Annotated in this window: 185 protein-coding genes, 1 tRNA gene, 2 pseudogenes and 1 riboswitch (2 of these 189 only partly in view); of the genes and pseudogenes, 110 read left to right on the forward strand and 78 right to left on the reverse strand. The window is 45.1% G+C overall.

The features are described from left to right. From ppa to mgtE, 3 genes are all read right to left on the reverse strand, one after another. Positions 1-417, reverse strand: the 5' portion of a protein-coding gene (ppa, locus tag H3S82_RS04125; RefSeq protein WP_077970583.1) for an inorganic diphosphatase. It extends 111 nt beyond the left edge of the window; the window shows 417 of its 528 coding nt (coding positions 1-417); its start codon is at positions 415-417; the stop codon falls past the left edge of the window. A 68-nt stretch (positions 418-485) separates the two neighbouring features. Then, positions 486-2,315 carry a translational GTPase TypA gene (typA, locus tag H3S82_RS04130; protein ID WP_075870445.1) on the reverse strand — a complete coding sequence of 610 codons (1,830 nt, stop codon included), beginning with the start codon at positions 2,313-2,315 and terminating at the stop codon, positions 486-488. 453 nt (positions 2,316-2,768) lie between these two features. Next, positions 2,769-4,148, reverse strand: a complete 1,380-nt coding sequence (gene mgtE, locus H3S82_RS04135; protein ID WP_078039144.1) for a magnesium transporter — start codon at positions 4,146-4,148, stop codon at positions 2,769-2,771. Between the two features lie 778 nt (positions 4,149-4,926). On the opposite strand from mgtE, the gene H3S82_RS04140 reads away from it, so the two are divergent. From H3S82_RS04140 to H3S82_RS04155, 4 genes are all read left to right on the forward strand, one after another. Next, positions 4,927-6,441, forward strand: coding sequence for an ABC transporter substrate-binding protein (locus tag H3S82_RS04140; protein WP_246785233.1), 1,515 nt, complete (start codon positions 4,927-4,929; stop codon positions 6,439-6,441). Positions 6,442-6,905: 464 nt separating this feature from the next. Further along, on the forward strand, positions 6,906-8,930 hold the full coding sequence (locus H3S82_RS04145) for a M3 family metallopeptidase (protein WP_198233369.1): 2,025 nt from the start codon (positions 6,906-6,908) through the stop codon (positions 8,928-8,930). Positions 8,931-9,220: 290 nt separating this feature from the next. Then, positions 9,221-9,826 carry a 3-isopropylmalate dehydratase small subunit gene (leuD, locus tag H3S82_RS04150; RefSeq protein WP_078039146.1) on the forward strand — a complete coding sequence of 202 codons (606 nt, stop codon included), beginning with the start codon at positions 9,221-9,223 and terminating at the stop codon, positions 9,824-9,826. 103 nt (positions 9,827-9,929) lie between these two features. Continuing rightward, positions 9,930-10,352, forward strand: a complete 423-nt coding sequence (locus tag H3S82_RS04155; protein ID WP_198233368.1) for a metallopeptidase family protein — start codon at positions 9,930-9,932, stop codon at positions 10,350-10,352. Between the two features lie 305 nt (positions 10,353-10,657). Here the strand turns inward: H3S82_RS04155 and H3S82_RS04160 are convergent, their stop codons facing one another. Together H3S82_RS04160 and H3S82_RS04165 are read right to left on the reverse strand one after the other, a co-directional pair. Continuing rightward, positions 10,658-11,722 carry an SGNH family hydrolase gene (locus H3S82_RS04160; RefSeq protein ID WP_198233367.1) on the reverse strand — a complete coding sequence of 355 codons (1,065 nt, stop codon included), beginning with the start codon at positions 11,720-11,722 and terminating at the stop codon, positions 10,658-10,660. Positions 11,723-11,738: 16 nt separating this feature from the next. Further along, positions 11,739-12,995 (reverse strand): lytic murein transglycosylase, encoded by a 1,257-nt coding sequence (locus tag H3S82_RS04165; RefSeq protein WP_198233366.1) that lies wholly within the window; start codon positions 12,993-12,995, stop codon positions 11,739-11,741. Positions 12,996-13,290: 295 nt separating this feature from the next. On the opposite strand from H3S82_RS04165, the gene galU reads away from it, so the two are divergent. From galU to H3S82_RS04220, 11 genes are all read left to right on the forward strand, one after another. Then, positions 13,291-14,172: a UTP--glucose-1-phosphate uridylyltransferase GalU gene (gene galU, locus H3S82_RS04170; protein ID WP_198233365.1), complete on the forward strand. Its 882-nt coding sequence runs from the start codon at positions 13,291-13,293 to the stop codon at positions 14,170-14,172. A gap of 47 nt (positions 14,173-14,219) precedes the next feature. Then, complete coding sequence (locus tag H3S82_RS04175) at positions 14,220-15,212, forward strand: SIS domain-containing protein (protein ID WP_077970600.1); 993 nt, start codon at positions 14,220-14,222, stop codon at positions 15,210-15,212. 260 nt (positions 15,213-15,472) lie between these two features. Continuing rightward, entirely contained in the window at positions 15,473-16,906 is a 1,434-nt protein-coding gene (gene aldA, locus H3S82_RS04180; RefSeq protein ID WP_198225183.1) for an aldehyde dehydrogenase, read from the forward strand. Between the two features lie 372 nt (positions 16,907-17,278). Further along, a complete protein-coding gene (locus H3S82_RS04185) occupies positions 17,279-18,403 on the forward strand; it encodes a Xaa-Pro peptidase family protein (protein ID WP_246741712.1) in 1,125 nt (374 codons plus the stop codon). 56 nt (positions 18,404-18,459) lie between these two features. After that, entirely contained in the window at positions 18,460-20,064 is a 1,605-nt protein-coding gene (locus tag H3S82_RS04190) for an ABC transporter substrate-binding protein (protein ID WP_198233364.1), read from the forward strand. 148 nt (positions 20,065-20,212) lie between these two features. Further along, entirely contained in the window at positions 20,213-21,817 is a 1,605-nt protein-coding gene (locus H3S82_RS04195; RefSeq protein WP_198233363.1) for an ABC transporter substrate-binding protein, read from the forward strand. A 62-nt stretch (positions 21,818-21,879) separates the two neighbouring features. After that, a complete protein-coding gene (locus H3S82_RS04200; protein WP_077970608.1) occupies positions 21,880-22,899 on the forward strand; it encodes an ABC transporter permease subunit in 1,020 nt (339 codons plus the stop codon). After that, on the forward strand, positions 22,899-23,801 hold the full coding sequence (locus H3S82_RS04205; RefSeq protein WP_198225180.1) for an ABC transporter permease subunit: 903 nt from the start codon (positions 22,899-22,901) through the stop codon (positions 23,799-23,801). The genes H3S82_RS04200 and H3S82_RS04205 overlap by 1 nt, the downstream gene beginning before the upstream one ends. A gap of 2 nt (positions 23,802-23,803) precedes the next feature. Continuing rightward, positions 23,804-24,646, forward strand: a complete 843-nt coding sequence (locus H3S82_RS04210; RefSeq protein ID WP_078039152.1) for an ABC transporter ATP-binding protein — start codon at positions 23,804-23,806, stop codon at positions 24,644-24,646. Continuing rightward, positions 24,643-25,494: a dipeptide ABC transporter ATP-binding protein gene (locus H3S82_RS04215; RefSeq protein ID WP_198233362.1), complete on the forward strand. Its 852-nt coding sequence runs from the start codon at positions 24,643-24,645 to the stop codon at positions 25,492-25,494. Before H3S82_RS04210 ends, H3S82_RS04215 begins: the two co-directional genes overlap by 4 nt. 268 nt (positions 25,495-25,762) lie before the next feature. Next, a complete protein-coding gene (locus H3S82_RS04220; protein ID WP_198225178.1) occupies positions 25,763-26,842 on the forward strand; it encodes an NAD(P)-dependent alcohol dehydrogenase in 1,080 nt (359 codons plus the stop codon). A gap of 62 nt (positions 26,843-26,904) precedes the next feature. Here the strand turns inward: H3S82_RS04220 and H3S82_RS04225 are convergent, their stop codons facing one another. After that, on the reverse strand, positions 26,905-28,362 hold the full coding sequence (locus H3S82_RS04225) for a catalase (protein ID WP_078039155.1): 1,458 nt from the start codon (positions 28,360-28,362) through the stop codon (positions 26,905-26,907). Between the two features lie 577 nt (positions 28,363-28,939). On the opposite strand from H3S82_RS04225, the gene H3S82_RS04230 reads away from it, so the two are divergent. Together H3S82_RS04230 and H3S82_RS04235 are read left to right on the forward strand one after the other, a co-directional pair. Further along, positions 28,940-29,809: a universal stress protein gene (locus H3S82_RS04230; RefSeq protein WP_198233361.1), complete on the forward strand. Its 870-nt coding sequence runs from the start codon at positions 28,940-28,942 to the stop codon at positions 29,807-29,809. A 404-nt stretch (positions 29,810-30,213) separates the two neighbouring features. Next, positions 30,214-31,128, forward strand: a complete 915-nt coding sequence (locus H3S82_RS04235) for a hydrogen peroxide-inducible genes activator (RefSeq protein WP_198233360.1) — start codon at positions 30,214-30,216, stop codon at positions 31,126-31,128. A 572-nt stretch (positions 31,129-31,700) separates the two neighbouring features. Here the strand turns inward: H3S82_RS04235 and guaB are convergent. Further along, positions 31,701-33,197, reverse strand: coding sequence for an IMP dehydrogenase (guaB, locus tag H3S82_RS04240; RefSeq protein ID WP_077970625.1), 1,497 nt, complete (start codon positions 33,195-33,197; stop codon positions 31,701-31,703). 766 nt (positions 33,198-33,963) lie between these two features. Next, complete coding sequence (locus tag H3S82_RS04245; protein ID WP_198237117.1) at positions 33,964-35,535, reverse strand: phospholipase D family protein; 1,572 nt, start codon at positions 35,533-35,535, stop codon at positions 33,964-33,966. 522 nt (positions 35,536-36,057) lie between these two features. Here H3S82_RS04245 and H3S82_RS04250 point away from each other — a divergent pair. Next, on the forward strand, positions 36,058-37,272 hold the full coding sequence (locus H3S82_RS04250) for an MFS transporter (RefSeq protein ID WP_246785234.1): 1,215 nt from the start codon (positions 36,058-36,060) through the stop codon (positions 37,270-37,272). Between the two features lie 179 nt (positions 37,273-37,451). Here H3S82_RS04250 and H3S82_RS04255 read toward each other — a convergent pair whose 3' ends face one another. Both H3S82_RS04255 and H3S82_RS04260 read right to left on the reverse strand, forming a co-directional pair. After that, positions 37,452-39,197: a cation acetate symporter gene (locus tag H3S82_RS04255; RefSeq protein ID WP_198232688.1), complete on the reverse strand. Its 1,746-nt coding sequence runs from the start codon at positions 39,195-39,197 to the stop codon at positions 37,452-37,454. Continuing rightward, complete coding sequence (locus H3S82_RS04260; RefSeq protein ID WP_077970629.1) at positions 39,194-39,502, reverse strand: DUF485 domain-containing protein; 309 nt, start codon at positions 39,500-39,502, stop codon at positions 39,194-39,196. Before H3S82_RS04260 ends, H3S82_RS04255 begins: the two co-directional genes overlap by 4 nt. 712 nt (positions 39,503-40,214) lie before the next feature. Between H3S82_RS04260 and H3S82_RS04265 the strand changes: the two genes are divergently transcribed. Then, positions 40,215-40,577, forward strand: a complete 363-nt coding sequence (locus tag H3S82_RS04265; RefSeq protein WP_198225173.1) for a DUF488 domain-containing protein — start codon at positions 40,215-40,217, stop codon at positions 40,575-40,577. On the opposite strand, the gene H3S82_RS04270 is transcribed toward H3S82_RS04265, so the two are convergent. The 5 genes from H3S82_RS04270 to H3S82_RS04290 all read right to left on the reverse strand — a co-directional run bounded on the left by H3S82_RS04270 (position 40,543) and on the right by H3S82_RS04290 (position 50,973). Beyond that, positions 40,543-41,937, reverse strand: a complete 1,395-nt coding sequence (locus H3S82_RS04270; RefSeq protein WP_078039164.1) for an FAD-binding oxidoreductase — start codon at positions 41,935-41,937, stop codon at positions 40,543-40,545. The two genes, H3S82_RS04265 and H3S82_RS04270, sit on opposite strands and share 35 nt — an antisense overlap. 579 nt (positions 41,938-42,516) lie before the next feature. Continuing rightward, complete coding sequence (locus tag H3S82_RS04275) at positions 42,517-43,914, reverse strand: FAD-binding oxidoreductase (protein ID WP_077973445.1); 1,398 nt, start codon at positions 43,912-43,914, stop codon at positions 42,517-42,519. Positions 43,915-44,336: 422 nt separating this feature from the next. After that, complete coding sequence (locus H3S82_RS04280; RefSeq protein ID WP_198237119.1) at positions 44,337-46,823, reverse strand: heavy metal translocating P-type ATPase; 2,487 nt, start codon at positions 46,821-46,823, stop codon at positions 44,337-44,339. Between the two features lie 135 nt (positions 46,824-46,958). Continuing rightward, positions 46,959-48,563 carry a DUF882 domain-containing protein gene (locus H3S82_RS04285; protein ID WP_370541217.1) on the reverse strand — a complete coding sequence of 535 codons (1,605 nt, stop codon included), beginning with the start codon at positions 48,561-48,563 and terminating at the stop codon, positions 46,959-46,961. 1,006 nt (positions 48,564-49,569) lie between these two features. Beyond that, positions 49,570-50,973 carry a sigma-54 dependent transcriptional regulator gene (locus H3S82_RS04290; protein ID WP_198232691.1) on the reverse strand — a complete coding sequence of 468 codons (1,404 nt, stop codon included), beginning with the start codon at positions 50,971-50,973 and terminating at the stop codon, positions 49,570-49,572. A 265-nt stretch (positions 50,974-51,238) separates the two neighbouring features. Here H3S82_RS04290 and H3S82_RS04295 point away from each other — a divergent pair, with 265 nt between their 5' ends. The 8 genes and pseudogenes from H3S82_RS04295 (at position 51,239) to H3S82_RS04330 (ending at position 59,154) form a co-directional block, all read left to right on the forward strand. Then, complete coding sequence (locus tag H3S82_RS04295; protein ID WP_198225169.1) at positions 51,239-51,613, forward strand: hypothetical protein; 375 nt, start codon at positions 51,239-51,241, stop codon at positions 51,611-51,613. Positions 51,614-51,643: 30 nt separating this feature from the next. Next, complete coding sequence (gene hemH / locus H3S82_RS04300; protein WP_198225168.1) at positions 51,644-52,639, forward strand: ferrochelatase; 996 nt, start codon at positions 51,644-51,646, stop codon at positions 52,637-52,639. Between the two features lie 142 nt (positions 52,640-52,781). Then, positions 52,782-53,702, forward strand: a pseudogene (locus H3S82_RS04305) (SPFH domain-containing protein); the annotation flags it as partial. A 217-nt stretch (positions 53,703-53,919) separates the two neighbouring features. Next, positions 53,920-54,375, forward strand: coding sequence for an NfeD family protein (locus H3S82_RS04310; protein WP_198232692.1), 456 nt, complete (start codon positions 53,920-53,922; stop codon positions 54,373-54,375). 256 nt (positions 54,376-54,631) lie between these two features. Continuing rightward, positions 54,632-55,915 carry an RsmB/NOP family class I SAM-dependent RNA methyltransferase gene (locus tag H3S82_RS04315; RefSeq protein ID WP_198232693.1) on the forward strand — a complete coding sequence of 428 codons (1,284 nt, stop codon included), beginning with the start codon at positions 54,632-54,634 and terminating at the stop codon, positions 55,913-55,915. Positions 55,916-55,920: 5 nt separating this feature from the next. Further along, a complete protein-coding gene (locus tag H3S82_RS04320; protein ID WP_198232694.1) occupies positions 55,921-56,550 on the forward strand; it encodes a 5'-methylthioadenosine/S-adenosylhomocysteine nucleosidase in 630 nt (209 codons plus the stop codon). Positions 56,551-56,683: 133 nt separating this feature from the next. Further along, positions 56,684-58,243 carry a glutamine-hydrolyzing GMP synthase gene (guaA, locus tag H3S82_RS04325; RefSeq protein ID WP_198232695.1) on the forward strand — a complete coding sequence of 520 codons (1,560 nt, stop codon included), beginning with the start codon at positions 56,684-56,686 and terminating at the stop codon, positions 58,241-58,243. A 125-nt stretch (positions 58,244-58,368) separates the two neighbouring features. Next, a complete protein-coding gene (locus H3S82_RS04330) occupies positions 58,369-59,154 on the forward strand; it encodes a hypothetical protein (RefSeq protein WP_198232696.1) in 786 nt (261 codons plus the stop codon). A 177-nt stretch (positions 59,155-59,331) separates the two neighbouring features. Here the strand turns inward: H3S82_RS04330 and yegQ are convergent, their stop codons facing one another. From yegQ to H3S82_RS04365, 7 genes are all read right to left on the reverse strand, one after another. Continuing rightward, positions 59,332-60,669 (reverse strand): tRNA 5-hydroxyuridine modification protein YegQ, encoded by a 1,338-nt coding sequence (gene yegQ, locus H3S82_RS04335; RefSeq protein WP_198232697.1) that lies wholly within the window; start codon positions 60,667-60,669, stop codon positions 59,332-59,334. A 411-nt stretch (positions 60,670-61,080) separates the two neighbouring features. Next, entirely contained in the window at positions 61,081-61,581 is a 501-nt protein-coding gene (locus H3S82_RS04340) for a hypothetical protein (RefSeq protein ID WP_198232698.1), read from the reverse strand. Between the two features lie 192 nt (positions 61,582-61,773). After that, positions 61,774-67,452, reverse strand: coding sequence for an autotransporter outer membrane beta-barrel domain-containing protein (locus H3S82_RS04345; protein WP_198232699.1), 5,679 nt, complete (start codon positions 67,450-67,452; stop codon positions 61,774-61,776). Between the two features lie 498 nt (positions 67,453-67,950). After that, the gene (locus H3S82_RS04350) at positions 67,951-69,282 is read right to left on the reverse strand and encodes an ATP-binding protein (protein WP_198232700.1); all 1,332 of its coding nucleotides are present in this window, start codon (positions 69,280-69,282) and stop codon (positions 67,951-67,953) included. Beyond that, positions 69,276-69,929 (reverse strand): response regulator transcription factor, encoded by a 654-nt coding sequence (locus H3S82_RS04355; protein ID WP_198232701.1) that lies wholly within the window; start codon positions 69,927-69,929, stop codon positions 69,276-69,278. Before H3S82_RS04355 ends, H3S82_RS04350 begins: the two co-directional genes overlap by 7 nt. Before the next feature lie 3 nt (positions 69,930-69,932). Further along, complete coding sequence (locus tag H3S82_RS04360; protein ID WP_198225158.1) at positions 69,933-71,579, reverse strand: phosphoethanolamine transferase; 1,647 nt, start codon at positions 71,577-71,579, stop codon at positions 69,933-69,935. A gap of 3 nt (positions 71,580-71,582) precedes the next feature. Beyond that, positions 71,583-72,389 (reverse strand): phosphatase PAP2 family protein, encoded by an 807-nt coding sequence (locus tag H3S82_RS04365; RefSeq protein WP_077970664.1) that lies wholly within the window; start codon positions 72,387-72,389, stop codon positions 71,583-71,585. A gap of 445 nt (positions 72,390-72,834) precedes the next feature. Here H3S82_RS04365 and H3S82_RS04370 point away from each other — a divergent pair, with 445 nt between their 5' ends. After that, entirely contained in the window at positions 72,835-74,214 is a 1,380-nt protein-coding gene (locus tag H3S82_RS04370) for an amino acid permease (RefSeq protein ID WP_198232702.1), read from the forward strand. 408 nt (positions 74,215-74,622) lie between these two features. Here H3S82_RS04370 and ptsP read toward each other — a convergent pair whose 3' ends face one another. Together ptsP and H3S82_RS04380 are read right to left on the reverse strand one after the other, a co-directional pair. Next, positions 74,623-76,890: a phosphoenolpyruvate--protein phosphotransferase gene (gene ptsP, locus H3S82_RS04375; protein WP_198232703.1), complete on the reverse strand. Its 2,268-nt coding sequence runs from the start codon at positions 76,888-76,890 to the stop codon at positions 74,623-74,625. A gap of 101 nt (positions 76,891-76,991) precedes the next feature. Further along, the gene (locus tag H3S82_RS04380) at positions 76,992-78,245 is read right to left on the reverse strand and encodes an aspartate kinase (RefSeq protein ID WP_077970667.1); all 1,254 of its coding nucleotides are present in this window, start codon (positions 78,243-78,245) and stop codon (positions 76,992-76,994) included. 182 nt (positions 78,246-78,427) lie between these two features. Here H3S82_RS04380 and ubiG point away from each other — a divergent pair, with 182 nt between their 5' ends. Further along, positions 78,428-79,174 carry a bifunctional 2-polyprenyl-6-hydroxyphenol methylase/3-demethylubiquinol 3-O-methyltransferase UbiG gene (ubiG, locus tag H3S82_RS04385; RefSeq protein WP_198232704.1) on the forward strand — a complete coding sequence of 249 codons (747 nt, stop codon included), beginning with the start codon at positions 78,428-78,430 and terminating at the stop codon, positions 79,172-79,174. Positions 79,175-79,212: 38 nt separating this feature from the next. On the opposite strand, the gene H3S82_RS04390 is transcribed toward ubiG, so the two are convergent. The 3 genes from H3S82_RS04390 to H3S82_RS04400 are packed head-to-tail and all read right to left on the reverse strand — an operon-like array spanning position 79,213 to position 80,658. Continuing rightward, entirely contained in the window at positions 79,213-79,638 is a 426-nt protein-coding gene (locus H3S82_RS04390) for a DUF1178 family protein (RefSeq protein WP_198232705.1), read from the reverse strand. Continuing rightward, complete coding sequence (gene grxC, locus H3S82_RS04395) at positions 79,638-79,895, reverse strand: glutaredoxin 3 (protein ID WP_078040329.1); 258 nt, start codon at positions 79,893-79,895, stop codon at positions 79,638-79,640. Before grxC ends, H3S82_RS04390 begins: the two co-directional genes overlap by 1 nt. 43 nt (positions 79,896-79,938) lie before the next feature. Beyond that, positions 79,939-80,658, reverse strand: coding sequence for a ComF family protein (locus H3S82_RS04400; protein ID WP_078040330.1), 720 nt, complete (start codon positions 80,656-80,658; stop codon positions 79,939-79,941). A gap of 216 nt (positions 80,659-80,874) precedes the next feature. Here H3S82_RS04400 and H3S82_RS04405 point away from each other — a divergent pair, with 216 nt between their 5' ends. Then, a complete protein-coding gene (locus H3S82_RS04405) occupies positions 80,875-81,756 on the forward strand; it encodes a methyltransferase domain-containing protein (RefSeq protein WP_198232706.1) in 882 nt (293 codons plus the stop codon). A gap of 118 nt (positions 81,757-81,874) precedes the next feature. Here the strand turns inward: H3S82_RS04405 and H3S82_RS04410 are convergent, their stop codons facing one another. The 6 genes from H3S82_RS04410 to H3S82_RS04435 all read right to left on the reverse strand — a co-directional run bounded on the left by H3S82_RS04410 (position 81,875) and on the right by H3S82_RS04435 (position 87,317). After that, entirely contained in the window at positions 81,875-83,266 is a 1,392-nt protein-coding gene (locus H3S82_RS04410) for an L-cystine transporter (RefSeq protein ID WP_198232707.1), read from the reverse strand. A 149-nt stretch (positions 83,267-83,415) separates the two neighbouring features. Next, positions 83,416-83,673, reverse strand: a complete 258-nt coding sequence (locus H3S82_RS04415; protein ID WP_198232708.1) for a hypothetical protein — start codon at positions 83,671-83,673, stop codon at positions 83,416-83,418. Positions 83,674-83,780: 107 nt separating this feature from the next. Further along, positions 83,781-84,194 (reverse strand): 8-oxo-dGTP diphosphatase MutT, encoded by a 414-nt coding sequence (mutT, locus tag H3S82_RS04420; RefSeq protein WP_077970681.1) that lies wholly within the window; start codon positions 84,192-84,194, stop codon positions 83,781-83,783. Next, positions 84,191-84,994 (reverse strand): GNAT family N-acetyltransferase, encoded by an 804-nt coding sequence (locus H3S82_RS04425; RefSeq protein WP_078039184.1) that lies wholly within the window; start codon positions 84,992-84,994, stop codon positions 84,191-84,193. The genes mutT and H3S82_RS04425 overlap by 4 nt, the downstream gene beginning before the upstream one ends. Beyond that, positions 84,963-86,201, reverse strand: coding sequence for a bifunctional glutamate N-acetyltransferase/amino-acid acetyltransferase ArgJ (argJ, locus tag H3S82_RS04430; protein ID WP_198232709.1), 1,239 nt, complete (start codon positions 86,199-86,201; stop codon positions 84,963-84,965). The genes H3S82_RS04425 and argJ overlap by 32 nt, the downstream gene beginning before the upstream one ends. Positions 86,202-86,300: 99 nt before the next feature. Then, positions 86,301-87,317, reverse strand: a complete 1,017-nt coding sequence (locus H3S82_RS04435) for a peptidylprolyl isomerase (protein WP_198225149.1) — start codon at positions 87,315-87,317, stop codon at positions 86,301-86,303. Positions 87,318-87,741: 424 nt separating this feature from the next. On the opposite strand from H3S82_RS04435, the gene secA reads away from it, so the two are divergent. From secA to prmC, 4 genes are all read left to right on the forward strand, one after another. Next, complete coding sequence (gene secA / locus H3S82_RS04440) at positions 87,742-90,456, forward strand: preprotein translocase subunit SecA (RefSeq protein ID WP_077970685.1); 2,715 nt, start codon at positions 87,742-87,744, stop codon at positions 90,454-90,456. Between the two features lie 302 nt (positions 90,457-90,758). Further along, the gene (locus H3S82_RS04445; protein WP_198232719.1) at positions 90,759-91,178 is read left to right on the forward strand and encodes a Fur family transcriptional regulator; all 420 of its coding nucleotides are present in this window, start codon (positions 90,759-90,761) and stop codon (positions 91,176-91,178) included. 192 nt (positions 91,179-91,370) lie between these two features. Beyond that, positions 91,371-92,450 (forward strand): peptide chain release factor 1, encoded by a 1,080-nt coding sequence (gene prfA / locus H3S82_RS04450; protein WP_198225148.1) that lies wholly within the window; start codon positions 91,371-91,373, stop codon positions 92,448-92,450. A gap of 2 nt (positions 92,451-92,452) precedes the next feature. Beyond that, positions 92,453-93,304, forward strand: a complete 852-nt coding sequence (gene prmC, locus H3S82_RS04455) for a peptide chain release factor N(5)-glutamine methyltransferase (protein ID WP_370541219.1) — start codon at positions 92,453-92,455, stop codon at positions 93,302-93,304. 55 nt (positions 93,305-93,359) lie between these two features. Here the strand turns inward: prmC and H3S82_RS04460 are convergent, their stop codons facing one another. After that, complete coding sequence (locus H3S82_RS04460; protein ID WP_198225147.1) at positions 93,360-94,574, reverse strand: MFS transporter; 1,215 nt, start codon at positions 94,572-94,574, stop codon at positions 93,360-93,362. 229 nt (positions 94,575-94,803) lie between these two features. Continuing rightward, positions 94,804-95,009, forward strand: a riboswitch (cobalamin riboswitch). Between the two features lie 229 nt (positions 95,010-95,238). On the opposite strand from H3S82_RS04460, the gene nrdH reads away from it, so the two are divergent. Genes nrdH through nrdF form a run of 4 tightly spaced genes read left to right on the forward strand, consistent with a single transcriptional unit; the run spans position 95,239 to position 98,971 of the window. Continuing rightward, the gene (nrdH, locus tag H3S82_RS04465; protein WP_198225146.1) at positions 95,239-95,460 is read left to right on the forward strand and encodes a glutaredoxin-like protein NrdH; all 222 of its coding nucleotides are present in this window, start codon (positions 95,239-95,241) and stop codon (positions 95,458-95,460) included. Then, positions 95,460-95,876 carry a class Ib ribonucleoside-diphosphate reductase assembly flavoprotein NrdI gene (nrdI, locus tag H3S82_RS04470; RefSeq protein WP_198232710.1) on the forward strand — a complete coding sequence of 139 codons (417 nt, stop codon included), beginning with the start codon at positions 95,460-95,462 and terminating at the stop codon, positions 95,874-95,876. Before nrdH ends, nrdI begins: the two co-directional genes overlap by 1 nt. Then, a complete protein-coding gene (gene nrdE / locus H3S82_RS04475; RefSeq protein WP_198232711.1) occupies positions 95,840-97,990 on the forward strand; it encodes a class 1b ribonucleoside-diphosphate reductase subunit alpha in 2,151 nt (716 codons plus the stop codon). Before nrdI ends, nrdE begins: the two co-directional genes overlap by 37 nt. Positions 97,991-98,002: 12 nt before the next feature. Further along, the gene (nrdF, locus tag H3S82_RS04480) at positions 98,003-98,971 is read left to right on the forward strand and encodes a class 1b ribonucleoside-diphosphate reductase subunit beta (RefSeq protein WP_198232712.1); all 969 of its coding nucleotides are present in this window, start codon (positions 98,003-98,005) and stop codon (positions 98,969-98,971) included. Between the two features lie 396 nt (positions 98,972-99,367). Here nrdF and H3S82_RS04485 read toward each other — a convergent pair whose 3' ends face one another. The 8 genes from H3S82_RS04485 to H3S82_RS04520 all read right to left on the reverse strand — a co-directional run bounded on the left by H3S82_RS04485 (position 99,368) and on the right by H3S82_RS04520 (position 112,505). Further along, the gene (locus H3S82_RS04485) at positions 99,368-100,282 is read right to left on the reverse strand and encodes a hypothetical protein (RefSeq protein ID WP_077970699.1); all 915 of its coding nucleotides are present in this window, start codon (positions 100,280-100,282) and stop codon (positions 99,368-99,370) included. A gap of 561 nt (positions 100,283-100,843) precedes the next feature. After that, the gene (locus H3S82_RS04490) at positions 100,844-101,149 is read right to left on the reverse strand and encodes a hypothetical protein (protein ID WP_198225141.1); all 306 of its coding nucleotides are present in this window, start codon (positions 101,147-101,149) and stop codon (positions 100,844-100,846) included. 262 nt (positions 101,150-101,411) lie between these two features. Continuing rightward, positions 101,412-102,911: a UdgX family uracil-DNA binding protein gene (locus H3S82_RS04495; protein WP_198232713.1), complete on the reverse strand. Its 1,500-nt coding sequence runs from the start codon at positions 102,909-102,911 to the stop codon at positions 101,412-101,414. Then, positions 102,908-104,143 (reverse strand): putative DNA modification/repair radical SAM protein, encoded by a 1,236-nt coding sequence (locus H3S82_RS04500; RefSeq protein ID WP_198232714.1) that lies wholly within the window; start codon positions 104,141-104,143, stop codon positions 102,908-102,910. Before H3S82_RS04500 ends, H3S82_RS04495 begins: the two co-directional genes overlap by 4 nt. A gap of 334 nt (positions 104,144-104,477) precedes the next feature. After that, positions 104,478-105,836, reverse strand: coding sequence for a Na+/H+ antiporter NhaA (nhaA, locus tag H3S82_RS04505; protein WP_198232715.1), 1,359 nt, complete (start codon positions 105,834-105,836; stop codon positions 104,478-104,480). A 300-nt stretch (positions 105,837-106,136) separates the two neighbouring features. Beyond that, entirely contained in the window at positions 106,137-107,834 is a 1,698-nt protein-coding gene (locus H3S82_RS04510) for a hypothetical protein (RefSeq protein WP_198232716.1), read from the reverse strand. Between the two features lie 15 nt (positions 107,835-107,849). Next, a complete protein-coding gene (locus H3S82_RS04515) occupies positions 107,850-109,532 on the reverse strand; it encodes a hypothetical protein (protein WP_198232717.1) in 1,683 nt (560 codons plus the stop codon). 1,257 nt (positions 109,533-110,789) lie between these two features. Continuing rightward, the gene (locus H3S82_RS04520) at positions 110,790-112,505 is read right to left on the reverse strand and encodes a SulP family inorganic anion transporter (RefSeq protein ID WP_198232191.1); all 1,716 of its coding nucleotides are present in this window, start codon (positions 112,503-112,505) and stop codon (positions 110,790-110,792) included. Between the two features lie 216 nt (positions 112,506-112,721). Between H3S82_RS04520 and H3S82_RS04525 the strand changes: the two genes are divergently transcribed. The 12 genes and pseudogenes from H3S82_RS04525 (at position 112,722) to H3S82_RS04580 (ending at position 125,079) form a co-directional block, all read left to right on the forward strand. After that, complete coding sequence (locus tag H3S82_RS04525) at positions 112,722-114,116, forward strand: MFS transporter (RefSeq protein ID WP_198225134.1); 1,395 nt, start codon at positions 112,722-112,724, stop codon at positions 114,114-114,116. A gap of 78 nt (positions 114,117-114,194) precedes the next feature. Continuing rightward, entirely contained in the window at positions 114,195-115,967 is a 1,773-nt protein-coding gene (locus tag H3S82_RS04530) for an SLC13 family permease (protein ID WP_198232192.1), read from the forward strand. Beyond that, positions 115,964-117,106 (forward strand): aromatic acid exporter family protein, encoded by a 1,143-nt coding sequence (locus tag H3S82_RS04535; RefSeq protein ID WP_198232193.1) that lies wholly within the window; start codon positions 115,964-115,966, stop codon positions 117,104-117,106. The genes H3S82_RS04530 and H3S82_RS04535 overlap by 4 nt, the downstream gene beginning before the upstream one ends. Before the next feature lie 107 nt (positions 117,107-117,213). Next, positions 117,214-117,885: a tetratricopeptide repeat protein gene (locus H3S82_RS04540; RefSeq protein ID WP_198232194.1), complete on the forward strand. Its 672-nt coding sequence runs from the start codon at positions 117,214-117,216 to the stop codon at positions 117,883-117,885. Between the two features lie 3 nt (positions 117,886-117,888). After that, positions 117,889-119,316 carry a ribosome biogenesis GTPase Der gene (der, locus tag H3S82_RS04545; protein WP_198232195.1) on the forward strand — a complete coding sequence of 476 codons (1,428 nt, stop codon included), beginning with the start codon at positions 117,889-117,891 and terminating at the stop codon, positions 119,314-119,316. A 974-nt stretch (positions 119,317-120,290) separates the two neighbouring features. Continuing rightward, positions 120,291-120,884, forward strand: a pseudogene (locus H3S82_RS11175) (cell wall hydrolase); the annotation flags it as partial. 235 nt (positions 120,885-121,119) lie between these two features. Further along, positions 121,120-121,539 (forward strand): AtpZ/AtpI family protein, encoded by a 420-nt coding sequence (locus H3S82_RS04555; RefSeq protein ID WP_077970716.1) that lies wholly within the window; start codon positions 121,120-121,122, stop codon positions 121,537-121,539. Between the two features lie 11 nt (positions 121,540-121,550). Further along, entirely contained in the window at positions 121,551-122,309 is a 759-nt protein-coding gene (locus tag H3S82_RS04560; protein WP_077970718.1) for a F0F1 ATP synthase subunit A, read from the forward strand. Between the two features lie 57 nt (positions 122,310-122,366). After that, positions 122,367-122,597, forward strand: a complete 231-nt coding sequence (locus H3S82_RS04565) for a F0F1 ATP synthase subunit C (protein ID WP_075870187.1) — start codon at positions 122,367-122,369, stop codon at positions 122,595-122,597. Positions 122,598-122,758: 161 nt separating this feature from the next. Next, positions 122,759-123,331, forward strand: coding sequence for a F0F1 ATP synthase subunit B (locus H3S82_RS04570; protein WP_198232196.1), 573 nt, complete (start codon positions 122,759-122,761; stop codon positions 123,329-123,331). A gap of 9 nt (positions 123,332-123,340) precedes the next feature. Next, the gene (locus H3S82_RS04575) at positions 123,341-123,820 is read left to right on the forward strand and encodes a F0F1 ATP synthase subunit B (RefSeq protein ID WP_077973457.1); all 480 of its coding nucleotides are present in this window, start codon (positions 123,341-123,343) and stop codon (positions 123,818-123,820) included. Between the two features lie 992 nt (positions 123,821-124,812). Beyond that, positions 124,813-125,079, forward strand: a complete 267-nt coding sequence (locus H3S82_RS04580; RefSeq protein ID WP_078039207.1) for a YodC family protein — start codon at positions 124,813-124,815, stop codon at positions 125,077-125,079. Between the two features lie 253 nt (positions 125,080-125,332). On the opposite strand, the gene H3S82_RS04585 is transcribed toward H3S82_RS04580, so the two are convergent. The 5 genes from H3S82_RS04585 to H3S82_RS04605 form a co-directional block, all read right to left on the reverse strand. Continuing rightward, on the reverse strand, positions 125,333-126,244 hold the full coding sequence (locus H3S82_RS04585) for a bestrophin family protein (RefSeq protein ID WP_198232197.1): 912 nt from the start codon (positions 126,242-126,244) through the stop codon (positions 125,333-125,335). Positions 126,245-126,411: 167 nt separating this feature from the next. Further along, entirely contained in the window at positions 126,412-128,706 is a 2,295-nt protein-coding gene (gene glyS, locus H3S82_RS04590) for a glycine--tRNA ligase subunit beta (RefSeq protein WP_198232198.1), read from the reverse strand. After that, the gene (locus H3S82_RS04595; RefSeq protein ID WP_077970729.1) at positions 128,706-129,650 is read right to left on the reverse strand and encodes a glycine--tRNA ligase subunit alpha; all 945 of its coding nucleotides are present in this window, start codon (positions 129,648-129,650) and stop codon (positions 128,706-128,708) included. The genes glyS and H3S82_RS04595 overlap by 1 nt, the downstream gene beginning before the upstream one ends. A gap of 136 nt (positions 129,651-129,786) precedes the next feature. After that, positions 129,787-131,535, reverse strand: a complete 1,749-nt coding sequence (locus tag H3S82_RS04600; protein ID WP_198232199.1) for a tetratricopeptide repeat protein — start codon at positions 131,533-131,535, stop codon at positions 129,787-129,789. A gap of 133 nt (positions 131,536-131,668) precedes the next feature. Next, entirely contained in the window at positions 131,669-132,685 is a 1,017-nt protein-coding gene (locus H3S82_RS04605; protein ID WP_246785235.1) for a polyprenyl synthetase family protein, read from the reverse strand. Positions 132,686-132,859: 174 nt separating this feature from the next. Between H3S82_RS04605 and H3S82_RS04610 the strand changes: the two genes are divergently transcribed. From H3S82_RS04610 to moaB, 6 genes are all read left to right on the forward strand, one after another. After that, a complete protein-coding gene (locus H3S82_RS04610; RefSeq protein WP_198232200.1) occupies positions 132,860-133,087 on the forward strand; it encodes a DUF2007 domain-containing protein in 228 nt (75 codons plus the stop codon). Then, complete coding sequence (locus H3S82_RS04615; RefSeq protein WP_198232201.1) at positions 133,065-133,871, forward strand: tRNA1(Val) (adenine(37)-N6)-methyltransferase; 807 nt, start codon at positions 133,065-133,067, stop codon at positions 133,869-133,871. Before H3S82_RS04610 ends, H3S82_RS04615 begins: the two co-directional genes overlap by 23 nt. Before the next feature lie 102 nt (positions 133,872-133,973). Beyond that, complete coding sequence (locus H3S82_RS04620; RefSeq protein ID WP_246785236.1) at positions 133,974-134,822, forward strand: S49 family peptidase; 849 nt, start codon at positions 133,974-133,976, stop codon at positions 134,820-134,822. 98 nt (positions 134,823-134,920) lie between these two features. Next, positions 134,921-135,106 (forward strand): hypothetical protein, encoded by a 186-nt coding sequence (locus tag H3S82_RS04625; protein WP_077970738.1) that lies wholly within the window; start codon positions 134,921-134,923, stop codon positions 135,104-135,106. 2 nt (positions 135,107-135,108) lie between these two features. After that, positions 135,109-136,008 carry a 4-(cytidine 5'-diphospho)-2-C-methyl-D-erythritol kinase gene (locus tag H3S82_RS04630; RefSeq protein WP_198232202.1) on the forward strand — a complete coding sequence of 300 codons (900 nt, stop codon included), beginning with the start codon at positions 135,109-135,111 and terminating at the stop codon, positions 136,006-136,008. A gap of 15 nt (positions 136,009-136,023) precedes the next feature. Beyond that, positions 136,024-136,554, forward strand: coding sequence for a molybdenum cofactor biosynthesis protein B (gene moaB, locus H3S82_RS04635; protein ID WP_078039214.1), 531 nt, complete (start codon positions 136,024-136,026; stop codon positions 136,552-136,554). A 67-nt stretch (positions 136,555-136,621) separates the two neighbouring features. Here the strand turns inward: moaB and H3S82_RS04640 are convergent, their stop codons facing one another. Further along, positions 136,622-137,131, reverse strand: a complete 510-nt coding sequence (locus H3S82_RS04640) for a hypothetical protein (protein ID WP_198232203.1) — start codon at positions 137,129-137,131, stop codon at positions 136,622-136,624. An 85-nt stretch (positions 137,132-137,216) separates the two neighbouring features. On the opposite strand from H3S82_RS04640, the gene H3S82_RS04645 reads away from it, so the two are divergent. The 6 genes from H3S82_RS04645 to H3S82_RS04670 all read left to right on the forward strand — a co-directional run bounded on the left by H3S82_RS04645 (position 137,217) and on the right by H3S82_RS04670 (position 143,111). After that, positions 137,217-138,416, forward strand: a complete 1,200-nt coding sequence (locus tag H3S82_RS04645) for a PA0069 family radical SAM protein (protein ID WP_198232204.1) — start codon at positions 137,217-137,219, stop codon at positions 138,414-138,416. Then, positions 138,416-139,144: a ribonuclease HII gene (locus tag H3S82_RS04650; protein ID WP_198232205.1), complete on the forward strand. Its 729-nt coding sequence runs from the start codon at positions 138,416-138,418 to the stop codon at positions 139,142-139,144. Before H3S82_RS04645 ends, H3S82_RS04650 begins: the two co-directional genes overlap by 1 nt. Before the next feature lie 12 nt (positions 139,145-139,156). Further along, complete coding sequence (locus H3S82_RS04655) at positions 139,157-140,116, forward strand: L-threonylcarbamoyladenylate synthase (protein WP_198232327.1); 960 nt, start codon at positions 139,157-139,159, stop codon at positions 140,114-140,116. A 5-nt stretch (positions 140,117-140,121) separates the two neighbouring features. After that, positions 140,122-141,531, forward strand: coding sequence for an FAD-binding oxidoreductase (locus H3S82_RS04660; protein ID WP_198232328.1), 1,410 nt, complete (start codon positions 140,122-140,124; stop codon positions 141,529-141,531). Between the two features lie 153 nt (positions 141,532-141,684). Then, positions 141,685-142,221, forward strand: a complete 537-nt coding sequence (locus H3S82_RS04665) for a DUF6101 family protein (protein ID WP_198232206.1) — start codon at positions 141,685-141,687, stop codon at positions 142,219-142,221. 347 nt (positions 142,222-142,568) lie between these two features. Continuing rightward, a complete protein-coding gene (locus H3S82_RS04670; protein ID WP_198232207.1) occupies positions 142,569-143,111 on the forward strand; it encodes a YcxB family protein in 543 nt (180 codons plus the stop codon). Positions 143,112-143,545: 434 nt separating this feature from the next. Here H3S82_RS04670 and purD read toward each other — a convergent pair whose 3' ends face one another. After that, the gene (purD, locus tag H3S82_RS04675) at positions 143,546-144,832 is read right to left on the reverse strand and encodes a phosphoribosylamine--glycine ligase (RefSeq protein ID WP_198232208.1); all 1,287 of its coding nucleotides are present in this window, start codon (positions 144,830-144,832) and stop codon (positions 143,546-143,548) included. A 92-nt stretch (positions 144,833-144,924) separates the two neighbouring features. Between purD and ubiA the strand changes: the two genes are divergently transcribed. Continuing rightward, positions 144,925-145,941, forward strand: coding sequence for a 4-hydroxybenzoate octaprenyltransferase (gene ubiA / locus H3S82_RS04680; protein ID WP_198232209.1), 1,017 nt, complete (start codon positions 144,925-144,927; stop codon positions 145,939-145,941). 95 nt (positions 145,942-146,036) lie between these two features. Here the strand turns inward: ubiA and pdxH are convergent, their stop codons facing one another. Beyond that, entirely contained in the window at positions 146,037-146,660 is a 624-nt protein-coding gene (pdxH, locus tag H3S82_RS04685) for a pyridoxamine 5'-phosphate oxidase (protein WP_078039221.1), read from the reverse strand. 76 nt (positions 146,661-146,736) lie between these two features. Between pdxH and H3S82_RS04690 the strand changes: the two genes are divergently transcribed. The 5 genes from H3S82_RS04690 to H3S82_RS04710 all read left to right on the forward strand — a co-directional run bounded on the left by H3S82_RS04690 (position 146,737) and on the right by H3S82_RS04710 (position 150,841). After that, entirely contained in the window at positions 146,737-147,204 is a 468-nt protein-coding gene (locus H3S82_RS04690; protein WP_198232210.1) for an RT0821/Lpp0805 family surface protein, read from the forward strand. Positions 147,205-147,378: 174 nt separating this feature from the next. Continuing rightward, positions 147,379-148,347, forward strand: coding sequence for a DnaJ C-terminal domain-containing protein (locus H3S82_RS04695; protein WP_198225115.1), 969 nt, complete (start codon positions 147,379-147,381; stop codon positions 148,345-148,347). Positions 148,348-148,407: 60 nt separating this feature from the next. Further along, positions 148,408-148,872, forward strand: a complete 465-nt coding sequence (locus tag H3S82_RS04700; RefSeq protein WP_198232211.1) for a copper chaperone PCu(A)C — start codon at positions 148,408-148,410, stop codon at positions 148,870-148,872. A 552-nt stretch (positions 148,873-149,424) separates the two neighbouring features. Further along, positions 149,425-150,243, forward strand: a complete 819-nt coding sequence (gene fabI / locus H3S82_RS04705; protein WP_078039226.1) for an enoyl-ACP reductase FabI — start codon at positions 149,425-149,427, stop codon at positions 150,241-150,243. A gap of 4 nt (positions 150,244-150,247) precedes the next feature. Beyond that, positions 150,248-150,841 (forward strand): histidine phosphatase family protein, encoded by a 594-nt coding sequence (locus tag H3S82_RS04710; RefSeq protein WP_077970767.1) that lies wholly within the window; start codon positions 150,248-150,250, stop codon positions 150,839-150,841. Positions 150,842-151,004: 163 nt separating this feature from the next. Here H3S82_RS04710 and H3S82_RS04715 read toward each other — a convergent pair whose 3' ends face one another. Then, positions 151,005-151,259 carry a DUF1344 domain-containing protein gene (locus H3S82_RS04715; protein ID WP_077970769.1) on the reverse strand — a complete coding sequence of 85 codons (255 nt, stop codon included), beginning with the start codon at positions 151,257-151,259 and terminating at the stop codon, positions 151,005-151,007. Between the two features lie 350 nt (positions 151,260-151,609). Here H3S82_RS04715 and aroC point away from each other — a divergent pair, with 350 nt between their 5' ends. Genes aroC through H3S82_RS04730 form a run of 3 tightly spaced genes read left to right on the forward strand, consistent with a single transcriptional unit; the run spans position 151,610 to position 154,092 of the window. Beyond that, complete coding sequence (aroC, locus tag H3S82_RS04720) at positions 151,610-152,704, forward strand: chorismate synthase (protein ID WP_198232329.1); 1,095 nt, start codon at positions 151,610-151,612, stop codon at positions 152,702-152,704. Positions 152,705-152,714: 10 nt separating this feature from the next. After that, positions 152,715-153,827 (forward strand): 3,4-dihydroxy-2-butanone-4-phosphate synthase, encoded by a 1,113-nt coding sequence (ribB, locus tag H3S82_RS04725; RefSeq protein ID WP_198225112.1) that lies wholly within the window; start codon positions 152,715-152,717, stop codon positions 153,825-153,827. 7 nt (positions 153,828-153,834) lie between these two features. Next, complete coding sequence (locus tag H3S82_RS04730) at positions 153,835-154,092, forward strand: exodeoxyribonuclease VII small subunit (protein WP_077970774.1); 258 nt, start codon at positions 153,835-153,837, stop codon at positions 154,090-154,092. 7 nt (positions 154,093-154,099) lie between these two features. Here H3S82_RS04730 and H3S82_RS04735 read toward each other — a convergent pair whose 3' ends face one another. Next, complete coding sequence (locus H3S82_RS04735) at positions 154,100-154,591, reverse strand: DedA family protein (RefSeq protein WP_198232212.1); 492 nt, start codon at positions 154,589-154,591, stop codon at positions 154,100-154,102. A 289-nt stretch (positions 154,592-154,880) separates the two neighbouring features. Here H3S82_RS04735 and dxs point away from each other — a divergent pair, with 289 nt between their 5' ends. The 3 genes from dxs to H3S82_RS04750 are packed head-to-tail and all read left to right on the forward strand — an operon-like array spanning position 154,881 to position 158,800. Beyond that, the gene (gene dxs / locus H3S82_RS04740; RefSeq protein WP_198232213.1) at positions 154,881-156,803 is read left to right on the forward strand and encodes a 1-deoxy-D-xylulose-5-phosphate synthase; all 1,923 of its coding nucleotides are present in this window, start codon (positions 154,881-154,883) and stop codon (positions 156,801-156,803) included. Position 156,804: 1 nt separating this feature from the next. Next, entirely contained in the window at positions 156,805-157,554 is a 750-nt protein-coding gene (locus tag H3S82_RS04745; protein ID WP_198232214.1) for a TlyA family RNA methyltransferase, read from the forward strand. Next, entirely contained in the window at positions 157,547-158,800 is a 1,254-nt protein-coding gene (locus H3S82_RS04750; protein ID WP_198232215.1) for a class I SAM-dependent RNA methyltransferase, read from the forward strand. The genes H3S82_RS04745 and H3S82_RS04750 overlap by 8 nt, the downstream gene beginning before the upstream one ends. A gap of 22 nt (positions 158,801-158,822) precedes the next feature. Here the strand turns inward: H3S82_RS04750 and H3S82_RS04755 are convergent, their stop codons facing one another. The 3 genes from H3S82_RS04755 to H3S82_RS04765 form a co-directional block, all read right to left on the reverse strand. Next, positions 158,823-160,046: a YeeE/YedE family protein gene (locus H3S82_RS04755; protein ID WP_198232216.1), complete on the reverse strand. Its 1,224-nt coding sequence runs from the start codon at positions 160,044-160,046 to the stop codon at positions 158,823-158,825. A 519-nt stretch (positions 160,047-160,565) separates the two neighbouring features. Next, complete coding sequence (tldD, locus tag H3S82_RS04760) at positions 160,566-161,978, reverse strand: metalloprotease TldD (RefSeq protein WP_198225106.1); 1,413 nt, start codon at positions 161,976-161,978, stop codon at positions 160,566-160,568. Between the two features lie 123 nt (positions 161,979-162,101). Next, entirely contained in the window at positions 162,102-162,593 is a 492-nt protein-coding gene (locus H3S82_RS04765; RefSeq protein WP_246741776.1) for an invasion associated locus B family protein, read from the reverse strand. Between the two features lie 336 nt (positions 162,594-162,929). Between H3S82_RS04765 and H3S82_RS04770 the strand changes: the two genes are divergently transcribed. The 6 genes from H3S82_RS04770 to rnhA all read left to right on the forward strand — a co-directional run bounded on the left by H3S82_RS04770 (position 162,930) and on the right by rnhA (position 168,544). Next, entirely contained in the window at positions 162,930-164,423 is a 1,494-nt protein-coding gene (locus tag H3S82_RS04770; protein WP_198232217.1) for a cbb3-type cytochrome c oxidase subunit I, read from the forward strand. Positions 164,424-164,944: 521 nt separating this feature from the next. Continuing rightward, positions 164,945-165,889: a heme o synthase gene (locus H3S82_RS04775; protein WP_198232218.1), complete on the forward strand. Its 945-nt coding sequence runs from the start codon at positions 164,945-164,947 to the stop codon at positions 165,887-165,889. Positions 165,890-165,891: 2 nt separating this feature from the next. After that, a complete protein-coding gene (locus H3S82_RS04780; RefSeq protein WP_188317764.1) occupies positions 165,892-166,038 on the forward strand; it encodes a hypothetical protein in 147 nt (48 codons plus the stop codon). A 43-nt stretch (positions 166,039-166,081) separates the two neighbouring features. Further along, positions 166,082-167,101: a 4-hydroxy-3-methylbut-2-enyl diphosphate reductase gene (gene ispH / locus H3S82_RS04785; RefSeq protein WP_077970792.1), complete on the forward strand. Its 1,020-nt coding sequence runs from the start codon at positions 166,082-166,084 to the stop codon at positions 167,099-167,101. A gap of 33 nt (positions 167,102-167,134) precedes the next feature. Then, positions 167,135-168,094: a homoserine kinase gene (gene thrB / locus H3S82_RS04790; protein ID WP_198232219.1), complete on the forward strand. Its 960-nt coding sequence runs from the start codon at positions 167,135-167,137 to the stop codon at positions 168,092-168,094. Positions 168,095-168,109: 15 nt separating this feature from the next. Next, positions 168,110-168,544: a ribonuclease HI gene (gene rnhA / locus H3S82_RS04795; RefSeq protein WP_198232220.1), complete on the forward strand. Its 435-nt coding sequence runs from the start codon at positions 168,110-168,112 to the stop codon at positions 168,542-168,544. A gap of 7 nt (positions 168,545-168,551) precedes the next feature. Here the strand turns inward: rnhA and H3S82_RS04800 are convergent, their stop codons facing one another. Continuing rightward, positions 168,552-169,361: a protein-disulfide reductase DsbD domain-containing protein gene (locus H3S82_RS04800; RefSeq protein WP_198237180.1), complete on the reverse strand. Its 810-nt coding sequence runs from the start codon at positions 169,359-169,361 to the stop codon at positions 168,552-168,554. A gap of 117 nt (positions 169,362-169,478) precedes the next feature. On the opposite strand from H3S82_RS04800, the gene H3S82_RS04805 reads away from it, so the two are divergent. Next, positions 169,479-170,063, forward strand: a complete 585-nt coding sequence (locus H3S82_RS04805; protein WP_077970800.1) for a YqgE/AlgH family protein — start codon at positions 169,479-169,481, stop codon at positions 170,061-170,063. 251 nt (positions 170,064-170,314) lie between these two features. On the opposite strand, the gene H3S82_RS04810 is transcribed toward H3S82_RS04805, so the two are convergent. The 4 genes from H3S82_RS04810 to thrC all read right to left on the reverse strand — a co-directional run bounded on the left by H3S82_RS04810 (position 170,315) and on the right by thrC (position 176,612). Then, positions 170,315-173,197 (reverse strand): EAL domain-containing protein, encoded by a 2,883-nt coding sequence (locus tag H3S82_RS04810; RefSeq protein ID WP_370541220.1) that lies wholly within the window; start codon positions 173,195-173,197, stop codon positions 170,315-170,317. Positions 173,198-173,209: 12 nt separating this feature from the next. Beyond that, a complete protein-coding gene (locus tag H3S82_RS04815; protein WP_078039242.1) occupies positions 173,210-173,824 on the reverse strand; it encodes a GNAT family N-acetyltransferase in 615 nt (204 codons plus the stop codon). A 23-nt stretch (positions 173,825-173,847) separates the two neighbouring features. Beyond that, positions 173,848-175,134, reverse strand: coding sequence for a pitrilysin family protein (locus H3S82_RS04820; RefSeq protein WP_198232223.1), 1,287 nt, complete (start codon positions 175,132-175,134; stop codon positions 173,848-173,850). Positions 175,135-175,214: 80 nt separating this feature from the next. Then, positions 175,215-176,612, reverse strand: coding sequence for a threonine synthase (gene thrC / locus H3S82_RS04825; RefSeq protein ID WP_198232224.1), 1,398 nt, complete (start codon positions 176,610-176,612; stop codon positions 175,215-175,217). A 189-nt stretch (positions 176,613-176,801) separates the two neighbouring features. On the opposite strand from thrC, the gene H3S82_RS04830 reads away from it, so the two are divergent. Beyond that, complete coding sequence (locus H3S82_RS04830) at positions 176,802-177,347, forward strand: hypothetical protein (RefSeq protein WP_198232225.1); 546 nt, start codon at positions 176,802-176,804, stop codon at positions 177,345-177,347. Between the two features lie 288 nt (positions 177,348-177,635). On the opposite strand, the gene H3S82_RS04835 is transcribed toward H3S82_RS04830, so the two are convergent. Next, complete coding sequence (locus H3S82_RS04835) at positions 177,636-178,328, reverse strand: HAD family phosphatase (protein WP_077970809.1); 693 nt, start codon at positions 178,326-178,328, stop codon at positions 177,636-177,638. A gap of 365 nt (positions 178,329-178,693) precedes the next feature. On the opposite strand from H3S82_RS04835, the gene H3S82_RS04840 reads away from it, so the two are divergent. Continuing rightward, a complete protein-coding gene (locus H3S82_RS04840) occupies positions 178,694-179,827 on the forward strand; it encodes a site-specific DNA-methyltransferase (protein WP_077973476.1) in 1,134 nt (377 codons plus the stop codon). A 101-nt stretch (positions 179,828-179,928) separates the two neighbouring features. On the opposite strand, the gene mutY is transcribed toward H3S82_RS04840, so the two are convergent. After that, complete coding sequence (gene mutY, locus H3S82_RS04845; protein WP_198232226.1) at positions 179,929-181,035, reverse strand: A/G-specific adenine glycosylase; 1,107 nt, start codon at positions 181,033-181,035, stop codon at positions 179,929-179,931. A 638-nt stretch (positions 181,036-181,673) separates the two neighbouring features. Between mutY and H3S82_RS04850 the strand changes: the two genes are divergently transcribed. From H3S82_RS04850 to H3S82_RS04885, 8 genes are all read left to right on the forward strand, one after another. After that, positions 181,674-182,441: a glycosyltransferase family 25 protein gene (locus H3S82_RS04850; RefSeq protein WP_198232227.1), complete on the forward strand. Its 768-nt coding sequence runs from the start codon at positions 181,674-181,676 to the stop codon at positions 182,439-182,441. Further along, a complete protein-coding gene (locus H3S82_RS04855) occupies positions 182,438-183,412 on the forward strand; it encodes an SDR family NAD(P)-dependent oxidoreductase (RefSeq protein WP_198232228.1) in 975 nt (324 codons plus the stop codon). The genes H3S82_RS04850 and H3S82_RS04855 overlap by 4 nt, the downstream gene beginning before the upstream one ends. Continuing rightward, positions 183,412-183,933 carry a DUF721 domain-containing protein gene (locus H3S82_RS04860; protein ID WP_198232229.1) on the forward strand — a complete coding sequence of 174 codons (522 nt, stop codon included), beginning with the start codon at positions 183,412-183,414 and terminating at the stop codon, positions 183,931-183,933. The genes H3S82_RS04855 and H3S82_RS04860 overlap by 1 nt, the downstream gene beginning before the upstream one ends. Positions 183,934-184,033: 100 nt before the next feature. After that, positions 184,034-184,726 (forward strand): DsbA family protein, encoded by a 693-nt coding sequence (locus tag H3S82_RS04865; RefSeq protein WP_198232230.1) that lies wholly within the window; start codon positions 184,034-184,036, stop codon positions 184,724-184,726. Between the two features lie 66 nt (positions 184,727-184,792). After that, the gene (smc, locus tag H3S82_RS04870; RefSeq protein ID WP_198232231.1) at positions 184,793-188,251 is read left to right on the forward strand and encodes a chromosome segregation protein SMC; all 3,459 of its coding nucleotides are present in this window, start codon (positions 184,793-184,795) and stop codon (positions 188,249-188,251) included. Positions 188,252-188,441: 190 nt separating this feature from the next. Then, the gene (ppdK, locus tag H3S82_RS04875; protein ID WP_078039252.1) at positions 188,442-191,108 is read left to right on the forward strand and encodes a pyruvate, phosphate dikinase; all 2,667 of its coding nucleotides are present in this window, start codon (positions 188,442-188,444) and stop codon (positions 191,106-191,108) included. Positions 191,109-191,115: 7 nt separating this feature from the next. Further along, positions 191,116-191,913 (forward strand): polysaccharide deacetylase family protein, encoded by a 798-nt coding sequence (locus H3S82_RS04880; RefSeq protein ID WP_078039253.1) that lies wholly within the window; start codon positions 191,116-191,118, stop codon positions 191,911-191,913. Then, positions 191,910-192,695: a DUF1499 domain-containing protein gene (locus H3S82_RS04885; protein WP_198232232.1), complete on the forward strand. Its 786-nt coding sequence runs from the start codon at positions 191,910-191,912 to the stop codon at positions 192,693-192,695. The genes H3S82_RS04880 and H3S82_RS04885 overlap by 4 nt, the downstream gene beginning before the upstream one ends. On the opposite strand, the gene H3S82_RS04890 is transcribed toward H3S82_RS04885, so the two are convergent. Next, complete coding sequence (locus tag H3S82_RS04890; RefSeq protein ID WP_198232233.1) at positions 192,680-193,585, reverse strand: MBL fold metallo-hydrolase; 906 nt, start codon at positions 193,583-193,585, stop codon at positions 192,680-192,682. The two genes, H3S82_RS04885 and H3S82_RS04890, sit on opposite strands and share 16 nt — an antisense overlap. Positions 193,586-194,226: 641 nt before the next feature. On the opposite strand from H3S82_RS04890, the gene H3S82_RS04895 reads away from it, so the two are divergent. Continuing rightward, positions 194,227-194,301, forward strand: a tRNA-Gln gene (locus H3S82_RS04895). 190 nt (positions 194,302-194,491) lie between these two features. Here H3S82_RS04895 and H3S82_RS04900 read toward each other — a convergent pair. From H3S82_RS04900 to H3S82_RS04910, 3 genes are all read right to left on the reverse strand, one after another. Next, positions 194,492-194,725, reverse strand: a complete 234-nt coding sequence (locus tag H3S82_RS04900; protein ID WP_077970824.1) for a hypothetical protein — start codon at positions 194,723-194,725, stop codon at positions 194,492-194,494. A 96-nt stretch (positions 194,726-194,821) separates the two neighbouring features. Then, complete coding sequence (locus H3S82_RS04905) at positions 194,822-195,850, reverse strand: magnesium transporter CorA family protein (RefSeq protein WP_078039256.1); 1,029 nt, start codon at positions 195,848-195,850, stop codon at positions 194,822-194,824. Positions 195,851-195,853: 3 nt separating this feature from the next. Then, positions 195,854-197,167 carry a methylmalonyl-CoA mutase family protein gene (locus H3S82_RS04910; RefSeq protein WP_198232234.1) on the reverse strand — a complete coding sequence of 438 codons (1,314 nt, stop codon included), beginning with the start codon at positions 197,165-197,167 and terminating at the stop codon, positions 195,854-195,856. A gap of 522 nt (positions 197,168-197,689) precedes the next feature. Between H3S82_RS04910 and H3S82_RS04915 the strand changes: the two genes are divergently transcribed. Next, positions 197,690-199,210, forward strand: a complete 1,521-nt coding sequence (locus tag H3S82_RS04915; RefSeq protein ID WP_198232235.1) for a helicase HerA-like domain-containing protein — start codon at positions 197,690-197,692, stop codon at positions 199,208-199,210. Between the two features lie 407 nt (positions 199,211-199,617). On the opposite strand, the gene H3S82_RS04920 is transcribed toward H3S82_RS04915, so the two are convergent. Beyond that, on the reverse strand, positions 199,618-200,316 hold the full coding sequence (locus tag H3S82_RS04920; RefSeq protein ID WP_198232236.1) for a L,D-transpeptidase: 699 nt from the start codon (positions 200,314-200,316) through the stop codon (positions 199,618-199,620). 361 nt (positions 200,317-200,677) lie between these two features. Between H3S82_RS04920 and H3S82_RS04925 the strand changes: the two genes are divergently transcribed. Further along, positions 200,678-201,274, forward strand: a complete 597-nt coding sequence (locus H3S82_RS04925) for a superoxide dismutase (protein ID WP_078039260.1) — start codon at positions 200,678-200,680, stop codon at positions 201,272-201,274. 82 nt (positions 201,275-201,356) lie between these two features. On the opposite strand, the gene H3S82_RS04930 is transcribed toward H3S82_RS04925, so the two are convergent. The 4 genes from H3S82_RS04930 to msrB form a co-directional block, all read right to left on the reverse strand. Then, positions 201,357-201,695 carry a hypothetical protein gene (locus tag H3S82_RS04930; protein WP_077973481.1) on the reverse strand — a complete coding sequence of 113 codons (339 nt, stop codon included), beginning with the start codon at positions 201,693-201,695 and terminating at the stop codon, positions 201,357-201,359. Between the two features lie 33 nt (positions 201,696-201,728). Continuing rightward, complete coding sequence (locus tag H3S82_RS04935; protein WP_225867992.1) at positions 201,729-202,010, reverse strand: hypothetical protein; 282 nt, start codon at positions 202,008-202,010, stop codon at positions 201,729-201,731. A gap of 430 nt (positions 202,011-202,440) precedes the next feature. Then, on the reverse strand, positions 202,441-204,528 hold the full coding sequence (locus H3S82_RS04940) for a S9 family peptidase (protein WP_198232237.1): 2,088 nt from the start codon (positions 204,526-204,528) through the stop codon (positions 202,441-202,443). 31 nt (positions 204,529-204,559) lie between these two features. Then, the gene (gene msrB, locus H3S82_RS04945; protein ID WP_077970834.1) at positions 204,560-204,979 is read right to left on the reverse strand and encodes a peptide-methionine (R)-S-oxide reductase MsrB; all 420 of its coding nucleotides are present in this window, start codon (positions 204,977-204,979) and stop codon (positions 204,560-204,562) included. 414 nt (positions 204,980-205,393) lie between these two features. On the opposite strand from msrB, the gene H3S82_RS04950 reads away from it, so the two are divergent. Next, positions 205,394-205,831: a MucR family transcriptional regulator gene (locus H3S82_RS04950; RefSeq protein ID WP_078039262.1), complete on the forward strand. Its 438-nt coding sequence runs from the start codon at positions 205,394-205,396 to the stop codon at positions 205,829-205,831. 134 nt (positions 205,832-205,965) lie between these two features. On the opposite strand, the gene H3S82_RS04955 is transcribed toward H3S82_RS04950, so the two are convergent. Then, on the reverse strand, positions 205,966-206,391 hold the full coding sequence (locus H3S82_RS04955) for a SufE family protein (RefSeq protein WP_078039263.1): 426 nt from the start codon (positions 206,389-206,391) through the stop codon (positions 205,966-205,968). Between the two features lie 148 nt (positions 206,392-206,539). After that, a complete protein-coding gene (locus H3S82_RS04960; RefSeq protein WP_188317766.1) occupies positions 206,540-207,037 on the reverse strand; it encodes a DUF5330 domain-containing protein in 498 nt (165 codons plus the stop codon). 309 nt (positions 207,038-207,346) lie between these two features. Here H3S82_RS04960 and H3S82_RS04965 point away from each other — a divergent pair, with 309 nt between their 5' ends. The 3 genes from H3S82_RS04965 (at position 207,347) to H3S82_RS04975 (ending at position 209,969) form a co-directional block, all read left to right on the forward strand. Beyond that, a complete protein-coding gene (locus H3S82_RS04965; RefSeq protein WP_198232238.1) occupies positions 207,347-208,483 on the forward strand; it encodes a HAMP domain-containing sensor histidine kinase in 1,137 nt (378 codons plus the stop codon). Continuing rightward, entirely contained in the window at positions 208,446-209,387 is a 942-nt protein-coding gene (locus H3S82_RS04970; RefSeq protein WP_198237120.1) for a peptidoglycan-binding domain-containing protein, read from the forward strand. The genes H3S82_RS04965 and H3S82_RS04970 overlap by 38 nt, the downstream gene beginning before the upstream one ends. Before the next feature lie 234 nt (positions 209,388-209,621). Further along, complete coding sequence (locus H3S82_RS04975) at positions 209,622-209,969, forward strand: DUF1491 family protein (RefSeq protein WP_078039266.1); 348 nt, start codon at positions 209,622-209,624, stop codon at positions 209,967-209,969. Between the two features lie 5 nt (positions 209,970-209,974). Here the strand turns inward: H3S82_RS04975 and H3S82_RS04980 are convergent, their stop codons facing one another. From H3S82_RS04980 to H3S82_RS04990, 3 genes are read right to left on the reverse strand one after another with little or no spacing between them, the layout of a single operon-like run. Continuing rightward, complete coding sequence (locus tag H3S82_RS04980) at positions 209,975-210,508, reverse strand: hypothetical protein (RefSeq protein WP_198232240.1); 534 nt, start codon at positions 210,506-210,508, stop codon at positions 209,975-209,977. Next, positions 210,501-211,097 (reverse strand): DUF1214 domain-containing protein, encoded by a 597-nt coding sequence (locus tag H3S82_RS04985; protein ID WP_198232241.1) that lies wholly within the window; start codon positions 211,095-211,097, stop codon positions 210,501-210,503. Before H3S82_RS04985 ends, H3S82_RS04980 begins: the two co-directional genes overlap by 8 nt. A gap of 32 nt (positions 211,098-211,129) precedes the next feature. Continuing rightward, entirely contained in the window at positions 211,130-213,295 is a 2,166-nt protein-coding gene (locus H3S82_RS04990) for a transglycosylase domain-containing protein (RefSeq protein ID WP_198225066.1), read from the reverse strand. A gap of 337 nt (positions 213,296-213,632) precedes the next feature. Here H3S82_RS04990 and H3S82_RS04995 point away from each other — a divergent pair, with 337 nt between their 5' ends. From H3S82_RS04995 to H3S82_RS05005, 3 genes are read left to right on the forward strand one after another with little or no spacing between them, the layout of a single operon-like run. Then, entirely contained in the window at positions 213,633-213,863 is a 231-nt protein-coding gene (locus H3S82_RS04995) for a hypothetical protein (RefSeq protein ID WP_198225064.1), read from the forward strand. Positions 213,864-213,884: 21 nt separating this feature from the next. Continuing rightward, positions 213,885-214,550, forward strand: a complete 666-nt coding sequence (locus H3S82_RS05000; protein WP_077970857.1) for a response regulator transcription factor — start codon at positions 213,885-213,887, stop codon at positions 214,548-214,550. 13 nt (positions 214,551-214,563) lie between these two features. Further along, positions 214,564-216,018 carry an ATP-binding protein gene (locus H3S82_RS05005; protein ID WP_078039270.1) on the forward strand — a complete coding sequence of 485 codons (1,455 nt, stop codon included), beginning with the start codon at positions 214,564-214,566 and terminating at the stop codon, positions 216,016-216,018. Positions 216,019-216,154: 136 nt separating this feature from the next. Here H3S82_RS05005 and H3S82_RS05010 read toward each other — a convergent pair whose 3' ends face one another. Beyond that, complete coding sequence (locus H3S82_RS05010) at positions 216,155-217,522, reverse strand: LLM class flavin-dependent oxidoreductase (protein ID WP_198232243.1); 1,368 nt, start codon at positions 217,520-217,522, stop codon at positions 216,155-216,157. 237 nt (positions 217,523-217,759) lie between these two features. On the opposite strand from H3S82_RS05010, the gene H3S82_RS05015 reads away from it, so the two are divergent. The 9 genes from H3S82_RS05015 to H3S82_RS05055 all read left to right on the forward strand — a co-directional run bounded on the left by H3S82_RS05015 (position 217,760) and on the right by H3S82_RS05055 (position 229,320). Beyond that, positions 217,760-218,167 (forward strand): RT0821/Lpp0805 family surface protein, encoded by a 408-nt coding sequence (locus tag H3S82_RS05015; protein WP_077970860.1) that lies wholly within the window; start codon positions 217,760-217,762, stop codon positions 218,165-218,167. A gap of 99 nt (positions 218,168-218,266) precedes the next feature. Then, on the forward strand, positions 218,267-219,421 hold the full coding sequence (gene ccmI / locus H3S82_RS05020) for a c-type cytochrome biogenesis protein CcmI (protein ID WP_198232244.1): 1,155 nt from the start codon (positions 218,267-218,269) through the stop codon (positions 219,419-219,421). Positions 219,422-219,440: 19 nt separating this feature from the next. Beyond that, entirely contained in the window at positions 219,441-219,935 is a 495-nt protein-coding gene (ccmE, locus tag H3S82_RS05025) for a cytochrome c maturation protein CcmE (protein WP_198232245.1), read from the forward strand. Continuing rightward, the gene (locus H3S82_RS05030; RefSeq protein ID WP_198232246.1) at positions 219,925-221,907 is read left to right on the forward strand and encodes a heme lyase CcmF/NrfE family subunit; all 1,983 of its coding nucleotides are present in this window, start codon (positions 219,925-219,927) and stop codon (positions 221,905-221,907) included. The genes ccmE and H3S82_RS05030 overlap by 11 nt, the downstream gene beginning before the upstream one ends. Further along, on the forward strand, positions 221,907-222,377 hold the full coding sequence (locus H3S82_RS05035) for a cytochrome c-type biogenesis protein (RefSeq protein ID WP_198225052.1): 471 nt from the start codon (positions 221,907-221,909) through the stop codon (positions 222,375-222,377). Before H3S82_RS05030 ends, H3S82_RS05035 begins: the two co-directional genes overlap by 1 nt. Positions 222,378-222,531: 154 nt before the next feature. Then, positions 222,532-224,034, forward strand: coding sequence for a Do family serine endopeptidase (locus H3S82_RS05040; protein WP_078039276.1), 1,503 nt, complete (start codon positions 222,532-222,534; stop codon positions 224,032-224,034). A gap of 76 nt (positions 224,035-224,110) precedes the next feature. Further along, a complete protein-coding gene (locus H3S82_RS05045) occupies positions 224,111-224,797 on the forward strand; it encodes a response regulator transcription factor (protein WP_198232247.1) in 687 nt (228 codons plus the stop codon). Beyond that, positions 224,794-226,215, forward strand: a complete 1,422-nt coding sequence (locus tag H3S82_RS05050) for a HAMP domain-containing sensor histidine kinase (protein WP_198232248.1) — start codon at positions 224,794-224,796, stop codon at positions 226,213-226,215. The genes H3S82_RS05045 and H3S82_RS05050 overlap by 4 nt, the downstream gene beginning before the upstream one ends. 183 nt (positions 226,216-226,398) lie before the next feature. Then, positions 226,399-229,320, forward strand: coding sequence for a bifunctional [glutamine synthetase] adenylyltransferase/[glutamine synthetase]-adenylyl-L-tyrosine phosphorylase (locus H3S82_RS05055; RefSeq protein WP_198232249.1), 2,922 nt, complete (start codon positions 226,399-226,401; stop codon positions 229,318-229,320). Between the two features lie 398 nt (positions 229,321-229,718). Here the strand turns inward: H3S82_RS05055 and H3S82_RS05060 are convergent, their stop codons facing one another. After that, on the reverse strand, positions 229,719-230,686 hold the 3' end of the coding sequence (locus H3S82_RS05060) for a PAS domain-containing sensor histidine kinase (protein ID WP_198232250.1). The gene runs 1,357 nt beyond the window's last position; the window shows 968 of its 2,325 coding nt (coding positions 1,358-2,325); the start codon falls outside the window, past its right edge; it ends in the stop codon at positions 229,719-229,721.

Below are 230,686 nucleotides of genomic sequence, written 5' to 3' on the forward strand. Positions count from 1 at the left end.
GAAGAAATGTTCGACCTGTTTCAAGGTTATTTCCGGCATATCGGCATAGTCGTGAACATCGACATAACGTTGTGTCATTTTGGGTGTCGGAACAGCAATGATTTTTTCATCTTTGCCGCCGTCATCTTCCATAATCAAAGCGCCAATCGGACGGCAATTGATAACGCATCCTGGAACAAGCGGACGGGTGTTAAGAACGAGAACATCAATCGGATCGCCATCTTCCGACAAAGTGTGCGGAACAAAACCGTAATTGCCCGGATATGTCATCGGGGTGTAGAGAAAACGATCAACAAACAGCGCACCCGACTTTTTATCCATTTCATATTTGATTGGTTGACCGCCGACCGGCACTTCGATGATAACATTAACATCTTCCGGCGGGTTTTTGCCGATGGGGATCAAATCAATATTCATAGAGACATCCTTTCCAGAATAAAAAGAGCCGGACACCTTCTAAAGTATCCGGCATAAATGGTCAAAAATCAGGCAGCACTGTCCGACGGACGTGGCTTTCCGTTTCTTTTACGATCAATCGGGTCAAGGTAAAGCTTGCGCAGACGAATGTTCTTTGGCGTAACTTCGACGAGCTCGTCATCCTGAATCCACGATAACGCACGTTCCAATGTCATTTTGATAGGAGGAGTGAGTTTCACAGCCTCATCCTTTCCGGCAGCACGAACATTGGTAAGCTTTTTACCCTTCAAGACGTTTACATCCAAATCATTATCACGTGAATGGATGCCGATAATCATTCCCTGATAGACTTTGACACCCGCATCAATGATCATCGGGCCGCGGTCTTCAAGATTGAACAGGGCATAGGCTACCGATTCACCATTATCATTGGAAATCATGACGCCATTGGTACGTCCGGCAATATCGCCTTTATATGGTTCATAGTCATGGAACAAGCGGTTCATGACGGCAGTGCCACGCGTATCGGTCAATAATTCCGACTGGTAGCCGATAAGGCCACGTGTGGGCGCATAAAAGACCATGCGGACACGATTTCCACCTGACGGCTTAAGCTCGATCATCTCGCCTTTGCGTTCCGACATTTTCTGGACGACAATGCCGGAATATTCCTCGTCAACGTCAATGACAACTTCTTCGACCGGTTCAAGCTTGTTGCCGTTCTCGTCGGTATGCATAACAACACGCGGACGCGAAACCGAAAGTTCGAAACCTTCACGGCGCATATTTTCGATCAAAACAGCAAGCTGCAATTCGCCACGGCCGGAAACATAGAAGGAATCCTTGTCTTTTGATTCCTCGATTTTCAGAGCAACGTTCCCTTCGGCCTCTTTGAGCAAACGGTCACGAATGACACGACTTGTAACTTTGTCACCTTCTGTCCCTGCGAGCGGGCTGTCATTGACAAGGAAACTCATTGTGACTGTCGGCGGGTCAATCGGCTGGGCCTTCAAAGGCTCGGTTACTGACGGGTCACAGAAAGTATCGGCAACCGTACCTTTTTGTAGACCGGCAATTGCAACAATATCACCGGCATCACCTTCTTCGATCGGTTGACGCTCAAGCCCGCGGAAAGCAAGAATTTTTGAAATTCTTCCGGTTTCAACAAGATTACCCTGCTGGTCGAGGACTTTCACTGCCTGGTTCGGTTTGATTTTACCGGAGTGGATTCTGCCGGTGATGATACGACCCAAAAATGGATCGGCTTCCAGAATGGTACCGATCATCGTAAACGGACCCGGAGCAACAGTCGGAGCCGGTACATGACGTACGACCATGTCGAACAAAGGCGCCAACCCCTGATCTTTCGGGCCATCGGGGCTTTCAGCCATCCAGCCATCACGACCGGAACCATAAAGGATCGGGAAATCGAGTTGTTCATCTGTTGCGTCAAGTGCGGCAAACAGATCAAAAACTTCATTGATAACTTCTTCAGGACGTGCGTCGGGGCGATCGATCTTGTTAATGGCAACAATCGGGCGCAGGCCAACTTTCAAGGCTTTGCCAACAACAAATTTTGTTTGCGGCATCGGACCTTCGGCGGCATCCACGAGAACAATGGCTCCATCCACCATATTAAGGATACGTTCCACTTCACCGCCGAAATCGGCGTGTCCGGGTGTATCAACAATATTGATACGCGTATCTTTCCAAACGACAGAGGTAACTTTGGCAAGAATGGTAATTCCACGTTCTTTTTCAATATCGTTGGAATCCATCATACGCTCGCCAGTGCGTTGGTTTTGGCGGAAATTTCCTGATTGCTTTAATAGCCCGTCGACAAGGGTTGTTTTACCGTGGTCAACGTGGGCAATGATTGCAATATTGCGCAATTGCATGTAAATCTTCTTTTCGTTCACTGAAATTTCGAAAATACGGCAACAACAGTCGCCGCATGGTGTTGCATGCCTCTTACAAGTTTTTTACGGTTTTTGGAAGAGGGGGAAACCTTTTTTAGCTAAGATAAACGCATTATCATAACTTTGAACCTTCGAAGGCATTCTTCCGATTATATGAGAATAGTCGGTTGGCTAATCAATATCTCACCATAAAATGCCTTCTCCCAATGAAAATAATTATTAAAAAAATCAAGAAAATAATTGCAAAAGAGAAGAAGCGTAATGGCATTATTCTATCAAGCCATAGTTTCTCAATGACGAGGCCGTCTATATCGGCACAAGCAGATTGTGCGCTTTAATCCGGCTTGTGTTTTTTTAATGCCGATTGTGCATTTGAATAATGAAGGCCGTCGTTCAATGTCGAAAAATAGAACAACGGCCTTAAACAGGGACTCACAAAAGTGTGCCACTTAAAATAAGTGCAGCGACAGAAAAATAAATAACAATACCGGTTACGTCGACCAGTGTTGCGACAAAAGGTGCAGAAGCACTCGCTGGGTCAAATCCCAGACGGTTCAAGAGAAACGGAAGCATCGAACCTGTGAGACAGCCGAACATAACAATGCCGATAAGGGCGGCTCCCACCGTTATTGCCACCAGCACCCAATGTTCGCCATAATCGTAGATGCCGGTTTTTTGCCACACGATAATGCGTATAACGCCAATCAGTCCGAGCATGGCTCCCAAAGACACGCCTGCCGGTATTTCCCTTAAAGCGACTTTCCACCAATCTCTAAGTTCAAGCTCTCTTAAGGCAAGTGCTCGAATGATAAGAGATGTTGCCTGAGAACCGGAATTACCGCCGGAACTCATGATAAGCGGAATGAAGAGGGTGAGGACAATCGCTTTTTCAAGCTCGACCTCAAAATGCTGCATGGCGCTGGCGGTCAACATTTCGCCCAGAAACAAGACGGCAAGCCAGCCACCGCGTTTTTTCATCATATCGAAAAAGCCGATATCCATATAGGGCTTGTCGAGCGCTTCCATACCACCGAATTTATAAGCATCTTCACTCATTTCTTCGGTCATGGCATCAAGCACGTCATCGACTGTCACAATGCCGATCACATGGTCCGTCTCGTCTACAACCGGAACCGAGAGCAAATCGTGACGCCGGAACAGACGCGCAACTTCTTCCTGATCGGTCAAAGGACCAATCTTGATCGGCTCACCATTGGTGGCAGCATTAAGAATCGTGTCATCGGGATTTGCCAGAATAAGATTCCTGAGCGAAACCGCTTTGATCAAAACGCTGGTTTCCGGATCAATGACATAACTTGCGTAAACAGTTTCGCGTGTACGCTCGACATCGCGGATATGATCAAGCGTTTGACGAACCGACCAAGTGGAAGGAACTGCGATAAATTCTGTTGTCATCAACGCGCCGGCGCTGCCATCAGGATAACTCGACAGCTTTTTCATTTCGGCGCGGGTGAGCGGCTTCAACAGGGGATAAAGTTTGGCGCGAGTCGCTTCTTCCATTTCCTGAAATACATCGGCTGCCTGGTCGGCAGACATTCCGTCAAGAATTGTGACAGAACGCTCGGTCGGCAGCATTTCAAGAATCTGCCCCGGCTCGTCAAGTTCCGGCTTGTCGAACAGCTCGATAGCATATTCTATCGGTAAAAATTTGAACACATTCACCCGTTCGACAATGTCGAGATCGTTAATGACATCGACAGCGTCGGCAAAATGCAGACGGCTCAAGCGCTCGGCAAGCGCCTCAGCAGACAGCGTTTTGACATCAAATGCTGAAGTCTGGTTTTCAGTCATGATGGAGCTCCTTAAGGACAGTTCGTTACGGACATTCAACCTGTGGGGTAACCTGTCGTGCAGGTTTGACATCCCGACAGATCATGTGGGGGGAGCGTTTCCCTACGCAGATGTTTCAATTGTTATGTTTTGAACGAAAGTCAAGCACTGTTTGGTGAACTGTCACTTTTATTCTTATAACTTCAAAAAACAGTGGAAACTTGATGGATAATTTCTTTTTTTAAGGCTGGATCTGTCCCATTAAAGGAACAAGCTGTATTGAGCTATTGTATTCGAGATATGCTGCTTGTTTTATATAAAATTATAATATAATTATTTAAAAATAATGTTTAATAATAAAAGTATAATATAAAACATTTATAATTTTAATATAAAAACAAATTCATATTTTTATGCAATCTGATAAATTGCATAAATAAGATAATCGATGATTTTTATTTAATTAATGAAAAATATTTTAGTCGACAACGTATAATGAACTTAATTTTTGATACCACATAACAAACAATAATCAACAACGAGTTGATTTAGCCCAATTTGATAATAATTTTCCGTTTTTGGCCTTCCGCTGTAATTATAGCATTCAATAACAAATGCGTTATGTTACATTGATTGCGCCATGATAGATGAAAATTAATGACTTGTTTTGAACAAGGTTCAGAGCTCGGGGATTTTCGAAACATAAACTTGGATAGAGATCAAAGTGAGTCACTCTAAAGATTTTGCTGAAATATCCGGAGAACCCGCCTCATTGACAAGCCCAACAATGAGCACAGCAATGAGGGGGATATTGATGTGCTTGTTTTTCTTCTGTTTATTTGTTTCACCTGTCTTCGCATCATCAGCTTCCGAACTCAAAATTGCGCTTCAAGACGATCCTGATAGTTTGGATCCGGCCTTATCGAAAACCTTTTCAGGACGGCTAGTTTATACGGCGATATGCGATAAACTTGTTGATATTTCCCCTGATGCCGGTTTTGTTCCCGAACTTGCTCAAAGTTGGTCTTTTTCTGAAGACGGCAAGATTTTGAAAATGAGTTTACGCAGAGATGTCGTCTTTCAGGATGGCACTCCGTTTAATGCCGATGCAGCAGTCTATTCTTTAAAACGTACAATCGGTTTTTTGCAATCCGTTCGGGAAAACGAACTTGATTCTGTTGTGTCTTTCGACGCAACAGGCCCCTTCGAATTGACGATCAAATTAAAATATCCCGATGCTGCACTTTTATCGCAACTCGCAGATCGGGCAGGGGTCATGGTGTCGCCCAAAGCAGCGCGTGAAATGGGCACAGATTTCGGGTTGAAGCCTATTTGTGCGGGGCCGTTCCGCTTTGTCGAGCGCGTTCCACATGACAGAATTGTTTTGGAAAAATTCGATCGCTATTGGAACAGCCAACAAATCAAACTTGACCGTCTCACTTTTTTGTCGATCGAAGATCCGTCGGTGCGTTTTTCGAATTTGCGTGCCGGAATTGTTGATATGGTTGACCGGCTTTCTTCAAGCGATTTTGCCAAAGCTAAAACGGCATCCAGATTAGAAACGAACAGAATAGCGAGCGAAGCTTATATTGCGTTGACAATCAATATCGCAAATGGTGACAAAGCAATGACGCCGCTCGGCCAACAGAAATTGCTGCGGCAAGCATTTTCATTTGCCATTGATCGTGCGTCTATTCGTGACAACGTTTATGACGGTGCAATGGTTGTCGGCAACCAGCCTTGGGCACCTGATACAATCTGGTACAATTCAGGTTTTCCGGTTTCCCCGCGCAATCTTGAAAAAGCGCGCGAGCTCATTCAACAAGCCGGTTTTGCCAATCAGAAAATCGATGTCCAGATTTCCCATAGTAACGACCCGACAATTGTACAGGTGATGCAGGCAATCCAGAAGATGGCCAATGAAGCGGGCTTCAATGTCAGTCTTCGTCCCAAAGAAGAAACCAAACTTGCTATCGATAATAAGAGCGGCAAATTCGAAGTTTCTGCACAAAGGTGGAGCGGTAGGATTGATCCGGATGGAAATATCTTCCGGTTTGTTAGCTGTGAGGGGGCAGGCAACATAGGTAGATATTGTAATCGCGATCTCGACGACAAGCTCTCTTTGGCACGTAAGCCCCCCGATCCTGCCGAACGTGCCGATCTTTATCATCATGCTATCGCTATTCTTCAAGATGATATGCCGGTAATCTATCTCGGCCATCCCGATTTTATTTATGCCTACACCAAAAAACTCCACGGTTTTGAGCCTTATCCGGATGGATTGATCCGTTTTTCCAACATGTATAAAAATTGAAGCCGCATGCGCTTTCAAAAATGTGGGCAGAAAGAAACGGTTTGTTCCACGGTTGAAACCGGCATGATTAAAAACCGTTTTCATAAGTCGGAAAAACATCTTGGAGAAGTTAAAGAATTTGCCAAGACAATGAATTTGTTAAGCCAATGAATCTTCTAGGATACGGAATCTTCCAAAATAGCGAATTGTCTGAGGCATTGAATTTTTTAAACAAAGAATTTTTTCGTTAGCGGCAGGACCAAGATTTTTGCGGTTAAAAAAGTAATTTAGAAAATGATCTAACGAAAAATTCCGCTTCATAAACGCCGTTTCTGTCTTTCTTCATCCGAAAGACAGAAGAATGAATACGCATTTAAGGGTAAAAAGAGTTTGAGAGACGCTGGCATTCATAGTTTTAATTATTACATGTGGTACAAATTGATCATTGCAAACAATTTGCAACAAAAAGATTGGAGATAAAAAATATGTCAAAAACGGCGTTGCTGGAGTGGACCGGTTTTGAAGGTCTGCCTGATTTTTCAAAAATTCATGATGAAGATTTCAAGCCAGCTTTTGAAGAAGCATTAAAAGATGCCGAAGCCGAAATTGAACAAATTGCGGCCTCTCCGGAACCTGCCACGATTGACGGTTTTTTGCAGTCGTTCGAGCTTGCAGGCAAATCTCTCGACCATGTATGTTCTGTTTTCTTTCTCCGTTCGGGTGCCTATAGCAATGATCTGATCCAGCAATTGGAACAGGATTTTGTACCGAAGCTATCGCGTTATTCTTCAAAATTGATGATGGATCCGCGACTTTTTGCAAAAATTGATGCCCTCCATGAGGAAGCAAAAAAAGCGAAATTCGATGCCGAAACCACGCGTGTGATCGAACTCACATGGAAAGGGTTTGTCCGGAACGGTGCACTTCTTGATGAAAAGGATAAAAAAAGACTGGCAGAGATAAACGAGCGATTGGCTTTGCTTGGCGCACAGTTCGGCCAACATGTATTGAATGATGAAGCCGATTGGGTTCTTTATCTTGAAAAAGAAGACTTGGCCGGACTTCCTGACGATCTCGTTGCAACAATGAAAGAGACGGCAAAGGAAAGAGGAAAGCCGGAGTCCTATGCACTGACGCTTGCGCGTTCGGTTGTGGAGCCGTTTCTGACTTTTTCCGACCGGCGGGATTTGCGTCAGATTGCCTTTGAAGCATGGGCAAAGCGCGGTGAAAACGGCAATAAAAATGATAATCGGAAGATTATCAGCGAGATTGTGGCATTGCGTGATGAAAAGGCAAAGCTTCTTGGCTTCAAATCCTTTGCTGCGTTCAAACTCGACAACACAATGGCCAAAACGCCCGACAATGTGATGAAACTTTTAATGCCTGTCTGGAAGCGGGCTGTAGCAAAGGCTGAGAAAGAAGCAGAAGAGCTGCAAAAACTGGCAGCGCAAACGGGGAGCAATGACGAATTGGCTGCTTGGGATTGGCGCTATTATGCGGAGAAACTGCGCACAAAATTGTTCTCCTTCGATGAAGCATCGGTCAAAGTCTATTTTGAACTGAATAAAATGATTGAAGCCGCTTTTGCCACGGCCAAGAAGCTTTTCGGTGTCACTTTCGAAGAAAAACATGGAGTACCGCTGTGGCATCAGGATGCCAGACTTTTCGAGGTAAAAAATCCTGACGGAAGCTTACGCGGTCTTTTCGTTGGAGATTATTTTGCCCGCCCGAGCAAACGCTCAGGTGCATGGATGAGCGAATTACAAACCGAACATCATCTTAAAAAAGGGCGCAAACCGATCATCTATAATATTTGTAACTTCGCCAAGCCGCCCAAGGGAAAACCGGCACTTTTGTCATTGGATGATGCGCGAACCCTGTTTCACGAATTCGGGCATGCTCTCCATGGATTGCTATCGGAAGTGAAATGGCCATCGGTTTCGGGAACCTCTGTGGCAAGAGATTTTGTCGAACTCCCTTCGCAATTGTTCGAGCATTGGGTCACTGTTCCGGAAACCTTGAAAACTTACGCAAGGAACGTCAAAACCGGTGAACCAATGCCGCAAGAATTGCTCGACAAGGTTCTCGCTGCACGCACGTTCAATGGTGGCTTTGACGCCGTCGAATTTACGGCTTCCGCGCTTGTTGACATGGCCTTCCATGAAGGCGGAAAAGTTGATGACCCGACCGAATTCGAGAAAAAAGAATTGCAAAAATTGGGTATGCCGAAGGCAATCATTATGCGCCACCGTCCGCCTCATTTTACACATGTATTTACCGGTGACGGTTATTCGGCAGGCTATTACTCCTATATGTGGGCAGAAGTTCTCGATTCAGATGCGTTCGAGGCTTTTGAAGAAGCAGGCAATGCCTTTGATCCGAAAACAGCAGAAAAATTGAAAAAATATATTTATTCGGCCGGTGGCAGCCGTGATCCGGAAGAACTTTATAAAGCTTTCCGAGGCCGCTTGCCGAGCCCGGATGCATTAATGAGGAAACGCGGTATTTGAGTAGTACGGCCTTGTTAGAGGTGTGATTAACCGAAAGGAGGAAAATTCACTCCTTTCGGTTTTAAGGGTTTTATCTTGTGGCGTTTTTGGGTTAAAAATCCCGCCGGAAGATGCTTCTTTTGAAAATTCGTAATTCAAATTTCGGTTATAAATAAAAGAAGCGAACCTGAATTTGATATAAAAAGCGGGGGGAAATGGCGTATAGGATGAGGCTATCTCCATCGCTTTGACAGCTTACTCATGCAGGAGTAAGAATTATTGGAAAAACTCTAAAATTCGGATTTTGAAAAATGGAAAAGTTCACAACACTGACGGGTGTTGCAGCCCCAATGCCGGTTGTCAATATTGATACCGATATGATTATTCCAAAAAACTATTTGAAAACGATCAAACGGACGGGGCTGGGCAAAGGGCTTTTTGCAGATATGCGTTATCGTGATGACGGATCTGAAAATCCTGATTTCGTTTTGAACAAACCCGCTTACCGTCACGCCAAAATCATTGTCGCGGGAGATAATTTCGGTTGTGGTTCATCGCGTGAACATGCGCCTTGGGCATTGGCCGATTTCGGGATACGTTGTGTTATTTCGACTTCATTTGCCGATATTTTTTATAATAATTGTTTCAAAAATGGTATTTTGCCAATCATCGTCAGTCCGGAAGATTTACAAAAGCTGATGGAGGATGCAGAACGCGGTGCTAATGCAACTATGACCATCGACCTTGAGAAAAAGGAAATCCATGGACCTGATGGTGGAACATTGAAGTTCGATCTTGACGAATTTCGCCGGCACTGTCTGTTGAACGGACTTGACGATATTGGACTGACTATGCGCAAGGTGTCCGAAATTGATTCTTTTGAAAAAAAGAATGCAAAGGAACATCCATGGGCTTGAATTAACGGGCTTTAAAAAAATAAATCGGATTTTGAATTAGCCGCTTGAGAGCGAGCTAAATGAACTACGTTTTTGATAGCTGCAATGGAGCATGTAATTTAATATGGCTAGACCAGACCATAGTCATAACTGGGCCTCTCGCCTCTCTCCAAGTTTGAAGGAAATAGATTCTATTGCCCGAAATTCTTTCGCCAATTTGCCATCAAGATTTCGGGTTCTTTGTAAGGACCTTGTTATAAGTGTCACGGATTTTCCTGATGACCAGATGATGGATGATATGGGACTTGAATCTCCGTTCGAGCTTTTGGGCTTGTTTGAAGGACAAGGAATTAGCGAGCGGTTTTCTCTGAATACTGGCAATAAAACCAACCGGATTACATTGTTCAGGCGGCCAATCCTCGATTATTGGTCCGAAAATGATGAGGCGCTAGGCGATATCGTGACTCATGTTCTTATTCAGGAAATCGGACGTAACTTCGGTTTATCGGACGACACATTGGACGAAATAGAAGAAGCTGTCGAATAAGATCGAAGTAAAAAGTTAAGGTCACCGTTTGTCTGGCTTATTCGCATTTGCTGCAATAGGGGGCTACCCGTTATTTCCCGATTGTTATTTTCTTTAACGCTCACTCATTTCCATATCATTACCAAGCGTAAAACGCGGACAGAGTTTTGAGAACTGTTTTATTCAAAAATTTTCCGACCCATCCTCAGAAAGTCGGAAAAACATTGTTGTTCACCAAGGCGGTTCGCAATCAATCCTCTGAAATAAATGGTTATGAAAATGAGTAGAGGGGCGCTCGTTGCTTTTATGAACAATTTTACATCGGTCTATTGAACTGTCGAAAAATCGTCAGCGCGACCTGCATGTTTACCGTTTCGTGGAATCCAGGAGTCTTCATCTTTCAGAGGTTTCGGGTTGTCAGGATCACCAAGAAGACCATTATTCTGTCCCGCTATGTCATAAAAGCCAACAGGTGCAATCCGGTCGACATCGCGTGGTAAAACAGAAATGACAGGTCCGTTCGGATCGACTTTGATATTGTCCTTGTCATCCTTGGAATTCAAATTGAAAATGCCGTCCAACGGTTTTTCAAGGTAGAAAGCGAGTTTCTTTTTTCCCGCAGTGGTAAAATTTATCCCGTCATTGGCGCGCAATCGGGCTGTCTGTCCGTTTACATCGTAACCGGATAGCGCGAAATTTCCCTGTTCATCAACAAAACCTTCCCATACATCGATAAAATGTCCGCCAGCTGCTTCTACTTGTTGCTTATAAAGTCTGTTGAAAGATGCTATTGCAATGCTCAAGTCGCGATCTTTGAAAGACGGGTTGCCCAACCATAAGAACGGTTTGCCGGTTTGCTTGAGAGCATTTGTAAGTGCGGTAATCCGTTGACGATAATTGTCTTTCCATTCGCTGGCGTTGACATCAATGGTTTCGCCATTCATTTTGATAGGTTGATCATCATTGGCACCAAGTGCCATGACAATGACATCCGGCTTTTCTTTTGCTATGAGCTTCGGAATATTATCTATCCAATTATAGTGGTTGTCGCGAACGAGACCGGATGACAGATTTGTTGAAATCAAAACAACAATATCGGTGTTTTCTGCGTAAAGCTGGCTTAATCCGTCACCGGCAGCATTGGCGACGAAATCCCCTATCACCAGAATGCGTTTCGCGTTCTGTGCCTTCTGGTTGGCTTTTTGCTGTGCAGGCGTTTTGGTAACGCGTTTTTTCTTCACCGGCGGTGGTGGCGGTGGATAGACCGGCTGCACTTCCTGTTTGCGCCCGAAGATAATATCAAAAATATTTCTTGCATCTGCGACTGCCGGTGCAAATGCCAATACAATGACTGGAAACAGAAAGAGGCCAAAACGTACAAGTCTTTTCATCAACAATTTTCCGGAATTAACGGCTACGAAGAATTGTCAATAATTCACGGCTCGGATTTCCATCAACGGGCAAACCATTGCGACTTTGATAAGTCTCGATCGCTTTTTTGGTTACCTCTCCGTTTTTACCGTCGATATTGCCGTGATAGTACCCCATTTTATTCAGTCTCGTTTGTAGTTCCTGACGTTCCTGGATATTGAGTGGCGAAAACGGTCTGTTCCAATCTTTGACCAATCCCGGACGGCCGGCAATGCGGTCGGAAAGTAGACCAACAGCCAAAGCATAACGGTCGGCACTATTGTACCGCTTTATGACAAAGAAATTTTTTGTAACCAGAAATACAGGTCCCTTCCGGCCATCAGGTAATTTCAGATTTGCTTTATCGGAAGGGTAGGGGAAGGGTTTGCCATTCGCCCGCTTTACACCCATTTTCGTCCATTCGGAAAGCGGCAACGAGCCCGGGGGGAATTTACCATTTTCAGGAAGGAGAACTTCATAGCCCCAAGGACGCCCCTCTTGCCAACCATTTTTCTTCAAAAGATTGGCTGCCGTTGCCAGAGCATCAGGAACCGACGTCCAGATATCGCGCTTTCCATCCCCATCCATATCAACAGCGTAGATCAGGTAACTTGTCGGAATGAATTGTGTGTGCCCGAGTGCTCCCGCCCATGAACCTTGTAAATGGGCGCGATCAATATCGCCGGACTGAAGAATTTTCATAGCAGCAATAAGCTGCGTTTGCGCATATTTTGCTCTGCGTTTGTCACCATATCCGAGGGTTGCAAGCGATCGAATGGCATCGCGCATAGCAGTGTCTCGATCCATTGCTTCACCGAAATCGGATTCAATTGACCATATTGCCAAAAGTATATTGCGATCGACGCCGAAACGTTTTTCAATTGCTCCAAGCCACTTTGCCCATTTTTTCCCATGGGCACGACCGGTTGCAATCGCATTGTCCTGCACCCGATTGTCAAAATAATTCCATGTGGGATCGGTAAATTCGGGTTGATAAGCTGCTTTTTTCAAGACTTCCGGATCCGGAGAATCAACCCCCTTGAAAGCGAGATTGAAAGTTGTAGGCGTAATGCCGGCGTTCAAAGCAGTTGTTTTGAAGGCAGCAATCCAGCGTCTGAAGGCAATATCCGAACCGTTTGCCAAAACAGGCAAAGAACAAAATGCACCGATGAAACATGCGCCGCCGAAAACTGCAAACCGTCTGGTTATCCGGCTATCGGTTATTTGAGGGAAACTATTTGTTTTTATTTTCATCTGTGCTCCGCCTGATAAAAGCAACAATTCAATTAAAAATGCCTCATCCCCATATTAAACCGGTTTTCCGAATTTTTTGAATATTTTATCGTAATTTTTAATGAAGTTGATAAAATCCGGAAAATAGCATTCCTGTTGTGAAATTGACAATTTATTTAGCCTTTGGACAGTAAAATGTCATCACTTAAGATTGCAGCTTGCGAAAAAAGATGATGAGAGAAAACCAAATTTTGTCACCTTTCGCATTATACAATGAAAAACGTTGAATTAAACGGAATAAATTCGGGAGAGCAGTTTGAAAAAAATCCGTAAAGCAGTCTTCCCCGTGGCGGGACTTGGAACACGTTTCTTACCGGCAACCAAAACAGTTCCGAAGGAAATGCTTACCGTCGTTGACAAGCCTGTTATTCAATATGTAGTCGACGAAGCCCGCGAAGCCGGAATTGAACACCTGATTTTCGTAACGGGGCGCAATAAAGCGGTTATCGAGGATTATTTCGACGCGCAGGTCGAGCTTTATACGACGCTTGCCGAACGTGGAAAAAAGGAAGAGTTGGCTCATCTTAAGGATTTACAGCCACAACCGGGCACAACATCCTTTACCCGTCAACAGCAACCTTTAGGGCTCGGGCACGCAGTCTGGTGTGCACGCGAACTTGTTGGAAATGAACCCTTTGCTCTTCTCTTGCCGGATATGGTCATGCAGGCAGAAAAAGGGTGTCTTTCGGAAATGGTTCGCCTTTATGAGGCAACCGGCGGCAATATCGTTGCTGTTCAGGAATGCGATCCGGAAGAAGCGCATAAATACGGTATTGTTGGCAAAGGCAAAGCGGTCGCTCACGGCTTTGAAATAACCCAGATGGTGGAAAAACCGGCAAAAGGTACGGCTCCTTCCAACCTCTATATTAACGGGCGATATATTTTGCAGCCGGAAATTTTCGATATTCTGTCACGGCAGGAAAAAGGCGCAGGCAACGAAATCCAGTTGACGGATGGTATGCGTTCACTTGCACAAGATCAGAAGTTTTATGGGTACCGCTTTGAAGGTACGACATATGATTGCGGTTCCAAAACCGGATTTATCGAAGCAAATGTAGCATTTGCACTTTCGCGAGACGATATGCGTGGTAAGGTTCTTGGCCCCTTAACGACATTGTTGGCGAATATAAAAAAATAAAACAGAGTAGACGTTAGACCCGATTTGCTTTATCAAATCGGGTCATGATGACAAATAAAACCCCTCATTTTTCTGCTGATGACGCAGTCAAATCTGCAAAACATACCATTTCTATCGAGAGTGCAGGGCTTGAAGCCATAAAAAAAGCTTTGGAAGATGGCCTTTCCAAGCCTTTTGCCGAAGCGGTTAAAAGCATTCTTCAATCCAAAGGTAGGGTCATTGTTACCGGACTCGGGAAGAGTGGCCATATTGGTACGAAAATCGCCGCAACTCTTGCCTCTACCGGAACACCGGCATTTTTTGTCCATGCTGCGGAAGCAAACCATGGCGATCTGGGAATGATTGAAGTGGGGGATGTCATCCTTGCAATATCATGGTCGGGCGAGACTGTCGAACTTGGCGGAATATTGAATCATGCTGCCCGCTTCCGTATCCCCCTCATTGCGCTCACTTCCGGCGCAAATTCGGCTTTGGGGCAAGCAGCAGATATTTTATTACTCTTGCCAAAAGTGGAAGAAGCTTGTCCGCATGGCCTTGCTCCGACAACGTCTACCACAATGCAACTTGCAATGGGGGATGCATTAGCCGTTGCACTTCTCGAAATGCGTGGCTTTACCGCCAGCGATTTTAAAATTTTCCACCCTGGCGGTTCTCTCGGAGCAAATTTGAAGTTTATCCGTGATATTATGCATCGTGGCGACCGTATTCCCATTGTCAAAAGCGGAACACCGATGAAAGATGCCATGCAAGTGCTTATTGAAAAACACTTTGGTTGTGTTGCAGTTGTCGATAGCGACGGCAATTTGGAAGGCATTGTCACAGACGGTGATCTTGCTCGAAATATCAATCGGGACCTTTCAAAACTTACGGTCAATGATGTTATGACAAAAGACCCCAAAACAGTCACTCCCGATATGATGGTCGGTGCAGCAACTGCTTTGATCAACGATCATAAAATTGGCGCACTTCTGGTGGTTGAAAACAAAAAACCGGTTGGTCTTGTTCATTTCCATGATTTGTTACGAATTGGCGCGATTTAAAAATATTGTCACTACTTCAACTATAATTTTGTCGACTAATGAAAAGCATTAATTGATTTTATATAATTAATAAATTTAAATTTTATTTATAACTTTACTTGGTCGGAAATATTTTTATCTATTTTGTCTTTTAATGACTTATTTTTATAAAATTTTATTTCAGAAAATTGCTTTATTTGCAAATTGAGATTATCCTTCAATCCCCATGTCGAAGTCCGGTATGGGGCTAAGCATAAAAACTATTATGTGGAGGATTTTTGATGACACCTGAACTTAATTTTATCGACGGGAAGCTTGTTGATTGCAAAGGATGCAACACGATTCCTGTTACCAATCCTTCAACTGATGAAGTTATTGGAGAAATTTATGAAACGCCGAAGGGGGAAGTTGACAGGGCAGTTGCAGCAGCCAAAAAAGCGCAACCGGCATGGGAGAAATTACCGGCAATAGAACGCGCAAAATTCTTGAAGCAGATTGCTCAAAAAGTGCGCGAGCATGCGGACGAGGTCGCAAACATTCTGGTGAGAGAACAGGGAAAAACCCAGGCACTTGCCAAGGTGGAAGCGAATTTTACCGCCGACTATATGGATTATATGGCAGGTTGGGCGCGTCGCATTGAAGGGGAAATTATCCCCTCGGACCGTCCGGGTGAAACCATTTTATTGATGCGGCAGGCGATCGGTGTTGTGGGCGGTATTTTGCCGTGGAATTTTCCGTTCTTCCTGATTGCCAGAAAAATGGCGCCAGCACTTCTTGTCGGCAATACGATTGTCATCAAGCCAAGTGTCGAAACACCGCTCAATGCTTCTATTTTTGCTAAAATCGTTGCTGATACAGATTTGCCGAAAGGCGTATTCAATATGGTCTTCGGGCGTGGCTCGACCACCGGCCAGAATATTTGCGAAAATCCGGATGTCGGGCTTGTAAGCTTTACCGGTTCTGTCGATACCGGCGTTCGCATTATGTCTGCTGCGGCAAAGAACATTACCAAAGTCAATCTGGAACTCGGTGGTAAAGCACCGGCAATTGTTGCGAAAGATGCCGATCTTGACCTTGCTGTCCGTGCTATTCTTGCGTCACGTGTTATCAATACGGGACAGGTTTGTAACTGTGCAGAACGGGTTTATGTTGATAGAGCTGTCGAGGCCGAATTTCTCGAGCGAATGAGCAAAGCTATGAAAGCGGTACGCTATGGCAATCCGGAAAAAATGGCCGATGCCGATATGGGGCCGTTGATTAATAAAGCGGCCTTGTCTTCGGTTTCCGGTTTTGTTGACAGAGCCCTTAAAGAAGGCGCCGAATGTCTTGTTGGTGGTGAACCTGCTGACATAAAACAAGGTAACTTCTATGAGCCAACATTGCTTGCCCACTGCAAACAGAAAATGGAAATTGTCCAAAACGAGGTTTTCGGGCCAGTTTTGCCAGTCGTTGCATTTGATACAATTGATGACGCTATTGAAATGGCCAATGACACGATTTATGGCCTCACATCGTCGATCTATACAAAAGATCTTTCGACGGCCATGCGTGCATCAAACGAACTCCGTTTTGGAGAGACCTATATCAATCGCGAAAATTTCGAAGCTATGCAAGGTTTCCATGCAGGAACTAAAAAATCAGGTATTGGTGGAGCCGACGGCAAGCATGGCATACTTGAATATACCCATACCCATGTTGTTTATATACAGAACTAAATAACGGATAAATTCAAGTTTTAGCATCATTGGAAGCAACCCAGAGAGTTGCTTCCAATAAAAAATAATATATTTAAAAAAATATAAAATTTATTTATTATAAATATTTATCGTATTGAAAATAATTTTTCGAATAAATTTTTAATGGACGTATATTATTATAAAACCGAATAGATATAAAACGATATTTATTTTATATTTATATAATTGAATTTAATGATGTTTTTCAAATTGATTAGGATTTTTTTCTAATTAAAATGAAAAATAGATATATATATTTTATACATTTGTTGCTAGAAGTAATAATTATCCCTGTATTTCTTTTAAAGAAAAGGGGTAAATAAAGCGACCATATAAAAAGGACAGTTCATATTGCTCAGGCCGCAACCAATTGCCGATAAAGAACGGCTAACGCGTATCCGTCGTTTGCGTGGAAAAATGGCGGCTGAAAATGTCGATGCGATATTTTTGGGAGCAACATCCAATCTACGATATTTTACCGGTCTTGAGTGGGGTATGAGCGAGCGCCTGTGCGGTGTACTGATCTCTCATGAAAAACTGACCTATATCGTTCCGGCATTCGAACATTCGAGATTGGAAGAACTGCCGCATTTGTCGGGAGATATTGTCGTCTGGCAGGAAGACGAAAGCCCATTCGACAAAATAACCAGACTTTTGAATCCGAAAGGCATATTGGCTGTCGATGAAGCAATTCCTACGAATTTCTTTCTTGCGCTGGTATCGTTGATCGGTCAATCCCGTTTAACCGGTGCCAGTCAATTCACGACAAGTTTGCGGATGGAAAAATCCGAAAACGAAATTGCGCTTATCCAATATGCGATGGATGTTACTTTGGAAGTGCAAAAACATGTGCGTGATTTTTTGCGTCCGGGAATTTCTTCATACGAGGTTATAAAGTTTATTGATGAAGCCCATCGCAAGCTTTGCGGAAACGGTTCGAGCTTTTCAATTGTCTCATTTGGAAAGGCCACTTCGATACCTCATGGCGTTGAAAGTGAACAAATATTGCAAAAACAGGATCCGGTGCTGATTGATATAGGCACAACGGTAGAAGGATATAATTCCGATATTACACGAACCTATATGATTGGTGATGTGACGGAAGATTTCGCTAAAAAGTGGGATATAGAAAAGCAATTGCAAAATATTGTTTTCAATGCCTGCAAAATTGGTGGTCGTGCGGCAGATGTGGACAATGCCGGACGAAAAGCGTTGGAAATGTTCGATCTGGGGCCGAATTATCGACTGCCGGGGATACCTCATCGCATTGGACATGGTCTTGGCCTTGATATTCATGAAGAGCCTTATGTTTCCCGTCATGACAACACCATTTTGAAGCCGGGTATGTGCTTTTCCGACGAGCCGACCCTTATCTTCCCGGGTAAGCTCGGTATCCGTCTGGAAGACGCGATCTATATGACAAAAGACGGGCCGAAGTGGTTTACGCAACCGGCACTTAGCCCTGTCGCTGTTTAATGCCGGTATTGGATTTCGATAGTAGAACGAACACGCGAAAAGAGAGAGGAACCATTATGAAAATATTACGGACAATTGCGCTGGCAAGCGTATCAGTGGCAAGCCTTGCCACACTTTCTTTGTCGGCAAATGCAAAAACGCTCGTCTACTGTTCCGAGGCTTCGCCTGAGGGATTTGATCCGGCTGCATATACAACCGGAACAACATTCGATGCCAGTGCGCATACAGTTTATAACGGCCTCGTCGATTTCAAAAAAGGAACAACCGAAGTTATACCGGCTCTGGCCGAGAGCTGGGATATTTCACCGGATGGTTTGGAATATACATTTCATTTGAGAAAGGGGGTGCATTTCCACAAAACCTCCTATTTTTCGCCATCGCGCGACTTCAATGCTGACGATGTCGTCTTTTCGATTGAACGACAGTGGAAGAAAGATCATCCTTGGTACAGCTATGCTCCGGGGCTATCATGGCAATATTTTAATAGCATGGGATTTGGCAAACTTCTCAAAGATGTCAAAAAGGTTGACGATCACACAGTCAAAATCACATTGAACCAGCCGGAAGCACCGTTTTTGGCCGATTTGGCAATGAACTTTATTTCGATCATGTCAAAGGAATATGCGGACAAGCTGCAGGCAGACGGAAAAATGGTCGAGCTCAATGCAAAACCGGTGGGAACAGGACCATTTATCTTTGTTTCCTATCAAAAGGATGCGGTGATCCGCTATAAGGCAAATCCTGATTATTTTGAAGGCAAACAACCGCTTGATAATTTGGTTTTTGCCATCACAACAGACCCGTCGGTGCGCGCACAAAAGCTGAAAGCCGGCGAATGTCAGGTGATATCAAATCCGGCACCGGCTGATGTCGCAGGATTGAAGGCAAATCCGGATTTGGTTGTAAAAGAGCAACCGGGTCTTAATGTTGCTTATCTTGCTTATAATACTCTTCAACCACCTTTTGATAAGGTTGAAGTGCGTCAGGCTTTGAATATGGCCATCAATAAGAAGACTATTCTCGAAGCCGTTTACGAAGGGGCAGGCACTCCTGCCAAGACACCGATACCACCCACAATGTGGTCCTATAACAAATCCATTGAAGAAGATAATTATAATCCTGAAGCGGCCAAAGCACTGCTCGACAAAGCAGGTGTAAAAGACCTGAAAATGAAAATTTGGGCAATGCCGGTCAGCCGCCCTTATATGCCAAATGCCCGACGCGCCGCAGAGTTGATGCAGGCCGATTTGGGAAAAATTGGTGTCAAGGTCGAGATTGCCACAATGGAATGGGGTGAATATGTCAAACAGTTGCGTGAAAAAGACCGCGACGGAGCTGTTATAATGGGGTGGACAGGCGATAATGGTGATCCGGATAACTTCCTGAGTGTTCTCGCTTCGTGCGCTTCTATTGGGAGCAATAATTATGCAAATTGGTGTTACGAGCCATTTGACAAAATAATTTCGGAAGCAAAAAAATCGGCAGATCATGAAAAACGCATAGAACTTTATGGACAGGCTCAGGCTATTTTCAAACAGCAGGCTCCTTGGTTTGTCATCGCCAACTCAACGGTAGCTATGCCAATGTCAAAAAAAGTAAAAAACTATGTTATTGATCCGGTTGGTGCCCACCGCTTCGTTAATGTAGATATAGATGAGTAATAGAAGCTTTATATTGGCCATAGATATAACAACTATGGTCAATATAAACTTGAATATAACAAAGGTTTGTCTTTTTGTTCCAATATTTTAAACATGTGTAACAATCAGACTCAAATAAACGTTTTTATAGAATGATATAGGGGAAACCATGAAATTACTGAAAGAGTTCGTATTCTCTGTTGGAGTAGCAACAGCATTTTTTGCAATTTCCAATGAAGCATCCGCAAAAAATCTGGTTTATTGTTCGGAAGCATCTCCGGAGGGGTTCGACCCCGCGCTTTATTCAAACGGAACAGCATTTGATGCATCTGCATGGGCTGTCTATAACCGGCTGGTAGAATTTGATCCGGATAAACCGGGCGTTTTCCCGGGGCTTGCTGAAAGCTGGCAAATATCCGATGACGGGAAAGAATACACTTTCCACTTGCGGAAAAATGTAAAATTCCAAAAGACTGCTTTTTTCACTCCCACGCGACCATTGAATGCGGATGATGTGATTTTTACTTTCGAGCGCGCTAAAAATCCGGACAGTCCTTGGCATGCCTATACGTCCGGCATTCGCTATCAATTTTTTGAAAGTATGGGGTTTAGAACGCTCATCAAGGATATCGTGAAAGTCGATGACCAAACAGTCAAATTCATTCTTGACCGACCGGATGCTCCCTTTCTTGCCGATCTCGCTATGCCATTTTTGTCGATTAATTCGCTAGAATATGCGCAACAATTGGAAAAGCAGGGAAAACGGGAACAGTTCAATCTTCAACCGGTTGGAACTGGCCCATTTACTTTTGTCACATATCAAAAAGATGCACTGATACGCTATAAGGCAAATAGTGATTATTATGCGGGAAAGCCGAAGATAGACAATCTTGTTTTTTCGATCACGACAGATCCGGCCGTTCGCGCACAAAAGCTGAAGGCCGGCGAATGTGATATCATGTCTTATCCGGCTCCTGCCGATATTGGTGAATTGAAATCGAATCCGGATTTGAAAGTTGTCGAGCGACCGGGATTGAATATCGGCTATATGGCTTATAATACGACAGTGCCTCCCTTTGACAATGTTGATGTAAGACGAGCACTCAATATGGCGGTCAATAAAAAGGCCATTATTGATGCTGTTTTTGATGGTTCGGCAACAGTCGCAAAAAATCCGATGCCACCGACAATGTGGGGTTACAATGACAATGTCAAGGATGATGCATATGATCCGGAGAAAGCCAAACAGATGTTGGAAGCTGCCGGTATCAAGAACTTCAAAATGAAGATTTGGGCAATGCCGATAAGTCGGCCTTATATGCCTAACGCACGACGCGCTGCCGAGCTTATTCAATCCGATTTCAAAAAAGTTGGTGTAGAGGCCGAAATTGTCTCTATGGAATGGGGTGAATATATGAAAGCGGGTAAAGCAAGGGATCGAGACGGTGCCATTATTATCGGCTGGACAGGCGATAATGGTGATCCTGATAACTTCCTTGGTGTTCTGCTTTCATGCATTGGAATAGGGAATACGAATTATGCGAATTGGTGCAGTAAGCCGTTCGATGATCTCATTGAAAAGGGTAGGACTGTCACCGACCAGCAAGAGCGGACGAAACTTTACGAACAAGCCCAACTGATATTCAAAGAACAGGCTCCCTGGCTGACGCTCGATCATTCAACCGTATTTATGCCAATGAGAAAGAACGTAACCGGCTTCAAACTCTATTCGGTAGCGGGCTATCGTTTCGAACATGTCGATATCGAAAAATAACTTTCGGTTGATGCGTGAATGATGGCTGCCATTAGACCCGGCAGTATGGGTGCGGAGGCAATATGCTTCAATATTTGTTGAAAAAAATAGGTTATATCATTCCTACTTTTCTAGGAATTACGCTTGTTTCTTTCATTTTTGTACATACCTTGCCGGGTGATCCTGTGCTTTTGTTGGCAGGTGACCGTGGCATCTCTGAAGAACGCCATGCCGAACTGATGACCGAATTCGGTTTCGATCGTCCTTATTGGCAACAATATCTCGATTATTTGTGGGGTGTTCTTCATGGCAATCTGGGCACTTCTTTCGTTTCCAAACAAAGCGTAGCCGAAGAGTTCTTTACACTTTTTCCGGCGACGCTGGAATTGACATTTTGTGCCATTACTATTGCTATATTTCTGGGAATTGTTGTTGGCGTTATTGCTTCCGTCAAACGTGGCTCGTGGTTTGACCAGACTTCAATGGGATTGGCTCTTACAGGCTATTCCATGCCAATTTTCTGGTGGGGCCTTTTGCTGATCATGCTCTTTAGTGGAAAATTGGGTTGGACGCCGGTTTCAGGGCGGATTTCTCTACTCTATTATTTCGATCAACCCACCGGTTTTATGCTGATTGATAGCTGGCTATCGGGCGAGGAGGGGGCTTTTGCCTCTGCCGTTTCCCACCTGATTTTACCGACATTGGTTTTGGCAACGGTTCCTCTCGCAGTGATCGCTCGCCAAACGCGTTCGGCCATGCTCGAAGTTTTGAATGAAGACTATGTTCGCACAGCAAAAGCAAAAGGCTTGAGCACTTTTCGTGTCGTTGCAATTCATGCATTGCGCAACGCCTTTATTCCGATTGTAACAACAATCGGTTTGCAGATCGGAATGTTGATGGGCGGGGCAATTCTTACCGAGACAATTTTCTCCTGGCCGGGAATTGGAAAGTGGATGATCGATTCAATTTCGAGAAGAGATTACGAAGCTGTACAGGGTGGATTACTCATAGTTGCTATGCTCGTGATGGTGGTCAATCTCGTCGTCGATTTGCTTTATGGATTTATCAATCCGAGGGTCAGACATAGCCAAGGTGTATCGTAATGAATAGTAAAGCTGACAGAAATATATCGGCCGATATCCGACGTCAGGCTTGGCGCGAATTCTGGTTCTCTTTCAGTATGAATCGTGGCGCTGTGATCGGTCTTGTCGTCTTTTGTGCTATTGTCCTTCTTGCAGTCCTTGCGCCGTTGATTGCTCCTTATGGATATGACGAGCAGTTTCGTGATGCAATGCAAAGACCACCGGCTTGGCAAACAGGCGGAACATGGAATTTTATTCTGGGAACTGATGCGGTTGGACGTGATATTTTATCTCGCCTTCTCCATGGTGCGCGCTATTCACTGCTTGTGGGAGTAGTTGTTTCCCTTGCGGCTATGATCGTCGGTATCGTCGTCGGCGTTATTGCCGGTTATATAGGAGGCATGATTGAAGTCATCATCATGCGTATTATGGATATTATCCTTGCATTTCCTTCGCTCCTTCTGGCTTTGGTGCTCGTGAGTATCGTCGGTTATGGTTTGCAAGGTGCAATTATTGCAACGGCGGTTGCGCTCCAGCCGCATTTTGTCCGCCTTGCACGCGCTGCAGTCCTTTCGGAAAAAAATCGTGAATATGTCATTGCCGCAAAACTTGCAGGTGCTGGCCGCGGTCGCTTGATGTTCAAGACCATTCTCCCGAATTGTATGGCTCCCATTATCGTACAGGGGACGTTTTCTTTTTCCAATGCCATTCTTGATGTGGCTGCCTTGGGGTTCCTTGGTATGGGGGCGCAAGCGCCCACACCGGAATGGGGAACAATGTTGGCCGATGCGCGTGAATTTATTTCAAGCGCATGGTGGATTGTTACATTTCCCGGCCTTGCAATATTGGTACTTGTTTTGGCAATCAACCTCATGGGGGATGGCTTACGTGACGCACTCGATCCGAAATTGAAAAGGAGCTGAAGATGGCGTTACTCGAAATCCGCAATCTTAGTGTATATTTCGAAACCGCAAGCGGGCCTTTTTATGCAGTCAAAGGCATAGACATCACCGTAAATGATGGAGAAATACTCGCAATTGTTGGTGAATCCGGCTCCGGTAAATCGGTGAGCATGTTGGCTGTCATGGGGCTATTGCCAAAAAGTGCCAAGATTAGTGCCGACAAGATGATGTTTGGAAATATCGATCTTATGAAGCTTACCGATCATGAAAGACGCCGGATCATCGGCAATGAAATTTCAATGATTTTTCAGGAACCGATAGCAAGCCTCAATCCCTGTTTCACAGTAGGTTATCAGCTTGAAGAAGTACTGAAAGCCCATCTTAAGCTCGGTCGTAAACAACGGATTGAGAAAATTATCGAACTGTTCCACCTTGTCGGTTTAACCGAGCCCGAACGCAGATTGAAGAGTTTTCCCCATCAATTGTCAGGCGGTCAATGCCAACGAATTATGATTGCCATGGCAATTGCATGTAACCCGAAATTACTGATTGCCGACGAGCCGACAACTGCACTTGACGTTACTATACAGAAGCAGATTCTTGATCTTATTTTGGATCTCCAAAAAAGCCAGAATATGGGCGTTATTCTTATCACCCACGATATGGGTGTTGTTGCTGAAACGGCAGATCGCGTTGTGGTGCAGTATAAGGGAGAAAAAATGGAAGAGGCCGACGTGCTTTCCTTGTTCGAAACGCCAAAAAATGCCTATACCAAAGCTCTTCTGGCAGCCCTTCCGGAAAATGCCCATGGCAATCGACTTGTAACGGTTGCAGACTTTATGCACACGCACGGAGATGCTTTATGAGCGATTTCATAATAGAGGCTAAAGATATCGTACGTGATTATTCCATTTCCGGCGGTTTGTTCGGAAAAAGAAAAATTTTACATGCCGTCAACCATGTTTCTTTCGGTGTCGAACGTGGAAAAACCTTGGCTGTCGTCGGGGAATCCGGATGCGGAAAATCGACTTTGGCCCGGATTCTCAGCCTGATTGATCCGCAAACGAGCGGCGAGCTCGTCATTGACGGGGAAAATATTGATATTGCGCAAAAAAAAGTAACAACAGCAATGCGCCGGAAGGTGCAGATTGTATTTCAAAATCCTTATGGATCACTCAATCCCAGACAAAAAATAGGTGATGCTCTCACCGAACCCTTATTGTTGAACACAACATTGTCGGCCAAAGAACGGGAGCAGCAAGCAAAGCAAATGCTCGAGAGAGTGGGGCTTTCCGAAATACATTATTATCGATATCCTCACATGTTTTCAGGCGGTCAGAGGCAGCGTATTGCAATTGCACGTTCTTTAATGCTTCGCCCGAAAATAGTTGTTCTTGACGAGCCGGTTTCAGCGCTTGATTTGTCGGTTCAGGCTCAGGTGCTCAATTTGCTTGCCGATTTACAGGAGGAATTCGGCCTTACATATGTTTTTATCAGTCACGATCTGTCGGTCGTGCGCTATATCGCCAACACAGTCATGGTCATGTATTTTGGGGAAATTGTCGAATACGGAACAAGAGACAGAATTTTTTCCCATCCCGAGCATGAATATACTAAAAAACTTTTTGCCGCCACACCAGTAGCCAGTGTAGAGGCTATTCGTGCACGTATTGAAAAGAAAAATAATGCTAAAAACGCTATTAATTCATTTTGATAATTCATTTATACTATTTTAAATATATATTATATTTATATAATTTAGAATATTATTTAGTTAAAAATAATTATACTCGTACTATGAAAAATATGAAATTAACCCATAAATACTATATTTAAAATAATTTTTCAATTTTATAATTATAATAATTATAAAAAATCTAAAATCGGTAAAAATTTTAAAAATATAATTTAAATTTTCTAAAAAATTTAGTATAATCTCCACGTTAGAAGGTTCTGTAATTGAAGCTGAAAGGTGGTGCATTATGGCAAAAATGAAAGCTGCGGTATTTGTAGAAAAAAACCGGATTGTTCTGGAAGATAAACCTGTTCCCGATATCGGTCCGTTGGACGCATTGATCCGTATTACAACAACGACGATTTGTGGAACCGATATCCACATTTTGAAAGGCGAATATCCGGTCGAAAAAGGCCTGACGATTGGTCATGAACCGGTCGGAATTATTGAAAAGCTCGGTTCGGAAGTCAAAGGTTTTCGTGAGGGGCAACGTGTTATTGCCGGTGCCATTACACCGAGCGGCATTTCGAATGCATGTATGTGCGGATGCGGTTCGCAAGATGGCCCGCATACGAAACATGGCTTTGAAGCGATGGGCGGTTGGAAATTCGGTAACACTATTGACGGTGCACAAGCCGAATTTTTACGCGTCAATGATGCGGCAGCAAATCTGTGCGCCATTCCCGACAATCTTACAGATGAACAGGTATTGATGTGCCCTGACATTATGTCGACCGGTTTTTCTGGTGCCGAACGTGGGGGAGTTAAAATCGGTGATATTGTTGTTGTCTGGGCATTGGGACCGATCGGCTTGTGTGCTGTTGCAGGTGCAAAATTATGCGGTGCAACAACAATTATTGGCGTAGATACTGTGTCGACACGTATGGAAATGGCTAAAAAACTCGGCGCAACCCATGTTGTTGATTTCAAAGCGTGCAATGCAGTTGAAGAAATCATGCGCCTGACAGATGGGCGTGGCGTTGATGTCGCTATCGAAGCTTTGGGGACACAACCGACTTTCGAGTCTTGCCTTAATGTTCTTCGCCCCGGTGGCACATTGTCCAGTCTCGGAGTTTATTCCAATGACCTGAAAATACCGCTCGCAGGTTATCGCGCAGGTCTCGGAGATATTGATATTGTGAGTGGTCTTTGCCCCGGTGGTAAAGAACGTATGCGCCGTTTAATGAATGTTGTTGAAAATGGCAGCGTTGATTTGCGTTCGCTCGTGACACATACTTTTAAACTGGATGATATAGAAAAGGCTTATGATCTGTTTGCCCATCAGCGCGACGGGGTCATGAAAATCGCTATCAAAACAGGCGCCTGAACAAGTTCGGGATAAGTTATAAAAAAGCGGGCTGAAAAGCCCGCTTTTTCAATGCATGGAAACTATTTGCTTTCTTTTTTACGCTTTATGGCAGCACGTACGCCTGCTGCATAGTCAGGATGGACTTTTTCAAAGTGTCCAAGTTGACGCTCGATGATGAAATCGGGAACGCCTTCCATTGCATCGGCAATGTTGGAGAAAAGCCGGTTTTTCTGGTCCTGATCGAACAGATTGAACAGTGCCGTTACCTGACTGTAATCGTCATTACCAGCCCGATGATCGTAACGATAAGCGTCACCGGTAATTTTTAACGGCGGCTCTTGTGCCGATTTGTCTTCAACCGGTCCATTGAAGGAATTCGGTTCGTAATACGCATCGACATTATTGGTGGAATGACCGCCATAAGTGTTCATTTGCCCGTCACGATGGTAGTTATGAACAGGGCAAACGGGTTTGTTTACCGGAATTTGTTCATAATGCGTGCCCAAACGATAACGGTGGGCATCCGCATAAGAGAAGATACGGGCTTGCAACATTTTGTCGGGCGAATAACCGATGCCGGGAACGATGTTGGAAGGCGAAAAAGCAGCCTCTTCGATTTCTGCAAAATAATCGTCAGGATTACGGTTTAATTCCATAATACCGATATCCATTGGCGGATAATCTTTATGAGGCCAAACTTTTGTCAGATCGAACGGGTTATAAGGTGTTTTGTCCGCATCTGCTTCAGGCATAATCTGAACCTGAACTTTCCAGCGCGGGAAGTTGCCACTTTCGATAGCATTGTAAAGTGCCTCTTGTGAGCTTTCACGCGTCTTTCCTACGAGTTCCGTGGCTTCGGCATTGGTATAGAACTTATGCCCCTGCATCGTCTTGAAGTGGAACTTGACCCAGAAGCGTTCGCCTTTGTCGTTCCACAATGAATAAGTATGCGAGCCATAGCCGTTCATATGCATGGTATCAATCGGTAATCCGCGGTCGGACATCAGAATAGTGACCTGATGCAGACTTTCCGGAGAAAGCGACCAGAAATCCCATTGGGCAGTGTTAGAACGCAAGTTTGTCCGCGGATGGCGCTTTTGCGTATGAATGAAATCGGGAAACTTATAGGCATCTCGAACGAAAAACACCGGAGTGTTATTGCCAACGAGATCCCAGTTTCCTTCGGAGGTATAGAATTTCAATGCAAAACCGCGAACGTCGCGTTCCGCATCTGCTGCGCCGCGCTCTCCGGCAACAGTAGAAAAACGGCCGAGCATCGGCGTTTCCGTTCCAGGTTTGAAAACGGCGGCTTTTGTATAGCGGGTAATGTCGCCTGTAATCTTCAATACACCATGTGCACCGACACCCTTGGCATGGACAGTGCGCTCCGGGATACGTTCCCGATTTTGATGCGCCAATTTTTCCAATAATTGATAATCCTGAATCAATACCGGGCCACGAGGACCAGCCGTAATAGAATTCTGATTATCAGGTACAGCGGCACCTGCTGTTGTCGTTAATGTAATCCGCTCACTCATGAAAGCCTCCAGTCTGTGAATGTTCAAATCGTCTCACCAAAGAAGATAGGGCAAATTTAAATTAATTCTAATTTTAATTTGTTTAAATTCCTATTAGGAAAAATTATGACAGGACGCATCGTTATTGGCGTAATTTATGGATGCGTTGACAACGTTCAATTTCATGTGCTTGCAAAAGACGAGGGTGGACGCTTTTTTACGAGGGAAAAAAGCGGTTAGTTCATATATTTACAGGAGATAGCAGTGTTTCACGACGCGTGTTTCGAAAGGTCGCGCTTTCTCGATAACAGTTTTTACAAGTATAGACAGTACGTTCAACTATCAATTGGAATTGATAAAACGTTTAATAATAATTTTTTCAAAAAAATATGATTTTACAATAATTTAAAATTAATATATCATAATAAAATATATATTTTTGATTTGTTTTTACAATAAAATTTTAATTTTATTGTACGAATAATATCATTGCTGATAACAATAGATAGTTGGAAAAACGGTAATTTGATAGCTATCTATATGATTTATTTTCATAAAATTTATTCTATATTTGATTGACAAGAAAACGGGAAACTTTATGGAACAGCCGATACTTGCCCTGGTTGACTCTTCAATTTATTGGAAATCGGTTTGCGACCTCGCAATCTGGGCTTCCCGGACATTCAATGTGCCTGTCCGATTGCTGAATGTTCTTGATAAAATGTCTGATGATGTTTTAGTTCCGGACGAGATTGCCAAGGATATTGATAATCGTTTTCTATCCGATTTTGCCGATAAAGTTCGGGACGAGACGGCGAGCTATGCTCAATTGATGCAGGAATTGGGGCAAACCGTACTTGATAATGCGAAATCCTACATTGAAAGACGTGAGAAAGTTATTGTTGATACCAGATTGCGCTATGACAGCCTTGCTGATGCAATCGGCTTTTACGGCAAAACGTCTTCATTGATTATCATCGGCAAGCAAGGTCAGCAAACGTCTATCAATGACGGATATAGCAAAGTAGGCAATAATTTCGAAACAATCGTACGCGCTGCTCAAAAGCCGGTTTTGGCGGCGTCAATAGAGGTAAGGCCGATCAAAAAAGCGCTGTTGCTTTATGATGAAAATTTCGGTCTCAATTTGGTTGTTGATTATCTTAAACGTTATCATAGTATTTTTGATAAACCGGTTATGATTGCGGTTTCACAAAACAATTTCCAATTGGTAGAGAAAGATATCGATTATATCGAAAAAGTATCAAAACAAGAAAATATTGCCTTGTCATTATTGGCGGTTAATGAAGACTTCAATGAAGAAATTCTAAATAATATTGCTTATGAAAATAACATAGATCTACTTATCATTAATGCGTTTACGGAATCAAAAATTAAAAATATGTTATTCGGTTCGGTGCATAAAATACTTATACAGAAAATAAAAGTTCCAATACTTATTGTTAGATAAATGAATCCAAGAATAACATTAGCTTGAAAAATACTCCTAACGAACGCTGTTTTGCCTTAGGTAGGGAGCACATGAACCAGTGACCACATGGTATTTGGAGCAGCAGTTCATAAAAAGACAGGAAGCCGAAACATAGGGGGAAATGTTTCGGCCTCCAAAGATCATCTCTATTACAAGATGACCAAATAAAAAATGACACAGTTACAGATTGAGCGCTCGCTATATTCCCTAACCGAAAAAATTCGGTACGAAAATTAGACAGCAAGCTCTCAATCTCTGTAATTGGCAGTCAACCCTCCGGCAAGGCACTGCCCGGTTCTTTTTCAGAACATTAGTATTATTATGCAATGAATAGAATAAAATCCAATTGCTTTTTGTTTTAAATTGTATAAGAAAAAATTATCATGTTTACCATAAGACAGCTTCGTTATTTTCAGATTTTAGCCAATACGGGTCATTTCGGAGAGGCATCCGAAAAATTGGGCATTTCACAACCCGCACTCTCCGTGCAAATTGCTGAAATGGAAAAATTAGCGGGATCGCCGCTTTTTGAACGGACATCCAAGCGCATTATATTAACGCCACTTGGTTGCAATTTTCTCCCGATCATCAATGATATTCTGGCAAGATTATCTGTCTTGGGGGATATTGTTGCGGCGCATGAATCGCCGCTAAGCTATCCGATCAAACTTGGTATTATTCCGACGGTCGCACCTTATATATTGCCGTCGGTTCTGCCGAAAGTGCGTCATTTATATCCTTCTTTGGCACTTCAAATTCAGGAAGCAAAGACCGAGAGGCTTGTTGAATTGCTGCGCAATGGTCATATAGACGCGATCGTGGCGGCAACGCCAGTTGAAGATGGAGAATTTATCTCCGAACCGATTTTCGACGATAATTTTTATTATGCTTTGCCGCGGGACGACCCGCAATCTGTCTATAAAAATGTTCGGGAAGGTGATGTCGATACCGGGAAATTGTTGTTGCTGGAGGAAGGGCACTGTCTGCGCGATCAGACGCTCGAAGCGTGCCAGACCAAAAAATATCGACATGATATCACAGCCTCATCCTTGACGACTTTGATGCAACTTGTTGCCAATGGTATTGGTATAACGATTATTCCCCAAATTGCTGTTTCGACAGAAGCACGGTTGGATAATATCAGCGTTGTCGCTTTCGAAGGCGAGACGCCGCAGCGCCACATTTGCCTCTTCTGGAGAAGACGTTCGCGCCGGAGCAAGGACTTCAAGTTGTTGGCTGATATTCTAAAGTCAATGGCTATCCCGATTCTTGATCAGGCAAGAAATTTTATCGTGTGATGCTCGCGGGAAAACCTTGTTTGATTATGAAAAACCTCTCCTTTTCAAAGTGAAAACTTGAGGGCGTTGCAGCATAACCGCTTTTGTCTGTTAGAAAGTAATCACAAATTAAATTGAAACGGGAATTTTCCTTTTAAAAGGGAGCGAGCCCGATTAGCAAAATAAATCCGCTTTTTTTGAACGGCGTCTGGTGCAACGGACTTCTGCCATCAGATCAGGCTAAAACGGTCAAACGGCTTTGTCCGGAACACCTCGAAGACAAAGACTATCCGTTTCAAGGTTCGAATATATTCCGGTCAAGCTGAACATGCCGAAAGCTTAGCTCATGTTTTGTCGATTGAATTCGAAATAGCTGTCTGTGCGGGATGATCGCTCAAAATCAATCTCCCGTAATTCCGTTCTGTGTCTCATGAACGATCAAGCTCGTAGCCTTCAACCATCAGCCGCTTTTTAAGAAGATGAGAAGAAATCAGAGGAAGTGGTCAGACAGATTGCTCGGCCGAACCGAAGTTGAAATCCCCCTTGTCGGCATTTCAGACAGACAAGGGGGATTACATTTTAAAAAACGTCAATTACAAAATCGCACTCGGATAATTCGGGCTTTCACGAGTAATCGACACATTATGGGTGTGGCTTTCGTTAAGACCCGCATTGGTAATGCGAACAAATGTCGCTTTTTTGCGGAATTCTTCGAGGTTAGGCGCACCGAGATATCCCATTGATGCGCGCAGGCCGCCAGCCAATTGGTGAAGAACAGAGGCGGCCGGACCTTTATAAGCAACCTGACCTTCAATACCTTCGGGTACAAGTTTTAATTCGTCTTTCACATCTGCCTGAAAATAACGGTCGGCCGAACCGCGAGCCATTGCGCCAACTGATCCCATGCCACGATATGCTTTGAACGAACGACCTTTATAAAGATAAACTTCACCGGGGCTTTCTTCCGTGCCGGCAAGGAGTGAACCAATCATGACAGCGCGGGCACCTGCTGCCAAAGCTTTGGCAAGGTCGCCCGAATATTTGATACCGCCATCGGCAATGATCGGAATGCCGGCTTTATCGGCAACTTCGACGGCTCCCATAATAGCGGAAAGTTGCGGAACGCCGACACCGGCTACAATACGGGTTGTGCAAATGGAACCTGGCCCAATGCCGACTTTCACTGCATCAGCTCCGCAATCGATAAGCGCTTGCGTCGCTTCCGGTGTTGCGACATTACCGGCCATAATAGCTGTTGAACCGGCAATCTTTTTGATTTCTTTAACAGCATCAAGTACACGCTGTGAATGACCATGAGCAGTATCAATCACCAGAATATCGACACCGGCATCGATAAGCCGCTCTGCGCGTTCCATACCATCGTGACCAACGGTACTTGCTGCCCCGACACGCAAACGCCCGTGCGCATCTTTCGCTGCATTCGGATTGAGGCGTGACTTTTCGATATCTTTGACGGTGATCAAACCAACGCAACGCCCTTCATTATCAACAACCAGAAGCTTTTCAATGCGGTTTTGATGAAGGAGTCTTTTAGCTTCGTCATGTTGAACATTCTCACGCACAGTCACGAGATTTTCCCGTGTCATCAATTCGTAAATTTTCTGTTTTGGATCGGAAGCAAAACGAACATCACGATTGGTCAGAATACCGACAAGGCGGCCGGGGCCTTTCTCGCCATTTTCAACAACAGGAATGCCGGAAATGCCGTGTGCTGCCATAAGCGCTTTGGCTTCTTCCAAGGTGGCTTCGGGTCCGATGGTGACGGGGTTGACAACCATACCGGATTCGAATTTCTTGACCTGACGGACCTCTTCAGCCTGTTCTGACGGTGTCATATTGCGGTGGATAACGCCCATCCCGCCAGATTGTGCCATGGCGATCGCCAATCTCGACTCGGTTACCGTATCCATTGCCGCCGATAAAAGCGGCATGTTCAAGACTATGTCGGTTGCAACGGTCGTTTTAAGATCGACCTGTCCCGGCATAACTTCAGAATGGGCAGGCTGTAAAAGCACATCGTCAAATGTCAGTGCTTCTCTACCTGTAGCTGTTTCGATGATTTTTGCCATGTCCAATATTCCTTTAAAAACGAACGCGCCGCTGGAACAAAAGTACCGCGGCATATTCGTATTGCTTCTTATGGATTGGCGCTGGTTCGTAACACGCGGGGACAGAATTGGAAAGGGGGGTGGCAATCACATTTTAAGTTATCACACTTTAATTTGGTTTATTTTTTTTAAAAAATCCGCAAATCATCTTATCCGATAACCAAAAAAGTTGCATTCATTTAATCTTTTGGCGGATAACGAAAGGAAGTTTTATTTAGCATTTGGCGGCGTTTATTTTTCGCAAAATTCTGAACGATTATTTTATTCGATACGCGGATGTTCCATCTTTAAAAAATTGTACGGCTGCGTAAGCAATTTCCTGATTATATCAGTCGTCTCTCGTCAAAGATCAGGGGTTCCTCCACCAAAAATAGACGAGAGTCGAAGAACCACTTCGGTTGCTCAATTTCAGCGAAACCAAACTTATCTAAAACGTTAACACCGGCAGGTTTGATGCCCCCTCTCGGGGAGAAAGGTTAAGATCAGACGCGTCCAATATAATGGAGGGACTGGCAAAATATTTTTCCCATAAATAGCGTGATGCATAGCTGATCAAAGAAGAAGATTTCCTGAAATCATTGAAAGACTTTTATCCATTCGGGATGCTTTTTGTGGCACCTATCGAATAGTCGGATTTCAAGCAAGACGAACTTGTGAGTTTCAAGCCAAGCCTAATAAATGAGGTATTTGCGCACACATTATTTTCTTACAATGCAGATTATTTTTCTTACAATTGGGACTGGATAGGCAACCAACTAATCAATTTTGCAAAAGCGCGCCGCCATATGGGGCTTTCCGGTTCACGCTTCGCAGTACATGGCTTTTCATCTTCAACATAATTCCAGTAAATCCGGTTTTTGCTATCAAGATGAAGATGATAGCTCATTTCCTCTGTTGTTTCTTCGGCAAAAAGTTTGTTCAACCTTTCGGAAATCGGCGGGCATTCAAACAATATTCCCATCTCTGTGTTCAGCGAAGCCGAACGCGGGTCAAAATTGAAAGAACCGATAAAAGCTGTTTTACCGTCGATCAGAAACGCTTTGGTGTGAAGGCTTGCGCGACGTGAACCGAACAGACGCAAGCGATGCGGGCCACCATTGGGTTTCAGCTCGTAGAGTTTTGCGCCGCCTTTAAGAAGTGGCTTGCGATAAGGTGCATATCCGCCATGGACCGCTGCGACATCGGTTGCTGCCAATGAATTGGTAAGTATCCGGACATCGGCACCATTTTTTACGAGCGTGCAAAGCCGTTCGGTTCCGGCTTTTCCGGGAACAAAATAGGGCGATGTTATCTGCAACTCGGTTTTTGCACTATCAATTAATGGCGAAAATACCGTCATCAGCCAGTTTTCCGGTCTATGCCCCAGAGCTTTTTCAGGAGGATCGGAAACAACATCAACCGCGACAACCGGAAAAAGCTTATGCTGCGGTTTGATAAAATGCTCGAAATTCATATGGGCGCGGACATAGTCAAGATAAGGTTTTGCGTTTTCCGAGTCATGAAATTGCGTGAGTTTGTTTTTCCAATAATTGATATCGCGGGCTTTTTTGGGCACAGCCAAAGCATGGATGGGCAATGCCACGGCACTGTTCCAGAAAGAATCGAAAATCGTTTCAACTTTTTTGACCGAAGGGCCGACAAGCATCAAATCAAGGTCGCGAAAATTGGAGGCCTTGCCTGCACCAAAATAGGCATCGGCAATATTACGCCCGCCTACAAAAGCGATGCGGCCATCAATGATAAAAGCTTTGTTGTGCATTCTGCGGGTGACGGTCAATGCACGTAACATCATTTCAAGACCGCGTCTCAAACCACCGTTTCTCGCCCGTCCGGGATTGAACATGCGTATTTCTATGTTCGGATGTTTATCAAGCGCCACATAGGCAGGATCACGCCCCTGTGCATTAATATCGTCAAGCAGCATACGAACGCGCACACCTCTATCGGCAGCATCCATCACTTCTTTCAAAAGAAGGCGGCCTGTCAGGTCATCATCCCAGATATAATACATGAGATCGAGACTGCGACCGGCAAGCTCGGTTCCGACAGCGCGACCGGCAAAAGCATCAAGATTACTGATGAAAAGCGACAAACCGTCTTTTTCAACACCTAATCCGTTTTCCCGTTTAGCCAAATCTTCAATTTTCAAATCTATTTTTGTGCGATCTTCACCTATCTTCAACGCAAAGGAATTTTCGCCGCGCGCACTTTTGGCAAAACGCCCATAAGCATAGACAGCCAGCATAGAGGCCAACGCAAAGACGATAACAATGACGATTGCGAAATGTAGAATATTCAAAGAAAAGGCTCTCTTATTTCAGAAAACAAGGTAATCTAATATAATCACTCAATGCCGTCTATTCATTTCCTGAATTAACAATTTTAAAAAAATGATGAAACGCTTCAAGGCATTATAAAAGACAAACAGAAACGCATAACAATTTCACAATCTTCTTGGAGGAGAAATGTGGGTGGTGACCTTCCGATTTTTCATTTGTTCGTTGTTTAAAGAAGTTTGACCAAGTGCGTAAAACCCTTTTTGTCAATAAATGAAAAATCGGAATGATATGTCCATTTCGACATCATGGTCTTCAAAACGTGTTGTTCAATCTGAAAGCAAAAACAGCTATTGATCTGAGGAAATAAATCGCTTTTCATTTTTTCATAAAATAATGGATGAAAATCAAGGAACCGGCAAACGGTGGATGAACGACAGGAATGGATGACAAAACGGAAATGAATTCACCCGATATTGCCAATTGTTCTTATCTTATAAAAGTTGCAAAACATATCGGCATAAAAATATTCTATGGGTGAGCAAATGGTTGAGCAAACGGAGGAATTGTCGCCTTATTGGCGGCGAAATCTCGTCATATCGGCTTTTGGTGCTTTTACGACGATTGTCGGAATGACTGTTCTTTTGCCCTTTTTGCCACTTTTTGTTGAAGAAATCGGGGTGAGCGATCCTGAGGCCGTTTCGGAATGGTCAGGCATTGCTTATGCAGCGACGTTTTTTTCCGCGGCTCTTGTTGCGCCTTTGTGGGGGCGTTTGGGCGACCGTTACGGACGTAAGCTCATGTTGGTTCGTGCAAGTTTCGGAATGGCAATCTCGATCGGATTGATGGGCTTTGTTACAAGCATTTCACAATTGGTTTTATTGCGATTGTTGACGGGGCTCGCTGGAGGTTACGCTTCGGGAGCGGCTATTCTTGCGGCCACACAAACGCCGAAAGATAAAACCGGATGGGCATTGGGCGTTATTTCGTCCGGTGTCATGGCGGGCAATTTTATTGGTCCTTTGATTGGTGGTATTTTGCCGAATTATATTGGCATAAGAACATGTTTTGTCGCTATCGGTGTTCTGATTTTTATAACTTTTATCGTTACGACATTTGCGATCAGTGAAAATCATAAGGTTTTTGTTGACCGGCGTCGTAAAAAAGACAAGGTCATGCTCACGCGAAGTCTCTTTAATCACAGTGTTTGTGCAATGTTGCTAACCGGAGCGCTTCTAACATTTGCCAATCTGTCAATCGAGCCGATTATAACAATTTACGTCAATACTCTGTCGAGAGGAGGAGCGAGTGTAACTTTCTGGGCAGGTCTTGTTATGTCAATGACAGCATTAGGAAGTGCGCTATCGGCAAGTTTGGTCGGACGGCTTGCAGATCGTGTCGGTCATTGGAAAATATTGGTCGGGGCGATGATTTTGTCGACAATTCTTGTCTTGCCGCAAGCATTTGTTGAAACCGCATGGATGTTGGTTGTGCTGCGGTTTCTGCTCGGTCTGGCACTTGGTGGTCTAATTCCCTGTGTCACTGCTATTTTGCGTCATATCGTGCCGGATTATGCTGTGGGGACAGTTCTGGGGCTTTCTGTTTCGTCGCAATATGTGGGGCAGGTTCTGGGGCCTGTTTGCGGTGGTTTTATTGGCGGCTGGTTCGGCATTCGTCCGGTCTTTTTTGTGACCGCCCTGGTTATTTTTGTTGCTGTTGTCATAAACCTGAAACTTTATCGACATTACGAAGGAAATTGAGAACTGGAACATAAAACCGGCATCATACTCATGTTCAAGTTTGACACTTCGCCAAGACACTCCGCAAATTCAAATGGGAGTTATATGAAAAAGGCGGTTCGGGACCGCCTTTTTCTTGAGTACAGGATATTCTTCCAAACCGGATTCTATTTATACAATCCGGTTAAAGAGAAACCGTTTTAATGGTCGGAGGCAACTGACGCTCCGATGCCCGTTTCAGAACGGATTTGCTGGGCAGGGAAACCGGCGCGATCTACCTGTGCCCGATTGGAGTTGTCGGTTATTGAAAATAACCAAACGCCGCCAAAGCCTAAGATCATGGAAAAGAGCGCTGGCGAGGTGTAAGGGAAGAGTACTGACTCCGGCGAGAAACCGAATGTTGAAACCCACACGGCCGGCGAGACAATTGTCAATCCCACGGAAGATATCAAACCAAGAAAACCCCCGATGACCGCACCTCGTGTTGTGCATTTTTTCCACATAATGGAAAGCAAAAGAACAGGGAAATTTGCCGAGGCGGCAATAGCAAAAGCAAGAGCCACCATAAATGCCACGTTCTGTTGTTCAAACACAATGCCAAGCAGGATAGCGACGATGCCGATGATGACCGTAGCAATACGGGAGATACGTAGTTCCACGTCACTCGTTGCAGCTCCTTTTTTCAAAACCATATTGAAAATATCATGGGATATTGCTGTTGCACCGGAAAGGGTGAGACCGGCAACGACAGCCAGAATAGTCGCAAAAGCAACTGCCGAGATAAAACCGTAGAACATATTTCCGCCGACCGCCTTTCCGACCATGACTGCGGCCATATTCGCCGCTCCTGCACCACTTGAAAGGGGTGCTGAAAGTACCGGATCGGAGAGGACAAGTGCAATGGCACCAAAACCGATGATAAAGATAACGATATAGAAATATCCGTTCCAGACAGTTGCCCACAAAACCGACTTTCGAGCTTCTTTTGCATTCGGAACAGTGAAAAAACGCATCAGAATATGGGGAAGGCCGGCGGTACCAAACATCAATGCCATACCGAAGGAAATAGCCGAAATCGGGTCCTTTATAAAACCACCAGGAGCCATAATGGATTGTCCGGCAGCAATCGCTTCAGGCGAAGTGGCGTCAACAGCGTTTTTTTGGGCAAACAATGTCGCTTTGACATTGACGGCCGCCTGAAAGAAATTTTCAAAGCTGAAATTGAATTTCAACAAGATCATAAACGCCATGAAGGTGACACCGATAAGAAGCAATACGGCTTTGATAATCTGCACCCATGTTGTCGCCGTCATGCCACCAAAAAGCACATAGATCATCATCAAAACACCGACGAGAACAACGGCGTAAAGATAATCCAGCCCGAACAGGAGTTTGATAAGCTGGCCGGCACCTACCATCTGCGCGATGAGATAAAAAGCAACAACAGCGAGTGTCCCGCAGGCCGCAAAGATACGTATAGGAACAGTGGCAAAACGGAACCCCGCAACATCGGCAAAATTGAAGCGACCAAGGTTACGTAGCCTTTCTGCGATAAGAAACATGACGATAGGCCAACCAACAAGAAAGCCGACAGCATAGATCAAACCGTCATAACCGACGCTCATGACCATAGCCGAAATCCCGAGAAAGGAAGCGGCAGACATAAAGTCACCGGCAATGGCTAAACCGTTCTGGAAGCCGGTTATACCTCCGCCCGCTGTATAAAAATCGGCTCGTGACCGGGTTCTGTTTGCAGCCCATTTGGTAATCCAGAGGGTCAGGGCAACAAACACAAAAAACATGATGATTGCCGACCAGTTGGTGGCTTGTTTGGGAAGTTGTCCACCAATGGCATCGGCTTTGGCACTAATGCTGTTGGAGAGAAAAACGAGACAGGCACCTATCCCGAAGACACGCTGTTTTTTAAAAAAATAAAAGAGGTTCATTTCTTGACCTCCTTTTTAATCTCGTCGGTATAATGGTCATAACTGCTATTTGCGATCAGAATATAGATTGCAGTCAACAGAACCATGACCACAATCACACCGATGCCAATCGGAATGGCAATCGTTGTAACGCCGGTACCAATGCGTAAACTCAGAAATTGCTTGTCAAAGGCGATGAGTGCAATCCAGCCATAATAAACAATCAGCGCAATAACAGTAAGAACACCACCAAGCCTATTACGCTTTTTTCTCAACGTTATATAAGCGGGGTTCGCCTCAATTCGGGCAATAGTTTCTTTATCCATGACGGCTCCTCCTCCGTGACAGGAAAGTTTTTCAAGGTTAGGTAGACATTGTTACTTGTCATAGCTGTTACTCGCTATAACTGTTACTCGCCATAGCAGTTAGCGCTATGGCTATTAATGATTATTCAAAACGAAAACTGAATGCTTTATCCGCAACCGTCCACGTTTTATATAAAAATATCATATCTATACTACGTATAGACAGTAAAGCATTATATTTTTAGAAAAATTACTTTAATTTTATGTAACAAAACCTCCCATTTTTTCACGTATACCTGTTTTTTACGTATATAAGTGAAACGAACTTAAGGCCTCCTCTTAATCCCTTTCGTTCTATTAAAAAGAATTATTCAAATATGCTCTTATGTCAATATAGGCGGTAACGTATTTCAGTTTTTTATTAGTATTCATTATTCAACTTTTCGTATAACTGTTTTAACACATTGTTTTTATTAGTGAAAATGTTCTTTTAAAAAAGCGGTCAAAGTCATCCGTCGTTCTATAAAAAGAGGAAAATACCGCAGTTTCAAAGACCATCCCAAACCTAAAAGAATTGTCATCATCAATTGATCTATTTTTAAGAAATATGCATAGCGTGAAACGATGTAAAATGTTCTATAGAAAAAAATGACATTTATAGAAAATGACATTTGCCATTGGAAATGTACTGGTTTGAACTTCCGGATTTATAAAACGACTGGGATGACACAGAATGAAGATAGCAATCAAACGGGTTTATGAACCATATTCGGGAGATGACGGGTGGCGGGTTCTAAGCGATCGTCTTTGGCCAAGAGGGCTTTCTAAAGAGAAAGCCCATATTGATGATTGGCAAAAGGAATTGGCTCCGAGCAATGATTTACGTCATTGGTTCAACCATGATGTCAGCAAATGGGAAGAATTCAAAAGCCGCTATATTGCAGAACTCAATACACAATCGGATGCAATAGAACTTTTTCTTTCTTCCCTGAAGAAACACGCGCATGTAACTTTATTATATGCAGCGCATGACGAAGAACATAACAATGCGGTTGTACTTCTCAATTATCTGGAAAACCGTATTTCCCGGGATTGAGAATATTGTCAGGGTCGAGAGCCTGTTTGATTGTCCACATGAAATCGACAGCATCTCCAAGTTCCATACGCAAATATTTTATCTTGCGTTGTCCTATACCATGTTCACCTGTGCAAGTGCCGCCCATTGATATGGCCCGTTCCGACAGCCTTTCGGTAAATTCATAGATGCGTTTTTCTTCCCTCTCGTTATCTTTCGGGTAACCGACAAAAACATGGAAATTACCGTCACCGACATGGCCGATGATTGGACCGATCAGATTGTGTTCCTTCAAGTCTTTTTGCGTTTCCGTAACGCAATCGGCAAGACGTGAAATAGGCACACAGGCATCTGTAGAAAACACGTCGCAGTCAGGTAGGCTCGCTTCGGCAGCCCATAACGCGCTATGACGGGCTTTCCAAAGTTGAGCACGTTTTTCCGGATCGGTCGATTGCTGGAAATTGTTCGAACCATGGGCCGCAGCGATCTCGCTGAAAGTGGCGGCCTGGCTTGCAACGCCTGCCTCATCGCCATGGAACTCGACGCAAAGCGTCGGGCGTGGCTCCAGGCTCAAACCGGAATAGGCGTTACATGCCTTGACCATAAATTCATCCATCAATTCGACACGTGCAAAGGGTATAGCACACTGGATGGACTCGATGACTGTATTACATGCGTCTCCAATTGTTGCAAAAGTGCAAATGCCGCTCGAAACGACTTCAGGTATCGGATGCAGCCTTATTGTGAGTTCGGTAAAAAGCCCGAGTGTGCCTTCCGAACCAACGAGGAGCCGTGTCAGATCATAACCGGCGGCAGATTTTTTGGCTCTACTTGCTGTGCGGATGAGGCGGCCGTCGGCCATGACAGCCTCTGCACATAAAACCGCCTCTCGCATTGTTCCGTAACGAACAGCGCTGGTACCTGATGCGCGTGTAGCCGCCATCCCCCCGATCGATGCGTTTGCACCGGGGTCAATCGGAAAAAACAAACCGCTATCACGCAACCAACTGTTCAATTTTTCTCGCGTAATACCCGGTTGTACTGTAATTGTCATATCTTCCGGTGAAAAAGATACCACCTGATCCATTTTTGAAAAATCGATACTGATCCCACCTACGGGAGCATTCAATTGCCCTTCAAGCGAGCTTCCCACACCAAAACCGATAATCGGCATTTTATGACGGGCGCAAATTTTGACCGTCTTGACAACATCATCTTTTGACAATGCATAAACAACGCCATCGGGCACTTCGTGCCGCAATTTTGTTTCATTGTGCGAGTGAGTATCACGAACTGAAAGATTGTTGCTGAAACGATTGCCAAAGGCCGTTTCCAATTCTTTACACACTTGATCTACGGTCTTCTGATCTAATCTAGCCATTCTCTACACTCCTCTCCCTGTATTGGATAGCTGATTTAAAATGTTGGCACGATTGAGAGTTATTTTTCAATAAAAATATTCGTAAAATAAATGTATTATGTCAATTCATTATAATATATTTGTTATTTTTAATTTTTATATTAGAATGATTTTATAAAAAAACGAAAAAAGTGGAATACCAATATTCCAGAAAAATACACATGTTAAGGGAAACGGACATCAACGGGTCTCGATTATCGCATTTTCACCAATGACGGGTCGAAACATGTTCATCTGAAAAAAATCGTTTTGTTATCATTCAAGAAATTAAAAGCAGAGATTACTTGAGCAATTAAACGCAGGAACGCGTTTTAAAAGCGGTTTAGATATTGCGTTATGCGGATTGTAAGTTTCAAGAAAATAAACAAACCGGAATAAAATCCGAAAAACAAAAATAACCTCAGGAAATAAAAAAGCTGCCCATTTGATTAAAACAGGCAGCCGATGACAGATCAATTTGTAACAGATATATCGGAGTGAAGTGACGCTATAACGATCGTTTCAAAGTTATTGGTTGGACAGCCGCTTCACCATTTATTTTCAATAGTCTTCAAATCCATATTTTCCGGGGTTGAGAATATTGTCAGGGTCGAGAGCTTTTTTGATAGCCCGCATGTAATCGACAGCATCGCCAAGTTCGAGCCGCAAATATTTTGCTTTTCTTTGCCCGATGCCATGTTCACCTGTGCACGTTCCATCCATCGAAATTGCCCGTTCGGACAATCTTTCGGAAAATTCATAGACCTTCTTTTCTTCTTCTTTATTACCTTTGTGATAGCCGAGAAGAACATGGAAGTTTCCATCACCGACATGACCGACCATTGGCCCGATAAGGTGGTGCTCCTGAAGATCTTTTTGTGTCTCACCCACACAATCGGCGAGCCTTGAAATAGGCACACAGGCGTCAGTGGAAAATACATCGCAATCGGGAAGGCTTGCCTGCGCTGCCCAGAAGGCTTCGTGGCGTGCTTTCCAGAGTTCGGCGCGTTTGTCAGGATCGGTCGAATGTTTGAAATCTTTTGATCCATGGCTTGCTGCTATTTCACCAAACAGTGAAACTTGTGCGGCAACGCTGGTTTTATCGCCATGAAATTCGACACAAAGCGTTGGAAGGGGATCAAGTTTCAATCCCGAATAGGCATTGCAGGCTTTTGTCATGAACTCATCAAGAAGTTCGACACGTGCGAAGGGAATGGCACATTGAATTGACTCAATAACAGCATTGCAGGCATCGGTTACAGTCGGAAAAGTGCAAGCGCCACACGAAACCACTTCCGGAACCGGATGCAGACGCAAAGTAATTTCGGTAAAAATGCCGAGTGTTCCTTCAGAACCGACAAGAAGACGGGTCAGGTCATAGCCGGCGGCCGATTTTTTTGCGCGGCTTGCCGTGCGGATAATTCTCCCGTCTGCCATAACCGCTTCGGCACTTAAAACAGCTTCTCTCATCGTGCCATAGCGCACGGCATTGGTTCCGGATGCACGTGTCGAGGCCATGCCACCAATAGATGCATCGGCACCGGGGTCGATCGGGAAGAACAGACCACTGTCGCGCAACCAGCTATTTAAAGTTTCGCGGGTAATTCCGGGCTGGACAGTTATCGTCATATCTTCAGGTGAAAAAGAAACAACCTGATCCATTTTTGAAAAATCGATGCTGATGCCACCTTTAGGCGCATTAAGCTGCCCCTCAATGGAACTTCCGGCACCGAAGGGAATAATCGGCATTTTGTGCTTGGCGCAAATCTTTACGATTTTTACAACATCGTCTTTATTGGTCGCATAGACAACGCCATCAGGAGTTTGTTGATAAAGTGCGGTCACATTATGGGAATGAGCCTGACGGACAGAAAGATTGCGGCTGAACCGGTCTCCGAAAGCCGCTTTCAATTCTTCACAAACACGATCTATTGTCGCTTCATCGCAGTGTTTTGCCATTCTTTTTACTTTCTCTTTGGGTGGGCAATTTTCTTTTGCCACTTTCGCGCCAAGCGCAAGAAATTGCAATGTTATTTCAAAATATTATGATTGATTTCGGTCTTCTGCGAAAATTTTTTCAAAGGATTGAAAATTTATTCAAATTCAATGAGCGCATTTGTTTATCCATTGTGAAATCGTTTCCGGTAATGAACACCGGTTCGATGACAAAATGTTTTGGTGAATGTCAACTTCACCCGTCTTTCCGGCATGATTATTTTGGCTGTTCAAAGAGGATGCGAGTGACAGACTTAATTCACATCTATCTTAGTGCTTCTGTAAATGCTCTCCCCTCTGATCAATCCACTTTAAAACTCTTCATTCAATATGATGAGCGGCGAAGATTGACCTGATCTAATAAGGTTGCCGAAAACACCGTTAGCCTACAAACGGGGTTTGAAACGTTTCAAACGCAATGCATTGGAAAGCACAAAGACACTTGAAATTGCCATTGCTGCGGCAGATAGCATTGGCGACAATTGTACGCCCCAGACCGGATAGAAAATTCCGGCAGCAACAGGAATGAGTAAAACATTATAACCGAATGCCCAGAACAAATTCTGCTTGATGTTGCGGATTGTTGCTTTTGAAATGGCAATCGCATTGACAACGCCTGTCGGATCGCCCGACATCAATACAACATCCGCGCTTTCAATAGCGACATCGGCACCGGTTCCAATGGCAATACCGGTATCGGCAGCCGCAAGTGCCGGCGCATCATTGATGCCATCACCAACAAAGGCGACCCGCCGTTCGCCCCCACGTATTTTTTTCACAGCATCCACTTTTCCTGCCGGAAGCACTTCAGCGACGATTTCTGAAATACCGAGTTTTGAGCCGATTGTCTTTGCTGTGTTGCGGTTATCGCCTGTGACAAGCGCTGTTGCGACACCCATGTTTTGAAGTTCGGCTATCGTTTTCCCCGAATTCTGTTTGACGGGATCTTCAACTGCAAAAATGGCAACCGCCTTATTGTCTATTGCCGCGTAAAAGGGCGTCATGCCTTCATTGCCGAAAATCTCGGCATCTTTGGAAAAGCCGGAGATATCGACATTTATCTCGTTCATATAACGGTCGGCTCCGATAATGACGTCTCGTCCATTAACTTTGCCGGAAATACCAAATCCGGGTTTGGAATTGAATTCTTCAACAGTCGAAAGGGATATTCCGGCTTTTTTTGCAGCTTCATTCAAAGCCTCGCCAATCGGGTGTTCGGAGCGAAGTTCTACCGCTGCAACATCTGCCAATGTTTGTTTTTCATCAAATCCCTCGGCTGTGATTATTTTATGCAAAACCGGTTTACCGACCGTCAGTGTGCCGGTTTTGTCAAAAGCAACAATATCGGTATCACGCAATGTTTGTAACGCATCGCCGCGACGGAACAAAATACCGAGAGTGGCTGCCCGACCTGTGCCCACCATAATAGATGTCGGCGTTGCAAGACCCATTGCACAAGGACAGGCAATGATGAGGACCGATACGCCGGCAATAAGAGCATGGGGAAATTGTGGAGCAGGGCCGACAAAAAACCAGATAAAAAACGTAACAATTGCGGCCGCAAAAACAGCAGGGACAAACCAGCCTGTTACCTTATCAACCAAAGCCTGAATAGGAAGTTTTGCACTTTGTGCGTCTTCGACCATTTTCTGGATTTGTGCAATAAGTGTATCGCCACCGATCTTTTCAGCACGAAACGTCAAGGAGCCATTGCCATTGACAGTTCCGCCATAAACCTTGTCGCCTTCTTTCTTGGCAACGGGCAGAGGTTCGCCCGTCATCATGGATTCATCAACATTCGAGTTGCCACTTGTGACAGAACCGTCAACAGGGAATTTTTCTCCCGGCCGCATCACAATAATGTCGCCGACAGCAACATCATCAAGCGCAACATCTGTTTCTTCATTGTTTCTTAAAACATGTGCTGTTTTCGGTTTCAAACCGGCAAGCATACGGATGGCTTCACTGGTGCGTCCACGTGCACCTGCTTCAAGATAACGGCCAAGCAGAATTAAAGTAACAATAACGGCTGCCGCCTCGAAATAAACATTATTGGTTCCTTCCGGCATATAAGCGCCGGCGAAGGTCGCAACGGTAGAATAGGACCATGCAGCAAAGGAGCCGACAGCAACAAGAGAGTTCATATCCGGAGTGGCACGAAAGAGATTGGGGATGCCGGATTTGAAAAAACGCCAACCGGGGCCGAAGAGCACAAGTGTTGTCAAAATAAATTCGACGAGGCGGGAGGGGAACATACCAATCGTCGTCATGACAAAATGATGGAACGGCGGTATGATATGGCCGCCCATTTCGAGAACGAAAACCGGAATGGTGAGAATAAGAGCTATAATCAGAGAGCGGCCAAGTTTATGCGCTTCAACGGCTTGTCTGTCGACTTGCTTATGATTATTGACGGGCTTTGCACCATAACCGGCTTTTGCAACAGCTTTTTCCAGCGCATCAATTGTCGCAACATTTTTAAGCATCTCGACATGGGCACGGTTTGTTGCGAGATTAACAACAGCAGTCTTTACCCCGTCTACCGAAAGCAGTGCCTTTTCAACGCGCCGCACACAAGAAGCGCAACTCATACCTTCAATATCAAGGTCAACCGGCTGGTAACCTACTTCATAACCGGCTTTCTCGACCGCTTGCACAAGCTCGTCGATACCGAGTTTATTTTTGCTCGTAACGTCCGCTTTTTCTGTTGCCAGATTGACGACAGCATTGTCTACGCCTTCAACTTTTTTGAGCGCTTTTTCGACGTGGCGAACACAAGATGCACAAGTCATCCCTTCAATATCAAGCTCGATATGAAAATTATCATTTGCCGGAGATTGACCGGTTTTTTCCGTTTGTGAAGTTGTTGTCATGAAACGCACCTTTCACATCAAGAGATAATGGTTCCCCTTATGGGAAGGTCAAGAGAAAAAATAGATGAAAAAACCTTATCCGGAGCGAACCGGATAAGGCCTTGATAAAAGATCAAATATTTACGACGACTAAAATCAATATGTGTCGTTGATACGTGCTACAGCGTGGAAGTCGATTGCACGACCTCTGAGTTCTGCAACCCGCGAAATTTCCTGCTTTTTCTCCAGACCGGAAACAAAGACTACATTCGGCACTTTGCGCAATTCCTCGTCGGGAGCGAGCATATCCGAATTTGTTAAAGAAGCCGGTGCTCTATTTTCGTTTTCCGAAATAATGTTTTTCACGTCTTCTTCATCAGGGCGGTCGACTTTCGGAGCAGTTTTCAGTGCTTCTGCAGATTTATTTGTTTCAAGCGCTGCAACAGTTGACTCGTCCGGAGATTGGGCATCATCTGCATCGGCATAATCATCGTCTTCTTCATAATCGTCATCCGGTACAGCGATGATTTCATTTGCTTCGATCAATGCCGTCAAATCGTCACCCGGAACTTTGTCAGACAACTTTCCGGTCTCGCCCCCATTATTGGCAATAGCAAGGGCAACTTTATCAGCCTCATCCTGCCGCAAAGGTCTTGATTCCGGCAAAGGAACCGATGCCAATTTGACTGTCGTCTCATTATCTTCACCTTCATCCGGTTTGAAGGTCGGTACCGGTACATTAGCATAAGCCATAACCGGTGCTTCGTTGGTCTCTTCCTCGTCTTCGTCTGTCGGTTTCATGCCCTTGCCGCGCAAAGGCGAAGTTTCGGGAAGCGGTGCGTCCTTTTTGGGTAATGAAACCACTGTGGTTGTCTTTGGCTCTTCGGCTACGACCGGAGCACTCGGTTGAACACGCACAGGTTGTTCGGTTGACTGTTCTTGCGAATTTTTACGCCCGAAAAGACTGCTGAGAAACCCGCGTTTTTGAGGGGCAGGTGATGCACTGGCATAGACAACCGGTGCCCCGCGACGGGCGAGCCACTCGGCTTTCGCCTCATTATATCCAGAAAGCGGTTTGCCGTCACTTGGTATATACATAGTCTTGCCATCAGGAAATAATGCCATCAACTCGCTGCGGCTCATACGCGGCCAATGGCGTACATTGCCCACATCCATGTGGACGAAAGGCGAACCTGAACGCGGATAATAGCCGACACCGCCAACCTGCTGCTTTAATCCGATAGCACGCAATTTGGCGAGATTGACATCAGGTAGATAGAAGTCCATGGCGTGGCCAAGCGTATGCTGACTGTTTTTGGCAACGCCACTATTGGGCGAACGTGAACGCAACATATTGTTGGTTGCCGGTGAACGATAGGCTGAAACAACATTGATATATTCGCGCGACCCGCTGGTGCGATAAACAGACCAGATGAGATCAAACAGACGCGGATCCATATTCGTTGGTTCATTGCGCCGCCAATCACGCAAGAACACATTCAGCCGCTTCAAACCGGCCTGATCATATTTGCCATCGCGTTTGAAAACAATTTCGGCTTTTTCACCGGTATGGACGTAATAGAGCTTCAAAGACCTTGTTTCAGCCTTTGCTGCTACCGGTGTCAACATAAAGGACAAAGCTGTACCCATTGCCATGAAGGCCAATGACAAACGACGAAATGTCCAAAATGATTTTTTCAAACCGTCAACCACCATTCGTAAAACCTGCCCTGTTACCCGCGGATGAGACGCGATAATCAAAACGTGGTGTTCAATTAACTCGCTCCCCGACCATCTGAAATCGGCTTTATAGTTAGTAAAGCCTAACCCAGAATGGTTAACAGCAGCTTTATATGTGAGCCAGCAAAACAATGATGCTGGTCAAATACGACTATACCATGGCAAAAATGCCACAGAAGAGAACAAATATCAAAAACTCAGTAACATTTTGTTACGATGGTTAATTTTTTCTTTTTATTGACATATTCCTGCGCAGCATCTCTGCCGGTTCATTTCTAATATTGGGATTGAAGCGTCCCAAGACAAGTCAAAATCCTCGTTTTTTGATCTATGTGGAGACAATGAGATGCTTTGGAGATGCCTTGGAGATGCCTTGACGGGGGGCGACATGACGGCGTTGGAAAGCAATGATAATCGCGACATGTCCTGACAATATCGTGCAAATAATATATCATAAAAGCGGCCGATGCAGAACAGATTATCATTGTAAATATGCTCTAACGGATATTCCAACCAGAACTTGCAAATGAAATTTTAATTTTATCTCTGGTGATTGTTTGTCTCGGCGGCAAACATAAAAAATTCGCCAATCTATATTCATTAATAATCACATTCACCAATTGGCGACTTTTAATAATCGCCAGTTTAAAAATCTGTTATGTGAAAAGCGGATTGTATTTTGCATTCAAACGCAACGCGGAGGAAAGTCCGAATTCGTACGCTTTCGAAATGGAAATCGAAAACGTAGTTTCGTTTTGATAAAAAAGGCAGTTTCGTTTTGCTATATAAGCGGGAGAACGAAGGGAAGGGCGGTTCTTGCCTTCTATAAAGAAAACAGAATGAAGTTATAGAGGTTCATTAATTACGATTGCAATTTAGGCTATTGCAGTTTTTCCTCAAGAAAAAACAAATAAAAAGTGGTGACAAAGATATTTGTCACCACCAAATCATCATGCCGCATTAAAATTATGCGGTGCCGACCTTTTCCGGCCAGTCTTATTTAGTCTTATTTTCAGCTTGCCCGTTTTCAACTTGCTCGGCGCAATGTCTCGGTCTCTTTCCGACTTTCAGCATGATATTCATCAAGCTTGCGGTAAAGTGTTGAACGACCGATCCCGAGGCGACGGGCCGCTTCGCTCATGCGTCCACGATAGTGGTTCACTGTGCGTTCAATGATTTCCCGTTCAAGTTCATTATAAGCACGCACCTGACCGTTATCATCAATTAGATGAACGGAATAACGATCATTTTTTTCGGCTATTTCTACCGGTGCATTGCTTCTGAAATCGGCAAGCTGATTTCCGGTTAGTTGCGGGAAGTCACGAATTGTCAAAAGTGGCCCTTGGCTCAGCAATACAGCGCGAAAAAGCACATTTTCCAGTTCACCAACATTCCCTGGCCAATCATGCTGCAATAAAAGCGAAAGTGCAGAACCTGCCACCCCGTGAACATGCGGCTGCCCACTTTCAACGACAATATGTTCAATGGCACGCTGCGCAATATCGGCAAAATCGTCACGCCGTTCGCGAAGCGGGGGAATAATTACGTGACATTCTCTCAACAGATCATAGAATTCCTTCAAAAACAGACCGTCTTCGACAAGCCCCTGAAGCCGTGACGTTGAAATAGTTGTCAAACGGAACTTGGGCTCTTCACCTTTTTCAGATTCCTTGCGTTTCTTGAGAAAATCAACCCAGCGTCTCTGCTGATTAATTTCAAGACGATCTATCTCGCAAAGACAAATTGTTCCATGGTCAATCGCATTGATATGCGGCAGAATCTTGGTTTCCCACTTTTTTGCGTCCTGCAGGGGATCAGAAATCGGCACACATTGGATACGAACAAATTTACCGGTTGCGTAAGGGCTTTCGTGGTGGATCACGCGGGCAAGTGTCTCTCTGCCGGTTCCTTTTTCTCCTTCGACGAGAAGATTTTTGGTTGACAAAGCAGCTTGTTTTGCCCGTTCAAAAGGCTCTTTCATTGCTTCACTATTTGCGTAAAGGTCGGAGAACCGCAAGTGGTTTTCCTGCTGGCGACGAATGTAATGCACTTCACGCTCATAGGTATTGTTGATAGACAGATTGCCCAGTGTCACACTCAATCTTAGTGATGTAATCGGATAGACGAGGTAATCAACGGCACCCGCCTTCAGACTTTTCTGGAGGAGTTCCTCATTTTCTACATCGGACATGACAACGAGCGGGGCGGCAAATCCGGTAACACGGATTGTTGAAATGAGATCGGTTCCGCCAAGGTCACTCATCATCAAATCGACCAATGCAAACGAAATATTACGGCGTTTACGCAACAAATCGAGTGTGCGTAATCCATTTTCTGCTTCAATTACACGATATCCGAGAGCACGAAGAATGGAAGAAGTGTTGGCTCGTTTACCATAGTCTTCGGCTGCTACTAGTATAGGACCCATCATTGCTTTCATCATCTCCTTTGTGAGGACGAAAACGCATAGACAGGCGTTTGGTTGCAAAACATAGGTGTACCTCGTTTGCCCCGCAAGCGTCAGACTACTATCAATCTGATGATTACATGCAACAGAAAAGAGAATTTTTTCCAAAAAAAAAGCTTTTCCGTTGATTTCCATCAAAAGCGACATATTGATTGAGCTATAACATGTTGATACAGCTGTTATCAGTTGTTTTTTTGCCGCTTGATGTCGGTTTTTTGGAGCAAACCTGATGAAACCTATTGCGTCCACTCTTTGTCTTACTGCAATGGCTTTTGCCCTTGCCGCTTGTAATCTTTCACAAAATTATGGCCAGCGTCCTTCGGTGCAGAATATTCCGACAGGAATTGATGGCCAGTGGGTCGATAAAAATGGTATCGTATCGTCGTTCAGAAACGGTATCTTCGAGACGCGTTCGTCCGATACAAGGGAAAAGCTTTCAGAAGGAAATTATCGTTTCAGTAATCCGCAACTTGTCGAAATCGAGATGCGCTCCATCGTGCGCGGAACTGTTTCACGCGTCAATTGCGCAATATCGAACAACTCGATGCAACTCTTGTGCACCTCGAGCAGCGGTTCGCAATTTTCTTTAAACAGAAAAATTTAATAAAAAACGGAAAGATCAGACTGGAATTTTATGGCAGATCAAAAAAGTAAGGTTGGCGTTCTCCTGATTAATCTGGGAACGCCAGAAGGTACCGATTCAACAAATGTTCGCAAATATTTGCGTGAATTTTTGTCAGATCGACGGGTAATAGAATGGCCGCGCATTTTATGGTACCCGATTCTTTATGGAATAGTTCTCAACGTACGCCCGAAAAAGTCCGGTGCACTTTATAAGCGTATCTGGAATTATGAATTGAACGAGTCGCCTTTGCGCACTTATACACGCGCTCAGGCTGAAAAGCTCGGTCCGCTCCTTGATGAGCCGAATGTCGAGGTCTATTGGGCCATGCGCTATGGCAAGCCTTCGATTGACGAGGTGCTCGGCACTATGATCGAGAAGGGGTGCGAAAAAGTTCTGTTTTTCCCGCTTTACCCTCAATATTCTGCGACAACAACGGCAACCGTGCTCGACGCGGTTTTTGCAAGCCTTGAGAAACGTCGTTATCAACCGGCTATACGCTCTGTTCCGCCTTATAGTGATGATCCTGTTTATATTGACGCGCTCGCCCATTCGGTCGAGACACATTTGAAGACACTCGAATTTGTTCCGGAAAAGATCATTGCGTCCTATCACGGTATTCCTCAATCCTACGCAAAAAGGGGTGACCCTTATCCGGAAGAGTGCGTGCGCACAACCGAAGCTTTGCGTAAACGCCTTGGAATGGACGAGAACAAGCTCATTATGTCCTTCCAATCACGCTTTGGCCCTGAGGAATGGTTGCAGCCTTATACAGCCGCGACCGTTGAAAAACTTGCGAAAGAAGGCGTCAAATCTATCGCAGTCTTCAATCCGGGTTTTGTCGTTGATTGTTTGGAAACAGTCGATGAAATGGGCCATGAAGCGCAAAAGACATTCAAAGAAAATGGCGGAGTGAATTTTGTCCATATTCCCTGCCTGAATGACAGTGAAGACGGCATGAAAGTCATCGCCCATCTTGTAAAAAGAGAGCTTCAGGGCTGGATTTGAACTATTGCTGAAATTTTAAAAATTTTGCATTGATCATTAAACGGGGGAAAGCTGCCTACCATCGCTGTTTGTAGCTTTCCGCTGGCAAATAAAACTGTAACGATACGAATACTGATCTCGATATTTTTTAAGGGAGAAGAATGTGTTCGGTTTTAATATCGCCTTATTGTTGTTGGTTGTGCTGGTTGTTGCAACATTGTTTGCGGGAATCAAGCAGGTTCCCCAAGGCTATCAATATACAGTTGAACGTTTCGGCCGCTATACCAAAACCTTGATGCCGGGACTTAATTTGATTGTTCCGTTTTTTGACCGCATAGGCGCGCGCGTCAATATGAAGGAGCAGGTGCTTGATATTCCCACTCAGGAAGTCATTACCCGCGATAACGCAACTGTTTCGGTTGATGCAGTGGCGTTTTTCCAAGTGCTGAATGCTGCCCAATCTGCCTATCAGGTATCGGATTTGAATTATGCGGTCTTAAACCTCAATATGACGAATATTCGTACTGTTGTCGGTTCAATGGATCTTGACGAGCTTTTATCCAACCGCAATACGATCAATGAAAAGCTTTTGCATGTGGTTGATGAAGCAGCCCATCCATGGGGCTTGAAGATGACCCGAATTGAAATAAAAGATATCCAGCCGCCGCGTGATCTGGTCGACGCTATGGGCCGGCAGATGAAAGCCGAACGCGACAAGCGCGCACAAGTTCTTGAAGCCGAAGGCGATCGCAATGCCAATATTTTGCGGGCGGAAGGTTTTAAACAGGCACAGATTCTGGAAGCAGAGGGAAAGCGGGAAGCCGCCTATCGGCAGGCAGAAGCGCGTGAGCGTCTGGCAGAAGCAGAGGCAAAAGCAACATTGGTTTTGTCCGAAGCCATTGCGAAGGGAAATGTTCAGGCAATCAATTATTTTGTTGCACAGAAATATACCGATGCCCTTGCCTCTATCGGTACAGCCAATAACCAGAAGGTGGTTTTGATGCCAATGGAAGCTTCATCGCTTATCGGCTCTCTTGGTGGCATCGGTGCCATTGCAAAAGAAGTTTTCGGTTCCTCACAAGAGAAAAAATAAAGTTGAAAGCAGGACAGGAGACGATGTTTTCTCTCGTGGTTGTTATATGAGGCTTAAGCAAGCGGTTTTGACCAGTTGGAATAGGTAAATCCCTAAGGAGCTTCACCGCTTGTAAAAGGTTGAATTTTTAGACAAGCTGCCAAGCTTCATAGAGTGAGCATTACTTCATAGAACGAGCGTTAAAAGCTGGCCTTCAGAAGGAACAAGCATGTTTGATTTATTGATGACCTTGGGAGCATGGAACTGGGTGGTTTTAGGATTTATCCTGCTCCTTCTTGAACTCATTTTCCCAGGCGTATTTTTTGTCTGGTTCGGTCTCGGTGCTCTGTTGACGGCACTTGTTTCTTTGCTTTTTTACAACCTGCCTTGGATTGCACACTGGGAAGTGGAAGTCATTTTTTTCCTGATATTTTCTATCATCATGGTGTTGATAGGTCGTAATTTGTTTCGCCGCGACCGCGAAACCGACGAGCCATTATTAAACAGGAGAACCGACCAGATTATTGGCAAAAAAGTTGTTCTTGAGGAACCCGTTCGGGATGGCAAAGGGCGCATTCGTGTTGACGATACGATATGGCGCATCAAAGGGCCTGATCTTCCTGAAGGCACGGAAGTCAAAGTGGTTGCCTTCGATAATGGTGTTTTCACAATTGAAAAGGCCTGAATTCAAGGCCACCCATGATCGCGCAATTCTTCAATGTGTTTTGCTGGTAAAACCTTGTCAATGCCGAACATTTTTTGATGTGCTTCATTTTCGACCGGTCAGGCTCTCCTTTTTTCCGACAAAGCTTCCGGATTTCATTTTTTAAACTGTGATAAATAAAGCTATCAACGTGATCTTTTTTTTCGTGAACGGTTTTCCTTTTTAATAAATTCGTTTATTCCCTGTGCTGGAACATCAAGCAGGAATTGAAAAAACTATGCGACTGGGTGGGCGCCTTCAGGCGGCAATTGAAGTATTGCAGGATATCAAATCGCGCCGGCGACCGGCTGCGGAAGCACTTAAAGACTGGGGGCTTTCGCATAGATTTGCTGGCGCCGGTGACAGGGCTGCAATCGGCAATATTGTTTATGACGCCTTGCGGGAACGTTATTTACTTGAATGGCGTATGGATAGCGATGATCCTCATGACACAGCCTTTGGTGCATTGTTGGAAGATGGCGGGCTTTCGCTTGATGAACTTGCGCGTAGTCTTGATGGAGACCGTTTTGCACCGGAACCATTGAGTGAACATAGCCGCAATATGTGGCTCACCAAAAATATTGACGAAGCGCCCGATTATATTCGGGGAAACCTGCCGCAATGGTGTGTTCCTCTATTTCAGGATATTTTCGGCTCCCATTGGCTTGATGAAGCTGTCGCATTGGCAAAACGTCCACCACTTGATTTACGTGTGAACCGCTTGAAGGCAAAACCCGAAAAGATTATGCGCGAACTTGCGGGAACAGGTGCCAAACCGGTCTCATGGTTTGATTGCGCTTTACGCATTCCACCGATCGAGAAATTGAAACGGCACCCTAATGTGCAGGCAGAGCCGGCCTTCCAAAAAGGCTATTTTGAAGTGCAGGATCTCGGATCGCAAATCGTCGCAAGACTTGCCGGAGCAAAAGTCGGTATGCAAGTGCTTGACTATTGTGCCGGCGCTGGTGGAAAAACATTGGCTATGGCGGCGGATATGGAAAACCGTGGTCAAATCCACTGCTATGACGCCGAAAAAGCCCGTCTTGCTCCGATTTTTGAACGGCTGCGTCGCTCCGGTGTTCGCAATGTTCAACCGCACGTCAATATAAGTGAACTCGACGCATTAAAAGAGCAAATGGATATTGTTCTGCTTGATGCACCTTGCACAGGTACGGGAACATGGCGCCGCCGTCCGGATGCCAAATGGCGCTTGACAGAAGGCCAGCTTGAACGCCGTATTGCAGAACAGAAAACCGTTTTAAATGCAACTTTACCTTATCTCAAAACTGGCGGTCATCTCGTCTATATTACATGTTCGCTGCTTTCTTCCGAAAATGACAAACAAATAGCGGCTTTTCTCAAGGAAAATTCGCAATTCAAAGAGATCGACATGAAAAATTTGTGGCAGCAACATTTCGGGAAAGATGCACCGAAGCCGGTTTTTCCTGAACATGGGCTGGTTTTATCTCCGGCAAGCACAGATACAGACGGCTTTTTTATATCGGTCCTTGAAAAACGTTAAACATAATGACGAGGTCAAGCATGTGGGGTGGAAAATCGGTTCTTTTTCTGATGGCAACCGAACTGGAATATGGCGAGCACCTCAAAAAGCTCATTAAACCGCATATTATCGGCGTGGGGCCCATTGAGGCCGCTATCAATACGACAAAAATTTTAAGTGCTATGAAAAACGAGAATCGCTTGCCCGACCTTGTTGTCTCGCTCGGTTCGAGTGGCTCACAAAAGCTCGAACAAACAGAAGTTTATCAGGTGTCATCTGTGAGCTGGCGCGATATGGATGCAACGGTACTGGGTGTTGAAAAGGGGGTAACGCCTTTTGTTGATCTGCCCGCAACTGTGAAAATGCCGACATTGATACCCGATTTCCCGTCTGCAAGCCTATCGACCGGCGGCAATGTTGTTTCCGGTGATGGCTATAAAAATATAAAAACCGATATGGTTGATATGGAAACTTATGCCGTATTGCGAAGTTGCCAAACTTTCGATGTTCCCTTGTTCGGATTGCGGGGTATCTCCGATGGTCAAAAGGAGCTGGAACATGCAATGGATTGGCGCCAATATTTGCATATTGTTGATGAAAAACTGGCAAATGCGCTGATGCTGCTTGATAAGGTGATGGAACATCCGGAAAAATGAAATTCCGGAAAGTTGGAATTAAAGCCGGTAGTAAATAATCAGCCAATCATTTTTAGGTGGTTTATCGTTTAAAAACTGTTTTCTCATCTATCACCCGATTGCATTTCTTAAAAAGACTCTTTAAAGGCTTTTTATGAGCACGATACATCCTGACACAATTCTGATTATAGATTTCGGTTCGCAAGTAACCCAGCTTATTGCACGCCGTGTGCGTGAAGCCGGTGTCTATTCCGAAATCGTTCCGTTCCAGTCTGCCGCAGACGCGTTCAAGCGTATCAAGCCGAAAGCGGTTATTCTTTCCGGTTCTCCCCATTCAACCGTTGATATAGGGTCTCCGAGAGCACCGCAAGAGATATTCAATGCGGGAATTCCCGTTCTTGGTATCTGTTATGGCGAACAGACAATGTGCGCGCAACTTGGCGGCAAAGTCGAAGCGGGGCATGAACGCGAGTTCGGGCGCGCAGATCTCACCGTTGAAGAAGATAGTGCTCTCTTTCAAGGCGTATGGAAAAAAGGAACCCATCATCAGGTCTGGATGAGCCATGGTGACAGGGTCACTGTTTTGCCGGAAGGCTTCAAAGTTATCGGCACCTCGAAAGGTGCGCCCTTTGCCGCGATTTCTGATGAAAAACGCCACTTTTATGCCGTGCAATTCCATCCGGAAGTTGTTCATACTTTGGATGGCGCCCGTCTTTTGCAGAATTTCGTCCACAATATAGCCGGTATCAAAGGCGACTGGTCTATGAAAACCTATCGCGAACAGGCCATTTCTGCCATTCGCCGGCAGGTGGGGAAGGGGCGCGTTATCTGCGGCCTTTCAGGCGGGGTTGATTCGTCCGTTGCGGCGGTGCTTATTCATGAAGCCATTGGCAATCAGTTGACATGCATTTTTGTCGATCATGGTTTGATGCGCAAAAATGAAGCCGAAGAGGTCGTCTCGATGTTTCGCGAGACCTATAATATTCCGCTTGTTCATGTTGACGCATCCGATCTTTTTATCAATGCCCTTGAAGGGGTGAGCGACCCCGAAAAGAAACGCAAGATTATCGGCCGCCTGTTTATCGAAGTTTTTGAAAAAGAAGCCAAAAAGCTTGGTGGTGCAGAATTTCTGGCACAGGGTACGCTTTATCCTGATGTAATCGAGAGTGTGTCATTCTCGGGTGGTCCCTCGGTTACTATCAAAAGCCATCACAATGTTGGCGGCTTGCCGGAACGCATGAATATGAAACTGGTCGAACCGTTACGCGAACTTTTCAAAGATGAAGTTCGCGCTCTGGGGCGTGAGCTTGGTTTACCTGAAAAATTTATCGGACGTCATCCTTTCCCTGGTCCCGGCCTTGCTATTCGTTGCCCCGGAGGGGTGACGAGAGAGAAACTCGATATTTTGCGTGAGGCGGATGCGGTTTATCTTGATGAAATTCGCAAAGCCGGCCTTTATGATAAAATCTGGCAAGCTTTTGCTGTTCTCCTTCCTGTACAAACGGTAGGTGTCATGGGTGACGGACGAACATATGAATATGTTTGCGCGTTAAGGGCTGTAACTTCGGTCGACGGAATGACGGCCGACTTTTATCGTTATGATATGGATTTTCTGGCACAAGCTGCAAACCGCATTATTAACGAAGTGCGCGGCATCAATCGCGTCGTCTATGATATTACGTCCAAACCACCGGGAACCATCGAGTGGGAATAAAAATTAACTTCTGTTAACTTCTAATTTGTTTCATTAACCCCAGTTATCTTTGTGGATTAACTGGGTTTTTTGTTTATTAAACTTTAATAAGATTTAACATAAACGATTCACAAAAGGAGGGGCCTATGGACGAAAAATATAAAAAATTTGTAAATGAAGTTGATTTTTCGAGACAACTTTTAGGTATAGGCTTAACAAGTCTAAGGAAAGCTGATTTCTCAACTAGGGGGTTATACTTTCAAGCACTATCAAGCATTAGTCTTGGTCTGGAGAGATTACTAAAACTGTGCCTGATTTTGGACGATTATAACAAAACTGGTCAATATCCTTCACGCAAGGTTTTAAAGGATTATGGACATAAATTAACGGAATTGTTTAATTTGGCACAAAAAAAAACCAAAAATGCTCCTGAACTAAATCAAATTCAGTCGAATACTCTTGAGCTTCTTACAAAATTCGCGACATCCTCTAGATATAGTAATATAGATTTTATAACAAACGATTTCGAAAATGACCCTATCAAAGAATGGCATACTGAAATTGATGAAAAAATATGGAGTGTGATGCTCAAACCTAAAGATATAAATAGAATAATTAAAAAATGTGAAGAAGTGAGATCTTTTGTAAAGGACTTACCTATATTTGTAGGTGGCTATGAGGATGAAATGGGAAATGAGATTAAAGATGCAGGTGAGCTATACTATCTTAACACAAGAAGCTCGTTGTTAGCTGGATATAGAGTTCTCGTGGTAATATATATCATCGAAGCTATTCTCAAAATACTCCAAACAAAAATTGATGAGACACACAATAATGATTTTTGTATGTTGGAATTAGGTAGGATTTACGCAACTATAACGTATGGTACTGATAAGGAAAAAATTAGACGAAAGAATTTTATAAGGAGGTAACAAACTGCAGCTTCGCTTATCATTTCAATTTCATTCTACAACAGGTTTAGTCATTTGAGGTGTAAGTAGAATAATTTTCTAAGAGCTCTTTCACGTCAGTTTTGTCGTCGAAATGACTTTATTGAGCGGTTTCGGGGCTGAATGGTGGATTCAGGAAAGTTGTTTTATCGGGATATTTCAAACATACCGCATCAATAAAGCATAATTCAATTGAACATCTTCAGGGATGGGAATGTAGACAATATGTCCGTCACCGGGTGCTACAGTAATGTCTTCGTTCTTTTTATTTTTCAGTGATTTTATCGTAAAATTGATATTGCCATCCGGCGTCATCATTTCCACTTTGTCATTCAATTCAAAGCGGTTTTTGACAGCGACTTCCGCAAGCCCGTTCACGCGTTTTCCGGTAAATTCGCCAACAAATTGCTGACGACCGGGAAGCGATGAGCCGGTTGCATAATTCTGGTATTCTTTATGTTTATGGCGTTGTAAAAAGCCTTCGGTATAACCGCGGTGGGCAAGGGATTCCAGAACCACCATCAAATTGTCGTCAAAGGGGCGGCCGGCCAATGCATCATCTATTGCCTTGCGATAAACCTGTGCAGTGCGAGCAACATAATAATGCGATTTCGTGCGCCCTTCGATTTTCAACGAATTGACACCGATGTTGATCAGCTTTTCGACATATTGGACAGCGCGAAGGTCTTTTGAATTCATGATATATGTACCATGTTCGTCTTCAAACGCGGTCATTTCGGCTTCCGGCCGATTTGCTTCATGAAGCACAAATACCTTGTCGGTGGTTGGCCCTTCGCCAAGATCGGGCTGAATTTCCCCGCTTACTGTCTCTTCAACTTTGATAATTTCGCCCAGTTCATTCTCGACGCCTTCTTCGACACCATATTTCCAGCGGCAGGCATTCGTACATGTTCCCTGATTGGCATCGCGGTGGTTGATGTAGCCCGAGAGAAGGCAACGCCCCGAATAGGCCATGCATAACGCACCATGAACAAAGACTTCCAACTCGATGTCGGGAACATTTTCACGGATTTCTTCAATTTCCTTCAGCGATAATTCCCTTGAGAGAATGACGCGCGTCAATCCCATGCTTTTCCAGAACTTGACGGTTGCCCAATTAACTGCATTCGATTGTACCGAAAGGTGAATATCGACATCGGGAAAATTTTCCCGCACCATCATAATCAATCCCGGATCTGACATGATGAGAGCATCGGGATTCATGTCGATAACAGGTTTTAATTCACTCACAAAACTTTTAAGCTTGCTGTTGTGGGGAGCAATGTTGACAACAACATAGAATTTTTTGCCCTCAGAATGGGCTTCGTCAATGCCTATTTTCAAATTTTCTTCATGATTGAATTCATTATTGCGCACCCGCAAGCTGTAGCGGGGCTGGCCTGCATAAACCGCATCCGCGCCATAGGCAAAAGCGTAACGCATAGATTTCAATGTGCCCGCAGGACTTAACAATTCGGTTTTATGAAGTTTTGACATTGATTGAAAGAGCCTTGAAAATTGAGCTGTTGTTTAGCAGAACTGGCCTATCCGTTCAACCTGTCAGGAAACATAATTTCTCAAGATCAATCTTCATTGCAATATGCGGTTTTACCGAAATTGAAGGTTGAAGCGGGAATAAACAGCGGACAGAATTTTAAAAATGTAATTTAAAATAGGCGGTTAAAAAGCATGGGAAAAAATGCAGCGGTGAAACCGCGAAGGTAAAAATACGCGGGTAAAGAAAATATGCGCTAAAACGATCGAACTTTTTATTCATGCAAAAATCGTCATTATACGCCTTAAACGGCCACGGCTTAGGAGGCCAAGTTAGGGGGCATGGCTTAGGTGGTCAAGTTAGGGGTCATGGCTTAGGTGGTCAAGTTGGACGAAGCAGGATTGAAGTCAACCTTAATCACAAAAATAGGCCCATTGCAGAAGTGCCTGACGCTGGCGCGGACGACAGAAAAAATCACCGGGGTCACAGTTTTTCCTAAGTTGGGCGACATGGCGGCGCATCTGTTTCCAACGTTTGATCTGCCGCTCGTCTTCGCCTGCGATACGGCGACCCGAATAATAACGGCAATACCACTGGAACCAGCCGCGCGGGTCATCTTTATAAATCCAGCCTTTAGCCTTCCAATAGGAAAGCGGTTTTCCGGCCAATACACCATAATAATTCATGTCAGCCTGTTTGCCTTCAGGTGATAATTTCGCGTTCTGAAACCAGCTTGAAGGAAACTCGTTTCTGCAATCGGTCATATATTTTCCGCCGAAAACGCCCATTTCCAACATTTGCTTAGGGGTTAACTGCGGTTCAAAATCGGCTGAAAAGTTTTTTCCCTCTTCACACACGCGTTCATAGCGATAGCCATGTTGCATTTTGTCGTTAACCTCTACCCATAAAGACATGGATTATTGCTCCATTATTTGAACGAATAAACGAATAGTTATGTCGGAAGATAAAAAATCCAGTGTCCGGACAAAAAGAGAATGAATGGGGGTATTAGCATTCAGAATAATAGAGGTTTTCGGTTTTTCAACCGGAACGGGCTTCAAGGATTATTCCCCATCGCATAGATAAAGAACAATCCTTCTTCAAATTCAGAATTTAATTCTTACACCTACTGTGCCGCTAAAGCTGTAATTATCGCTGATATTTTTGAAAGCACCGCGTATATTCGTTTCGCCATAAAGTGACCAATTATCATTATTCCAATTATAACTGCCACCCAATCCAAGTCCGGCCTGAAAATCTTCATTTTCATTCCGGAACGAAGTGCCGGAAACATTCACTTTCGATCCATCAAGAAACTCGTAGTAAAGGTTGCCTATGCCATATAGGAGTGTGCGACGCCGGTCTCCGCTATCGGATATCCACGTTTTATCTCTGCTGAAAGCGACACCGGCACGGCCTTCCAGACTGTCACCATCTTTCAGAGATACTTTTGTATTCAAGCCGTCGCGAAAACTGTCAAAATCTATCAACGAATAAGAAAGTTGGACTTGCGGCGTTATATCCCATGTTTCCGTCAATTTTAACCGATGACCGGCCTCTGCCGAAAGAGCGTAGCCGAAACCGTTTTCGTTTTTTGTATCCGAACGGGTAAAATTCTTGGAATTGAAATCGGTTTCATACCAGGTGGCTTGCGATTGTAAATCGACATAGCTGCCATTGAAGCCATACCATGTGGCTGCAGCCCCTATACCATACCCTTCCGCCTCGACTTTGCCGTGCCCGTCATCGGAGCGGACAGACGCTTCTGCACGACCGAAATGACCGCTCAAAGATCCTATCAGGATTCCGTTGGCATTTTCGACGAGTGCACCATCAATCCCGCTTTGCATGCGCCATAGATCAAGATCATAATGTTCATCTGTCGGCGAATGTGAGGGGGTTACTTTGCCTGTGCTTCCCTCCATGCGGCCCCAAAAACCGCTGTGTTCAATAAGCTTCGAGGCTTGATCAGAAAGATGAACTTCATTCACTATATTATCGGTTCCGTCCGTCCAAAAGCGGTTACCAACTCGTTGCTGCAACGTCGACAAACGATTGAGACTTGTGAGCACTTGAGGATAAGCTTCATAAAGAGGAACCGAAGGGCCGTAAGAAGGTTTGGTGGGCAAGGTTCCTCCACCTGTATCACCGCCGCCAGTGCCACTATTTCCTTCACCTTGGTTGTCGGTGTCTTCCGGCGAGCGAAGATACCAGTCATAAGTGAATTCATCGTCCCCATAAACATCGCGGTTACCGGATTTTTTTGCCGGTCCACGCTTCAGCAAATAGGCATAAGCAGTGTCGGAACCGGCAACGGCCATGATACCGTCATCACGTTGATATCCACGTCCCCAGCCGCTACCGATAACAAAGCTGTCTTCTCCGGTTGTTGCGCCATTGATTGCGTCAACGACTTTTATGCCCTCATATGCGGTTTTTTTACTTAACCTGCCGACAATTAAATCATCGATATAAAGTTTCGTTTTTCCCGAAGCGGTTCCGCCGTCAATGACAAGCCGGTCAGAAGCGGCGCCGTCGCCATTAAGATCGCTGTTAAGGCGAATTCCACCATTGTTTCCGATATAATCACCTTTGACAATCAGTTTGTCTATAATATTGTCATTACTCCTGCTTCCCATATCGATTATACCGCCATTGGTAAGACTAACCTTCGAGGAAGCTCTTACCGCGCTTTCGCTAAAGATGGTGGGAGCAGAGTTATTTCCTTGATAATCATTGTGGTTGATAGCCAATACGCTATTGTTCTCAATGAGAAAATCAAGATTATCTCTACTTTTTATATCATCGGTTAATGTAAGTTTTGCGCCGTCGGCAAGTTTTATTTTCCTCCAATTATCGCCGAAGTTGACACCCCGTGCGAGATCATCGGCAGTAAATGAACCACCTTTAATAATGCTACGGGAAAGGGTAAGTTCTTTGTCGTTTCCATTGCCGGCCAATGCATGTTTGAAGTTACCGGTATCAGCTATATTAGCAATGGTCGCCTGATCGCCGTCTCCTCCGCCCATATCAAATCCGCCAGACCAAGTGCCGCCCGACCATATGAGATTATCTTTTCCGTCGCCAGCATGTACAAGCCCCCGCACCTCGGACAAAGGATTTGTAAAAACAAGTGTATCGCCATTCTGACTGCCTTTGACGGCCAGCACATCATCGGCTTTTGCAAGTAAACGCCCGCTATTGATAAATTTGGTTCCGTCAGGCGAATTTGTTGACCTGTTCGTTAAATTGACCAACAGGGCATTTTCAGTATCGGATTGGATTGTTCCGGCATTTTCAGATAATGAAGAGGTTCCTGCCAACCAGCCGGAGCCGGTGGCATTATTATCCATCGTCACAGTTGCATAGTTTTTTACAATTCCTGTTGTATTGGTGCGTATACCGGTTGCGTTCCCGGTGACATTGATTTTGTAGCCAGACCCTATAATGGCATTGGAATTTAAAATAGGGCCATTCAATTGTGCATTGCGGAAATCATAGCCAACACCGTTGGCTGCGACATTGATTGTCACCGTGGAAGCACGTAATGTTTCACTTTCATCAACGTAACCTGTTACAAGACCGACTGCTGTGCGTATACCGGAGCCGCTCCCTCCCACATTGATAACAGAGCCGTTGAAAGCTATAGCTGCCGCAAAATCAGCCTCTGTCGAACTAATATTATTCTCAACCCCGTTCCCTGTACCGGCTCCGACCGTTATCTTGTCACCGCCCAATATTATCCCTTTGGCATCCGAATTTAACAAAACACCGTGGGCGCTTCCGAAGACATTGATTTCCCCAAGATTTCCGGAAGCGTTCACAAAAGCGTTTTTCTCGAGGTAAATACCGGCAATTCCATCATTGACAGTTATCTTACCGGTGTTAACAATGTTTGCCTGCGTGTCTCTGCCGGCCAATCCTTCAATATGGAGTCCGATTCCATTGGCGACGCTAATATTTTTATAATTTTCCAGACGCCCACCCTCAATCACATGGATTCCGGTAGCATTAGTGCCGTTTGTCATGTCAATGGTGCCGCGATTGACCAGAAGGGCACTGTTGCGCGTGATGAAACCGGTCACGTTTTTGGCGTTGGTTGTGATATCCACATAATTGGTGAGTTTTGTTGAACTATATTCTTCATTTGTATAGCTTGAATCGATCAAATGGTAACGGCCGTCCACGATGCCGCCAATTGCTCCCTCTCCGGTAAGATAAATTTTACGTTCAAGTTGATCTTCAGCACTGATTTGGCCTATGGCACCACCATTAATAAAAACAGCGGCAGCTCCCTTCTTATTAACGGTAAGATGAGCATCTCTGGTTTCGATCGTTGTTTGGCTCCCATTGATATCCGTACCGGAACCTTCAATAATGACGCTATCTTCTCCGGATGCCGTCAAATTCTCGCCATGGCCATAAAAGCTGGCACCTCCATCCATCCGGAATAGATTGGATTGATCCGCATTCACTTCCATGTTCCTGGCGCTATTTTCAATCTGGCTTCCTGCGCCATAGACATAAAACGCGATTTGTCGCTTACCCGTTACAAAAGTCGGATTTGCATTTTCTGTTACGCTTGCGTAACCGCCATCACGAACGTAAACCCCTACAGCACCATCACCGGTAAGGTCGATGGAACCATCAATAAAAGCCTTTGCACGGTGCGTGTCATCAGGATGTCCTTCGACCCATACGCCGTAATTGCGTATCAATTTGTCAGTTTGTGCGGAGCTCGAAACAACCACATGACTGGTGCTGGTCAATGTTGCGGTTGCATCATTAATACCTGTTTGTTGCACTTTTGTTGAAAGAACGTAAACACCAACACCATTAATCCCGTTAAGTTTGATCGTTCCATTATTGATGACATTATTGATAATATTGTTGCCGTTTTTTACGATTGTACCGTTGTTAACAACCTTCATCCCGTAGTTGCGTGCCGTAGCGCTGCCATTCGTCGGGACTGCTGCACCATTTATCTCTATCGTACCATTATTGACCAGTTTGAGAGCGTGATAGTCTTCAGCTTCAATCGGAATATCGGCAGCCATAGCGGCCGCGTTTTGCATGTTTTTACCGATAACAATAGAGCCATTATTTGTCGCTGTTGCATTACTTGAAGCCATAATGCCGTAAAATTGGGTATTATTGGCGTTCGTTGTATCACTCACAATATCGGTATTGCTATATTGAGCGGCCCTGCCGATATAAATAGTTCCCGAAGAATTGTTGGTGAAACTTGAATAAAGCGAGTCTATGGCAACTCCGGCAACTTTTCCCGGCAGGCCGTCATTGTTAACGCCAACATTGATAATGCCGTCATTCGTTGCAATGCCGGAGTTATGAAGATAAATTCCGTTGCTATATGCAGTTGATTGTTCATTCGAACGGCTGACAGCAACATTTATTATTCCTGCATTATGAAATGTGCCACCGTAAAATGCCTCTACAGCCGAACCTGAATAAAATTCTTTGTCATTTTGACTATTATTGACGTTCGTCTCATGTACAACCGATTCGCGAAATCCGGAATTGATGACACCGTAATTGTTGCCAGTCGTATGAGTGCTGTTCTCGTCGTTAGGGTCGCGGTTTGAACCCAGAATAACAGCAGAATTTCCGCGTGCCGAAACAATTCCGCCTTTTTCGATTAAAACTTCACTCCCCCCTTCTGCAACGAGTGCTCCCGACATCGTTGCCGGGTCAAAGCCGACATCAATTTGACCTGTCGAAGTAACAACAATTTTTCCCCCGTTACTCGCATACATAGCACGGGTATTGCCTTGATCTTCGAAAATTTTATCATTGTCAGGTATTGTGGATCCAAGACTTGTTATAGGCACTGATATGAATGTCGGTTGTGCAGCAGCGAATGCATTATCGTAAGCCTGTTGGGTTTTTAGGTCGGGAAACCTCTTATCTTGCAAAGCGTTGACGAGTTCCCGATTGTAGGCTTTTAGCTCCTCGACATTTCTAATTACACGGGTTGTTCCATCATACCCGGTAAATGAATAAGGAAAAACAGGAACTGAAATTTCACGGACAATGGCATCTTTGTTTAAAGTATAAGCGCGGGATTCAAATGAATTTTTCGATGCCCAGTTTACAACACTGCCTTCTCCATCTGCCCATGTCAAATTCGAATTCTTAAGAGCGAGATAAACGGTTTTTTTGGGGTTTAAAAAACCGTTTCCTTTAAAATTTTCCAGATCAACGGTTAACTCTCCGCCACTTTCAGCTTTGCCGAAACCGGCGCTAATATATTGATTATCATCAACTTGTTCAGGCGTCAGATATTTCGCATCCCCCCAGTCGGAAACTTCGAAAGACTGATCCGGATAAACATTTACGGTAGAAACTTGTCCGCCACTATCAGTTATCGTCGTGATTTCATTCTTGGCTCCCATTGAAAGACGGGTTTTGCCATTTGTACTGCTATCAAGATCTCCAAGCCGGTTCAGTTCTTCACTTACACCGCGTTTTCCCTGTGCAAGCGAGGAAAGATCGCCTTTGATGTCAAGTTTGTTTCCGGCTCCGGAAACCAGCGCTGCGCCTACATAGTTATCACTTTTTTGCGGATTGAATGTTTCACTTGTAACAGTGCATGTATTATCAATAGCTGCCTCTCCGCCCGACCAGTTGGAACCAACATTGCAAACCGAATTCGCATAAAGAGGAAAAGTGCCAGAATAGAATGAAAACCCAGCGGTGCCGCAAATGATGATGGCTTTAAAAGAAAAGGAGGTATATTTCTTTTTACGGCTACGAAACTTTATCATCAACAGTTCCTTCATTATATGGTCTGACTGGAACAGTGTTTTGATTGAATTTTTTATTTCCAGATACTTAGACGCTCATACTAAAGTGGGTATTGGAAATGCGTCCCGGATGGATAGATATTGAATGTTCATTACGGATTGTGAAACTTGAAATAGACGTATCACAAATTCGGCTTTTCCTAAAAAACCGTAATTTTTATATATTTTACAAATTCAATATTCAATAAATTGAACCAAAATATCAAAGTTTTAAACAAGATTAAAAGGGATAAGGTAAGAGAATTATTTTAAGAAATAACGAAAGAGCAGACCTCAAAATTCAAAAACAGAGAGTGTTTGACGTAAAAAATCCCCGTTCCACAGTGCAAAAGATAGAAGCAAAATGCCCGTCATTGATGATATACTCATCGTCAATGAAAAAACTTCGGCAACTTGTCGCCTATATCCATATTGGCAGTAGTTTTTCAATAGATTGATAGCGATGCTCCGCTATTTTTCTCAGAGATCGATTGTTACTTCGAAACCTTGTGAGCTTCCGGTTCTTGGAGACCGATAGGTAATTTTGATCGGCATAGTTTTCTCCAAAGCTTCAACAATAGACAAGCCAAGGCCGGAGCCTTCTTTATGATTGTCTCCACGGTAGAAACGTTGGCTCAACAATTTCAGTTTGGAAAGGGGAACAACAGGGCAATCATTGGATATGATAATATTGTCCGGATTGATTGTTATATCGACAGATGAACCTTCCGAACTATAATTCAATGCGTTTTCAAGTAAATTGCGCACAATAACGCCGAAAGCATCTCCATTAAGATGTTTGTCGAGAACATCGGTATTATAGTGTGTGACAAGTCTTCCCTTTGTCAGATTGGCACGGTTGAAATCCTCAACCACGGCATCAATAAAGGGGATGAGATCGACAAGTTTTTCACTCGTTCCAAGTTGGGTGTCTGCACGAGCAAGCTGAAGCAGTTTTTCACTCAAACGACGTAAACGTTGTAGAGCATTTTCCACTTCTTTTGCTCTTCTATGATAACGTTTGGGGGTTTCTTCGATAAGAACCTGTGTATGCGCCAAAGCCGCCGCGATAGGTGTTCGTATTTCATGCGCACTATTAGATGTGAAAGATCGTTCTGCCTCGAGCGCCGATTTCAATTTCTCCAAAAGACTATTGACCGAACCGATAATGGGCTGAAATTCTTCCGGCATGGATTGCGAGCGTATGGCCTGCATATTGCCCGTGTCTTTTTTGGCAATCGTTTCACTCAATTTCTTTATCGGACGCAATTGGTTGCGAACAATAAAACCGATTGCAAGCATACTGAGCGGGATGAGAAGTAAAGCAGGTATGAGCATTGCCGTCATAGCCTCGCGGGCGGCTTCCCGCCTTTCGGAAAGTCGGTCGGCAACCTGAATGAGATAATCGCCATCCTGACTGACGAGGGAATAGACCCGCCATTTTTTTGTTTTAAAAAAACCGGTTTTGAGAGGTACTCCATAGGGATTAGCAGGCGCATCTTCCGAACGCATGACCATTTTTCCATCGCGGTCAAGGACCTGATATGTTGTGTATTCCGCCGGTGTCGAGTGATTGTCTGTTCTAACGAGAAGGTCGGAATCTTTGTCATTGTCGCGCACATCTTCCAAAGCGAGAGGAAGAAGACGTTCGGCGGTTACCTGCAGTGTGCCATCGAAAGATTCCCCATATTCCTCATACATGACAAAAGCTGCCATGAGACAAGCAATAACCCAGAAAACCAGATTGGCACAGGTCGCTGAAACGATAACCCGCCGTGTGAGACTTTTCTCCTTCTGCTTGAAATTCAACATAGACTATACCCGCGACCATGATGTGTCTTGATGCGGTCTTTACCGATTTTCTTGCGTAAACGACTTATATAGACTTCAACTGTATTGCTTTCGACTTCCGAACCGAATGCATAGATTGTATCTTCAATCTGTGCTTTGGTGACAAGCATATTCGGGTGGCTCGCCATATGTTCGATAATGGCCCATTCACGGGCACTCAATTCGACTTCTTTATCGTCAATAAAAATCCGTTTATTTTCCATGTCCAAAGTCATAGAGCCGATTTTTATTTCCGATTTTGAAAGACCATTTGTTCTGCGGGCGACAGCACCAATTCGGGCGGTGAGTTCATAAAGGTCGAACGGTTTGACAATATAATCATCAGCACCGCTATTTAGACCTTCTATCCGTTCGCTAATCTGGTCGTGCGCGGTCAATATTACCACAGGCGACGTTAAATTCTTCGTTCGGATATTTTTCAGAAAATCCAGTCCGCTTCCATCCGGTAGACGTAAATCAAGCAATATAAAATCATAACGCGTGGTCGAAACGGCTGCATAGGCATCTTCAAGATTTTCCGCCCAGTCGATCGCGTTGTTCTGGTTAACGAGGTGGTCACGCACCGCGCGTCCGAGCGATTTGTCATCTTCAATCAGCAATACGCGCATGTTTTATTTTTCCAAGGCTATCTGACTGGATTGGCATGATCTGAAGAGATCAAGCCGGTCATCCTTTAATGTTGTTTTAACATTCATCATGGTCAAGACGGAAGGGAAAAGATTGTCATGTGACATTTGTTTAGATTCGGCATCTTTGCGTATACATCCCAAATCGAGGTTCATCGTCTTTGCAAAGGGCGAGGACATCCACAAAATAAATGGAATATGTGTCTGCTCTTTCGGTGCAATCGAATAGGGCATACCGTGTAGATATAGACCGTTTTCGCCCAGAGATTCGCCATGGTCGGACATATAGATCATAGCAGAATCGAATTTGCCCGCGCGCTGGTTTAACGCATCGATAATCTGGCTCAAAAAATAATCGGTATAGAGAATAGTGTTGTCATAAGCATTGCGGATTTCTTCCGGCTTGCACTCGCTGAAGACAGTCTTTCTGCAGTCTGGCCGAAAATGTCTGAATTTTTCCGGATAACGTTCGAAATAGGCAGGACCGTGGCTACCTAATTGGTGGATAAACAACACACTGTCATGGTCAATATTATCAAGCCATTGCCCGAGTTTTTCGAGCATTATGCCGTCCTGACATTCGCCTTCAATGCAGAATTCGGGATCTTTAAGCCCATAGAAAGATACGTTGTTGACGCGGTCTGCAACACCTTTGCTGCCGGTGTTATTTTCCCACCATTCGACGTTAATTCCGGCGTTTTTCAAAATATCCGGAAGACTATTGGTTGATATAGCGCGAGCTATCGAGAATTCTTTGCGAGGAAAGGGTGAAAACATGCATGGAAGCGATTGTGCTGTCGCGGTACCACATGAAGTGGTGTTCGGGAAATAGATTATATCCCGCTTTTTTAATTCCGGATTGGTTTCTTTATCATAGCCTTGCAGCGAAAAATCCTCTGCCCGTGCTGTTTCGCCGGCAACCACAATGGTAACGCGCGGACGATTGTTTTGCGGTTCGAATGGCACTACTTTGGCATCAAGCCCTACTTGTTTGAAAACACGTATTTTCGCATGTTCCCTGCGGGTCACATATTTTACAGCATGACCGATAGGAAGAATAGGGTTGACAATACGCACTATTTCATTGTGCTCGCGTAATGTTGAAATCAACTGACGTGATGTAATCAACGTGCAAAAAACCGCGATCAACAAGCAGGGGACAATAATCGAGAGATTGACAAGTACCTTCTTTACGAGTGGAAAATGTTTGATTTTTATCCACAATATAAGCAAGCAAGGAACAATGCCGGTTAATACAAGATGGAGGAAAAATGCAGGTGTAAGCAGGTTGGACGCTTCTGCCGAAGTGGTCTCTACAGCATTGGCAATCATATCGCGGTCGATAATTGTTCCGAATTCATCCGTAAACCAGCTTGCGATACTTCCCACCATAATGAAAATTATAAAAACCGGCTTGATAAGATATTTAACCGAAAAAGTTACCGTGAGTGCAATAAACAAACAGGCAACACCGACAGCAATCGCCATAATCGGCGCAAAATCATAATTGAAGGCCTGTAAAACATGTTGCCAGAACGTGCGGTTAAAAATCAGAAGCATGTAAAATGCAACGATAATTGATAGAGCCACGCTACTGATTGCAGGGCGATATTTCAAAATGGTGCGAAACATGTGTCACCTCACAACATGAGCGGGATAGGAATAGGAAAAAGACGTTCTGATAGAAAACGGTTTGACATATTCGGCCGGAAATTTTTCGCATTTGCCGTTTTTGTCAGACCATTCTTTCAGTTTTTCCATTTCACTTTGTGTAATGGACAGATCATTTTGGAAGGTCTTAAGTTTTTTCAAGCGTTCGAAAAGTCTTTCCGAATAATGTTCGTCAACTTCCACGGCACTAACACTATGGACGCCGCAAATAACGCGGCTTTCAGCAAAACTGCGCGCACGGGTGAAAATGGCTGCGCGTCTTTCAGGGAAAAATTCAACCAGCAAGCGTGCAACTGTCCATCCTTCCATGGCGTGACCGGACGGATAATCGTAACCTGAAGGTCTCGCGCAAGAAGCGCCTCCATAAGCGATATAAGGACGAGGAATCTTGAATTCTTTCTTGGATTGTCGTGTCAGTCTTTCTGCGTCTTCATCGATTTTGGTAAAAAGCTTGACAAAATTCGGCATATTTTTCGGGTCTAATTGGTGGCCCGTCGCGCAGCTAAAGCTTTGAATAAGCTCTGCTTGAGTTGCTTTAGCGTCGTTTATTGCATGTTGCCAACGTGCACTGCCTGTATAGTTACGGGTTTTCAAAAAAATTTTTTCATCGCGTTGTTGCTCGGCACTTCCAAAGGGAGGAGGGGTGACGTCAAGCATCATCCGTTGCTCGCCATAACGGTTCAGATAGCCGTTCCCGCTCAAATAATAACCACTGCAAAACAATGTTGCACAGCCAAGAACGGCAATTGTCAGTTTTCGAGTTTTGCGCATTCGCAGAATCCTTGTTTGATCTGCTATCTAAGCGCTAAAACTGACAGTATCCTGAATGGCAAAAAAACTTTGGATTGAAAAAATGGAAAGGCTCGATCCCCCGAGATGGCCGTAATTCCGGATATTTTTCAAAAAAATGAGCGAAATTCGGTCATTTTATCCGATTTTATCTCTTAAAGAATTTCATTTATTTGCGAGCTTTTGTCGATTTTAGAAAAAAGACAAATTGTTGGCGAGTTTTATAATGGTTAGAAGACCGGTTTTTTAGATTAAATGAAAGTTCCAAAAAACACCGCACCGGTTTTCCAAGCTGTCATAAAGGCAATATTATTCGGACCGATATTTTCATTATCTTGTTACAATCGCATAATCGTTTTCTTTCTTTCTTGAATATTCATCATCTTTTGCCTAACACATTCAATATAGCGCCATGGAGAGACGGGAAATGCAGAACAGTTCACTGAAAAAAGGCCTGAGCAAGCGGCATGTGTTTTTTATAGCTCTTGGTTCTGCTATCGGCACGGGATTATTTTATGGCTCGGCCGGAGCCATTAAAGTAGCAGGTCCCAGTGTCCTTCTGGCTTATTGCATTTCAGGTGTTATGGCTTTCATGGTCATGCGGGCGCTGGGTGAAATGGTTCTTCACAATCCACTTCCCGGTTCATTTGGCCGTTATGCCTCCAATTATATGAACCCGTTTTCCGGTTTTCTTACTGGCTGGACCTATGTTTTTGAAATGGTACTCGTTTGTCTTGCCGATATTACCGCCTTTGCAACTTATATGGGGTTCTGGTTTCCCGAGGTTTCGCCTTGGTTATGGACGCTCGGTATCACTCTTGTCATAACCGGTTTGAACCTCACCGCTGTCAAAATTTATGGTGAAATGGAATTTTGGCTATCCGTCGTCAAAATCGGAGCCATTATAGCCATGATCATTGCCGGTTTCGGAATTATGTTATTCGGCTTCGGTACAGCAACACATGAAGCAACCGGTATTCATAATCTTTGGAGCAATGGCGGCTTTATGCCAAATGGCTGGGAAGGTTTTATTGCTTCTTTCAGTGTGGTTGTGTTCGCTTTCGGTGGAATTGAAATTATCGGCCTTATGGCTGTCGAAGTGAAAGATGCCGACCGGAATATTCCAAAGGCAATCAATGCTATTCCATTCCGTATCCTGTTTTTCTATGTAGCAACGCTTGCTATTTTGATGTCGCTTTATCCCTGGAACAAGATTGGCCTTGAAGGCAGCCCGTTTGTTACGATTTTTGAAAGTCTTGGTATCAAATATGCGGCCAATATCCTCAATATTGTTGTGATAACTGCTGCAATTTCTGCCATCAACAGCGACTTATACGGTGCGGGCCGCATGTTGCATGGCCTTGCCGAAGATGGTCATGCCCCCAAAAAACTCAATTTTGTTTCAAAAAACGGAATTCCGGTGTTGTCGGTTTTAGCAATGTTCTGTGTGTTGGTTATTGGCGTGGTGCTCAATTATTTTGTCCATGACAAACTGTTTTTCCTGATCGCTGCTATGGCAACATTTGCGACAGTCTTTGTCTGGCTGATGATTTTGCTTTCACAAGTTTGTATGCGACTTAAAATGTCAAAAGCCGAACAGAAAAACTTGCGTTATCAAATTCCGTTCTGGCCGGTGGGTCCAATCATTGCTATCCTTTTCATGATTTTTATCATTGTGCTTCTCGGATTTTTTGAAGATACAGCACCTGCACTCATCGTCGGTATCATATGGATTGTGGTAATGTTTGTTTGCTATTTTGTTATGAAGCGGACAGGCAATGAAGCAAAACATGCCGACTTGAAATAACCTTCAAAACTTGAAGCAGTTTCCAAGCCGCCAAGAAATCTTGTGGTACGGTGCAACGAGGTAAAGAGGAACATCTCGAAGACCAAAAGATTTATCGGGTAGAAAACGGTTTTTGGCATATTCCCTTTCGGAAAGGGGGGATGGGGCCTTTGTGCGCTAAAGTGAGCGAAAGTCGCAAAAAGTCGAAATTGTGCCGTTCCATTGCTTCAAAACGTCTTGAAGATGCTTGTATGGTCGGCCCCTTGTTGAAAGTCCCTCGATTTGAAAGCCTATAGGGTAACAAAAGGACCGGCTTTGAAATAGAGGGAACCGATCATTCGAACGATTGGCGATCATCAAAACAGAGCAGAAAAGTTAAACAGACTATAGCAAACGGCTTTAGATCAAATAGACCGGTAAATCTCGGATTTATAACGCGATATTATTTGCTTCGGCATAATTCATCAGCCAGGATCGCAATGTTGCCGTTGTTGTTTTTTCCAGTTCGGCGAGCAATGCTTTTTGTAAATCTCCGATATCAAGCCTGAGCAACATGGCCTTGATTGGACCGATGGCTGACGGGGTCATGGAAATGCGGGTAAAGCCAAGTCCCAAAAGTGCCAAAGCAAGCAATGGTTTACCGGCCATTTCACCGCAGAGGGTCACCGGCGTGTTATTGCGCTCACCTGCTTCGATAATTTTGCGTAAAGCACGTAAGAACGGGGCAGAAAGTTGATCAAAACGATGGGCTATCTCAGAATTTCCCCGATCAATTGCCATCATAAATTGAAAAAGATCATTGGAGCCGACGGAAACAAAGTCAACAACACGCATGAGTTCATCAAGCTGGAACAAGAGCGCCGGTACTTCTACCATAGCCCCCAATTTCAGCCGCGTTGGCATTGCATGACCAAAACGCGTAAGATAAGCAACCTCCCGATCGATAAGTTTGCGCGTGTGGTATATTTCGCCGACCTCGGTCACCATTGGCAGCATGACACGTAATTCCCGTCCGCCGGAGGCTTTCAGCAAAGCGCGCAATTGCGTTCTCATCAATGCGGGTTTGTCAAGTGTCAGGCGGATAGCACGCCAGCCGAGGGCAGGGTTTTCTTCTTTCCCTTTGCTGCGGAAATAGGGCAACACCTTGTCTCCACCGATATCGAGCGTCCGGAAAGTAACCGGCTTGTCGCCAATTTCCTTATAGACATTGCGATAGAGTTTTTCCTGTTCGTGGGCGCGAGGAAATGTCGAGGCAATCATGAACTGTAATTCAGTGCGGAAAAGGCCAATGCCTTCCGCTCCCGATTCATCAAGTTGTGGTAGATCGACGAGGAGACCGGCATTGATGAGCAAGGTAATGTGGCGGCCATCCTTGGTATTGGCCGGCACATCCCGCAAATCACGATAGAGTTTTTGTTTACGGGCACGAAACCGCGCTTTTTCAACAAAAGCACTTTCAACATCCGCTATAGGGCGCAGGTAAACTTTGCCATCATCACCGTCAATTATCACAGGGTCGCCATTTTCCGATAGAGACACGACCCCTTTGACTTGCCCCACAACCGGTATTGACATGGCACGCGCAACAATAGCTACGTGGCTTGTAGAGGCCCCATCTTCCAATACAAGGCCACGAATACGTTCCCGCGGATAATCCAATAATTCGGCCGCCCCCATCGAGCGGGCGACAATAATTGAATCTGTCGGTAAATCGGCATTGATTGTTTCGCGCGTGCGCCCCATCAATTGATAAAGCAGGCGATTGGCGAGATCGTCAAAGTCTGACAATCGTTCACGCAAATAGGGATCCGTCAGGTGAACCATGCGTGCACGTGTATCACTTTGAACTTTTTCAACTGCCGCTTCCGCAGTCAAACCGTTTTTGATTGCTTCTTCAAGCCGCCTTATCCAGCCGCGGTCATTGGCAAACATACGATAGGTTTCAAGAATTTCGCGGTGTTCGCCTTCACTTGCTACATCACTTCTTGAAAGCATGTCATCAATTGATAAACGTAACGAGTTGATTGCTTTTGTGAGCTTCTCGATTTCCGCATTGCTATTTTCATTGAAGAGGTTGGTCACGACAAGTCGCGGTTCATGAAGAACAATATGACCAAGGCCGATGCCTTCGTTAAGTGATTGTCCGACAAGTGTGAACGGGCGGCGCATGTCAACATCGACATTGGGACGGGTAAGCCTCGGTAGATCACCTGCTGCAACCATTTCTGCAAGAACCATGGCAACTGTTTCGAGGGCTTCGACTTCCTCGTCACTATAACCACGCTTATTGCGGTTCTGGACAACAAGAACACCCAAGGTGCGACCGGCGCGTAAGATTGGAACACCGAGAAATGACGAATAGATTTCTTCACCCGTTTCGGGAAGATAGGCGAATGCCGGATGTTTTCTTGCGTCTGTCAGATTGAGCGGACGGGCAGTGGCTGCAATGGTTCCCACCAGACCTTGCCCCAAACGTAATTCCGAAAGGTGGACAGCACCGGGATTAAGGCCTTCTGTCGCATAAAGTTCCAACATATTGTCGGAACGCAAAACATAGAAGGAGCAAACCTCGGCGTCCATATTGTGAGCGATTTCACGAACAATAAGGTCAAGTCGTTCTTGTGAGTCCATGGCGCGTGCCATAAACTCGCGTAGCCGCTTCAGAATAACTTTGGGGCCTACATGGGTCTCCCGCATAATTTATCATATCTCCCGTTATGATAGTTAAGTCTCATGCTCATGATAGTTAAAGGTCAACCCGCTTTATTATTCCCAAGACAAACCGGTAGGTTCATCCCTTAGCCTTTATCCAAGCCATATACCGTATGTAAGGTTCGTACAGCCAATTCGGTATAGGCATTGTCGATCAAAATTGAAATCTTGATTTCAGATGTCGTGATCGCCCGGATATTGATACCTTTTTCAGCCAATGCTTTGAACGCTGTTGCAGCAACACCAGCATGGCTACGCATACCTATGCCGATGATTGAAACCTTTGCGAGATCTGTTTCCGACTGGATAACATCAAAGCCGATTTCTTTTTTGTTGGCTTCGAGGGTTGCAACAGCTTTGTCAATGTCGGTTGCCGGTACAGTAAATGTCATATCGGTCTTGGAACCGTCTTCCGAAATATTCTGTACGATCATATCGACATTAACATGTTCTTCGGCCAATGGTCCGAATATTGCTGCCGAAATACCCGGTCGATCTGCCAAACGGCGTAAAGAAATTTGTGCCTCTTCTTTGGCAAAAGCAATGCCTGTGACAACCTGTTGTTCCACGATTTCATCCTCGTCGCAAATGAGTGTTCCGGGTGGATTGATAGGGTCCCCCATGCCCGGAGCATCGGGATCCTCGAAACTCGAACGCACAAATGTGCGTACTTTATGAACCATTGCAAGTTCGACCGAGCGCACCTGCAAAACTTTGGCACCAAGAGAAGCCATTTCCAGCATTTCCTCGAATGCTACTTTCGGCAGACGACGCGCTTTGGGGTCAATTCGCGGGTCTGTCGTATAGACCCCGTCAACATCGGTATAGATATCGCATCTATCCGCTTTGACGGCGGCGGCTATCGCAACCGCGCTGGTATCCGACCCGCCGCGGCCAAGTGTCGTAATGCGTTTATCCGGTCCGATGCCTTGAAAACCCGCAATGACAGCAACTTGTCCTTCTTTAAAACGCTGGATTAATTGCGAACCGTCGATTTTTGTAATGCGTGCAGCACCGTGAGCATTATCTGTCTCGATCGGAATTTGCCAACCGAGCCATGAGCGCGCATTGATTCCCATGGACTGTAGGGTAATAGCCAGAAGTCCGGCGGTTACCTGTTCACCCGAGGCGACAACGACATCATATTCGCGGGCGTCATGCATCGGGGAGGCTTCACGTGTCCAACCGACGAGCTCGTTTGTTTTACCAGCCATTGCCGAGACAACGACAGCAACTTCATTGCCAGCATCAACTTCACGTTTGACGTGGCGCGCAACATTTTTGATGCGCTCGATATTGGCGACGGAAGTTCCACCGAATTTCATGACTATGCGCGCCATTTAAACAACTCTTGCCTCTAATTTTTTAAACTGTTCCAACGCCGAGCCGATAGGCCTTACGGCTATGCTGACATAGCCAATATTGAGAATTTACGCAAGACTGACATATTTACTTGTTTGTCTCTTGACTTTGCCCCATTTAAGACAGAACTCATAAATGTAATCTTATAGGAGAGCCCCCTATGGCAGAAGCCCAACGTACCACGATAGATCAGGCAGAAGTAGATCATTTTTCGCGCATTGCCGCAGAATGGTGGAATCCGCAAGGAAAATTCCGCCCTCTCCATAAATTCAATCCGGCACGCCTTTCCTATATCAAGGAAAAGGTTTGTGAGGCTTTCGACCGCGATCCCAAGGATGCCGAACCTTTAAAAGGAATACGTTTTCTTGATATTGGTTGTGGTGGTGGACTTCTTTGTGAACCGATGGCGCGTCTTGGTGCCGATGTCGTGGGTGCCGATGCTTCAACCACCAATATTGAAGTGGCAAAACTTCACGCGACTCAATCAGGCTTGACTATAGATTACCGTGCTACAACAGCCGAAGATTTGGCAAAAGCCGGAGAACAATTCGACGTTGTCCTCAATATGGAAGTGGTCGAACATGTTTCCGATGTTGATCTCTTCATGTCAGAAAGTGCCAGAATGGTGAAGCCCCAAGGCCTTATGTTTGTTGCAACACTGAACCGGACATTGAAATCGTGGGGACTGGCTATTATCGGAGCTGAATATATTTTACGGTGGTTACCGAAAGGAACACACGATTATAACAAGTTTCTGACGCCCGACGAAATTACAGAAATGCTGAATACTGCCGGCCTTACAGTGATAGACAAATTGGGCATTACCTATAATCCCTTCAAGGATAGCTGGAACCGGTCGAAAGATACGGATGTCAACTATATGTTGTTGGCCCGCCGGCTGAAATAAGCATAAAATTTGGAAATAACCGGGTATTTGCCGGAGGATCAGTTTTCATCTTCCGGCAGAGGTGCAAGCGGCATGACCGGAATGCCGTCATCAACGAGCGATGAAACCTCTTCCGAACTCGCCTCGCCATAAATCGGACGTTCTTTAACTTCCTTGAAATGAATGCGCCTTGCTTCCTCGGCAAAATGGTCACCGACATATTCGGCATTTTTGCGCACCTGACGGGTAAGTTTGCGCATTTCTTCCATTATTCTTTTTTGCTCTTGATTGAGCCCCATTCCGACCTGTCCATGTTTTCTGGACGTAGAAACCGCAGGAGCCATCAAAGTTTTATCTATGACGTTTGAGTCGCAAATAGGACAGTGAATGAGGCCGGCTTTTTTCTGATTTAAAAAATCATCATTATTCCGGAACCAACCGTCGAATTCGTGAGCATGATCACAATGAAGCGAAAAACGGATCATTATTTTTCGCCGGAAAGAAGTGTGTCGAGCTTGCCGCTTCTTTCAAGCTCATAAAGATCATCGCAACCACCAATATGTCTTTCACCAATAAAAATTTGCGGGAAAGTATTGCGACCCTGTGCACGTTTTACCATTTCTGCGCGTCTTTCACCGGAACCGTCAATTTCTTCATACTGAACGTTTTTTGATTGCAACAATTCGATAGCACTCTCGCAATAAGGACAGTGGGGACGGGTGTAAATCGTTACATGCGGCATTTTCTTCTCCATTGTCGCTATATAAGTGCCTTTCGATTTTTCCTCAAGAGGTCGGATCTTCATATAATTCCGGCAATACGCGTGAAAAGGTAAGTACATCAACACTTTTGGCTCCTCCTCGCAGAAGTGCCTTTGTTGCGGAGCGGACAGTCGAACCGGTGGTAAAGACATCATCCACAAGCAGAACGTGTTTGTCTTTGATTTTCGCTTTTTCCTTTTCCGGAACAAGGAATGCGCCGATCATATTCCGTTGACGGGCTTTCCTGAGAAGTCCCACTTGCTGGCGGGTGTTCTTTCTCCGTCTGAGAAGAAATGGTTGCAACGGTTTTCCGCTTCTTTTGGCAATATGCCGGGAAAGCTCTGTAGCCTGATTATATGTACGTTTTAAAAAACGGCGGTAATGCAAAGGAATAGGCACAATGACATCGGCGTCATCAAGAAGTTCCTTGCCCGCAATGATCATCCATTCGGCCATGGACGGTGCAAGATCTGTCCGGTCTCCATATTTAAGCCGTGCAACAAGGCTGCGAGCAAGTCCGAAATGGGCAACGGCCGAGCGCGCACGTTGAAACGGGGGAGGTGACTGCAAAGCTTCCCCGCTTAAAAAACCTTCTCCCGGGTCGTAAGTGAATGGCGTTCCCATAACGGGGCAATAAGGCTTGGTTATAAAGTGTAATTTCTGCCAGCATTCTGCGCATATCGTACCGCTTTTCTCGACAAAAGCACCACATCCCGGACATGTCGGAGGAAACAGCACATTCATGACATGTTCCCCGAATTTTACCAAAGTTTTCCGATCGAGATATTGTGCCTTTAACAATCTTTTTGACCTTTTTAGACAAATGACTGCATTTGCAATGAAAATTCCCGGGATATTGTTAAAACGACCTGTTTGGGTTTATTCTGATCAATGATTACGGACGGGTCCGTCAATCTTTCCAGAATAATTGATGACGGCTAAAACACGCTATAGCAGATAATGACAGATTTTCTTATTTTTGACCAGAATAGAATTGAACAGTTCCGAAACCGCGCTTTTACGCGTTACGGTAACAAAGGCGATTTTTTACTCAGACGTATTACCGAGGAATTACAGGAAAGGTTGCAGACGGTTGACCGGAAGTTCAGTCATGCTGTAGACCTTTTCGGCCATACCGGAGCAGGAGCCGAAGCACTCGTCAATTCGGGAAAAGTTTCTAGTGTCGATAGTGTTGAAAGTGACGACCGTTATACGAATGGCAAACACGCTTTTTTGCGGCGTGATCGGGAAATTATAGATTTGCCGGCCGGGGCTTATGATCTTGCTATTTCGCTTTTGTCACTTAGCATAACGAATGACGTTCCAGGAGTACTGACCCAGATTCGCAACAGTTTGAAACCGGATGGCCTTTTTCTGGGGGTTATGGCCGGAGCGGGGACATTAGGCGAATTACGGGAATCTATGCTTGAAGCTGAAAATGAACTTTACGGCGGAGCCAGTCCGAGGATTTACCCGTTCGTTGATATTAGGGATGCCGGAGCCTTGCTTCAAAGAGCCGGTTTTGCAATGCCGGTGAGCGACGTGGAAAATTTGACTGTGCGTTATGATACGGTTTTTCATCTTATTGATGATTTGCGTGCTATGGGGATGCAGAATGCGCTGATCGGTCGTTCCCATCGTCCGGTAAGCAGGAGATTTTTTCAGCGTGTTGCCGAAATTTATGCGGACCGTTTTAGCGATAATGATGGTCGTATCCGTGCAAGTTTTTCATTTATCTGGCTTTCGGGGTGGGCTCCGGATAAAAGCCAGCAAAAACCGGCTCGTCCGGGAACAGCAACAATATCTCTTGTTGATGTTCTGGGAGATAAATCGGCCCATTGATAGCGCATTCGATAAACTTTCATTTATCTTTAAAAACTGGATCAAGCGTGTACAGCTTTTCTCAGGCAATAAAGAGGAATTCGCGCGCAACCGTTTTTATGACGGGTAGTTCGCTTCCTCAACTATTGGTCAGTTCCTTATCATTGTCGGATTCAAAAACCGATTTATCGGTTTCGTGTAAAATCTGGCTGGTAATTGTTGCGGCCGTCATTGCACCATTTACATTCAAAGCCGTGCGTCCCATGTCGATCAATGGCTCGATAGAGATGAGCAATGCAACAAGTGTAACCGGCAAGCCCATTGTCGGCAAAACAATAAGGGCTGCAAAGGTTGCACCACCACCAACACCCGCAACGCCGATCGAGCTTAATGTGACGATACCGACGAGTGTCGCAATCCAGACAGGATCAAGCGGATTGATGCCGACAGTCGGTGCTACCATGGTGGCAAGCATTGCCGGATAGAGGCCGGCACAACCATTTTGACCTATTGTGGCACCGAAAGATGCTGCAAAACCGGCAATCGATTGCGGAACGCCTATGCGTTCGGTCAAAGCTTCAATGTTCAAGGGGATACTGGCGGCACTTGACCTGCTGGTAAAAGCGAATGTTAATACCGGCATAACTTTAGAAAAGAAACGCAGTGGATTAATGCCCGAAAGTCCGAGCAGCAATCCGTGAATGCAAAACATAATTGCAAGCCCCAGATAGGAAGCAACAATAAATGCCAGTAATTTGAGAATATCCTCGGCATTGGAGGTGGCTGCAACCTTTGTCATAAGAGCAAGAACGCCATAGGGGGTAAGCAAAATGACAAGGCGAACCAGTTTCATAACCCAGGCCTGCAACGTGTCGATTGCCGAAATGACGCCTTTTCCTTTTTCGGGATTGTCTTTCATCAGGCGAATAGCCGCCGCACCAAGAAACGCTGCAAAAATAACGACACTGATAATGGACGTAGGATTGGCACCTGTGAGATCGGCAAACGGGTTTTTGGGTATGAAAGAAAGGACGAGTTGCGGAACACTCATATCGGCAACTTTTGACATGTAATTGGTTTGAATAGCACTCAGCCTTGCACTTTCGGCACTTCCCTGAACAAGGCCTTCAGCCGAAAGGCCAAAGAGATTGACTATCATCACACCGACAAAAGCCGCAATCAATGTGGTAAACAAAAGAATGCCTATGGTGATTGTACTGATTTTGCCAAGTGACGAAGCCGAATGAAGACGGGCGACCGCAGAAAGAATGGACGCAAAAACCAGCGGCATAACGATCATTTGCAAAAGCAGGACATAACCGTTGCCAACGATATTAAACCATTCGATGGATTTTTTTAATTGCGCATTGTTAAGACCGTAAATGGACTGCAATATGATTCCGAAGATTACGCCAATAACAAGTCCGATCAAAACCCGACGTGAAAGACTCCAGCCTGTTTTTGCCGTTCTGGCAAGTGCAATGAGTAACAGAATGAATATAACGAGATTGGCAATAAATCCGATAAGCATGTAAAAAAACTGCCCCTTGATCCGGTATAAAACACAACAGTGCAGGGACTATCCCTTTAGTGACGATATAGGGGGCAAAGGCGCTTATCTCAAAGAAAAATATTTTAATAAAATAACTTTTTAAGCTATTTTATCCTACTTTCAGACTTTTAATTAGGATTTTTTACGTCATCTATTTGAGGAATAGGCGATTGGTTGACTGAACCAGTCATTGTAGAATAATCAACTTTATTTTGAAAAATTGATTGGGTGAATTCCGCATTCTTACGATCTGCAAGCATTGGTACAAGGATGAGACCAAGTGCGACAGCGACAGAACCGAAAAGTAATACGATACGCAAAACACCCGTCCCTGCTGATTGAGTAAGGTCATTATGATCTAATTTTGAAAACTCTTGGTGATGCATGATATTTCTCCAGAGTAACTGACATACATGCTAAAAGTCACCTGTTAATAACCACTTAACACTGGTTCAATCCGGTACAATCCGGCTTAAACAAAGTTAATAACCGGTTAAAGCAACAAATCTTTTAAAAGTGGTATAAGCGGCTTGTCAGCAGGAGGCATTTCATAATGATCAAGATCGTCAGCCCGAACCCATTTGAGATTTTGCCCCTCAGCTCCCCTTGCTATTCCCTGATAACGCCGACAAATATAAAGCGGCATCAGTAAATGGAATTTTTCGTAAGAATAGCTTGCAAAAGTAAAGGGCGAAAGGCAATCCTCTTTCACTTTAATTGCCAATTCTTCGTCAAGTTCGCGGATAAGTGCCTGTTCAGGCGTTTCTCCGGGTTCCAATTTGCCTCCGGGAAATTCCCATAGTCCGGCGAGTGACTTACCCTTCGGCCGTTCGGCCAGCAAAACCCGATTATCTTCATCGATCAAGGCACAGGCAACCACGATGAGGAGCGTTTTCAGATTGGTCAAACGCCTGGTCTCCAATATTGATAATGGTAGATTGTTTTAAAACCGGCACCGGTGTAAAGGCGCCAGGCGGCACTATTCAAAGTCTCGACCTGTAGCCAAAGTCTTTCAATGGGAACGTCGGCAGTTTTACGCCTGATTGTACTGATCAGACTTTGCAGTGCCAAACCACCAAGCCCGCGGCCGCGCAAATTCGGCACGATTGCAAAATCGATAAGACCGACTTGACCGAAATCATTTACAGTAATGATATTGCCGATCACCTGATTATCCCGTTCAAGCTGGTAAAATGTGGGTTTGCCTTTGATGCGTTTCAGAAGCTTGAGAAAAATTTCAGCATAGCGGTTTTCATGTGTGTGGTTGCTGACAGTTAATTTGCTATAGTCTTCGATATTGATGTCTTTAAGTTTGACATCCGACCCTGAAATATGCGGGATTGGCTCGAGAACCATCACGGCCACATCTTTAAAGTTTGCCCAGCCATTTTGCTTGAGTTCGTCGAAAAGTTCGAGTGGCGCAAGCGGCGTCAATCGCAACGGCCTTTTATAGACGCCGTTATCAAAACATAGATGTTTAACCCTTTTTTCGAGATTTTTATTATCGTCAGGATCAAGCGGGGTTACCGAATTAATGCGAGCCGAGGGAATATTTTCTGTCGAACGGCAGGCCCAAACACCATCATAAAATTCTTTTTCTGTAGGCCAGGCTCGGGCAGAGAGTGCTTCAAGTCTGCGTATCTCGGCCAGAGTTGTGCTCCGGCGTTCTCTATTATCAGCTTCTGTAGTCACCATTAATCTCGACATATTCTTTCGTCAAATCACACGACCATATTGTTGCACAGCCATTTCCCAAACCGATATCGGCTTTAATGACTATATGCGTGCCTTTCATATAGTTCGAGGCTTCTTCTTCACTATAATGGGGATCACGTTCTCCATCAACGGCCAAGCGATGGGGGCCGAACCATATTGCCAATCGGTCACGATCAGCCTCGACACCGGCTTTACCGACAGCCATGACCACACGTCCCCAATTGGCGTCTTCCCCTGCCACCGCTGTTTTTACCAATGGCGAATTGGCGATGGAGCGGGCAATGGTTTTGGCTGCTTCATTCGTTGTTGCGCCTTCAACTCTGACTTCGATCAGGTGGTGCGCACCTTCACCATCGGTGACGACTTGCAAAGAAAGTTCGTGCAAAATTTCATAAACACCCTCGGCAAGCGCTTGATAACGCGGGTCATTTTTTTGTGTGAGAGATTTGATTTCTTTATTCGCGGTACCTGTTGCAAATAAGAGAAGTGTGTCCGATGTCGATGTATCGCTATCAACCGTAATGGCATTGAATGTGTCGCGAACTTTATCTGACAATATTTCCTGTAATATGGCAGCATCCACAGGTGCATCGGTTACGATAAAGGACAGCATAGTTCCCATATTCGGAGCGATCATGCCGGCACCTTTGGCAATGCCATTGATAATGACAGGATGCCCGTCAAAATCGATCGTCCGCGTTGCAAGCTTCGGGAACGTATCCGTTGTCATGATCGCTTTAACGGCATCAAGCCATTTGTCTTCTTTGGCATTTTTTGCCATTTCGGGCAATAGACCGGTAAAACGCGAAGCATCCATCGGTTCACCGATAACTCCGGTGGAGGCAAGATAGATTTCCTGTGGTTTTGATCCAATACAATCGGCTGCCGCTTTCGCCGTGGCCTCTGTTGTTGCAATACCTTTTTTGCCGGTAAAGGCATTGGCATTGCCGGAATTTATGACGACACCACGCGCCACCCCATGAGAAAGAATTTTCCTGCAATGATCAACAGGTGCCGAGGGACATTTCGAACGGGTAAACACACCGGCGACATTGGCTGCTTCGTCGAATATGATAAAAAGGAGATCGGTGCGCCCTTTATATTTGATGCCGGCTTCAGTCGTTTGAAGACGCACACCTTTTATCGGAGGCAATTTAGCAAAAGTTTTTGGTGCAAGCGGCGAAATTTTAACGGTCATAGAAATGCCCCGAATGACAATGAAGAGAATAAAAATAATAATGCCGGACAAGCTGTTTGAAAAGGCATTTGTCCGGCATTATTGTCTTCAAAGTGAAACTTATTGGTCTTCTTCTTCCTGAGGCTGGTCATCTTCCTGAGACTGGTCTTCAGGCAAACCGGCGCTACCGCTTTTTGTACTCGTCATGAGCTTGGCAACGTCTTCGTCAGGATATTTGACATCCATTTTAGTGCGCAGATCGGCGATCAACTTGGTATAACGCTCACGCGCAATCATATTGCGAATAGCGTCTTTGACGTCTGCCAATGCCGGTGGCTGTTTGGTGCGGCGATCTTCCACCTTGATGACGTGCCAACCGAACGGGCTTTCAACCGGTGTTTTTGTATATTCGCCAACTTTCAAATTAAAGGCGGCATCCTCAAAGGGCTTGACCATTTGTCCGCGTGTGAAGTAGCCAAGATCGCCACCTGTAGCAGCTGAACCGTCGGTGGATTTTGACTTGGCAATTTCGTCGAATTTACCGCCCTTTTCCAAGCTCTTGATAATGTCTTCAGCTTCTTTCTTGGACTTTACCAGAATATGGCGGGCATGAACCTCTTCTTCTTTCGGCAGGCTGGCAATTTCTTTTTCATAACGCGCTTTGACATCGTCATCGGTTATTTTGTCAACAATCGAGCTCTTGAAATAAAGTTGCTGGAGAACATTGTCTCGCATGACATCCATACGTTTCTCGTATTCAGGTGTCTTATCCAAACCGTCTTTAACGGCTGCATCGGACAGTGTTTTCATATCAATGTAAATTTTCAACACTGTGATCCGGCGTTGTTGGTCTTTCAAGCGGGCAAGTCCGGGATCAATATCATTTGCTATTGCATCGAGTTCGCCAGCGGTAATATTTTTTCCGTCGACAATAGCCATAACATGTGATGGATCGACCGGTTTTTCAGGGGCAGCTTGTTGTGCACTTGCCGGATCAGGGACCTTGGGTTGGGGGGCAGAGTCTGTGGCAGCCGGCTTGTCGGCCGTGGATTGGGGAGCATTTTGTGCTATTGATGTTAGGCTGGTGCTCAATAGCAGAGCCGACGACAGCAAAAATGTGGCGGGAATGAATTTCATTAACTGTCTCCTTAAGAACGCAACTACGTTCTGGACTGGAATAAAGGGTTAAACTGGGATCTGTCATATCATTTAGTTTTCACAATTGGGAAAAATGTTAGCAATTTGGCACAGCAATTCACATCTTTTCTGTTGAAAATTTGTTCTTTACGTCATTATTGGCGCTTGAACTGCAACCGAAGTTAAAAAGCCCCTTTACTTTTGTTCTATTATGTCTGATTGGCAGACAAACTGTGCTCTTACTGTTGACAGAAAATGTCTCGACACCTATCTCTGTCGTGAACATTGGGTTTAAATTTTGCAAGACTTCATCGGCACTTGTCAGCCGGTTCCGGTTGCATGGACGGCCATTGAAGATTAAAGGGTGTACGTCACTCAACGGGCGTTGATAAACGCCAACAACTAACATCGGAAAGGACCAGAAATGGTCAGTTTAGGCGGCATTGCGCGCAAAATATTCGGTTCGGCATTCGAACGTCGCATCAAGTCTCTTCGGCCAAAAGTTGCCGAGATCAATGCTCTTGAAGAGCAAATGCAGGCATTGAGTGACAGTGAATTACGGCAGAAAACCGATGAATTCCGTAAAAGATTACAAGAGGGAGAAACACTTGATTCTCTCTTGCCGGAAGCCTTTGCAACTGCAAGAGAAGCCTCTAAACGGGTTTTCGGGTTGCGCCCCTTCGATGTCCAGCTTATTGGCGGTATCGTTTTGAATAATCGCGGTATTGCGGAAATGCGTACCGGTGAAGGTAAAACCCTGATGGCGACATTGCCGGTCTATCTCAATGCTCTTGAAGGCAAAGGGGTACACGTCGTCACGGTTAACGACTATCTGGCAAAACGTGATGCCGAAACAATGGGGAAGCTTTACGGTTTTCTTGGTCTTACAACCGGCGTTATTGTTCATGACCTTGATAACGACCAGCGTCGCGCTGCTTATGCCTGCGATATCACCTATGGCACCAACAATGAACTCGGCTTCGATTATCTGCGTGACAATATGACATTTGATCGTAGCCAGATGGTTCAGCGAGGACATCACTACGCGATTGTCGACGAAGTTGATTCTATTCTGATTGACGAAGCAAGAACGCCGCTTATCATTTCCGGACCGCTTGAAGATCGTACCGATTTCTATAAACAGATTGATACTTTTATTCCGCCGCTGAAGCCCGAAGATTACGAAATCGACGAAAAGCAGAAGACAGCAACTTTTACCGAAGTCGGTACAGAAAAAGTTGAAAAAATGCTTGCCGAGGCAGGGCTGTTAAAAGGCCATGGCCTTTATGACATCGAAAATGTCAAGATTGTGCATCACATCAACAATGCGTTGAAAGCCCATAAATTGTTTACGCGCGACAAAGATTATATTGTGCGTAACGGCGAAGTCATGATCATTGACGAATTTACCGGTCGTATGATGCCGGGGCGCCGCTATTCGGAAGGGCTTCATCAGGCTTTGGAAGCCAAGGAACATGTCGCTATCCAGCCGGAAAACCAGACACTTGCTTCAATCACTTTCCAGAACTATTTCCGCATGTATGACAAATTGGCCGGTATGACCGGTACTGCGGCAACCGAAGCGGAAGAATTCGGGAATATTTATGGCCTCGAGGTTATCGAAATTCCGACCAATCTGCCCGTTAAACGTATCGACGAGAATGACGAAGTCTATCGCACAGTCGAAGAAAAATATCAGGCAATTGTTCGCGATATCCGTGCCTCCCACGAACGCGGGCAGCCTATTCTGGTTGGCACTACGTCAATCGAAAAATCCGAACATCTGGCTGATCGCCTGCGGAAAGATGGTATTACCGGTTTTAATGTATTGAATGCCCGTTATCACGAACAGGAAGCTTATATTGTTGCCCAAGCAGGTGTGCCGGGGGCAATTACGATTGCCACCAATATGGCCGGCCGCGGTACCGATATCCAGCTTGGTGGCAATGTCGATATGCGCGTTGAACAGGAATTGAAAGATGTTCCTGAAGGTCCCGAACGCGATGCCAAGATTGCAGCAATCAAAGAAGATGTTGCGAAATTGAAAGAAAAGGCGCTTGCCGCCGGTGGCCTTTACGTTCTGGCGACAGAACGCCATGAAAGCCGACGTATTGATAACCAGTTGCGCGGTCGTTCCGGCCGTCAGGGTGACCCCGGGCGGTCAAAATTCTATCTGTCATTGCAAGACGATCTTATGCGCATTTTCGGTTCCAACCGCATGGATGGAATGTTGCAGAAACTCGGCCTGAAAGAAGGCGAGGCCATCACCCACCCGTGGATTAACAAGGCACTCGAAAAAGCGCAGAAAAAGGTTGAGGCTCGCAACTACGAAATTCGTAAAAACCTTCTGAAATATGACGATGTCATGAATGACCAGCGTAAGGTTATTTTTGAACAACGCATGGAGGTTATGGATTCCAAAGATCTTACCGATATGATCGCCGAAATGCGCGATGAAGTCATAGAGGATCTCGTCGAAAAATATGTGCCGCACGGTACCTATTCCGAACAATGGGATGCGATCGGACTACGTGACAAATTGCGTGAATTGTTCAATCTTGATTTACCCGTCGAGGATTGGGCGAAGGAAGAAGGTATTGCCGAAGAGCAGATACTGGAACGCGTCAAGAACGCCATGGAAGAGCGTGCGAAGGAACGTGCAGAACGCTTTGGCCCGGAAGTTATGGCCTATTTCCGCAAAGCCATGTTGCTTGAGAGCATTGACACATTATGGCGCGAACATTTGGTCAATCTTGACCATTTGCGTTCGGTCGTCGGATTCCGCGGTTATGGCCAGCGCGACCCGCTCAACGAATATAAAACTGAATCCTTCGAACTCTTTCAGGCAATGCTTGCCAATTTGCGGCGTGACGTTGTTTCCAAACTCATGCGGTTTGAAATAGTTGAACAACCGGCCGAGCCCGCTCCGCTTCCCGAAATGCATGCCGATCATCCGGAATTTAACGGTCAGGACGATGCGGAAGGCATGATTTCGGTAGGTACTGAAAATGATACCGTTGTTGCGCCGTCTAAACGTGATCCGAAAGATCCGACCACATGGGGCAAGGTGGGCCGCAATGAACTTTGTCCGTGCGGGTCGGGCAAAAAATACAAGCATTGTCACGGATCTTTTGTTTGACACGCCTGATTGATCTGGTGTTTGTGTTTTATGACAATTCGTGAAAATCACGATTGTTGATAATCAGCATGGCGTCATTCAAAAGATGGTCGGTTTCGAAATAAACAATGTGTTTTCGCGCGGTCATTTTGCTTTGCCATAGAGTTTTTGGCAAAACGATTTGAGCAGTGCTCAAGGTTTTTATTGATGTAGAGTTTTAACAAGTAATCTACTTTCTTGAAACTGAGGTGTGGGGTATAATCTTGAATATAAAATTCTACTTTTTCCTTGCACAAGATTGAATTATCGGTTCTAAAGATATGATGGAAGATAAACCCGATTATGAAAAAGAATTACGTAAAAGTGGCCTTAGAATAACAAGGCAACGGCGTATTATTCTTGATCTTCTCAATAATAATCTCGATCACCCCAATGCTTTCGAGCTTTTTAAACGTGCAAGTGAACAAGACCCGACAATTTCATTGTCGACTGTCTATCGTACGATGAAGGCTCTTGAGGAAGTTGGTGCAATTGAACGGCACGAGTTTGAAGGCGGTCCGTCACGCTTCGAACAGAAAAACCGCGAGCATCACGACCATCTCATTGATATCGACACCGGCGAGGTTATCGAATTCCGCTCCGACCTCATTGAAAAATTACAAGAAGAAATTGCCCATTCATTGGGTTATGACATTATCCACCATCGGTTCGAACTTTATGGTAAAAAACGCAAGCACAAATAACGACCCGCGCGGGTTTCGGTTCTCGCCATCAGCCATAGGTAACGCAAAAAAGGCGCTTGTAATTTTTTTATACATTTAACATAAGCACTTTTTAGATTGGCAAGCGGCTTGGGGTGAATTATCACACATTTGCCCGGTTCTGATCGGTGACCGGGAAAATTGGTCCATATCAACATACAGGCTTTTAAAAATATGGTTGCATTACCGCAAGAGCGTATGAATCAGCTCGAAAAGCATTTCGAGATGATCGAAAGCGAAATGGCAAATAATCCCGATGCCGAGACCTATGTTAAGCTCGCCTCGGAATATTCGGAATTGCAACATATTGTTGGTCTGATACGTGAACTCAATAAGGCTCATCACGAAGAGGACGATCTTGAGGCAATGTTGAAAGATCATTCGATCGATTCCGAAATGCGTAACCTTGCAGAAGAAGAATTACCCGAAATCAAAGCCAAAATTGCCAAACTGGAACATGATGTTCAAATCGAACTTCTGCCCAAAGATGCAGCCGATGAAAAAAGCGCCATTCTGGAAATACGTGCAGGTACCGGCGGGTCGGAAGCTGCCCTCTTTGCGGGCGATCTTTTTCGTATGTATGAACGTTATGCGAGTTTGCATGGCTGGAAAGTTGAAGTGGTTTCCGCAAGCGAAGGTGATGTTGGCGGATATAAGGAAATAATCGCTTCTGTCACGGGCAAGGGAGTGTTTTCGCGGCTGAAATTCGAGTCCGGTGTGCACCGTGTGCAACGTGTTCCGGAAACGGAAGCGGGCGGGCGCATTCATACGTCGGCAGCAACCGTCGCGGTTTTACCTGAAGCAGAAGAAATCGATGTCGAAATCAAGCCGGAAGACATAAGGATTGATACCATGCGGGCGTCAGGCGCCGGTGGCCAGCACGTCAATACAACCGATTCTGCCGTGCGTATCACCCACCTGCCGACCGGTATTATGGTCGTGCAGGCGGAAAAATCCCAACACCAGAACCGTGCGCGTGCCATGCAGATTTTGCGTGCCCGACTTTATGATATGGAACGTCAAAAAGCAGATACCGAACGCTCTGCTTCCCGTAAAAGTCAGGTTGGCTCCGGTGACCGGTCCGAGCGCATAAGAACCTATAACTTTCCGCAAGGTCGTGTGACAGACCACCGGATAAATCTTACGCTCTATAAGCTTGACAGGGTCATGGAAGGCGAACTTGACGAGCTGATTGATGCGCTGATTGCCGATCATCAAGCGACCTTGCTTGCGGAACTGGGCAATAGCGGCTGATTATGGCAAGTCTTTCCGATGTTTTGAAAAAAACAAGAAAACTGTTCCGCGACAAAAAACTGGACAATGCCGATCTTGATGCACGTCTTCTGGTCGAGTTTGTCACATCGACGACCCGCACAGATGAAATTCTCAATCCCGATTTTCAAGTGAGTGATGAAGCCTTGCAACGGCTTGATAAGGCAATTTTTGAACGGCTGAATGGTAAACCGGTCTATCGCATTATCGGAAAACGGGAATTTTACGGGATAGAGTTTCAGCTTTCTGCTGATACGCTCGAACCAAGAGACGATACAGAAGCGCTTGTCGATTTGGCGTTACCTGAAATTCAAGCCATAATCGGGCAATGTGGGAAAGCCCGAATTGTCGATATGGGAACCGGAACCGGCGCCATAGCCATTGCTCTTCTGGCAAATGTTGACGGGCTCAAGGCCACGGCTGTCGACATCAGTGACAATGCCTTAGAAACAGCTTCATTGAACGCAAAAAATGCCGGAGTAGCAGACCGTTTTACGCCTTTAAACAGTGACTGGTTTTTTAGTCTCTCAGGAAAGTTCGATATGATTATATCGAACCCGCCTTATATTCGGGAAAGTCAAATTTGTTCACTTGCAACCGAGGTAAAAAAATACGATCCCTTGAGGGCATTGTCGGGTGGGCAAGACGGACTCCAATTTTATCGGAAGCTCGCAAAAGAAGGCCGCCAATTTTTGAAACCGCATGGAATGATTGCGGTTGAAATTGGCAAAGGTCAGGAAAAAGACGTGATTGCTCTTTTTTCAGAGAGTGGTTTTAAATTGAAAAAGACGCGCAAAGACCTGAATGGTATTTGGCGCGCCTTGTTATTTTCCTGAACGTGAAACTCACGCTCTCTGTATTTACTTCATATGCTCCACAGCAATGAAAAATTCAGGCCAATTCACGACGCCGTAACAAATAGCAGAATCCGAACGCGATGATGACGAGCGTACCGGTGAATGCAATGACCATGTCCCAGCCGCCATGGAACCAGAACCAGCCGCCAAATGCACCGATGAAGCTCGATCCCATATAGTAGAACAGAAGGTAAAGTGCTGTTGCATGTCCCTTTGCTCCGACGGCAATGCGGCCAACCCAACTGCTTGCCACCGCATGGGCGGCGAAAAAACCTATCGTTACGCAAATTATGCCGACAATAAACCAGAACAGGCTGTTGGTCAGCGTCAAAATTAAGCCTAAAGCCAGAATTGCAACAGCAACGAACAATAGGGAGCTGCGGTGATATTTGTTGGTCAAATTTCCGGCAATCGGTGAAACGATGATACCCGAAACATAGCTTAAGAAGATAAAGCCGATTTGCGTCGGGCTAAGGAAGAACGGTGCTCCGCTCATGCGAAAGCCCGTATAGTTCAAAATCGCAACGAAATCACCGAACACAAGAGCGATGAAGAGATAGATATAAAGCAACCGTATCGAACCGATATGGCCTACCCATGCTCTGATATGATGATGGATATTGATGCCGTGAACGGCAACAAAGTTTTTTGATGGTGGCAATAGAAAATAGAAAGCGATGGCTGCAATGAGGTCAATAATGCCGATAATAGCCAACGCCCATTGCCAATTGAACCATTCGATGAGGCTGCCCATACCAACCCGCCCCATCATGCCGCCGAATGCCGTACCGCCGACATAAAGCCCCATGATTTTTCCGAACCCTCGTGGAGCGATTTCTTCGGCAAGGTAGGCCATCGCAACCGCCGGAACGCCCCCTAAGAGAATACCCTCCAGTGCACGCGCGACAAGCAGCCAATGCCAGCTTGTTGCAAGCGCCGCGACAATGTTCAGAACAGAAGCTCCGATCATCGACGCGGTCATCAAACCGCGGCGGCCGAGCGCTTCGGAAAAGGCACTTGAAAGAAGAATGGAAAAGGCCAGAAAGCCGGTTGATATAGAAAGCGCCAACGAACTGTTCGCTGGCGTTATGTGATAATGGTTTGCAAAAGATGGTAGTAGTGGCTGAACGCAATAAAGAAGAGAAAAAGTTGCAAAGCCGGCAAAAAACATTGCCACACTTATGCGTCTATATAAAGTCGTTCCGCTTTGTACACCAGGTTCAGCCTTTGTGGCTGTTGAGGTAGTCATTTTATACTCCGAATATCTACCTCCCCCCGATTAATTCTCCGCTATAACGGCGGGTGGCTTTAATTTAATTTCATAAAAATCTAAATTCAATTTATATAATTGAACCGTCAACAAAAAGTGACATTGTAAAAGGGAAAATTGCGTGATCCCTTTTTCGCAAAACGCGCAAAAATTGTACATAATCCGATTTGCTTTTTTAAAATATATTGACGAAAATATTGTGAGTGATACTAGATATTGTGTTCAAGGTTCTTTTTGATTCGAAATCGGGTGAAAGAGCTAAGAGGGAATTCGGTAATTTATAAAAAAAGCCGAAGCTGCCCCCGCAACTGTAAATGGTAAGTCAAAACCTTATGCCACTGGGGTTACCCGGGAAGGTGGTTTTGGCGCTTCAAGCCATGAGCCAGGAGACCTGCCTTGAATTGAATGTCAACAGACGGGGTGTTCTGGTTATGGCCTTTCCGGACGTGTTTTGTGCGGATGTGGGCTTTGCCATATCCCCCACATTGCTTCGGGAAGGAAGTTTTATGTCCAAGATTCTCAGTCATTTTTCCTGACCGGCTAAAGTTCGCCTTATCGACGCAACTTTAAAAAACGTCTCTCATGCTGCTTTCTCAAGCAAGAAAGCAGGCGGGATTTTGCAACCAAAAATTAGGAAAAAATCATGACAATCACAATTTACAGCAGACCATCTTGTGTACAATGCAAAGCAACATACAAGGCATTGGATAATAAACATATTTCCTACGATATTGTGGATATTTCCAAAGATGCGGAAGCCTTATCCTATATCGAAAGTTTGGGATATAAAATGTTGCCGGTAGTTGTTGCAGGAAACAATCACTGGGCAGGTTTCCAACCTGATAAAATAAACGGGCTAGAATAATGGCAGTCCTTGTTTATTATTCGAGCGCGACCGGCAATACCGATTATTTTGTGCAACAAATCGGTGAACCGTCTTTAAGGCTTTTCAAAAAAACGGCAATTCCGAAAGTGGTTGAACCTTATGTTCTGGTGGTACCGACTTACGCCGGAGCCAAAGGCGACGGGGCAGTGCCCAAAACCGTCATCAATTTTCTCAATGATCAAGAAAACCGGCAATTTCTTAAAGGCGTTATTGCCGGTGGCAATCGTAATTTCGGCTGGGCTTATGCACTTGCCGGAAAAGTCATCTCTCAAAAGTGTCGTGTGCCCTGGCTTTATAGTTTCGAGCTCAGGGGGACAACAGAAGATGTGAACCTTGTCAGACAAGGATTAGGAAAATTATGGAAACAGATAGCCCAGAAAAAACAGACACTTTAGATAGTGACAAAAATTATCATTCATTAAATGCAATGCTCAATCTCTTTGACGAAGATGGGCGCATCCAGTTCGATAAAGATCGTGAAGCCGTGCGGCAATATTTTTTGCAGCATGTCAATCAGAATACGGTATTTTTTCATGATCTTGAAGAGAAGATCGATTACCTCGTGCGTGAAGGATATTACGAGAAAACCGTTTTTGATTGTTATGATTTTGCTTTTATCAAAAAAGCTTTCAAACGTGCTTATGCGTTCAAATTCCGCTTTCCCACATTTTTGGGTGCCTTCAAATATTATACGAGTTACACGCTGAAGACTTTCGACGGGAAAAGATATCTCGAACGTTACGAAGATCGTGTCGTTATGGTGGCATTGACACTTGCTACAGGCGACAAAAAATTTTGCGAAAGGCTTGTCGATGAAATGATGAGCGGTCGCTTTCAACCGGCAACGCCAACATTTCTCAATTCTGGTAAAAAACAACGTGGAGAACTTGTTTCCTGTTTTCTTCTGCGGGTTGAAGACAATATGGAATCGATCGGTCGCGCAATTAATTCTTCTTTGCAATTGTCCAAGCGTGGTGGTGGGGTCGCTTTGTGCCTCACCAATATCAGAGAACAAGGCGCACCGATCAAAAAAATACAAAACCAGTCGTCCGGAATTGTGCCGGTCATGAAACTTCTTGAAGATGCATTTTCTTACGCCAATCAATTGGGCGCAAGGCAGGGGGCAGGGGCGGTTTATTTAAGTGCCCATCACCCCGATATTATGCGCTTTCTGGATACCAAGCGGGAAAATGCCGACGAAAAAATCCGCATCAAAACGCTCTCCCTTGGTGTGGTCATCCCCGATATTACTTTCGAGCTTGCACGCAATAACGAGGATATGTACCTTTTTTCACCTTATGATGTAGAGAAAGTCACGGGTAAAGCCTTATCCGACATATCTTTGAGCGAAAATTATCGCAAATTCGTTGACGATCCGCGCATAACCAAGAAAAAAATCAATGCTCGTGATTTTTTCCAAACTCTGGCCGAAATTCAGTTTGAATCGGGTTATCCCTATATTGTGTTTGAAGATGCGGTCAATCGTGCCAATCCAATTGCCGGACGCATCAATATGAGCAATCTTTGCTCTGAAATTCTTCAGGTCAATGAGCCGAGCACATTGAATGCCGATTTGAGCTATCGTCACATCGGTAACGATATTTCGTGCAATCTGGGCTCGCTCAATATCGCTAAAGCTTTCCAGTCCGACGATTTCGGCAAAACAGTTGAAACAGCAGTTCGTGCCTTAACAGCGGTTTCCGAAATGAGCGATATTGTTTGTGTACCATCCATTGAAAAGGGCAATCGCGAGGCGCATGCTATCGGCCTCGGTCAAATGAATTTGCATGGCTTTCTTGCCAAGGAGCATATTTATTATGGCTCTCCGGAAGCACTCGATTTTACCAATCTCTATTTTTATACAGTTGCCTTTCATGCGTTGAGAAGCTCGAACCTCATTGCCAAAGAAAAGGGTAAAACATTTCAAGGCTTTGAACAATCAGCCTATGCCGATGGGCGTGCGTTTAAAAAATACCTCACTCAAAAGTTCGAGCCGGAAACACAACGCATCAAACAGCTTTTTGCTGACCGGAATTTCGTGATTCCTACTGTGAAAGACTGGCAGGAGCTTGAGCAATCGGTAAAAAAATGGGGGCTTTATAACCGTTATTTACAGGCGGTTCCGCCCACCGGCTCGATTTCCTATATCAATAATGCCACAGCATCCATTCACCCGATTGTTGCAAAAATAGAAATACGCAAAGAAGGCAAGATCGGTCGTGTCTATTATCCGGCACCTTATATGACCAATGATAATCTTGAATATTATCAGGACGCCTATGAAATAGGTCCGGAAAAGATCATTGATACCTATGCCGCAGCCAGTCAGCATGTCGATCAAGGCTTGTCATTAACGCTTTTTTTCCCCGATACGGCCACGACGCGCGATATCAACAAAGCGCAAATCTACGCGTGGAAGAAAAAACTCAAAACCATCTATTATGTGCGGCTACGCCAAAAAGCCTTGAGCGGAACCGAAGTCGAAACCTGTGTTTCCTGTAGCCTTTAAGGATAATTTCCGATGCTAACAAACCATTTAAAAACTATTCCGGCGATCAACTGGAACAAAATTGAAGATGAAAAAGACCTTGAAGTCTGGAACAGATTGACAGGAAATTTCTGGCTTCCTGAAAAAGTGCCGCTTTCCAATGATGTCCCGTCGTGGGCAAGTTTGACACCGGCAGAACAGCAATTGACCATTCGCGTCTTTACCGGACTTACTCTTCTTGACACAATGCAGAATTTTGTAGGCGCCATTTCGCTTTTGCCGGATGCAATTACGCCGCACGAGGAAGCGGTGCTTACCAATATTGCTTTTATGGAAGCAGTTCACGCCCGCTCCTATTCGTCGATATTTTCGACCCTTTGTCTCACAAAAGATGTTGACGAAGCCTATCGCTGGTCGGAAGAGAATGCTTTTCTTCAAAAAAAAGCGGCGCTCGTTCTTGATTATTATAATGGCAGTGACGCTTTGAAACGAAAAATTGCCTCGGTTTTTCTGGAAAGTTTTTTGTTCTATTCTGGCTTTTATTTACCGATGTATTGGTCAAGTCGGGCAAAACTCACCAATACCGCCGATCTTATCAGGCTCATCATTCGTGATGAGGCGGTGCACGGCTACTATATCGGTTACAAGTTCCAAATCGGCTTCAACAAGCTTTCTCAAAGCAGGCAGAATGAAATGAAAGATTTTACCTATACGCTTTTGATGGATCTTTACGATATTGAAACAAAATACACCGAACAGCTTTATGACGGGGTAAAATTGAGCGAAGAAGTGAAAGTGTTTTTACACTATAACGCGAATAAGGCACTAATGAATCTGGGATTCGAGCCTCTGTTTCCTCCCGATATTTGCAAAGTTAATCCTGCTATTCTTTCAGCTCTTTCACCGAATGCAGACGAAAACCATGATTTTTTTTCAGGCTCCGGTTCGTCCTATGTGATTGGTAAAGCCGTTGCCACGGAAGATTCGGACTGGGATTTTTGAATTGACTGTTAATACATTTTTAAATCGACGGTTAAAACGAAAGAAGAGGGGGGGAGGCTCCCTTTTTTTGTCATAAGGTGAGGGGGTAAAAAACGCAAACCATTTTCAATTCAAGCTTCGTTGAAAGGCACGAGGTTTCTCGGTAATGGAAGACTATTCGCCAGAAAAACAGGTGAAAAAAAATGAACCCCGCGTCATCTTCAACGAGTTTTTGCTCATGAAACGTCAGATGTGCTTCAACAATTCATGAACAGATAGGCGTTTGTTAAACGCAAGGACCATCCGCGATAAGATGACACTAAAGCCATTAACTTCCGCCGGTCATGTTTAAAGGATACCCATCTGAGCTTGTTCAAAATCAAAACGGGATAGTTATCGGTCGGGATAATGGTGAGTTTAATTCCCGGAGCGGGCAATCGGAAACCGCGAGAGGTTGACCACACAGGATTCAATAATTTCCTGACGATAACGATAGAGTTTAGCCGGCCTACCACCTGTTTGTGTTTCGCGTTCGCCTACTTCTTCGATAATTCCCTGTTGTTCGGTCAAACGACGAAAATTCGGTTTATGAAGGCGCCTTCCTATAATCGCTTCTACCGTTTTTTGTAGCTGTAATAATGTGAACTTTTCCGGCAACAGTTCAAAGATCACAGCTCTATATTTTATTTTCCTTCGGAGCCGTCCAATAGCGGTTGCTAAAATTCGACGGTCATCGGCAAACATTGGCGTTCCCGCAAAAAGATTGCCTCCAGCTTCGGCAATGAGACCCGCTTCATATAGAATTTCATATCTTTGGAGAATGAAATCTTCGTGCCACGAAAAGCCGTTACATCCGAAAAGAAAAGAAATTCTGCGTTTCTTGAAGTCACAATGGACTTTATCTTTTTCGGCCCAAACATTGAGCGCTTTTATAATTTCGTCGACACATGGATGTTTTCCACTTCGGCAATCGTCCCATGGAAAATGCTCGTACCAATCATGCCATTCGGCATTTGGAGAAAACTCGTCTTGCTCACGCACCAAGCCCAGATAGCTGACGGATATTGTTCGCGTACCGTTCTCGGCAGAGATAGGCAAACGATTGGAAAATGTGTAAAGTTGTTCGAGAAATCCGACGGGATGACCGGTTTTTGTATTTATCCAGTCACGTAAAGAAGACTCCAGGCTTTGTTGCCCGAATTCTAACGGTCCGGATGGAAGTTTTTGTTCTGGTCCTACAGTAATAACTTTTGGTTGACCGTTCGTAACTGCGGTAATAACGGCAATAAGTTCGATTTTTGAAAGCGCTGATGGGGTAGTCAAGATCGTCATTTTCGATTTTTATCTATAGTTTATTGAATGCGAAAATATAAATCGGTTTTCATATCCGAACTAATATTTCGTTTTGGATGAAATCCCTCGGGGATACCAAGGGAAAGAGTGGATCTTCACCCCCATATAGCGCAGCAATCCGATCAGCCAAGTCTAAATTCGAGAAAAAATTCAATTGAATTATAAATAAAAAATACTAATTCATACCCGTTCAAAAAAATAAAAAAGTCTTTTTAATAATTCTTATATTCGGTTAAAAATACTCCTAATTTGCTTTATCTGTTTCGGTGTTGTTGATACAATTATTAGTTAGTCGGTTAATGAAAAATCCGATTAAAAACATAAACGAAAATTTAATATTAGCAACCGGTAAGTAGAAAAATATTGTATTGCCATTCCGGAAAGCACAGTTTTTAAATGGAAATGGTCGATAAAATAGTTGGTGAGTGGCTCTGTAGAGATAACAGTGGCTTTTGAATACAGAAACAGGAAAACTTGTGGGAGAACACAAAAAAACCGGCTTAAAAGCCGGTTTTCGTTAAACATAACTTCGCGATGCTTTTAATGGTGATTTACCGGTGATCCATCGCCGAAATGGGCTTCGTTGATAGATCCACCATGCGTTGCTTCACCGGATTTTTGCGCGTGACCGATGACATAGCTATCTTCGACCGAACCATCGCCAAATCCATTTGCGCGTGTATAAGCACGTGAATTGCCGGTATAACCTTTGTTCATGCCGGATTGGGCAGTAGAACCGATGACATAGGTGTTGACCGGTGAACCATCGTCAAAAGCATAACCACTGGCATAGGCGCTGCTTACACCACATAAACTTGCAAGCGCAATAAACATTAATTTTTTCATTTCATTCACCGTTTTTATGAGCCCTTAGCTTTGGCTAACGGCTTTAATTGCAATTGGATCAATCTGGATATATTTTCCAAACTCTCTAACGCTTATATCTTCATCACGGCAATCAATCTCAAATCACTTTAAAATGTATCAATCACGGAAAAGTGATAATGTAAAATATAGCAAAAACAATAAGTTAACATTTGTTAATTCCCGTCCAATAGAGGTTTATCAAGTCGGGATCACGATTTTAGTGAAGTGGCTTCAAGAAGGGCTAGATGGCGTTTTTCTGGCCTATTAAAAAGTTGATTTTTGCCTTCGCAAGTTGCAAGCTTTGTTCGAACCTTGTAGTTTCTTGTTTCTTCAATTCTTCCGATTTGATCCGGAGAAGATATGACGGGTGAAAAGTGACAAGCACCGGAATTTTTTCTTCTGTCTCGATTATTTTACCCACCAAACCGCTTAACGGCTCGTTCAAATCTGTGAGTGAGAACAGGGCGGTTTTCCCCATGGCAACGATAAGCTTCGGTTTGACGATGTCGATTTCTTTCAAAAGCCACCAGCGACAATGCTCGACCTCGCTCCTGTCTGCTCTTTTATGAAGGCGCTTGCGACCTTTGAGTTCATATTTGAAATGTTTGACAGCGTTGGTGATGTAAACCTCATCCCGTTTTAGTCCTACCCTATGGGCAGCTTTGTCAAACACTTGCCCTGCAGGACCGATAAATGGCCGACCAACGAGATCTTCACGATCGCCTGGTTGTTCTCCGACAATCATTAGAGAAGCATTTTCAGGCCCTTCGCCACAGACAGCCTGCGTTGATGAACAATGCAATGGGCAACTTTTGCATGATTTGATACCTTTATTGAGATCATCCAAAGTTTTAAGCGTTGCTTGCGACTTCAAACTCGTTCGAATGACATTCTCGGCATTTCTTTCCGTTAAACGGGAATGAAAGAGCGGAGGTGGCAGAACCGGTTGTCTTTCCATCGTTTCAATGCGCGTTTCCGCATTATCAACGAGACTATCGATGATTTCCGCTTCCGGAAGGTTGCTCCAGTATTTTTTCGGCATATGACTTTGCATGGTTTTGACTTTCAGTCTTGCCGGATTGAAAATGCTGAAAAAGTAGGTTTTCCATAGCTCTTCGGTTTCATCTTTATTTTGTGGCTTTTTAAATATCGGTTCGCCAAAAAACAGTCTTTTGTTAAAATAGAATGCACTGCCTTTCGGCGTGAGAATTTGCCAATCCATGTCGCTGAAACGCCGACAGAAAAACGGTATCGCTTCCGCAATAATGAAATGTTGAGGTTCATACCAGGCGGTAAAACAACGCCTGAATGTGTCGTCGCCAAGGCTGGCAATTTCCTTGAAACGTAAAAATGCATGCATATGGTGGATGTCATGGCAAACAGCTTTTTGCCGCGATAAAGCTGTGGCAGTGTCAATGTCATAAATTCTTTCAAGAACCGTTTTATCGTGCTGCAAGCGATAAAGAAGGCGATATAAAAGGGCGGCCGAATCTTCGCTCTCGTGGCAGATGACATTTTTCGCAAGATTGATGAACTGCTTTGGCACCAGAAATTCTTGGCTTCGTTGTGAAGGCTGATATTTTTCTGAAGGCGGAGAGGCGGGCTCTCTGTCAAATAATGTCGGGGCCGAATGGTAATGCCAAAAAACATCTTCCGGACGCATTGCTTCCTGCAATAGCAAACGCGCTATCGTTCGCCACTCGTCAAAATCCCCCTGCTTTTTCAAAACAATCGTTTTCATGATGAAAAAAGATCAAGTTGAGTGGGGCGCGCACGAAAACGCTCGGCAAGGTGCGAACTGTCGAGAAGGTTTTTAGGCGTCCAGCGTTCGGCAGTCACAAACGGCTTTATTTTTTGAAGGCTGATATGAAAGCTTTTCAAATCTGCAAAATCGAGCCGCTTGAACCGGCGTGCTACCAATATCCGTTTAACATTGCGCACACCAAGGCCGGGAACACGTAACAACATTTCCTTGTCGGCTTTATTGATGTCAACCGGAAAGAGATGCCGGTTTTGTAATGCCCAGGCGAGTTTCGGGTCAAATTCAAGATCAAGCATGCCACCATTTGTTTCCGCGGTCAGCTCTTCCATTGCAAATCCGTAAAACCGATAAAGCCAATCGGCTTGATAAAGCCGGTGTTCCCTTAAAAGTGGCGGGCGTTTGACGGGAAGCAGGTTTGAAGCATCCGGAATCGGACTGAATGCCGAATAATAAACGCGTTTCAGCCGATAACCCGAATAAAGCTCGGCGCTTGATTGCAGGATTGTCGCATCATTGGCATCGTCGGCACCGATGATCATTTGGGTAGATTGCCCTGCGGGCGCGAAACGTTGCGTTTTTTTCGTCTGTAATGTCGCGTCTTTGGAGGCTTCTATATCAATCCGGACATTCGCCATAGCCTGCTTGATTGTCAGGATCTTTTTTTGCGGAGCAAAGCGGTTAATGCTTTTTTCTGTTGGCAGTTCGACATTGATCGACAAGCGATCTGCGTAACGTCCGGCTTCTTTGATCAGCGCGTCCGAAGCATCCGGAATGGTTTTTAAATGGATATAGCCGCCGAAATGGTGGATGGTTCGCAAATCGCGGGCAACTTTAACCAATTCCTCCATTGTTTGGTCCGGAGAACGGATAATGCCGGAAGAAAGAAACAAGCCTTCGATGTAATTTCTGCGGTAAAATTCGAGCGTCAAAAACACCACTTCATCGGTACTAAAACGCGCCCGCTCGACATTGCTTGAAGACCGGTTGACACAATAGGCACAATCAAAAATACAAAAATTGGTGAGCAGAATTTTTAACAGCGAAACGCAGCGCCCGTCAGGCGTGAAGGAATGGCAAATTCCCATATTTGCCGTTGCTCCCAAGCCGCTTTTTGTGGGCGACTGACGCGTGGAACCGCTTGATGCGCAGGAGGCATCATATTTGGCAGCATCTGCCAGAATTGCCAATTTTTGTTTGAGCGTTTTGACCATTTTTGTTCACTATTTGTTCTATTTGACGAATATAGACATGAAGTGGAGGAAGTAAAGGGAAAACAGCAAATCACGACGCGCTAAAAGTAGCAATTCTGCCAAAGAGCAAATTCAAGCTAGTTAATTTTGCTTCAATTGGTCAGATCATTCTGTAGTGTGTTTCACTTTGTAACGGCATTGCGAAATATTGAACAAAAGAGACTTTGGAGAGACCGGCCCGTTTACACAGATAACAAGGCAATTTTTCGAGAGTAAAAAATTTAAAGAGCAGCATGACGAGTTTTTTATGCAGAAATCGTTCTCACAAAAAAGGTTTTAATGCGGGAAATGTTCTTTATCCGGCTTCGCGAGTCCTTTTGCGTTTACGAAATTTCAGCCATAAACCGTAGCCTAGTCCGAAGATAGCGGACATCAGGGATCCGCAAAGAATCGCGAATTTTGCCGCTTCCAATTGTCGAGGAGCGTTGAAGGCTAAAGTGGCTGTAAAAATAGCCATAGTAAAACCGATACCACCCAATAATCCGACGAGTATCATTCCGCGCCAGTTTACTCCCGAAGGGAGAGTGCAAAGCCCGAAACGGACAGCAAGGAAACTTATGAGGAAAATGCCCAACGGCTTACCGATGGCAAGGCCCAGTCCTGTTCCAACCATGATAATGAGGGAGAAATGATCTTTAAAGTCGACATTGGAAATATTGATACCGGCATTCGCCAGAGCAAAGAGCGGCATAATGACGAATAACACCCAAGGACTTAAGGCGTTAACAAGTCTTGATACGGGAGCGTCAATTGCAGCTTCACTCTTACGTATTTCAAGAAGAGCAAATTGGTGCTTTAAAGCGCTGTCTTCAGGCTTTTCATTTTTCAATATTTCCAAAGCGTAAGTCAGTCGATCAACAGGCGCAATCAATGAGCGGGGGCTAAGTGCCGGTGTCAATAATCCCAATATTACGCCCGAAAGCGAGGGGTGGACACCGCATATCATAAGTCCGAGCCAGAGGAGAGCAGCTGGAAGAACGTAAATCAGAGCCGAATTAATTCCTATCCATTGCAAAAAAACGAGAATGATAATTGCAAGACATGCAATGGGCAGGCCTGTCACGTCAAAGCCGTTAGAATAAAAAATCGCGATAATCAAAATGGCGATAATGTCGTCTATAGTGGCGAGCGCAAGCAAAACGATTCTTAAGTTGTATGGAACCGATTTTCCGAGAAGCGCCAGAATACCGATTGCAAAGGCTATATCGGTTGCAGTGGGCACAGCCCAGCCATGACTGGTTGGCGGCATGGGATTGATGGAAAAATAAATAATAGCCGGCGCAATAACGCCGCCGACAGCTGCAACCAGAGGCAACAAAGCCTGACGGAATTTTGACAATGCGCCATCATGGATTTCCCGTCTTATTTCCATGCCTGCGACAAGGAAAAAGAGCGTCATCAAGCCGTCATTGACCAGAAAGTGCAGGTCTTTGGAAAAGGAATATCCGAAAGCTTCTATTGAAATTTTTTGCTGCCAGAATTTTTGGTAAACGGTCGCATAAGTTGAATTGGCAAGTAAGAGAGCGACCATTGTTGCAATAACGAGAGCAACGCCCGCCATAGCTTCAATATGAATTATGTTGCGACAGATTGAAAATATCTTTTCGGCAAAAACAGATGCACGGTTAGGCAAGCGGTGGTTTATATTTTTCATGGCAAGTTCCTCTGTGCTGGCGGCCCGACCAGCTTGAAACCTGCCCGTAAACAATTTACCGGACACCCGACATTTTTATATCCAAACAAGGGAGAATATACAAGCCAACAATATTATTTATGGCGTTCGAAAGTTGAAGCTTCAATATGTAGATAAAATTTATAAATTGCCCAACTTAAAGAGAGAAATTCAAATATATTTTGATTCTTACAAGAGTGTGATTGATTATATGAAATAATACGACACGATATATAGAGAATTATCTATTAGATAATTCTCTATATAATTATATTTCACTATCTAATTTTCATTTTTTACGACAAGATCGACTTTATTGAGCGCGCCTGCAAGATCATTTTGCAATGCTGTTTCAAGATCAGTTGCTGTGAGTCCTTTATCGTCTTTGGCTTTGATTGATATTTTGAGTGTTCCCGGTTTTTTTGCAAAAGCACCGAAAGCAGATGAAATCTTTTGTGCTTCTTCGTGATCTTTCAAAAGCATTGCCGGACTCTTCGTCATAACCACATAAAAATCGTCGTAGAGTTCTTTCTTGAGATCGTGTTTATTGTCGTTCAAGTTCCGGGCAAGATAGGTAAACAATTTGTCGATGAAGCCGAAATCGGAATAACGCATATCCGCTTTAGTGATGCCAATTTTGTTTGCGGCATCAAGCATCGCTTGTTTGTCGCCCGAAAAAAGTTCCGAACCGGCGTTGATAATCGTAGCAGACATTTCGCCTGAACCAATGCCATCTGCGTTAAATGACAGATCATTAAGGGAAAGAGTTTGACGACCGGAATTATAAGAGAAATCAAGTTTGCCCGAGATATCCAGTGTTTTGAATCCCATATTCCTGAACATTTCGAAACTTTTCTGAGGCATTTCGCTGGTGTTTAATGAAAAACCATCGAGTTTCACTAACAAACTTTCAGGAACAGCTTGTTTCCATTCTCTTGGTTGGAGTTCGAACGAATTCAGGCTTGCTTTGACTGTTGGTAAATCGATATCAGCTTTTTCAACTTCGGCATCAATGGCCGTAATTGCCGATACTATCGTTGCCAGCAACTCATTCCTTGCCGCTTTTTCACCCTTTTCATCACCACTTTTTTTAGCTTCCAGATAGGCACGTGCAAGATCTTCAGGCACGGCTTCCATCGGGTGCATTTTTAACCCCTCGGTTTTAAACTTGTTGAGCGAAAAATGGGCATTACGGTTGGTGCCCTCGAAGACATCGATTGAAATATCGCCCAGTTCAACAGGTCCGAAGATAGTCCGACCAATTTTGTCAGGTTTAACTTTACCAGCCAATATTCCATAGGCGTAAGCGAGATCAATATCACTTGCTTGCAAGGCATTGCTTTTGCCAATAAGCCGAAGGTTATTGTGTTCGCCCGTATTGGAATTTGGCAGACCGACATTTGTACTCATGCCTGCAATGCCGACAGAGCCGATGTTGCCGGCCTTCAAACTCGAAAGCCAGAAGCCCTTGATATCAAGTTTTTCTGTCTCGCCTTGAGGATTGGACAGGGATACCTCTATATCCGGCGCATTGACCGACGATATACCAACGCGCAACAAAGCTTGTAAAACGTTGGAAGCGATGGATGTATCCTTATCTTTGAGGGTGATACCATTCAATGTCATTTCAGGTACAACGACATGGATATTATCCCGTTTCAAATCAATATCATAAATTGTAAATGAACCGGGGACAAAGCCAACAGGAGGGCGACCGGAAACGGCACCTATTTTGAGAGAGACACCGTCGGGTACGGGTAAGGTGACATTTTTGAGGTTGACATTGCCAGCGACGGTCACTTCTGATTGTTCGGCTTTGACACCATGTTTTGTCATCTCGTCTTTGACAAAACTGTTCAGATAAGGAGCGGCCATATAAAAGGCTCCGACACCCAATATGGCCAGAATGACCACGCCTCCAATGATATAAATTAACCAGCGTTTAAGTGTTGCTATTAACCAGCCACTGAAATTGGCCATTACATTCTTCCAGTCTTAATGTGTTGTATCTGCACTCACGTCTATTTTATCGACTAAAGTTGCAGGAAATTGCTTTATTGCCGCAAAATCGGCTATGCCGATACCATCTTTTGATTTAGCTACAGCATGGACATTGATAGTTCCACCGTTTTCTATAAAGTTTTGCACTGCTTCGCCAGATTTTTGGGAATTTTCCGCACCAAGGAAAAGTGCAATTGCCAATCTGGCTTTGATAGCCGCCTCTCTGCGTTTGTCAGAAAAACTTTCGCCTGTATTCGCGTCATAAAATTTTGCATAACGCCCAAGAAAGCTATCAGCGTTTGCCGTCAGGTGCAGATCATTTATGTGTATAACCATAGCAGATGCTATTATCATCGCTAAATTGTCTGAAAATAATTCCGGGCTGACATTTGAAAGTGTGCCGTTGAAGGACCCAGTTGCCATGTCCTTATAATCAAAAGTGTTTTTAAAATTAATTTTTTGGTTGTCACGATCCCAGTTGGCATCAAAGGCCCCATTGAATTTGATGGTTTTATAGCCGAGGTCTTTCAAAACACTGGACTCTTTTAGCGGATCGTAAGACGGGGATAAAATAAAATTCATTGCCTTTACACGATCACTTTCAACAGGGTACTCGAAATCTTTTACTACCGCTTTCAAAGATGTCGGTATAATTCCTTTGCCGAAATCGGCAGTGGCGTCAAATGCCCCCAATGTAAAGAGATTCTCTTCACTGTTTTTGGATGAGGGGTCGGAAAATTTAACACCGGATGTATGGATATTTTTGAATTGTGGCATGAATATCGTAGATTGAGGTTCCGAAAATGATTTATAAAGAGCATCATAATCGGCATTACCCGAGCTAATGGCGTGATTCAAAACATCAATAAAGTCATTCAACTGCTCCGAACGCAGGTCCGTTATTGAAAAACTATCTACTACTAAAGCACGTAGGTCTTCTCCGCTGGCTTCATAACCATTCAGGCTAATATCCACACGTCCATTCCGGTAAGTAACAGAAAAATTTTTCTGCTTCGAAGTTAGGTCGGAAAATTTTTGAGACACTCCTTCAACATGCATATCCATAAATCCGACCGACGAAAGTATGGCGAGCCTCTTGAGCAAAGTTTCGTGCTCTTTTGTTTTTCCGGCATTATCAGGGGATGCATAATTTGCGCTTTCTTCAATTAAACTGTTCAATGAAAAAGGTAGATGACGCAACGACAGTTTTGTTCCCCAAATAGTTTGGGCGGTAGACAGAGAGTTGTTTCCGTCTTCGTCTGGTTGGTTGATTACAATGTCATGAATTGACCAGCCATTTGCGACATCTTTGAACGGATTTTCAGCGTTGGAGGCAGATGAAGCTTCGTTAAAATAGCTAATGAGAAAACCGAGATCGAGGTTGTTTATTTCACTCTTACCGAATTCTGTCTTGGCAAATTTTGTATTTACCGAGGAGGCACTTTTTTTGCTTAATGGATATTCACCGGACATACTATCGGCTGTCACCTTTTTGATGAGACCCTTCACAATGTCATCAAAAATAACTTTGTTATAAGAATAGGTTGCTCCATTTGTTTCTTTTCCATCGGTCCAGGTCACAGTCGGAGCAACAATTTTTTTCGCAGTAATATTTCGAATATCGAAAAAATATTGATTGTCAGATGTTTTTGAGTCATTGAGCGCAAAGTTTTCCAAAGTCATAGCCGGAATAGACAGTTTGCTTTGACCTAACGAATAGCTGATTTTTTCAAGTTCGAGTTTTTTACTGGTTTTGCCGGAAAAATTGACTTCACCCTTGATTGTCTCGACTTGTAGACTTCTATCTTTGGAAAAATTGATCTTGGCATCATGAATAGTAAAATGACGCCGCCAATTGACATCAAGCGAACTGAAGCTGACACCATTTTCTCTGAGAAAATTTTCAACGTGTTTTTGTGCGGAACGAGCGAGATAGAAAACAAATCCACACGCTATAATAGCAAGAACAATGATGCTGATAATAATTTTGGGCCAAGGCGACTTTTTGGTTCCCTTGTCGATGATTTGTTCGCTCATCCCGTTTCCCCTCGGTTGAAAAGGTTAAAATACAACACACGTTGTTCTCTTTTCCATAATGGAAATAAATTGCGGCTTTATTCTGGATAAACAATGCATAATATAACGAAGCCACAGAGTCTTGTTCTTTTTTTTATTGCTAACGGTCAATTCACCGGTCACCGGCTTCGGTCGATAGCAATTTTCGGGCATTCCCTATAAAATCCTTGTTGATAATATCAGTTTCGACTTATGAAAGGCCGCTTGTCTTTTAGAAGGGCCAACGCCATAGGCGGGTATATCTGATCTGCTAATATATAAGTCGGCCTCGATTTTAGGAAATGGTGGTTAGCGGGCTGATGACAGAGACAATGATAGGCCAATTTGAGGCTACAATTCCATGGCCGCACCATGTGATATTCGAAAATATCGGGAACTTTACATTATAAAACCCTTATTGGCGGTATTTCTGAAAGGAAATTACAACGGTTATTCTCTCCCGATTATGACGTAAAAAATAAGAAATTGGCAGGGGGAAAAGGGGCGGGGAAATATCATTATTTGCAGCGATGCAGACAATATTTGAGCAAGCTTGTCACGCGGTCTGTCATTGTCGTGTCATCGAGCTTCTTTCTGATAGAAATGACCTGCTCTTTAAGGATTATTATTATTGCATTAAAGCGGCACATATCCGAGCTTTGCCGGTGACCAAACTTCTTGAATTCTGTTGATGTGCTAAAATCTTAAATTCCGTCGATATGATTGCATTTGTTGCGAAAAACTTCCGATTAATCAATCCGCTCTTTTTAAAATTCTCGGGGCATTAAAACATCGTAATCTAGACACTAAAGCCGACAAAGCTCATTCTGTTTTGATACAGCATTCGATCAATTTGAAATGCAGGTTTGAAAATCACGGTCAAGCGGTAACAGCTTCGCGTTTTATATATTTATGAACAGCTTTTCCCAGATTTTTTTCCAGATGGACAGCAGGTGGTTTGATACCATGGGAAATAAGGTCCTTCAGAACCTGTTCGGAGGCGCCGCAAATGACGAGGGTGATGCCTTGTTTTTTTGCTTTTCCGGCAAGACTTTCAATCGTATTTGCACCTGTTGCATCAAGAAATGGTACCTGAGCGAAATCAAGAATCATGGTCCGGTAATTGTCACCAATCCGGTCAAGAACCGAGCCGATCGAAGCAGCCGCACCAAAAAAGAAGGCACCGGAAATATGGTAGATAACGGTTCGGCTGTCTTTTTGCAAGTCGTTGTCGAATTGGTCATTTGCCGTATTGGGACCATCCGCCCTGTCTTCTGCAACCAGCGGGCGATCAGCCGTAACGCTTGCAGCTTTCGACATACGGTGGATAAATAATAGAGCACCCAAAGCAAAACCGATAATAATAGCTTCGGTTACATTGCGGAAAATTGTTAATGACAGCGATACGAGTAGGACGACAGCATCGCCTGCAGATGCTTTGAGAAGAAGTGCAATTGCGCGTTTGTCAATCATATTCCAGGAAATAATAGCAAGTATTCCCGCAAGACATGCCAGCGGAATAAAATTGGCAAGAGGTGCCAATGCAATGAGAAACAACAGCAAAAAGATTGAATGACAAATACCTGAAATGGGGCTTCTTGCGCCTGCGCGAATATTGGTGGCGGTACGTGCAATAGCACCCGTCACACAAATACCGGCGAATAGGGCAGAGGCTATATTTCCCACGCCTTGTGCGACAAGCTCGCAATTCGACCGGTGGCGGCGCCCCGTCATGCCATCGGCAACAACGGCCGACAAAAGCGATTCAATTGCTCCTAGCAATGTGAAAGTCATCGCATCGGGGAAAACGGCTTTGATTTTTTCAAAAGTAAAATCCGGCAGATGCGGATAAGGTAAGGCGGATGGCATCGTACCGAATTTCGAGCCTATGGTAACAATGTCGAGATTGAAAAAAGCTGTTATCGCGCCGCCGAAAATGATTGAAAGAACCATGCCGGGCCAATTCGGCAATAGTTTTTTTAAAACCGTAATAAAAATGATTGTCCCCGCGCAGAAAACGATAGAAAGGAAGCTGCAGGTTTCGATATTTTGCCAGATGAAAGGGAGTTTTTCTAAAATTGGCCCCGGCTCTTTTTCAGTGAGATTGAGCCCTAGCATGTTGATCAGTTGGCTTGAAAAAATAATGACAGCAATACCCGCGGTAAACCCCACAGTAACAGGATAGGGGATGAATTTTATATAAGTGCCAAGCCGCAGATAACCGACAGCCATCAGCATAATTCCCGACATCACCGTTGCAAGCAATAACCCGTCCATCCCGTGCTCGGCGACGGTTGTCGAAACGACAATGATAAAGGCGCCGGCGGGGCCACCGATTTGAAAACGGCTTCCGCCAAGAAGAGCTATAAAAAAACCACCTACAATGGAAGTATATAATCCTTGTACAGGTGAAGCCCCGGAGGCAATGGCGATAGCAATTGAAAGCGGCAAAGCAACGATAGCAACGGTAAGACCGGCGATGACATCGGCGCGAAAATCGGCAAGATGATAGCCTTCGCGGAAGACTGTTACAAGCTTTGGCTGGAAAAGCTCGCTAAAGGATAAGGTATCGACAGCCTTTTTGGATCGCGCCATGATCTAACACAAAATGATTTGGGAAAAAGTATTTCTTGATGCATAGCACGGTTGTTTTTATCGATCTACTTTATTCAAACAAAAATATCTTCACTCACATAAAGTTTATGTCACGTCACGATATAAAAATGATTTGATATTCATTATTTTCGAAAAATGTGCGCAATGAAAGTGTGATGCATGCGGATATCCGAAAAACAAGCTCATGAAACCGGAATGACACATCAAGCCCGTTGGGTCGCTGTTCTCGTTGCGGCTGCGTTTTTCATGGAAAATCTTGATGCAACCGTTATTGCAACGGCATTGCCTGCAATGGGCAAAACATTTGCAACAGATCCTGTAAATATAAACACCGGCATGAGTGCCTATATGCTCACACTCGGTGTCTTTATTCCTGCAAGCGGTTGGCTGACAGACAGGTTCGGTTCGCGTTCTATGTTTTCATTAGCCGTTCTCACTTTTACCTTTGCGTCTTTATTATGCGGACTATCGCCCAATTTGACTTTTTTCATTTGTGCCCGCATCTTGCAAGGCATGGGTGGTGCACTCATGGTTCCGGTCGGTCGCCTCGTTGTTTTGCGTCAAACCCCGAAGAACAAGCTTGTCGAAGCAATTGCTCTTCTCACCTGGCCGGGATTGGTCGCACCGATTTTGGGGCCGCCGCTCGGTGGTTTTATCGCCCAATATTTTCACTGGAGTCTGATTTTTTATCTCAATATTCCGCTAGGTTTTATTATCCTTCTTTTCAGTTTGAAAATCTTTCCTGATGAAAAATTGAAAACACCGCGATCTTTCGACCTTATGGGCTTCCTGCTTACAGGCATAGGACTTGCCACCCTTCTTTTTGCTGCAGAAAAAGTCGGTGATAGCCATGGTCTCACACCACTTGTTATCACTTGTTTTGTTATTGGTGTGACACTGCTTTCATGGAGTATTTTTCATCTTGAACATGCCAAGGCACCGCTTGTTTCGTTAAAAGCTCTGTCTTATCAAACATTTGCCGTCTCGATATATGGCGGGACAGGTTTCAGGATGACATCCAATGCCGTGATCTTTATCCTGCCGTTGATGGCCCAATTGGCGATGGGTTTTACATCGACCGAGGCTGGGTTTCTATTAATGCCGATTTTTGCCGGTACTCTTGCAATCAAACCATTTACAACTCCGCTTATGCGTTATTTCGGTTTCAAGCGCACACTCGTTGTCAATTGTCTTTTCAATGCGTTATTTATAGCCCTATGTGGAACCTTTTCACGCGGAATGCCGGTTTCATTGATGGTGGTCGTGCTGACGTTGAGTGGCGTGTTCCGTTCTATCCAGTTCACGGCTTTGAATACAATTGCATTTGCCGATGTTCCGGACGAAGAAATGAACGGTGCCAACACATTGTTTTCAACAATTTTCCAATTGAACATAGGTCTTGGAATTGCATTAGGCGCAATATGTTTGCGAGCCGCCGCTCAGATAACCGGTGCCGAACTTGAAATGTCCCTCCTACCATTCAAACTAGCATTTTATATCGTTGCTTTTATAAGCCTCCTGCCATTATGGGGATTGTTACGCTTGAAACACAATGCAGGAGATCTTGTCGCCGGACATGTGAAGAGCTAGATTTTAAAAAAGCCATAGGCCACTTTCTGGAACAGGTCGGCCGAGGAGATGAATAAAAGAGGTGGGTGGCATCTTATTATGACAGCAGATCAGATTATGGCTTTTTCCATCATTGGTCTCATGATGGCAGTCTTCATATGGGATCGCTTTCGCTACGATGTTGTAGCAGTCTTGACGTTATTGCTTGCCTGTGCGGTCGGTATTGTTAGTCCGAAAGAGGCCTTTAAGGGATTTAGCGACGACATCGTGATTATCGTTGCAAGTGCCTTACTTGTCAGTGCAGGGGTCGCTCGTTCCGGAATAATGGAACTTATCATCCAACGGGTATGGCCGGATGTTAAATCTGTTCGGCTGCAACTTTGTTTTCTGGTTATTGTGGTCACGGTACTTTCGGCTTTTGTCAAAAATATCGGTGCTTTGGCCATTATGCTGCCGATTGCATTCCAGTTCGCCCGCCGCTCCAATGTCTCGCCTTCGATTTTTCTTATGCCTATGTCATTCGGTGCGTTGCTCGGGGGCTTGATGACGCAGATAGGCACTTCGCCCAATGTTGTCGTTTCTGCCATGCGAGAGCATCTTGTCGGCAAAAGTTTCACCATGTTCGACTTTACTCCGGTTGGCGCAACTGTTGCCGCAGTCGGTGTCCTTTATCTCGTTTTTTTCTCATGGTTGGTGCCGGCACGCGCGCGTAAATCTGCGTCGCCTGCCAGTGGCTTGGCAAGCCGTGATTATATCTCGGAAGCCCGTGTCGTTAGCGGCTCGACAGTGATCGGTAAACAAATCTCCGATCTCGTCAAACCGGCGGCAGGAGATGCCATGGTTTTACAAATCATCAGAAACAAGACACTGATCTCTCCATTGCCGGATTTTGCGCTGGCAGAGGGAGACACAGTTGTTCTTGAAGGCACGCATAGTGGTCTCGATTCGGTCATCAATGCTGCAAAACTTGATATTGCCAAAGGTCGTGATGTCCAGACGGGTGACAAATTGCGTCAGATAGATGTTGTGGAAGCAGTTGTCACCGACAATTCCCCCCTTATAGGGATCAATGCAAAAAGACTTAATCTCTTTGATCGTTACGATGTCAATTTGTTAGCCTTGAGTCGTCCTCAGGAACGTGTAAGGCAAAGACTGGGAGATATTGTTTTCAGGCTTGGTGATGTGATTGTTTTGCAGGGACGTGATGATATTATTCCGGATCTGCTGCAAGAATTGAAATGCCTTCCGCTCGCCAAGCGTAACATCATGTTTGGCAGTTTGCGGCATGGTCTGGTGCCCTTGACTATCCTGTTTATTGCAATTGTGGCCACAGCATTGCAAATTGTTCCGGTCGCACTTGCTTTTTTTGCGGCAGCCGTTGCCATGATCGTTTTTCGGGTCATACCTGCAAGAGAGGCTTATCAGGCACTCGATGGTCAAATATTGGTCATGCTTGCAGCGCTGATACCGGTGAGCGAGACATTGGAAAAAACCGGCTGCACAAAAATTATCGGTCATTGGCTCAGTATGTTTGCGTCGTCGCTGCCGCCTTCCGGTGCGCTGGCGGTTATTCTCGTTGCCGCAATGCTCGTTACTCCATTTCTCAATAATGCGGCAACAGTCATGGTTATGGCACCGATTGCAACGAGCTTTGCCGAATCACTCCAATTCAAACCGGAAGCATTTCTGATGGCTGTCGCAATCGGTGCGGGATGTGATTTTCTGACCCCCATTGGTCATCAGTGTAATATGCTCGTTATGGGGCCGGGTGGTTATCATTTCAGTGATTATCCACGGCTTGGTGCGCCTTTAAGTTTTCTCATAGCGGTGGTTTCAGTTCCGATGTTGATGTGGGTGTGGCCGCTTACATGATGACCATCGGTTTTAAGCTCAAGTTTAAGCAAGCACTCAATCAGGTCAGGTTGAGCTGGAAGGATGCTCTATGTGCTGGCCTTGCTGCCGGTCTTGCATGGTTTATCTCGGTCCATTTTCTTGACCATGAACACCCGATCTATGCGGCAATGACGGCGCTTATCTGCTTGGCTCCGGGGGTCCCCAGCCATGGGCGTCAGGCAATCTATGTATTGATCGGCGTGTTGACAGGTGTGGCAGTCGGAGAATTGACATTGCTCCTTCCTCCCATGCCGACCGAAGTGCGTATTGTTATTGTGGGATTTGCGGGGATGACGATTGCATCGGCTTATTCCATTGTTCCCGCCATTATTATTCAGGCAGGCATTTCGGCAGTTATGGTTTTTGCGTTAGGAGCAGATGTTGCCGGCTGGACCCGCGCGATTGATGTCGCTGTCGGAACGTCGATCGGTCTTATTTTCAGCCAAATCCTGTTTACGCCCGATCCACTGAAAACCCTGCATTTGGCAGTGGAACGGTTTTTTAAAGAAGTGGCTTTGAATTTCACACTCGCAGCCGATGCGCTTGAGAGAAACGATGTTTCGGATGCTATCAAAGCAATGAAGAGTTGCAGCCGTACCCATTCGGCACTGATCGGGCTAATCGGAGCAATTGACGTAGCGCGCTCGAATGCCCGTTGGACATTGCGCGGACGATTATCGTCACGCGAAGTCGTTTCACTTTCTGCCCGCTACGATCAGTCAGGCATCAGACTTTACGCTTCGTCGCTTCTTTTTTGTGAGGCCATGGTAAACGCAATACGCAAAGGGCGGGAAGCGCCACCCGAATGGCTGATAGAGGCGTTAAAACTCATTGTCGAAAATTGTCATTTTATTGCTGGCGAAGCAAAATTGGGGCAAGAATTTGTATTTCCGGATCGCTCAGGCAGAGCCGAAGCCTCATTGACATGGCGCGAATGCGTGATTGACATTGAAATGGTAGAAACGACACTTGCACGTTTCTATAAAAGCAGGACAAGGAGAAATCGTCTTGCCGCTTATCGGAAAAAGCAAATTCTTGACGCCGTGAGAGAACAAATTGCTGAACGCAAACGTGCAGAAGCTCTTCTTGCCGATGAAGAAAAAGATAAAAAGTTGTAAAAAAGAAGGGGATGATCTTATTGTGACCTTTTTTCATGATAAGGACTACCATCTTTGTTAAATTATGCTTAAAAGCCCTAGAACGCCGTTTTTGACAGGAAAAGATAATGTCGAATGAAAGTTTTATTCGTGAGGTGAATGAAGAGATCCGTCAGGAGAAGGCGAAAGCCTTGTGGGGGAATTATGGCCCTTATCTTATTCTGGCAGCTGTTATTCTTGTGCTCGGTACCGGCATTTATCAAATTTATGACCACTGGCAATCTTCGAAAGCCGGACGTATCGGGGATACACTGCTCATAAGCTTCGACCTTTCTGACGAGCGTAATTTTGATGAAGCATTGACAAAACTCGATGATGTTGAGAAATCCGGTTTTGGCGATTATCCTTTTTTGGCGGCTTTAAGAAAAGCGGCAATATTCATGAAACAGGGCGACGCTACCAAAGCAGTAGCCGAATTTGACAAGGTTGCCGGTAATAAAAACGCTCCGGAAATTTTACACAAAGTTGCCAAAATTCGGGCAGCCTATGTTCTTGTTGACAGTGGTTCTTTCGAAGATGTCGAAAAACGCGTGAAAGATCTTGCAACCGATGTTGATTCAACACGCATTATGGCTCGTGAAGCTCTCGGGCTTTCAGCTTACAAAGCCGGAAAAATGGACGATGCCCGTTATTATTTCCAGAAGATTGTCGATGAAGGCATGGACGGCTTCAAAGCCACAGAACGTTCGCGTCTTATGCTTGAACTTATGCAAAGCTCCGGTGCTATAGCCAAGGAATAGAAAATGGGTTTGACCATTGCAATTGTCGGTCGTCCCAATGTAGGCAAATCGACACTGTTTAATCGTCTCGTCGGACAAAAATTGGCTCTTGTTGACGACACACCAGGTGTGACGAGAGATCGACGGCGCCATGCTGCTCGCCTGATGGATTTACGATTTGATGTCATTGATACCGCAGGCCTCGAAGAAGCCAAAAGCGATACACTGGAAGGGCGTATGCGTGCCCAGACCAAAGCGGCAATTGACGAAGCGGATCTTATCCTTTTTGTGCTTGATGCAAAAAGTGGCATGACATCAAGCGATTTGAATTTTGCCTCACTTGTTCGCAAGTCGGGTAAGCCGATTGTATTGGTTGCCAATAAATCGGAGTCGAAACAGGCCACAGCAGGATTTTATGAAGCATGGTCTCTCGGTCTTGGCGAGCCATGTCCTATTTCTGCCGAACATGGGCTCGGCCTTCAGGATTTGCGCGACGCTATAGTTGAAGCGGTGGGGAAAGAAAAGGTCTTCGCTCGAACTCTCGAAGACGAAAAGCTTCGTCAGGACAAAACGACCTTTGGCGAAGATATTGACGACCCTGAAGCGGATGAACCGGCTTATGATTCGACAAAACCTTTGCGTATTGCAATTGTTGGCCGACCGAATGCCGGAAAATCAACGCTCATCAATACAATGCTTGGTCAAGACCGTTTGTTGACCGGTCCCGAAGCAGGAATTACCCGTGATTCGATTTCGGTCGATTGGCGTTGGAAAGATCGCGAGATCAAACTTTACGATACTGCCGGCTTGCGAAGGAAATCAAAAGTCGAGGGGAAACTCGAAAAGCTCTCGGTAGCCGAAACATTGCGTGCTATCCGTTTTGCCGAGGTTGTTATCATTGTCCTTGATGCGACAATTCCCTTCGAAAAACAGGATTTGCAAATAGCCGATCTTGTAATTCGCGAAGGTCGTGCGCCGGTTATTGCTTTTAATAAATGGGATTTGATCGAAAACAGGCAGGAAACGCTAGCACGATTGCACGAGGAATGTGCGCGGCTTTTACCCCAAGTGCGGGGTTTGAGGGCTGTTCCTGTATCCGGCGAAAGAGGCGAGGGAATAGCCCGCCTCATGGAAAACGTAGAGCTGGTTCACCGTATCTGGAATCGCCGTATATCCACAGGTAAGCTCAACAGGTGGCTTGCGGAAATAACAGCCTATCATCCGGCACCGGCTGTTTCCGGACGGCGTTTAAAGGTGAAATATATTACACAGATCAAGACCCGTCCACCTGTCTTCGTGGTTTCGTGTTCGCGACCCGAGGCCATGCCTCAATCCTATCTGCGCTATCTTGTAAACGGTTTGCGTGATTCTTTTGACATGCCTGGCGTTCCGATAAGGCTGACAATGACCACCTCTGACAATCCATTTGCCGGACGGGCTAAAAAACGCTGAGTCGTTTTTTTAAAAAAATTTCGTTTGCACATTATTCAGGAATATTAACAAATCGGCTTTGTGACTTTCAAAAACGCCGATAAACGCACAATTTCGGCGTTAACCATTTTTCCAAATTAATGAAAAATTAATCAATAAAATCAACGAATAAGGTGGTTTTTGTTAACCATAAATAAAGGTTGGTCAGGCTATCTTCACACCCACAGAAAACAAGTTTTTCTTTTTGTTTTGCGTAAGCGTATTTGCGTTGGAGTGATGTGGTGTTTGAAGTATCTTTCATACCGTCTTTGCGCCGTCATGGTAACAAAGGAAAGCGGAGTGATGTGCTTCGCACCGCATCCTCTTATTACATGCCAGAGGGGCGTTTCTACGAAGCGCCTGTCATTCTGAAGCAAGAAAAACGGAAATTCCGTGTTTTGCCGCTTTTTCTTGGAGCAAGCCTTTCGGTTTTAGCAGCATCATCCATTCACAAGCTTGATATGGATGGGGGCTTTTCATCTCAAAAATCGGTTTTGGCTCATGATTCGAGAAATAAATCGATCAATGCCTCTTCGCTTGTTGAGCCGATGAAGGCTTCCGGTATCGAATTATCCGGAAATGTCCGGCCAGATTCGTTGAGCCAGAAAAAAATTGACCTCGCTTCCGACAATGATGCTTCCAATCCTGATGTCAAACGGGAAAAGAGTAAAGCTTTAGAACATGCAGAGGACGAAAGTTACAATATATCCTATAGTGACGAACCGGAATGGCTCTTGAACAGCGGCAGAATTACGCCGTTTTCAGAAAGTTTCCAACAGGTTGGTTCATTCGAGATGGCTCAAAGAACAGCCCCTGAAAATGACGCGTCACAAAATGATGTCGAGAAGAAAGATAACGCCGATCAAAAATCCGGGGCAAAAATAGCTCTCGTTATTCCTCAAAAAAAACCGGTCGCGAAACTTCCGGTTCCGAAGATTCTCAAGAACCTTGTTACCAACGACAATCCTGACGTGATGGCTCTTGCCTATGCTCCTGCCAACGCAAAGGTCGATACCAGCGCATTCGATAGTGTGCTAACGGAAAAACATTCCCAGATCGACCGTAATGGTCGCTTTATTCCGCCGATCGGGCGTAATGATCATGCCTGGGCTGCCACACCTTTGCCGCCCGAGGCTTTTTCGGCAAAAGAGCAGAAATGTCTGGCAGAAGCTGTTTATTTCGAGTCCCGCGGAGAATCAATAAAGGGACAAGCGGCTGTGGCTCAGGTTGTTTTGAACAGAGTGAGAAATCCGGCCTATCCGAATACGATTTGTGGAGTCGTTTACCAGAACACCAACTGGATCAATCATTGCCAGTTTTCATTTGCTTGTGATGGTCGCAAGCACAGAGTAACCGAAATAGCGCAATGGACTGTTGCCCAGCAAGTTGCGCGTGCTGTTTCGGCTGGTCAGATATGGTTTCCCGAAGTCGGTTCGGCTACTCACTATCATGCCGTCTATGTTCGCCCCCGCTGGGCACGCACAATGATAAAAGTGGACAAAATCGGCTTGCATATTTTTTATCGCACCCGCTATGGCGGCTGGATTTGATATTAAACTTATTCTTTTATCATGAAAAAACATTAAAAAACAATAAGTTGTGAATATTCTTCCGATTTTGTTGCGAACAAAATGAAGTTAACGGAAGCCTTTACTTTCCCGTTTAAAGAAAATTCCTTTTGATCTTGGGGAATGGCGGCTTGACGAATGCCTCTCGTAACAATATGTTGCGCCCAAACTCTAGAGGTCAGACCTTTACTTTGCATTTGGGATTAAGGGGCCAAATATGGCGAAAGGTGATAAACCTGATAAGCCTGAGAGAGGTGCTCGAATACCGGAGCAGGGGGGTAGTCCTGAGCCTTCGGATCTGGAAATACGCAGGCGAAATCTGCAAGAAAAATTGGCGCGTTATAATTCGGCCAAAAAACCGGATCATGAAGAGGGGGAATCTGGACCGCCAAAGGGGATGGCACAAGCAATCAGATTATCCAGTGAATTTTTGGCTGGTGTTGTGGTTGGTGTTATACTAGGGTTAGGTATTGATCAATTGGCAGGAACATCGCCGTGGGGATTGATTATTTTTCTTTTCCTTGGATTTTCTGCCGGAGTATTGAATATATTACGGTCGGTGGGGGCTGTGGCTCCCAGTCAAATTGGCAAAAACGGCGCATCGCGCCAAGATGAGGGGCCTAATAAGCCCGAGTAAAAGAGGTTAAGGTGTCAGCGAGCGGTCCAGATCCTATTCATCAGTTTCAGATGTCTAAGCTGATCAATATTTCTTTCGGAAATATGGATTTATCATTCACCAATGTTTCGCTCTTCATGGCAATAACAGTGGTTTTTTCCTCAATGTTCCTGTTTGCATCTTCTTCAAGTCGTGGAATTGTCCCGACCCGAATGCAATCAATTTCGGAAATTACCTATGAATTTGTTGCCAATATGTTGCGCGGTTCGGCGGGGGCACAAGGAATGCGGTTTTTCCCGCTTGTGTTTTCGATATTCATATTTGTGCTTGTAGCCAACTTTTTAGGTCTTTTCCCTTATTTCTATACCGTCACATCGCAGATCGCCATTACATTTGCTCTTGCGATGCTGGTCATTTTTACCGTGGTTATTTACGGTTTTATCAAGAACGGGTTCGGATTTTTGAGATTGTTTGTTCCGTCCGGTGTGCCGGTTATCATCTTGCCACTGGTGACAATAATCGAAGTTATTTCGTTTTTGTCTCGTCCGATTAGCCTATCCGTTCGTCTTTTTGCTAACATGTTGGCAGGACACATTACACTGAAAGTGTTTGCCGGTTTTGTTGTCTCTATGATAGGCTTGGGAGCAGCCGGCATCGGTGGCTCGATCCTGCCTCTTATAATGACTGTTGCAGTCACTGCACTCGAGGTTCTTGTGGCGTTTCTTCAAGCCTATGTTTTTACTATTCTAACCTGTATGTACCTTGCTGATGCGGTGCATCCCGGACATTGATGAAACTGGTGGGCTTCCACCGCTTTTAAATGCGATTTTGCTTCAAAGGAGAATGATATGGAATTAGCACTCGCAGCAAAATATATAGGCGCTGGTCTCGCCTGCTTTGGTATGGCAGGTACAGCTCTCGGCCTAGGTAACATTTTTGGTAGCTATCTTTCGGGTGCTCTTCGCAATCCGTCTGCTGCCGATGGTCAGTTTGCACGTTTGGTTTTCGGCTTTGCTGTTACAGAAGCTCTGGGCATTTTCTCGTTGCTCGTTGCTATTCTGCTTCTCTTCGCTGTCTGATAAGTAAATGCCTTTGGCTATTGCATTTGGCGAGGCAGGCGTAAAGCCTGCCACACGCTCTTTAGCTAGAGCCAAAAGCAAAAAGAAAAACCTTAAGCTGCCGCAAGGCTGTTACCATTTGTTTTTCAAAAGCATTGGAGCTTGTGAGAGGGTAAAACGGGATGTTTCTATCTAGCGCACTTGCGCAAACTGTCGAAACGCCAGTAGAACATGCGGGCGAAGCTGCACAACATGCAGGGCGTGTTTTTCCGCCTTTTGATTTTTCATACTACGAATCGCATATATTCTGGCTCATTATTTGTTTTGGCCTGTTTTATATATTCATATCCAGGGTCATTGTTCCGCGTATTGGTGGTACAATTGAAATCCGACGGGATAGAATTGCTTCCGACCATGATAAAGCGGAACGTATGAATATGGAGCGTGAAAGCGCCATTGCTTCCTATGAACGTGAGCTTTCTGAAGCGCGCTCTCGTGCTATTGCAATTGCACAAAGCTCCGCCGATGAAATTCGCAACAAGGTTGATGAAGAACGTAAAAAGTCGGAAGCCGAGCTTGATAAAAAGCTGGCAGAATCCGAAGAGAGAATTAAAAAAATCCGAAACAACGCTATGGGTAATGTTAACAAGATTGCCGAGACGACAGCAGCAGAGATTGTTGAAGAACTGATCGGAAAGAAGGTCAGTACTTCGGCTGCAACGGCAGCGGTCAAGGCAGTAAGCGGTTTGGAGTAAAAAGTCATGATGACAGATACGTTCTGGGCGCTGATAGGATTGCTGCTTTTTATCGCCGTTCTTGTCTATTACAAAGTGCCTGCACTTCTTAATAGTTTTCTGGATAAACGTGCCGAACTCATTCGCAGTGAACTTGATGAAGCACGTCGTACGCGTGAAGAAGCTCAGGAACTTCTGGCTGTTTATCAGGCCAAACGCGAACAGGCGGAAAAGGAAGCAAAAGAGATTATTGCAGCCGCAAAACGTGAAGCAGAACTGCTTGCAAAAGATGCTCACCAGAAAATGGCTGATTATGTCGCCCGCCGTAACAAAATGGCAGAACAAAAAATTGCCCATGCGGAATCGGAAGCAATCGACGCCGTTAAAGCATCAGTTGTTGATATTGCTGTCGCTGCGGCAAAAGAAATGTTGGTCAAGGAAATTGACGACAAAAAATCGGCAAGTCTTATTAAGGATTCGCTTGCTGATGTCAAAGCCCACCTTAATTAAAATTCCGTCTTGAATACAGGGCGAAAAGATCACTGAAAACCACGCTTAAAGCGTGGTTTTTTTGTGCCTTTTGACAACAAAGTTTTTCAGGCTTGGAAAAATAGCTCCATCGTTATTCGTTTTAAGACGGCAGTCGTGCGAAGCGCATTTTCCGCAGTAATCCATTTTCTTGTTGAGCCCTTTCGCGTTTTCGACACGCACACCCGAGCGGGTGTTTGATGCCGATGATAACGCGTGACGTTTAATGCAGACAGTAAAGCGCCAAGCCTAATGCTGGTGGCGATGAAGCCCAAAGTTTAATGCTGGCGGTAAAGCGTCAAGTTTAATGCAAGCGACAGAGAGCAAGCTAAATGCCAGCGATAAAGCGTGACGTTTAATGCAGCCGATAAAGCACGAAGTTTAATACCGTTGCTGAAGCATGACGTTTAATGCAGCCGATAGCTGCGAAAAACGGAAACGGGAACGGCAATATAGTTTGCGCTATAATGCCAGACCGAGGAGCCGGAAAATGATTGAAATTTTTGTTTCGAGCCTTGAAGGGGGGCTATCCAATTTTCGGTAATTGACTGCCCGTTATCAAATCTCTTTCAATTGCATTTGAAAGCTCCGGTTTGGAAACTTCAAGCTGAGGTTGCTTTAGAAATGAAACGGAAAGAGAAAATGCGCGAGTGGAAGTGAAAATAGGTACAAGGAACTCTATTTTTCACGTTCCTATCATTTTCAAGTCGGGGGTAAGCAATTTCGCAATTGTGGTTGATAGTTTGTAGAACGACATCTCTCCCGATTGCTATATCTCTATTTTTCCCCAAGCTTCCGGAAATTTGCATGGCGTTTTCGAACAATTAAATATTTTTCTTTGCCTCATGGACAAATTATGGAAAGCAAAGCTAAAATATCTTCTGGTTAGAGCTTATATATAGTAAAACCTTTTTAAAAGTTTGAAGCTTTTGTGACGTTGGTTGTCAAAATTGGAGCGTTTAGAGGGATATAAAATGTTTAAAGCTGGCAATATTGTTCGGTTAAAATCCGGCGGTCCTAAAATGACTGTCGATAAAGTCAATAATAGCAAAATTTCTTGCGTATGGTTCAAAGATGAACATTTGAAGACGGCAATTTTCCGCAAAGACACGCTTGAGCTTGTGGACGAGGGAGAGAAGCGCAAATCTTCAAAGAATAAAAGCAAGATCAAAATTGAAGAAAATGGCAGGGCTATGGCCACATTCAAGGCCGCAAAAAAAGCCGATAAGAAGTCTGTCTAGATTTATGCCGATAAAAGTATCCGGTTTGTTAAAGAACCGTTTTGAATTTTTGCAAAACCGCTTTGAAACTTCTTTTGATTGAAGCAATCGTTAGGTTTTAAAGCGGTATTTTTATACGCCCGTTTCTTGTGTCGGTTTACATCATTTTACATCGTTTTGCCGGTCGCAAATCAAATCCCTGTAGCCCGCGTATTACTTTTGGCCGGACTAACCCGATTACCAATCAATAGCGTTCCGACCTCGAATAGTGTTCCTATCTTAATATGAAATCGACCGGTTCAACAGGTCTTGGAAGAGGAAGCCCTAAAGCTGCGCAAACGTCGCGCTCGATGATTGTTGCCATGGCATAAATCGGAAGGACATTATCGATATTGCTGAATGGTCTTTCCAACTCGTCGCTCAGCGCGTCAAGGCCAAATAGCGTATAAGCAACAAGGAGGCTTGCAACCGGTGTCCACCAACCGAGTATATCGGTAAAACCGAACGGAATGAGAAAACAATATATATAAGCCGTGCGATGGAGGAGAAGCGTATAAGCGAAGGGTACGCGGGTATTATTCAATCTCTCGCATGAAGTCTGGTTTTCATTAAGCTCGGTCAAGCTTTTATCAAACATTTGATATTGGATATCGCTCAGAGCTTTTTGTCGATGCAATGTTGCAAGGCACTTTGAAATCTCATTCAGGATGAACGAAGGCTTATTATGACTTTCCTGATAGGCTCTTATGAATTCTTCCGGATAGTTAGAAATCAACGAGGGAAGGGATGATGAACCCTTTAAATGGTCAACAAGGCTGTGGGAAAATGCGGATGTGAGCTCCAGTAGAGTTTTCCGTTCAGTTTCATGTTCAGTCAATACAGCGGCTTGGCGAATGAGATCGCGGGAGCCGGAAATAATTTTTCCCCAAACTTTTCGCCCTTCCCACCATCGGTCATAACAGGCATTGTTGCGGAAGCCCAGAAAGGTCGACAGCGCAATGCCAAGCATCATGAACGCGGTCCCGTTATTATAGGTCGGTATGACGCGGGGATAAAAATGGTGGGCTAATACCAAGGCGGTTGAAAGAATTAGAATTGCGACAAGTTGTGGTGCAATGGCCGGAAGAATAGAGCCATGCAATACGAAAAAAAGCCGCAAAAAACCCGGCCGTTTACGGATAATCATTTCATTCTCCGCTGCCGGTAAAACAATATCCAATCACCGGCAACTCTTAAATTTTATAATATTCTTTGTGGCCGTTTGAGGGCAATAAAGTGCGGTCACCGCCCGACAAACCCGATTTTGAAAACAATTCAAATCGGGGCTTGATCAGGCGGATTCCCTTGTAACTTTCAACCGGCAAGTTTGGAAAAATCGGCCACCTTTCCAGTCACTGTTGTGATGCGTTGCAAGAGTGACAACCGGTTTGCCCTTACTGCGTCATTATTGTCATTGACGAGTACTTTTTCAAAAAATGCATCAACAGGCTGACGTAATCCCGCAAGCACGAGCAAAGCTCCCGAAAAATCATTGGAAGCAATGTGGGATTTCACCTTGTTTTCAGCATCGACGATAGCGTTGAAAAGTGATTTTTCTTCTTCTTCAATGAAAAGCTCGGGATCAACATTTTCAGCAATCCGGGTTTTTTTCTTGATCTCGGCTTCCAGAATATTGAACGCACGTTTGAAGCCGGCAATCAGATTATTCCCGTCATCAGTATTAATGAAGGAAATCAAGGCCTCGACGCGACGGGCAACCTGCAAGAGATCATCGTCATCATCTTGCATGACAGCATCGATAGCATCGTGGCGGGCACCTTCGTCTTTGAGATAAACTTTGAGGCGCTCATGGAAGAAGGATAAAAGATCGGCGAGTACCGGCTCGGTTTTTGCAGCCACTTCCTTCTCGAGCTTCTTTTCCTCCATTGAAAGTGCATTATCGACATCTTCTGCGGCGTCGGTTTCTTTTGCGTTTTCATGACGCAAACCATCTTCATAGAGGCTCAATGCGCGTTCTATCGTGTGGCGTGAAATAAGACCGATTGCCTGTTTGAAAATCGGCATAAGATGGATTGTCCAATCGCGCGCAAGGAGCAGGCGGATGACACCGAGACATGCACGCCGCAGCGCAAAAGGATCTTTCGAACCGGTCGGCTTTTCGTCGATAAGCCAGAAGCCTACAAGAGTGTCAATCTTGTCGGCAAGGGCAACGGCAATTGAAACAGGGGCACGCGGAACGCTGTCCGTTGGTCCTTGAGGCTTATAATGTTCTTCGATAGCTGCAGCAACGCTTTCGTCTTCGCCTTGAAGAAGAGCATATTTATGCCCCATGACGCCTTGGAGTTCGGGAAATTCGCCAACGGCTTCTGTTTGCAAATCGGCTTTTGCAAGGAGTGCGGCGCGTTTTGCAAGTTTGGCATCGGCGCCAACCAGCGGAGCAATGATTGAAGAAAGAGCGGTAATGCGCTCGACTCTTGCCCCTTGTGTGCCGAGTTTTGCGTGAAAGGTTACATTCAAATGGTCAAGGCGCGCCATCCGTTGGTCAAGCGGCTTCTTCAAATCAAGGCCAAGTTTTTCCGCCGATAGAGAGAGCTCGGAAAGATCGGGTAGGTTGTGCTGGTCGGTATGCCAGAAATACAAGGCATCCGACAAACGCGCCCGCACAACTTTGGCATTGCCTCGTGCTATTTCTTTGCCACCATCAGGTGCAGCAATATTGGATACCAATATGAAGTGATTGGATAGTTTTTGCTCTTCCCCCTGTTTGCGGGTGACAAAGCATTTTTGATTGATGCGGATGGTGAGCCGAATGATTTCGGCAGGAATTTGCAAAAAGCTTTCCTCGAATTCGCCCATAAGAACGACAGGCCATTCAACGAGGTTTGATACTTCTTCGGCCAGTCCCTCATCCTCGACCAGATCAAGCCCCTTGGCAAAACATAGATTGCGTGCATCGGCAAGGATGATTTCCTTGCGGCGATCGCCATTCAGAATGACTTTCTCGTTTTCGAGCTTCGTCACATAATCTTCAAAACGACGAACTTCGATCGGCTTGCCATCGCTCAAGAAACGGTGGCCATAAGTTATGTTGTTGCTCTTAAGTCCTGCCACCTCGAAAGGAACGACTTCCGTTGCATCATTTTCAGGCCCGAAAACGCACAAAATATTTTTCAAAGGACGGACCCAGCGCAAGGCATCCTGTTTTGTCGATTGCTTGCCCCAGCGCATGGATTTCGGCCAAGGAAAACTGCGAATAATATCAGGCATTATATCGGCAATAATTTCTTCGGCACTGCGCCCTTTTTTGGTAATTCGGGCGATATAGAAATCCCCTTTCTTGGGATCGGTTTTAACTTCTGCCTCGCTTATATTGCTCAATCCGGCAGAGCGTAAAAAACCGTTTATGGCTTGCTCGGGAGCTTTCACGCTTGGGCCTTTGCGCTCTTCATGAACGTCTTTCGAACGGGCACTCAAACCTCTGATATCGAGTGTCAAGCGCCGTGGTGTCCAATATTCGCGCGCTGCTTCGTAAACAAGACCATTGTCAACAAGTCCGTTGGTAACGAGTTTTTTCAGGTCGCCTGCGGCTTTACGCTGCATACGGGCGGGGATTTCTTCACTAAAAAGTTCCAGAAGAAGGTCGGGCATCAGGCTTCTCCTTTGTAATTTGCGCCACCGGCGTCGGTTAACAGAAAAGCTTCACCACAACGGCGCGCAAGATCGCGAACCCGCAAAATATAGCTTTGTCTTTCGGTAACAGATATGACACCGCGCGCTTGTAAAAGATTGAAGACGTGACTGGCTTTGATACATTGGTCATAAGCCGGCATGACACAAAGGTGAAGTCCGCCTTTTTCTTGAGGTTTTCCTGCTTCCAGAATAGCCGCGCATTCGCGTTCTGCATCAATGAAATGGCGGTGCAAAAGTTCGGTATCGGCAAATTCGAAATTGAAACGCGAATATTCCTGCTCTGCTTGCAGGAATATATCTCCGTAGCTTATTTTATCTTCACCTTCACGTCCGTTGAAATTCAAATCATAAACATTGTCAACGCCTTGGATGTACATTGCGAGCCGTTCCAGACCATAGGTTAGCTCTCCCGAAACGGGAGAACATTCAATGCCGCAAATCTGTTGAAAGTAGGTGAATTGCGATACTTCCATACCGTCGCACCAGCATTCCCAGCCAAGCCCCCATGCTCCCAAGGTCGGGCTTTCCCAGTCATCTTCAACAAATCGCACATCATGGAGATGTGTATCAAGTCCGATAGCCCGCAAAGATCCGAGATAAAGATCCTGTAAATCATCAGGTGAAGGTTTGAGCAAAACCTGGAATTGATAATAATGTTGTAAACGGTTCGGATTTTCACCATAGCGACCATCGGTCGGACGGCGCGAAGGTTGTACATAGGCAGCTTTCCATGGACGAGGTCCCAGTGACCGCAAGGTTGTCGCCGGATGAAAAGTACCAGCTCCCACTTCCATGTCATATGGCTGCAAAACAGCGCAACCATATTGCGCCCAATAATTCTGCAACGTCAGGATAAGACCCTGAAAAGAGCGTTTCGGATCAAGATATTCGGGTAGGCTCACGATATTACCCTTTTGAGATTGATAAAAACATATCCGGAAAGGGAAATTCCGGCATGAAAAATGTCTATGCTTTCACGCCCCTATGGTCAAGAGACGAGAGAAATCAAAACAGTTATAGAGCAACAGCTTTGCCCGTTTAATTTTGCTTGCTATCAGTTTTTTCAGCAGATTTTTCCAATGCCGGTGTTTTTAGACCGGATTTCAACTTTTCCTGAATTTTTGTTAATTCTTCCGGTTCGGGTTTTCCGGCAATTGCATGATTCCACTGGAATGTGGCTTCAAGTTTGCGTCCGACCATCCAATAAGCGTCACCAAGGTGATCATTGATGGTTGCGTCTTCGGGGCGTAATTTGACCGCGTTTTCCAATGTTTTGACGGCCTCGTCATAGCGACCGAGTTTATAATAGGCCCATCCGAGAGAGTCGACGATATAGCCATCTTGTGCCCGCAGTTCGGCCGCTTTCTTGACCATATTCAATGCTTCATCAAGTTTTTCATTGCGATCGATTAATGAATAGCCAAGATAGTTCAATACCTGCGGCTGGTTAGGATAGAGTTCCAGCGCTTTTCGAAAGTCCGGTTCGGCCTTATCCCATTCTTTCAACCGCTCTTCCGCCATGCCGCGTTGATAGAGCATCAACCAGTTTTCTTGTTCAAGATGGGGAATGCGGGAAATCGCACGATCCATCACAGCAGCGGCCTTGTCATAAGCTTTGTCTTGCATATAGACGCCGGTCATTGCCATTGAAATACGTTGGTCTTCCGGAAATTCTTTTTCAAGTGCCGAAAGGTGACGAATGGCTTCTTCGCTCTTTCCTGTGTCAGCCAGAATAAGCGCAAGTCTCAGCTCCGCATCCCGATAATAAGGTGATTTTACCGGTATCTCCTGATAGGTGTCGATCGCGCGGTTGTTTTCTTCCAGTTTGGAGGAAATATCGGCAAGCTGGAAAAGTGTTGCGTCATTGTGGGGACGCATCGCTTCAGACAATTGGAGGAAAATACGTGCAAACGCCTCCGCACCCCCACGGTTAATGGCTGTGCCGAGATCATAAAGCACTTCGCTCGCACCTTCTTGCGGCGTTTTGACCACCATATCCAGAGAACTTCCGTCTTCAATCCGTTGACGGATGTTTTTCAATGCATCACGTCCGGTAAGCATTTTCTCGCCTTCGCGTAAGGTGGCGAGTGCTTCGTCGTGTTTATCGTTGCGCAATTGAAACGATGCATAAGAAATAATGATACGTTCATAGGTGTCAGGTGCGGCAGCACCACCTTGTCGGTCGTTTAACGCCTGCTTGTAGTAGCGCTCTGCCTCATCTTTATGTCCGGCAAGATCGTTCATCAGCGCCATATGATAACTTAGAAATAAATCATACCAAACCGGTCCGAGAAGATCTTTGACTTCTTGAATGGCGCCTTTTGTATTTCCTCGTCCGAATGTTGCCCATGCTCCCATCAATCCGGACGAAAGTTTATCCATGTCGGAGGGATCGGAAAATTCGAGCTCACTTTTTGCGCCAATGTAATTTTTTCTGATAAAGGCATCACTTGCAAGTGTAAGCCTGACATAGCGTTCCACATCAGCATTGCCTTTGAGCCGTTTTGCCTGTTTGACAGCGTCTTTGAACTCGCCTGCAGATAAAAGGGTTAAAAGCATATCCTGCTGCATGGATACGTTATCCGGTTCAAAACCGAGGGCCTGTTTGAAATAGGAAATAGCAAGATCGACATTGTTGTCGCTCGCTGCGATGCGACCTGCCAAATAAGCTCCGGCAAACGACCCCGCTTTGACAGGTTCTTCTTTTTTTGCAAAAGCGGAGGCTGTCATCAAAATTGTGCCGGCAGTCAAAAGTGCAATCAGGCGAGTCATTTTCGCGGCTTGCATAGAAAAGATCCTTTTTCCAACATAAAACAGGTTGGCAACCTTTATAGGATATATCCAGCCAATTTGTTTAAAAATTCCATCAATTCCCCGTCATTTTTATAAGAATTTATAAGAACGCTGTTTTTGTGCGAAGTTAATTCACCCGGGAAATACAAAACTCGATCACTTCGCATAATGCTGCTTTTTCCTTGCCGGGTTTAAGCCCGTCAAGAGCCTTCAATGCCTCATTGCCATGATGGCGCGCTGCTTTGATTGTATCTTCAAGACTATGATGTTGCTTCATGAGTTTCAGCGCATGGGCTAGCGCATCATCATCATTTTTTCCCTCTTCAAGAGATTGTTTCCAGAAGTTTTTTTCTTCATCGTCTCCACGAATATAGGAAAGAATAACAGGCATAGTAATTTTGCCTTCGCGGAAATCATCTCCGGTATTTTTACCCAGATTTTTGGAATTGCCGCCATAGTCAAGTGCGTCATCGACAAGCTGAAAAGCAAGTCCGAGCGAAGTCCCGTAATGTCTCAAAGCCTGACGTTCTTTTTCCCCACATCCCGCAATGATAGGGCCGACTTCTGCTGCTGCAGAAAAAAGCGCGGCAGTTTTGGCATTGATAACTTTGAGATACTCGTCTTCTGTTGTCGTCAGATGCTTTGCAGCCGCAAGCTGCATAACTTCACCTTCTGCAATAATTGCCGCAGCATTTGCGAGCACCGACAAAGCGTCCATCGAATTGACTTCAACCATCATCTTGAATGCTTGCCCAAGCAAAAAGTCGCCGACGAGAACACTTGCCTCATTGCCCCAGATCATTCTGGCGGTGGATTTTCCCCGACGCATATCGCTATCATCGACAACATCGTCATGAAGAAGAGTTGCTGTGTGCATAAATTCAACCGCTGTTGCCAGCTTGATATGCCCCGACCCCTGATAACCGAACAAGCGTGCAGAAGCGAGGGTCAACATCGGTCTCAATCTCTTGCCGCCGGAAGAAATAAGATGGTTCGAAACTTCAGGAATCATTTCTACATCGGAACCGGCCATAGCAATGATAAGTTCATTTACTTTTTGCATATCATCTTTTGTAATATCAATAAGCGGCTTTATAGATGCCTGATATTCGGCTTTTTGACCTGTTTTGTTCTCAGCGACCAATGCCCATTCTCCTGGAAATTTCCTGATTTTTTGTCTGCACCTTAATGAAGCAAGTCTTTCAACTCAAGCACGATATTATTTAAGATAGAGCGTTTTGAAAAAAAATTCAGGAAAAAATGCCATTTTCTTCTTCGTCCGGCTGCCCTTCAAAAAGAAAATATGCAAGATAGTTTTATGATTGAATTGTTTGACACCAACGACATTGTTCTCATTTCATTTGTCGAAAGCCTTATGAAATCGGAGGGGATCGTTTATTTTGTAACCGATCAGAACACCAGCGTTGCAGAAGGGTCTCTCGGAGCAATCAGACGGCGCTTTCTTGTCGGCGAAGAATATGCTGAAGAAGCAAGGCAAATTATGGTAGATGCAGGCTTGGCCCATGAACTATCACAAAGACAATAAATTGGATACTTCCTCCTTGAATGAAACGATCGATGTCTTCCATCGTGGCGGATTTTATCTGGTTCAGCCCAAAAGTGGCGGGCACCGTTCAGGCATGGATGCAATGTTGCTGGGCGGGCTCGTGCCAACCGATTTCAAGGGAAAAATTGTCGATCTCGGCGCCGGTGCCGGTGCAGCAGGCTTTGCTGTTGCCTCCCGGTGTAAAAATGTCGAGGTCACTCTGGTTGAACGCGCTACGGAAATGGTCGATTTTGCGCGAAAAAGCATTGCACTTCCGGAAAACGCTGCAATTGCGCCACGGATCAATGTTATTTTGGCCGATGTAACTTTAAGGGGCAAGCAAAGACAAGAGGCGGGGCTTTCTGACAATGCTTTCGATTTTGCAATTATGAATCCGCCTTTCAATTCACCTTTTGACCGTAAAACACCAGACAATTTGAAAGCCGAAGCGCATGTTATGTCTGATCATATGTTTGAAGACTGGATTCGCACTGCTGCGGCAATCATAAGACCTTCGGGTTATTTGGGGTTGATTGCGCGGCCACAATCTTTGGCAGAAATTCTCAAAGCATTTGAGGGGCGCTTCGGTGATGTTCTAGTATTTCCGGTTCATTCGCGCAAAAACAGCGCAGCAATTCGCATTCTTGTTCATGCCAAGAGAGCAAGCAAAGCACCGCTTTCTCTGATGCCAGCACTTTACATTCATGATGATGATCTTCATGCTTTTTCGCCGCTCGTCGATGCAATCAATAATGGTAAAATGAGTATTTGGCAGAGTATTTGAGCGAAATTTTAACAAAATATTGCCTTTTGCCATTTACATCTTAAATGACAATGGTGCATTTTTTTAAGCCATTAAAGCAGATTTTTGTCAGGAGTTTAAACTTTGTCAGGCTTTTTCAAACGTTTTATTCCACGCCGCTTTCGTTCCAATGCTGTCGAGATTCCGGTTGTGCGGCTGCAAGGGATGATTATGGAAGCTTCTTCCCCTTTGCGTCAAACTTTATCACTGAGTTCTTGTGCAAACGCTCTTGAAAAAGCATTCTCAGACAAAGAAGCTCCGGCTGTCGCTATTTCTCTCAACTCTCCGGGTGGCTCTCCTGTTCAATCGCGCCTGATTTACCGCCGCATTCGTGACCTTGCGGAAGAAAAGCATAAACGCGTTCTGGTTTTTGTTGAAGATGTTGCTGCATCCGGTGGCTATATGATTGCTTGTGCCGGAGACGAAATTTTTGCAGATCCGTCTTCGGTTGTTGGCTCGATCGGCGTGGTTTCGGCATCCTTCGGTTTTCCGGAATTGCTTAAAAAAATCGGTGTCGAACGCCGCGTTTATACAGCCGGTAAAAACAAAGTTTCGCTTGATCCGTTCCAGCCTGAAAAAAAGGCGGATGTTGATCACTTGAAAGCTCTGCAACTCGAAATTCATGAAACCTTCATCAATCTCGTAAAGGAAAGTCGGGGTTCCAAACTCGTCGAGGATCCCAATCTGTTTACCGGCATGTTCTGGACGGGCAAAAAGGGCAAGGAGCTTGGCCTTGTTGATGAACTTTCCGATTTACGTTCTTTGATCAAACAACGCTATGGGCACGATGCAAAAATGCGTCTTGTTTCAGCTTCAAGAAGCTTGTTAGGGCGCAAAACTCCGGCAATTTCGGCGGGTTTGGTCTCGTCAACTCTTGATGGTCTTATCCAGTCGGCAGAAGAGAGGGCTTTGTGGCAGCGCTATGGACTTTAAAAAGACAAATTCTTAAAGGAAGATATAACAATAGTCGTTTCAAGACTTGATTTGCGCTCATTAATTATCAAATAATGAAATGGGAGCTAAAGGTGAAAATGTTGAGATTAGTTATTTATGGTCTGATTTGTGCAGCAGCACTTTATGCCTATCGTGCTTTCAAGCGCGAATCTGAACGCGTCGCTTTGCGTGTAAAACATGCCGAGGATGAACGCCGCACAGGTGCAAATGGTACATTGGTGAAAGATCCCGAAACGGGTGAATATTACGTTGAACGGGATTAAACGTGCCTTTCAAGGTTGCAAAATCCGCAACAATTGTAACACCGATTAAAATCAATCTGGCGCTCCATGTGGTGGGGGAGCGCAACGATGGTTATCACCTTCTTGATAGTCTGGTCTGTTTCAGCTTTGAAGGTGATGTTCTCTCTTATAAACCTGCCAAAACAAATAGTTTTTCCATTGTCGGGCCTCAATCTGTCGCGCTCACGGTAGATGCGGACAATCTGGTTTCAAGAGCGCGCGATGTTTTTGTTAAAAAGTTCCCGTTGAAGTCCGAACCTTGTCAGCTCATTCTTGAAAAAAATCTACCTGTTGCTTCCGGTATCGGCGGTGGTTCCGGCGATGCTGCCGGTGTCTTTGCGCTTTTAAAACAGCAATGGCAAATCGAAGCATCCGATCAAGAGCTTTTTGAACTCGGTTTGACATTGGGTGCCGATGTACCGATGTGCCTTTTGGCCTTTTTAAATCGCAGGTCGCTTCGTGTCTCGGGTATCGGCGAAAAATTGCAGCCGGTTGATTGTTGTAGAATTCCGATGGTGCTTGTCAATCACGGGCAGTCCATTTCGACACCGGAAATTTTTAAACTTTTGGGTAACAGGAAAAGCGCAGCGCTCGATATTGATGTTTCAAACTTGTCCAATCTTCATTCACTTGTGAATGAATTGAAAAAAACACATAACGATCTTTATGAATGCGCTCGCTTACTTGCACCAGAGCTCGATGATGTGCTGGCGCTACTTGATAGGAATGGCGCACTTCTCTCACGTATGTCGGGGTCAGGTGCGACATGTTTCGGCATTTACGAAAATATCAAGAGAGCGGAAGAGGCGGCAAGAAAGATAAAATCACAAAAACCGGACTGGTTTGTAAAAGCAGTCGAGACAACGGGCAAAATAGACGAATAATCAGGAATGAAAATCATGAGTCATATTGATGAAAAAGCTAAGATGGAATCGCTCAACATTGCGGTTTTGTCAGTGTCGGATACACGTAATTCTAGCGATGACCGGTCGGGAGATGTTCTGGAAGAACGTATCAAATCGGCAGGCCATAATTTGGCTAAACGGGATATTGTTCGCGATGAAATTCCTGAAATCCGCAAAAAAATTGTTGATTGGGCAGCTGATCCCGATGTTGAAATTATCATTACCACTGGTGGTACCGGATTTACCGGACGCGATGTTACACCGGAAGCAATAGAACCACTGTTTGACAAGCGGATGGACGGATTTTCGGCTATGTTTCATAAAGTTTCCTATGAGACAATCGGTATGGTGACAATCCAGTCCCGCGCAACAGCAGGACTTATCAATGGAACATTCGTGTTCTGCCTACCTGGTTCAACAGGTGCCTGCAAGGATGCGTGGGATAATATATTGAAAGGCGAGCTTGATAGCCGCCAGCGCCCGCATAATCTGGTGATGCTTATGCCACGGTTGACAGAACGATAAGAAAACGAACGATTTTGTTTGTAAACTATTGATGAAAAACGGCTCTTTTAAAAAACAGAAGAGCCGTTTATTTTTGTTTCGTGGGGACAGAAATCTGAATCGGTAAAACGACTGGTCTAAGACTGTTTATCGCTTTTTTTAATGCTGTTTCATTGTCGGCATTGTCAATAAGCTTTTCTTTCAACACAACTAAGCCGCATTCCATCAAACGGGTCTTTTTGAAAAATTTGGGCAGGAGTGATGTTTTTGATAAATCGACAGAGCGGAAACGTGCAGGATTTGTCTCCTTCTCGACATAACGACTTAAAATTTCACGCCATTGGTCGAGTAATCGTGCACCAGGTGTTAAAAAAAGCAACCATTTGCTTTTGGCAGCCATGATCGCATCACCTAGTGTGCTTTTTGGGAGATAGCGACAGCCGGTATCATTCGCAACAGTCTGCAAGACATTGCTGTGATTTTCAGACCAAAGAATAACCTCGCTGACAAGACCGAACACGCTCCCCGATACAAGCATTGCTAGTGTATCGGCAAGAGGATCTATGTCTTCATTCGCGTGAATAATTACACTAACCATATTGTTTCAATTAAAGCATTATGCCCGCAAAAGCACGCAAATTTATGTTCTTGTTTTGTTCCTATTAACATGATAGATCGGAAGGATGGGAAAAGCAGTGATCAATCAACATCTGGTAAATGTCATGGCAAAGGCCGATCAATTGGCTTTTAACGCGATGTCGGCTGATGGTGGCAGACTGTTGCTTGATCAATCATTGCTTCGTACAGAGGCTCAAAAAACAAGGGGAAGGGGAGCAGCGCTCAATCCTGCCGGAAGGTTCGAGAAACAGTCAGGCGAACGGTTTTATGACGGTTGGGATCTGGATGAACAGCTTTTTCCGCTTCAAACAACTGTAGAAACCGAAAAAGCCCGTACGATTATTACCCACAATGATTCGCCCGATATTTTCTTCGATCGTTCGATCAATCCTTATCGCGGGTGCGAACATGGTTGTATCTATTGTTTTGCACGCCCGACCCATTCTTACATGGGGCTATCGGCAGGTGTTGATTTTGAAACCAAACTATTTGCCAAACCCGACGCGGCAAAACTTCTGGAACGGGAATTATCAAAACCTGATTATAAAGTTCGGCCAATTGCTATCGGAACCAATACAGACCCTTACCAGCCAATCGAGAAAAAATGGCAGATTATGCGGCAAATTCTTGATGTATTGGATAAATGCAACCATCCGGTTTGTATCACAACGAAATCGGCACTTATTGTAAGGGATTGCGATATTCTTGAAAGAATGACTGAGCGAAAGCTTGTCCGGGTGGCTTTATCCATCACTACATTGGACAGAAAGCTTGCTCGCCTCATGGAACCGCGTGCTGCGACACCCGAGCGACGTTTATGGGCAATCAAGGAATTGACAAAAAAGGGCGTGCCCGTGAGCGTTATGATGGCGCCGGTTATTCCCGGATTGAATGACCACGAAATAGAAAATGTTTTGACGAGAGCGAAAGAGGCCGGTGCGATTGACGCCGGTTACGTTATGCTCAGACTACCTTATGAGGTTGCTCCGCTCTTTAAAGACTGGTTATTGCGCGAATATCCCGACCGTTACAGGCGGGTTATGCAGCTTCTGCGTGATATGCGCGGTGGCAAGGATTATGATGCGGATTGGAAAACGCGTATGTCCGGCGAAGGTCCGTTTGCCAAACTCGTTGCCGACCGTTTTCGTCTGGCACGACAAAGACTGGGGTTGCATGAACGCCACCAAAAGCTTGAGATCGGGCTTTTCAGACCGCCGTTGAAAGTAGCAAAACAGTTGTCGTTTCTTTTTGACGACAAAATTTGATGAACATTTTTCTGAACGTTTACGAATTGCCGGACTTGCGCAAAAACTCGTGTAATGCAATTAGATTGTCCATGTCTCACAAAAACAATGATTTGCCGCTATTTCAAGATATTCCTTCAATGCCCGATTATTCGATCGAGGAACATCTTATTGCCAAAGGCTATCAGAATATAGCCGGAGTGGACGAGGTCGGGCGGGGACCTCTGGCCGGTCCTGTGGTGACGGCTGCGGTCATTCTTGACCGGAATAACATACCCGAAGGCTTAAATGATTCCAAAAAGCTTTCGGCAAAGAAACGTGAAGCACTTTATGACAGGATTTTGCGTTCGGCATTGGCCGTATCCATTTGCAGCCTGTCGGCAATTGAAATTGATCGCACAGATATCAGGAAAGCTGCTCTTGAAGCCATGAGACGAGCCGTCTCCTGTCTGTCTGTCAAAGCGGATTATGTACTGGTTGACGGGCGCGATATTCCCCCAAAACTTGTTTATCCCGCTCAGGCACTGATAAAAGGCGACGGGCGGTCCCAATCTATTGCGGCGGCATCCATTATAGCAAAAGTCATCCGCGACCGGCTAATGGAAAAAGTGGGGGAAGTTTATCCTGCTTACGGTTTTGAAAAACATGCCGGATATGCAACAGCATTCCACCGCGCGGCAATAGAACATGAAGGGCCTGTCAAAAGATTGCATCGCTTCAGTTTTGCCCCGATTAAAGGCGCATTCTAGAGGGTTGATATGATGATTATTCTTGCCTCGTCAAAAGACGCTGTTTCAAAGGCTGTTTCCTATCTTGATAAAGGGGAGCTCGTGGCACTACCGACCGAGACTGTCTACGGGCTTGCGGCCGATGCGACAAATGGAAAAGCGGTTGCCAATATATTCAAAACCAAAGGGCGCCCGCAGTTCAACCCGCTGATCGCGCATGTCAGCGGTATGGATATGGCGGAAGATATTGTCGAGATTGATGATATTTCAAAAAAGCTGATGGACGCTTTCTGGCCGGGACCTTTAACATTCGTTTTGCCGCTTAAAAATAAAACTTCGATAGACCCACTTACCAGTGCAGGTTTGAAGACGCTCGCCGTTCGAAATCCTGTCGGTATATTCGCAACAATAGTAAAAGAACTCGGCCGGCCGGTTGCAGCACCAAGCGCAAATATTTCCGGCCGTTTGAGTAGCACATCTGCCAAAGATGTTGCCGATATGTTTGGCGAAAAAGTGCCGCTTATCATTGATGGCGGCCCGACACGTGTCGGTGTTGAATCCACCATTATCAAGGTCGTGGGCGACCATATTTATCTGCTTCGTCCGGGTGGGCTCGCGCCCGAGAAAATTGAAAAACAAACAGGGCTCAAGCTTGAAAGGGTAGACCAGCGAGCGGCGATTGAAGCGCCGGGCATGTTGAAATCCCATTATGCACCCAATGCATTTGTGAGACTTGATGCCAAAGACGTGAAAAACGGAGAAGCACTTTTAGCCTTTGGAAAACAACAAACCTTGAATGCCAGAAGTGCTGTGGCAACGCTCAATTTGAGCGAAGAGGGCAATCTTGAGGAGGCGGCCAGCAATCTGTTCCATTATTTGAAGGAACTTGATAGAAAAGATGTTAAATGTATAGCTGTCGAGCCGATACCTTTTACCGGCTTGGGCGAGGCTATCAATGACCGACTTCAACGCGCGGCGGCACCAAGGAAATAGAAATGATAGATAAAAAGCTGATTGAACGTTTTATAGAAATTGTCGGTGTCAATCACGCTTTGGTGGATCAGGATGTGATTTCGTCCTATCTTGTCGAACAACGCGGTCTTTATCACGGGCGTACCCCTCTTGTATTGCGCCCTTCCTCTCCAAAAGAAGTTTCGGAAATTATGAAACTTGCGAGCGCAACCGGGACGCCCATTGTTCCACAAGGGGGAAATACCGGTCTTGTTGGGGCACAACAACCGGACGAAAGTGCTACCGAGATTATTGTTTCTATGGAGCGTTTGAACAGGATCCGCTCGATTGATGTTGAAGGTAATCTGGCTTTGGTGGAAGCGGGGGTTGTTCTTCAAACATTACAGGAAAAAGTCGACAAGAAGGGGCGCTTTTTTCCTTTATCGCTTGGCTCGGAAGGCTCTTGCCAGATCGGGGGCAATCTTTCCTCCAATGCCGGTGGCACGGATGTTCTTGCCTATGGCAACACGCGCGAACTCTGTCTGGGGCTTGAAGTTGTCCTTCCGGATGGCCGCATTCTCGACGATTTGCGCTATGTCAAAAAAGATAATAGCGGCTATGACTTGAAAGACCTGTTTATCGGCGCTGAAGGAACGCTTGGTATTATCACCGCTGCCGTTATGAAGCTTTTTCCAAAACCACAAGGAAAAGCGGTTGCCTATGCGGGCATGAAAAGTCCGGAAAAAGCGTTAGAGCTTTTGCTTCTTGCCCAGAAAAAAGCCGGTTCGATGCTGACCGGTTTTGAACTTATGGCCAAGGTCGGCATGGAAATGTCTCTAAACTATGTCAAAGGCGCTCGTGCACCACTCGAACATGAAAGTGAATGGTATGTGCTTCTTGACCTTTCGTCTTCCCATAGTGACGGTGAAGCGAATAATACGATGGAAGATATTCTTTCAGATGCACTTCAACAGGGAATTATAGAAGACGCATCCATTGCCCGATCGGTGGGCCAGCAGAAAGAATTTTGGCGGCTTCGCGAAGATATGTCACCCGCGCAGAAATTGGAAGGCGGTTCGATCAAACACGATATTTCGGTTCCGATTGCCTCTATTCCGGATTTTATCAGCGAGGCGGCAAAAATTATTGAAACGATCGCACCCGGTGCCCGCATTGTCTGCTTTGGTCATATGGGCGATGGAAACCTGCATTATAACGTGTCGCAACCGGTTGGCGCCGACAAACTAGCCTATCTTTCCCTTTGGGGCGAAATGAATCACCGTATCCATACATTGGTTATGAGCTATAATGGTTCATTTTCGGCCGAACATGGCATCGGGCAATTAAAGCGCAAGGAACTTGTTGCCTTCAAATCTCCGGTAGCGCTTTCTCTCATGCGGTCGATCAAACAGCTATTCGACCCGAAAAACATTATGAATCCGGGAAAAATGCTATAAGTTTTGGTGAATAATAACTTAAAGTACTGTTTGTAATTCGATAACCAAAAAACAAACCAATAATTTTTTAACCTAACCTTTTAACAAACCGATTAACAAACCCCGCTATGGTGATTCCCGATTGAATTGACGAGGATATTGGGGACGAATTCTATGGCCACTCAATGGGCTAATCGGGCAAAAGCAGGACTTGAACTCAGGCTGGATCCCTGCCATCTGCCACAATATGTTTCTTTCGATGTGCAAGGCAAAACTGTTGTTTGTTCATTGAATGAGCGTGGTGCGGCATTAAAAATAGAAAATGGAAGCAGTACTTCACGTGTGTCGCGTCTGGTACTCGCCCATCAATTCAGAGGCGTTGCGGCGCGCGCTGTTATGACCTCTTCAGGGCAAAAAGCAGTGTCACTTGAACTCTTGCATCGAAATCATGAAGCCTGCGTACCACTTCTGGTTTCGCGGGATCTTGATGATGTGCTCCTCGACTGGCGCCTTTGGGCAGATATTTATGATCTTCCAATGTTGCTGGTTAATGACGATGGAACGGTTATCCCTGTCAAGGATCGGTCGCCGTTCGAGCATTTTTTCGGCAAAAAGCCGCATGAGAACAAGCGGAAAAACTTTCTATTGAGATGCCGCGGTTACTCTTTAGGAATAAGACTGGTTATCAATAATCAGGTGATGCTCGGATAAGGCCATTTTTGCGGAATTTTTTCCGGAAGGGTGGGCGCTTCTTGCGGTTAACGGTAACTGTTCGAGCAAGAGCGGGAAGCAATCGCCCTTTTGCTTTGATTAAACCATTGGCGGAAAACGCGGAATTCGTAATCGAAAATCACGTTTGGGAAAAAAGCTCTTTGCCTGCAAGCTTATCCACAGAAGCCAGTTATAGCTCAGAATATTCGGTTGGCTATTTCAATAAAAAATACATGGAAATTTTCCTGAATAAATTTCCCCAACGAAATTTTCTCTAATAAATTTTTTTTGCCATTTGACAATGGACCGGTGTTAAGCTTACCAGCAAGATATGTCCGGAGGATTGAATGACGCGGCAGATTGTTTTTATACTTGAGAAGCAGGATGCGATTGAGGCGCTCAAAGCCTATTATCGCGATCATGCGTTATCGAGACAGACATTCATCCGGCTCCTCCTGCTGTGGATTGTCGCTGTTGCTCTGATGTCGGCTGTTCTTGTGATGATTGACGGAGCCGACTGGTATCAGAATTGGGGTCATTCACTTTATCGTATTTCAGCCATTTATGCTGCGATTATCATTGCTATCTGGGCATTGAACTATTTTGTTCTGATCCCCCACCATGTCCAACAATTGGTGAAAAATGACAAGCAGATCGGGCTTGAACAAACTTGGGTATGGGATGACCATGCAGTAGCAATAAAGAGCTCGTATATCAGAGGGACATACCCGTTCCGTTTATTTTCCGGCTGGCGAGAATATCCGACTTTTATTGCCCTTTATATATCGCCGAAGAAATTTAACGTATTGCCGAAAGCTCCCATAGATGACGAGCAACTGGAAGATCTGCGCACTATTTTTAAACGCGAAATAGCGGCCGAAGAAAAATAGATTTTCGGTTTTTTAAAAATTTTCAAAGGCCAACTGACAGATAGTATAAAATGACAGGAACCGGCGTATTAAGAGCATGTTCTGACGATTATCGGCAAAAGCTCGCCTGTCAAAAACAAATTATAAAATCTGAAAAAGTATAAAAGTCCGAAAAATTCGTTTTAAGATCTCGCCGGTCTCGGACAAATCCTCCCCCTTCGAATTTTCTGGACGTTTTTTGGAAAACGCTCCTCTCGCTGATTATAAAATGAACGTCCGGTTCGTTTTGAATTTTGAACAGATTCTGATTATCCCACAAAGCTATTCGGCACAAAACTTGACTATCGGTTTTGATGCGATGCATTCGATTTTTCGAATGCGGTTTAGGGGCGACAAAACAAATCGCTACCTACAAGGAGCGCTATTCGATTTATCGCGCTTCACGCGTTGAAATTTCAGTTTGCTTTAGATTCTTCCCGTTCAATGGCACGCCAGCCGATATCATGGCGATAAAAGCCTTCCGGCCAATCAATCAATTTTATTGCCTGATAGGCTTTCTGTTGCGCCTCTTTTACCGTTTTTCCTGTTGCTGTAACATTCAAAACCCTACCGCCATTGGCGATGACTTTTCCGTCTTTTAAAGCGGTACCGGCGTGGAAAACTTTGACGTCAGGCAGTTTATCCGCTTTTTCTATGCCGGAAATAATGCTTCCTCGTTCCGGTGCTTCAGGATAACCTTTCGCTGCCATAACCACAGTCAAAGCTTTATCGGTTGTCCAGTTGAGTTCGACATCTTCGAGATGACCTTTTGCAACGGAATAGAGTACCGAGAGCAGATCGCTTTTTAGCCGCATCAGCAGAACCTGACATTCAGGGTCGCCGAAGCGGACATTGAATTCGATAAGTTCGGGGCCTTTTTTTGTAATCATCAACCCCACAAACAAAACACCGCTGAATGGGCAACCAAGATCGGCCATGCCACGAATGGTGGGCTTTACGATTTCATTCATAACGCGCTTTGTCATATCGTCGGTCATGACAGGCGCCGGTGAATAGGCTCCCATGCCTCCGGTATTGGCTCCCTTATCACCATCACCAACACGTTTATGATCTTGTGCAGAGCCGAAAGGAATGGCTGTTTTTCCGTCACAAAGGCAAAAGAAACTCGCCTCTTCACCTTCAAGAAATTCTTCCACAACAATTTCAATTCCGGCTTTTCCGAAGGTCCCGTCAAAGCAGGAGTCAACAGCGCGAAATGCTTCTCCGATTGTGGTTGCAACAGTAACGCCCTTACCGGCAGCCAAACCATCGGCTTTAATGACAATCGGCGCGCCTTTCTTTTCAATGTAGTTTTTGGCTTTTTCGGCATTATCAAAGCGCTGATAGTCGCCGGTCGGAATATTGTATTTGGCGCATAGGTCTTTGGTAAAACCTTTGGAGCCTTCAAGCCGCGCGGCGAGTTTATTTGGCCCGACAACAAAAAGTCCATTATCCCGAAGGGAATCTGCAAGGCCGTCGACGAGTGGAGCTTCCGGTCCGATGACAACAAGCTCGACAGTATTTTTCTTGCAAAATTTGACAACAGCCTTATGGTTTTTTACATCAAGCTTGATATTATTTCCCAAGGGGAGAGTTCCGGGATTTCCAGGAGCACAAAAGAGCTTGCCAAGGAGGGGAGAGGACGAAATTTTATAAGCCAATGCATGTTCGCGTCCGCCTGAACCAATGAGAAGAACGTTCATTACTTGCTCCTGTTGAAGAAGATGTTAAAACCCTTACTCTTGTCATAGAAACGAAATGCTTTAGCTTCAAGGTAAAAGGTGTGCTGTCGTAAATGGTAAACAACAAAAATATTGCTTCTGAAAGCTTGAGCACTCATGAAACACTTCAGCAGCAGGGCGTGAGAGGGCGTGTCTTTGATGCGCCATCAGGGCATTGGGTCTATCGTTTGTTGCCGCGGTCTCTATGGCCATATGCCCAGTTATCACGTTGGGACAGACCAATCGGTTGGAAACTTCTTATGTGGCCGTGTTTCTGGTCGTTAATTCTGGCAATGGATGCAAAAGGTTTTGATTCTCACCCGCATCCCTATCCGGTTGCCTTGGCAATATGGTACCTTTTCCTTTTCTTTATTGGTGCTGTAGCCATGCGCGGCGCGGGGTGCACATGGAATGATCTTGTTGACCAGAAAATCGATAATAAAGTGGAACGCACGCGCTCAAGGCCTTTGCCATCGGGGCAGGTCAGCCGTCTACAGGCGAAAATCTTTATGGGGCTGCAATGTCTTGTCGGGCTTCTCGTGCTTGTGCAATTCAATCTGTTCAGCATTATTTTAGGTGTTTCATCGCTTGTTATTGTCGCAATCTACCCCTTTATGAAACGCGTGACATACTGGCCGCAGTTTTTTTTAGGCCTTGCCTTCAATTGGGGGGCTCTGATGGGATGGGCTACGATTTACGGCCGTCTTGATTATGCACCTTTGAGCCTTTATTTCGGCTCGGTTTTATGGACGATAGGCTATGACACAATCTATGCCCATCAGGATAAAGAAGATGATGCAATTGTCGGTGTGCGCTCGACTGCAAGACTTTTTGGTGAAAAAACCAAAGCCGCACTCATCGTTCTTTATGGCGGATTTATTTTATTGAGCCTTGCTGCATTTCTTTTGGCCGGTGTGCCGACTTTGGCCTATCTTGGCCTGTTACTTGCGGCTATCCACATGTTTTATCAAATTATCACAATCGATATCAATAATAATAGCGAGTGCCTGAGACTGTTCAAATCGAATTCGACAGTCGGCTGTTTAATCTTCCTCGGCCTCGTTCTTGGAGCAGCGGTACGTTATTTCTAAGAATAACTATCGCCGATAAGCGAAGCAGAGCTTTTTAAAAGCCGGATTTAAACCGTCCGGCTTAACGGAAAAATTTTGCCGATTAAAGAGAATGCTTAAGGGTATAAACGGTGTTTTTCCCACGATTTTGCATCAGGCGAAGGACGGGAAAAAACTACACGGTCATGAAGCCTGAACGGTCTGTCGTGCCAGAATTCGATTGAAAGCGGTTTGATTCTGAAGCCGGACCAGTAGGGTGGACGGGGTATATTGCCGATGGCGTATTTTGCCGTGTATTCGGCAACAGCCTTTTCCAATGCAAAGCGGCTTTCGAGTGGCCGTGATTGTTTCGATGCCCAAGCACCGATGCGGCTGCCACGTGCACGTGATTGATAATAGGCATCAGCTTCTTCGTCGCTTACCTTTTCAACCAGTCCGCGTACTCTCACTTGCCTGCGCAACGATTTCCAGTGGAAACATAACGCTGCCTTCATAGATGAAAGAATTTCCCGTCCCTTATTGCTTTCATAATTTGTATAGAAAACAAATCCATCCGAACCGAAAGCTTTCAAAAGGACCATACGGACATCTGGAAGGCCTGTCGGGTCCACTGTAGCAACTGCCATAGCATTCGGGTCGTTAATTTCGCTTTTTGTTGCATCTTCCATCCAAATTTTAAAAAGTGCAAAAGGTTCATTTGCCTCGACAAAGTCACCACTTGTTAACGTTTCATCTGTCATAATGCACCCGAGTTATGTGTTTTCTGTATAATAGCGTGTTGTCAAACTACCTGGCCGACGCGGAAAAAAGTGGACTATGGAAGCTTTTTTTAATTTGATAAGCCGGCTTGGTCGTTTTGTCATTTTTGTCACGATCACTTGGTTATTGCAAGGCTGTATCATATCAGGTGACAAACTTGATAAAATGGGCGTCACTGCAACGCCGGAAAATTCCGTCGATTATTCGATGATGACCGGTTCGGTGGCCTCACAAACAACATTGACGAGCGACCCGATCATTCTCTCCGACCAACTTGTTATTCGCGACGAGATCAAGGCAATTGAAAACGTGAATGCTTCTCCTAAAGAAGTAAAGTGGGATAATACTATAACGGGAAGCGAAGGAACAATCAGTTCGATTGTCGAAAGTAAAGATAAGGGCCGTAAATGCCGCAAGTTCCAGGCGACCCGTTCGGCTTATGACGGAGAAAATCTCTATCACGGTGAAATCTGTGAAATGGCTCCCGATGTCTGGACAATGACCAGCTTCGATATGGCTCATTAATGTCCTCGTCCGGCTTGTTCAAAAACCACTTAAAAAAACATGAAATGATCTGGTATTTTCGCTCTTTCATAGGCATATAGAGAATGAGGTATTTTTCTGCCCTTCGAGGTGGAACAGATTTTTATAAAGCCGTCTTGAGGGAATGCCCTTTTTTCGGCTGGAAAGAGGATAAATATGCGTGATCCCTATACGGTTCTGGGTGTGGCGCGCACTGCCAAACCGCAAGAGATTAAATCTGCATTCAGAAAACTGGCAAAACAATATCACCCTGATCTTCACAAAGGCGACAAGACTGCTCAGGATAAATTTGCCGAAGTCAATCAAGCCTATGAAATTCTTGGCGATAAAGACAAAAAAGAAAAATTTGATCGTGGCGAGATTGATGCCGAAGGCAAGCCCGTTTTTCAAGGCTTTGCCGGTGGAGGTCAAGGGTTTGGCGGCGGACAGGGCTTTGGCGGCGGACAGGGGTTTGGCGGCCGTGGTAACCCGTTCGGCAACGGCTCCAGTCATTTCGAATTCAGGTCTGGTGGCGGAAAGGCGGGCTTTGATGCCGGCGATATTTTCAGAGATCTTTTCGGTGCAGGAAATGGAGCCAATAGAGGCGGAGGTTTTTCCGGTTTTGGCAGCCGCAGCCGTGCGCAAGCGCGCCAACAGGGCGCTGATATCCATGCAAGACTGGATGTAACTTTAGAGCAGCTCGTCGGAGCCGAGAAAGTCGAAGCTATTTTCCCGAATGGTAAAAAGCTTAAAATCAAACTTCCCGATTATGTCGAGGATGGCCAGACAATCCGGCTGAAAGGGCAAGGTGAAACTGTACCTTATGGTCAGGCCGGAGATGCATTGGTGACAATTCACATCAAGCCCCATCCCCACATCCACATTGAAGGAAGAGCACTGCATCTCGATTTGCCGGTCTCTCTTAAAGATGCGGTTCTGGGTGCCAAAAAACCGGTTGATACGCTTGACGGCCGCGTTATGTTGACGATACCGGCCTGGTCGAGCTCCGACAAGGTTTTGCGCTTGAAAGGAAGAGGACTACCTCTCAAAACAGGTGGCCGGGATGATCTTTATGTTCATGTCCGTATTATGCTGCCGGAAGGTGGAGATGCCGGACTTGAACAATTTATCAAAATGCAATCTTGAAGATCATAAAACGGGTTGATTGGGTAAGCTATAGGAATAAAAGCGGGAACGAGGATTGTCATGAGGTTCAATTTTTGTCTCGCTTTTTTTCTGCTGGCTATTTTTTGTTCATCAGCTTTGGCCGAAAATTTCACGAAAGGCGATATTACTGTCGAAAGCCCGTGGGTGCAGAAATCCGATACGGGTGAAAAACGTGCAGAAGGTTTCGCTCTCATTCATAACGGCGGATTTAATGCAGATCGCTTGCTGTCAATAACCTCCGACATTTCCGATCATGTGGTTATTCACGAAACAATCAAACAATATGGTAAGGTCAAGATGCAAAAGCTCAAGGAACCTCTTACCATTGAACCGAACGGCTATCTTGAATTGAAGCCCGGTGATTATCATTTCATGTTTTTCAACTGTCAGGATGAATTGCGCGATGGCGAGTTTGTTCCGGCTGTTTTGCACTTTGAAAAAAATGGCGACGTAAAAATCAATTTCGCAATCGAAATTAAAGACGATAAACCGGATAATCCCTGATTGTCGCAGTTCTGCAATTTTTTTTAAGCCATTATAATATTTGGCGATCGGTCAGGGCCATATTGATGAATAGCCCAATCCCGATGTTTGATAATGCCGTTTTACCGTAGTTCTTTCCCGCTACAATTATCTTATTTATGAGCCGGAGCCGATTGACCAATTCATTTCTGCTTTTTGGTCAAATGAACAGAAATGATAAGACCAACGTCAGGGAATCTTTAAAGACCGGCCACTTTTCCAGTTTGATGAATGGGACTTCCTTGTTACTTGTTTAACAAAAAGATTTGAATTGAACGGTTCATACCGGTTTTTGCAAGGTGCCCATTCACATTTTTCAAGATCGCTTTTTCTTCAACCGAAATGGATGAAGGAATGAACGGATTTCGTTCTTCAAAAACGAAAAACAAAGCGAATTTTAAAGTTTTTCTGCGTTTGCGTTGCATAATTGTTGGTTTTCACGAACAAATTGCACCAATTACTTGAAGAAAAGTGCGAGCTATGTCATAGGGCAAAAAGCGAAAACTGATATCAAGCAATTATGAGGCAATACCAATGGGTGACAGTAACGGTTTGTTGCGTGGCAAGCGCGGTTTAATTCTCGGGCTTGCAAATAATCATTCAATTGCATGGGGTATCGCAAAAGCTGCACACAAAGCGGGTGCCGAGCTTGCTTTTACCTACCAGGGGGAAGCACTGAAAAAACGTGTTGTACCGCTTGCAGAAGAGGTCGGGGGATTTGTTTGTGGCCATTGTGATGTCACAGATGCAGCGTCAATTGATGCAGCATTCGATGCGGTAAAACAGAAATGGGGAAAAATTGATTTTCTCGTTCATGCAATCGGCTTTTCCGACAAGGACGAACTGACGGGGCGTTATGTTGATACAACTGAAGCAAACTTCAACATGACGATGAATATTTCTGTTTATTCTCTCACTGCAGTGACCCAGCGGGCAGAAAAATTGATGCCCGATGGCGGTTCGATTTTGACATTGACCTATTATGGCTCGGAAAAAGTTATGCCGAACTATAACGTTATGGGCGTTGCCAAGGCCGCTCTTGAAGCAAGTGTCAAATATCTTGCAGTTGATCTCGGACCTAAAAAAATTCGTGTCAATGCTGTTTCGGCTGGCCCGATCAAAACATTGGCTGCTTCGGGAATCGGTGACTTCCGGTATATTCTCAAATGGAATGAATACAATGCGCCCCTTCGTCGGACGGTTACGATTGATGAAGTTGGCGATTCTGCGCTTTATCTTCTTTCGGATTTGTCCCGTTCGGTAACCGGCGAAGTTCATCACGTTGATGCCGGATATCATGTTATCGGCATGAAAGCAGTCGATGCACCGGATATTTCTGTTGTAAAGGATTGATAAAGTGTCCAAGCGTCCGCTTATTTATTTTTCCCGTCATGGTCAGACGGATTGGAATATTACCAAACGCATACAAGGCCAGATAGATCGCGATATTACCGAATATGGGCGCCAGCAGGCTGCACGTAATGGCCGTTTATTAAAAGAATTATTGGGCGATGCCAAAGGCTTTGATTTTGTTGCAAGCCCTTTGCGTAGAACACGCGAAACGATGGAAATTATCCGTGGTGAAATGGGGCTCGATATTCGCGGCTATCGCACCGATCCACAGTTAATGGAGATGCATTTCGGCGACTGGCAGGGAACAACCGAGGATGATATTGCCAAAGTCCACCCTGAACTCATTGCTGCCCGTGTTGCAGACAAGTGGAATTTTTTGCCCCCCGGTGAAAAGGCGGAAAGCTATGCCATGCTCGCCAAGCGTGTCAAAGACTGGGTCGAAAAGGTTGAAGGCAATACGGTCTGTGTCACCCATGGCGGGTGCTTGCGTTCAATCATGCATATTTACGGCGGGTTGAGCGAACCGGAAGCCGCCAATTTTATGGTCGATCAGGATCGTATTTTACGTTTTGATGAAAACGGACTGGAATGGCTTTAAATTATTGTCCGACCTTATGACAAAATAATTATATGCACACCAAATTCGTCAAAAGGACTTGGTGTGCAACCGTGGGATTTATGCGTAACTGCGGGATTTTATGTGCAATTGCGGGGTTTTGCGCGTTTTATTTAATAAAATAACTGCCGGTTGAGAACGATCATCAACTTTCTTGTGGTTCGATATCGGTAATGTAGCGATCATTTCCCTCGGTGTCATAAAATACGATGACTTTCATGCCTTCACTCAAAACAGAATAATCGAATTCACCCGGTAAACTGTAAGTTTTCCCATTGTCGAGTTCGATTGTATTATTATCCTGATTGATAGCTGTTATTGTTCCTTTGACGTCATCGGCAAAAGCTAAGGCTGGGAAAAGAAATGTTGCTAGTATCCCCGCAAAAACCAGTTTTCTCATATTAGCCCTTTCAAAATCGTCAATTGTAAAACTGCCAGTTATTGCAAATTCAAGTCGTTGCAAGCTCAAGTCTTGGCAAAACCAAATCATTGCAAATCAATGACAGGCGATTGTGTCGAAACCATAGCCATTGGTCAATCAAAAATAGAATATACAAAATCACATAATGGTTTTCCTGTAAAACGTGTGCATTTTTGTCCCGATATGCGGTTCTTTGAATGTAAACGGCCGGAAATGTGGAAAAAATCCCGTTATTGATCAAAATTGCCTCAATCTTGGTTTTCACTGTTTGACCACGAACCAAAAGCTCAATAGAACAAACAATGTTGAAAAGTTGGATTGGCGTTTTTATGTCATATAATACATTCGGTAAACTCTTCCGCGTTACAACATGGGGCGAAAGCCATGGGCCTGCATTGGGCTGCGTTATTGACGGTTGCCCTCCGGGGATAAAGTTCTCGGTGGCGGAGGTGCAAGCTTATCTTGATAAACGCAAACCCGGACAATCCCGTTATACGACCCAGCGCCGTGAAGCTGATGAGGTCAAGATATTGTCGGGAGTGTTACCTTGTGATGACGGGAAAGAATTGATCACAACCGGAACGCCGATTTCGATGATGATCGAGAACACCGATCAGCGGTCGAAAGATTATGGCAATCTTGCCCGCGAATATCGTCCCGGACATGCCGATTATACTTATGATGTCAAATATGGCATTCGCGATTATCGTGGTGGCGGGCGTTCTTCGGCACGTGAGACTGCAGCGCGTGTTGCTGCCGGCGCAATAGCCCGAAAAGTTGTTCCGAATCTTCGTGTGCGTGGGGCAGTGATTGCCATTGGCGCAATCGATATTGACCGCTCCCGTTGGGATTGGAATGAGGTTGATAATAATCCGTTTTTTACCCCCGATAAGATAGCCGCTGAAAAATTCGCAACTTATCTTGATGAAATTCGCAAGAAAGGTTCGTCAATCGGTGCTATAGTAGAAATTGTTGCAGACAATGTACCTGCCGGGCTTGGCGCACCGATTTACGGGAAACTTGATCAGGATATTGCATCCTTTCTCATGTCGATCAATGCAGTCAAGGCCGTTGAAATCGGTGAAGGATTTAACGCTGCCCGCTTGACAGGCGAAGAAAATGCCGACGAAATGCGGCATGGGGAAAATGGAAGACCGGTTTTTTTAAGCAATCATGCTGGCGGTATTCTGGGAGGTATTTCTAACGGCGAACCGGTCATTGCGCGTTTTGCAGTCAAACCGACATCATCGATATTGACACCGCGCCGTTCAGTGGATGTTGATGGCAATAATGTTGATGTAGTGACAAAGGGGCGGCATGATCCTTGTGTTGGAATAAGGGCTGTACCAGTAGGGGAAGCGATGGTGGCTTGTGCCATTGCCGACCATTATCTTAGACATCGCGGCCAAACAGGCCGGATCTGAAAGGACTATTATGACATTCAACCAGAAATCGGTCGTGGACGCTATAAGAGCGTTCGAGCGCGGTGAAATTGTTGCGGTTACAGATGATAATGGCCGTGAAAATGAAGGTGACCTTATTGTTGCAGCCGTTCATTGCACACCGGAAAAAATGGCATTTATTGTGCGCAATACTTCTGGAATTATTTGCGCACCGATGACCGGCGAGGAAGCAAAACGGCTCAATCTTGCCCCTATGGTTTCAAATAATGATTCGGCTCATCACACAGCCTTCACTGTAACGGTTGATTTTCTGCATGGTACGACAACAGGTATTTCTGCCGAGGATCGGACATTGACAGTGAGGAATCTCGCAAATCCGAACGCCAGCGCGTCCGATTTCAGTCGTCCGGGACACGTATTTCCGCTCATTGCCCGTGAAGGCGGTGTGTTGATGCGCTCCGGCCACACGGAAGCGGCTGTCGATTTGTGCAAACTTGCAAATCTTCCTCCGGTTGGCGTGATTGGCGAACTGATGAATGACGACGGAACTGTCAAACACGGTCCTGAGGTAAGAAAATTTGCTGAAGAACATAATCTTCATGTCGTGACCGTAGCCGACCTTATAGCCTATCGCCAACGTAAAGAAACGCTCATCGAACATGTTGACGAGATGAAAGTCGATACACTTGTCGGACCGGCTGTTGCCCACAGCTATCAATTGCCGTGGGAGCCGATGCAACATGTTGCCGTTGTTTTTGGTGATATCCGTGATGGCGAAAACATTCCTGTCCGTTTGCAACGTGAAAATGTTGTCTCCGATGTTTTTGGTAAAAAACACGAAATTGAATCTGTGCTGCGACTTATGGCTGAAAAAGAAAAACGCGGTGTTTTTGTCTATCTACGTGCCGGATCTGTTGGCGTCGGTTCTGCTGATGAGAACCGTGATCGCGAAATGGCTATGGAAGGGCTCGAGACACATGAACAGGCTGTCGAGCGTGAGGAAGAATGGCGCCAGATCGGTCTTGGCGCGCAAATTCTCAAAAGCCTTGGCATTACCTCGGTTATTCTTTATGCCTCGCGCGAGCGCCATTATGTTGGCCTTGAAGGTTTTGGTATCCATATAGAAAAAACAGATATTTTGTGAGGCTCGAATGGCAGAACAGAAAGATAATGCCGATGTTTCTCAAATGAGTTTCGAGAAAGCACTTGGCGCGTTGGAAGAAATTGTTGAAAAACTCGAGCGCGGCGATGTCGCACTTGATGAGACAATTCGTATATATGAGCGTGGCGAAGCTTTGAAAAAACATTGTGACAAGCTTTTGAAAGAAGCTGAAAACAAGGTTGATAAAATTCGTTTGTCGCGCGAGGGAGAGCCGGAAGGGCTTGAACCGCTTGATGCCGAACAATAAGCGGAATTTAGAATAAAAATTTTACAAGATAGGGGCCGCCGCCCCAAACAAGCGTCCAAGCGGCTGCCCCGATGATATTGGCGACCAGAAATTTCGGAAAAGCCATTCCTCCGGAACCGGCAATAAGGCCGTTCAATTGGCGTAAAATTACAATGAAACGGGCTGTGGCGACAAAGAAAAAGCCACGTTTATCAAGCATATTTTGAAACTTTTCGAGCCGTTCCGGTGTGAGTTTTACGTAATGTCCGTAGCGCAATAGAAGTTTTTCGCCGCCGAAATGGCCTATAGCATAACCGGTGCAATCGCCAAGCACACTTCCTGAAAAAGCACAAAGCAGCATTGGCAGCAGATCGAGCTTTCCGGCAGCTGCGAGCAAAGAGCCGGCGATAAGGCCGCTTTCTCCCGGAACAGGAGCGCCAAATGATTCGAAATAGAGGATGAAGAAATAGGCAAACGGGCCATATTGCGAAATCCAATGTTGTAAATATTCTTCAAACATTGTTTATCATCTAACTTACGCTAATCTTATAACCACAGTGAAAAAACTGCCTTTGGTTTGGTCATATGGCGCATCTTTATTTGTTATCAAGCGCATCATAAAGCTTGAAAATTATGTCTTGTTGATAATTTTGAATGGATATGGAGAGAAAATCATCACAATTTGATAGGCGTCAGGTGTTAAATGATTAAAATTTTTGAGTTTTGAGGTGCAAATATTCGTTAAAAGCTGTAAAGCTTTGGCAAACAGGAAAATGTGTTAACAGTTGAAAACAACTAAGGAAAATAATTTGTCGCGACCATCAACACCATTGTTGGACAAGATACATCTGCCGGAGGATCTGCGCCGCTTGCCGGAAAGCGCCTTGACAGAAGTCGCTAATGAATTGCGGGCTGAAACAATTGATGCCGTATCGGTAACAGGGGGACATTTGGGCGCGGGGCTCGGCGTGGTAGAACTCACCGTTGCGTTGCATTATGTTTTTAACACACCCGAAGATCGTATTATTTGGGATGTCGGGCATCAATCTTATCCCCATAAGATATTGACGGGCAGGCGTGATCGTATCCGTACTCTTCGTCAGGAAGGGGGATTGTCAGGTTTTACCAAACGCAGCGAAAGCATTTATGATCCGTTCGGGGCGGGCCATTCTTCAACCTCCATTTCTGCGGGTCTCGGTATGGCTGTCGCCAATGACCTGAAAAAGGAAAAAAAGCGTAATGTTGTTGCCGTTATCGGTGATGGTGCAATGTCTGCTGGTATGGCCTATGAGGCGATGAACAATGCCGGTTCGCTTGACGCGCGGCTCATTGTTATTCTTAACGATAACGATATGTCGATTGCTCCGCCAACCGGAGCAATGAGTGCCTATCTTGCACGGCTGGTTTCAAGCCCTTCATACCGTAATCTGCGTGAACGCGCTAAAGCTTTGAGCAAAAAGCTTCCCAAATTTTTCTGGGATAAAGCCCGTCGCGGGGAAGAATTTGCGCGTGGTTTTCTAACCGGCGGAACGCTGTTTGAAGAGTTGGGTTTCTACTATGTCGGACCGATCGACGGTCACAATATCGAGCATCTCCTGCCGGTCTTGAAAAATGTCCGCGAACATCCGAATGGTCCGGTTCTTGTTCATGTTGTTACACGCAAGGGCAAGGGCTATGCACCGGCTGAAGCAGCGAGTGACAAATATCATGGAGTTAGCCGTTTCAATGTTGTGACCGGCGAACAAATAAAAGTTCAGAGCAAAGCTCCCTCCTACACCAAAGTATTTGCCGATTCTTTGATTAAAGAAGCAACGCTAGACGACAAGATTGTTGCGGTTACTGCTGCAATGCCTTCCGGAACGGGGCTCGACAAATTTGCCGAAAAGTTTCCTGACCGTATGTTTGATGTCGGCATTGCCGAGCAACATGCAGTCACTTTTGCAGCCGGTATGTCTTGTGAAGGTCTCAAACCTTTCGTGGCGATTTATTCCACATTTCTCCAGCGTGCTTATGACCAGATTGTTCATGATGTTTCCATACAACAATTGCCGGTGAAATTTGCAATTGACCGCGCCGGTTTTGTCGGTGCCGACGGCTCGACTCATGCCGGAAGTTATGACACGGTCTTTTTGTCAGCACTTCCGGGCTTTGTTGTCATGGCACCGTCCGACGAACTGGAATTGATGAATATGGTGCGCACGGCCGCTGCCTATGATCAGGGACCGGTTTCTTTCCGCTATCCACGTGGTGAAGGCGTAGGTCTCAAATTGCCCGAACGCGGCGAATTGATCGAAATCGGAAAGGGACGCATCCTGCGTGAGGGCAGTAAAGTGGCATTATTGGGTTTTGGTACCCGTTTGCAGGAGGCCCTTGCTGCCGCCGATGAACTGGGAGCCGCAGGTCTTTCGACAACGGTTGCAGATGCCCGTTTTGCAAAACCGCTCGACGAAGATCTTGTTCGCCGTCTTGCTCAGGAACATGAGGTTCTTGTCACGATTGAAGAAGGGGCAGCCGGAGGTTTCGGTGCACAAGTCTTGCAATTCCTCGCAAGGGATGGACTGCTCGACAAAGGGTTAAAAATCCGCACTCTGACATTGCCGGATAAATATCTCTATCATGGGCCGCAAGCAAAAATTCTTTCCGAGATTGGGCTTGATAAAACCGGTATCGTCAATACTGTCTTTGCCGCTCTCGGCCGCGAAGCATTGGTGACACCACAAATTCGGGCCTGAAATGCCGGAACGGCTGAGATTGGACACACTTCTTGTTGAAAAGAAGTTCTTTTCAACACGCTCACGTGCAAGGGATGCTATTTCCCGAGGTACTGTAACCATCAACGGCGTTGTTGTGAAAAAAGCAGGGCAAACTGTTTTGGAAAACGCCGATATCGGGGTTTTTGACCCTGCGCAACATTATGTATCCCGTGCCGCTTTGAAACTTATTGCGGCGCTTTCATATTTTCCGGTTAAAACCGAGGGTGTAACCGCGCTTGATATCGGCGCTTCAACAGGGGGATTTACCGAGGTTTTGCTTGAAAAAGGGGCAAGTCACGTCATAGCCGTTGATGTCGGGCACGGGCAACTCCATCCTTCACTTATCGGTCATCCGGCAATCACCCTTTACGAGGGGTTGAATGCTCGTGACCTTGAGAAAGCCCACTTGAAAAATCGTCAAGTTCAACTCGTCGTCTCGGATGTGAGTTTCATATCGCTAAAATTGGCTCTGCCACCGGCATTAAGTTTGGCTGAAAGCGGCGCGCAGGCTGTGCTTCTTGTCAAACCACAATTTGAAATCGGGCGCGAAGGCGTAGGTCGGGGTGGCATTGTCAAAGATCCATCCCGTGCAGAAAGCGTTGCTCACGAGCTTTTTAACTGGCTTGACGGATTGGATAACTGGCGGGCAAAAGGGCTGATTGCTTCACCGATTGAAGGTGGGGACGGAAATCGCGAATATTTACTTTTCGGAGAAAAAAGCAATGATTGAAGAGGTCGTGATCGACCATGTCGGCGTCGCTGGCGATGGTGTTGCAAAGACGAAACATGGTGCAGTCTATGTCCCCTTTGCGCTGCCTCAAGAAGTTGCCAATATCGCCGATGAAAATGGTCACGGTACCATCATTGCTTTAAAAAAGCGCTCGCCTGAAAGAGTTGAAGCAAAATGCAAACATTTCGAGGCCTGCGGTGGTTGTGCCTTGCAGCATTGGGCTGATCAACCCTATCAAATGTGGAAAAGGTCTCTGGTTGTCGAAGCATTGGAGGGGAGAAAAATAACAACCGATGTGGATCCCGTTATTCCATGTGAGCCCCATACACGCCGTCGTATGATATTAACTGCCCGTGTCACGCCAAAAGGACAAATTGTCGGTTTTAACCGCTACCAATCCCATGAAGTTGTGGCCATTGAGGAATGTCCCGTCTCGCGTCCGGAGCTTGTTGATGCACTTGGGGCAATCCGATCGGTTGCTGCTTTATTGGCAAACTACGCGAAGGAAATACGGATTAATGTGACACTGGCTGAAAACGGAATTGATGTTGCATTGGAGGGCTGCAAAATCAATAATGAAAAATTGCGCCAACGGCTCGTAGAAGAGGGCTTGAAGCAATCTTTCATTCGTTTGACGGCGGATGGCGAGATCATCATAGAGAAAGAAAGGCCGGAACTCCATTTCGGTTCGGCCGTTGTGGAACTTGCGGCAGGCGGTTTTTTACAAGCGACCAAAGAAGCAGAAGAGTTTATGTCCAAGCTTGTCATGCAAGGCTTGAAAAAAACTAAAAATGCGGCCGATCTTTTTTCCGGTGCTGGCACATTTACATTCCGCATGGCCGAAAAAATGAAAGTTCATGCCGTTGAAAATGATGATGACGCTTTGAAAAGCCTTGATCGCGCCTATCGACAATCGGTCGGGCTGAAGACTGTAACCTATGAAAAGCGGGATTTATTCCGTCGTCCACTTTTGCCGCGTGAATTGGAAGCTTTTGATGGGCTTGTTTTTGACCCGCCACGGGCAGGTGCCGAAGAACAAGCGCGCGAAATTGCCAAAACAAATATTCCGCATGTGGTTGCGGTTTCCTGTAATCCGGTCACAATGGCGCGTGATTTGTCTATTTTGATTGAGGGTGGCTACACAATTGAAAAGCTCGTGCCAATAGACCAGTTTTTATGGTCCCCCCATGTCGAGGCAGTTGCTTTGCTTAAAAAGCGCAAGCCCAAACCGGGCTGGCGCCTTTAAAGAAGTAAAACAGCTATAATCACTAGCACGATTTGATCTGTGGTGCAGTTTGCGGATTTTTATAGAAAACCGGCCGCAAATAAACGCCGGCGGTGTTTCCGAAAAATGCCGCAACGACCCAGAGCCAGCCATGCAGGCTGCCTGACGCAATGCCTGAAAAATAGGCGCCGATATTGCAGCCAAAGCCAACGCGGGCACCATAGCCGAGAAGCAGACCACCAATAACGGCAGCACATGCGGAGCCGATCGGCATACGGAATTTGAATGCAAAACGGCCAGCGAGACCAGCGGCCAACATTGCACCGGCGATAATGCCGAAATCCATCACCGAAGTGACATTGGAAAATATGCTTGAGCTCAAGTTTTTGGCGTTGCCGGGGTTTTGCCAGAACTGCCAACTTGCGACATCGACACCAAGAGCGGTGCTGATCTTTGCTCCCCAAATCGGAAAGGCGCCGGCAATGCTCCACGGCTTACCGGAGATAACCAGTGTCAGGTAATTAAGGAGTGCCAGAGCAACGCCGCCCCAAACCATTGGCCAAGGACCACGGAAAAAACGTTGTAGACCTTTATGAGTTGTCGGCTTTTCCTGTTCAAGTGCGCCGTGGCGACGTTTTTCAATGACGACTGTCAGTGCGGCGATAATTGCAAAGAGTACAAGTGAAACAACAATGCCTAATGGTGCGCCAAGGGTTTTAACCAGCGAAACCGGTTGTAATGCCGGCATATTTGCCCAGAATGACGCATGTGCCGTTGAAACAAAACCGCCAAGAACAAAAAATGCGAGAACGAGAAGCATACGCGCATTGCCGCCACCGAGAGTAAATAGCACACCCGAAGCGCAGCCACCGGCAAGTTGCATTCCCATTCCGAACATAAATGCTCCGATGATAACGGAAAGGCTCAAAGGGGCGAGCGAGCCATTGACGGGATGGCCAAAAACTTCACCGAGGCTTAAAGTCGGGAAAAAAAGCAGGACAGCAATTGCCAGCATCAGCATTTGCACGCGCAAACCGCGGCCGCGGCCTTCAAGGATGAAATTGCGCCAGGCCGACGTAAAGCCGAATGACGCATGGTAAAGCGTTATTCCAAGGGCTGCACCGACGAGAAGCAAAAGCCCTTGCTCAACACGATAGGCAGCCGAGAGCCAAATCGCGGCAAGCACAATGAATAAAGCGCTAATAATTTTTGGAAGTGTAAAATGATGAGACAGCTTTTGAGGCTGACCAGACACGACCGTGTACATGGAAATTCCTTTCAATGATGAAAACCCTCACGGGGCAATTTCATTATTTTGCCTACAAAATTTGTTCTCCATTTTCAACGCAAACTACAGAAAAAACAAGATAATTCCGTCATGGAATCAAATTTTTCTGTCTTAATTTGTTTGTGAGATAAAAGACCAGCCTCTTTCATCGGTACGGCGGCATCTGCAATGTTATCGCAATCACTAGATATGAAAAGGAAATTATTTTGAATTGAAATCTGAAGAGCAAATAGAGCTGTAAGTTATAGATGCGGGAGCTTATTCGGGGGACGTGGAAAATAAGTGTCTCCTCTTATTGACCGGCGCCGGAAGAGGTTGCCGGTAAAAACTGCTCTGCACTATCCGGATTTCAAGCATAACGATCACGACCGGTTAAAAAGGTTTAACCGATTTCATCATCATTGAATGCCCCGCATTGGTCATTCGACCGGAATGCAGGGTAAATGTTCAGCATTTCAGAAATGCGATAGGTTATGAAACAAGCTTGCACCAAGCCGTTCAAACGGCAGTGCCACCAATCGTCATTGCATTAATACGCAAATGCGGAAGTCCAACGCCGACAGGAACACTTTGACCATTCTTGCCACATGTACCAATGCCATTGTCAAGTTTCGGGTCATTACCGATCATTGTGATGCGTTTCATGGCTTCCGGACCATTGCCGATAAGCGTAGCGCCTTTGATCGGAGCAACAATTTTACCGTTTTTAACGCGGTAAGCTTCTGTACATTCAAACACAAATTTTCCCGAAGTGATGTCAACCTGACCGCCACCGAAGGAAACGGCATAAATGCCATCCTTCAAGGAGCCGAGCACTTCTTCAGGTGTGTATTGGCCGCCTAACATCATTGTATTTGTCATTCTGGGCATCGGCGCACAGGCATAGGATTCACGCCGTCCGTTGCCGGTCGGGCGCATACCCATCAAACGTGCATTAAGCCGATCCTGCATATAGCCGACAAGCTTTCCGTCTTCGATTAGAACATTACGTGCGGAAGGTGTTCCTTCGTCATCAACGGTAAGCGAGCCACGACGCCCCGCTATTGAGCCGTCATCAATAACGGTTACACCTTTTGCAGCAACCTGTTGGCCCATGAGACCTGAAAAAGCGGAAGTCTTTTTGCGGTTAAAATCGCCTTCAAGCCCGTGGCCGACAGCTTCATGCAACATGACACCCGGCCACCCGCTTGCAAGAACAACGTCGAATGTGCCAGCCGGAGCAGGCTCGGCTTCAAGGTTTATGAGAGCCATACGGAGCGCTTCATCGGCTGCCATTTGCCAATTGTCTTCGGTGATAAAGCGGTCGAAAGCTTCACGACCGCCACAGCCATAAAAGCCGTTTTCAAGTCTGTCACCCTTGCCTGCAACCACAGATACGGCAAGGCGCACAAGCGGGCGAACGTCGCGCACAAGCTCTCCATCGGCACGTAAAATCTCGACCTGTTGCAGAGAACCGGCAAGAGATACAGAGACTTGCCGAACGGCATCATTTTTATTGCGAATATAGGAATCGATCTTTTGGAGGAGGGCAACTTTAGTTTGAAACGAAGGTTTAGAGAGCGGGTTTAATTCGTCATAAAGCTTTTTATTGGTGCCGCGTGGCGCTGCACTGTAATTTCCTTGGTAACCGTTGGTGACAGCTTTTGCCGCATCAGAAGCTCTTTTTAATGCCGCTTTTGTAAGCTCTCCGGAATGGGCGTAACCTGTTGCCTCGCCCGCGACAGCACGTAAGCCGAAGCCTTTATCCTGATCGAAAGAACCATTTTTCAATCGTCCATTGTCGAAAAGGAGTGATTCACTTTCCCGATATTCAAGAAACAGTTCTCCGTCATCAGCATTTTTCAACGTGTCCTTTACAATTGATTGGACATCATTGGCTCCAACGTCGAATTGTTCGATCAGCGGTTTCATATAATTTTCCTGTCTATCAAGCTGTCATTTGCATTGTTTATATAAAAACAACAAACGCGTTTATAAAGGCTGCTTCAAGCTTTGTTGACCGGGAAAAGTTCCGGTTGAATGATATCGGCTTCATTATTCTTTGGGTAATGAATTATAGGCGTCTTTCAAACCATTGAGATCAATCATACCACCAACGCCCTCTTCAGGTGTTGTGAATATGAAATAGGTTGCCATCTTCCCTTCAAGAAACGATTTGAGATCGTCATCTTTCAGGAATGCTTCTGCCACACAATTGTCACCAAGGCAGCGCCGATATTCCATCTTGCCCATGTCTTTATTATCAATCTTGATGCCGACACCCAGACGCAGTTCAACTCGGATCGGAACAAAGACACGCATCAGTGTCCCCTGATTCTTCGGCAGCTTATAAAGCGTTACACGAAAAGCAATATCCGGCCGGTTTTGCGCCCGCACATTTTGTACAACTTCACATTGAACATTCGGTGTCCCGGGCGGCAAAGAACAGACTTTTGTCCATGCTCCAAAAGTTTTGGGAGCAGGTACATCCTGCTGGTTTGGTGCCTGCTGGTTTTGTGCTTGTGCTAAAGCAAGACAAAGCCCCATTATGGAAACCGAATACGCGGCAACGCCACAAGCTCGTTTGAAGAATTGACGAAGTGACATGGAAACTCCTGCTCGAATCATCATGACGTTATCGCGCTTCAGCCTTTGTGAAAAGTGCCCAAGAGCTCTAGACTATAAACCATACACAACTGAAATAACATAGTGTTCAATTCTTGGGCGAGAACATGGCAAAAACGCGAAAATTTGACAAAATTGTCGTAAAGCTGTTTCTATTTGGGGCTGTTTGTCGCATTGTTTTGATAAGAAAATGTTGTTAAAGCAATGAAAAAGAGGTTCCGCAATCAACAGATTGCTTGATATTATTTGGCAAAATTGATGTCTGAACACGTAAAAAGAAGTTATTTTTCTTCGATATTAAATCCGGATAGCAGAACTATTGGCACGCTCTATCTGGTGCTTGCTATCGTTGCCGGTGTTATCGGGGCGATATTTTCGTTTGTTTTGCGTCTGGCTTTAAACGGTACGAGTCTGGCTTTCCTTCCGGTTTCTTTTCCCGGTGACCCTGTCCTGTTATCGTTCATGAACACCGCCCACGCGCTGATTCTCGTGTTCTTTATGGTTATGCCTGCTCTGGTTGGCGGTTTTGCCAACTGGTTTATCCCGTTAATGATCGGTACTCATAATGTTGCATTTCCCCGCGCAAATTTGTTGGCTTTTTTACTTTTGCCTCTCACGATTGTTTTGGGCTTTATGGCGCTTTTATCTATCGGCGACGAAAGCCGCTTCAAATTTTTAATGTTGGCAAGCGTTTTTGTCGGTTCGATTTCATTCATAATCAGTTTTGTCAATTTTATTACGACAATTATCACAATGCGTGCCCCCGGCCTTACACTTTCTCGTTTACCGGTATTTGTATGGTCGGTGCTTGTATCCTCTTTTCTGGGGCTGATTTCGGTGCCGGCAATGCTTGCTGCTTTGACCGAATTGATAATGAGCGGCTCTACCACTGTCGGACAGCTATCGATGATGGTGTGGTTTTTCAGCCATCCGCAAATCTATGTTCTTTTATTGCCAGCGTTCGGAATTGTCAGTGAAATACTGGTTACTTTCAGCAAGCGTCGTCTGTGGATGGAAAATGTTGTAATTGCGGCGATGATATTTATAGGTGCGATCAGTCTGGTTCTCTGGATGAACGATCTCTTTCAATTCGAAAAACCCGAGATCATGGGGCATTATTTCAAGGTTGCACTGCCTTTTGTCGTTTTGCCAACAGCGTTTATCATCTTGAGCTGGCTGGTCACATTGTTAAAAAGCCGGTTTGAATTCGAAACGCCGATGCTCTGGGCAATGGGCTTTGTCTTCATCGTCCTGATGGGGCAAATTTCAGCGCTGCAACTTGTAGCCACTGGAAATGCTGCGAACCAATGGAACCAGTCAGCCTTTGTTGCCCATTTCCATTACATTCTCTCTTTAAGTGCAGTCTTTGCCATTTTTGCCGGCTGGTATTACTGGTTACCAAAAATGACGGGCTATATTTGCCGCAAATCCACAATGCAAGTGCACTTCTGGTCATTGTTTATCGGCGTTAATGCTATTTTCCTGCCTCAACATCTCAACCAACTGAGCGGTGGAATTATTTTCAACCAGAATGCTCTAGGCGTTTCATCGTCTCTCGGTGCACTTCTCGCCGCCGTCTCGGTTGCTGTTTTTCTTTTTGGTTTGGCTGAAACCTTCATTATGAAACGGAAAGCACAAGATAATCCATGGGGCGAGGGGGCTTTGACATTGGAATGGCAATTGCCGTCACCGCCAAACAAAGATGTCTGGGAAAAAGTGCCGGTTATTACAAATAACGAGATCATAATATAGCGAGATCATTAGCGAAATTTTTTTGTACGGTCTACTATATCGGCAATTGCTGCTATTCCGATACAAGGGTAGCTTTTGGCAAAGAGTGAACACTGTACCCCATGAGATATCACCACTCCTCAAGAGTTGCGAGGTGCTTGCAATTCTAGTTGAAGTGCTGTTCCAACCGAAATAGGAAAATGCCGGTAAAAGCCGCTCGTTAAAACTATATTTTTAGAGCTTTTCGCGTTCAGTGTCTCTCCGTCAACCAATGAATTATTTCATTGAAATGATGATTTCCAAATAAGAATTCTCGAAAATTTATCGTATTTTCGTGATTTATCGGCTTGGTTCACAAAGGTGCGAGTGAATAACGGCGTGAAGAAAATTATGCCCATATATCAATAAACAAATTTACGGTTGGTTTTTTTGCTAATATAGTTTCTATAGAATGGGTTTGTTTTGCCTGTTAAAAAACAGATGGTCTGCAACTTGATTTACAAAGTGTAGCCTGAAAAGGTGCGTAGAAGAACGGTTTATATATGTCTATATCAAAGCAAGAATCGCCTCAACCGCATATGCCGATTGCTTCTCCGGCGGATGCGAATGACTATATAATTCTGTTAAAACCGCGGGTGATGTCACTTGTGGTCTTTACAGCTCTTGTCGGCATGATGGTTGCCCCCGAACCTATCAATCCGGTTTTAGGCTTTGTTGCGATTTTATGTATTGCTGTTGGCGGCGGAGCATCCGGTGCTTTGAATATGTGGTATGATGCCGACATTGATGCCATCATGAAACGCACCAGAAAACGTCCGATACCTGCTGGCAAGGTAACTGGCGGAGAAGTGCTGGTTTTCGGGCTTGTGCTTTCTGCCTTGTCAGTATTCACAATGGGCATTTTCATCAACTGGTTTTCGGCCGCATTCCTTGCCTTTACAATATTCTTTTATGTTGTGATTTATACAATGTGGCTTAAACGTTCGACACCGCAAAACATTGTTATTGGCGGTGCCGCCGGTGCGTTCCCTCCTATGATCGGATGGGCAGCAGCAACAGGCACAATCAGTATCGAGAGCGTTATATTATTCCTCATCATATTTATGTGGACCCCGCCGCATTTCTGGGCACTTTCGCTTTTTGTCACCACTGATTACGGGGAAGCGCATATCCCTATGATGCCCAATGTGAAGGGTGAACGGTCGACCAAAAATCAGATATTGGTTTACGCAATTCTCATGGCTCTTTGCGGTATTGCGCCTTATTTCACAGGTTTTGCGGGCATCACTTATGGAATTTTGTCAACGATTTTAGGTGTTATTTTTATCTATTATTCTTACGAGCTTTGGAAAACCGGACAACGTGAGCAAACAGTAGCAAAGGCAAAGAAATTGTTTTTCTTTTCGCTAATCTATCTCGCGGCTCTCTTTGCTATATTACTCGTAGAATCGCTGGCTACTCGCCTAATATCCTATTTGGGAGCATGACAATGGACGAGCAAAAGCATCTTGACCAGATTGCACTTACAGAAATTCAAAAAAAAGCTCAGCACCATCGGGCAAAAGGTTTGGCTATAGCACTTTTCCTATTCGTTCTTCTTGTATATGCAGCCACAATGGCGCATGTGAGTGCCTGAAAGTTTCAAGCCTTAGGTTGAGGGCGCTTCTCAAGGACAGGTTATGATATCGAAACCACCATTAACAATACGCCTCTGCGGACCGCGCGGCTTTTGTGCCGGTGTCGACAGAGCAATACAGATCGTCATTCTCGCTTTGAAAAAATATGGTGCGCCGGTCTATGTGCGTCATGAAATTGTGCATAATCGTTATGTTGTAGAAGGATTACAGGCGCGAGGTGCAATTTTTGTCGAAGAGCTTGATGAAATACCAGCCGAACATCATAACCAACCGGTTATTTTTTCAGCCCATGGTGTACCGAAATCGGTACCTGAAACCGCACGGTTGCAAAATCTTTTTTATCTTGATGCAACCTGTCCGCTGGTTTCAAAAGTGCATAAACAGGCTATGCGTCACCAGCGCAACGGGCGTCATGTCATTCTGATTGGTCATTCCGGTCATCCCGAAGTCATCGGAACTATGGGACAGGTTGATCCGGGAACTGTGACTTTGATTGAAAATGTTGAAGATGCCGAAAATTATCAGCCATTGCCCGGTCAAAAATTGGGTTTTGTTAGCCAGACGACTTTGTCTGTGGAAGATACGGCTGAAATTATCGCTGTATTAAAACGGCGGTTTCCCGATATTGAACCACCGGCTGCTGAATCGATATGCTATGCAACGACCAATCGTCAGGAGGCTGTGAGGGCAGCCGCTCCCGGCAGTGACCTGTTTTTGATTGTCGGTGCTCCGAATTCGTCAAATTCCCGCCGTCTGGTAGAGGTTGCCGAACGCTTCGGCGCCAAACGTTCCCTACTCGTGCAACGCGCAGCCGAAATAGATTTTGATCATTTGGATAATGTCCATACTGTAAGTCTTTCTGCCGGTGCATCGGCACCGGAAATAATTGTTGATGAAATCATTGCTGCATTCAGAAAACGTTTTGATGTCACTATAGAAATTGCAGAGACTGCGGTTGAAAATGAAACCTTTTTGGTCAACAGGGAATTGCGGGAAGTCGTATTGACGCCGGAAGATATGGAATTTGTCAATGGCAAAGGAATTCCCGATAAAGACAAGTGACGAAAGCATGAACTTGCTCGCAAGGGGCGGATAATGGCTGTTTATACAGATATCAATGAAGACGAATTAACAGAATTTTTAAATGATTATTCGATTGGTGCGCTGCAATCCTATAGAGGTATTGCCGAAGGTGTCGAAAATTCGAATTTTATGCTCCATACGGAAGCTGGACGTTTTATCCTCACACTCTTTGAAAAACGTGTCAAGAAAGAGGAACTGCCATTCTACCTCGAACTGATGAATCATCTTGCCGGAAAAGGAATTTCCTGCCCGAAACCCGTCAAACGTAAAGACGGAAAAATGATTGGCGAACTCGTGGGAAGACCGGCCACCATTGTTTCCTTTCTCGAAGGTGTCTGGCTCAGAAAACCGAATGTCGAGCATTGTCTGGAAGTCGGAAAAGGCATGGCAAAAATGCATCTGGCAGGGCTTGATTTTCCGCTTAAACGAAAAAATAGCCTTTCGATTGAAGCCTGGCGCCCATTATGGAATTTGAGCCGCGGACGTGCGGAAGAACTGGCATCGGGTATTGTCAAGGAAATTGACAAGGAACTCGACTATCTCGAAAGCAACTGGCCGCATGATCTACCTCAAGGCGTCATCCATGCCGACCTCTTCAACGACAATGTTTTCTTTCTGAACGATCATATGTCCGGCATTATAGATTTCTATTTTGCATGTACAGATATGCTTGTCTATGATCTTGTCATTGCCCTTAATGCTTGGTGCTTCGAACGCGATTATTCGTATAATGTCACAAAAAGCGAGGCGATGCTCAAAGCCTATTGTGCTGTTCGCCCGCTTCAGCAAAACGAGATTGACAATATACTGGTTCTCGCCCGTGGGGCAGCGATCAGATTTTTCCTCACCCGCCTTTATGACTGGTTCAACACACCGGCAAATAGTCTGGTTGTAAAAAAGGATCCACTCGAATATTGGCGGAAATTGAATTTTTTCAGAGATGTCATCAAACCGTCTGAAATCGGACTCTAAATCGCGGATCTTTCTTTGAAACAGGTTGAAATATTCACTGATGGTGCTTGTTCCGGTAATCCGGGCCCCGGCGGTTGGGGAGCGCTCTTGCGTTGGAACGGGGTCACAAAAGAACTTTACGGCGGCGAAGCCGATACCACGAACAATCGTATGGAATTGACGGCTGCAATAAAGGCACTCAATGCATTGAAAGAGCCTTGTGAAGTGGATCTTTATACCGATTCTGTCTATGTGCGGAATGGCATTTCAAGCTGGATAGATAGCTGGAAGGCGAATAATTGGAAAACATCTGCAAAAAAACTGGTCAAAAATGCCGAGCTTTGGCAGCAATTAGATGAGGCGCGTTCGCGTCATAAAGTAAGCTGGCATTGGGTCAAAGGCCATGCAGGCCACCCCGAAAACGAACGTTGTGACGAACTTGCCCGTAAGGGTGTTGATGAAAATCGCTAGATACTGTTCAATTTTTTTTATCAACAACCAATGTACCGGTAAAGGCTATAGGTTCTGCATCAACGATATAGGTGATAGGCATTGGGGCATTGCTATTTCTTGAAATAATACGCGCGGAAAATATCATTTCATGAGCACTTTTTTTAACAATTTCGGCAGGCCCGATTTCTTCCCTGTTTCCATCAAGAAAAATTGCCTTTATCGTCTCGCCACCAATATTTTCCAAAGTTATGGTCATAGACTGTCCATCTTCGCGCGCAGAAATTTCAAGGTTTTGAGGCTTGCTTTTCGGTAATTTATCTGTCGCCCAAGCGAGAAGTGACGCTGGAAGCGGCGTTTTGTCACTTGCATCTGAAAAGTCGAATGGAATATTGACCGGAATACAAATTTCTTTGCATAAGCCCAGCGTGAACTGTCCTTTGAATGCTGCATTCTTCGTGTCTTTTTCAACATAAAATGGGAGCATTACCTCGCCTTTATAACCGATAGACCAATCATTACCGTCTATAAAGAGCTGAGGAACAGGAAATAAAATCTGGTAATTGAGTGATGGTTGAAAGTCGAATTCTGGCGCCATACCTGAACTCCCCGGATTTTGCCAATATGTTTTCCAACCCGGTTTGAGATCGACTTCTATTATTCCTTCAAAATGCTTGCCTCCTTTACCGTTGTTCAGCGCAACACGCACCCGCCCGCCTTCAATTTCATGCCAGGGAGTGGCTAACAATTGAACAGGTGAATTTGTTTGTGCAAATGTCGGTAAAGATACAAACGAGGTGAAGACGAAAAAGCAAACCAGCTTTAAAAAAAAACGCAATTCTCCGTCCTCGTCATCAACTAACAATTTATACAAGAGTTTTGTCAAAAAACTTCACTTTTTTCTTGCAACTCGTCAATGTACGATTACTTTTAAATTATGGATAAAATTAGCACAATGAAAAAACGCGACGGCTTTTTAAATGGCCATCTGCTTATTGCAATGCCGGGTATGGGAGATGAACGTTTTGCCCATGCGGTTATCTATATTTGTGCGCACTCTGACGAGGGCGCTATGGGGATTATGTTAAATCGGCGTAAGGACGTAAAATTTCCTGATCTTCTTTTACAACTTGGCATTATTAATGCTGCTCAGGCTATCCATCTGCCGGAACCGATAAAACTATTTCCGGTGAGAAATGGCGGACCTGTCGATCGTCAACGTGGGTTTGTCCTTCATACAGATGATTATGCATGCCGGACAACTATTCCTGTGACCCGTGATATCTGTCTGACATCGACAACGGATGTTTTGAAGGCAATGAGTTTGGGCAAAGGGCCGGAACGCGCAATTATTGCACTCGGATATGCCGGCTGGGCAGGTGGTCAACTCGAAGCGGAAATTGCTGCCAATGGCTGGCTGACAAGCCCGGTCGATGCCGATTTCCTGTTTGCTCAGGATTTCGATCATCAATATGAAAAAAGCCTGAAGAAGATGGGTATTGACCCGACATTTCTCGTCGGACAGGCAGGACATGCTTGAAAAAAGACGGGTCGCTGACGCGAAAATCTTTTTATTGCGAAGAAGCCCGTTTTAGCGAGTTTTTAGAAAAAATTGAAAAACACTTTATTTTTAAGGAAATCGGAGAGGCACTCCATAGGATTTGATTTTTTTGTGCCGATTATACTCTCCCGATAACCTCACTCTATCCTGATAAGCTGACCGGCTTTTTATCCTTTTGCTGTGGCAGACCGGCCAGATGATGGTGAACATGTATTTCAATAATTCAAGCTTTAAATTCCGGCTTTCGGATGTTTCGTGACCAGCGTGATAAGCTCTTCAACGCCCACAGGTTCGGTAAATACATTGCTTTGAACAAATTCGCAGCCTTCTTCACGCAACATAACGGCTTCGTTTTCCTTTTCGACCCCCTCGGCGATCACTTTCAGCTCGAGATCATGGGCCATTGTAATGATGGATTTCAACACCAGACGTTTCTTCGAACTATCGACTTCAAGAAGCGAACGATCGAGTTTTATCATATCGAAGGGGTAACGTAAGAGAAAAGCGAGAGAAGAATAACCGGTACCGAAATTGTCGAGTGCAAGTCCGATGCCGAGAGCTTTGATCTTTTCAAGAAGATTGGATGATTGCTCCGGATTTTCTATCAGAATAGATTCCGACATTTCCATCATCAAGCGTCCCTTGTTGACAGGATTGCGCATCAAAATTGCTTTCAATTCATTGATCAATTCCTGATGAACCATCTCTGCGCTCGGTATATTGACTGAAATAAAGAAGGATTGTTTCGGAAAACGGTCCTGAATATGAGCGAGATCTTCAACAACAGTTGACATAGCAAATTTCGCAAGCGGCATGACGACTTGCTCACTTTCAGCCGTGTGAATGAAATCGACAGCCGACAAGTTGCCATGGCGGGGGTGGTGCCATTCCAACAACGCTTCAAAACCGACAATTTGTCCGTCATTGAGGTCAAGAACCGGATGATAAAGCACTTTGATTTCGTTGCGTTGAAGCGCATAACGAATATCATTGCCCATGCTGTTACGCTCAAGCCCCAAAGTGCGGAAATTGGGACGGAAGGGTTCTATTTTATTGCCACCGGCTTTTTTGGCGTGAATCATCGCGAGTTCTGCATCACTCAACATGTCTTCGGCATTCGAATTGCCTTCGGTCCATGTGATGAGGCCGATAGATGCGGATAATTTGACTTCGCGTTCCGAAAAAATAATGGGAGCAGCAACTGTTCTTTGCAATTGGTCGGCGAATGCTGCAATTTTGGCAGGATCGGTCTGGCTTGTGAGGACGATTGCAAAACGATCTGTCGAGAGGCGCGAAAGTGTATCTTCGGGTGTAATCAGGCGCCCCAGACGGCGCGCAATTGTCAGCAGGAATGTGTCACCGACCGACATGCCGAACTGATAATTTATATTACGAAAACCGTCAAAATCGATAACAAATACAGTCGGTCTGATCGGCCGACCTGCAACAGCGAGATTGACAAAAGTTTGCAGATGATCAAGGAAAAGCTGCTGATTGGGCAAGCCCGTCAAATTATCATGGACAGAGTCTTGCAATAATCTTTCTTCCGCTTTCTTGTGATCGGTAACATTGACAAGTGTTCCCACCACCCGCACAATTTCTCCGTCAGAACCGATGACTGGTCTGGCTCTTAATGCAAACCAATAATAGTGTCCGTCGCCGGAACGCAAACGCAATGTTTGGTCAATCCGGCCTTTGCGGGTATCGAGAATCATATCGAGTATCGCACGAAAGCGATCCCGATCGTCGCTGTGCAAAGCTTCAACCCAATTGCGGATTGTTCCATTCAATTCACCCGCAGTGGAACCGAGATAAATCGAAAGATCGGGATTGATGACCACACGGTCACGTCTCACATCCCAATCCCAGACAATGTCGCCAGCTCCCATAACCGCAAGAGCCTGCCTTTCAAGATCGGAAAATATGCCTTGATGGAACGCGCCGCCAGAAAACGCATGTTGCATAACCGTAAAGGCAATAAGAAGAACGATGAGAACCAGTCCGCCGGCAAGTGCAGGTTGAACAATATCATTATCAAGCTTGCCGGTTACACACACATAAGCTCCGCAAAGCCAAAAGATAATGAGAAGCCATGTCGGTATCAACATAATGGCACGGTCGTAGCCGCGGATAGAAAGATAGCCAATGAGAACGATACCGAGTAGGGCGGTCAGTCCGAAGGAAAGTCGGGCAATGCCTGCTGCTCTTGTCGGGTCATAGACCGCGAAAGCTCCGAGTGCGCATAAAGCGATTATCCAGGCCGCCGCACCATAGCTGAAATGGTAATGCCAGCGGTTTAAGTGGAGATAGGTAAAGAGGAAGATAAAGAGAGATGCAGCCAGTGCCACTTCCGTTGCCGCGCGCCACATCGGTTCGGTTTGCGCCGAGATAACGAATAATTTGTTCAGAAAATTGAAATCGATGCCGATATAGGCAAGCACTGCCCAGGCGACTGCTGCTGTTGCCGGAAAAAGGCCGGTTCCCCGCACCACAAAAAGAACACTCAAGAGGAGGGCGAGAAGTCCGGAGATGCCAAGCAATATACCATGGTAGAGCGTATAAGAGTTAATTGTATCCTTATACGCTTCCGGTTCCCACAGATAGACTTGTGGCAGTTTTGATGAACCGAGTTCGGCAACAAGTGTGACAACCGCCCCCGGATTGATGGTAATTCTAAAAACATCCGAATCAGGACTGGATTGCCTATCAAGAGCAAAACCTTCAGACGGGGTGATGGATTGTATACGCACCGAACCAAGATCGGGCCATAACAGGCCGGATCCTGCCATCCGATAATGCGGTGTAACAATGAGGCGGTCAATCTGGTCATCGGTTGGGTTGGCTATGGCAAAAACCGCCCAGTCACTTTCTGCGTGGTCGCCATTACCCTGCATTTCGATACGCCGAACAATACCATCCGGTCCGGCCGCCGTTGATGTTTGAAAAGTGTTTCCCTTGATGTGGTGGATTTCGACAGCGCGGGATAAATCAAGTGCCGTATCTTGCGAAGATATTTTGACGGGCTCAACAGACAATGCCGACTGGCACAACAGGGCGATCATCCCCAGTGTCCAGAATATAAAAATAGATACGGTCTTGCCTATAATCTTCACAACGCCTCACTTTCAAATTGATTTTATTGGTCTTTCGGTTTCCAGCAAAGAATAGAGGTAATGATCCTGCCATTCACCGTGAATTTTAACATAAGCCCGCATCAGCCCCTCTCTGACGAAACCACATTTCTCCAATAAAGCAATGGAACGTATATTTGTCGGAACAGAGGCAGCTTGCAGACGATGTAATTTGAGCTGTTGAAAAGAAAAATCAATCATCAGTTCCAAACTTTCATGCATAAAACCGTGGCCCGAATATTTCTCTCCGCACCAGTAACCGATTTCGCCTGATTGTACGACCCCACGTCGAATGTTTCCGAGGCTTATTCCGCCGATAAGATGGTTTGTTTCGTTTAAAAACACGAAAAATACAAAAAATTGGCCATTTTTGCGACCTTCAATATAACGGTCGAGATGAGATTTATAACGGATAAGCGTATGGGCATCAGCCGGCCAAAGTGGTTCCCACGGTTCCAGAAACGCACGGCTTTCGGTTCTCAAAGTTGCCCATTCCTGATAATCATCGAGCATAGGAAAACGCAGATAGATATGTTCCGCCTTCAAATTCGGAAGGTGGATTTTTTCCTGTTGTCTATGCGGCTGTCGCCGGAAGGGCATTTTGAACATGCCATTGCCTTTCTGGCCGAACCTTAATAAGGACGCCGTCCGGCTCCCGAGGATAGAGCCGCGACAAGATCACCATAACTCATAATTGGCCCGATTGCCCCCACTGCTGCCAATGTCGGTTTTGAATCAATAAATAAGCGTTCAGCCAAATCGGTCAATCTGTCAACAGTCAAAAGTGACAGACGCTCCAATGTCTCGGATGCCGGAATAGGACGACCATAAAGCAACATTTGCCTTGCAATCGTTTCGGCCCGGCTTGACGGACTTTCTTGCGACATAATGAGACCGGCACGATATTGTTCTCGTGCACGATCAAGTTCTTTCTGGTCTATCTTTTCGCTGACCTTATAAAGCTGGTCCAGAATAACGGGGATAAGGTCGCTAAGGCCGTCTTCACTTGAAGCGGCATGAACGCCGAATAGGCCTATATCCGAAAATCCCCAATGAAAAGCGTAAATTGAATAACAAAGCCCACGTTTTTCACGCACTTCCTGAAATAAACGTGAAGACATCCCGCCACCAAGAATGATGGATAGAATTTGGGAAGCGTAATAATCGCGAATATGATAGGCACGCCCTTCAAATCCCAAAAGCACCTGCGCATCTTTGAGATTGCGATATTCACGGAAATCACCGCCAACATAATTGGCAAGATCGGCAAGGGGAGCCGGTGAATGGGCACGATAATTGCCTAGTCGTTTTTCAACTTCTTTTACAAATGCCTGATGGTCAACGGCGCCTGTTGCCACAAAAATCATTCTGTCGGCGCTATAATGCTCGTTCATAAAATTCCGCAAATTATCGGAGGTCAATGCACGAACGGACTGGGCCGTACCGAGAATCGGTCTGCCTATTGTTTGATGGCGGAATGCTGTTTCGGTAAAATGGTCGAACACAATATCTTCGGGCATGTCATTTGCAGCACCGATTTCTTGCAAAACAACCTGTTTTTCGCGTTCGAGCTCACCTTCGTCGAATTTCGGTGAAGTGATAATGTCGGCAAGAATATCAACAGCAAGGGGTACGTCATTTTTCAGGACACGTGCATAATATGCTGTGGTTTCAACGCTTGTTGCCGCATTGATTTCTCCGCCTACATCCTCGATCTCGGCAGCAATTTCATAGGCAGAGCGATTTGCAGTGCCTTTGAAGGCCATATGTTCGAGCATATGGGCAACGCCATGCTCATCATATGTTTCGTTACGAGAGCCGGATTTTACCCAGATGCCGAGTGCAACACTCTCGATCTGGGGCATGGTATGCGTGACGATTGTCAAACCATTGCCAATTCGGCTGATTTCTACACACATACGTGTGAAACTCCTTCATTCAAAACTTCAATAAAAAACCACATTATGCGTTGTCTGTCTTTTAGAAAAAATGAACAGGGTTAATGGCAGGCGCGTGACTTGCTGCCAATATAATCTTTCACTATTTTTTCATCATTCTTGAGTGTTTCATAGTGCTCGGGTCTTTCCATCAGTCCGTCGAGCCAATGAGGAAGTTTCGGCGTTATGCCGCACGAAGCTTTAACGGCATCGGGAAATTTTGCCGGATGAGCGGTAGAAAGAACCACCATAGGAATGGTCTCTTCCAAATGTTCACGCGCAACTTTGATAGCTATAGCTGTATGCGGGTCGGCAAGATAATGACTTTCCTTATAAAGCTGGTCGATCATATGGGCGGTTTCTGTTTCAGTGGAGCGACCAGCCGAAAAGAGGGTGCGTATTTTTTCAAGCGCACTTTGCTCGATCCGGAATTCACCGGACTGTTTCAAACTTTCCATCGCATTGCGGATTAATACAGCATCGCGCCCCGAAGCTTCGAATAACAACCGTTCGAAATTGGAGGAAACCTGAATATCCATCGATGGAGAGGTGGTATGTTTCAACGAGTGGATTTTGTAGACCCCCGTTGCAAGTGTACGCACCAGAATATCATTGTCGTTTGTTGCAATGACGAGGTGGGCAATGGGAAGCCCCATACGGGAAGCAACAAAGGCTGCAAAAATATCACCGAAATTACCGGTAGGAACAGTAAAAGAAATTGCTCTGTCAGGAGCACCGAGTGAAATTGCCGAAGTAAAGTAATAGACAATTTGCGCCATGATGCGCGCCCAATTGATCGAATTGACGCCGGAAAGAGCCGTTTTATCGCGGAAGGCATGGTCGTTGAACATTGCTTTTACCAATGCCTGACAATCATCGAAGTTCCCTTCAATAGCCAGTGCATGGACATTGGCATTTTTATTGGTTGTCATCTGGCGTTGTTGCACCGGCGATACATGACCTTTCGGAAAAAGAATAAAAATATCGCAGCGCTCGCGTCCGGCAAAGGCTTCAATTGCAGCTCCGCCGGTATCACCCGATGTTGCACCGATAATTGTTGCCCGCTTGTTCTGCCGGTTTAGTATATGATCCATCAATCGGCCAAGCAATTGCATTGCAACATCTTTGAATGCCAAGGTGCGGCCATGAAAGAGTTCCAGTATGAATTCATTTGTATTGGTCTGGACAAGGGGACAAACTGCAGGATGACGGAATGTCTGATAGGCTTCGTCAACCATAGCATCGAAATCGTTGCGCTCGATATCTCCTTCTACAAATGGCCAAAGAAGGGTCTTGGCAATTGTTGCATAGGATTTCCCCCGCAAAGCTTTTAACGAAGACGGTGAAAAATGCGGATAAGTTTCAGGCAAATAAAGCCCGCCGTCACGCGCGAGACCGGTCATAACTGTATCGGAAAAGCCGAGTACCGGCGCATTGGCTCTCGTGCTGATATATTTCATTCACATACTCCTCGGCTTATCAACAAACGTAAAATGTTTGCCTTCGCATTATTTTACAACCTTTACGGGACTGAAAACGTCCTCTATTTTACCAGACTTGCCAAAATATATAAAAAGCGAGACAACAACAAATCACTCTTTTCAAACGCTGATATAGACCAGGTTTACTAGTTGAGGAAAGTCCACTTCATGGATAAAAATTCGATTTATCGTTTTTCATTCGGCTTTGGCCTTATTATTGCTGCTTCGTCACTTCTTTCGGGATGCTTTATCCATAAGAAAGTTGACAATGTGCCGCCCGAGCCAAAAATTACAGAAGCACAATTGCGCGCCTATTGCCCTATCGTTCTCATGCGCGACAATACGGCGTTTTATGATGTTTATGAACGTGGCGGGGAGGGGGACGCCAATAAAGTCATGTATCAGGCTGCTATAAGAGACGTGACCAGAACATGTAACACCTCGGACACAACCTTATCTATGACAGTTGCAGCCTCGGGACGGGTGGTGCCTGGCCCGATGTTTAAAAAAGGCACCGTGTCACTCCCGATCCGGGTCACAGTAATGCAAGGCGATTCTGTAATCTATTCGAAATTGCGTAACTATCCTGTTGAAATCAGCAACGGGGTTGATGCGACACAATTCATCTTTTCGGATGATCAAATTTCATTTCCAAAACCGACAGCGAAAAATATCCGGATTTTTGTCGGATATGACAGAGATCAGAAAAAATAATTGCTTGCAAGAAATGCGGGGAAGGTTCCGGCAAAACGGAACTTCCTTGCACCTTATAAAACGCCCTAAGTTACAAAACGCCGGAAGACTATAACGCTTCCGGTGTTTTTTTGAGCTTTTTCGCGTTTAAACTTTTTTGACCGGATTATCTTTTAAGCGGCGAAAGATTTCCTGATAGATGAAATGGCACTTTCAGAAATCGTCATATTGGCAAGTTCAAAATGCTGATTTCGGATATTGTAAAAGAACCATTCCGGCTTAGCCATTGTGGCCGTCAAAGGCGGTAGCTCATATATCTTTCCACTCGGACAAAGCTTTGAGTACGGCCGGTAGATCCACGTGATGTGCAATGACTGTTTCAGCTCCCGCTTCGGTTAAAACATCGGCAAGGCCGTGATAGGCGTGGGAGCCGCCGGTAAAGCCCACAACACGCATTCCGGCTTTGACGGCACCACGAACGCCATGAACCGAATCTTCGATAACAATTGTATTTTCGGGCTTTGCGTGCATTTTTTTTGCCGCATAAAGATAGACATCGGGAGCCGGCTTTACCTTTTTCGTTCCAACTTCGGGTGCAGAAAAAATCTTGTTTTCAAAAAGATCGTAGAGACCGGTAATAGTAAGCATGCGCTTAATGTCTTCTGATCGCGAATTCGAGCAGATACAATAAGGATAGAGTTTGGCAACAGCTTCGACAGCCTCTCGTGCACCATCAATGCCGAGTAATTCATCTTGCATGCGCTTTTTGAAAAGTTCGGGAACCTGTTCAATCAGACCGACGGACAGGGGAACATCCGAATGTTTTTCAATTTCTTTGAGGATATCGAGAAAAATAAGCCCTGCATAACGTTCCGATATTTCCTCCGGTGTTATTTCAACGCCTGCTTCTGCCAATAATTGCGATTCAATCTGGGCCGCCAGATATTCCGAATCAACAAGGACTCCATCACAATCAAAAATAACAAGATCTATCTGCGGCATCAGCTTTTATCCCGTAATGTGTCATAACAAGTTCCGATCTTTTAGACGTTTCGGTCGGGCATTGGCAATAGCTGAAAAATTAGCGTCGATTTCTATTTTGTTTTTCCGGCTTATCAGCTTTGAAAAATTCTGGTTTTGGTAATTCGATTGATAAAAGTTTTGAGTTTACCAGTTGTCTTTCCGGATGTGTGGCTCGAATTCCGGTCCGCTCTTTGTAAAATTTTATATTGTGACAATAACCGTTTTTAAAACCTGAGGTCTTTAACCCGATATTTACCCTATTTCGCCAATTTATGCTTGTTGAAACCGTGATTCGTTTGGTCACGGAAGTTTATGTGTTTCGAGTATTTGTAGCCGAGTATCCTATGAGTGTTGTCCGTCTTGTAAAAGATCTCGTTCAGTCTTCTCCTGAAGAAGTATGGCGTAACCAGATTTTAAAGGGTGACTGCGTCGCAGCGCTCAATAAATTGCCCAGTCAATCGGTTGATGTAATTTTTGCCGATCCTCCCTATAATCTACAACTTGCAAATACACTTCATCGTCCCGATCAATCATTGGTGGATGCTGTGGATGATGATTGGGACCAGTTCGAGAGCTTTGCAGCCTATGATGCTTTCACCCGTGCATGGCTTCTTGCCTGCCGCAGAGTATTGAAGCCGAATGGCACAATCTGGGTGATTGGCTCCTATCATAATATTTTTCGCGTTGGTACAGCCTTGCAAGATCTCGGTTTCTGGATGCTCAACGATATTATCTGGCGTAAGACCAACCCGATGCCGAACTTCAGAGGACGCCGGTTTCAGAATGCGCATGAAACATTGATCTGGGCATCGCGCGACCAGAATGCAAAAAAATACACCTTCAATTACGAAGCGATGAAAGCAGCCAATGATGACGTGCAGATGCGTTCTGATTGGCTCTTTCCGATCTGTACCGGAGCTGAACGCTTGAAGGACGAAAACGGCCATAAAATTCATCCTACACAGAAACCGGAAGCTTTGCTTTCCCGTATCATCATGTCGTCGACAAAACCGGGCGACGTTATTCTGGATCCGTTTTTCGGGTCGGGCACGACCGGCGCGGTTGCAAGGCGCCTTGGCCGCGATTTTGTGGGTATCGAGCGTGAACAATCCTATATTGATGCGGCTTTGGAAAGAATTGCTGCGGTCGAACCGTTAGAAAAGCCTGAACTTGCAATGATCTCGGGAAAACGGTCGGAACCGCGTGTCGCCTTTGTGAGCCTTCTTGAAGCAGGATTATTGAAACCGGGCAGCGTTCTTTATGACAAAAAACGTGAGCATACTGCCATTGTCCGTGCAGATGGAACTGTCGTGGTTGATGGCGAAGCAGGTTCGATCCATATGATGGGACGAAAGGTGCAGAAAAGCGCAAGCTGCAATGGGTGGACGTTCTGGTATTTTGAAAAAAATGGTCAGCTCGTTTTGATAGACGAATTACGTTTAACTATTCGGGAACAAATGGCCAAACATGGCGTTTAAACTTCGAATGGCCGGATAACCTCCAGTCTCCGGTCTTACACAAAAGGCGTGCGCATGAATTGCGCCGCCTTTTTATTTTTGCGCTTATTTTTGAATTTTATTTATTTTGAAAATTGCAGCGCGTGTTTTTGTGGTGTCCGATTTTTTCTTGTTTTCGATTTAAAAATTTCCGGAAAGGCAACGGCAATTGCTTTTTTCATGACCGTTGGCAGGGCTTCATTGTCGAGCTGATCTAACCGGCACCACCAACCGTTTCCGGCTCGTGTTTTTTCGACATTTTCTGCCAAATAAACATCAAGCGTGAGAGAAAAATGGGTAAAAATATGATGAGCCTGTCCTTTGAATAACCATTTTTCGCTAAACGGGGCGTCAGCAACAGAATAAGTTTGTTGATCGCCGAACTGATTGGGAATTTGTGTCATTCCACCAAGCAGCCCCGAAATATGCCGTTTCTCCAGATAGATTTCATCATTTCTGCTTAATGCTATAAAAGCAATGCCGTGACGTTGTGGTCTCTTTACTTTCGGTGGTTTGACAGGAAATGCTTCTGGCCTTGCTGTTGCTCTCGCTTTGCAAAGGCTTTCAACAGGGCAAATCATGCATTTTGGTTCTCGCGGAGTACAGATTGATGCACCAAGATCCATCATGCTCTGTGCAAAATCTCCGCAACGTGTAGATGGTGTCAGATCTTGTGTCTTGTTTTTTATAATTGCTTTTGCTTGCGGCAATGGCTCCTCAATGGCGAACAGGCGGGCAACGATCCGTTCGACATTTCCGTCAACGACAGCAGCCGGCTGATTATAGGCAATTGAAAGAATAGCTGCTGCTGTATAATCGCCAATTCCGGGAAGCTTTTTCAATTTTTCGAGCGAACGCGGGAATATGCCATCATAGTCGGTTGCAACTTGTTCAGCACATTGTTTAAGGTTTCTTGCGCGTGAATAGTAACCAAGGCCGGCCCATGCTTTTAGCACATCTTCGAGATCGGCTTTCGCAAGACTAAAAACATCAGGCCATTTGGTGACAAACTTTTCGAAATAAGGTTTTACAGCTTCGACGGTGGTTTGTTGCAACATCACTTCCGAGAGCCAAACCCGATAAGGATCAGGTTTTTCACCGTTCAAAAGATCAGCCGGAGCAATTCGCCATGGTAATGTTCTATGATAGTGATCATACCAGAAAAGTAGCTTGTCGGAAAAATCGGTCATGAATTTCTCCAACCATAATTTATCTAAAAAATCAAAAGAAAAGGTAGCGGCTAATGCCGCTATCTCCGTTTTGATCCTTCCTATGTGAGAAAAATAAAGCATTTTGGTGACATCAGGTTGTGGCAGACGTCTGACGAAACAGCCCAATAAAACAATCAAACATATCGACTTTGACGTTAGCGGGAATCTTTTAAAAAATATATCCTTAGAAATTCATAATTACCCGACAAATGGAGCGGTGGTCGCAGGAGTGTTAGGTGGATATTCCAAAGCAACCTTTTAGATTGTTAAGGAGTATGAGGCTAGGACCCTTCGGTGACTGATAAACTGTTAAAACGCCCGAAAAAGTTTCTTAAAACCACGATAAAAGGATAAGCAACTCCTATCTGATAAATGCGTTCTCTTTGCTAGGATATCGTTTGAAATAGATAATTCTTGATAAAAAGAGATTTTTTATATTGGTTCCACGATTAATATATGAATGCCTATAAGATATTTCCGAACCAATGTCGGGCAATCAAAATTGTTTACATCGGAGCTGCTAACGGTTAATTTGGAAGCCGCTTTTTAAAGCCAAGGTCGAGAATGGCGCTGTGTCCGTTTGAACCCGTTTTCGTAAATTCATTGTCGAGGGCACCGTGAATATTCCCGTTTATATTATCAATCTTGATCGTTCGAAAGAACGCTTCAATAAAGTTGCACAATCGGCCGAAGCAGCTGGTCTCGATTATCATCGTATACCGGCGGTTGATGGCAGCAAGATCAATTTTCAGAATATGCCGGAAATTGATGTTAAAAGGTTTCAGCGTTGCCACGGGAAGAATATTCTTCCCGGAGAAGCCGGATGCTATTTAAGTCATCTTCAAGCACTGTCTGTTATAGCAAATGGCCAGTCTCCTTATGCTGTCATTGTAGAGGATGATGTCGGATTTAATCAGGACTTTAACAAACTCATCGAAAAGCTCTCTGAAGTCGACGGGTGGGATGTCATAAAATTTGCCAATCATCGTAACCGGATTTTTCATAAAATGATGGATATTACCGATGATGTGTCTATCGGCCGATATTTGCATGGTCCGTTAGGGAGCTCCGCAGCCTATATGGTAACCCGCGCGGGAGCGAAGAAGCTTCTTGATAAACTGACGCCGATGCGTCTTCCTTACGATGTAGCGCTTGAACGCGGTTGGAGCGGGTACAAAGCTTTCTCGACGAACAAGAATATCGTAAAATTTTTTCATATCGATCATTCGACAATCGTGGAGGGAAGAAAATCCTATCATAAAATGCAGTTACCGAAATGGAAACGGATTGGAACCCTGTTTTTCCGGATATCGGATTATATCCGTCGTATCATTTATGGGCTTCAGCCTTCCGGTTTGAAACTTCAAGATAGGGTGAAAAAATGAAAGCAATTGTCACAGGTGCAGCCGGTTTTATTGGTTTTGCAACGACAAAAGAACTCTTGAAGCAAGGTTTCGAGGTTGTCGGGGTCGATAATCTGAATGCTTATTATTCCGTGGAGTTGAAAAAAGCACGTTTAAAGAATATCGGTGACAATGCGTCGTTTCGTTTTGTTAAAGCCGACATAGCCAATAAAGAACAAGTCGAACAGGCTATAGGCAATGAAAAAAATGTAGATGTTATTGTTCATTTGGCGGCACAGGCAGGGGTGCGTTACTCCATAGAAAATCCTTCTGCATATGTAAGTGCGAATGTCGAAGGTGAAGTCAGAATCTTCGAACAGGCGTTGAAGTTTGAGTCTTGTCCACCGGTTGTCTATGCAAGCTCGTCATCTGTATATGGTGCTAACAGAAAGATACCCTTTTCCGAAGAAGACAGAGTGGATGATCCGGTTTCGGTTTATGCTGCAACAAAAAGGGCTGGCGAGTTGCTTGCCCGCTCCTATGCCCATGTTCACAACCTCAAAACAACCGGATTAAGATTTTTTACCGTCTATGGCCCTTGGGGGAGACCCGATATGGCCCCTTGGCTTTTTACAGACGCTATTCTGGCTGGCCGTCCGATAAAACTTTTTAACTACGGTAAAATGCAACGTGATTTTACCTTTATTGACGATATTGTGCGCGGCGTTATGTCTGTGGTACAAAAAATTATAAATGAACCGGAAAAAGTGGCCGATATCTACAATCTTGGCAATAACCAACCGGTTCAACTACTGGAATTTGTTGCAGCTATCGAACAGGCAACAGGAAAAAAAGCGCTTACCGAACTTTGTCCTATGCCGCCAGCGGATGTTGAAAAAACCTATGCGGATATTTCACGGGCTGAAAAAGATTTAGGTTTTCATCCGACAATGTCGATCAGGCAAGGCATGGCAAGATTCGTTCAATGGTTTAAATATTATCAGGACAAATAATGGGGTGGAAACCGAAAAAACGACATTTTTCTTCACTTGCTGAAACAAGTTCAAAATTGCTTGATCCAATTTTACGTAAAAAAACGGGTCTCAGCCTTGAACTTATGACAAATTGGCCACTTCTTGTCGGCGAGGATATCGCTGATAGCACAATGCCTTTGAAAATCATATGGGCACGGCGTGCCAGCATCGACGATCCATTTAAACCGGCAACTCTTGTTGTCGGTTGCGAAGCTTACGCGGCGATGATTTTAACCCATGAAACAAATGAGGTTCTTCAGCGGATAAATGCATTTTTTGGTTTTGTTGCAATCAATCGTATAAAAATAGAACAACATATGATTGAAAAAGAGGAAGTCGTCCGCTCGCAGCCTCTTCCGGTCGACGACAATGATCGCAAGCGGATTGACGAACTTACCTGCCGGATAGAAAGTGATGCTCTGCGGAATTCTTTGAAAGATTTGGGGCTATCTATTTTCTCACAGAAACATTCTCTTCGTGACAAAAAAATTAATAATTAGCTCAAGACAATTATTGGTCTATGACTTATAAAAATAATAAAGCTTGCCTTCAGAATAGCGAGTTTCAAGTTTGAACGAAATAAAAAGAAAAGGTAATATTATGCTTAATACGAAAAACAGTCGACGTCTCCGTTGTTTTGCCGCCGCTTTCGGAATGGCTGCAACGACCTGTTTTGCTGTTTTGCCTTCTTTTGGCGCGGATAATAAACCTGCCGAAACCAAAACAGTCGAGGTCAAGTCTAACGGTACAGTTGATATGACAAAACTGCTGGAACCGGGCAAAGGCAAAGAAATGGTAGAAGGTAAAGCAGATGCGCCGGTTACAATTGTGGAATATGCATCGCTCACATGTTCCCATTGTGGAGATTTCTATAGAGAAACATTGCCGTCTATTCGTGACAAATACATTAAAACCGGCAAGGCACGTTTGGTATTCCGGGAATTTGCTTATGATGCAAGGGCACAAGCAGGCTATATGCTCGCGCGCTGTGTTCCGGAAGACCGTTATTTTCCGATGTTACAGGTTCTTTTTGAACGGCAAATGGAATGGGCTGCCGCCGATGATGCATTGCCTCCTTTGAAAAAAATTGCAGCCATGGCAGGACTTGACGAAAATGGCGTGGACGCCTGTCTGAAAAACCAGTCGGTTCTGGATGAAGTGAAAAGCTCTTTCGAACGTGGAAAAGAATTCGGCGTTACTTCGACACCGACATTTTTTATCAATGGCAAGAAGTATGAAGGCGCATTGTCTGTGGACGAGATGTCTTCTGTGATAGATAGTTTTCTAAAATAAGAAAATATGTCATAAAAAGGATGCAGAAGATGAACTGCACCCTTTTTCTAATTTGTAGGTAGGTTTATGCAGTTTACGAAACTGCGACTGGTCGGTTTTAAATCCTTTGTTGAAGCCCAGGAATTCGTGATAGAACGTGGGCTAACAGGTGTGGTTGGCCCTAATGGATGTGGAAAATCCAATCTCGTCGAATCTCTTCGCTGGGTCATGGGAGAGAATTCATACAAAAACATGCGTGCTTCCGGCATGGATGACGTGATTTTTTCCGGTTCTGCAACACGCCCACCCCGTAATTTTGCTGAAGTCACACTGTTTCTTGATAACTCCGATCGCAGCGCTCCTGCGGCTTTTAATGATGCAGATGAATTACAGGTTTCTCGCCGCATCGAGAGAGATTCAGGTTCGGTATATCGGATCAATGGCAAAGAAGTGCGGGCGAAAGATGTCCAGTTATTGTTTGCTGACCAGTCAACGGGAGCGCGTTCTCCTTCTATGGTCGGTCAGGGGCGTATTGGCGAGCTTATACAGGCAAAACCTCAGGCACGCCGTGCTTTATTGGAAGAAGCGGCAGGCATTTCAGGCCTTCACTCGCGCCGTCATGAAGCAGAATTACGCCTGAAAGCGGCCGAAGGCAATCTTGATAGGCTTGAAGATGTTGTAGGAGATCTCTCGTCACGGATTGAAAGTTTGAAGCGCCAGTCACGGCAGGCAAATCGCTTCAAAGCTCTTTCGGCAGAAATCAGGCAGGCCGAAGCGGGGCTTTTCTATTTGCGCTGGTCTGAAAATAAAACGCAAGAAGTCGAAGCGACAACGATACTCAATCGTGCGACTATGCTTGTCGCAGAAAAAGCTCAGGCACATATGCGTGCCGAAAAAGCACAGGAAGAAAGCAAAAATAAACTTCCTCCCTTGCGAGAGGAAGCAGCCAGAGCCTCTGCTGCTCATCAAAGATTGAGTCTTGAACTGAAACAACTTGATGAGGAGAAAAATCGTAATCGTCAACGGCAATTGGATTTGATGCGCCGGCTTGAACAGCTTGACTCCGACATTGCACGCGAAGAACAGCTTACAAAAGATAATGAACAAAGTCTGGAAAGGCTGGTTGACGAGGAAGAGACGTTGAAGCTCGAGGCTGAAAACCAGCAGGAAACCGAAATAGAGCTTAATGTCTTCTATGAAGAGCAACAGAGCCAATTGAATAATAGTGAAGCCGAGGCAGGCGAACTCACCAAAATTCTGGCAGAGGCGAGGGCTGAAAAAGCAAGAATTCTTGACCAGATCACCGACTTTACGAAACGCGGCGAGCGGCTTGACGAAACGATAGCCGAGGTCAAACAGCAGATTGAAATTTTGAAGGCAGATCTTGATTCTGCAGATAAGATCGGTGCGGCTCAAGCTGCATTGACTGAAGCAGAAGCGCAACTTGCAGAAAATGAAGAACTGCTACAGACATGCGAACTTGATACTGAAAAAGCGCGGGAAGAAGAAAATGCTGCCCGTCCTGCGGTTTCGGATTGTCGCGATCAATTAAATGCCCTCACCACAGAAGCACGTACTCTCGAACAGCTCCTGAATAGCTCGATCAGCGGAGAATTTCCGCCAGTGGTTGATGAAATTACTGTAGACGACGGTTTGGAAGTTGCACTGGGGGCAGCTTTGGGCGATGACCTTGAAGGATCACTCGACGAGGGCGCCCCGCTTTTCTGGAGCGGTTATAAAGGCAAATATGATCGTCCCGCTCTTCCAAATGGTGTCAAGCCATTGGCCGATTTTGTAAAAGCTCCGGAGGAACTGACTGAAGCACTTGCCCAGATCGGTGTTGTAGACGAGGAAGAAGGCGAACGGCTACAGCCGGAATTAAAAGTCGGACAAAAACTGGTAAGCCGCCATGGAGCCGTCTGGCGTTGGGACGGCTTAAGAGCACGAGCCGATGCGCCGACAGCAAGTGCACAACGTTTGGCTCAAAAAAATCGGCTTCAAGTTTTGTCTCATCTCGTCGAGGGGGCAAAAACTGCGTTGGGTAAAGCGGAAGAAAAACTCGCTGAATTGTCAAAGAAAGCAGGAGATGCACAGCTTTACGAACGTGAAATACGGGCAAAATTACGCTCGTCCCGTGACAAATGTGAGGAAGCCCGACAGCTCTATACGAGAATTGAACGCGAACATTCCGAACATCGTTTGCGTCTTTCTGCGCTGGAAGAGAATGCTTTAAATCTTGGACAGGAGAAAGCCGAGAACGCCAGAAAACTTGAAGCTGTTTCGAGCGAACAAGAGAAATTGCCCGATATCTCCTCTATTGAAGAAAAACTGAAAATTTTTTCAGAAAAAATTTCTTCCGAGCGGAAAATGGTTTCGGAAGCATTGGCTAAACTTCAAAATTGGAAGCAGAACGCTAGTGCTCGTATACGCAGGCTTGAAGTTATCGGTTCTGAACGGAAAAATTGGCAGAACCGCATCGAAAACGCAAAAAATCAGATAAAGTCTCTAAAAGCCCGTCGCGAAGAAGCAATGGTTGAAGTTGAACAATTGGCCGAGACGCCGGAAGGAATCGAGGAAAAGCGCCGAAAACTGCTTGATGTGATTGCTAAAACAGAACAGGACGGACATGAGATCATGGATCGCTTGGCGGAGGCGGAGGCGATCCAGACAACGCTTGATAAACAGACTTCGGAAGCCTTTGCCAAATTGTCTACAAGCCGCGAGGAACGTGCACGCGCCGAAGAGCGGCTAAATGCGGCGGTCGATCGCCGCAAAGATATTGAAGCAAGAATTAGCGAAGCTTTGAACTGCCCACCACATGAAACGCTGCGTCTCGCTGGGTTTTCTCTGGAAGGAGAAATGCCCGACATTGAAACGCTTGACCATAAACTCGAGCGATTGCGTATCGAACGCGAACGGTTGGGAGCAGTCAATCTGCGTGCCGACGAGGAAGAAAAAGAGCTGCGTTCGCGATTCGATTCAATTACCGATGAACGCGACGATGTGGTTGAAGCAATCAAAAAGTTACGGCTTGCGATTGTCAATCTCAATCGCGAAGGACGGGAACGCCTGCTTTCGGCCTTTACCAGAGTGAATGAAGAGTTCCAGCGTCTCTATCACCATCTTTTTGGTGGTGGTACGGCCGAGCTGCAACTGATCGAGTCGGATGACCCGCTGGATGCCGGTGTGGAGATTTTGGCACGCCCTCCGGGGAAAAAACCGCAAACCATGACATTATTGTCCGGCGGTGAGCAAGCCTTGACGGCTATGGCTCTGATATTTGCAGTATTTTTGACCAGTCCTGCACCGATCTGTGTCCTTGACGAGGTTGACGCACCGCTCGACGATCACAATGTCGAACGTTATTGCAATTTGATGGAGGAAATGGCGAAATCGACTGAAACGCGTTTTGTCGTTATCACCCATAACCCGATTACTATGGCGCGGATGAATCGTCTGTTCGGCGTGACAATGGGCGAGCAGGGGGTTTCGCAGCTCGTATCGGTTGATTTGCAAACTGCAGAAAAAATGCGTGATGTCAGTTAATATTCTACAGTCAAGCTTTTGTTATTCAATCGATTTGGTTGAATTGTAAAAAAAATTGATGTTGGTATTAGACTAAATGTCATTTAAGCTAGGGAGGAAAGTTGAAAACTGTATTTCTTCTTTGTGGGGAAGCACGAATTTCATATTTGAATATTAGACATTCAAATCAATCGGAGGATATTTGTTTAAAATGACAAAATGGGTTTACAGCTTTGGTAATGGAAAGGCTGACGGGGCGGCATCGGAACGTAATCTTTTGGGCGGTAAAGGAGCAAATTTGGCAGAGATGAGCAATTTGGGATTGCCCGTTCCTCCCGGTTTTACAATTACCACAGAAGTCTGCACCTATTTTTATAATAACAATAAAACCTATCCGGACAAACTTGATGAAACTGTTCAAAAGTGCCTTGCAGAGGTTGGTAAACTGACAGGGCGCCGCTTCGGCGACAAAGACAAGCCTTTACTGGTTTCGGTGCGTTCTGGTGCTCGTGCTTCCATGCCCGGTATGATGGATACCGTGTTAAACCTCGGGCTCAATGATGAAACGGTCAAAGCAATCGCCAGAGAAACGGGAGATGAACGTTTTGCTTATGATAGCTATCGCCGTTTTATCCAGATGTATTCAAATGTTGTGCTAGGGCTTGATGGCGCATTATTTGAAGAAATTATTGATGATGCCAAAGCGCGTCACGGTTATGAGGTCGACACAGAGATGACAGCCAAAGATTGGCAGGATGTCATCGTTTCCTATAAGGAATGCGTCGAAAAAGAAATGGGAGAGCCATTTCCCCAAGACCCTGAAAAACAGCTCTGGGGAGCAATTAGCGCCGTTTTCCTGAGCTGGATGACACCACGAGCTGTTACCTATCGTGAACTTCATGATATTCCTGAAAGTTGGGGCACGGCCGTTAATGTTCAGGCAATGGTATTCGGCAATATGGGGGACGACTCGGCGACAGGTGTTGCTTTTACCCGCAACCCGTCAACAGGTGAAAATGCACTTTTCGGAGAATTTCTTGTCAATGCACAAGGGGAAGATGTTGTCGCCGGTATCAGAACACCACAGAATATAACCGAAGCTGCACGTATTGCTGCCGGTTCCGATAAACCGTCGCTTGAAAAGACTTTGCCGCAAGCCTTTGCTGCTTTCAACGATATTGCCCATAAACTCGAAAAACATTATCGCGACATGCAAGACATGGAATTTACCATTGAAAAAGGTAAATTGTGGATGTTGCAAACCCGTATTGGTAAACGTACAGCGCGCGCCGCACTCAAAATGGCTGTCGATATGGTCGAGGAAGGGTTGATTGACCGCACCGAAGCGATCGCGCGTATTGATCCGAAGTCACTTGACCAGCTTCTCCATCCGACACTTGACCCCAAAGCTAAAAAAATAGTCTTGGGAACAGGTCTTCCGGCTTCTCCGGGGGCGGCTACCGGTGAAATTGTTTTTTCATCCGAGGAAGCAGAAAATGCGACCAAAGAAGGACATAAGGTCGTTTTGGTCAGGGTGGAAACAAGCCCGGAAGACATTAACGGTATGCATGTGGCAGAAGGTGTTTTGACGACACGTGGCGGTATGACGAGCCATGCTGCTGTTGTTGCTCGTGGAATGGGAAAACCTTGTGTTTCGGGTGCAGGAACTATCCATATCGATTACCGCGCCGGCACACTGAAAGCGGGTGGTGAAACCTTCCATAGAGGAGATATTATAACAATTGACGGTGGTAATGGCGAAATTTACAAAGGCAAAGTTGCTATGTTGCAACCGAAAATGTCAGGTGATTTTGCCAAACTCATGTCTTGGGCCGATGAAAAACGGCGTATGCATGTTTGCGCAAATGCCGAAACACCGCAAGACGCGCGAATGGCCCGTTCATTCGGGGCAGAAGGTATCGGGCTTTGCCGTACCGAGCACATGTTTTTTGCCGGAGACCGTATCATTTCAATGCGTGAAATGATTTTGGCCAATGACGAAGAAGGGCGTCGTAAAGCATTGGCAAAACTTTTGCCTATGCAGCGTTCCGACTTTGTCGAATTGTTCGAAATCATGCATGGTCTTCCTGTGACAATAAGGCTGTTGGATCCCCCGCTTCATGAATTCTTGCCAAAAACGGATGTCGAGGTTGCCGAAGTTGCCAAAGCAATGTCAATTCCGGCCGGGGTAATCAAAGAGAGAGCCGCCGAGCTTCACGAATTTAATCCGATGCTTGGGCTACGCGGTTGCCGTCTGGCAATTACTTATCCTGAAATTGCCGAAATGCAGGCGCGGGCGATTTTTGAAGCTGCGATAGAAGCAGCAAAAGCTACAAAAGAAACTGTTATACCCGAAATCATGGTGCCATTGGTAGCACTCAAAGCGGAACTCGATTACGTCAAGGAACGCATTGATGAAACAGCCAAAGCAGTCATGAAAGAACATGGCGTAACCATAAAATATCTGGTTGGAACCATGATAGAATTGCCGAGAGCTGCAATCTGTGCTGCCGAGATTGCCAAATCGGCCGAGTTTTTCTCTTTCGGTACCAATGATCTGACACAGACGACGTTCGGCATTTCACGTGATGACGCTGGTCCATTCCTTTCAACCTATATCAAAAAAGGCTTGTTGGAACAGGATCCGTTTGTTTCGATCGATCGTGATGGCGTCGGCGAACTTGTCAAGATAGGCGCAACGCGGGGAAGAAGCCAACGGCATGATATCAAACTTGGCATTTGTGGTGAACATGGCGGAGATCCTGCGTCAATCGACTTGTGTGAAGAAAACGGATTGAACTACGTTTCCTGCTCGCCATTCCGTGTGCCAATAGCAAGGCTTGCCGCAGCACAAGCGGCAATCAGACACCAGAAGTAGGTATTGGATGTTGCAATATATTCACCGGTGCATTTTTGCCGGTATCATAAGTCTGTGCGTACCGGCTATAAGTCTGGCCGGTACGAGCGAACCGTCACTGCATATAGAAAAAGGTGAAGCATCGAGTCCACAAGTTGCTTTGACACTTGATTTATGTATGGGTGATATTGATCATCGCATTTTTGACACTCTTGTTTCCCATCAGATTAAAGCCACTTTATTTGTTACGGCCCGCTGGCTGCAACGCAACAAGCAAACGGTCGAAGTCATCAAGGCGCATCCTGAACTGTTCGAACTGGAAAATCATGGCAAAAATCATATTCCCGCTATTGATAACCAGCCCGATATTTACGGCTTGAAGACGGCTGGCAATCTCAAGGCGGTGTGTGAAGAGGTCAAAGGCGGCGAAGAAAGCCTGATGGCGGCCGGTTTTCCGAAGCCTAACTGGTATCGTGATGCATCTGCACGTTATTCAAAAGATGCAATCAAACTTGTTCATGACATGGGCTATGAGATAGGCGGTTTTTCTTTGAATGCCGATATGGGCGCATCACTACCGGCAAAAACTGTTGCCGCACGTATTTCATCTGCTAAGAATGGGGATGTCATTATCGCCCATATGAACCAACCCAAACGCGCATCGGGGCAGGGTGTTGCAACTGGTATTCTGGAGCTTCAGAAAAGGGGCTTCAAATTTGTAAGATTGTCAGATGCAATAAAACCGGTGAATAGACAGGCGAGCCTTGAGGATTGCAATGTGTTGAAACAAACCGACGCATTGCAGAAAACAGTTGTTGGACAATGAGAAAAAAATACGTTCGCTTGACATCATATGCTGCTTCATGGTCGCCTCGTTTTGGTGGCTTAAGTCTTTTGCTGCTTGTCATTTCGAGTCTTCTGCACCGGTTTTCATTTATTCGGACGAATGTATTCCTTATTCTTTCAGCACTGGCCGGAGTGTTTGCCCTGACAGCATTGGCTTTGGCGTTAAAAGGTCTTTTTGACCTCTGGAAAAACGGTGATCGTGGCGGGCTAAAATCCTTAAAAGGAATTGTCTATTCGTTCATAACGCTGACACCAATTGCGGCTTTTCTGTTAATGTGGTCTGTCATGCCGCCGCTTGCCGATATTTCGACTGATACCGATACACCACCACGTTTCATTACAGGGACAAGACCGGTTGATGCTTTACCTGTTTCTGTCGACTTGTCTGGTCAGGCCGTTTTGCAATTGAAAGAATGGCCTGAACTTTCCGGCCGTCGTTATGACGGCTCTCCCGATCGTATTTTGAAATCTGTACGCAATGTTCTTGATACTGAGGGGTGGCCGATCAAGGCTCAACGGGGTGTCGATGGCGAAGATGAACAACTTTTTATAGAAACGGAAGCAAAAACTTTTTATCTGGGGTTTGCATCGGACATCGTTATCAGATTGACCGATGAAGGAGATACAACTTTCGTGGATATGCGTTCTGCCTCCCGATATTTATCGCGTGATCTCGGGGTAAATGCTGCTTTCATTCTTACATTTATGGATGCACTGGACACAGAAATGCTCTCGACACCCGTTGATCAGGACAAGGAATAACAGCTTTGAAGCGCTATTCTCCCTTCAACTTTGACAATCCCTCTCGTGACTAAAAACTCCAAATGGGCAAGTACCGAAAGCGTTGCTGCTTTGAGAAGACGCTGGTCGAGCTTGCGGTAAATCGCGCTGACAATCTGCTCGATCGTGCGGTCACCAATGGACAGTCGTTCTATAATTGCCCGTTCACGCATTTTCCTGTGCGCAATAATGGCACGAACATAAGTCTTCGGGTTGGTAACGGCTCCTCCATGACCGGGCAAGTAAATTTTGTCTTCACGTCGGGCAAGCTTATCAAGTGATTCCATATAATCTCTCATTGAACCATCAGGCGGTGCAACGAGTGTCGTCGACCACGCCATAACGTGATCGCCGGTAAAAACTATACCGGTTTCACCCAGTGCATAGGCTGTATGATTGGCCATGTGGCCAGGTGTTGTAATAGACGTGAGTTCCCACCCATCTCCCTTGATTGATTCACCATCTCCAAGAAAGATATCGGGAGTGAAGTTTTTGTCGCAACTCGCATCAACAGTCATTGCGGGGTCTGAAACTTGAGTGGATGCCGGACGATAACCACCTTCTGCAACAATCAGGCCGCCTGTCAGCTCGCTCAATCGTTTTGCTATCCCGCTATGATCACTATGGCTATGGGTAATAAAAATGTAATTGAGAGGCCGACCATCAATGACCCGAAGCAACGTTGCCAATTGTTCTTCATCGTTAGGACCGGGGTCAATAATCGCCAGTTCTTCATTTCCAAGGATATAACTATTCGTACCGGTAAAGGTAAACGGAGACGGATTATGGGCTGTCAATCGCCTGACATTATTTTGAAGCAACACCGCGTGTCCGTAATTCGGAGAGAACTCTTCGTTAAAACTTATCGACATCGGCTTCCTTTATGAACATATGGCCTTATAAATATCCGGCTTATGAACATCCGGTCAAACTTGACAGCAAACTTCAGTGTGAACATTCTCTCGTCAAATCATTAGCGCAGTTGCAATCAAGTTCACAAATTCGAAAAAATTCAATCATTAAATCTTTATGGCACTAAATCTTTATGGAAAACGGAATAGAATAATTTGTCTAGTAAATTTGAAAATATGCCAATCAAAAAAATTGGAATAGAAATTTATTTTATCAGAAAATTTTTTAAACCCGAAAATAGCAATATAGTCTTGAATTTATTGCCAGAACATCCGGAATAGAATGGAAAGGGCCAAAGTAAAAAGCGGGAGCCGGGGCGGTTTTCTGCTTCGTTGTTTTTTTGAATTGCTGTCAATAACCCGACTGGAAAGATCGATAGTGAACGGGTTTAATAAGCTAGAATTTTCATTTCCTGAAAAATTCGGTTTCGTAAAAATAACCTCATTAACAAAGGCTCCTTGATAGTGCATTGCAATCAATGTTTTGAAACAATGTTTGCAAGTTTTTTAGCAAAAAAAAGGTTGCACGTGCTCTCAGACATATTGCACATTCTTTTCGAACTCGTTATAAGGCGCGCAGGAAGTATGCTGTGCATACTTTTTGGGGTATAGCCAAGCGGTAAGGCACCGGTTTTTGGTACCGGCATTCCCTGGTTCGAATCCAGGTACCCCAGCCATTTATCTCCAAAAGTCGCTTATCTTTGAAAAATTGAAGCTTTAAACCGTAAAATAGGTTTGAAAAGCAACCCTTCGCCCGAAATTTACTCATCTTCCAAGCGACGCTCGGAGTATTTTCCCGATTTCAAAAAAGGTTTATAATCTATTCTGAAATAGAAAACTTCGATGATTGGCCAAAGGCCAATCAAATCACCGTTTCATATTAATGATTTGTGCCATGGTTTCATCGGCAATCTGGAAAACCCTAAAATTGGCTTTGAAATTATGTTCAGCGAAGTCCATATTGACCATATCGTCGCCTGCATCATATGTCTCACGACCAACAGTCGTTCCAACGGCGACATTTTGGGCAACTTGATTGAGTGTATCCACTTGCCTGTTCATACCACCGACCGAAATGCGCATTGCTGAATCAATAGACATTGAATCCACTCCTTCTGTTGAGGATAAGAAATACTTCAACAAATTAAATATAATACATCCGTCGGTTGATTTCCAGAGCGCGGAAACAACTAAAAATTAAAGCCAGCCTTTTTTTCTGAAATATAAAATCGGTATAACGGCAGAAATAATCATGAGAAAAAGGGCAAAAGGATAGCCCCATTTTTCATTGAGTTCCGGCATAAATTGGAAATTCATACCATAGATGGAGGCAACCAGCGTCGGCGGCATGAAACCGACAGCAGCGACCGAGAAAAATTTGATAATGGCATTTTGTTCTGTCGAAATCATTCCGACGACAGTATCAAGAAGGAATGTCATTTTTGCCGAAAGAAAATCGGCATAATGTTCGAGTGACTGGGTATCCTGTTCAAGCGACTTGACAGTGGTCTTCATATCTTTTTTCGGCGTTACCGTTTTGCCATCGGCTTCAATATATTTCGGTGTAACGGTTTTTCCATATGCTTCGACATAAACAAGAAGGCGGCTAACACCGGCAATGCTTTCTCTCACCATTGAAAGCAACGTCCCCTGATTGCCGATTTGGTTGAGAATTTTACGAAAATCCACTGTCGACATCGGCATGGCACCTTCATCCCGATGAAAGATATTGCGCGAGGCCTTCTCGATGCGCCCCGAGACCGCTTCAAGAAGATCGGCAAGCCGGTCTGTTGCCGCTTCCATAACGGCTGTCAAAATGGTCAAGCCTGTACATTGCTGGGTGATAACGCCATTACCTGCTTTGGTAACGCGTAAAATGAAAAGTTCGACAGCTTGCGGGTGACTATAACGCACTGTAACGAGCCGAGAACCCGTCAGAATGAAGGTGACCGGTGCAATATCGCGCTTGTCTCCATCAACGGTATAAATCAATGGAGCGGTCATATATTGCGCTCCATTTTCCATATAAAAGCGGCTCGATTCTTCAATCTCCGTCATATCATCATGAGTCGGTATAGGAATACCGAGCCACTTTTCGAGCTCTTTTTCTTCTCCCGCAGTCGGATCGGAAAGATCAATCCACAGCACGTCATTTTCAGGCGTTCCGTCTTCTTTCAAGGGGACTTCAACAAGACGGTCAGTTGCGGAACGGAAACTGCGGATCATATATTAATCCTTTGTGATTTCGACCGGAGCGATTTTTTGTACTTCCAGAAAGTCCTGATCCCAACGTCCTGATACCAACGGGTGACAGTGGGAGATGCCTTCTACCTCAAAATGCACAGGTTTAGTATCAACAATGCCAGTCACTCCATCATCGGCTTGCCGATATTCGGATGTGCCGATAATGGCGCGTTCATTTTTGTGATAACTCGCCAGTCTGAGATCGCGCGCCTCTTCAATACGCTTGGCCAAATTGCCGTCGATCAGGCTTTGCATGACGCCGCCTTCATCTTCAAGACGGGTAAATTCAACCCACGCAGCTTCGGCGAGAGCATCCGCATCACTATCGCGGCGACTCGTGCTTTTCGCAAGCGGATTAGCAAGCTCCTTGATAAAGATGAGCTGGCTATTGCGAGCAATGCGTCGTGCCGTTTGATCAGGTAGGCCGAAAACAAAACTATATGGCAATACGGATAATGAAGAAGCACCCCCTAAAATTGCAGCATAAGCCGCAATGGAAGAACGGGAAATATTATTCAAAGCATCCTGTCTTGTCATCATCCGCATGGAGGTCTCCACATGAATGATCGCAGGAAATGGAGACGAAACACCACGTTCGCCCTGAAGGCGCCGCCAAAGCAACCTTATGGCCCGCATTTTTGCCAGCCCCATAACGGGATCTTCATCAAGCGCTGTAGCAAAACCGATATGCGGCAAAGCATAGATGATATGGTGACGTGCTTCTTCAACCATTTTCAAATGGGCGAGAGCAACCGACAACATAGCGCCGATTTCCTGTGCCGGAGTAGCGCCCGCATTATGATAGGGGCGCCCGTCTGCCTCAAGTACAACACCCGGAATGCCTGAAGAAAAGAACACCGACATGGATTGCGGCAGAGACGCTTTCAAAGCTTCAATAGACATTTTGAGTTTGCCTGTTGTCGCTAAAACAGCGGTCGGATCGGTACTGAAAGTAAGTTTCGTTCGTGTCGGATTTATGCGCCGATGCTGGAGATAATCGATAAAGCTGTCCGCAATAACGCGCCCATGTGGGTGATTATCCAAACGGATATGCAAGCCATCAAGACTTACACCATCAAAAAGGGTCGGTATTGTTTCAGCTTTGGCTGGCAAACCGAATCCGTAGGCACTATTAGCGCCCTCGAAAACGAGCGAGATGCCGGTTGCACCATTGGCTATATCTTCTTTAAGTTGGAAGCGGGCGCGTTCGATATCCGGATCGTCGGCACGTTGCATGACAGACCAGCCTGCCTGACGGGATGTTACATTGTCGGATGGATGGGACTGTTTCGAGCTCATAAGCAAATCAAAATCCTAATAAATCAATTTCACACCATCTGTTAAGAGGTTAATATAACACAATCACAAAGCCCTAAATGGTGCAAGACAAACCTATTGCAATTTCATTGAGAATTCATTTAACAAAAAATAATCGCCATGCAAAAAAATGCTTTCCACAAAAAAGACAAAAAATGAATATTGATTTTTATAGACGTCTCAAAATCAGAAAAATAAATTCAAAAATTAATAAAAAATAGTTGTATATAAATACTATTTTATTTAATACTTATTTTATTTAATTTTTAAAAATTACTATATTATATTTATTTAAAAATATATTATTATGTTTATGATAAATTATTTTTTAAAATCAATGTAATATAATTTAATAATATGAAATAGATTATATATAAAATAGGAATACTTTTTATGGGATAGAAATTTTTTTAATGTGTGTTGCCTCACATAAAAGACTTATTGAATTTGTCTAATGCTGGTACATTTAAAAAATAGAGAAACATGCCGAGGGATTAATCGGGTATGATCGACAAGAGCGGAATTTTTTTGGGCGCCAGTCACCAGAAGCAGAATAATGCGTTAAAACCCGAATATATATGGCTCAAATATGCAAACCGTCATGGCTTGATAACAGGTGCCACGGGAACAGGAAAAACTGTAACGCTACAAGTTATTGCCGAATCTTTTGCAGCCGCCGGTGTCCCGGCCTTTTGCGCAGACGTGAAAGGCGATCTCTCAGGTATAGCAAAACCCGGTATTCTGAACGACAAGGTTCGTTCGCGCGCTCAAAGTGTCGGGCTCTCGTCAATCGACATGAAAGCCCCGCCGGTCATTTTTTGGGACCTTTTCGGCGTTGACGGGCACCCGATCAGAGCGACTGTGTCTGAAATGGGACCATTGCTGCTATCGCGGCTCATGGATTTGACGCAAGCACAAGAAGGCGTGTTGAATATTGCATTCCGTGTCGCCGATGACGAAGGACTGTTGTTGCTTGATCTGAAAGATTTGCAGGCAATGCTCAACCACGTTGGAGAAAAAGCGGCCGAGCTTTCCACGCGCTATGGCAATATTTCGAAATCGTCTGTTGGTTCCATTCAACGCCAATTGTTGGTGTTCGAGGAGCAAGGCGGCGAACATTTCTTCGGTGAACCATCCCTGAAGCTTGAAGATATCATGCGTACAACGAGTGATGGACGGGGTTTTGTCAGCGTGCTTGCTGCCGATAAACTTATGACCAATCCACGACTTTATTCGACCTTTCTTTTGTGGTTGATGTCGGAATTATTCGAACAATTGCCTGAAGTTGGCGATCCTGAAAAACCGCGCCTTGTTTTCTTTTTTGATGAAGCTCATCTTCTGTTCGATAATGCGCCAAAAGCTCTGATCGAACGTATTGAACAGGTTGTCCGCTTGATCCGGTCAAAGGGTGTCGGCATCTATTTTATTTCGCAAAATCCACTGGACGTGCCGGAATCGATTCTGTCGCAACTTGGAAACCGTATTCAGCATGCCTTGCGTGTCTATACGCCGCGCGAGATTGCGGCGGTCAAAGCCGCAGCATCTACTTTTCGTGCCAATCCCGATTTTGATACGATGAAAGCGATCTCTGATCTCGGTACGGGTGAAGCGCTGGTGTCTACTTTGGAAGACAAAGGCGTTCCATCCATTGTCGAAAGAACAACCATTCGCCCACCTTCATCCCAAATTGGCCCGATTACCCCTGAAGAGCGGCAAAATTTGATAAAAACAAGTCCTGTTAGCGGAAGATATGACGAGACCGTTGATCGTCAGTCAGCTTACGAAATGTTGCAGAAAAACACAGAAGAAAAGCAATCGAATAATAATCAGCAGGAAGGGGGAAGTTTCTGGGATACAATTTTCGGAGAGGATAAAAAGAATAGTCGCGGTCAATCGGTTGCTGAGACCGCAGTCAAGTCGATTACACGCACAGCCGCAAATTCGATTGGCCGGTCACTTGCAAAGGCTGGTGAACAATATGTGCGCGGCCTATTAGGCAATCTCCTTGGTGGCAAACGGAAATAAACCGGAATAATCCGCGCGGCAAAATAATTGCACGCGTTATATTCGTTTAGAAACGGTACTTGTACGCGTTTGGAAATGATATTTTCATTTCAAAAACGCGTATTGTGCGTGTGATTTGCCATTCAAAAGCATACGCAGTTCTTTCAGACCGCATTTCCGCATATTCAGCAAAGCGCGTTAAATCGGGGTGGCATGTTATCCATGAACGATGTCGCGAATTTATCAAAAAATATGATAGAGGCCTAAAAATGCCTGATCTCGTTTGTGACATTTTTTCGTAATGTGCAAAATTATAATGCGCACAAAATTTCGAAATAAGACCAGACGGAATGGAATTGTCGAAGTAGAAAACAGAACGCAAAGCTTGCAAATCAATCTGTTGGCAATTTGCGTGTATCTTCTCAAGCCTATACAACAAGCACAGGTGCTTTTTCCGGTACCCTTTCATAAAGGTCCACAATATCCTGATTAATTAACCGGACACATCCCGAAGAAGCACGCTTGCCTATAGATGACCAGTCGGGTGAACCATGGAGCCGGTAGAGCGTGTCTTTTCCATTCTGGTAAATATAAAGGGCGCGCGCACCAAGCGGATTTTTCAGTCCCGGTTTCATTCCGCCATTTTCAGCGCTATATTTTTTCAACTGCGGTTGTCGCGCAATCATATCGGCGGGAGGTGTCCATGTCGGCCATTTGCGTTTATATTCAATAATACCACGACCGGACCACGCAAAACCTTCCTTTCCGACGCTGACACCGTAACGGATAGCTTTGCCGTTAAGACGAACCAGATAAAGATAACGGCGTTTGGTATCTACAACAATAGTTCCGGGTTGTTCGCCAGTCGGATCATCAACAATCTGCCGCAAAAATTGTGGGTCAATTTGCTGGTAAGGAATGGAGGGGAGCACAAAATCACCATCACGACTTTCGGCATACATTGATGCAAAAGGGACGAGCGCATTGTTATCAACAGTTGGTTGTGGTTTTACGGGTGCGAGTTCAATCTGCTTGAAGCCTGATGGCATACAGGCGGAAAGACCGGCCATTGTTGCACCGATCGATATTGATTTTAAAAAAAAGCGGCGCGAAAGGGGAGAGGACATTAATCAATCCAGTTTGTTTGCGATTGTTTATGTTTGCCGCATAAAAGTTAAGAACAGACAAACAATTATGTTTTATTATCAAACAATTGACATAGGATGTCAGGCGGTTTTCACGGTTGACCGTTGCTCGCCGAATATATAGGAAAAATGCCATTATTCAATTTATAGGCTGCCGCTCGAAGTCGTAAAGGAGTATGTTGATTGTCTGGTTCCTTATTCGGAAGGTTAAGGAGACGGAAATCGGATTTATCCGGTCAAACTCTTGTGAAAGCGGCAATTTCTCTTGCTTTTGGTGCATGAGCGCACCAAATAAATAACCGCACCTTCTCCGGGAGAGAATATATTTTAAGGAGTATTGAAAATGGCTTTCGAATTGCCTGAACTACCCTATGCTTATGAAGCACTTCAGCCTTATATGTCACGCGAGACACTTGAATATCACCATGACAAGCACCATCAGGCCTATGTTACCAATGGCAATAAATTGCTGAAGGATTCAGGCCTTGAAGGTAAAAGCCTTGAAGAAATTGTCAAAGCAAGCTTTGGCAAAAATCAGGGGCTCTTCAACAATGCAGCACAACACTACAACCATACCCATTTCTGGAAATGGATGAAGAAAGATGGTGGTGGCAAGAAACTACCGGCAAAACTGCAAAAAGCGATTGATAGCGATTTGGGTGGTTATGACAAATTCCGTTCAGACTTTCTTGCTGCCGGTGCTGCCCAATTCGGTTCGGGATGGGCTTGGCTTGCTGTAAAAAACGGGAAGTTGGAAATCTCGAAAACACCAAATGGAGAAAACCCGCTGGTTCATGGAGCAACGCCTATTCTCGGCGTCGACGTTTGGGAACACTCTTATTACATTGATTATCGTAATGCCCGTCCGAAATATCTCGAGGCATTTGTCGATCATCTGATTAATTGGGATTATGTGTTGGAGCTTTTTGAAAAAGCCTGATCGATTTTTCATAAACAATTCAAAGAGCCACCATTTTCGCAATGGTGGCTTCTTTATTGCATGAGAAAATTCACTTCGATTGTTAGAACTTGGTGCACATGCTCGCATCAATGGATTTATCATTATAAAGATAATTCATTGTTTTTAGCCAGGATTTGCATTCGTTCATCGTTTTAAAACAATGATAGCGCTCGACCGGCATAAGGCCGGAACCACGGTTTTGAAATGGAGTTTGTTCCCATCCACGGAAAAAACCGGCAACAATGCCACTTCCCTTGGGCGGTGTTGAACAACGTTTCCCGGCATATTCACTGGTCATATTTGCAACTTTTGCAGGGTCTCGACCACTTGCATAGACGCTTTGGGACATTGTGAAAAGCCCGAGGCCAATTGCGGCAAAAACAATCAATCCGTTTTTCATGAAGAAAAGGCCTCCTTGTGCCATTTCAATTTATCAGAATCTTGTACATTTTGTAGCCCTTGGCGGTGGTGAGCCGTAGAGTGACTCCATAGTATAAAGCCAGCCACGGCATTCATCCATTGATTTGAAACATCTGAACCGGTCGACAGGAACGAAACCGTCAGAGCTTACAATCGGGTTATCCGTAACGCCGCTAAAATACCCCGCCACAATGCCACTTCCTTTGGCCGGTGTATTGCAACGGCTGCCGGCATATTCATCAACATCTTTCCTGATACCGGCAGCATATGCCGGTGACAAGGAAAAGCCGATCATGAGCAACAGCAATAGGCATGAAGTTTTCATCATTCGGTCGCTATTCCATAAAAATGCGGAGAGGTTTCATGTTGCCTTTCAAAACAGCACCCTTTCAAAAGAGCTATAAGAAAGCATTTGGTATTTCTATGAGCAATAGACAAGTGCATTGTTCATACTGCTTAAAAAAATATATGGTTACGGATAATAGTTAAAGCATGAATATTCTGATTGGAGTTGCAGGCACTTTTTTGCCTCCTCCACCATTGGTGACAAAGGATAACAAAAAATTCAGGTAAAGTTGTGAGAACAACCAATTCTTAAAAAAATTTTGTGCAACGAAGAATTCAGGAAAAATATCCGGTGGCAAGGCGGCTCCCGCTCTCAAGAAATATGAAAGATCAGGTAAGCCGCCTTTAATCCGGTAATTTTCAAAACAATAACAGAAGGCCTAAATCTTTCCTGCTACTTTAAGGATGAAAGCATAGATATAAGCGCTTTCTTCAAGACGTGAAAAGCGTCCTGACGCACCGGCGTGACCGGAATCCATATTTGTTCTGAGCAAAATCGGATTGTCGCCTGTTGCAAATTCCCTCAATTTGGCAACCCACTTCGCCGGTTCCCAATAGGTTACCCGCGGATCTGTGAGACCTGCCATGGCAAGAATGGCCGGGTAATTTTGTGCACGAACATTATCATAAGGAGAATAGGAGGCTATCAGCTCGTAATCTTCCTTTGATGCAAGGGGATTTCCCCATTCCGGCCATTCGGGAGGTGTGAGTGGAAGAGTGGCGTCAAGCATTGTCGATAATACGTCGACAAACGGAACAATAGCGACGATTCCGGCATAATCTTCAGGAGCCATATTGGCAACCGCACCCATCAACATGCCACCAGCCGACCCGCCTTCTGCAATTAGTCTGTCGTGGGAAGTGAAATGATTGGCCACTAAAAAACGTCCGCAGGCAATGAAGTCGGTGAAAGTATTCAGTTTAAAAAGGTGTTTTCCTTTTTCATACCAGTCGAAGCCTTTTTCTTTTCCTCCCCTGATATGTGCAATGGCGTAAACAAAGCCGCGATCGACCAAAGATAATGCATTGCTATTGAAACTGTCCGGAATAGAAATTCCATAGGCTCCATAGCCATAAAGAAGACAAGGGGCACTGCCATCCAGTTTTGTATCTTTATGATAAAAAAGTGAGATGGGAATTTCGGCACCATCTTCGGCCTTGGCCATTAAACGGCGTGTTATATAATTTTTCGGTTCGTGACCCGAGGGCACTTCTTGCCGTTTTAACATGACGCGCTGTCTCGTCGTCATATCATAATCATAAAGCTCGGACGGAGTGGTCATAGACGAATAAGCAAAACGGATTGTCTCGCTGTCATATTCTGCTGCACCGTGAAGCGTTAAAGAATATGTTTCTTCCTCGAACGCAATCGCATGTATCGATCCGTCACGACGATCAAGCAACTCAATTCTGGGAAGACCGTCGCGTCGTTCAAGCCAGACAAGAAAATTCTTGTAAGCATCATGGGCAAGAATAAGCCTTGATGGTTGATGAGGAACAACCTCGATCCAATTTTCTTCGGTCGGTTTGTCAAAAGGAGCCGACATGATTTTGAAATCTTTGGCACCATCTATATTGGTCAGAATATAAAAAATATCGCCGCCTTCGGTAAGACTATATTCAACGCCTTTTTGACGTTTTCTGACGCATTTCGGTGTGGCCATCGGCTCTTTTGCGGGAATAAGCCAAACCTCCGAAGTTTCATGGTCGTGAATATCAATATAAATGACATCGTTGAGAGAGGATCCGCCGACGCCCAGGAAAAAGCCCGGATCTTTTTCTTCAAATATTAACTTGTCAACGCTCTGGTCTGTTCCGATCTTATGATAGTAGAGTTTTGATGGACGGTGATTTTCATCAACATTGGTATAGAAAAAACCTTCAGAATTGGCGTCCCACACAACATCGCCGGAAGTATTGATGATATTTTCTGTAGTGTCCATGAGCGAAGTCATGTCGCGTAACTTTATTGTATAAAATTCGGACCCCTTGTCGTCATAAGTCCATGCGCACTTACTATGGTCCGGAGAGTGTTGCACAGCTCCGAGCCGGAAATAATCTTTCCCCTTGGCCAATGCATCGCCATCGACATAGACGCTCGCTTTTCCGCCGCCACGTGGTGTTCTGAAATAATGCGGTTGTTCACCTCCGGTCGTGAACGAAACACCATAAGCATAGGGGCCATCTTTTACCGGAACCGAGCTGTCATCTTCCTTGATGCGCCCCTTCATTTCCGCAAAGAGCTGTTTTTGTAAGCCTATTGTATCGGCCATCTGAGCTTTTTGATAAGCATTTTCCGCTTCCAGATGGGCACGGATTTCTTTATCAAGCAAAGTAGGGGTTTTAAAAACATCTTGCCAGTTTTTTGCTCGTAACCAATTGTAGAAGTCGTGACGTATAATGCCGTGATGCTCTTCTGAATGGTCAATTTTTTTTGTTTCGGGTGGAAAAATTATTGATTCGGTCATTATCGATCCTGAAATATAGTTCTTGGTTTGATCACTTTTCTGTTTTGTCTTGTTGATATTTCAGAGAATAACCGTTCATGCAATAACGCAATCCTGTAGGCTCGGGACCATCAGGAAAAACATGACCGAGATGGGAACCACAATCTGCACATAAAACTTCGGTACGTTCCATGCCGTGGGAGTAATCTTGCTGCAAGACGACGGCATCGGCATTGATGGGGCGAAAGAAGCTCGGCCAACCGCTACCGGATTCATATTTCGTTTCAGAGCGATAAAGAGGTTTTCCGCAGCATACACAATAAAATGTTCCAGGCCTCGACGTGTCGAATTCCGGGCCTGAAAAAGCCCGCTCGGTACCGTGATTACGAGTAATTTCATATTGTGTCGGCGTTAGTTCTTTACGCCATTCTTCGTCAGACTTGTTTACTTTGAAATGATGAGGCTTCGCCATAATTTATCCTTGTTGAACCAAAACATATTACAGATTAAGTGGGCTAAGAGCTTTGACAGTCGAAACAATTGCTGCTAAAAGTCAATCAAATTAGCGGTCACTTTCATTATATGGTATCTATGTGTAAGAAATACAATTTATACTGAAATGATGTGTCGGTTTTTACCGATATAATGGTAAAAATGAGACAAAGTGCCTTAATTTAAATATATTTGTTCAAGACAACTTGCAGTGGTCGGACAAAAAACGCAAAAATAAATGTTATATCAGTATGGAACCTTTATTTTATAGAATTGTTTCCCATTTGTAATTGACAAGGTTTCTTACCTAGCTATATGAAAGTCAACATTTGCTTGCTACTTTGCAAAAAAGCAGGCTGGAATAACATAAGTAAAATATAAAAAGGATAAGAAGATGGATGATCAAGCCGTCAGCGAGAATGAGAGCGATTTCATTGTTACACTGGTTGCTGATGTAGTAGCTGCTTATGTCGGCAATAACTCAATCAGACCAGGCGAATTGCCGAGTTTAATCGCAGACGTTCACGCTGCATTTGTTAAAGCGGGTGGCGAAACAGCTGGCGAAGCGGAAGTTGAAAAACAGAAGCCGGCAGTCAACCCGAAGCGTTCGGTTTTCCCCGACTACATTATCTGTTTGGAAGATGGTAAAAAGTTCAAGTCACTCAAGCGCCACTTGATGACACATTATGAGCTTACTCCGGAACAGTATCGCGAGAAGTGGGACCTGGATCCTAATTATCCAATGGTTGCGCCCAATTATGCGGAAGCCCGTTCTTCCCTTGCCAAACAAATGGGATTAGGCCGTAAACCCGGCAAAAGAAAATCGAAATAATATTGTTTTCAGCGTGAAAAACAAAACGGGTGCATTGATTAATGCGCCCGTTTTTTTTAATCGATTAGAAAGTGGTTGCTTACTCAATCAGAGATTGAATGGAACGCACTTCCAAATGGGGATGCCGGATTAACTTATTGGTTCTTTAATGTATTTTCAGCTTCAAGACGAATACGCTCGACCATGGAGCGTAAACCATTTGAACGTTGGGGCGTTAAATTCTCGTCAAGACCCAATGTTTTCAAGACCTTTTCAATATCGGCATCACGAATTTCCGATGCCCGTTTTCCTGAATAGTAAGTAATGAGGATATAGACCAGACCGCGCACAATATGAGCGTCTGAATCACCTTTAAAGGTCATAACAGGATCATGCCCCGAACCATGTTCGGTAACGAGCCAGACCTGGCTCACACAGCCGGGAACTTTATGGGCTTCATCACGTGATTCTTCCGGATAGGGCGGAAGCTCTCTTCCAAGTTCAATGACATAGCGGTATCTATCTTCCCAATCATCAAGGAGAGAAAAACTTTCCAGAATATCGTCAATTGAATCGGTCATTATTATTTGTCTGCTTTGTCTTTGATGTCTGAATTTACGCTGGAACATTTACTCCGTTTTAGAAAAAAAGTAAATTTTCTAACGGCATAATCATTTCCGGCATCACATCAAAACGTCGGGAACAACCGCTTCTGAAAAAACAACCCGTTTATTGGGGCTTCTGCGACGGGTGCATTTTTTTCTCCTCCGGCTCCGCCGGTTGTTTATGACCGGTATTGGAAGATGTCAGAGATTTGGTTGACCCGTTTTTGTTGTCGACCTTTTTATTATCGACTTTATTCAAGTGATCCTCGTGGTCATTTTCCGGCGTTATCGAACCGGTATTGATATTTTCAGGTGGCAGCTTGTTTTCACCTTTGTCGCTTCCGAATGTTCTGTCGAGATATTCGTAAGCAATGCGTGCCCCGTCACGCGCGCGCTCGCCAAGAGAACCAAAAAATGTTTTTCCGGTTTCGCAGGTGTCTGAATTACGTTCACAAAAATTACCGAGGTCATTGACTGTATCTTTTACCGCCAACAATGCTTCAACAGTGTTCATATATTGATCAGGCTGGGATCCGTTATTTTTTCCGGAAGTTCCAAAGAAAGATATGACGACCAGAAAAAGGGTAAGAAAACAGAATGACTTGATAAGAAAACGTATCATGACGCCCCGACATAACGCAGTTACAAATAAGCAGGATGAAGCCTAGACTAACCATTTATGATTGACGAAATATTTACAGAAACAGGATTTCGCCTGTTAAATTTCTAATTTTTCGAGCTTTATCTGTGAAGTTGTTAACCATAATGGCAAACAGATAACGCAACATTGCACCATGATCTATTTATTATCTTTTCATTAAAAAGTTGTCGTCAGATTAGCATCAAACAAGCGAAAAATTGTTTTTGATCGGCAATGCCACACCCGAAAGGGTTTGATAGTGCTGAAAACAACAAGGTGTAAATCGGAACAATGGAAACATTGAATGCTATTCTAAAGGTAAATAGTCAGGGCACGGTGCTGGAAAATGCCTTGCCAGACTGTTTTTTGGGATGTCTCAAGCAAAGCGAAGCTTTGTCTGACCATGTCCATATCAATGATCGCATTATATTTCTGTCATTTTTGGCAGATGTCCGGGAAAACCGTCTGGCCTCGCCTATAACAATTCGTATGAATGGCCGTGACCGCACCCGATTTATTTCGGTTTTGATTCATTGTCTGTCGGTTCACGAGAATTCGATTGCACTTGCTATAGAAGCCAATAGCAAGGAAATCGGCAGTTTGGGTATGAATGCGGTTTCACCTTTTACGCAGGCCGCCCATGAAATGCGCACACCGTTGAATGCAATATTGGGTTTTGCCGATTTGCTTGATTATCTTGATCAACAAAACAAGGGAAATACCAAGCGGCATGAATATATCGCAATGATAAAAAAAGCCGGTAATCACCTGCTTGATATTGTTAATAAGACATTGAAGGACCGTGACCGATCGACGGATGATATTGTTTCCGAAATATGCTCTGTCGGGAGTATATTGACCGAAACATTGGAACTGACTTTACCGCTCCATGGTCACAGGAAAATAGCGGTCAAGGGGGCTGCAACACCGGTTGCTTGCTGTCTTGATGCATTATCGTTCCGCCAGATATGTTTCAATTTGATATCCAACGCCATCAAATATAGCCGTGACGATGGACATATCGGCGTTACGATCGCCATTCTCGATAATAAATATTGTGAAATTACAGTTGAAGACGACGGCATCGGAATGGATGAGCAACATATTGCTCGTCTGGGGTTGCCATTTTTGCGTGCGTCTGATGCTGTTGCCTGTAAAATCGAAGGTGTCGGACTAGGGTTGGCAATGGTGTTCGATCTTGTCAAACGAGCCAAAGGTCAGATCACTTTCGAAAGCGAAAAAGGCAAGGGCACAAGGGTAAGGTTGCTTTTGCCTATTATGCAGGAAAATTCCGCCGGTTCAATTCAAACCTCGAAAATCGATATTGTTGGCAGCGAAGCGGCGGCTAACAACGGATATATTTTAACTCCAGAAACACAACTTGGGAACAATGGTAAGACTACGAAACCAAACCGCAAAACGGCATAGCCTTCTTTTATCGATTCTTGCCGGATTGGGTCATTTGCTGCGTCTATTTGCCGGGTGGATTTTCCGTCACGCTCGCAAGAATCCGCTTATGGCCTGCGGTTTTTTTCTATTTGTGGTCGGATTTTGTTTTGTTACTTTCAACGCGCTGTTTTACCAAAGTGCGAGCCAACGAACAGTTTTTATCCAGACACGGCCTCTTGTAAACCAGAATACAAATGCGACAATTCAGAATGCACCTGAAAAAGCAGCGCAATCGTCGAATACAACTTCTGATACGGTAGCAACATCTTCATCACCTCAGTCAAATGTTGCCCCGAATGAGATTAAAACTTTACCCGATAATAACCCCGAAAATTTGCTGGATATTCAGAAAAAACTTGCAGCCATGGGCCTTTATGATGGTCCGCTTGACGGGCTGGATGGTCCGAAAACGCGAAACGCTATAGCTTTATGGCGGCAAAGTTCAAAACCGGTTAGCGGTCAAGGGGAAAGTCAAAAACAACATGACGATATTGCCTCGCTCATTAGCGGAGCATTATCAAAGAATGATAATGTTGATCACGTCACGACCCAGTCTCTCTCCGACCCGAAGACGTCTATTCCGTCTGCCCCCAAGGCAAATAATGTGGTTACCGGAATGACGATACCGCAAACAAACGCCCCGAATGGCGAAGCAAAACACGATAATGCGGCCAATAATTTCAAAGCGAATACGGCGGATGTTATGCGTGTTCAGGCTGGTTTGAGAGCTTTTGGCGACGATCACGTTGTGGTCACCGGTACCGAAGATGAGAACACTGCGGAGGCATTAAGAAATTTTCAAAAAATGTTTAGTCTGACAGTTACCGGTAAGATCAATCAGGAAGTGATTGACAAGATGAAGGATATCGGCCTCATAGGTTAATAGGAACAACCTTGAGTGGTGAGAATAATTGCGGTCTGAAACATGTTTTTCGACGCCGAAAGCTTTATTAACCACTCGAAATTTTTGTTCGATATTCGATATTGTTTATCAAAGGATTGTCGCTTTTGCCTGGAAGAATGATTAGAAGGTAGAATACGGTCGACAAGCTCTATTGTTTCCTCTCTGCCGGACTTTATCATTATAATCATTTTGTATAATTTTGCGGAGTAATGAATGCGTTTGACATCGGATTTCTGGACCGCAGCCTTGATGCGAAGGGTTCGCGCAGAAGGCGGTTTTGCCTATCTAACCCGTCGGGGATCCAATGAAGCCGGTACAATTTTTATTCTTGATCGCGGTTCAAATGGGCACGTCGATCTTTATGGACCGGCGCCGCAAAGCTTTTATACAGAAGAGTCCGACCGCGACGAGAGATGTTTTATTAAAATTCTGGCTGACGTTGAAGAAACAGTTGCTGTCGAGAAACTCGAAAAAGAATTGGAATTTGATGCCGATTTGTGGTTGGTCGAATTCGAAAATTATAATCCTTTGACATTGCCTTTTAATACGGTGGATGCATAAAACACCTAATAGTCGAGTGTCTGACAATGGACATGATTGATAAAGTCGTCGTCAACATTGGTCATTTTCATTTTTAAACTGCGCAGGATAACAAATCCCTCGCTTAGATCTTCGCCAACAAGAACAGAATTTTCCGCATCAACGGGTGTTGACTGTTTCAATTCCATGATTTGTCCCGGATTGCCGATCACCAGATCAAGTTTTCCGTTCGGCATGGTATGATTGTTCAAACTGTAGAAATTCATTCCGTTGCGATCATAAACCGACATTGACCAGAAAGGCGCTGTTCCTTCAGCCATAATATGGACAGGGCCGTCATCCAGATTGAAACGACATGCCCTTAAACGGAACAAAGGATCGCTCGCAACAACAATCGGATTATCTTTGGAAAGGGGAGCAAAATTATATTTATTGTCGGCAACGTCGAGCCGCTTCCAAATATTGAGTTCGCTAAAATGGGGCACCATCAATACCACACAAATGTGCACGATAACGGCGCCGACAATTCCGACCAACAATGCATAGATCAGTTTAGTCACAATCGCGCCCTCCTGTCGGAACAAGCTTCAGTGAAGGCATATCCAGTTTCTGAAGGGCAGTCGAGGTAACAATTGGCGTATCATAAAGTGTCAATATCAATCCATATTCGCTTCTGCCCCGGGTCGCCAGCCAGTTTCTTGGCTGGGCATTCGGGGAAATAAGAACACTTAATGTCCCGTCCGGATTCCAGATGACATTGCTGCTCGACAATTCGGTAGGAAGTTTGTCGTCAATCCATTGCGCGCGCAGTTCATGATCGGCCGCATAGAGAGTAAATAATCTGGTTTCAGGTAAAAAGCCTTTCAGTTGGTAGGTGCATTGACTTTTTAGAGGATGATTGCGGTTATCCCGCCAAAGCTGGAAAACCAGTCCTTCGGTTCGCCCTAAAGAAATGTCGCCGCGTCTAGCAGCTCTGGCGCGGGCATAAGCGTCTGCTTCTGCGGTTCCAGCCAGCGGATAGGCTTCCCATTGGCCAATTTTTAATCGTCCGAAGCCGTCAAATGTATCAAGAATATAGCTGACACTCCATGCTCCTCCGCCAATTGCTATAACAAGGCTCAAAATGACGAGAAATATACGATAAAACATAAATTGACTGTCCTGTTCCCGATCTATCTGTCTTAGCGTATCTGACTTGTTGAAGATGAAACAACATGCGCCGAACTTGTCGGTGTCAGAAGCGGAGCTTTTTGAAACTCGTCGATAAGCGATTGAATGACTTTTGATGAACCGGGGGATAGCACTTGCGGAAGATCAGGAGCGATATTTTCGTTTGCATTATCGTCTTTAGATTTTTTTGCATTGGAAAGAATTGAATTTTCAACACCGAATAGCGGTTTGATTGTGATATTCTGATGGGCGTAAAGCATAATGCGATCCCACATCATCGCCGGAACGACACCGCCAAAAGCACGGTTCATTGAGGAAAAATCATCGTTTCCCATCCACACAGCGCCCGTATAATTTCCGGTAAAACCGACAAACCATGCGTCACGATAAGCTTGCGATGTTCCTGTCTTGCCGGCAACAAGCGTCATTGGCAATTGCGCCCGTTTTCCCGAGCCACGTGTGGTTACGCCCACCATCATCTGGTTCATATAGGCTGCAGATTGGGCACTCATGACACGGTGAGGTTTATCACCATCACGCGACCAGTCCCATATGACCTTGCCGTCGGTCGTCATGACCTGTGTAAAACCGTGACGGTTGCCTGCCATGCCGCCATTTGCAAAAACATTAAAACCGGTTGCCTGATCCATTGGTGTCATGTTGGACGTGCCGAGTACCATGGTTTTATGAGAAAAAATATTGGCATCAATACCCATATTTTTAATAAGGTCGCGGATCGGCTGGGTGTCGCGGTTAAGATATTGATATGTAATACGAACTGGTACTGTATTGATCGAAAAAGCCAAAGCAGTCGCAAGATCGACATTGCCGCTATAACGTCCGGAATTGTTTTTAGGAGACCAGCCGCCCCAATTGATCGGCGCATCCGAAATGATTGTCTTCGGGGTGAGCCCGCGTTCCATGGCTACAGCATAGACATAAGGTTTGAAAGACGAACCCGGTTGTCTTCCGCCTTGGGTCGCACGGTTGAATTGACTTTGTTGATAGTCACGCCCGCCGACAATTGCCCGTACCGAACCGTCATTGTCCAAAATAACGGCTGCTGCCTGGGTAGCCTTATATTGTGGGCCATATTGCTGAAGATGATATTCAATTGATTCTTCGGTTGCTTTCTGGATGCCTTGATCAAGCGTGGTGCGCACAATGACATTATGATTGGGCAATTTATTGCCGAGTTTGCGTACCTCGTCAAAAGCCCAATCAAGAAAATAGTTTGGCTCGTTATTATCCAGTTCTGTTACAACACTTGCAGGGTGACGTCTGGCACCGATAACTTGACCTTCCGTCATCAAGCCGTCGTCAACAAGATTGGACAATACCACATTGGCGCGTGCCCGTGCGGCTGGCAAATTGACGTGGGGGGCATATTTGCCGGGTGCTTTGAAAAGGCCGGCAAGCATTGCAGCTTCTGCAAGCGAAACGTCGCGAATATCTTTTCCGAAATAAAACCGCGATGCGGCGGCAATGCCGAAAGCGCCACCGCCCATATAAGCGCGGTCAAGATAAAGCTGCAATATCTGCTTCTTGGAAAGATTGGCTTCGAGCCATATAGCCAGATATGCTTCCTTGATCTTGCGCTCGAGCGTTCTTTCGTTGCTCAGAAAAAGGTTCTTGGCTAATTGTTGAGTAAGCGTGGAACCACCCTGAACCACCCCGTGAGCACGTAAATTCTGGCTAAATGCCCGTGAAAGGCCGTAAAAATCGATTCCCCAATGCTCGAAAAAACGGCGGTCTTCCGTTGCAAGAACGGCTTTTATGACAAAATCGGGCATTTCTTCAATCGGTACCGGTTCACCATGTAAAGAACCGCGACTTCCGATGTAATTACCGTGCCTGTCAAGAAAATTGACGGCAAAATCTTCCGGTGAATGCCAGTCCTTTTTTGTCAATGTAAAAACAGAAACGCCGATGAACGTGAAAATGGCAAAACCGATGAGACCAAGAGTTAATCCTTCGTCGAGAATTTCGACAAGCAATCTTTTAAAGCCACGTACACGAAAGCGACGTGAAATGATTGTCGCATTTTCCCAGAAGGTGGCAAGGCCGCTGCGAAGACGGTAAAAACCCGTATCGATTAGCGAGTCGAGTTCGATGAGACGTGGGCTACGGAAGCGCTTCCTTTTATTTTTGTTATGATTTTTTTTGAAACCGAACATGAAACGCAATCCGTGTAAATGAATACGTTGTTAAACCAACGATAAATCGAGCTTTTATATTATCTTATCCGAACCAGGGAACGAAACAGTTTTTTCTCTCTTTAGGATTAAAATACGGTGAAAGGTTAAGATCGCAATCGAACAATTTTTCAATTGAACCCGACGCATTGTGATCACATTGAAAAATGGGCATTTCTCCTAATATTATAGAGAAACAACAACCGTAATTTGCAAAAAGCGGTTTTTTAAGGAATTATAGAATGTTGGATGGATCGGACAGTAAATAACGGGTTTGTTCATTTTATATTCAGATTAAATAGGGTATGAGTGCACTATCATGAAAAAATATCTGTTTTTTTTAATTATGACATCTCTTGCCGGCATAACAACAGCCCATGCAGCCGATTGTACAGAAGTGGGAAAGCGTGTTGCAACAGAGCAGGGCGGAACTTTGGCGCGCGCTACACTTGATACACAAAATGGCAATACGTGCGTGGTCATTGTGCTGATACCTGCTCGTGATGGTGAAAAGCCGCGTCGCGTTGAAGTTGCTGTTCCCGCTAATTAGAATTGAGCCGGAAAATAATCCATGCGAATTCTCGTGGTAGAGGATGATCGGGAACTCAACCGCCAGCTCGTTGCAGCACTCAACAGTGCAGGCTATGTCGTGGATCATGCTTATGACGGGGAAGAGGGCTATTTTCTCGGCGATACAGAAGCTTATGATGCGGTTGTTCTTGATATCGGTTTGCCGAAAATGGATGGTATCAGTATCGTCGAACATTGGCGCGAAAATTCACGGTCAATGCCGGTATTGATTTTGACAGCCCGTGACCGTTGGTCGGACAAAGTTGCCGGTATCGATGCGGGTGCCGATGATTACGTGACAAAACCTTTTCACATGGAAGAAGTTCTGGCACGTCTGCGTGCACTGATCAGACGCGCTTCAGGTCATGCTTCGAGTGAACTTGTTTGTGGCCCTGTGGTGCTTGATACCAAGACATCGCGTGTTACAGTCGATGACAATCAGATCAAGTTGACTTCGCTCGAATTTGCCCTTCTATCCTATCTCATGCACCATCAGGGGGAGATTATTTCACGAACCGATTTGACCGAGCATCTTTATGATCAGGATTTTGATAGAGATTCCAACACGATAGAGGTGTTCATCGGGCGGCTCCGTAAGAAACTCGGGGTTGATGTCATAGAAACCATCCGCGGTATGGGATACCGCTTGAAGTCTCCGGAAAAATAGCGGTGGTTTTCTGATGAAAACAGTCAAGGGCGAGACCGGATTTAAGCTTCTTTTTAAAACCGTTAGTAAATCGCTGGGGCTGCGCGTCAATGTATTTCTGACCTTGTGGATTATCGCGGCATTGGCATTTATCTCCGTTGTCAGTCTCGTATTTTATCGCCAATCCAACAATGATTATATGGAACGGATTTTAACCGCCCATCTCTATAGTCTGATTTCGGCAGTCAGTGTCTCGTCTGAGGGAAAATTACAGGGAAATCCGGAATTGGGAGATATCCGGTATTCTGACCCATCCTCTGGCTGGTATTGGGAAGTTGTTGCCCTATCGGGAAATTTGAAGGGCAGATTGACGTCTTCATCTTTAGGGGCACGCAAGATCTCTTCTCCAAGTGAAAAAACCGAACCTTTCGACCCGAAATTTTTCCGCTCCTATCGGACCAACGGGCCGGATAACCAGCATTTGCGGGTTGTGGAAAGCGACATTATTCTGGATAATAAAAACCGTGTTGCGCGCTTTCGGGTTATGGGCAACATTGATGAGACACGCGCCGGTCTTGATAAATTCAAAACAACGTTACTTCTATATCTGTCTTTGTTTGGCGTTGCGAGTATTCTAATAAATCTGGTGATAATCTATATCAGTCTTCGCCCTTTGCAACGGATACAACATTCATTGGCTGATATCCGCGCTGGTAAAGCCAATCATCTCGATACCGACTTGCCACTTGAAGTTATGCCGCTTGTCGGAGAAATGAATGCTCTCATTGACAATAATCAACGTATTGTCGAACGTTTTCGTGTTCAGGTGGGAAATCTTGCCCATTCATTGAAAACACCATTGTCGGTCATGGGCAATGAAATTGATCAGTTGAACGAGAAGAATTCAGCCCTTTCTTCTTCCGGCATAAAACTGTTGAAAGAACAGACTGGTATTATGCGCGCCCAGATTGAACGCTATTTGCAACGTGCGCGCATTGCCGCCCAACGCGATAGCGTCATTTATCGCACAGCATTGCGACCATTATTGGAACGACTAGTGAGGGTTATGGGTAAACTCTATCCTTCCAAAGAAATAACGTTTTCGATGAACGAGGCCGATATTATTTTTATCGGAGAAAAAGAAGATATCGAGGAGATGGTGGGAAATATACTGGAAAACGCGTGTAAATGGGCTCGAAAACATGTCGTTTTACGGTGTGAAACGGCAAACGACAAAATGAGGGAAGCGGGCTCTGTACACCCGACGTTTGCACTTTCTGTTGAAGATGATGGACCAGGGCTTCCGACAAACCGACGGCATGAAGCCCTTGAACGGGGAAAAAGACTGGATGAAAGCAAGCCCGGAACCGGACTTGGCCTTTCAATCGTTGCCGAACTTGTGGGCGAATATGACGGGAATGTCGAATTGTCGGTTTCTAAACTTGGAGGGCTTTGCGTAACCTTGAGGCTGCCTTACGCAAATTCTTGAAGCCCTTCAATCTCGAAGGCTTCGCCAATTTCAACAGTTTCACTAATCTCGAAAAACTCAGAGAACGTGATAAACGCAAATATCCTCATGAGATGCCAATTTTCCGGATAGGGAAATCATTGCACTCCGAATAATTTCAGTGATGTGTGCTCGTGCTGCTCATAGCTATATACTGACCATGTGCTATTGCGTGGGCGACTTTTGTTTCATGGAATGGCAACTTGTAGCGCTCTCGCAATAATTCACCCTGTTGCGGATATTTATAAAGGCCACGTTTTTCCAGAAGCGGAATTACGGTTTCGGCAAAAACATCTATATCAATCGGTAATGCAGGAAAGAGCACGTTAAAACCGTCTGCAGCTTCGTTTTCAAACCACTCTTGCATTGTATCGGCTACCTCTTCCGGTGTGCCCACGACAAGAAGATGTCCGCGTGAACACATGAAACGCTCGATCATCTCTTTTAGCGTAAGCTTGCGTAAACGTGCATCGGCAAGTATCAGTCGCGTCCTGCTTGGTGTCTTTTCCTCATCGGCCAATTTCAGGAAACTATCCGGTAAAGCTTTATCAAGCGGGAATTCTGACAAATCTTTATCAAAAATATAAGAGAGACGGCGAATACCCGATTTCGGAACGGCAAAACTATTTAGATATTTAAATTTTGCTTCCGCTTCTTCGTGGGTCTTTCCTATAACCGGAACAATTCCCGGAAACACCAGTATATCATCATCATGACGGCCACTTTTTTTCGCCCGTTCTTTGATATCCCGATAATATTGCCGCGCGCCAGTGATATTGGATTGAACGGTAAATGCGAGATCGGCGTAGCAGGCGGCAAAGGAACGTCCGATTTCGGATGCTCCGCCTTGCGCCAACAAAGGCTTTACCTGAGGAGAGCGCGGGACAGTAAGCGGGCCGATAGAGCGCGTATACGAACCGGTATAATTGGCACCATGAACAGCCGAAGGGTCAAGGTAAAGGCCGGATTTCTTGTCGGCTATACGGGCTCCCGGTTGCCAGCTTTCCCAAAGAGCCATAACCGCATTCAAAACATCTTCCGCCCGTGCATAACGTTCCTGACACGGAGCAATGACATCCCGCCCGAAATTTTTTGCTTCCGACAATGTGGTTGATGTCACAATATTCCATCCCACGCGACCGTTTGAAATATGGTCAAGCGAAGCGAATCTCCGTGCTATGTGATAGGGATGATCGAATGTTGTTGATGCAGTACCGATAAGACCTATTTTTTCGGTGGTTGCAGCCAATGCCGAAAGCACAACAACTGTATCAAGTGCACCACTGACACTGTTTTTCGGTTCGTGCTGAAGAGCGAGAATATCTCCTAAAAATAAGGAATCGAACTGGCCTTTTTCGACACGTTTTGCAATATCGGTCCAGTAAGACAAGCGGGTAATTGCCAATGGATCGACATCCGGCAAACGCCAGGAAGCTATGTGACTTCCCAAACCGAACACCATGGCGTTCAAATACATCCGCCGCATTGATCAGTCCTCTTATATTTTTAGCGGGAAAAATAGAATAATTGTTTCTTTTAATGCGGAATATACGTTATTTTGTTGCCAAAATTCCATAAAACATTCCGTGAATATCAATATCCCGTTGTTTTTTAATTGCTTTTTCTGCACATTATATCCCGCTTTGTGACGAAAAAAAGTTTTGTAATCTCGCCTTTAACCCGATATGAGAAACTCCGGTGGGCGAAATTTGATGGTGTCAGCATGAATATACGCAGTCTAGTCCTGTTGGTTTCGTTAGGAGTTTTATCAGCTTGCAGCCATGGTCGTGCACCCGCTGGCACTGTTGTTCCAGCAAATACACGTGTTATCTTACAAACAATGGGTAACGGATTATTGGGAGCATCCATACAATCGCTCTCTTCGGCTGATCGTAAACAAGCACTCGAAGCCGAATATAAAGCACTGGAATATACCGATGCAGGAAAAACAGTGAGCTGGACATCGACAAAGGAAGGAACATCGGGAAGTGTCACCCCCGGTCAACCCTATCAGGTCGGATCGCAAAATTGTCGCCAATACAGCCACTCTTTTGTCATTAATGGTGTTCCGCAAACGGTTCATGGTAGTGCATGTCGTAATGTAAACGGAACATGGTCGCCGCTCATTTGACACATTTGATCAATTAATAGTGACATATTCAATCAATTTGGCGAGAGAAAATACCAAGGGTTCTGGTTTTTTCTGGAACGTTTCTATATTGAACTCATCATGACATTCTGGGTTTTTGTATCTATTTTTGTAACCATCGTTACTCTGGTTGTGCTCTATGCCGTAAGTAGCCCGAGAAAAAAAGGGCAGGAGCGGTCGGTTGTCGATTCCATTTCTTCCGACATTGAAATTTATAAGAACCAGTTGTCTGAAGTTGATGCGGATCTAAAGCGAGATCTCATCGACAAAGAAAGTGCAGAAGAAGCCCGTCTTGAACTTGCCCGCAATATATTGGCTGCGGAAAAACAAAAAAAACAGGCAGATTTTATCAATAAACGCAGTCGTGGATTAAAAACGGTCATCACAGTGGCGATTTTTTGTGTCCCGCTGATTACAATTGGTTGTTATTTATTTTTGGGAAGCCCCGGTCTTGAAAGCCACCCTTTCAATGATCTCATGATGAAAGATCCGTCAAATTTGACTGCCGAAGAGAGGCTTGTTCGTACCGAAGCGCTTTTTGCGCGCAATCCCGATGACGGGAAATTGGCAGATGAACTGGCAACCGGCTATCTTGTAGAGGGGCGTTTTCAGGATGCTGTCAATACATATGTCAGTGCCTTGCGGTTGAATGGAGAATCTGCCCCTCGGCTTGTTGGCTATGGCATGGCTCTTGCCGGTTATAATGGTGGAACAATCAACGAAGATGCCAAAGAAAGTTTTCAAAAAGCAGCAAAACTGGCACCCGACGATTTTTATCCGCGCCTTTTCATTGCAGAAGCGCTCCGTCAAGACGGTCAATTCGATGAAGCCATTGCAGAATTGAAAGATTATCTTTCCGGTCCGGTTAAAGACAATGTCGCTCGCAAACGCGTTGAAGACACAATCAAAGAATTGGAAAAAGCAAAAGCCCAATCAGCTTCGCAAGGCAATTTGATAGAAAATGGAAAGACCACCGCGCCCACAGAAAATGGTTCTGTTGGCGAGCAAGATAAAACAAACAATGGCATTTACGCTATGGTTGGAAAACTTGCCCAAAGACTTGAACAAAATCCGGACAATCTTGAAGGATGGAAACAATTGATTCATTCTTGGCTCGTTTTGAAGGAAACCGAAAAGGCAAGAAATGCGTTAAAACAGGGACAATCCAAACTTACAAAAGATAAAGCGTTAGAGCTTGAAACTTATGCCAAAGAACAAGGGTTGGCGTTAGAGTGAAAGTCAGGAATACAAGATTATGAGCAATGAAACAGCCGTACGTTTGACAATCCAGAAAGGGTTGCGGCGTCGTAAGACCAAACGTCTGATGATGATATTGGGTGGGCTCGTTGTGCTCGCGGTTGCTGCAGCGCTTGTCCTTTATGCTATGCGAGGCACGGCAAGTTTTTTCCGTATGCCTTCTGAAATAACAGCTAAGGATATTGCATCCGGCAGGCCATTACGCCTCGGTGGTTTTGTCGAAAAAGGTTCGGTCATTAAAGAAAACGGAACCCGGATCAGCTTTGCAATTACCGATTTTTCAAACAAGGAAAACGTGAAATTCGAAGGCGTTCTACCTGATCTTTTTCGTGAAGGGCAGGGGATTATTGCTGAAGGACATTTTACCCCCGATGGCAATTTTGTCGCTGATCGTGTGCTGGCAAAACATGATGAAACTTATGTGCCAAAAGATATTGTTGACAGGCTGAAAGCCCAAGGATTGTGGGAGGCCTATCAGAAACATGAGCGTTGAGATCGGTTCTCTTGCACTCTGTGCAGCACTCGCTGTAGCTCTATTTCAAACCATAATTCCGGCTATCGGGGTTTATCGCTCCGACCGTCGTTTGATAAATGCGTCTACACCACTTGCCTATCTCGTTTTCTTGTTGGTGCTCATAGCATTTGCAACACTAATTCACGCTTATGTGGTGTCCGATTTTTCAGTCTTGAATGTTGTGCAAAATTCGCATTCAGAAAAACCTCTTCTTTATAAAATAACCGGTGTATGGGGAAACCATGAAGGCTCTATGTTGCTTTGGGTTTTCATCATCACCTTTTTTTCTGCCCTTATTGCGTTTTTTGGCGGTAATTTACCCGAGCGGTTGAAAGCGCTGATTTTATCGACGCAGGCTTCTATAACCTCGGCTTTCCTACTCTTTATTCTTTTTACCTCAAACCCGTTCATAAGAATTAATCCGCCGGCTTTGCAGGGGCATGATCTTAATCCGATTTTGCAGGATATTGGTCTGGCTATTCATCCACCGCTTCTTTATCTCGGCTATGTCGGTTTTTCAGTGTGTTTTTCTTTCGCTATTGCGGCATTGCTTGACGGACGTGTTGATGCCGCATGGGCGCGTTGGGTGAGGCCATGGACCTTGGTTTCGTGGGTATTTTTAACCGGCGGTATTATGGTCGGCTCCTATTGGGCCTATTATGAGATGGGGTGGGGTGGCTATTGGTTTTGGGATCCGGTTGAAAACGCTTCGCTGATGCCGTGGCTTGCCGGTACAGCGCTTCTCCATTCTGCAATTGTTCTCGAAAAACGTGGCGCCTTGAAAATCTGGACGCTATTTCTTGCTATTTTAACGTTCTCGTTGTCATTGATGGGGACTTTCCTTGTCCGCTCCGGCATTCTCACCTCGGTACACAGTTTTGCTGTTGATCCGGCACGCGGGCGCGCCATTCTTGCCATTCTGTTTTTCTTTATCGGTGCGGCACTTGTTCTTTTTGCATTACGGGCTTCGTCACTCAAAACCGGTGGTTTGTTTCGCCCGATTTCGCGCGAAGGTCTATTGGTTTTTAACAATCTGTTTCTCACCACGGCAACAGCGACTGTTCTGATTGGCACACTCTATCCGCTGCTTCTCGAAACATTGACAGGACAAAAGATCTCGGTTGGAGCTCCATTTTTCAATTTGACCTTCGGGCCCCTCATGGTGCCGCTTTTATTGATGGTACCCTTTGGGCCTCTCATGGCGTGGAAACGCGGAGATATGCTTGCTGTTGCCGAGCGGCTCTTAGGTGTTTTCGCATTGGCAATTATTGCCACATTGATTGTATTTTACCAGACATCTTTTCGGTCAATCCTTGCCTCGTTAGGAATCGGGCTTTCTGCCTTTGTATTCTTTGGGGGACTTTATGACCTCTGGTTCAAAAGCGGTACCAAAAATACAGACTTTTTCGTTCGGTTGAGGCGGCTTGGAAAATTGCCGAGGTCGAATTATGGCACTGCTTTGGCTCATATCGGGTTGGGCATCACATTATTCGGCATTGTTGCCGTTGCAACTTTCGGACAAGAAAACATTTTGCGGATTGAAGCAGGTCAAAGCGCAATGATAGCAGACAAAAAGGTCCTGCTTGAAGGTGCGCGTAATCTGAATGGCCCCAATTATTCGGAAACCCAATTCCAGTTTTCGGTTTCGAAAGAGGGCAAGGATTTGGGAGGTGTCACAGCAGCCAAGCGATTTTATCCATCGCAAAATATGCCAACAACCGAATCCGGCATAAAAAATTATGGATTATCGCAACTTTATATTGCTCCGGGTGATGTTAATAACAAAGGTCTGGTGGTCCATATCTGGTGGAAACCGGAGGTGGTCTGTATCTGGTTTGGCGCAGTGTTTATGATGATAGGCGGAATTTTTTCGTTGTCGGATCGCAGGCTTCGTGTCGGAGCCCCGAAACGCGCTGCAACACGGAGCAAACGACCGGAAAAGAGGGCTTGATGCGGTTTTTTTCACGACTATTAGCTGCTTTCTGTTTCATATGTTTTATGAACAGTGCCGTGTTGGCCGTGTTGCCTGATGAAGTGTTGCAAGATCAAGCACTTGAACAGCGCGCACGCGATATTTCCTCACATTTGCGCTGTCTTGTCTGCCAGAATGAATCGATTGACGATTCCAACGCACCGCTTGCACGAGACTTGCGGCTGATTGTGAGGGAACGGCTGAAGGCTGGTGACAGCGATAGTGAGGTTATTGACTATCTAGTAGCTCGTTACGGAGAATTCGTTTTACTCAAACCGCGTCTCAATGCGGAAACATTCCTTTTGTGGCTTGCTCCTTTGTTCATCATCGTAATTGCATCAAGCCTGATCTTCTGGCGCTTTAAACACCGTGAAAACAATAAATTGATGCCATTGAGCGAAACCGAAAAGAAACGTCTTGACGAAATCATGCGATCGAATAAGCAATAATTATCAAGGCTTTTTTGTTTTTAATTTTTAAAACTTGCAAATTTTTCGCAACCTTACAGAATTTTAATAAAATGGACAGGCGATGGTAAGGTTTGACATCTTATCTTTCCGTCAACATATGCGTTAAAGCGCAGTCTCAAAGGAGTTTATAAGAATGCAAATTTCCCCTATTCGCAAAACGTTGGCAGCAATTACCGTGTCAACGGCTTTGGCGGGAACAATGTTTTTTGCGGGTCCCGGTTTTTCTTTCAATAGTGCACAAGCCAAGCCGGTATTTGTTGAAGGTGTGCAGCAACAAAGCTTTGCCAATGTTGTCGAACAGGTGAAACCCGCAGTTGTCTCCGTTCAGGTTAAAAGCGACAAAAAAAATGAAGAACAGGCTTTTAGCGGCTTTTTCGGTGGCCCGGGAATAGATCAGCTTCCTGACGATCATCCGTTGAAACGCTTTTTCAAAGATTTTAATGAACACCAACGTCCCCAAAATCGTCGGGGGCAGCGTGGAAAACCGCGGCCGATAGCGCAGGGGTCGGGCTTCTTTATTTCGGAAGATGGTTATATTGTCACCAATAACCACGTTGTTTCCGACGGCACCACTTATTCCGTTGTCCTTGATGATGGAACCGAGCTTGATGCCAAGTTGGTTGGAACAGATCCACGTACCGATCTTGCTGTGTTGAAAGTCAATGATAAGCGCAAATTCGTCTATGTTGATTTTGCCGACGATTCAAAAGTGCGTGTTGGCGATTGGGTTGTGGCTGTCGGTAATCCGTTCGGACTTGGCGGAACAGTGACAGCCGGTATTGTCTCGGCACGTGGACGTGATATTGGCGCCGGTGTCTATGATGACTTTATCCAGATTGATGCGGCCGTTAACCGTGGTAACTCCGGCGGGCCGACCTTTAATCTTAATGGTCAGGTTGTCGGTATTAATACAGCGATTTTCTCCCCTTCCGGTGGCAATGTCGGTATTGCTTTTGCTATTCCTTCTTCGACCGCAAAACAGGTTGTTGACCAGCTCATTAAAAAAGGTTCGGTCGAACGCGGATGGATTGGTGTTCAAATTCAACCCGTTACTAAAGAAATCGCCGATTCGATCGGTTTGAAAGAAGCCAAAGGTGCAATGGTTGCCGATCCGCTTGATGGGCCGGCGGCAAAAGCAGGTGTTAAAGCCGGTGATGCAATTATTTCTGTCAATGGTGATGAGGTTGCTGATGCTCGTGATCTTGCTCGCCATATTGCCAATATTACACCGGGTGAAACAGCAACGCTTGGCATTTGGAGAGATGGCAAACAAACCGATATAAAGGTCAAAATTGCCGCTATGCCGAAAGACGAGAACAAAAGTGACGGAAAGGTCATTCCAAACGGCGAGAGCGGTTCGTCAGAAACTCTTGATGATTATGGTCTGACAGTCACACCATCAGAAGATGGTCCGGGTCTGGTGGTCACCAATATAGATCCCGATTCCGACGCGGCAGAGAAGGGAATACGCCCCGGCGACGTTATTATGTCGGTCAATAACCGTCAGGTTAAAAAGGTTTCCGAATTTGTTGATGCTATAAAAGAAGCAAAGAAATCAGGTCGCACGGCTGTTCTGTTACAAGTCGAAAGCAATGGCCAAAATCGCTTTGTTGCTTTGCCAATTGCCAACAAATAGGCTTTAACCAACAAGAAAGGCTATGGCAAATTTTTGCCATAGCAAAACGTTGTTTGAGCAAAGAGAGGTGCCCTTTATGAAAGTTCTTGTTATCGAAGATGATCGTGAAGCAGCACGCTATCTTGAAAAGGCCTTGAGTGAGGCCGGTCATTCTGCCGATGTTGCCGGTGATGGTGAAACAGGAGAGACACTGGCAGAAAACGGCAATTATGATGTTATGATCATCGATCGAATGTTGCCGAAAAAGGACGGGCTTTCCGTTATTATGGCATTGCGTGCCAAAGGCATCGAAACGCCGGTTCTTATTCTTTCGGCATTGGGACAGGTTGATGATCGGGTAACCGGTTTGCGTGCTGGTGGTGATGATTATCTTACAAAACCCTATGCTTTTTCGGAGCTTCTCGCCCGTATTGAAGTTTTGCAGAGACGCAAAAATCCCAAAGAAGCGGAAACGATTTATCGGGTAGGCGATCTCGAACTTGATCGGCTGGCTCACACGGCAAAGCGTGCCGGACAGGATATTGTCCTGCAACCCCGCGAATTCCGTCTCCTTGAATATTTGATGCGCCATGCCGGTCAGGTCGTCACGCGTACCATGTTGCTTGAAAATGTCTGGGATTATCATTTTGATCCTCAAACAAATGTAATTGATGTTCACATTTCGAGACTTCGTTCAAAGATTGAAAAAGGTTTTGATACACCACTCCTTCAAACGGTGCGTGGTGCCGGCTACATGTTGAAAGCGGTCGATAAGCCATCATGAACAGGATCAAAAGCTTGTTGCGCACAACGGCGGTGCGCTTGTCAGCCCTTTATATCATTCTTTTCGGGCTGGTTGCTGTAGGGCTTTCGATCTATATGACATCGCTTGCCATTTCTATGTTGACCGATCAGACCCAAAAGACTTTGAATGAAGAAATCGCAAATATCGAGCACGCCTATCAACATGGCGGATTACCTCTTCTTGTGCGCACGATTGACCGCAGGTCGCGTCAACCGGGCGCTTTTCTTTATCTTGTGGCCGATCCTCAGGGAAGATTTCTGGCAGGTAACGTGCAAAATATTGAACCGGGACTTTTGAACGGGAGCGGCTTCCTCAAGAATTCGGTATTTTATTCGCGTTTTGGCGACAACGGAGATAAGACCGAACACCGTGCTATTGCAGCCGTTATCGATTTGCCGAACGGTATGAAATTACTGGTGGGGCGTGATATAAGCGAGCCGGAAAAATTCATCACCATTATAAGAAAAGCACTGATGATTGCCTTTGCGGCTATGGCCGTCGGTGCATTGCTCATCTGGTTTTTTGTCGGCAGGCGGGCGTTGAAACGTATTGATCAGGTAACCGCAGCGTCACAACGCCTTATGTCGGGTGACTTGAGCGGGCGACTTCCTGTTACCGGTGCCGGTGACGAGTTTGACAGGCTTTCTCACAATCTGAATATTATGTTGGAACGCATAGAAGAGCTCAATAGCGGCTTGCGGCAGGTTTCTGACAATATCGCCCATGATTTAAAAACACCTTTGACAAGATTGAGGAACCGCGCGGACGAGGCGCTTTCACGGCGTGATAAAGATGTTGATTATCGCCAGACTCTTGAGGCAATTATTGCTGAATCGGACCAGCTCATCCGTACATTCAACGCTATTCTTATGATCTCTCGTATTGAAGCAAGCACTGCTGTCGAGCATTTGGAGAAACTCGACGCTCGACCAATTGTCGAAGATGTCGCCGAACTCTATGGTCCGGTTGTCGAGGATGCCGGTGTCAAATTCGAGATGGGAAAAACGTTCGACGTAAATTTGTTGTTAAATCGGGAACTTCTGGCTCAGGCTTTGATCAACCTGATCGACAATGCGGTCAAATATGGTGCGAGCAGTAAACGGAAACCGACAATATCACTGTCCATGAGTGATGATGATGATCATATCGAAATTATTGTCAGTGATAATGGCCCCGGTATTAATCCCGAAGATAGGGAAAGGGTCACCAAACGGTTTGTAAGACTGGAAGATAGCCGGACCAAGCCGGGGTTCGGAATCGGTCTGAGTTTGGCAAAAGCAGTCATGAAACTTCATGGTGGTGAGCTTATGCTCGAGGATGCTAATCCTGGACTGAAAGCGGTTTTGTCTTTTCCAAAATTGGCGGAAGAAAAAACAGATCTGAAAAAACTCTCCTAAAAAACGTTGTTTTCGAAGGATTTTAAAAGCGGATAACTTCCGGATTTCTAAAAACGGTCAATCATTACATCAAAATCTGCGTTAGTCATTGCCAGTTTGAAGCAAATGGTTTTCTATCGTTTCCGATAGATATTGGATAGTCCGCTGAAAAAGCTGGAAATAAAGCAGGGAAGTTGAATACAGATGCAGCAAGCTTTCTGGAAACAAACGTTAAAACATTTAACCCCGCTCAATGAAACCGGCCCCCAATGGTTAGCCGATATGACAGAAAAAGCTCGTGCAGATCATCTTGAAGAGCTCGTCGGTGAACTCGAAAAAGGAAAAGGTCAGTCGGAATTTTTAGGCACAGTCATGACGCTTTCACCTTTTTTGCGTGAAACGATCATACGCAATCCGTCCTTTATTGCTCCACTTGTTCATAAAGACATTTTGCAGCGTTTGAATGAAATTCTCGTTGACATCAGCAAGATCGACACAAGTGAGAATATTACCGAAGCGCTTTTAATGGCGGCATTACGGCAAAAGAAGCTTGAAATGCATCTCTTGATTGCTCTTGCCGATCTTGGCGGAATTTTTACTTCTGCAATGACTTCGGAATGGTTGACAAAACTTGCCGAAACGACATTAGGGGCGGCATTGCGGTTTTTATTACGGGATACCCACAATCAAGGAAAAATAAGTCTCGCCGATTATAACAATCCTGAAAACGATTGCGGACTTGTTGTTCTGGGGATGGGAAAACTCGGTGCACGTGAACTTAATTATTCTTCCGACATAGACCTTATTGTTTTTATTGACGAAACGTCGTCCCATATTGGCGAACCATTTGAAAGCATAGATGTTTTTTCCAAAATGATGCGTCGGCTTATCCGTATCATGCAGGAACGCACTGCCGACGGTTATGTTTTTCGCATTGATTTAAGGTTGCGTCCTGATCCAGGCTCTACCCCACTTGCACTTCCAATCAGTGCGGCGCTTCATTATTACGAGAGCAGGGGCCAGAATTGGGAACGCGCAGCAATGATCAAAGCGCGGCCAGTCGCCGGAGATATCAAGGCAGGGGACGCGGTGCTGCGTGAACTCTCTCCTTATATATGGCGTAAATACCTCGATTATGCAGCTATTGCGGATATCCATTCAATCAAACGTCAAATCCATGCTTATAAAGGCCATGGGGAAATTGCTGTCCGTGGCCACAATGTCAAACTCGGGCGTGGAGGAATTCGTGAAATAGAATTTTTTGTTCAGACCCAACAATTGATTGCTGGCGGACGTTTTCCTGAACTTCGTGGGAGACGCACAGTGGATATGCTTGCCGAACTTTGTTCGCTCGGTTGGATTAGTGCGGATACGCGCGATGTTTTGACAGAGAAATATGCTTACTTACGCAATGTCGAACATCGGATACAGATGCTGGAAGACGAACAGACGCATATTCTGCCGGAAGATGACGATGGCTTTACAAGCGTTGCTTACATGATGGGTTATACGAACACCAATGACTTTACACGCGATTTTCTTGAAACGCTGAAAACTGTCGAACACCATTATGCTGCACTGTTCGAACAGGAGAAAGAGCTGGGTTCGGATGCTGGAAATCTGGTTTTTACCGGTGAAGATGATGATCCGGGAACGCTTGCAACATTGTCAAAATTGGGTTTTTCGCGTCCGAGTGATATTTGTCGCATTATCAGAACCTGGCATTTCGGACGTTATCACGCTACCCAATCTGCCGAGGCGAGAGAAAGATTGACCGAATTGACGCCTGCGCTTCTCAAAGCGTTCGGTGCTACCAAAAGAGCCGACGAGGCCTTGTCGCGTTTTGATGCTTTTTTACAGGGTCTTCCGTCCGGCATCCAGCTTTTCAGTCTTTTACAGTCCAATCCCTCATTGCTTGATATGCTTGTTCTCATCATGAGCTCGGCACCGCGTCTTGCAGATATTATTACCAGAAAGCCGCATATTTTTGACGGCATGCTCGATCCGGCAATTTTTGCCGAATTGCCGACAAAAACCTATTTGCAAAATCGTCTCGAATTTTTCTTGAGTGGTGTTACCAATTATGAAGACATACTCGACCAGTTGCGCCTTTTTGCAAGTGAACAACGCTTTCTCATCGGTATCAGGCTTCTTAACGGTGCCATTGAAGGTGAACGCGCGGCACGTGCTTTCACAGATCTTGCCGATTTGATGATTGCCAATACACTTGCGGCAGTCGAGCAGGAATTTTCTCGTGTGCATGGTTTTGTCAAAGGTGGTCGGGTCGGAATATTGGGAATGGGGAAACTCGGTAGCCATGAGCTTACCGCCGGGTCCGATCTCGATCTTATTTTGCTCTATGATTATGATAAGCAGACAGAAATGTCGGATGGTGAAAAGCCGCTTTATATTTCCCAATATTATATGCGTCTGACGCAACGTCTGGTCTCGGCATTGTCGGCACCGACCGGTGAAGGTGTTCTTTACGAGGTTGATTTGAGACTTCGTCCATCGGGAAACAAGGGGCCGGTTGCTGTACCGTTTGAAGCTTTTGGCAAATACCAGCGAAATGAAGCATGGGTATGGGAGCATCTGGCACTCACACGTGCTCGCGCTGTGGCCGGCGACCCAATGTTTTTACAACAACTCGAAGATGAAGTGGCCGCTATTATTGCTTTAAAGCGCGATAAGAAAAAGGTTTCCCATGATGTGCGCGAAATGCGCGAATTAATCGAGCAAGAAAAACCGTCCATCAATATATGGGATTTCAAAACGATGCGCGGCGGGCAAGTCGATCTCGAATTCATTGCCCAATTCGCGCTGATTACACACCAAAGCGAATTTGTTGTAGGCCGTACAACAGGTGAAGTTCTGGAAAGATTGCCTCAAGCATTTCTGTCGGTCTCCTCGGTTGGCGAACTTCATCATGCTTATCGTGTATATACGAATTTGAGCCAGATGATGCGGTTATGTCTTAACGAAAAGCTTGATCCGGATGACATGCCGCCCGGTCTTGCAGATCTCTTACAAAGAACTGTCGGCGAACCTGATTTGAGCCACGTTGAAAGCCTGATTGCCGAAATGGCAAACACCGTTGGTCAAATATTTGACGAGGTGGTGGTCTAATCGGGCGCACTTCGTTTGTGAGCCGGTTTTATAATCGATAGAACAATCAGAATGTCTGGCTGCTATCTTTCCGAGTTATCAGGCGTTACTTTTGGTAAACTCACGGGCAGAATAAACTTGCATGCCGGATAAACTATTGTGCTTGAAAATTGCAAGAATTCAACGGAAAGCTTCTTGTTATTTTTGTGATTTTTCGAACTTTAAATTGGCTGAATGAGAAAACAAAAGGAAAAGCGGTCTTCAAATCAATAGTGTAATAACAAAAAGTCATTATGGCTGTTAGACGGACAAATGCCGGATGGAATAACAATCAATATTTTCTTCAATTGTAACAAATTTGATCATCTCAAAATGACCGGACTATATCTTGAAAATAGTCTTCCGGTTTACACTAACACTTAATGCTTCTGCGTGACTGGCAAGGTGATGGTAACTGTTGTTCCCTTGCCTTCTTTCGATGTGATATTGAGGTCGCCACCATGGAGTTCTACGAGAGAGCGCGAAATGGCAAGTCCAAGCCCCGAACCGGCATGGGTTTTGGTGAACTGGTTTTCGACCTGCTCGAAAGGCTGACAAAGTTTTGCAATGGCAGCTTCGGGAATGCCAACACCGGTATCGGAGAAGACAAAAACAAGTTTGTCGTCTTTCTGATAGCCCTTAACGTCGATATGTCCACCGGACGGCGTGAATTTGACTGCATTGGAAAGAATATTCAGGAATACCTGATGAATGGCGCGGCGATCAATGTCGCCATGGAGTTTGGGGGTAATATCGGCTGTGACAGTGATATTTTTCTCTTGTGCCTGCGGCGTCAAAGTACGCAATGTCTCGCTGATAATCGGCTCGAGATCTGCATTCTCGCTTGAAAGGGTAAAACGTCCGGCTTCAATCTTCGACATATCAAGAATATCATTGATCAGTGTCAGCAAATGCGTGCCCGAATTGTGGATGTCATTCATATATTCGGCATAACGTTCCGAACCCAATGGGCCAAAAGTGCCCTGTATCATCATTTCCGAAAAACCGATAATGGCATTGAGCGGCGTTCTCAATTCATGCGACATATTTGCCAAAAATTCGGATTTGGCCTTATTGGCGCTTTCGGCACGTTCTTTTTCCGATTGCAGACTTTCGTTCAGTTTTTCAACTTCGGTGGCGCGTTGTTGGGCGCTTTGACGCGCAAGTTTCAATTCCTGAATAAAGGAATAAAGCCGCCGCTCGCTATCTTCCAAACTTTTTTGTTGTTGTTTGAGTTCGGAAATATCGGTACCAACCGAAACCAGACCACCGTCCTGCGTACGGCGTTCGTTAATTTTAAGCCAGCTTCCGTCAGACATTTGGCGGATACTGGTAAAATTGCCGGTGT

Source organism: Bartonella sp. M0192, from assembly GCF_016102305.1.
Lineage (GTDB): Bacteria > Pseudomonadota > Alphaproteobacteria > Rhizobiales > Rhizobiaceae > Bartonella > Bartonella apihabitans.

What these genes read in the sequence shown, in the direction of transcription:
- H3S82_RS04565 (WP_075870187.1), top strand. Translation starts at nt 122,367, where the DNA reads ATGGAATTAGCACTCGCAGCAAAATATATAGGCGCTGGTCTCGCCTGC.
- H3S82_RS04370 (WP_198232702.1), top strand. Translation starts at nt 72,835, where the DNA reads ATGCAGAACAGTTCACTGAAAAAAGGCCTGAGCAAGCGGCATGTGTTT.
- ccmE (WP_198232245.1), top strand. Translation starts at nt 219,441, where the DNA reads ATGAGCAATGAAACAGCCGTACGTTTGACAATCCAGAAAGGGTTGCGG.
- H3S82_RS04155 (WP_198233368.1), top strand. Translation starts at nt 9,930, where the DNA reads ATGGCTAGACCAGACCATAGTCATAACTGGGCCTCTCGCCTCTCTCCA.
- H3S82_RS04865 (WP_198232230.1), top strand. Translation starts at nt 184,034, where the DNA reads ATGCTTAATACGAAAAACAGTCGACGTCTCCGTTGTTTTGCCGCCGCT.
- smc (WP_198232231.1), top strand. Translation starts at nt 184,793, where the DNA reads ATGCAGTTTACGAAACTGCGACTGGTCGGTTTTAAATCCTTTGTTGAA.
- H3S82_RS04940 (WP_198232237.1), bottom strand. Translation starts at nt 204,528, where the DNA reads ATGACCGAATCAATAATTTTTCCACCCGAAACAAAAAAAATTGACCAT.
- H3S82_RS04655 (WP_198232327.1), top strand. Translation starts at nt 139,157, where the DNA reads ATGATTATTCTTGCCTCGTCAAAAGACGCTGTTTCAAAGGCTGTTTCC.
- ppdK (WP_078039252.1), top strand. Translation starts at nt 188,442, where the DNA reads ATGACAAAATGGGTTTACAGCTTTGGTAATGGAAAGGCTGACGGGGCG.
- H3S82_RS05035 (WP_198225052.1), top strand. Translation starts at nt 221,907, where the DNA reads ATGCGGTTTTTTTCACGACTATTAGCTGCTTTCTGTTTCATATGTTTT.
- H3S82_RS04780 (WP_188317764.1), top strand. Translation starts at nt 165,892, where the DNA reads ATGGACGAGCAAAAGCATCTTGACCAGATTGCACTTACAGAAATTCAA.
- H3S82_RS05010 (WP_198232243.1), bottom strand. Translation starts at nt 217,522, where the DNA reads ATGCGGCGGATGTATTTGAACGCCATGGTGTTCGGTTTGGGAAGTCAC.
- H3S82_RS05050 (WP_198232248.1), top strand. Translation starts at nt 224,794, where the DNA reads ATGAACAGGATCAAAAGCTTGTTGCGCACAACGGCGGTGCGCTTGTCA.
- H3S82_RS04280 (WP_198237119.1), bottom strand. Translation starts at nt 46,823, where the DNA reads ATGACAACAACTTCACAAACGGAAAAAACCGGTCAATCTCCGGCAAAT.
- H3S82_RS04555 (WP_077970716.1), top strand. Translation starts at nt 121,120, where the DNA reads ATGGCGAAAGGTGATAAACCTGATAAGCCTGAGAGAGGTGCTCGAATA.
- H3S82_RS04310 (WP_198232692.1), top strand. Translation starts at nt 53,920, where the DNA reads ATGTTTGATTTATTGATGACCTTGGGAGCATGGAACTGGGTGGTTTTA.
- H3S82_RS05005 (WP_078039270.1), top strand. Translation starts at nt 214,564, where the DNA reads ATGAAAACAGTCAAGGGCGAGACCGGATTTAAGCTTCTTTTTAAAACC.
- H3S82_RS04435 (WP_198225149.1), bottom strand. Translation starts at nt 87,317, where the DNA reads ATGAAATTCATTCCCGCCACATTTTTGCTGTCGTCGGCTCTGCTATTG.
- H3S82_RS04255 (WP_198232688.1), bottom strand. Translation starts at nt 39,197, where the DNA reads ATGAACCTCTTTTATTTTTTTAAAAAACAGCGTGTCTTCGGGATAGGT.
- H3S82_RS04220 (WP_198225178.1), top strand. Translation starts at nt 25,763, where the DNA reads ATGGCAAAAATGAAAGCTGCGGTATTTGTAGAAAAAAACCGGATTGTT.
- H3S82_RS04315 (WP_198232693.1), top strand. Translation starts at nt 54,632, where the DNA reads ATGCGACTGGGTGGGCGCCTTCAGGCGGCAATTGAAGTATTGCAGGAT.
- H3S82_RS04915 (WP_198232235.1), top strand. Translation starts at nt 197,690, where the DNA reads ATGATCGACAAGAGCGGAATTTTTTTGGGCGCCAGTCACCAGAAGCAG.
- moaB (WP_078039214.1), top strand. Translation starts at nt 136,024, where the DNA reads ATGAGTCATATTGATGAAAAAGCTAAGATGGAATCGCTCAACATTGCG.
- der (WP_198232195.1), top strand. Translation starts at nt 117,889, where the DNA reads ATGGGTTTGACCATTGCAATTGTCGGTCGTCCCAATGTAGGCAAATCG.
- H3S82_RS04225 (WP_078039155.1), bottom strand. Translation starts at nt 28,362, where the DNA reads ATGAGTGAGCGGATTACATTAACGACAACAGCAGGTGCCGCTGTACCT.
- H3S82_RS04735 (WP_198232212.1), bottom strand. Translation starts at nt 154,591, where the DNA reads ATGTTTGAAGAATATTTACAACATTGGATTTCGCAATATGGCCCGTTT.
- yegQ (WP_198232697.1), bottom strand. Translation starts at nt 60,669, where the DNA reads ATGTCAAAACTTCATAAAACCGAATTGTTAAGTCCTGCGGGCACATTG.
- H3S82_RS04770 (WP_198232217.1), top strand. Translation starts at nt 162,930, where the DNA reads ATGTCTGAACACGTAAAAAGAAGTTATTTTTCTTCGATATTAAATCCG.
- ccmI (WP_198232244.1), top strand. Translation starts at nt 218,267, where the DNA reads ATGACATTCTGGGTTTTTGTATCTATTTTTGTAACCATCGTTACTCTG.
- H3S82_RS05030 (WP_198232246.1), top strand. Translation starts at nt 219,925, where the DNA reads ATGAGCGTTGAGATCGGTTCTCTTGCACTCTGTGCAGCACTCGCTGTA.
- H3S82_RS04380 (WP_077970667.1), bottom strand. Translation starts at nt 78,245, where the DNA reads ATGGCGCGCATAGTCATGAAATTCGGTGGAACTTCCGTCGCCAATATC.
- H3S82_RS04645 (WP_198232204.1), top strand. Translation starts at nt 137,217, where the DNA reads ATGGGAAAAGCAGTGATCAATCAACATCTGGTAAATGTCATGGCAAAG.
- H3S82_RS04995 (WP_198225064.1), top strand. Translation starts at nt 213,633, where the DNA reads ATGAAAAAATATCTGTTTTTTTTAATTATGACATCTCTTGCCGGCATA.
- H3S82_RS04695 (WP_198225115.1), top strand. Translation starts at nt 147,379, where the DNA reads ATGCGTGATCCCTATACGGTTCTGGGTGTGGCGCGCACTGCCAAACCG.
- ptsP (WP_198232703.1), bottom strand. Translation starts at nt 76,890, where the DNA reads ATGCGGGAGACCCATGTAGGCCCCAAAGTTATTCTGAAGCGGCTACGC.
- guaA (WP_198232695.1), top strand. Translation starts at nt 56,684, where the DNA reads ATGAGCACGATACATCCTGACACAATTCTGATTATAGATTTCGGTTCG.
- H3S82_RS04460 (WP_198225147.1), bottom strand. Translation starts at nt 94,574, where the DNA reads ATGACTACCTCAACAGCCACAAAGGCTGAACCTGGTGTACAAAGCGGA.
- pdxH (WP_078039221.1), bottom strand. Translation starts at nt 146,660, where the DNA reads ATGACAGATGAAACGTTAACAAGTGGTGACTTTGTCGAGGCAAATGAA.
- H3S82_RS04230 (WP_198233361.1), top strand. Translation starts at nt 28,940, where the DNA reads ATGGAACAGCCGATACTTGCCCTGGTTGACTCTTCAATTTATTGGAAA.
- H3S82_RS04885 (WP_198232232.1), top strand. Translation starts at nt 191,910, where the DNA reads ATGAGAAAAAAATACGTTCGCTTGACATCATATGCTGCTTCATGGTCG.
- H3S82_RS04960 (WP_188317766.1), bottom strand. Translation starts at nt 207,037, where the DNA reads ATGATACGTTTTCTTATCAAGTCATTCTGTTTTCTTACCCTTTTTCTG.
- prfA (WP_198225148.1), top strand. Translation starts at nt 91,371, where the DNA reads ATGGTTGCATTACCGCAAGAGCGTATGAATCAGCTCGAAAAGCATTTC.
- H3S82_RS04290 (WP_198232691.1), bottom strand. Translation starts at nt 50,973, where the DNA reads ATGATGGGTCCTATACTAGTAGCAGCCGAAGACTATGGTAAACGAGCC.
- H3S82_RS04520 (WP_198232191.1), bottom strand. Translation starts at nt 112,505, where the DNA reads ATGGCGCGATCCAAAAAGGCTGTCGATACCTTATCCTTTAGCGAGCTT.
- purD (WP_198232208.1), bottom strand. Translation starts at nt 144,832, where the DNA reads ATGAACGTTCTTCTCATTGGTTCAGGCGGACGCGAACATGCATTGGCT.
- hemH (WP_198225168.1), top strand. Translation starts at nt 51,644, where the DNA reads ATGGCAGATCAAAAAAGTAAGGTTGGCGTTCTCCTGATTAATCTGGGA.
- H3S82_RS04585 (WP_198232197.1), bottom strand. Translation starts at nt 126,244, where the DNA reads ATGATTATCCGTAAACGGCCGGGTTTTTTGCGGCTTTTTTTCGTATTG.
- H3S82_RS04965 (WP_198232238.1), top strand. Translation starts at nt 207,347, where the DNA reads ATGGAAACATTGAATGCTATTCTAAAGGTAAATAGTCAGGGCACGGTG.
- H3S82_RS04235 (WP_198233360.1), top strand. Translation starts at nt 30,214, where the DNA reads ATGTTTACCATAAGACAGCTTCGTTATTTTCAGATTTTAGCCAATACG.
- H3S82_RS04495 (WP_198232713.1), bottom strand. Translation starts at nt 102,911, where the DNA reads ATGAAAACGATTGTTTTGAAAAAGCAGGGGGATTTTGACGAGTGGCGA.
- H3S82_RS04490 (WP_198225141.1), bottom strand. Translation starts at nt 101,149, where the DNA reads ATGAAAAAATTAATGTTTATTGCGCTTGCAAGTTTATGTGGTGTAAGC.
- H3S82_RS04320 (WP_198232694.1), top strand. Translation starts at nt 55,921, where the DNA reads ATGACGAGGTCAAGCATGTGGGGTGGAAAATCGGTTCTTTTTCTGATG.
- H3S82_RS04355 (WP_198232701.1), bottom strand. Translation starts at nt 69,929, where the DNA reads ATGCGCGTATTGCTGATTGAAGATGACAAATCGCTCGGACGCGCGGTG.
- H3S82_RS04880 (WP_078039253.1), top strand. Translation starts at nt 191,116, where the DNA reads ATGTTGCAATATATTCACCGGTGCATTTTTGCCGGTATCATAAGTCTG.
- ribB (WP_198225112.1), top strand. Translation starts at nt 152,715, where the DNA reads ATGACATTCAACCAGAAATCGGTCGTGGACGCTATAAGAGCGTTCGAG.
- H3S82_RS04265 (WP_198225173.1), top strand. Translation starts at nt 40,215, where the DNA reads ATGAAGATAGCAATCAAACGGGTTTATGAACCATATTCGGGAGATGAC.
- H3S82_RS05055 (WP_198232249.1), top strand. Translation starts at nt 226,399, where the DNA reads ATGCAGCAAGCTTTCTGGAAACAAACGTTAAAACATTTAACCCCGCTC.
- thrB (WP_198232219.1), top strand. Translation starts at nt 167,135, where the DNA reads ATGGCTGTTTATACAGATATCAATGAAGACGAATTAACAGAATTTTTA.
- H3S82_RS04690 (WP_198232210.1), top strand. Translation starts at nt 146,737, where the DNA reads ATGGAAGCTTTTTTTAATTTGATAAGCCGGCTTGGTCGTTTTGTCATT.
- H3S82_RS04830 (WP_198232225.1), top strand. Translation starts at nt 176,802, where the DNA reads ATGGATAAAAATTCGATTTATCGTTTTTCATTCGGCTTTGGCCTTATT.
- H3S82_RS04190 (WP_198233364.1), top strand. Translation starts at nt 18,460, where the DNA reads ATGAAAATATTACGGACAATTGCGCTGGCAAGCGTATCAGTGGCAAGC.
- prmC (WP_370541219.1), top strand. Translation starts at nt 92,453, where the DNA reads ATGGCAAGTCTTTCCGATGTTTTGAAAAAAACAAGAAAACTGTTCCGC.
- H3S82_RS04145 (WP_198233369.1), top strand. Translation starts at nt 6,906, where the DNA reads ATGTCAAAAACGGCGTTGCTGGAGTGGACCGGTTTTGAAGGTCTGCCT.
- H3S82_RS04615 (WP_198232201.1), top strand. Translation starts at nt 133,065, where the DNA reads ATGAACTATCACAAAGACAATAAATTGGATACTTCCTCCTTGAATGAA.
- H3S82_RS04535 (WP_198232193.1), top strand. Translation starts at nt 115,964, where the DNA reads ATGATGACCATCGGTTTTAAGCTCAAGTTTAAGCAAGCACTCAATCAG.
- typA (WP_075870445.1), bottom strand. Translation starts at nt 2,315, where the DNA reads ATGCAATTGCGCAATATTGCAATCATTGCCCACGTTGACCACGGTAAA.
- H3S82_RS04175 (WP_077970600.1), top strand. Translation starts at nt 14,220, where the DNA reads ATGACAAATAAAACCCCTCATTTTTCTGCTGATGACGCAGTCAAATCT.
- ispH (WP_077970792.1), top strand. Translation starts at nt 166,082, where the DNA reads ATGATATCGAAACCACCATTAACAATACGCCTCTGCGGACCGCGCGGC.
- nrdH (WP_198225146.1), top strand. Translation starts at nt 95,239, where the DNA reads ATGACAATCACAATTTACAGCAGACCATCTTGTGTACAATGCAAAGCA.
- H3S82_RS04415 (WP_198232708.1), bottom strand. Translation starts at nt 83,673, where the DNA reads ATGCATCACCAAGAGTTTTCAAAATTAGATCATAATGACCTTACTCAA.
- H3S82_RS04365 (WP_077970664.1), bottom strand. Translation starts at nt 72,389, where the DNA reads ATGCGCAAAACTCGAAAACTGACAATTGCCGTTCTTGGCTGTGCAACA.
- ubiG (WP_198232704.1), top strand. Translation starts at nt 78,428, where the DNA reads ATGGCAGAAGCCCAACGTACCACGATAGATCAGGCAGAAGTAGATCAT.
- H3S82_RS04835 (WP_077970809.1), bottom strand. Translation starts at nt 178,328, where the DNA reads ATGCCGCAGATAGATCTTGTTATTTTTGATTGTGATGGAGTCCTTGTT.
- fabI (WP_078039226.1), top strand. Translation starts at nt 149,425, where the DNA reads ATGGGTGACAGTAACGGTTTGTTGCGTGGCAAGCGCGGTTTAATTCTC.
- H3S82_RS04345 (WP_198232699.1), bottom strand. Translation starts at nt 67,452, where the DNA reads ATGATAAAGTTTCGTAGCCGTAAAAAGAAATATACCTCCTTTTCTTTT.
- aldA (WP_198225183.1), top strand. Translation starts at nt 15,473, where the DNA reads ATGACACCTGAACTTAATTTTATCGACGGGAAGCTTGTTGATTGCAAA.
- tldD (WP_198225106.1), bottom strand. Translation starts at nt 161,978, where the DNA reads ATGAAACCGCTGATCGAACAATTCGACGTTGGAGCCAATGATGTCCAA.
- H3S82_RS04200 (WP_077970608.1), top strand. Translation starts at nt 21,880, where the DNA reads ATGCTTCAATATTTGTTGAAAAAAATAGGTTATATCATTCCTACTTTT.
- H3S82_RS05045 (WP_198232247.1), top strand. Translation starts at nt 224,111, where the DNA reads ATGAAAGTTCTTGTTATCGAAGATGATCGTGAAGCAGCACGCTATCTT.
- H3S82_RS04930 (WP_077973481.1), bottom strand. Translation starts at nt 201,695, where the DNA reads ATGAAAAACGGATTGATTGTTTTTGCCGCAATTGGCCTCGGGCTTTTC.
- glyS (WP_198232198.1), bottom strand. Translation starts at nt 128,706, where the DNA reads ATGCCCGACCTTCTTCTGGAACTTTTTAGTGAAGAAATCCCCGCCCGT.
- H3S82_RS04400 (WP_078040330.1), bottom strand. Translation starts at nt 80,658, where the DNA reads ATGAATGTGCTGTTTCCTCCGACATGTCCGGGATGTGGTGCTTTTGTC.
- H3S82_RS04715 (WP_077970769.1), bottom strand. Translation starts at nt 151,259, where the DNA reads ATGAGAAAACTGGTTTTTGCGGGGATACTAGCAACATTTCTTTTCCCA.
- H3S82_RS04950 (WP_078039262.1), top strand. Translation starts at nt 205,394, where the DNA reads ATGGATGATCAAGCCGTCAGCGAGAATGAGAGCGATTTCATTGTTACA.
- H3S82_RS04750 (WP_198232215.1), top strand. Translation starts at nt 157,547, where the DNA reads ATGATTGAAGAGGTCGTGATCGACCATGTCGGCGTCGCTGGCGATGGT.
- H3S82_RS04195 (WP_198233363.1), top strand. Translation starts at nt 20,213, where the DNA reads ATGAAATTACTGAAAGAGTTCGTATTCTCTGTTGGAGTAGCAACAGCA.
- H3S82_RS04205 (WP_198225180.1), top strand. Translation starts at nt 22,899, where the DNA reads ATGAATAGTAAAGCTGACAGAAATATATCGGCCGATATCCGACGTCAG.
- H3S82_RS04270 (WP_078039164.1), bottom strand. Translation starts at nt 41,937, where the DNA reads ATGGCTAGATTAGATCAGAAGACCGTAGATCAAGTGTGTAAAGAATTG.
- H3S82_RS04540 (WP_198232194.1), top strand. Translation starts at nt 117,214, where the DNA reads ATGTCGAATGAAAGTTTTATTCGTGAGGTGAATGAAGAGATCCGTCAG.
- H3S82_RS04955 (WP_078039263.1), bottom strand. Translation starts at nt 206,391, where the DNA reads ATGACCGATTCAATTGACGATATTCTGGAAAGTTTTTCTCTCCTTGAT.
- H3S82_RS04360 (WP_198225158.1), bottom strand. Translation starts at nt 71,579, where the DNA reads ATGTTTCGCACCATTTTGAAATATCGCCCTGCAATCAGTAGCGTGGCT.
- H3S82_RS04165 (WP_198233366.1), bottom strand. Translation starts at nt 12,995, where the DNA reads ATGAAAATAAAAACAAATAGTTTCCCTCAAATAACCGATAGCCGGATA.
- argJ (WP_198232709.1), bottom strand. Translation starts at nt 86,201, where the DNA reads ATGACCGTTAAAATTTCGCCGCTTGCACCAAAAACTTTTGCTAAATTG.
- H3S82_RS04755 (WP_198232216.1), bottom strand. Translation starts at nt 160,046, where the DNA reads ATGTACACGGTCGTGTCTGGTCAGCCTCAAAAGCTGTCTCATCATTTT.
- nrdF (WP_198232712.1), top strand. Translation starts at nt 98,003, where the DNA reads ATGCTAACAAACCATTTAAAAACTATTCCGGCGATCAACTGGAACAAA.
- guaB (WP_077970625.1), bottom strand. Translation starts at nt 33,197, where the DNA reads ATGGCAAAAATCATCGAAACAGCTACAGGTAGAGAAGCACTGACATTT.
- H3S82_RS04530 (WP_198232192.1), top strand. Translation starts at nt 114,195, where the DNA reads ATGACAGCAGATCAGATTATGGCTTTTTCCATCATTGGTCTCATGATG.
- H3S82_RS04610 (WP_198232200.1), top strand. Translation starts at nt 132,860, where the DNA reads ATGATTGAATTGTTTGACACCAACGACATTGTTCTCATTTCATTTGTC.
- H3S82_RS04985 (WP_198232241.1), bottom strand. Translation starts at nt 211,097, where the DNA reads ATGTTTTATCGTATATTTCTCGTCATTTTGAGCCTTGTTATAGCAATT.
- H3S82_RS04340 (WP_198232698.1), bottom strand. Translation starts at nt 61,581, where the DNA reads ATGTCTTTATGGGTAGAGGTTAACGACAAAATGCAACATGGCTATCGC.
- msrB (WP_077970834.1), bottom strand. Translation starts at nt 204,979, where the DNA reads ATGGCGAAGCCTCATCATTTCAAAGTAAACAAGTCTGACGAAGAATGG.
- H3S82_RS04525 (WP_198225134.1), top strand. Translation starts at nt 112,722, where the DNA reads ATGACACATCAAGCCCGTTGGGTCGCTGTTCTCGTTGCGGCTGCGTTT.
- H3S82_RS04765 (WP_246741776.1), bottom strand. Translation starts at nt 162,593, where the DNA reads ATGGGGCTTTGTCTTGCTTTAGCACAAGCACAAAACCAGCAGGCACCA.
- H3S82_RS04160 (WP_198233367.1), bottom strand. Translation starts at nt 11,722, where the DNA reads ATGAAAAGACTTGTACGTTTTGGCCTCTTTCTGTTTCCAGTCATTGTA.
- H3S82_RS04860 (WP_198232229.1), top strand. Translation starts at nt 183,412, where the DNA reads ATGGGGTGGAAACCGAAAAAACGACATTTTTCTTCACTTGCTGAAACA.
- H3S82_RS04600 (WP_198232199.1), bottom strand. Translation starts at nt 131,535, where the DNA reads ATGCAAGCCGCGAAAATGACTCGCCTGATTGCACTTTTGACTGCCGGC.
- H3S82_RS04410 (WP_198232707.1), bottom strand. Translation starts at nt 83,266, where the DNA reads ATGCTTATCGGATTTATTGCCAATCTCGTTATATTCATTCTGTTACTC.
- grxC (WP_078040329.1), bottom strand. Translation starts at nt 79,895, where the DNA reads ATGCCGCATGTAACGATTTACACCCGTCCCCACTGTCCTTATTGCGAG.
- H3S82_RS04405 (WP_198232706.1), top strand. Translation starts at nt 80,875, where the DNA reads ATGACAGATTTTCTTATTTTTGACCAGAATAGAATTGAACAGTTCCGA.
- nrdE (WP_198232711.1), top strand. Translation starts at nt 95,840, where the DNA reads ATGGAAACAGATAGCCCAGAAAAAACAGACACTTTAGATAGTGACAAA.
- H3S82_RS04500 (WP_198232714.1), bottom strand. Translation starts at nt 104,143, where the DNA reads ATGGTCAAAACGCTCAAACAAAAATTGGCAATTCTGGCAGATGCTGCC.
- H3S82_RS04445 (WP_198232719.1), top strand. Translation starts at nt 90,759, where the DNA reads ATGGAAGATAAACCCGATTATGAAAAAGAATTACGTAAAAGTGGCCTT.
- H3S82_RS04920 (WP_198232236.1), bottom strand. Translation starts at nt 200,316, where the DNA reads ATGTCCTCTCCCCTTTCGCGCCGCTTTTTTTTAAAATCAATATCGATC.
- H3S82_RS04925 (WP_078039260.1), top strand. Translation starts at nt 200,678, where the DNA reads ATGGCTTTCGAATTGCCTGAACTACCCTATGCTTATGAAGCACTTCAG.
- H3S82_RS04350 (WP_198232700.1), bottom strand. Translation starts at nt 69,282, where the DNA reads ATGTTGAATTTCAAGCAGAAGGAGAAAAGTCTCACACGGCGGGTTATC.
- H3S82_RS04700 (WP_198232211.1), top strand. Translation starts at nt 148,408, where the DNA reads ATGAGGTTCAATTTTTGTCTCGCTTTTTTTCTGCTGGCTATTTTTTGT.
- H3S82_RS04975 (WP_078039266.1), top strand. Translation starts at nt 209,622, where the DNA reads ATGCGTTTGACATCGGATTTCTGGACCGCAGCCTTGATGCGAAGGGTT.
- H3S82_RS04295 (WP_198225169.1), top strand. Translation starts at nt 51,239, where the DNA reads ATGAAACCTATTGCGTCCACTCTTTGTCTTACTGCAATGGCTTTTGCC.
- H3S82_RS04905 (WP_078039256.1), bottom strand. Translation starts at nt 195,850, where the DNA reads ATGATCCGCAGTTTCCGTTCCGCAACTGACCGTCTTGTTGAAGTCCCC.
- H3S82_RS04425 (WP_078039184.1), bottom strand. Translation starts at nt 84,994, where the DNA reads ATGTCGAGATTAATGGTGACTACAGAAGCTGATAATAGAGAACGCCGG.
- H3S82_RS04840 (WP_077973476.1), top strand. Translation starts at nt 178,694, where the DNA reads ATGAGTGTTGTCCGTCTTGTAAAAGATCTCGTTCAGTCTTCTCCTGAA.
- H3S82_RS04805 (WP_077970800.1), top strand. Translation starts at nt 169,479, where the DNA reads ATGAAAAAACGCGACGGCTTTTTAAATGGCCATCTGCTTATTGCAATG.
- H3S82_RS04140 (WP_246785233.1), top strand. Translation starts at nt 4,927, where the DNA reads ATGAGGGGGATATTGATGTGCTTGTTTTTCTTCTGTTTATTTGTTTCA.
- mutY (WP_198232226.1), bottom strand. Translation starts at nt 181,035, where the DNA reads ATGACCGATTTTTCCGACAAGCTACTTTTCTGGTATGATCACTATCAT.
- nrdI (WP_198232710.1), top strand. Translation starts at nt 95,460, where the DNA reads ATGGCAGTCCTTGTTTATTATTCGAGCGCGACCGGCAATACCGATTAT.
- H3S82_RS04745 (WP_198232214.1), top strand. Translation starts at nt 156,805, where the DNA reads ATGCCGGAACGGCTGAGATTGGACACACTTCTTGTTGAAAAGAAGTTC.
- H3S82_RS04665 (WP_198232206.1), top strand. Translation starts at nt 141,685, where the DNA reads ATGGCCACTCAATGGGCTAATCGGGCAAAAGCAGGACTTGAACTCAGG.
- H3S82_RS04820 (WP_198232223.1), bottom strand. Translation starts at nt 175,134, where the DNA reads ATGTGTGTAGAAATCAGCCGAATTGGCAATGGTTTGACAATCGTCACG.
- H3S82_RS04775 (WP_198232218.1), top strand. Translation starts at nt 164,945, where the DNA reads ATGTCTATATCAAAGCAAGAATCGCCTCAACCGCATATGCCGATTGCT.
- H3S82_RS04910 (WP_198232234.1), bottom strand. Translation starts at nt 197,167, where the DNA reads ATGAGCTCGAAACAGTCCCATCCATCCGACAATGTAACATCCCGTCAG.
- H3S82_RS04570 (WP_198232196.1), top strand. Translation starts at nt 122,759, where the DNA reads ATGTTTCTATCTAGCGCACTTGCGCAAACTGTCGAAACGCCAGTAGAA.
- H3S82_RS04260 (WP_077970629.1), bottom strand. Translation starts at nt 39,502, where the DNA reads ATGGATAAAGAAACTATTGCCCGAATTGAGGCGAACCCCGCTTATATA.
- mgtE (WP_078039144.1), bottom strand. Translation starts at nt 4,148, where the DNA reads ATGACTGAAAACCAGACTTCAGCATTTGATGTCAAAACGCTGTCTGCT.
- H3S82_RS04815 (WP_078039242.1), bottom strand. Translation starts at nt 173,824, where the DNA reads ATGTTCAAAATGCCCTTCCGGCGACAGCCGCATAGACAACAGGAAAAA.
- H3S82_RS04575 (WP_077973457.1), top strand. Translation starts at nt 123,341, where the DNA reads ATGACAGATACGTTCTGGGCGCTGATAGGATTGCTGCTTTTTATCGCC.
- H3S82_RS05040 (WP_078039276.1), top strand. Translation starts at nt 222,532, where the DNA reads ATGCAAATTTCCCCTATTCGCAAAACGTTGGCAGCAATTACCGTGTCA.
- H3S82_RS04625 (WP_077970738.1), top strand. Translation starts at nt 134,921, where the DNA reads ATGTTGAGATTAGTTATTTATGGTCTGATTTGTGCAGCAGCACTTTAT.
- secA (WP_077970685.1), top strand. Translation starts at nt 87,742, where the DNA reads ATGGTCAGTTTAGGCGGCATTGCGCGCAAAATATTCGGTTCGGCATTC.
- H3S82_RS04250 (WP_246785234.1), top strand. Translation starts at nt 36,058, where the DNA reads ATGGTTGAGCAAACGGAGGAATTGTCGCCTTATTGGCGGCGAAATCTC.
- H3S82_RS04210 (WP_078039152.1), top strand. Translation starts at nt 23,804, where the DNA reads ATGGCGTTACTCGAAATCCGCAATCTTAGTGTATATTTCGAAACCGCA.
- aroC (WP_198232329.1), top strand. Translation starts at nt 151,610, where the DNA reads ATGTCATATAATACATTCGGTAAACTCTTCCGCGTTACAACATGGGGC.
- H3S82_RS04990 (WP_198225066.1), bottom strand. Translation starts at nt 213,295, where the DNA reads ATGTTCGGTTTCAAAAAAAATCATAACAAAAATAAAAGGAAGCGCTTC.
- H3S82_RS04215 (WP_198233362.1), top strand. Translation starts at nt 24,643, where the DNA reads ATGAGCGATTTCATAATAGAGGCTAAAGATATCGTACGTGATTATTCC.
- H3S82_RS04935 (WP_225867992.1), bottom strand. Translation starts at nt 202,010, where the DNA reads ATGATCGGCTTTTCCTTGTCACCGGCATATGCTGCCGGTATCAGGAAA.
- H3S82_RS04640 (WP_198232203.1), bottom strand. Translation starts at nt 137,131, where the DNA reads ATGGTTAGTGTAATTATTCACGCGAATGAAGACATAGATCCTCTTGCC.
- leuD (WP_078039146.1), top strand. Translation starts at nt 9,221, where the DNA reads ATGGAAAAGTTCACAACACTGACGGGTGTTGCAGCCCCAATGCCGGTT.
- H3S82_RS04275 (WP_077973445.1), bottom strand. Translation starts at nt 43,914, where the DNA reads ATGGCAAAACACTGCGATGAAGCGACAATAGATCGTGTTTGTGAAGAA.
- H3S82_RS04890 (WP_198232233.1), bottom strand. Translation starts at nt 193,585, where the DNA reads ATGTCGATAAGTTTTAACGAAGAGTTCTCTCCGAATTACGGACACGCG.
- H3S82_RS05000 (WP_077970857.1), top strand. Translation starts at nt 213,885, where the DNA reads ATGCGAATTCTCGTGGTAGAGGATGATCGGGAACTCAACCGCCAGCTC.
- H3S82_RS04670 (WP_198232207.1), top strand. Translation starts at nt 142,569, where the DNA reads ATGACGCGGCAGATTGTTTTTATACTTGAGAAGCAGGATGCGATTGAG.
- H3S82_RS05015 (WP_077970860.1), top strand. Translation starts at nt 217,760, where the DNA reads ATGAATATACGCAGTCTAGTCCTGTTGGTTTCGTTAGGAGTTTTATCA.
- nhaA (WP_198232715.1), bottom strand. Translation starts at nt 105,836, where the DNA reads ATGAAAAATATAAACCACCGCTTGCCTAACCGTGCATCTGTTTTTGCC.
- H3S82_RS04580 (WP_078039207.1), top strand. Translation starts at nt 124,813, where the DNA reads ATGTTTAAAGCTGGCAATATTGTTCGGTTAAAATCCGGCGGTCCTAAA.
- H3S82_RS04970 (WP_198237120.1), top strand. Translation starts at nt 208,446, where the DNA reads ATGGTAAGACTACGAAACCAAACCGCAAAACGGCATAGCCTTCTTTTA.
- H3S82_RS04900 (WP_077970824.1), bottom strand. Translation starts at nt 194,725, where the DNA reads ATGTCTATTGATTCAGCAATGCGCATTTCGGTCGGTGGTATGAACAGG.
- H3S82_RS04390 (WP_198232705.1), bottom strand. Translation starts at nt 79,638, where the DNA reads ATGATCCGTTTTTCGCTTCATTGTGATCATGCTCACGAATTCGACGGT.
- H3S82_RS04485 (WP_077970699.1), bottom strand. Translation starts at nt 100,282, where the DNA reads ATGACGATCTTGACTACCCCATCAGCGCTTTCAAAAATCGAACTTATT.
- thrC (WP_198232224.1), bottom strand. Translation starts at nt 176,612, where the DNA reads ATGAAATATATCAGCACGAGAGCCAATGCGCCGGTACTCGGCTTTTCC.
- H3S82_RS04330 (WP_198232696.1), top strand. Translation starts at nt 58,369, where the DNA reads ATGGACGAAAAATATAAAAAATTTGTAAATGAAGTTGATTTTTCGAGA.
- ubiA (WP_198232209.1), top strand. Translation starts at nt 144,925, where the DNA reads ATGGTAAACAACAAAAATATTGCTTCTGAAAGCTTGAGCACTCATGAA.
- H3S82_RS04650 (WP_198232205.1), top strand. Translation starts at nt 138,416, where the DNA reads ATGAACATTTTTCTGAACGTTTACGAATTGCCGGACTTGCGCAAAAAC.
- H3S82_RS04730 (WP_077970774.1), top strand. Translation starts at nt 153,835, where the DNA reads ATGGCAGAACAGAAAGATAATGCCGATGTTTCTCAAATGAGTTTCGAG.
- H3S82_RS04855 (WP_198232228.1), top strand. Translation starts at nt 182,438, where the DNA reads ATGAAAGCAATTGTCACAGGTGCAGCCGGTTTTATTGGTTTTGCAACG.
- H3S82_RS04510 (WP_198232716.1), bottom strand. Translation starts at nt 107,834, where the DNA reads ATGGCCAATTTCAGTGGCTGGTTAATAGCAACACTTAAACGCTGGTTA.